Raw genomic sequence first — 175,985 nt, forward strand, 5'->3', positions numbered from 1 at the left:
CAACCGGTCGTCGGTTGCGCGCTCCTTGGCTTTCGGGACTTCACGGCCGGAACGGCTCGCCCAGACCCACGACGATCTCCCGCTCTCCCGCGTACGGCTCCCGGCTGTGCGCGACACGGACGTTGTCGAGGACCAGCAGGTCGCCGCGCTGCCACGGTTCGCGCACCGTGTGCTTCTCGTACACCTCGTTGATGTGGTCGACGGTCGGCCGGTCGAGCGCGGAGCCGTCGCCGAAGAACGTGTTGAACGGCAGGCCCTCGGGACCGAACTCGGCCGTCAGGAACTCCCGTACCTCGGGCGCCATCGTCCACTCGTTGAGGAAGGCGATCTGATTGAACCAGCAGCGCTCACCGGTGTCCGGGTGGGCCGTGACCGCCGGCCTGGTCTGCACCGTGCTCAGCGCGTCGTCGCCCTGCCAGACCGCCGTGATGCCGTTCTCCGCGCAGTACCGCTCCACCTCGGCACGGTCCCGGGTTCCGAAGGCGTCCTGCCAGGCGGTGCCGACCAGGGGGTTGTAGCTGCGGGTCAGCCGCCAGCCGTGCGCCTCGAACCGGTCGACCAGATCCGCCGGAAGATCGCGCAGGACCGCGCGCGCGTCGGCGAGGGCGGTGACCCCGCCGGACACGGGCGGCGTGACACAGGCGAACGCCAGCAGTTGCGGCGCCGTCGCCACATAGCTCAGCTCGTGGTGCATGCACATGGGCTGGTCGGCCGGCCAGTGCGACGACGAGTACACGCCGGGGGCGTAGGCGTCGCGCGGTGCGAACCCCTCGAGCTCGGCCATGCCGTCGCCGATCACCGCGCGCACCGCGGCGACCGCGGCGGCCCGGTCCCCGAGCGCCAGCCGCCGTACGAGAACGGCACCGTGGGCGGCCACCGCCTCCCGGATCCGGTCGCTGTGCTCACGCACCCAGACGGCAGCGTCCGCTCCGAGATCGGCGTCCAGCAGGGCGGGCAGGCTCTGGTCGGGCATGTCGGTCTCCATGTCCTGGTCACGCCGTCGGCGTCGCGGCCGCGGACTCCTCGTCGGCAACGTCCGACTGCCGGGCGAATTGTGTGTGGTAGAGGTCGGCGTAGAGGCCGTTGTGGGTGAGGAGTTGGTGGTGGGTGCCTTGTTCGTGGATGTGTCCGTTGGCGATGACGAGGATGTGGTCGGCGTGGCGGATGGTGGACAGGCGGTGGGCGATGACGAGGCTGGTGCGGTGGGTGAGGGCGGTTTTGAGGGCTTGTTGGATGGCGGTTTCTGATTCGGTGTCGAGGTGGGCGGTGGCTTCGTCGAGGATGACGATGGGGGGTTGTTTGAGGAGGAGGCGGGCGAGGGCGATGCGTTGTTTCTCGCCGCCGGAGAGGCGGTGGCCGCGGTCGCCGACGATGGTGTCGAGGCCTTGGGGGAGTGCGTGGACGGTGTTCCAGATGTGGGCTTGGCGGCAGGCGTTGATGAGGTCTTGTTCGGTGGCGTGGGGGTTGGCGTAGTGGAGGTTGGCTCTGAGGGTGTCGTGGAAGAGGTGGGCGTCTTGGCTGACGACGCCGATGGTGTTGCGGAGGGTGGTGAGGGTGAGGTCGCGGGTGTCGTGTCCGTTGATGCGGACGGTGCCTTCGGTGGGGTCGTAGAGGCGGGGGACGAGTTGGGTGAGGGTGGTTTTTCCGGCGCCTGAGGGGCCGACGATTGCGGTGAGTTTGCCGGCGGCGGCGGTGAAGGTGAGTCCGTTGAGGACCCAGTTCTCGTCTGTTTCTGTCTGCTGGTTCTTGTGTTGTTGGGGGGTGTCGGCCTGGAGTGAGGTGAGGGAGGTTTCGTCGGTGTCGGGGTAGCGGAAGCGGACGTTGTCGAAGGTGATCTCGGGTGGTTCGTCGGTGGTGGGGAGGTCCCGGGCGTTGGCTCGTTCCGTGATGGACGGCTTCAGATCGAGCACTTCGAAGACCCGGTCGAAACTGACCAACGCCGTCATCAGGGTCACCTGCAGGGTCGACAGCTGATTGATCGGCCCGTACGCCTGCATCAGCAGGGCCACCATCGCGACCAGGGTGCCGAACGCGAGCTTCCCGTCGACCGTCAGGCTGCCGCCCAGGCCGTACACCAGGGCCGTGGTGAGCCCGGTGAGTACCGTGAGGACGACGAGCAGCATTCGGCCGTAGACGACCCGCAGGGCGACCACGTCACGCACCCGGGCCGCCTTGCCCGCGAACAACCGGGACTCAGCGGCGGGGTCGCCGTAGAGCTTGGTGAGTGTCGCCCCGGCCACGTTGAACCGCTCGCTCATCATCGAGCTCATCTCGGCGTCCAGCTGCATGCCCTCCCGTGTGAGCCGCTGCAGCCGGCGGGCCAGCAGCCGGGCCGGTATCAGGAAGAACGGGATCATCACGAGCGCCGCGAGGGCGATCTGCCAGGACAGGTAGAACATCGCCGCGAGGACCAGGACCAGGGTCAGCACCGTGGACACGGACTGGGTCAGCAGCGCGGTGAGCGCCTGCCGGGCCCCGGCCACATCGGTGTTGAGCCGGCTCATCAGGGCACCGGTGCGGGACCGGGTGAAGAAGGTCAGCGACTGCTGCTGGACATGCGAGAACACCGTGGTGCGCAGGTCGTAGACCAAGCCCTCGCCGACCCGTCCCGAACAGCGGACCTGCATGTACAGGGCGCCGGCGTCCAGCACCGCGAGCCCCGCGCCGGCGGCACACCACCACAGCACCGTCGACGTCCGGCCCGGCAGAACACCCTCGTCGATGATCGCCTTCAGCAACAGCGGGAAGGACGCCAGGATCACCGAGTGGATGACCGTCACCAGCAACAACAGCGCCAACGGCCCGCGTTGACGACGGGCGTAGGGAAGGATCCGGCGCACTGTGCCGGGCGTGATCCGCTGCCGGGTGACCGGGCCCCCGGACGCCCCCGTCCGTACCGACGCCTTCCCGGGACCGCCGCTGCGCGCCATGGGCACTGTCTCGCCTTCGTAAGGGGCCGTTCGTACGGGTCAGTACTTGCCGAGGAACTCGACGATCGCGGCGTTGACGGCGTCCGGGCGCTCCAGATGGCCCAGGTGCCCGCTGTCGGCGATCTCCACGAAGTCGCAGTCGGGGATGGCCTCGGCCACTTCGGCGACCAGGTGCGGCGGGCAGATCAGATCGTGTGCGAAGGCGATGGCCCGGCAGGGCACCGTCACCCCGCGCAGCGCCTCTCTGCGGTCGTCCATCTGGGACACCCAGGCCTGCCCGTCCGCGCTGCTGTCGCCACTGGTCAGTTCCAGGATCTCCAGCCAGGAGGCGATGGCTCTCTCGTCGTTCAGCGTCGCCGGGGACAGCATCTCCAGCACCGTCCTGGCCGCCTCGTACCGGGGCGGCAGACGGATCCCGCCGTCCCGCAGGGCCTGCTCCGCCAGTTGCAGCGCCCGCCGTGCCTTGTCCGAGCGCGCCCGGGTGGCGAGCAGCACTGCGGAACGCACCAAGTGCGGTGACTCCAGGGCCAGTTCCTGGGCGATCATGGCGCCCATGGAGGAACCGACGATCCGACACGGCCCCAGCTCCAGGCTCTCGATCAGCCCCCGGGTGTCGGCGACCATGTCGGCGAGCGAGTACTTCCCGTCCGGCGCGTCCGATGCTCCGATGCCCCGGTTGTCGAACACGATCGTCTCGTATCCGGCCTCGTTCAGCGCCGGTGTCTGATGCGTGGTCCAGACGTGGCCGGCGGCTCCCGAACCCATGATGAGCAGGATGGGCTCGCCGCGGCCGATGCGCCGGTAGGAGAGCCGGACGCCGTTCGTGTTCACGAAGGGCATGGCGCCCCCTCGATGCGAGTCGTCGTGTGCAAGAGGGCCTCCTGGCCATCGGTGAGGGAGATGGGTGGAGCAGGATCGCGAGGGAGAACCGCGAGAGAGAACAGCGGGACGGCGCGCCTTGGCCCTTCGCGCTCGGGCCACCACCATCGCACCGCGCCGTCACGCCGATCAAGGCAGCCGTTCCCCGCGTTCAACTGCAGCATCGCCGCAGTTGAACGCGTATGGAACGGCGGTCAGGCCTGGGTGCGACGGTCTTGGTTGACGGGCCGGGCACGCCCTGGTTCATAGTGATTCTCACGTGGGGCCGACCGGTGCCCGAGGCAGCCACCGAGCCCGGATGACGGCGTGGACCGCGCTCCGGTCGTCCGCTGCCCGCCACCGTCGTGGACCACATCGCGAACCCCGAGAGAGGACGACGTGGTGACCAATCCGTTCGAAGACCCCGATGCCGACTACCTTGTTCTGGTCAACGAGGAGGGCCAGCACTCGCTGTGGCCGGTTTTCGTCGACGTGCCGGACGGCTGGAAGTCGGTGTTCGGCAAGGCGCCCCGGCAGGAGTGCCTCGACTACATCGAGAAGAACTGGACCGACATGCGCCCCAAGAGCCTGATCGCGGCGATGGAGCAGAAGTAGCGGCAGTCCTGGCTCCTTCGTGGCTTCGCACCCGCTGGGGGGGTGCGAAGCCACGCGCATGTCAGGGCCGGTTCCCGGCAGCGTCCACCGAAGGGCACTCGATGAGCGGCACTCCGACCAGCCGGACGGACTCGGCGCCCCCGCACCCCGACGACTCGCCAGGCCCCGGGACACGAGTGAGGTCGGTCGCGCATGCCCTGCGCTGGGCTTCCGCGCGCTGCTCCTTCGTCGAGGACGAGGTGGCAGGCCTGCGCCCGCTGGTGCGGCCGGGAGCCGTCTGCCTCGACATCGGCGCCGAGTACGGGCTCTACACCTGGAGCATGGCCGCGCTGGCCGGGCCCTCCGGCGCCGTGCACAGCGTCGAACCGCTGACCGGCCCCGCGATCTGGCTGCGCACCGCGGCCGCCGTCCTCGGCTGCGCCAACGTCACCGTGCACCGCGTGGCCCTGGCCGGGCGTACCCATGACGGGTCGATGAGCCTGCCCCGCCGCCGACTGCTCCCTGTCCACGGCCGCGCCTACCTCACCGACGGCACCTCGGGCCCCGGCCCCAACGCCGAGTTCCCCGCGTCCCGAGCCGTGCCCACCAAGGTGCGTACGGTGGACGCTCTGTGTCACGGACTGGCGCTGGACCGGGTCGACTTCATCAAGGCCGATGTCGAAGGAGCCGAGGCCGCCGTACTCGCCGGGGCCCGGCACACGCTGCTGCGGCACCGGCCGGCACTGCTGCTGGAGATAGAGGACCGCCACCTCGCCAAGTACGCCACGAAGCCGGCCGAGCTCGTCACCGGGCTCGAAGGCCTGGGCTACCGCATGTACCGCTGGAGCGAGGGTGGTTGGCGAACGGCGACGGACGTCACGGACGACTGCCGCAACTACCTCTTCAGCGCCCGCCCGACGCCTTTCGGCTGACGGACCGGCACAACGAGGGCCCGAGGCATCGACTGCCTCGGGCCCTCGTTGTGTCAGCGGGCTCCGGTCCGCAGGGCGTCCGTCTCATCAAGGGCCTGGTCCGCGAATTGTGTGTGGTAGAGGTCGGCGTAGAGGCCGTTGTGGGTGAGGAGTTGGTGGTGGGTGCCTTGTTCGTGGATGTGTCCGTTGGCGATGACGAGGATGTGGTCGGCGTGGCGGATGGTGGACAGGCGGTGGGCGATGACGAGGCTGGTGCGGTGGGTGAGGGCGGTTTTGAGGGCTTGTTGGATGGCGGTTTCTGATTCGGTGTCGAGGTGGGCGGTGGCTTCGTCGAGGATGACGATGGGGGGTTGTTTGAGGAGGAGGCGGGCGAGGGCGATGCGTTGTTTCTCGCCGCCGGAGAGGCGGTGGCCGCGGTCGCCGACGATGGTGTCGAGGCCTTGGGGGAGTGCGTGGACGGTGTTCCAGCTGTGGGCTTGGCGGCAGGCGTTGATGGGGTCTTGTTCGGTGGCGTGGGGGTTGGCGTAGTGGAGGTTGGCTCTGAGGGTGTCGTGGAAGAGGTGGGCGTCTTGGCTGACGACGCCGATGGTGTTGCGGAGGGTGGTGAGGGTGAGGTCGCGGGTGTCGTGTCCGTTGATGCGGACGGTGCCTTCGGTGGGGTCGTAGAGGCGGGGGACGAGTTGGGTGAGGGTGGTTTTTCCGGCGCCTGAGGGGCCGACGATTGCGGTGAGTTTGCCGGCGGCGGCGGTGAAGGTGAGTCCGTTGAGGACCCAGTTCTCGTCTGTTTCTGTCTGCTGGTTCTTGTGTTGTTGGGGGGTGTCGGCCTGGAGTGAGGTGAGGGAGGTTTCGTCGGTGTCGGGGTAGCGGAAGCGGACGTTGTCGAAGGTGATCTCGGGTGGTTCGTCGGTGGTGGGGAGGTCCCGGGCGTTGGCTCGTTCCGTGATGGACGGCTTCAGATCGAGCACTTCGAAGACCCGGTCGAAACTGACCAACGCCGTCATCGCTGTCGACTGCAGCATCGACAACTGGTCGATCGGCCCGTAGAGCCGCGTCAGCAGGGTGGCCAGAGCCACCAGGGTGCCGAGCCCCAGTGCGCCGTCGATGGCCAGAACGCCGCCCATGCCGTACACGAGCGCCGTGGTCAGGGTCGTGAGCAGGGCGACGACGATGCCGGGCAGCCGGCTGTAGACGGCGGCCAGGACGGAGACGTCGCGGACCCGGCCCGCGTTCTCCCCGAACAGGTCCGACTCGTGGCGCGGATTGCCGTACAGCTTGACGAGCAGGGCGCCCGACACGTTGAACCGCTCGTTCATCATGGAGCCCAGCCGGGCGTCCAGTTGCATCCGCTCACGGGTCAGGCGCTGGAGCCTGCGGGCAACCAACCGGGTCGGCAGCAGGAAGAGCGGGACGATCAGGAGCGCCACGACCGTGATCTGCCACGACAGCACGACCATCGCGGCCAGTACCAGGATCAGGGTGAGGACGGTGGACAGCATGCCGGACAGCAGGCCCGTGATAGCGTCCCGTGCCCCGATGACGTCGGTGTTGAGCCGGCTCACCAGCGCACCGGTCTGCGTGCGTGTGAAGAAGGACAGGGACAGTCGCTGCACGTGTGCGAACACTTTGTTGCGCAGGTCGTAGACGACGCCTTCGCCGATCCGGCCGGACGCCCACGCCTGGGCGTACATCGCCGCGGCCTCCACCAGCGCCGTCCCGGCCACGGCAGCGCACAGCCAGAGCATCGTCCCGCGCCGGCCCGGCAGGATGCCCTCGTCGATGACCGCCTTAAGGATCAGCGGGCTCGCAGCCGTGGTCACGGCGCTGATGACCGTGGCGGAGAGCAGCAATGCCATAGGCCGGCGATACCTCAGGGCGTACGGGACGATCCGCCGCATCGTCCCCTTTCTGATGCGCTGCCGGGTGACCTTTCCGTCGTCGAACCGCAGCCCTTTTCGGCGTTCCGCCGGGCCGTCTTTCCTTGCCATGAAAACCTGCCTGGTGTTCGGGAATGGGCCGCATGGACGTCGGGCTGAACGAAAAAGAACGCCGTCCCGCCCAGTCTCAGACCCGGCGGGACGGCGGAGCTGTCGATACAGAGTCATGCAGGGTCCGAATTTCCGGACTCTCCGGTTATTGGGGAGGCGGGTGTTATCCTCCCGAAACGTTCAAGTTGCCGTGCTGTGTCAAACGCGGAGCAGAATAGACATGGAGAGTTGAACCGTCAGAAATTCGAGCGGGGTCGCGTGTTCAGCGGAGGGAGGTAAAGAGCGATCGGTGTCAGCCGACCGTCTTGCTGCGAGCCAGAAGGCGTTCGCGTTCATCCAGATGCTGGGCGAATTGCAGCCATGTCGCAGCGTATTGACGAGCGAGGCTTCCCACCAGTTCTCCACAGTGCGGCGGCACGGCCTCGGTCAGGTCGGACCACTCGGCCAGAGCATTCTGCTGCAGGAGCCGCAGGAGATGGCGTCCCTCCTCCTTCAGTCTCAGTGAGGGGTCTCGTAGCAGCTTCTCCAACGCGGCTGCCGGATGAGGGCTCAGCTGCGCCGCTCGTCCGGACTTCTGTGGTCCGCTGTTCTGGGCGGGGACCCCGACATCGATTCCGTCCGTCGGCCCGTTCGTCGCGTCGGGGGAGGGCTTGAGGGTCTCCGGCCGAACCGAGGACGGAAGTTCACCGGCCAGGATGCGCTTGCGGACATCGCTCGCGGTCGCCGGCGAGATCCCCGCGATCCGGGCTACCTCGCGCAGCGATGCGTCCGGATGCTCGGCCATCACCTCGGCGGCCCGCCATCGTCCCTCGGCGGTGCTCAGCGGACGAACTCGTCCGTCCCGGCCGATCCGCGCGTTCAACTGCGGCAGTGCGGCAGTTGTACGACGTCTGATGGAGGCCACGGCTTTGGCGCCCAGCCCCGAGGCCCGGGCTATGGCCCGGTCGGACAGGTGCGGGTGGGACGCGATGATCCGCGAGGCGGCCGCGCGCCGATCGGCCTGCGACAGCGGCAGGCCGTGCGCGATGTTGGCCTCGACGGCGCGCAGGAACGCGTCGGCCGTGGAGCCTTCGAAGTACTCGACGTCAATGGTGTCCTGCCCGCGGGCCAGGGCGGCCAGCAGTCGGTGCGTGCCGTCGATCACCCGCATGTCGGAGCGGCGGACGAGGATGGGGGGAAGTGGCCCGTCCACCTCGGCCAGTCGGGTCACGTGCTCCTGGTCGGGTCCCTGTGACCGGGGGGACTCGCCCGGCAGGAGCGCGGCGATCGGGACGGGCACGACTTTCGCCCTGCGGATTTCGGTCGGCTCGGAGACGCTGGTAGGACGACTGATGAGGCCTTTTCCTGCTGGAACGTGTCTCACATCGTCTAACTGATTCATCGATTCACCCCGTTGTCGATGCTCATCTGCTGCGTGCTGCTGAATCTCGAGCGAGTTGCCTGGTCCTTGCTCCTGGCAAGCGGGGGACCAGGCCAGTCCGGTCGCGAAGGGCATGGCGCTTCCCCGAAGTCGTTCAGGGGGGCTCTGTGCACGGCCGTGACTCAACTGCTCGGCGGAGTCTTCGCTTCGGTAAATCCAGCGCAGTTCTGAAAGTGATGGGTTCCGTCGCGCCGATGTGAGGGTAGCCGTTCGCCCCTCGGTTCGACTGATTCTGCCGTCGGGTCCATCACCCGCATGGTGCTCAAGGGGAGCGACGTCGCATCGGAAGACACCGTCCGTTCACCCTTCCAGGGAGACCTGTGTTTCTGCCGGATCTTGAGCTGTTCCACAATCAATGACCGTATACGGACGGTCGTTCGATTGGGAAGAGCGTGTGATCTTGTCTCGATGCGGCACCGTCGAGACGTTTAATGTTGCACCGTCTCGTGGGTGTTCGGCACTGCTACCAGTGCCGTGGATCAGGAATCCGGAACCGGTCGCCTAGAACGATGTGGGCCTTCTGTCCGTCCCTTTGCCGCCTTGTGGTGTGACGAGTCCCGTTTCGTAGGCGAGGACCACCGCCTGGGAGCGATCGCGCAGCGTCAGCTTGGCGAAAATCCGCGCCACATGGGTCTTGACCGTCGCCTCGCTGAGGACCAACTCCTCGGCCAGTTCAGCGTTCGACATCCCTCGTCCCAGGAACGTCAGTACCTCCAGCTCACGGGGTGTCAGGGCGGCCAGATCGCGATGCACCGCAGGGGAGTTCAGGTCCGGATGGGGTGGCGCGGTAGCGCTTCGTCCGGAACCCTGAGGCTCGCCGGCCGCGAAGCGCTCCACCAGCCGGCGCGTGATCGACGGCGAGAGAAGGGCGTCACCGGTGTTGACCAGGCGTACGGCGGCGGCCAGTTGTTCGGAGGTGGTGTCCTTGAGGAGGAAGCCGGATGCTCCGGAGGCCAGCGCGGCGTAGACGTACTGGTCCAGGTCGAAGGTCGTCAGCATGATCACCCGGCACTCCGGGACCCGCGCGAGCACCCGGCGGGTGGCCTCCAGGCCGTCCATGTTCGGCATGCGGATGTCCATCAACGCCACATTGGGCCGCAACCGGCAGATCGCCTCCACAGCCTCGGCCCCGTCCGATGCCTCTCCCACCACCTCGATGCCCCGGGCGGTCAGGATCAGCCGGAAACCGGTGCGGACCAGCTGCTGGTCGTCGGCGATCACCACGCGGGGCGAGGCTTCGGCGGGCGAGATCATGTGCGCCCCAGGGGGATGCGGGCGCGAATGCGGTAGCCGCCGCCGAGCCGGCGACGGGCGTCCAGGTCACCGCCGTAGACGGCGACCCGCTCGCGCAGTCCGATCAGCCCGCGGCCCGCTCCCTCGGGCGACCACGGATCCGGGTTCCGGCGGCTGGGCGCGGATCCGCCGGTCAGCACGCTGGACCCGCTGTTCAATACCTCGACGCGCAGACAGTTGTCCGCGTACCGCACCGTCACGTCAGCTCGGGCTCCGTCTCCGTGTTTGAGGGCATTGGTCAATGCTTCCTGGATTATGCGGTACGCCGTCACGTCGATGGCCGTCGGCAGCGCCCGTGGCTCCCCGCTCACCCGGACCTCAACAGGAAGACCCGCGAAAGAGATACGGTCGACCAGCTGGCCGAGCCTGCTCAGGCTCGGCTGCGGCGCCAGGTCGGGGCCGTCTTCCGCTTCGCCGCGACCCGACGACGGAGCGAGCAGGCCCAGGAGGTGCCTGAGTTCGGTCAGCGCGTCGCGGCCGGCCGCCTCGACGGCGGACATCGCGGCCGCGGCCTCGTCCGGCAGCGCGTCCAGCACCTCGCGCGCTGCACCGGCCTGGACCACCATGACGCTGACGTTGTGACTGACGATGTCGTGGAGCTCCGCCGCTATCCGCGCTCGTTCGGCGTCGACGGCGGATCGAGCCGCGCTCTCCCGCTCCCGTTCCAGGAACCGGCCACGCTCCTCCACCGCCGCCCGGTGCAGCCGTCGCGCACGCAGCAGGGCGACGCCGAGCCACAGCACACCGAGGCACGACGTCACCAGGCCGGCGGCCAGCCAGCCGGCAGCAGTACTCCACACGACGCCAGCTTCGCAGCAGCGCTCGTGGTCCGCATCATCCCGGAGAGCCAGTGCAGTACATCCCCAGGATGACGGCCTCCAGGAGATACACCCGCGGAGGGACGCAACGGCTGTGGCTCCGCTTCTAGGTTCTTGCCATGGCTACAGATCCTGACCCCGCCGCTTTCCAGCCGGTCGTCGTACTGGAGGACGTGCACAAGGAATTCGGCGACACCAAGGCTCTGGACGGAATGACGCTGGAGATCGGCGCGGGCGAGGCGGTCGCCGTGATGGGGCCCTCCGGCTGCGGCAAGTCCACCCTGCTCAACATGGTCGCCGGACTGGACCGCCCGACCTCCGGCCGTGTCCAGGTCGCCGGACAGGACCTGTCGCAGCTCAACGAGACCGGTCTCGCGCTGTTCCGCCGTCGGCACATCGGCATGATCTTCCAGTTTTTCAACCTCATCGACGACCTGCCGGCCCTCGACAATGTGGCCCTGGCGGCGCAGCTGACCGGCACATCGGCCCGCCAGGCCCGCCGTCGAGCCCTGGAGCTCCTCGACGAGCTCGGGGTCGCCGACCGCAAGGACGTGTACCCGGCAGCGCTGAGCGGCGGCGAACGGCAACGGGTCGCGGTGGCCCGGGCTCTGATGAACCGCCCGGCCCTGCTGCTGGCCGACGAGCCCACAGGCGCGCTCGACAGCCGCTCGGGAGAACAGGTCATGGATCTGCTCATCGACCTCAACCAGATCGGCCAGACGCTGCTGATCGTCACCCACGACCGAAACCTGGCCACGCGCTGCGCCAGCCGTCTCATCGAGGTCGCCGACGGCCGGGTGGACCGGGAGAGCTCGCTGGAGACGACCGCATGAGCGCCGTCTGGCGAGCCTCACGTGCGGCCGTGAAACGCCGCAAGCTCCAGACATTCGTCATCGGACTCGTCGTACTGTGCTCCACCACGACGATCCTGCTGGCCCTCGGACTGCTGGACGCCGCCTCCGGTCCCTTCGACCGGGCCTTCGACCAGCAGCGCGGTGCCCATTCGGTGGCCTCCTTCGACACCCGGAAGGTCTCGACGGAGGAACTGGAGAAGACCGCCCGGAAACCGGGAGTCCAGGCCGCCGCGGGGCCGTTCGGCCAGACCGTCCTGGACATTCCCGAGGACTTCCTCTGGATGCCGGCCGGACCCGTGACCGTGGTCGGCCGTCCGGGACCCGACGGACCGGTGGACCACGTGCAGCTCCTGCTGGGCGACTGGGCCAACCGCCCCGGTGAGATCGTCGTCAGCTGGCCCAATGCCGGAACGCCGAACCCCAAGTTCCTGGGGACGAAGATCCGCGCGAAGGGTGCGCCGAGCCTCACCATCGTCGGATTCGCCACCAGCATGAGCAAGACGGCGGGCGCATGGGTCTCACCGGAGCAGATGACCGAGCTGCGTCCCACCTCCGCCCAGATGCTCTACCGGTTCGACGGTTCGACCTCGGAGGCGCAACTGCGCGCCGGTCTGGACCGTGCCACGGAGGGTCTGCCCTCGGGCGCACTGGTCGCCCAGCAGTCCTACCTCAAGCTCAAGCAGGCCTATGCGGCGAAAGCCGACTCCTACCTGCCGTTCATGGTGTTGTTCGGAATCCTCGGTCTGCTGGTCTCCGTGCTGATCGTCACCAACGTGGTCAGCGGAGCCGTCGTGTCCGGACACCGGCACATCGGTGTGCTCAAGGCTCTCGGATTCACACCGAACCAGGTGGTCGCGGTCTACCTCATGATGATGTCGGTACCCGCGCTCGCCGGTTCGCTGATCGGCACCCTGGCAGGCGCCGCACTCGCAGGGCCGATCCTGACCATCGCGTTCTCCGGGACCGAGACCGGCAGTGCCGTCGTGGGCCTCGACGCGTGGGTGCCCCTGACCAGTCTCGTCGCCATGCTCGCCGTGGTGGTCCTCGCCGCGCTGGTCCCCTCGCTCCGGGCGCACCGGCTTTCGGCTGCCCGGGCCATCACCGCGGGCAGCGCGCCCCGGACCGGACGCGGACTGCGTGTGCAGCGCGTGCTCAGCGGGACCCGGCTGCCGCGTGCCGTGAGCCTGGGCCTCGGGCAGCCGTTCGCCCGGCCGGGCCGCACCCTGCTCACCATGGCGGCCATCGCCCTGGGCGTGACCACGGTGACGCTCACCACCGGCTTGACCAGCACGATGGTCGCCTACGCCGACCAGACCGACCGGGACGGCGCGCCCGTCGTCGTGGTCCGGGCGGGTACGGCCGAACACGACGATGCCGTACCGAAGCTGAACGACGCCCAGACCGAGCAGCTGCTGCGCTCGCTGCCCGGCGCGGAGAAGGTGACCGCCGAGACGCTCATCCAGCTGAACATCGTGGGATCGCCGCAGCCGGTGTTCGCCAATTCCTACCGGGGCGATCCGCCGCCCCTGGCCGGCGGGATGGTCGAGGGCCGTTGGCTCGAGGGCGCCGGTGAGGTGGTGGTCGGACCGTCGTTCCTGGCCCAGCGCGGCATGAAGGTCGGGGACAGCATCACCCTTGCCGTGAACGGCAAGACGACGCGCGCGAAGATCGTCGGGAAGGACATGGCCGGCGACGCCCGGAACATCAACGTCTCCTGGCAGACCCTGACCGCCCTCGCCCCGGAGCGGCGGGCCAACAGCTACACGGTCGAGCTCGCCCACGGCAGCGACGTCCACGCCTACGTCAAGGGAGTCAAGGAAGGCGATCCCGGGCTCCACCCGTCGCCGGGTGAGTCAGGGAACAGCGCGACGACGACCGTCGTCAGCTTCTCCACGGTGTTCACCGTGCTGCTGACCATCGTGGCGGCGCTCGGGGTCTTCAACACCGTGCTGCTGAACACCCGGGAGCGACGACGTGACCTGGGCATGCTCAAGTCGATCGGGATGACGCCGCGCCAGGTCGTGGCGATGACTGTGACCTCTGTGGCCGGGCTGGGCCTGGTCGCCGGAGTCGCCGGGATCCCGTTGGGCATGGTCGGGCACAGGCTGATCGTGGACCACGTCGGGGTCGTCGCCTTCCCAGAGTCCATGAAGGAGGTCTGGCATGCCCCGCAACTGGCAGGCCTGGCACTCGCCGGCGTCATGATCGCCGTACTCGGGGCCCTGTTGCCGGCCCGCTCGGCGGCCCGTATGACCATCGCCAAGGTCCTGCACAGTGAGTAGGCGAACGAAGCCCGGCGTCCTGCCCGAGCCGGGGCGCCGGCCGGGCTGAGGCTCCGGCCGGGCAGCGGCCCGGTGCCGCCTCGCGAGTGGGAAGCCAGGTCTTCCCGCCCGGCCCGCGGCACCGCGGATCCGTCGTCCACATGCGCCCCTTCGGCTCCGGACCTCCGGAGCCCTCCTGTCCCCGGTCCGGGGACCGATGCCCCCCGTCGTCGGTCCCCGGATCGGTCTTTCGCCCTCTCGGTTACCATTCCCGCTATATGACGCCTCGAGGGCGGCCGTGGATTGCAAGGTCAATGGAGTGGGTGACCTGAGAAAATGCTGAGAGAGGTCACCGCGACCCGCTATGTCGAACCCTTGCGATCTGGCGGCTCCGTCCCCGGCGTCGTCGAGGCGGACGACCTCGGCACCTACGTCGTCAAGTTCACCGGCTCCGCGCAGGGCCGCAAGGCCCTCGTCGCCGAGGTGATCGTGGGCGAACTGGCCCGTGCCCTCGGGCTGCGGTTCCCGGAGCTGGTCCTCGTGCACTTCGACCCGGAGATCGCCGACAGCGAGCCCCACCAGGAGGTGCGGGAGCTGCACGCGGCCAGCGCGGGTGTCAACCTCGGCATGGACCATCTGCCGGGCGCCCGGGACTTCACGCCGGAGATCGCCCGGGTCTTCCCGGTCGACCCTCTGGAGGCGGGCAGGATCGTCTGGCTCGACGCCCTCACCGTGAACGTCGACCGTACGGTCCACAGCTCCAACCTGATGGTCTGGCCCACGCTGGGCGTCGCGCCCCCGCGCCTGTGGCTGATCGACCACGGCGCCGCCCTCGTCTTCCACCACCGCTGGGACGGCGCCGACCCGGCCAAGGCCTACGACTTCCGGCACCACGCCCTCGGCCACTACGGGCCCGATGTGCGGGCCGCCGACGCCGAGTTGGCTCCCCGGGTGACCGAGGAGCTGCTGCGCGGCATCCTCGCGGAGGTCCCCGACGCCTGGCTCGCGGAAGAGCCCGGCTTCGCGACCGCGGACGAGGCACGCGAGGCGTATGTGACGTACCTCCACGCGCGCGTGCGGTCCTCCGAGGCCTGGCTGCCCACCGGCTTCCCCACCCGGGAGGAGCTCGCCGCCGAGGAGGCCGTCCGGGCGGCGAGGAACCAGCAAGGACGACCCGCGTGGCTCAAGCAGGTCCCCGACCTGCACGGCAAACCCGCGGCCCAACAGGATTGGTCGGTGCACCTCGGATGAGTGGCCGTGTCGAGATCGAGTACTGCACCCAGTGCCGCTGGCTGCCCCGAGCGGCATGGCTGGCCCAGGAGTTGCTCACGACCTTCGAGGCGGAGCTGTCGGAACTGGCGCTCAAGCCGGGCACGGGCGGCGTGTTCGTCGTCCGCGTCGGCGACGAGGTCGTCTGGGACCGGCGCGAGCAGGGCTTCCCCGAACCGACCGCCGTGAAGAAGGCCGTACGCGACCGAGTGGCCCCGGGAAAGACCCTGGGCCACTCGGAGCGCTGACTGTTCAGCCGCTGACTGCTCAGCCCTTGAGCTGCTCGTACGCCGGCAGCGTCAGGAAGTCGGCGTAGTCCTCGTCGAGGGAGACCGTCAGCAGCAGGTCGTGGGCCTGCTGCCAGTTGCCGGCCGCGAAGGCCTCGTCGCCGATCTCGGCGCGGATGTTCGCGAGTTCCTCGGCGGCGACCTTGCGGGCCAGCTCGGCGGTGACCTGCTCGCCGTTGTCGAGGACGACCTCCGCGTTGATCCACTGCCAGATCTGCGAGCGGGAGATCTCGGCGGTGGCCGCGTCCTCCATCAGGTTGAAGATCGCGACCGCGCCGAGTCCGCGCAGCCAGGCCTCGATGTAACGGATGCCGACCTGCACGGCGTTGACCAGACCCGCGTACGAGGGCTTGGCGTCGAGCGAGTCGACGGCGATCAGGTCGGCCGCCTTGACGTCGACGTCCTCGCGCAGCCGCTCCTTCTGGTTGGGCTTCTCGCCGAGGACCTTGTCGAAGGACTCCATGGCGATCGGCACCAGGTCGGGGTGGGCGACCCAGGAGCCGTCGAAGCCGTCCCCGGCCTCGCGGTCCTTGTCGGCACGGACCTTCTCGAAGGCGACCTTGTTGACCTCCGCGTCCCGGCGGGACGGGATGAAGGCCGCCATGCCGCCGATCGCGTGCGCGCCGCGCTTGTGGCAGGTGCGGACGAGGAGTTCGGTGTACGCCCGCATGAACGGGGCCGTCATCGTCACCGCGTTGCGGTCCGGGAGGACGAACTTCGCTCCGCCGTCACGGAAGTTCTTGACGATGGAGAAGAGGTAGTCCCAGCGGCCCGCGTTCAGCCCGGAGGCGTGGTCGCGCAGCTCGTAGAGGATCTCCTCCATCTCGTACGCGGCGGTGATCGTCTCGATCAGCACGGTCGCGCGGACGGTGCCCTGCGGGATGCCGACGTACTCCTGGGCGAAGACGAAGACCTCGTTCCAGAGGCGGGCCTCCAGGTGCGACTCCGTCTTGGGGAGGTAGAAGTACGGGCCCTTGCCGAGGCCCAGCAGGCGCTCGGCGTTGTGGAAGAAGTACAGCCCGAAGTCGACCAGCGCGCCGGGCACCGGGGTGCCGTCCGCGTCGACGAGGTGACGCTCGTTCAGGTGCCAGCCGCGCGGGCGCATGACGACCGTGGCGAGTTCCTCGTTCGCCTTCAGGGCGTACGACTTGCCGGACCTCTCGTCCGTGAAGTCGATGTTCCGGGTGTAGGCGTCGCTCAGGTTGAGCTGGCCGAGGATCACGTTCTCCCAGGTGGGCGCGGAGGCGTCCTCGAAGTCCGCGAGCCACACCCTGGCGCCCGAGTTGAGGGCGTTGATGGTCATCTTGCGGTCGGTGGGGCCGGTGATCTCGACCCGGCGGTCGTTCAGGGCGTCCGGGCTCGGGGCGACCTTCCAGGAGTCGTCGGCGCGGATCGCGGCGGTCTCCGGGAGGAAGTCGAGGGTGGAGGTGCGGGCGATCTCGGCGCGGCGCTCGGCGCGGCGGGCGAGGAGTTCGTCACGCCGGGGCGTGAACCGCCGGTGCAGCTCGGCCACGAAGGCCAGCGCCGCTTCGGTGAGGACCTCCTCCTGCCGCGGCAGGGGCTCGGCGTCGACGATGGCCAGCGGTGACGGCGCTGGTGCGGACATGAACGGTCACTTCCTTCAGCGAGCTACGAAGACGAGCCTGCGGTGCGGCACCGGGTGCCAGTCTTCCCGGATACAGGGTGCGGCGCCCGTGGAGCCCTCGGGCGCTTCTGAACTGTGGATACTAGTTTCCTCATAGTGGAAGTTCAATCGTGTGTTGACGTCGAGACTCTTCGGATCGAGGAAAGGTGGCGCTCCGTGCCACCCCGCTCACTCAAGGTGGGCCAGATCTGCCTCGGTGTCGATGTCGAAGGGCCGGGCCACGTCCCCGCACTCGACCAGCGCGATCGCCGGCTCGTGTTCCTTCAGATAGGCGCGTGCCCCTCGGTCCCCGGTGGCGGCCGCGGCGATGCCCGCCCAGTGGGCGGCGCCGAACAGGACCGGATGGCCCCGCACCCCGTCGTACGCGGCCGACACCAGCGACTCCTCGCCCCGGTGCGCCCCGAGCACCCGGGCCACCGCCTCCGGGCCGATGCCGGGCTGGTCGACGAGCGAGACCAGGGCGGCCCGGGCGCCCGTACCGGCCAGCGAGTCGAGCCCGGCCCGCAGGGACGAGCCCATGCCCTGCTCCCAGTCGGGGTTGTCGACCAGGACGCAGCCCGGCAGGGCGGCCCGTTCGCGCACTTCTTCGGACCGGGCGCCCAGGACTACGTGGACCCGTGTGCAACCGCCCTCCCGCAGCACCCGCACCGCGTGCTCCACGAGCGGCCGCCCCCGATGGAGGAGCAGTGCCTTGGGGCGCCCTCCGAGTCGTCGCCCGCCGCCGGCGGCGAGCAGCACCCCGGCAACCTCCCGGGCCTCGCCCGGCGTCTTACGTGTCGTCATGGATCCTGCATACCGCAGGATCTAGGGCCGAGAAGTTACGCAGCGGAGCAAGTCGATGACGCAATGGACTGGCGCCTGGTGGGTCCTGTCGTTTAATCTCGCCCGCACCGACCGTCCGGGCGTCCGATCGCTGCCCGGTGTGGGGGACTTCGCGTCGGAATGGCACGCGCACGACGAAGTGCGAGGGGGAGGACTGTGTTGCGGAGCGTGGAGCAGAAGCGGCAGGGGCCTGTGACCAGCGGCGACGAGGACCCGCGCGTGACGGAGCTGCGCTCCGCCGTGTCCGGGCTGCGCCGCCGGCTCGCCGCCCATCCCGGCGATTTCGCCGACCGGACCATCGCCGAGGAGGAACTGGCCGCGCTGGACGCGATGGCCGTCGCCGGCATCCCCGAGATCCCGCGGCTGCGCCGCTCCCTGCTGCTGATCGCCGGCGCGATCGGCTCGGTGAGCGCGCTGTCCACCGGCCTGTCGGAGGTCCGCCGGGCCGTGGACCTCTTCGGGGGGCCGGTGCGCGGCGAGGGTTAGGGCCTGTCGTTTGGATCAGGTCGCAGGAAATCGGCGGCAACTCGTGATCCCCGCGTCTGCGGCGTGATCCAAACGACAGGCCCTAGGGCGCCGCGCCCGCGCCGAACGTCAGGCCGGGCTCTGGTTGGCCAGGGCCTCCGACAGTTCGACGGCGACCTGCTGGAGCACCGGCACGATCTTGTCCGTCGCCGCCTCCGTGACCCGGCCCGCCGGGCCGGAGATGGAGATGGCGGCGGCGGTGGGGGAGTCGGGCACCGAGACCGCCAGGCAGCGGACCCCGATCTCCTGCTCGTTGTCGTCGATCGCGTAGCCCTGCCGGCGTACGTCCTCCAGCGCCGCGATGAACCCGTCGGGCGTCGTGATCGTCTTCTCCGTCGCGGCGGGCATGCCCGTGCGGTGGAGCAGGGCGCGGACCTCCTCCGCCGGGAAGCTCGCGAGCAGGGCCTTGCCCACGCCCGTGGAGTGCGGAAGCACGCGCCGGCCGACCTCCGTGAACATGCGCATCGAGTGCTTCGACGGCACCTGCGCGACGTAGACGATCTCGTCCCCGTCCAGCAGTGCCATGTTCGCCGTCTCGCCGGTCTCCTCGACCAGCCGGGCGAGGTAGGGACGCGCCCAGGTGCCCAGCAGCCGGGAGGCCGACTCGCCGAGACGGATCAGGCGCGGACCGAGCGCGTACCGCCGGTTCGGCTGCTGACGTACGTACCCGCAGGCCACCAGGGTGCGCATCAGGCGGTGGATGGTCGGCAGGGGCAGCCCGCTGCTCGCGGACAACTCGCTCAGGCCGACCTCGCCACCCGCGTCCGCCATCCGTTCGAGCAGGTCGAAGGCGCGCTCCAGGGACTGTACGCCGCCGTTGGCGGAGGACCGGGCGGAGTCGGTGGTGCTGGCGCTGGACGTCGGCACGGCGCGTTCCTTTCGGGACTGGCGGCGGAAGAGCTGAAGCCTACCCGGCAGTCGGTTGACTCCCCGCTCGTACGTAGCTACGTTCTGCGTACTGGAAGTCTAATTCCGCTTTGTGGAAACGTCCAGGGCTGGTCGCATGAAGGGCGCCGAGGTCCAGTGTGCCCTTGACTGGCTTGGAGGAGGGAGTGAGACTCCTTCAACAGAAAGTTGAATTCCGGTAGGTGGAAGTAACAGGTGGAAGTAAGGGGTTCGGGTGTCCGACGCTGAACTGGTGCTTCGCTCGACGCGTGTCATCACTCCCGAGGGGACGCGCGCCGCGTCCGTCGCGGTCGCCGACGGCACGATCACGGCCGTCCTTCCGTACGACGCGCCCGTACCGGAGGGCGCACGCCTGGAGGATCTGGGCGACCACGTCCTGCTGCCCGGCCTGGTCGACACCCACGTCCATGTGAACGACCCGGGCCGCACCGAGTGGGAGGGCTTCTGGACCGCCACCCGCGCCGCGGCGGCCGGCGGCATCACCACCCTCGTCGACATGCCCCTCAACTCCCTCCCGCCGACCACGACCGTCGCCCACCTGCGCACCAAGCAGCGGGTCGCCGCCGACAAGGCGCACATCGACGTCGGCTTCTGGGGCGGCGCCCTGCCCGACAACGTCAAGGATCTCCGCCCGCTGCACGAGGCCGGTGTCTTCGGCTTCAAGGCGTTCCTGTCGCCGTCCGGCGTGGACGAGTTCCCGCACCTCGAGCGCGAGCCGCTCGCCCGCTCCATGGCCGAGATCGCCGCCCTCGACGGCCTGCTCATCGTGCACGCCGAGGACCCCCACCTCCTCGCCACCGCCCCGCAGCAGCCCGGCCCCCGCTACGCCGACTTCCTCGCCTCCCGCCCCCGGGACGCCGAGGACACCGCCATCGCCCAGCTCATCCGCGAGGCGAAGGCCCTCCACGCGCGCGTGCACATCCTGCACCTGTCCTCCAGCGACGCCCTGCCGATGATCGCCGAGGCGAAGGCGGACGGCGTCCGCGTCACCGTGGAGACCTGCCCCCACTACCTGACCCTCACCGCCGAGGAAGTCCCCGACGGCGCCAGCGAGTTCAAGTGCTGCCCGCCGATCCGCGAGTCCGCCAACCAGGACCTGCTCTGGCAGGCGCTCGCCGACGGCACCATCGACTGCGTCGTCACCGACCACTCCCCGTCCACCGCCGACCTCAAGACGGACGACTTCGCCACGGCGTGGGGCGGCATCTCCGGACTCCAGCTGAGCCTGGCGGCGGTGTGGACGGAGGCCCGCGAACGCGGTCACGGCCTGGAGGACGTGGTCCGCTGGATGTCCGCGCGGACCTCCGAACTGGTCGGGCTCGACACCCGCAAGGGCGCCATCGCGGCGGGCCGCGACGCCGACTTCGCCGTCCTGGCGCCCGACGAGACCTTCACCGTCGACCCCGCGGCCCTCCAGCACCGCAACCACGTCACGGCGTACTCGGGGAAGACCCTGTACGGCGTCGTGAAGTCCACCTGGCTGCGCGGACAGCGCATCGTCGTGGACGGCGAGTTCACCGAACCGAAGGGCCGACTCCTCACCCGCCACCCGTAGACCTCCTCGCACCCGCATCCCCCGGCCGACTCCCGAAAGGCACCCATCCCGTGACGGCGATCCCCAGCTTCACCGGCGACTCGAACCCCTACGGAGGCGGCGACCCGTACGCGGACTACCGCACCGCCGACTTCCCCTTCACCCAGTACGCCAACCTCGCCGACCGGCGCCTCGGGGCCGGTGTCCTCGCCGCCAACGACGAGTTCTTCGCCCAGCGCGAGAACCTGCTGGTGCCCGAGCCCGCCGAGTTCGACCCCGAGCACTTCGGGCACAAGGGCAAGATCATGGACGGCTGGGAGACGCGGCGGCGGCGCGGTGCCTCCGCCGGGCACCCGTGGCCGACGGCCGAGGACCACGACTGGGCACTGGTGCGTCTCGGCGCACCCGGGGTGATCCGCGGAATCGTCGTCGACACGGCCCACTTCCGCGGCAACTACCCGCAGGCGGTGTCCGTCGAGGGCACCTCCGTGCCGGGCTCCCCGTCGCCCGAGGAACTCCTCGGGGACGACGTGAAGTGGACGACCCTGGTCCCGCGCACCCCGGTCGGCGGCCACGCGGCGAACGGTTTCTCCGTCGCGGTCGAGCAGCGCTTCACCCACCTGCGGGTGAACCAGCACCCCGACGGCGGCATAGCCCGCCTGCGCGTGTACGGCGAGGTCGTCCCGGACCCCGCGTGGCTGGAGACGCTGGGCACCTTCGATGTCGTCGCCCTGGAGAACGGCGGCCGGGCGGAGGACGCCTCCAACCTCTTCTACTCGCCCGCCTCCAACACCATCCAGCCCGGCCGCTCCCGCAAGATGGACGACGGCTGGGAGACCCGGCGCCGCCGCGACCAGGGCAACGACTGGATCCGCTACCGGCTGGCCGCCCAGGCACAGATCCGCGCCCTGGAGATCGACACCGCCTACCTCAAGGGCAACAGCGCCGGCTGGGCGTCCGTGTCGGTCAGGGACGGTGAGGACGGCGAGTGGCGCGAGATCCTGCCCCGCACCCGCCTCCAGCCCGACACCAACCACCGCTTCGTCCTCCCGGAGCCGGCCGTCGGCACGCACGCGCGCGTGGACATCTTCCCGGACGGCGGCATCTCCCGGCTGCGGCTTTTCGGCTCCCTGACGGAAGACGGCGCGAGGCGTCTCGCGGCACGTCACCAGGAGCTGGGCGGCTGAGCCGCCCCCGACCCATGGGGCGCACCGGCCTGACAGCACCGGTGCGCCCCATGTACGTCACGTGCGCCCTGGGGGCCTCACGCCGCGTGCCCGCCGTCCACCGAGAACTCCGCACCGGTCACATACGTCGCCCCGGCCAGATAGGCGACCATGGACGCCACTTCACCGGCCGTTCCGTACCGGCCCAACGCGGTCATCGCGGCCTGGCCGGACGCGTACGGCCCGTCCGCCGGGTTCATGTCGGTGTCGATCGGGCCGGGCAGGACGAGGTTCGCGGTGATCCCGCGCTCGCCCAGCTCCCTCGCCAGGGCCTTCGTCAGACCGGCCAGGGCGGCCTTGCTCATCGCGTAGAGCGTCCCGCCCGGGCCCGGCACGCGTTGTGCCATGCAGCTGCCGAGGGTGATGATCCGGCCGCCCTCCGGCATTCGCGCGGCAGCCGCCTGGGAGGCCAGGAAGACCGCTCGTACGTTGACGTCGAGGACACGGTCCACATCCGGGAGCGACAGCGTCTCCAACGGCCCGAGAACCCCCACGCCCGCGTTGTTCACCAGGATGTCGAGGCCGCCCAGCGCCTCGGCCGCCGCGGCCACCACACCGGCGGCCTCGGCGGCGTCCGCCGCATCCGCCCGCAGCGCCACCGACCGGCGCCCCAGCGCCTCCACGGCCCGTACGACCTCTTCGGCCGCCTCCTTGCCGTTCACGTAGCCGACGGCCACGTCCGCGCCCTCCTGGGCCAGCCGCAGGGCCGTCGCCGCGCCGATGCCACGGCTCCCGCCGGTCACGAGAGCCACCTTGCCGTGCAGGGTTTCCCGAGCAGTCGCTCGCGAAGTCGCCTGAGAAGTTCCTTGTGAAGTCATGTCTCCATCCCAGCCGCCGCCCGACGGCGGTGCTGGCGGCGAACGGACATCGAGGTCCCGGGCGACACGCGCGCGTGGCGTACGGCCCAGCGATGAGTTGCGGGTGCCTGAGGGGTCTGAACCCATGACAACGGACCCTCTTCGTTCCGGACAGGAAGGCACCCGCCATGGGCAAGCTCGTCTCCACCCTCTTCGTCACCCTCGACGGTGTCTACCAGGCTCCCGGCGGGCCGAAGGAGGACACCCGAGGGGACTTCCCCCACGGCGGCTGGAGCTTCTGGTACGCCGACGAGGACTTCGGCCGGTTCGTCAACGACGTCTTCGCACGCCCGGCGGCCTTCCTGCTCGGGCGCCGTACGTACGACATCTTCTCCTCGTACTGGCCGAAGGTGACCGACCCGGCCGATCCGGTCGCCTCGAAGCTCAACTCCCTGCCGAAGTACGTCCCTTCCTCGACGCTGACGGACCCCGGCTGGGCGGGCACCACCGTGCTCTCCGGGGACCTCGCCCAGGAGGTCACCGCCCTGAAGGAGCGCACCGACGGCGAGGTCCAGACGCACGGCAGCGGCGCTCTCGTCCGCTCCCTGCTGTCGCTCGACCTCGTCGACACCCTCCACCTGCTGACCTTCCCGGTCGTGCTCGGCACCGGGTTCCGGCTGTTCCCGGAGGGCGCCGTACCGACCGCGTTCCGGCACCGGGGAGGGAGCGTCTCCGGCGCGGGCGTCTCGATGCAGACGTACGAGCTGGCGGGCCGCCCGGAGTACGGGGAGTACAAACTTCCGGAGGACGCGTAGCCGAGGTTAACTTCCCGCAAACTCATCCGACTTGACGGGAAAATCTCCGCCCTTGACATTGACATGCCACTGTCTACGCGCGTCATCATGAGCGCATGAATTTCCCCCCACACACCTCGCGGCTCGGCGCAGCAGCCGCCCTCGTATCTGCTCTCCTCATCGGCGGGACCGTCTCCGCCACCACGGCCGACGCGGCCCCCACCGCCGTCGGTGACATCTGCTACAGCAAACTGCCGTCCCAGGCCCACGACACGCTCGACCTGATCGAGCAGGGCGGCCCCTACCCGTACGAGCAGGACGGCACCGTCTTCCAGAACCGGGAGGGCGTCCTGCCCCAGCAGTCGACCGGGTACTACCACGAGTACACGGTCGAGACCCCCGGCTCCTCCAACCGCGGTGCGCGGCGCATCGTCACCGGTGAGGAGAACCAGGAGGACTACTACACGGCCGACCACTACGAGTCGTTCGACCTGGTCGACTACGGCTGCTGAGCCGTTCGGCCACTTCGGTGAACACCGGCCGGAAGTCCGCCCGGACGCTCAGACGGACTTCCGGCTCCCGGCCGCCGCGAACAGGGCGACACCCAGCACGAGCAGCGTGACGCTCGCGTAGATCTCGTAGCCGTCAAGGAACCCCAGTCGTTGCACGAGCCCCCAGTCCCAGTCGGTGAACTCGTGCACCAGGCCCGCCACGCCCTGGACCAGGGCGAGGAAGCCGAGAATCTCCAGTACCTGCTTCATGCCACGAGCCTCGCCCCGGGGACCCCCCACGCGCGTCGGCCGCGGGGCGGACATCCGGGAACCGAAGTCCCTGTCCGGGCCCGGTCGGCCCCGTCGAAAGTCTCCGGTGTGACGACTTTGGTCGACGATCTCTCCCAGGAGGCGGTGGAGCGGGCCCGGGCTGCGTAGATTTGTCGACCGTGAGAGGTGACAACGCGGGGCAGGCCGCCCCGGTGCCGCCGGGGGAGACACCCTCGCTGTTCACCGGGCGCAGATGGTTCATCCCCTCCGCCCTCCTGCACGAACTCGACCCCGACCCCGAACGGGGCGGGCGGCGGCCCCGGCGTACCGCGCGCGACTGGGCCGTCGACTTCTGCTGCTTCCTGCTCGCCGTGCTGGTGGGGACGGTCGCCCTGGAGGCCCTCGTCAAGAACCCGCATGTCCCGGAAGGGCTGGCCGTCGTCGACCAGGTCATCGGCGCGCTGGCCTGCGCGACGGTCTGGCTGCGCCGCCGCTGGCCCCTGGGGCTCGCCGTGGCGCTGACTCCCGTCACCCTCGTCTCGGACACCGCGGGCGGTACGGCCGTGATCGCCCTGTTCACCCTCGCGGTGCACCGCCCCTTCCGGTACGTGGCCTGGGTGGGCGGCGTCAACGTCGCGCTGATCCCGCTGTTCTACTGGCTGCGCCCCGACGGGGACATCGCCTACCTGGTGAGCGTGCTCTTCGCCGTGCTGCTCACGGTGGCGATCGTCGGCTGGGGCATGTTCGTACGGGCCAAGCGGCAGTTGATGGTGAGCCTCAGGGACCGTGCCCGGCGGGCCGAGACGGAGGCGCGGCTGCGGGCCGAGCAGGCGCAGCGGCTCGCCCGCGAGGCCATCGCGCGGGAGATGCACGATGTGCTCGCCCACCGGCTGACACTGCTCAGCGTGCACGCGGGGGCCCTGGAGTTCCGGCCCGACGCGCCTCCGGCGCAGACCGCGCGGGCGGCGGGCGTGATCCGGGAGAGCGCGCACGAGGCCCTCCAGGACCTGCGGGAGATCATCGGCGTGCTGCGGGCGGACGAGCCCGACGACACGGGCAGGCCGCAGCCGACCCTCGGGGCGCTGGACACGCTGGTCGCCGAGTCCCGCCAGGCCGGCATGAAAGTCTCCCTGGACCAGTGTGTCGGCGACCCCGCCGCCGTCCCGTCCTCCGTCGGCCGCACCGCCTACCGCATCGCCCAGGAGGGCCTGACCAACGCCCGCAAGCACGCGCCCGGCACGGAGGTCACGGTGTCCGTCACCACCGCACCGGGCGACGGCCTCACCGTCTCCGTGCGCAACCCGCCCCCCGAGGGCGAGGTGCCCCCCGTACCCGGCTCCGGCCAGGGCCTGATCGGCCTGACGGAACGGGCGACCCTGGCGGGCGGCCGCCTGGAGCACGGGCACACGCCGGAGGGCGGGTTCGAGGTGCGGGCGTGGCTGCCCTGGGCGTGACGGGCCGGCTCGTCCGACGGGCGGGGCCCCATGGCCCTTGTGGCCGGTGAGGCGGGCGGCGGATCATGGCCATATGTCGCCTGGTGCACCGCAGTTCGAGGTCGCGTCCGTGTTGGGGGAGGTGCCGTCCAAGAGGGAGCCCGCGATCGACGAGGGGGAACGGTGGCTCAACGGGGTGCCGGAGCCCTGCCGGACGCGTACCGCGCCGCGGTCGCCGGAGCGGGGGATGTGAGTTGACGACTCCGTACGACCTTCAGGCGCTGGTGTGGGAGATCGAGCAGCGGGCGAACGGCGTCGTCAGCGGCGCGGACCTGGCCGGGATGACCCAGCTCGTGCTGGACCGGCTGGGCTGTACGACGGCACGGCAGGCCTACGACCGCCTCTACGGGGACTGGGCGGCGCTGCCCCGCGGCACCGTCATGTCCGGGCTGCGGGCCGGACATGTGCTGAGCGTGCTGCCGATCCTGCGGTTCGAACAACCGCTCTTCGACCCCGTGCGCGAGGACGAACTCTGGCACGAGGTGCGGGCGCACGGGCCGGCGGACGAGACCTGGCAGGCCGGTGTCGTGGTCAGGAACAGCGCGTTCGGTCTGCGGCACCTCACCGAACCCGCCCAGATCGAGGGAGCGCTCGCCCGGATCGAACGGGCCCGGGCTGCGCTCCCGTCCGGCACCCGGACCCGTGAGAATCTCGACTTCGCCCATGCCATCCTGCGGACCTATCTGGCCCAACTGGGCGGCGGTGAGGACGACTTCGACACCGCCGTCGACGACATGGCCCGCATCGTGGAGACCGCGCCACTGCGGCCGGACGAGCGGCTGGCCCTGAACGCGCAGATCGCCCTGTTCCGCGTCCACCAGGCCGCCCGCCGCGCCGACGAGGAGGCCATGGCCGAGCAGATCCGTGTGCTCGAACGGGCCTTGCGGGAACTGCCAGCCGAACACGTCGACATGCTCGCCTTCGAATCGAACCTGGAAGGCGCCCGGAGCCACCTGAGCCTCCTGCGGGCACGGCGCACCGGACGCTTCGAACCCGCTGCCGAAGGGGCGGGCGCCGCGACACCCGCAGACGAGATCCGCCGCCGGATCGCGGGGCTGCCACGGAACGCCCAGGCCGACAAACTGGCCGAGGCGGCCTTCGCGGCCGGAGCACGCGCCCTGCCGGCGATGGACTACCAGGGAATGCTGCGGGCCATGGAACTGCAGGAAGCCACACTGGATCTGCTCGAACCGGACGACGAGCGATGGAACCGGGCCACGGGCTCGCTCGGAGTGGTCCACTGCGCCATGGCCGGGCTCCACTTCGCACCTCCGGCCGACCGCCTCCACCACCTGGACCAGGGCATCGCCTGGCTGCGGCACACCCTGAAACTCACCGGCGGCCCGCACCACCCCCTGTGGGGCGGCACCGGCATGTCGCTGGCCAGGGCGTACCGCCTGCGCGGCGACGAGTACACGCGCGACGCCCGCACGAGACGCCTGAACTACGAGGCCTCCCGCCGCGTCGGCCTGGACTGCCTGCGCGCGGCGGCCTGGAGCTCCCTGCTCCAGTCCGGTACGGCCCATGCCGCGCAGACCGCCCGGCTGGCGGGCGGCCGGGCCCTCGACGTGGCGCGCTGGTGTCTGGCCGACGGCGCCCACGCCGACGCCGTACGGGCCCTGGACGCGGGGCGCGGCCTCGTCCTGCACGCGGCGACCGTGGTCACCACCGTGCCCGACATGCTGAGGGAACTGGACCGCACGGAACTCGCGCGGGAGTGGCAGGCCGTGGGCAGCGTGCCCGAGCCGGGGGAGGAGATGCTGATGGCGGCTCAGGCCGCGGTCGCCGGGCCCTCCAGCCGGCTGCGCCGCCGGGTCCTGGAGGCGCTGGCCGACTCCCCCCCGGCAGCACGGCCTGCTGGACGTGCCCTCACCCGGGGACATCGGCTCGGCGCTGCGCGCGATGGGCGCGACCGCGCTGGTCTACCTGGTGCCCGGCGACGGGGACGTGCCCGGGCTCCTCGGTCCGCAGCACGGCTCCGGCGCGGCCGTCATCGTCAAGGCCGACGGCAGCACGGACGCCCTCGACCTGCCCGGCCTCACCCTCGACGCACCCCCGCTCACCGCCTACCGCGCCACCGGCACCCCCGGCCGCGACGCCGGCGGCCCGCCCGGGGACGACGCCCCGCCCGGACCGGCACCGAGCCCCGCCACGAGCCGCGCCGCCCTGGAGCAGGTGTGCGCCTGGGCCGGTACGGCGGTGATGGAACCGCTGCTGAGCCGGCTCCCGCGCGGCTTCGGCCGGGTGCCGTCCCTGGTGCTCGTCCCCATGGGCGACCTCGGCGTCGTGCCCTGGCACGCGGCACGCGTGCGTGGCCGGCGCAGGTCGCGGGGATACGCCTGCGAGGAGGTGGACATCTCCTACTTGCCCTCCGCCCGGCTGCTGTGCGACGTGGCCGCCCGCCCCGCCGCGGGCACCCGCCAGACCCTGGTCGTCGGCAATCCGACCCGCGACCTGCACCACGCCGGTGAAGAGGCCGAGGCCGTCCACAGCGTCTTCCACCCCGACGGCGACCTGCTCGGCCCCGGTGCCGCCACGCCCGCCGCCGTCACCGACTGGCTGCGCCGGCAGCAGGGCGGACTGCTGCACCTCGCCTGCCACGGAGTGGTGCGCCAGGGCGAGCGGCACAGCGCCTATCTCGCCCTGTCCGACGGGCGGTTGGCCGCCGAGGAACTGACCGAGGGCGCGACCCGCTACCGCGGCCTCGACCTGGTCGTCCTCGCCGCCTGCCGCACCAATGTCTCCGGGCACGGCTACGACGAGGCGTACAGCCTGGCCACCGCGTTCCTCGTCGCGGGCGCCCGCTCGGTCGTCGGCTCCCTGTGGCCCGTGCCCGACGCGGCGACGTCCCTGCTGATGTACATGATCCACCACTTCATGAGCCAGGAGCGCCTGCCGCCCGGAGCGGCGCTGCGCAGCGCCCAGTCGTGGATGCTCAACGAACGCCGCGAGGCGCCGCCCGGCATGCCGGACCGGCTGCGGGCCCGGGTACGGCACATCGACGGCGACGACCTGACCGCGTGGGCGGGCTTCACCCACCTCGGCTGGTGACGGCTCCTCACACCTCGGTGCGTACCACCACCTGGGCCGTCCCCCACCGGGCCGCCCCCCATGCAGGGCCGCCCGCTTCCCGGTCGCCCGCGTCCCGGTTGTCCTTGACGCTCGCCCCGATCAGCCGCAGCAGGCCGCCTGCGCCGGCCGGAGCCGGGCTGAGGCGTGCGCCGGAGGGGGTGGCGGCGGACCAGGCGGGCAGCCGGAAGGGCGCGAGGTTCAGCTCGTCCTCCGCGACGATCACCTTCAGCCAGTCCCGCGTGGAGGCACCCCGCACCGTCGAACGGCCCGGCGGCAGCCGAAGCCACACGGGCTGTCCGCGCCGGGCCCATCCGACCCGGCCGTCCCCGATGAACTCGCCCTCGAACAGGTGCGGGGACGAGGCGTAGCCGTCCGTCAGGTCAAGGAGCACCGCCCACAGTTGACGTCCGGAGAAGTTGTGGATCCCGACCCGCACCTGCGGTTCACCGCCGTCGGACGTGTAGCCGCAGACGATCTCGCCGTCCGCCGAGTGACGCAGACTGCCCACCGGCGTCTCCTCGACGGTGATCCGTACCAGCGACGACAGCAGCGGATCGGGATTGGCCAGGTCCCGGATGTGGTGCCAGCGGGCGATGTGGGCGAGGCAGTCGGTGACGCCGGCCGCGTCCGCGGGGGACTCCAGCGGCAGGTCGGGCACGGGATGCCCGGCGCCGCCCGACACCCGGGCCCGGCCGCGACCGGCTTCCACGCGCAGGCGCAGAACCCCTTCCGCCGTAGGTTGCCCGTCCGGCTCCAAGGCCAGCGCGGGCACCGCCGCGACGGCCTCCGCGACCAGACGTACGGCGGCCGGCTCACCGGACAGCGTCACGACGGCCGGCGGGAACGCCATGGCCGACGGGGTGACGGCGTGCGCCACCTGCGTGTCCTCGGCGGTCGGTTCCCAGTCGACCGGGTCCACCAGAGCCGACTCGGTCCGCACCTCCCGGACCACGACCGTGCGCTCCCCGGCGTCTCCGGCGTCTCCTGCGCTCTTGGGCAGCGTGAACTCGGCGCCCGCTGACCGCAGCCCGTGCGCCGCGCCGCAGTTGACCTCCCAGCCCCACGCCGTGTGCCGCAGCAGGAACGGCGAGCCCGGCACCGGCTCGCCGGACAGGAAGCCCCCGTCCTCCGGACCGCGCAGCTCGGGATGCTGGACATGGCCACTGCAGCGCACCCGCGCGTGGGCGAGCGCGTGCACCTCGCCGTACGTGGTCGTGGGACCGAGACCGTCGAGCGCGCCCAGCAGCGCATGACTGAACAGGCCTTGCGTCCGCCCGTCGATGACCTTCTCGTGCGCCAACTCCTGCGGACGGCACGCGGCCAGCAGGACATGCCGGCCCCGCTCGGGCCCCGCCCCGCCGCTCTCGCGCGACCCCGTGTACCACCACGACTGCCAGGGCACGCCCCGGACCGCCGCACCGGCCGGACCGGCCGCACCGTCCGCGTACTCCCGTGTCGCCCCGCCCGAGTGGCAGCAGTCCAGCACCGCGACGACATGGGTGCCCCGGGCGGCGATCCTGTCCAGGCGCGCCCCGAGATCGGTGTCCTGAAGCACCGGCTGCCCGCCCGGGACGAGGCTGTCGTGGCACACCAGCGCCTGGGACCAGCCGGTGGCCTCGCCCGGGTCGCCGGTCGGGCTCTGGCTGCCGTGCCCGCTGAACCACAGCAGCGCGGTGTCGCCCGGACCGCTGCTCCCCAAGTGCTCGTCGAGGCCCGCGAGCACCGCCGCCCGGGTCGCCCGGTCGTCGAACAGCGTCCGGACGCGAGGTCGCGGACCGGTCCTGCCCCGCAGCCAGTTCTCCGCCGCCCGTACGTCGTTGACACAGCCGCTCAGCGGCGCGCCGGGGTAGTCGTCGATGCCCACGAACAGGGCGTACACGGTGCGCATACGGTGATCCTTCCAGGTCCGCCCGAGCATGACCCCTCGCGCCGAAGCCGGTTGACTTGACCGCGGAGATGGCTGATGTTTGTGCCGCCTTCAGCACCGCGAGTAACGGGAGGAACACCACGTGAGTTTCGGGGGACCCGCCAACCCGTACCAGCCGCCCGGTCCGCCGGCCGGGGGACCGTACCCGCCGCCTCCGGCCACCGGCCCCTACGTACCGCCCCAGCCGGGCCCGGCACCGTACGGCTACCCGCAGCCACAGCCGTATCCCTACCCGTCTCCCCATCCTCTGCGCGCCGGTGAATGGCCCTCGCTGCGCCAGCTGTTGCGGCAGGGGCGGTCGAACACCTCCGGCTGCCTGTGGCTGGTGCTGCTCGCCCCGTGCACCTGGTTCGCGGTCCTGCCGCTCGTGGTCGGCTACTCGTTCGCGCGCTCGGCCCGCAACCGGGCCCACCGGCTCTTCCCGCGGCTTGGACACCGGGCCGTCGACGACCGGCACGTCACGCGCGTGCAGAAGGTACGGGCCTGGACCGCGGCCGCCATGTCCCTGATGCTGCTCGTCGTCTACGGCAAACCGGAGGACGTCACCGAGGCCCAGGAGCAGTACATGATGCGGCTGGCGGTCACCCCGCCGCTGCTGCTCCTGAGCGCGCCCGTCGTGATCGCGGTGCTCTTCCGCTGGGCGTCGGCGGAGCGGCGGTCGGCGATGCGCGCCGGTGTGCGGGCCGCCCTGCGGTCGGCCGGGTGGTACGTCGGCGCCGTGACGGCCCTTCCGCTGCTCGGCGGGGCGATCATCCTGCTCGGCCGGAACCGGTCGCCCTCCGCCGGGGTGTCGGAACCCACTCCCTGGCTGATCCTCGCGGCGGCCCTGCCCTTGGTCTGGCTCCTGTTCTTCATCGGCTTCGCCACCGGCCCGGCCATCCGCACCGGTTTCAACACCTCGTCCGTGCACGCGGCGCTCCCCGCCCTGCTGACCGGCACCCTGGTGTGGGAGTTCGCGGTCATCAGCCTGGTCGCGGGCGGTCTGCCGCCCGGCCCGCCGGTGATCCAGACCCTCGCCGTCCTCGGCGGCCCCGCCTCGGTGACGGCGGTGGTCTGGTGGGAGATCCGCCGCCTGCGCACCCTGTACGGCGTGACCCTGCGCGCCTGACCGCGGCCGTGATTACGTAACGCCCATGACTGCGATCAGACTTCTCCTCGTCGACGACGATCCGCTGGTGCGGGCCGGACTGTCCTTCATGATGGGCGGCGCCGACGACATCGAGATCGTCGGAGAGGCCGCCGACGGCGGTGAGGTGGAGGCGCTCGTCGACCGCACCCGCCCGGACGTCGTGCTCATGGACATCCGGATGCCGACGGTGGACGGTCTCACGGCCACGGAGCGGCTGCGCGCCCGCAAGGACGCCCCGCAGGTGGTGGTGCTCACCACCTTCCACGCCGACGAACAGGTGCTGCGGGCGCTGCGCGTGGGCGCCGCCGGTTTCGTCCTCAAGGACACCCCGCCCACCGAGATCCTCGCGGCGGTGCGCCGGGTCGCGGCCGGCGACCCGGTCCTGTCGCCCAGCGTCACCCGTCAGCTGATGCAGCACGCGGCCGGCACCGCCGCCGACACGCGCCGCGCACGCGCGCGTGCGCGCATGGCCGTCCTCAACGACCGCGAGCGCGAGGTCGCCGTGGCGGTCGGCCGGGGCCTTGCCAACGCCGAGATCGCCACCGGCCTCTTCATGAGCGTCGCCACCGTCAAGACCCACGTCTCCCGCGTCCTGGCCAAGCTCGACCTCAACAACCGGGTGCAGATCGCGCTGCTGGCGTACGACGCGGGGCTTCTGGAGGAGGGGGAGGGGGAGCGGGAGGAACACGAGGGGCAATGACCCCCGGCACCCGGTCGTCCTCGTACGGGTCCGCCGTCACGCGAACGTCTGGGCGGCCCCGCCGGGGATCTCCGCCAGCCGCACCGCCCTGCGCTCCCGGCGCGACAGCTCGCACGCCTCGGCGATGCGCAGGGCCTGCAGCGCCTCGCGCCCGTCGCAGGGGTTGGCCCGCTCGCCCCGGACGACCTCGACGAACGCGTTCAGCTCCGCCTCGTAGGCCGGGCCGAAGCGCTCCAGGAAGCCCGTCCAGGGCTTGTCGGCGGCCGGCGGCCCGGTCGGTTCGGTGGACGCGATCGGCGTACGGTCGTCCAGGCCGACCACGATCTGGTCGAGCTCCCCGGCGAGCTCCATGCGCACGTCGTAGCCGGCCCCGTTCATCCGGGAGCCGGTGATCGTGGCGAGCATGCCGTCGTCGAGGGTGAGGAGCGCGGCGGCGGTGTCGACGTCACCGGCCTCGCGGAACATCGCGGGCCCCGCGTCGGACCCGGCCGCGTACACGTCCGCCACCTCCCGGCCCGTCACCCAGCGCAGGACGTCGAAGTCGTGGATCAGGGTGTCCCGGTACAGCCCGCCCGACAGCGGCAGCCACGCGGCGGCCGGCGGCGACTGGTCACTGGTCAGCGCCCGGACGGTGTGCAGCCGCCCCAGCCTGCCGGACCGTACGGCCTCGCGGGCGCCCGTGTAGCCCGTGTCGAAGCGGCGCTGGAAGCCCATCTGGAGGATCGTCCCGACCGTCTCGACCTCGGCGATCGCGCTCAGGGTCCCCGGCAGATCCAGCGCGATGGGTTTCTCGCAGAACACCGGCAGACCCGAGCGTGCTGCCCGACCGATCAGTTCGGCGTGGGCGGACGTGTTGGTCGTGATCACCACGGCGTCGACCCCCCAGCGGAAGATCTCCTCCACGCCCGGCGCCGCCGTCTCACCCAGCCGGTGCGCCAGATCCTGGGCCCGTGTGGGGTCCGCGTCCGTGAGGATCAAGGACCCGACGTCGCGGTGCCGGCTGAGCGTGTTCGCGTGGATCGTGCCGATGCGGCCCGTCCCGATGACCCCGATGCGCATGGAAACAAAGTGCGTGCACAGCCCGCCCCTGTCAATCTGTATGTCCGGACAATCTGACTACACAACTTCCCGTCAACAACGCACGGAGCTACGCTCGGCCCGTGCCGAAACCAGGAGTGGACCCGACCGTGCAGCTCGAGCTGAGCGTGGACCGCAGCTCTCCCGTGCCGTTGTACTTCCAGCTGTCCCAGCAGCTGGAGGCAGCGATCGAGCACGGCACGCTGACCCCCGGCAGCCTGCTGGGCAACGAGATCGAACTCGCGGCCCGGCTCGGCCTGTCCCGGCCGACCGTCCGCCAGGCCATCCAGTCGCTCGTCGACAAGGGCCTCCTCGTACGCCGCCGCGGCGTGGGCACCCAGGTCGTCCACAGCCAGGTCAAGCGCCCGCTGGAACTCAGCAGCCTCTACGACGACCTGGAGGCGGCGGGCCAGCGCCCGGCCACGAAGGTCCTGGTCAACACAGTCGAGCCCGCCTCCGCCGAGGTCGCCGCCGCACTCGGCGTCGCCGAGGACAGCGACGTCCACCGCGTGGAACGCCTGCGACTCGCCCACGGCGAGCCCATGGCCTACCTCTGCAACTTCCTGCCCCCCGGTCTCATCGACCTCGACACCGGCCAACTGGAGGCCACCGGCCTCTACCGCCTGATGCGAGCCGCCGGCATCACCCTCCACAGCGCCCGCCAGTCCATCGGCGCCCGAGCGGCGACACCGCCGGAGGCGGAGCGACTCGCCGAGGAGACGGGGGCCCCGCTCCTGACCATGCAGCGGGTGACTTTCGACGACACGGGCCGAGCAGTGGAATACGGCACACATACCTACCGCCCGACGCGCTATTCGTTCGAGTTCCAGCTCCTGGTGCGGACCTAGGTTCTTGGGGGCGCGGGGTTGTGTCGATTTGCGGCTCCGCCGCGTGGGCGCGCTCAGCCCCCACCCCACCCGCACCCGGCAATGACCCGCACCACCCCGCCCCTGCCCCGCTCCGCACACACCCCCACCGTGAGGCAGAATCGGGCCCGATGAGCACCTACCGCGACTTCACCGCCCCCATCGGCTCCCGCCGTGCCACCGTGCTCCGCACGGTCGGCACCCGGGAGCGCCGCTCACACCTGACGGCACCCCGCGTGCCGACGGTCGGCATCGACATCGGCGGTACGAAGGTGATGGCGGGCGTCGTCGACGCCGACGGCAACATCCTGGAGAAGCTCCGCACGGAGACCCCGGACAAGTCCAAGAGCCCCAAGGTCGTCGAGGACACCATCGCCGAACTGGTCCTGGACCTCTCCGACCGGCACGACGTGCACGCCGTCGGCATCGGCGCGGCCGGCTGGGTCGACGCCGACCGCAACCGCGTGCTGTTCGCCCCCCACCTGTCATGGCGCAACGAGCCGCTGCGCGACCGCCTGGCCGAGCGGCTCGCCGTGCCCGTCCTGGTCGACAACGACGCCAACAGCGCGGCCTGGGCCGAGTGGCGCTTCGGCGCCGGCCGCGGCGAGGACCACCTCGTCATGATCACGCTGGGCACCGGCATCGGCGGCGCGATCCTGGAGGACGGCCAGGTCAAGCGCGGCAAGTACGGCGTCGCCGGAGAGTTCGGCCATATGCAGGTCGTGCCCGGCGGACACCGCTGCCCGTGCGGCAACCGCGGCTGCTGGGAGCAGTACAGCTCCGGGAACGCCCTGGTCCGCGAGGCGCGCGAGCTGGCCGCCGCCGACTCGCCGGTGGCGTACGGGATCATCGAGCACGTCAAGGGCAACATCTCCGAGATCAGCGGCCCGATGATCACCGAGCTGGCCCGCGAGGGCGACGCCATGTGCATCGAGCTGCTCCAGGACATCGGCCAGTGGCTCGGCGTCGGCATCGCCAACCTCGCGGCCGCCCTCGACCCCTCCTGTTTCGTGATCGGCGGCGGTGTCTCGGCCGCCGACGACCTGCTGATCGGCCCCGCGCGGGACGCCTTCCGCCGGCATCTGACGGGCCGCGGCTACCGCCCCGAGGCCCGTATCACCCGGGCCCAGCTCGGCCCCGAGGCCGGCATGGTCGGCGCCGCGGACCTGGCCCGGCTGGTCGCCCGCCGCTTCCGCCGCGCCAAGCGCCGCCGGGTGGAGCGGTACGAGCGCTACGAGCGGTACGCGCAGGCCCGCCGCAGTACCCAGGAGACGCCGTGACCGCTTCGCTGCCCCACCAGGGCCCGTGGCCCGACGAGCCGGAACGCCCGGTCGAGGGCCGCCGCCACATGATCCGCCGCAGGGCGCTCACCCTGCTGATCATCGTGCTGCTCATCGGCATCCCGGCCGGCTACCTGGTGATCTCCGCCAACCAGAGCCGGGACAGCGGCAAGGACAAGGAGGCGAAGTACTCGGCGACCGGCCTCACCGAGGGCTGGCCCTCCAAGCTCCAGCGCCGGATCTACCAGGTGCCCGTCCCGCACCCGGCCTGGCACGTGGCGTACTACGAGACCAACAACTGGAAGACCAGCCGCCTGTACGCCCAGTTCGAGACCAACGCGGCCGGTCTGGACGCCTATCTGACGGGCCTCGGCCTGACCCGGGACGACCTGAAGAAGGGCCACGTCACCATCGGCGCCCGCGACCGTAAGGTCACCGGCTGGAAGTTCGCCGACAACGGCCTGTGGTCGGGCGTCGTCAACCGGCAGCAGAATCCGGCCCCCACGCACGATGTCGTCGTGGACATGTCCAACCCGGCCTACCCCTGGGTGTTCGTGGTCTCCCGGACCGTGCCCTGACCCGGAGCCCGGCGGGCCGGTGCGGCCGCCGGGGCCGATTGTCAGACCCCGCCCGTAGAGTCGGAGACGACTGATCCGACACGCGGGACGGGAGGTGGCAGGACGTATGGGCGACACGGCCGCGGTGGCCGAGCGGGCGGGGGAGCCGACGGTCCCGGTCCGGCTCCCGGCCGTCTTCCTGCCCGCGCCCCTCCCGCGCGACGGGCGGATCGCCTTCTGGGACCCCGAGGGCGAGCCCCTGCGCACGGGGGACGCGGAGGACACCGAGCAGGCCGCGCCCACCGAGCTGACCGTCGTACGACGGCACGGCGCCGGGGTCCGGCGGCGGACCACCCCGGCGCTGTCCCTCCCGCTGGACGCGGCCCTGCCGCTCCTGGTGCGCGCCCGGCACGACCCCGCGGCCCACCCGGCCACCGCCTGCTGGGGCGCCGCCGCCCTGCACGCCCTGCGGCTGACCGCGCGCGGCCGGCTGCTGCCCGGCCTGACCGCCGCCGGGCACGACGCGTGGCGCGCCGGCCCTCTCGACCCGGACGACATCGCGCACCTGCGCGCGGTGGCCGCCGCCCTGCCGTACGAGGGGCACGCCGTCCCGCTGCCCGGCCCGGGCCCGATCCGCCTCCCCGAACCGGAAGCGCTGGTGCGCGCCTTCCTGGACGCGGTCGCCGACACCCTGCCCCGTACCCCGGCCGCGCCCCACACCTCCGGCAGGCCCTTCGCGGCCCGCGAGGCCCAGCGCCTGCCCGACGCCCACGACTGGGCCGCCGAGGTCGCCGCCGGCATGGACGCCGGAGTGCGGATCTCGCTCCGCCTGGACCTGTCGGCGTACGACCTCTTCGACGACTCCTCCGGCGGTGCACGCAGCGCCGGCGCGGCGATCGTCCAGGTGCACAGCCTCGCGGATCCCACCCTCGTGGCCGACGCCGCGGCCCTGTGGGCGGGCGGGGCCGACGACGCCTTCGGTCCCCGCGCACGCGTGGACGCGGCCCTCGCGGTCCGCCGGGCGGCCCGGGTATGGCCCCCGCTCGACCGGCTCTCCGACCAGGACGTGCCCGACGTGCTGGCGCTGACGGAGGAGGAGCTGAACGACCTGCTCGGTGTCGCGGCCACCAGGCTCGCCGCGGCCGGGGTGGCCGTGCACTGGCCGAGGGACCTGGCCCAGGACCTGTCCGCCACGGCGGTGGTCCACCCGGCCCCCGGCTCGGCGAAGGACGGCACCGGCTTCTTCGAGAGCGAGGACCTGCTCCGGTTCAGCTGGCAGCTGGCGCTCGCCGGCGACCCGCTCACCGACAGCGAGATGGACGCCCTCGCCGAGGCCCACCGCCCGGTCGTCCGGCTGCGCGACCAGTGGGTGCTGGTCGACCCGGCCCTGGTCCGCAAGGCCCGCAAACGGGACCTGGGCCTGCTCGACCCGGTCGACGCGCTGTCCGTCGCCCTCACCGGCACGGCCGACGTGGACGGCGAGACGGTCGAGGCCGTCCCGGTCGGCGCGCTGGCCGGCCTGCGCGACCGCCTGACCGCGGGCATCCGCCCGGCCGAACCGCCGCCGGGCCTGCACGCCACCCTCCGCGACTACCAGCTCCGGGGCCTGGCCTGGCTCGAGCTGATGACCTCCCTGGGCCTCGGCGGCTGCCTCGCCGACGACATGGGCCTCGGCAAGACCGTCACCCTCATCGCCCTGCACCTCAAGCGGGCCCGCAGCGAGCCGACCCTGGTGGTCTGCCCGGCCTCGCTGCTGGGCAACTGGCAGCGGGAGATCACCCGCTTCGCGCCCGGCGTCCCCGTCCGCCGCTTCCACGGCCCGGACCGCAGCCTGACCGGCCTGGACGGCGGTTTCGTCCTCACCACCTACGGCACCATGCGCTCGGCGGCCCCCGCCCTGGCCGAGCGGGCCTGGGGCATGGTCGTCGCCGACGAGGCGCAGCACGTCAAGAACCCCTACTCGGCCACGGCCAAGGCGCTGCGCACGATCCCGTCCCCCGCGCGGGTCGCCCTGACCGGCACGCCCGTCGAGAACAACCTGTCGGAGCTGTGGGCGCTGCTCGACTGGACGACCCCGGGCCTCCTCGGCCCGCTGAAGTCCTTCCGCGCCCGGCACGCCCGGGCCGTGGAGACCGGCGAGGACGAGCAGGCGGTGGAGCGCCTGGCCCGCCTGGTCCGCCCCTTCCTCCTGCGCCGGAAGAAGTCCGACCCGGGCATCGTCCCCGAGCTGCCGCCCAAGACGGAGACCGACCACCCGGTCCCGCTCACCCGTGAACAGGCCGCGCTGTACGAGGCGGTGGTCCGCGAGTCGATGCTCGCCATCGAGACCTCCGACGGCATGGCCCGCCGGGGCCTGGTGCTGAAGCTCCTGACCTCCCTGAAGCAGATCTGCAACCACCCCGCGTTGTATCTGAAGGAAGAGCAGGCGCCGGAGCACGCCCGGCCCGGCGGCGACCGGTTCGCCGGCCGCTCCGGCAAACTCGCCCTGCTGGACGAGCTGTTGGACACGCTGCTCGCCGAGGACGGCTCCGCGCTCGTCTTCACCCAGTACGTGGGCATGGCCCGTCTGATCACCGCTCACCTGGCCACCCGGGCGGTCCCGGTCGACCTCCTCCACGGCGGCACCCCGGTCCCGGAGCGGGAGCGCATGGTGGACCGTTTCCAGGCCGGCTCGACCCCCGTCCTGGTCCTCTCCCTGAAGGCCGCGGGCACCGGCCTCAACCTCACCCGCGCGGGCCATGTCGTCCACTTCGACCGCTGGTGGAACCCGGCCGTCGAGGAGCAGGCCACCGACCGCGCCTACCGCATCGGCCAGACCCAGCCCGTCCAGGTCCACCGCCTCATCACGGAGGGCACCGTCGAGGACCGTATCGCCGAGATGCTTCAGGCCAAGCGCGCCCTGGCCGACGCCATCCTGGGCTCCGGCGAGTCGGCCCTCACCGAACTGACGGACCGCGAGCTGTCCGACCTGGTCTCCCTGCGGAGGACGCCATGACCCACAGCGGGGCCGAGGAGGCCCGCCGGGCCCTGCGGGCGGCCCGGGAGAAGGCGACCCGGGACCCGGACCCGGCATCGGCTTCCCGTCCGGCGCCTTCCCCCGCCCCGTCACCCGCCGACCAGGAGACCGCCCGACCGGGAGACGCGGCCCGCGAGGCACTGCGCAGGGCGGTGTCCGAGCGCCGCGGGGCAGACGGGGGCGAGGCGGGCTCCCCGGGTGACGTGCGTGCGGCCGATGACACAGAGACTGAGGTGCCGGGCGGCTCGTCGCGCCACCGTGACAGCAGCGGGGACCACAGCGGAAGCACCGACGGCGACGACGGCGGCAGTGGCCCGACAGCGGCTCCGTCCGGCGGGCCGTCCGAGGGCGAGGGCAGGAGCGCGCCCGCCGACGTGCCGAGCCGAGACACCCTTGACGATGCTCCCGGCGGCGCCACCGAGCAGCCCGGCCCGCGCGCGGGGGACGTCGCGCGTGAGGCGCTGCGCGCGGCTCGGGACGACGCGCGGCGGGCGCGGGAAGAGACCGCGCGCGAAGCGATCGGGCGCAGGCGCCGGGCTGCCCGGCAGGGCGCCGCGCACGAGAGGCCGGGGCCTGGGCGGGGGGCGGCGCGCGAGCACACCGTCGGCGGGGGAGCGCGTGACGTACGGCAGCTGCTGGGCGACCTCTTCCGGATGCCTCCGGAGGCGGACGAGCCGGACGCGGAGGCCGAGGAGTCCGACGAACCGGACCCCGGGCGCTCGCCCCACCTCAGGGCCGACGCGCCGCACAGCCCGGCGACCCCCGGGCCGGCGACCCCCGGCCTGGCGAACTCCAGCACGTCGACCCCTGCCCCGCCGACCCCTGGCACACCGACTCCCGACCACCCCGCGACCTCCAACCCCTGGCCCACCACGCCCCCAACCCCCGGAAAAGCGGCACCCCCTCACACCACCACGACCCCCCACAAGCCCCGCTCCATGGCCGCCCCCAGCCGGGACAGCGAACTCCGCCGTACCTTCCCGGCCTTCCCGCCCCGGGAGCCCGACGGCAAGGGATTCGCCGAGAGCTGGTGGGGAAACGCGTGGGTCGCCGCGCTGGAGCAGGGCGCGCTGGACGCCAAGCGACTGGAGCGCGGGCGCGGATACGCGGGGCAGGGGAATGTCGACGCCATCACCGTGACGCCCGGACTGGTGCTGGCCTACGTACAGGGCAGCCGCCCGCGCCCGTACCGCGTGCAGGTGCGGCTGCGCACGCTCGACGACGCCGACTGGGAGCGGTTCCTGGACGCCGCCGTCGACCGGCCCGGGCATATCGCGGCGCTCCTCGACAAGGAGATGCCCCACTCCCTCGCGGACTGCGGCGTGCCCCTGCTGCCGGGCCCCGGCGACCTGGAACCGCAATGCAGTTGCCCCGACCGGGGCCACCCCTGCAAGCACGCCGCCGCCCTCTGCTACCAGACCGCCCGGCTGCTCGACGCCGACCCCTTCGTCCTGCTCCTGCTGCGCGGCCGGGGCGAGCGGGACCTGCTCGACGCGCTGTCCCGGCTGAGCGCCACCCGCGCGGCGCGTGCCGCCCAGGACAAGGAACCGGAGCCCCTCGCCGGCGTGCGAGCCGCTGACACCTTCACGCCACGTGCCCTCCCGCCCCTGCCGATGCCGCTGCCCACGCCCGCGCATCCCGAGCAGCCCCCGGCCTACCCGGCGTCCCCCGGCGGCCCGGACCCCTTCGCGCTGGACCAACTGGCCACGGACGCCGCCGCCCGGGCGCACGCCCTGCTCGCCACCGGCCGTGACCCGGTCGGGCAGCTGACCCTCTGGCAGGACGCGGTCCGCCTGGCCGCGGCCCGCCCCGGCTCGGGACTCACCGCGGGCACCCGTGCGCTCTACTCCTCCCTCGCCTCCGCGGCGGGCCGCACACCGTCCGAGCTGGCCCGCGCGGTCGCCGCCTGGCGTCAGGGCGGACCGGAAGGCCTCGCCGTACTGGAGGAGCCGTGGGACCCGCCGGCCGGCCGGTTCGACCGGGCCCGCCCGCTCCTCCTCGCCGCCGACCTGCCCGCCTTCCGCCCCGGCCGCAACCACCTCACCCACCCCCACGGCCATGTCCAGCTCCGCCTGGGCCGCGACGGCCTGTGGTACGCCTACGAGTCCGAGCCGGGCCACGACGACTGGTGGCCGAGAGGCACCCCCGACCTGGACCCGGTGGGCGCGCTGACGGGCCTCGGCCTGCCGAGCGACCTCTGAGGACCCACCACTCGACCTCCCGTACGGTCGTCCTCTTCGGCGACTCCCACGCGGCCCAGTGGCTCCCGGGCCTGCAGCGGCTCGCGACCCGCACGAGGCTGGAAGCGGGTCTCGCTGACGAAGGCCTCCCACAAGGTCGCCGACGTGACCATCACCAGCGGCCACAAGCCGTACACGGCCTGCGACACCTGGCGCTCCAACGCCCTGGCGAGGATCAGGACCCTCCGCCCCGCCCTGGTCGTCGTCTCCTCCTCGGACGCCGGAGACCCGGCCCGCCCCGCCGGCGATCCCCTCCACCAGTGGACCACCGGCTTCGAGCACATCTTCCGCACCCTGGGCAGCTCCGGCGTCCGGGTCGCCGCCCTGCTCGACACCCCATGGCCCAAGGGCGACCCGATCGACTGCGCCGCCAGGAACTCCCTGCAACTTCGCGCCTGCGCCCACCGCCTGCCGGACGCGATCCGCGACGCGGCCCGCGGTACCGCCCTCCGTGCCGCCGCATCCACCACGGCCACCACGGTCATCGACCCCGCCCCCTGGCTCTGCGCCCCTCGCACGGGCATCTGCCCCGTGGCCGTGGCCGACACCGCCGTCTACCGCGACGACAGCCACCCGGGTGATGCCATAGGTGGGGTCGCGCGCCTGCGTCTGATCCTCATGGGCAATGTGCCGGTGGTGAGGGTGAAGGTGGGCACGGGATCGACCGGACGAGGCGACACCGGAAGCAGTTCCCAGTGCGTCAGCAGAGCCGCGAGAACCATGGTCATCTGAGTCCAGGCGAACCCTTCGCCGATGCATCCGTGCGGGCCGAGGCCGAAGGGTAGAAACCCGGGAGTCGGCACATCGCGCTCAGCGGTGCGGTCCGGTGACCACCGTTCGGGCCGGAAGGCGTCCGGGTCGGGGAAGTGCTCGGGAGCACGCTGCAAGGCGTAGTAGGAGATGAGGAGCATGCTGCCGGCGGCAATGGGGTGGGATCCGACGGTGGTGTCTGTCGTGGCGGCCCGGGAGACGAGGTACCCGGCGGGATAGAGCCGTAGTACCTCGCTGATGACCATGCGCGTGTAGGGAAGCCGTTCCATGTCGGCATGGCAGGGGGCCCGGCCCGCCAGTACCTGGTCCATCTCCGCCCGCATCGCCCGTTGAACAGCGGGATGCCGCGCGAGCAGATAGGCGCACCAGGACAGGGTGTGGGACACGGTGTCCGTGCCGGCGGCGAGCACGGTCATCGCCTCGTCGTGTACCTGCTGGTCGGACATGGCCTGCCCGGTCTCCGCGTCGGTCGCCCGCAGGAGCATCGCCAGCAGGTCCTCCCCGTCCACACCGCTCGTGCGGCGCTCGGCGATGATGCGCCGGACGGTGCCGTGCAGGCGGGTATTGCTGGTGCGAAAGCGCCGGTTGACGGGTGTGGGCAGCCTGGCGAGCAGGCCGCTGGGGTCGAGGCCGCGACTGCCCACCCAGGTCATCAGGTGGGGCAGGTCCTCGGCGATCCGGTCCGCGGTGCGCTGATCGCAGTCGGAGGAGAAGAGGCACCGGGCAACGACCTCGGCCGCCAGCGATCCGAACTCCTCGTCGAGCGCGGGCAGCACGCCCTCGCGCCAGCCGTCGAACCGGTTCTGCGCGAGGGAAGCCATCACGGACGCGTATCCGCGCACGTGCTCCCGGTGAAAGGCGGGCAGCACAAGACGACGCTGTCTGCGGTGGAAGGCACCGTCGGTCACCAGCAGCCCATTGCCGATGATGCGCCGCATCAGCTGGAACTGCGGGCTGAGCTGGAACTGCGACGAGCGACGGGTGAGGACGTCGCGGACCAGCTCCAAGCCGTTGACGACATAGGCGCGCCGCGGTCCGATACGGATGGCGACGAGATCGCCATACCCGCGCGTGTCCTGGAGGAAGGCCAATCGGTCACGCAGAAGGCGGGGGGCATGACCGAGCAACGGCCAGGCACCGGGTGCTTCGGGCACCCCGGCGGTCTCAGCAGACGTGGACGGCACGGTCATCGGTCCCTTCCGAGCGCTCCCCGCCTATCTGCTCGGGCGGCATCACGCGCATTCGGCAGGGCCGGTCCATTCATCCGATCGCGCTACAGCCAGGCAGCTGTGCGGCGCCGTCGTACTGAGCCTGCCCGAGGCCGGCCCCTCGAACGGAGCTAGCCGGTGACGGTGCCGAGGCCGACGCCGGTCAGATCACAGCTCGCGTCCCACAACCGCGCCGCGACGGATGCGTCGGCGAGGTGGTTCCACACCGGTTCACGGCGGGGATCGCCGCGCAGGCCGAAGACACGGGGTCCCCACAGCTCGCCGCCCCGCACGGCCGGGTCGAGCACCGCTCGGACCGCGGGCCGTGCGCCGGCGTGCTTGCCCTGGAGGAGGAGGGCCGCGGGTGCCGTGCCGAGCCGTGCGCCGGCAGATCGCACATGGACCGGCGGCCGTGACGGGGTGAGGGAGTCCAGCGCGCCGCCCGGATGGACCACCACACTCGCCACCGTGCTGCCGACAGCGCGCAGGCGGCGGTCGAGTTCGACGCCGAAGTACATCTGTGCCAGCTTGGAGCGTCCGTAGGAGCGCTTGGGCCGGTAGTCCTTCCGGGACTGCAGGTCGTCCAGGTCGAGCCGCTCGGACTTCGCCGCGAAGCTGCCCATGGTCACCACCCGGGCCGCGGGCGCGGCGGACAGCAGCGGCATCAGCCACCGGGTCAACGCGAAGTGCCCGAGGTGGTTCGTGCCGAACATGAGCTCGTGAGCGTCCCCGGTCTCCCTGCGCGGCGGCTTGTCGAGCGCGACCCCGGCGTTGTGCACCACCGCGTCCAGCCGTTCCACCTCCATTGATTCCACCACCGCCTCGAGAGACGAGAGATCGGCGAGGTCCAGGTGCACGGCCCGCACCCGCGCGCCGGGGACACGCGCCTGGATCGAGGCCATGGCGGCCCCGGCCTTGGCGGGACTCCGGCTGCCGAGTACGACGGTGGCTCCGGTCGCCGACAACTGCTCCGCGACGAAGTACCCGATACCGGCGTTGCCACCGGTGACCAGAAAGACGCTGTCGTCCGCACGCGGCAGCTGACGGACATCCCAGGGCGGGGTGGAGGACATGGACAACACGGCGATGGGGCTCCCTCGTTGGAGAAGGCGCCCGCGGCTGCTCCGCCGGCACCTCGACCCCCACGGTTCCAACGGCCGCCGACACATCACCTACGGCTCACCGACGTCCCGCCGACATGGTGCGGCCGTCCGGCCCCTCCGTCGTCTGCTCCGCCGCCCGCTCCTCCGCATCGGCCAGCCAGAAGAGGAACGGCGGCAGAACGAGCTCGATCACCGTCAGCGCGATCTGGAACCCATGTGGCCGGCCGTGCACGGCGAGCGAGAGCAGTCGGCCCACGCCGCCCAGCAGGAACACTCCGGCCAGCCACCGCACCGCCCGAGCCGGGATCGGACGCTGCCGTGCGGCCCAGAGCCAGGCCAGTCCGTAGCCGGCGAAACTGGCCCCCATGAACCGGCCCCAGCTGTCGACCGTCGGGCCGGCGGAACCGGCGCCCGGGATCGCCGCGTTGCCGAGTGCCACATGGAACAGGCCGATCATCACGCAGGCCCAGCCCATCAGTTGGGTGAGTGCGCGCAGAACCCTGGCCATGGTCCCTCCAAAGCCGTGTCGGCAGTGCTTAGTTGACGTGTGTCTACTACGATGGATGTGCTAGTAGATGAATGTCAACTAGGCTTCGTCCGTGCCTCCCCGCAAACGACTCACCCCGGCCGACCGCCGCGCCCAGCTCCTCACCGTCGGCGCACGGCTCTTCGCCGCGCACCCCTACGCCGACGTGCTGATGGAAGACGTCGCCGAAGAGGCCGGTGTCTCCAGGGCCCTGCTCTACCGTCACTTCCCCAGCAAGCACGCCCTCTTCGCGGCCGTGTACCAGCAGGCGGCGGACCAACTGCTCGTCGAGACACGGTTCGACCCCGCCGACTCACTGGTGGAGCAGCTGATCCAGGGGATGGACGTCCATCTCGACTACTTCGTGGCGAACCGCAACGCCGTTCTCGCCGCGAACCGGGTCCTCGCGGGCGACCCGGTGATCCAGACGATCATGACGAACGAGCTGGACGCGCTCCGGGAGCGGCTGCTGGCCGTACTCCCGCTCGCGGACGAGAGCGCACGCGAGGCCGTGTCGGGCGTCCTGAAGAGCTGGCTCGTCTTCGTCCAGGTCCTCTGCGTCGACTGGCTCACCCACGAGACCTGCACCCGCGTCCAACTGCGCGACGTCTGCGTCGGCGCGGTCCTCGGCGCCCTCCGCCCCCTGCTCGCCCACGACCCGGCCCCCGACTGGCCACCGCACGGCCCCGGCACGGGCGCCTAGGACTGCCTCGGGCACTCCGGTTTCATCCGATGCGGGCGGTGCTTGAAGGGCCGGATGGCGGTGGGGAGCCGGCAGTGAAGGGGCATTGCTCAAACTCACAGACGTCGCGCTGCAAGTCGCCGAGCACCCGTCGTTCTTCTCGACCTTGATCTGCCTACCAGGTGACCGGAAGTTCACGCACGCCGTAGACCGTCATGGCCGACCGCAGTGGCACTTGCTCGGGCGCGACAGTGAGACGTAGTGCCGGGAAGCGGCGAAGCAGTGCGGGGAGGGCTATGCGCATTTCGGCGCGGGCCAGTCGCTGCCCGAGGCACCGGTGGAGGCCGTGACCGAACGCGAGGTGTCCGGCCGTGGAGCGGGTGAGGTCAAGCGCGTCCGGGTCGGCGAAATGGTCAGCGTCCCGGTTCGCCGCGGACAGTGCGACGGTGACGGACTCGCCGGCCTTGATCGGGCAGCCGTGGAGCTCGATGTCCTGGAGCGCGACGCGGACCACGTGACGGATGATCGTGAGGTAACGCAGCAGCTCCTCGACCACTGCAGGGGCGTCTTCCTCTCCGTCGCGGACCTCGGCTAACTGTGCGGGGTTGGCCAGCAGAGCGAAAGTGCCCAGCGCAAGCATGTGCGCCGTCGTCTCATGCCCGGCGATCAGGAGCAGGAGCGCCAGTCCGGCCCTCTCGTCCGCAGTAAGTCCCTCGTGCGCAGCGAGCCCGCTGAGCACGTCTTCCTCTGGCCAGGAACGCTTGTGGCGCAGCAGGTCCCGCAGATATGCCATGAGCTCGCTGACCGCCCCTTGCCTGCGTTCCGGTGTGAGGTCGACGTCCAAGAGCGTGGCGGCGTTCCGCTGGAACTCCTGCCTGTCGGAGTAGGGCACCCCGAGCAGTTCGCCGATCACTTGTGACGTGATCGGCAGCGCGAATGCCTTGAACAGGTCGGCCGGGCCTCCGGCGAGCTCCATCGCGTTCAAGTGGTCATTGACGATTGCTTCGATCTCCGGTTCGAGGAGCTTTATCCGGCGCACCGTGAAGTCACCGGTGAGCAACCGCCGATAGTGGTCGTGCTCGGGCGGGTCCATGCGGAGGAAGAATCCCGGCGGCACGGGCGCCGTTGCCGGCTGGGCAATCGGTGAGCGCATGTGGTCCGGGCGGACGCTGAATCGGGGATCTGCCAGGATCGCCCGCGCTGCGGCGAAGCCGGTCACCAACCATCCCTGACCACCGTCGAGGTAGGTCATCCGATGGATGGGGCCGAGCCCCTGCCGGCGGCGCAGTTCCTCGGGCGGATCGAACGGGTTCTGGCGGGCCGTGGGCATGACTCCTGCCGGGGACGTGCTCTCCATCGGCCGCTCCTCGGTCGGTACGGACCTCCCAATAAAGCAGCACTCGATGCAAAACGTCAATGAATGCAAAAATACATCGCATGCGGTAAGGTGCTGTCGTGACCAGCGACCCAGGGCTGCGCCAGCGGAAGAAGATGCGCACGAGGCAAGCGCTCATCGAAGGCGCCCTGCGATTGTTCGCCGAGAAGGGTTACGACCAGACAACCGTGGCGGAGATCGCGGCCACCGCAGACATCGCGACACGGACCTTCTTCAGCTACTTCGACAGCAAGGACGACGTCGTCTTCTTCGACGACAGGTCGCGGCTGGAGCGCGCGGTCGAGATCATCGGAGAACGGCAGCCCGGCGAACCGGTGGCCGACCTGCTGCGGCGCGTCATCGACCAGAGTGTTTTCGCGGACACGGACTCGGAGCTGGCGCGGAAGGTCGGCCCAGCTCGGACCCGGCTGATCGCGTCGGTCCCGGCACTTAAGGCGCGCGAACTGCACCTGCTGTTCGACGTCCAACTACAGCTGACCGAAGCGCTCCACCTCGCTTGCCCCGAGCTGGACCTCGTCGAGGCCGCCGCGGCGGTGGGCTCGCTGGTCGGGGCGATCAAGGTCGTCGTCGCCGCATGCCAAAAGCGGGGCAACCGGCCGGAGCAGACCCACAAAGCCGTTCAAAGGGCCACCGACATCGCGATCGACGGCCTCAACTCGCTCCCCCGCCCGGCTTAGAGGTCCTAACAGAAGTTGTTGATCATGTGACTTTCGGCTGGGGTGGTCGTTGGTCGGGTCGTGCGACGAGCAGCGGCCGGATCCGCGACCAGGCGCCGTCCGCGCCAACCAGCAGACTGGCGACGACGGTGCCGCCGTCGGCGAACGTCACCTCATGACGGCCCTCGCCGAGAGCACAGGTGTCAGTGACCTTGTGCCCCCACCGGACGGTGTCGGCCGGGAGCGAGTCGAGCAGGATTCGTCGCAGTTCCCCGCGCTGCACCTCGGGGCGTCCGCCCGTGCCGTCCTCGGCCATCTCGTGCAGAACGGTCCCGTCCTGCTCGACAAGTCGCAGTGTCTGGCGGCCCTCGATGACGACGGCGTGGAACTCGTCCATCAGGCCGGCCGCCTTGAGGGCGAGCTGCCCGTTGTAGTCGTGGATGTCGAGCATCCCGCCCTGCGTGCGCGCCGACGGGGAGGACTCGGCCTCGTAGACTGCGGCCGGGATTGTGTGGAGGCGCAGGACGCGGGCAAGCGTGAGTCCGCCGAGTCCGGCGCCGATGATCGTGACGGGCGTGTGCAGGGTGGCTCCTTCGGGATCAGGACCGCCCAGTGATCTCCGGCGGCCGTCCCAGGGAAAGGTGCCAGGCCCCGCCGACAGGCCGCCGCCGTCGGTCCGACAGCCCCCGACAGCTTGCCGACGCCCACCCGGAACGGCGTTCGGCTCGGCGTCCGGATCGATCGCGTTCATGCCCGCGTTCTCGCGTCGCACCCTCGGCGTAGACGCCAGTACTCCAGGCCTGGGCTGCTCGTTGTTCGGGCCTGCCAGGGACGTCTCGGCCGACTCCACCGTCGTGCGCGCATCGACATGCGGCCGGTGCCCGCACCGAGCCGCCACCGACTCCCGCCTCAAGGGGGGCAGCGGCTGAACATCAGGGCGAAGCGCCGCGCAGAGTCGCGTCGTCCGCCTGGTGGAGGCGGTGCACCAGGCGAGGGCCTTGGACGCTTGCGCGGCGGGTTCACCACCAAGTTCCACTTGAGCGCGGAAGGCCGCTGTCGCCCGCTCTCCCTAGTCGTCACACCAGGACAGCGGGCTGACTGCACCCAGGTCAAGTCGGTGCTGGAGAAGCTCCGCGTCCCGCGGATCGGGCCGGGCAGCCCCCGCAGGAAACCCAACAGTCTCGCCGCGGGCAAGGCATACAGCAACGGGCCGTGTCGTGAGTACCTGCGGCGCCGGGGCATCCGGCACAGCATCCCGGAGAAGACCGACAGCCAGGCCGCCCGCCTGCGCAGAGGCTAACGCGACGGTCGCCCACCGGCGTTCGACGAACGCCTTGGTCCCGCACACGAAGGGCGCACTGCCCAGCAGCCGCCCGGTGAACACCGCTCGATCGCCAAGCGGCCCGCTGAGTTGGCTGTTGTCCAGGGATCCTTTCGGCCCGACTCGCGGGTTTGCACCCGCCGAACGCTCGCTGCGTACGGCGGTGCACTTCGCCCCACTCCCCGCTGGATGCCTTCTGCGACGTCGCCTCGTCCCACCGGAGGAGCGCACTCCGTGCGTCAGGCGGGAATGATGTTCTCGGCCTGAAGGCCCTTCTGGCCCTCTGTGAGCTCGCGGTAGCCCTGGGCGGCGATGTTGCTGAAGTGAGCGAAGACGTCGTCACCGCCGCCGTCCTGTTCGAGGAACCCGAAGCCCTTGTCCGCGTTGAACCACTTCACCGTGCCAGTCGCCATTGCTGTCTCCTTCTCGGGTGCGCTCGTGCACACCTTGGTCGTCGTAGCGGCCGAAGGCCGTCGGCGGACCACTGGACACGGGTGGCGGCGCAGGGCCGGGCCCGAGTAGCACGAGTGCGCCGGAGCCCGAACCTTGATTCTGGACCAGGACACCTCTGGCCAGGGGCATGCGGAGGAAGCGCCGGCCGTCAGGGTGGGTGCGAGGCAAGCGCGGGACCGGTGTGAGGCCGCACCCCACACTGGTCAGCATCCTCGGGGTGCTCGCCGGGGTCGGCGGCGCCTCCGGGCATCAGCCACCGGTCGTCCTCGCGGTAGGTGGGGTGCACCAGCAGGACGCGGCCGATCTGGTCGGTGATGATCGCGGCGGCACTGAGCCACACCGCATGGCGGGACGCTGCGTACTGCTGCGCTGCCGACAGGGCAGCCTGCGGTGCAACGGGGTCCGAAGGGGAGACGGAAGAAGTCACGGGCGCTGCCTTTCAAGAATGGTGCGCGGGGATGTGCACGGCGAGGGACGGGGAACCGGCCGTCATTCGGCCTCGCCGCTCATGCGGCGCTGTAGCTCCCACAGGGACCGGAAGAGCCCGGGCTCCTGGGTGAGTTGGGTGTAGGTGCCTTCCTGCACGATCCGGCCCTCGTCCAGGACCACGATCCGGTCGGCGACGGCCACGTTCGTGAGCCGGTGCGTGATCAGCAGGACGGCGCGGTCCTTGGCCAGCTCGCGCAGGCCGGAGAAGATCCGGTGCTCCGCACGGGCGTCGAGCGCGGCCGTGGGTTCATCCATCACCAGCAGTGCCGCCTGCCGGTGGAAGGCGCGGGTGAGGACCAGGCGCTGCCACTGCCCGCCGGACAGCTGCTGTCCGCCGAACCACTCGCTGGTCAGAAGGGTGTTCAGGCCGGAGCGGAGGTCGGGCAGCATCTCCGCGGCGCCGGACGCCTCGCACGCGGCGAGCAGGGCCGCGTCGCTGGTGTCGCCCTGTCCGAAGGTGATGTTGTCGCGCATCGTCAGCGGCAGGTAGGTGAACTTCTGCGGGACCAGCGCGACGTGCTCCCATGACCCCCACGGGTCCAGGTCCGCCGTGGAGGCGTGGTCCCAGGCCACGTCGCCTTCGGTGGGCAGGAGCAGTCCGCACAGCAGGCGGGAGAGGGTCGTCTTGCCGGAGCCGTTCTCCCCGACCAGCGCCACGATCTCGCCGCGCCGCACGTGGAGGGAGACGCCGCTCAGGCTGTCCTTGGGGGCGCCGTCGTAGCGGTAGGTGACGTCGCGGACCTCGAAGCGCTCCGGGACCGCGGGCAGGGCCGTGGTTCCGCGGGAGTCGGTCATGGCCTGGCCGTGCGCGTTGTCGAGGAAGTTCTGCCAGTCCTGCACGTACCAGCCGGTGCGCACCAGGCGGGCCCCGCCGTTGATGATGCCGCGCACCGAGCCGGTGGCCGTCTGAAGGGCGAAGACCGCGCCGCCCCCGGCCGCCAGGCTCATCCGCCCGGAGGCCAGGAGCCACAGCAGGGCCGCCCACACGGCGGTCGAGGCGATCCCGCCGGCGACAGCACCGGCCAGTCCCATCCAGGCGCCCGTGTTCGCGGCCTTGCGCTCGGCCGCGTTGACCGAGGCGGCCAGCTTCCGGTACCGGCCGATCAGGAAGGGACCGGCCAAGCAGGCGCGCATCTCCTCGCTGGACTCCTGGTAGGCCATGTGCCAGCGCAGCTTGCCCAGCATCCGGCGCCGCCCGGAGGTCTCCAGACCGGCGAGGTAGATCACCCGTGCGGAACGGACGTAGGCGGCGGCCTGCGGCAGGCATGCGAGGAAGAGCAGGGGAAGGAGCAGCGGGTGCAGGACGGTCAGGACGGCTGCTCCGGCCGTGAGCGTCGCGGTCGCCGCGAGCACGTCCTGTGCCTCTTCGACGAGGTCGGGGGTGACCTGGGCGCCGCGGTCGGCGATGTCGTAGGCGTCGTTGTAGCCGGGCTTGTTGTTGGCGGCCAGTTCCGCGCCGAGCGCCGCCTCGATCATCGTCAGTTCCGCTGCCCGGCCGAGCACGGGTCGCAGACGGCCGGTCAGCCAGACGACCGTGATGCCCAGCAGCGCGCGCAGGCCGGCGGCCGCGGCGATGACGGCCAGCTGCGGGGCGGCGTCCCACAGCCGCTCGGTGGTGTCGCCCGAGGAGACCAGCGCGCTGATCGTGCCCGTGACGGCCAAGAGGCCGAGAGCCGCGAGGACGCCCGTCCCGATCTGGCACACCAGCAGTCCGATGGTCGCGCCGCGGTCCACCCGCCAGGCCATCCGCACCGAGCGCAGCACGAGCGAGGGCAGGCGCCGCGCCATGGTGCGGGACGTCAGCAGGGAACCGGCCTGGAGCCGTGACGCGTCGCGGTAGAGGTATTCCTCCTCTCGAACACCGGCCTCCTGCGGTTCGGCGTCCTGCGAGGTGCCCTTCGGTGGTTGTGGCGGCTGGTCCTGCGTGATGGCCGAGGTCATCGTTCCCCCTGGGACGGTCGCTGCGGCAGAGTCGTCAGGTCTAACGACCCGGCGCCGATATCGAACACACGTCATTCGGTCGTGCTGGGAAGCCCGCTACTTCCTGTGCGAAGAGACCCTGCGGGTCCCAGATCCCTGCTCTGGAAGGGCGCGGCTCCGGGTCCGAAGTGGCCGAAACGCCGACACCGCCGCCGCGTGAACGCATTGCGGCAGGTCACCCTGGTCGGCGCCCGGCCTGGCTGAGATCGGGCTCGGCCTCCAGCAGCCATTCCAGCTCTGTCCCGGCGTCGCCGACTGCGCCGGTCAGAGCCTCGCGTGGTGGGCTGGCAGGGCGGATGCGGCGACGGGATGGTGCAGTACGTCGCGTGCGGCGTAGGCGTCGAGTCGGGCGCCGTCGACGAGGGAGTCGAGCATGGGGCGGCGTGCCGTCCGACTGGCGTCGGCTGCAATCGCGAGATCGACCATGTGGCCACGGCCCCGCTGACCGCCGCGGCGTCGGTGGTCGCCGGCCTTCCGGGGATGCTGGGCATTCCGCCCTCCGGCTGGTCAAGCAGCCCAGACAGATCCGCGGCGGTGGTGCTGTGGCCTGGAACGTGCGCGAGGTTGCCTGACCGTGCGGCGAGAGCGGCTCGGCCGCCCCAGCGGATACGGGCGCGTTCCTTGCGTTCGACGACCAGGACTACGTCGACCCCATCGCGCAGGGCGACATACAGCAGATGATCTCCGGTTACCGAAACCGGGAATCGCACAGAGCATTGACGGTGCTCGCGCGGCTGTGCTTGGCGGTGGAGCCGTCGATCAAAAAGCTTCAGCCGAAGTCGAGGGGAAGGTTAGATATCGGTTTGCCCATGGCCCTGTGGGTCGCGAAATGGCTGGGGCGCCACTCGGGGTCACAAGTGGCCGGTGCGCGCGCCGACGAAGTCGCTCCGTGCACCAACACGGAGAAAGCGTGATCCATGAGGAGAAGGCGTGCCCCATAAGGACTACCAGCCGAGAGGCTTGGCGACAGTGGCGCGAGGCCCGGTAGATTCACCCCGGCGATGTGACATCTCGTGACAGATGAGAGGCTCGGACGGGTGAGCGAGACACCACCGAACACCCTGCAATACCGCTTTGACGGGCCAGAAGACGCACCTGTCCTGATCCTCGGTCCCTCACTGGGTACCACCTGGCACATGTGGGACCGCCAGATCCCCGAGCTGATCAAGCACTGGCGGGTCTTCCGGTTCGACCTGCCCGGACACGGCGGCGCTCCCGCCTACCCGGCGGGCTCGGTCAACGACCTCACCACACGGCTGCTGGCCACCCTCGAAGGGCTCGGCGTGCAGCGCTTCGGCTACGCGGGCTGCGCGCTCGGCGGTGCGGTCGGCATCGAGCTGGCCCTGCGCCACCCCGAGCGGCTCGCCTCCCTGGCGTTGATCGCGGCCTCGCCCCGCTTCGGCTCGGCCGACGAGTTCCGGCAGAGAGGCGTGATCGTCCGCACGAACGGCCTCGACCCCATCGCCCGCACCTCGCCCGAGCGCTGGTTCACCGGCGGGTTCGCCGCCGCGCAGCCCGCGATCACCGAGTGGGCCGTGCAGATGGTCCGCACCACCGACCCCGGCTGCTACATCGCCGCGTGCGAGGCGCTCGCCTCGTTCGACGTCCGGGCCGAACTCGGCCGCGTCGGCGTACCGACGCTGGTCCTCGTCGGCTCGGACGACCAGGTCACCGGCCCCGCCGAGGCCCGCACCCTGGTCGCCGGCATCCCGGACGCCCGCCTCGCCGTCGTCCCCGGCGCCTCCCACCTGGTGCCGGTGGAGCAGCCCGCGGCGGTCACCGACCTCCTGGTCCGGCACTTCTCCACCGCCTGGCAGCCCGCCTTCGAGACCTCCACCGGCCAGACCGCCCTGCCCGCGGCCGCCCTCAAGCCGGTGCTGTCCCCGGCACCGCCGCAGCCCCTCCAGACCGGGCCCGTCGCCGAGATCGCCCCCGTCGTGGCACCTCAGGCGCAGGGGCGGCCCGACCCGTACGACGCCGGGCTCAAGGTCCGCCGCGAGGTGCTGGGCGACGCGCATGTCGACCGGGCGCTGGCGCAGGCCGACGACTTCTCCGGGGACTTCCAGGAATTCATCACCCGCTACGCCTGGGGCGAGATCTGGGACCGCCCCGGGCTCGACCGGCGCACCCGCAGCTCCGTCACCCTCACCGCCCTGGTCGCCGGCGGCCACCTGGACGAGCTGGCCTTCCACACCCGGGCCGCCCTGCGCAACGGCCTCACCCCGGGCGAGATCAAGGAAGTGCTGCTCCAGGCGGCCGTCTACTGCGGCGTCCCGGCCGCGAACAGCGCGTTCAAGGTCGCCCAGCAGGTCATCCGCGAGGAGACCACGCCCCAGGAGTGAGGGCGCGCGCGAACCCGGGAGGCAGGATGGACTCATGAAGCTCACGAAGATGTCGCACGCCTGCGTCCGCCTCGAGAAGGACGGCCGGACCCTCGTCCTCGACCCCGGCGGGTTCAGCGAGGAGGACGCCGCGCTGGGCGCGGACGCCATCCTCGTCACCCACGAGCACCCCGACCACTTCGACGAGTCCCGGCTGCGCACCGCGATGGAGAACAACCCGGCCGCGGAGATCTGGACCCTGAAATCCGTCGCCGAGAAGATCTCCTCCGCCTTCCCCGGCCGGGTCCACACCGTCGGCCACGGCGACAGCTTCAGCGCCGCCGGCTTCGACGTCCAGGTCCACGGCGAACTCCACGCGGTGATCCACCCGGACATCCCGCGCATCACCAACGTCGGCTACCTCGTCGACGGCGGCAAGGTCTTCCACCCCGGCGACGCCCTCACCGTCCCCGACCACCCGGTGGAGACGCTGATGCTCCCGGTCATGGCCCCGTGGAGCAAGATCTCCGAGGTCATCGACTACGTCCGCGAGGTGGAGCCGCAGCGCGCCTACGACATCCACGACGCCCTCCTCACCGACCTCGCGCGCCCGATCTACGACCGCCAGATCGGCAGCCTGGCCGGGGCGGAACACCTGCGGCTCACCCCCGGGTCGTCGGCCGACCTCTGAGGCCGGGACGGCGTTGTCAGACCCTCCGGGTAGGTTGTGGGACATGCGCATCGCGACCTGGAACGTGAACTCGATCACCGCCCGCCTGCCGAGGCTCCTGGCCTGGCTGGAGAGCAGCGGCACGGACGTGCTGTGCCTCCAGGAGGCCAAGGTCTCCGAGGAGCAGTTCCCCGCGGAGCAGCTGCGCGAGCTGGGCTACGAGTCGGCGGTCCACGCGACCGGCCGGTGGAACGGCGTGGCGGTGCTCTCCCGCGTCGGCATCGAGGACGTCGTCAAGGGCCTGCCCGGCGACCCCGGGTTCGACGGCTCGGTGGAGCCCCGCGCCATCTCGGCGACCTGCGGCCCGCTCCGCGTCTGGTCGGTGTACGTGCCGAACGGCCGCGAGGTGGACCACCCGCACTACGCCTACAAGCTCCAGTGGTTCGAGGCCCTCAAGGCAGCCGTCGCCGGTGACGCGGCCGGCAGCCGCCCCTTCGCGGTGATGGGCGACTACAACGTGGCGCCGACGGACGACGACGTCTACGACCGCGCGGCCTTCGAGGGCGCGACCCACGTCACCGCCGCCGAGCGCGCCGCCCTGGCCTCCCTGCGCGAGGCGGGCCTGTCGGACGTGGTCCCGCGGCCCCTGAAGTACGACCAGCCCTTCACGTACTGGGACTACCGCCAGCTCTGCTTCCCGAAGAACCGCGGCATGCGCATCGACCTGGTGTACGCCAACGCGCCGTTCGCGAACGCGGTCAAGGACACGTACGTGGACCGCGAGGAGCGCAAGGGCAAGGGCGCCTCGGACCACGCGCCGGTCGTGGTCGACCTCGACGTGTAGGCCACTGCGGCCAGCCCACATCGGCCGCGAGGCGACCGGCTCACAGCAGCCGCAGGTCCACCGACTCCGCCAGCGCCGCCAGCCCCGCGTCCCCGGGATGCAGGTGGTCGCCGCTGTCGTACGCGGGCAGGATCCGCGCCGGGTCGGCCGGGTCGCGTACGACGGCGTCGAAGTCGAGCACCCCGTCGAAGACGGCGCCCTCGCGGATCCAGTCGTTCACCGCGACCCGCTCGGCGTCGACGGTCGCCGTGCACCGCGCCTCGCCCTCGCACGGCAGGATCGTCGCCGCGAGCATCCTGAGCCCCCGGGCGTGCCCGCGCGCCGCCAGCTCCCGGAGCCCCGCGATCACCTGCTCCGCCGAGGTGCCCCAGCGCACGTCGTTGACGCCCTCGAAGACGATCGCCGTACGGGCCGACGGCTGGGCGAGGACGTCGCGGTCGAACCGGTGCAGGGCGCTCACCCCGGCCGTGTCCGTGGACACCCCGTCGCCGGGATACCGGTCGGTGACGACACGGTTGCCCGAGATGCCCTGGTTCAGCACCCCGTAGCGCGGCACGGCGTTCTGCCGCTGCAGCCGGGCGGCCAGCACGTTCGGCCACCGCCGGTTCGCGTCCACCGTGGACTTGTCGCCGTCGGTGATCGAGTCCCCGAGCAGCACCACCGACCCGGGCCCGCCGCTCACGTCGACCCCGGCGAGCAGCGGCCAGCTGGTGATCACCGAGGTGTACGCCCCGGCGGTGCCGTCCGCCGCGTGGTCGCCGGGCTCGCTGACGTACGACCGCTGCTGCGCGAGCCGGTGCAGGGGCGCCGCCGGCACCGGGCCGGGCAGATGGAAGCTGACCAGCAGATTGGCGTCCGCCGGCACCGTGAAGCCCAGCGGATCGCTGTACGCCTGGGCCCCGGCCGGGATCTCCACGCTTTCCTCACCGCCGAAGGACAGCGGCACCGGCGTCCCACGTGCCGCCGCGCCCGCCGCCTGCACGGCGACCGTCGCGCCGCCGATCCGCACCGGGGCCGCCGCGAAGGTGTTGTCGAACCGCATCCGCACCCGGGGCCCGCCCGCCGAGGCGCGCACCACCAGCCGCAGCGTCCGGTCCGTCCAGGGCCCCACGGCCGCGTAGCCGCCCGTCGACGTCGTCCAGCTGCCCGTCCAGCCCTGTGTGGCGGTCCGTACCGACAGCGCGAAGACGTGCAGTCCGGCGGCGCGCGGCAGCCGGACCGAGGCAAGCTCGCGCCCCGGCGTCAGCGGCACCGTCACGACGTACAGGCGGGCCTGCTCGGCGAGTTGCCCGCCGGGCGTGTTGATGTGCGGCAGGGCCACCGCCTTCGTCGCAAGCGGTCCGGTGCGCCAGTCGGGCGCGGTGAGCCGGTAGCCGGAGCGGGTGCCGTTCGCGTACATGACCGTGCCCGGGCCGCCCGCCTCCGTGCCGGCCGTGCCCGCCACCAGGAAGGCGAGGGCGTCGCCGCGCCCCGTGACGCGGACGTCCTGTCCGGCGGCGCGGACGTTGTCCGGCTCGCCCGGCGCCCGCCGGGGCCAGGTCAGCCGGGCCCCCTGGACGGTCAGGGTGCGGCCGGGTGCCCAGCCCGCGGCCGTGAGGTCCCGCGCCGACAGGGAGGCACCGGCGCCGTCGAAGTCGGCCGACGCGGGCCGGCCGTCGTCGCTGACGGCGATGTTGTCGAACAGCCGCTCAAGCGGCACCGGCGCGGCCCGTCTCTCCTCGGCGGCACCGACGGACGGCGCCGACACCGTCGACACCAGGGACCCGCACAGGGTCAGGACGACCAGGACCCCCCGAACAGATCGGCGCACGGCCGACTCCTCCCGCTCATCGATCGCACGGTGAAGCTAGAGAGACAACGAAGCTAGGGAGACTGGAGGGACTCGTCAACGCGCCATGCGCGAACTCGGCGTGAACTCGACCGTCAGCGAAGGCCCGCGCGCCTGTGGTGCGTACGGCGGTACGAATGACACGCTGGACGTATGAACATCCCTTTCCTGGGCAACCGGCGCCAGAAGGTCGGGTTCCCCGACCCCGCGGGCATCGCGGACCTGCTCGCCGAGTGCGAACTGCTCCGCTCCCAGGCGTCCCGGGCGGGGGTCCGGCTGGACGACTCGGCGGCCTCGCTGGAGGCGCTGGACCAGCTGCTGCCGCGCTGGCGGGACGACGAGGAGACGCTGGCCTGGCTCGGCAACGACGCGGGCCTCTACCTGGGCACCGTCATCGTGCGCACCGTGCCGGGAGCCGCCTGGGAGATCCGTTCCGACGGCCAGCCCGTCGTGCGGCTCACCTCCGGCAGGGAGTTCGACGTCGTGGACTCCGGGCACGAGTGGGCCGCGTACGGCGTGCCCGAGCTGTCGCAGCTCTACGCGGAAGTCGCGGAGGCGTGAGGCCCATGACCGCACCCATGACCGCACCCTTTGAGCCAAAGTGCGATGTAAATACGGCTAATGATCGAAAAGTGCGTGTCGCCCGACAAGTCCGATCTTGCCTGGATACGTTGCGGCAACCACGACACAGCTGAGAGTGAGTAGGGCTGAGTATGGCCGTAGATCCGCTGATCGAGCTGCGTGACGTCAACAAGCACTTCGGGGAGCTGCATGTTCTGCGGGACATCAACCTCACCGTCGGCAAGGGGGAGGTGGTCGTGGTCATCGGCCCCTCGGGGTCGGGCAAGTCGACACTGTGCCGGGCGATCAACCGGCTGGAGACCATCGAGTCGGGGACGATCGTCCTCGACGGACAGCCGCTGCCCGAGGAGGGCAAGCCCCTGGCCCGGCTGCGCGCCGACGTCGGCATGGTCTTCCAGGCGTTCAACCTCTTCGCCCACAAGACCGTCCTGCAGAACCTCTCCCTCGGGCAGATCAAGGTGCGCGGACGCAAGAAGGAGGACGCCGACAAGCGCTCCCGGGAACTCCTCGACCGGGTCGGCGTCGCCGATCAGGCGGACAAGTACCCGGCGCAGCTCTCCGGCGGTCAGCAGCAGCGCGTGGCCATCGCCCGTGCCCTGGCCATGGAGCCCAAGGCGATGCTCTTCGACGAGCCGACCTCGGCCCTCGACCCGGAGATGATCAACGAGGTGCTGGAGGTCATGAAGCAACTGGCCCGCGACGGCATGACCATGATCGTCGTCACGCACGAGATGGGCTTCGCCCGCTCGGCCGCCAACCGCGTCGTCTTCATGGCCGACGGCGGAATCGTCGAGGACCGCACCCCTGACGACTTCTTCACCAACCCCACCAGCGACCGCGCCAAGGACTTCCTCTCCAAGATCCTCAAGCACTGAACGGGCAGGCACCGGACGGCTCATCGGATCGGACCTCGACTACGATGTGCCCTTCATCCCTGTCGGAGAGGGGGACTTCGCCGAAATTCGCCGATCCCGTCAGGGGTGAGCAGACCGCCCGCCCGGTCCGTGGGGTGTTCCCGCCGGGTGTGGCCCCCACGGCCCTTGTGGCCACGGGGGCGGCGGTTCACATCGGCCAGGCCCGTCCGGCGGCAGCCGGAGATCACTGCTCGCGCAGCGGGACCGACACGTACGACGGGTCGTTCGCAGGCGAGGAGAAGGTCAGCTGCGCGCCGGACGGGTTGTGCTCGATGTAGAGCGGGTCGACCGTGTCGACGACCAGGGCGAGGCGATGCCCGGCCGGGACGTCGTAGGCCGTGGAGTACAGCTCCAGGTCGACGCCGAACGGCTTTCCGGGAGTGCGCCCGTGGAAGGTGTACGGCGCGTTGGAGACCAGCTTGCCGAGGCCGAGCGGCCCCACGTCGTAGAGGTAGGCGACGAGGGTGCCGCTCTCCTTGGTCGGGGTGAGGGTCGTGTGCAACTTCGCGGTGCCGCGCACCTGTTGGTCGTCCCCGTACTTCTCCGACTGCCACACGGCGGCCCAGCGGCGGGGGAGCAGCGGGATCGAGGCCATCGGGGGCAGCTGGGCCACCTGGTCGAGGATGCTGGACAGGAAGACGACTCCACCGTCCGCCCCCGAGTTCACGTTCGCGCGGATCGTGGTCGTGCCCGCGAGGGCGATCTTCCGGTCGGTCGCGGCGACCGACTTCCAGTCCGGGTAGCCCTCATAGCCGCCAGAGGAGCGGGACTTGAGCTGGACGGGCTGCTCACGGTCGATGCCGTTGTCCTCGCCCCTGAGGTAGTGGTCGAACCAGCGCGTGGTGTCCTTCCAGACGTCTTTGGGCAGCCCGAACAGACCGGTCAGCTCGGCCGTGGCGTGGTCTCCGGGGCGCATCTCCAGCCGCTTCGGGCCGGTCAGCTTCTCGTAGAAGTCGGCGTACTGGTTGGGCGGGAAGATCGTGTCGCCCCAGGCGTTGGCGAGCATGATCGCCGCGCCGTTCTTGTTGATCTGGTCGACGTAGGTAGCAGCGGAACGTTTCTTTCCCCAGGCGATGAGCTCCGGCTCCTTCGCCAGGTTGGAGCGGTAGAAGTCGTCGAAGGTCTGCCGGAGTTCGGCGCTCTGCCGGCCCGTGACGATGCTCGCGCCGTCCAGCAGGGCGGACGCCTGGACGTGCTGGGTGCGTCCGGCGTAGATGGAGTCGATCAGGTCGGCCCAGCCGCTCAGTGACGCGACGGCCTTGACCCGCTTGTCCTGTGCGGCGGTGAGCAGGCTGATGCCGGCGCCGTAGGAGACGCCCGCCATGCCGATGTGCCCGGCGTCCGAAGGGGTGTGGGCCAGCGCCCAGTCGATGACCTTCGAGGCGTCGGCGATGTCGGGTGGGCCCGCTACTTCTATCTCGCCGCCCGACTGCCAGAAGCCGCGCACGTTGTAGGTGACCACGACGTACCCGGAGTCGGCGAGTTTCTGCGCCTGGGCCAGATACTCGACTTGGGGCAGGCCCCAGCTCGTGGGCATGACGAGCAGCGGGTAGCGGTGCGTGCCGTCGGCGCCCGCCGGGGTGACGACGTTGGCCTTGAGGACGGTGCCGCCGTCGCCGGTGATGTCGACGAAGCGGACGGGGTTCGGCGCCGCCTGTGCGGTGGGGGCGAGTCCGAGGGCTGTGCCGGCGACCAGGGTGGCCGAGACGGCGCCTACGGCGGTGGTGCGCAGGGCCTTGCGGGTGTGTCCCACGGGTCACTCCTCACTCGTGTCAGTGCAAAGTGACCAGACGGTAACCTCGCGCCCTTACCAGTGGTAACCCGTCGGTAAGTTACGTGGCAGTAACGATTGTTGAGGAGTGGAGGACCTCAGGAGGCGCGGTGGGTATTGCGTGGAGTCGCGGCGGCGGGCAGCGGGGTCTGAGCCGCCTGCGTCACGTCCTCGACCAGTTCGACGACGTCCGGGCCGTACGCCTGTGAGTTGATCACCTTCAGCAGCAGCGCGAAGGAGCTGTTGCCGTACTTGCGGGCCAGCTTCTCGTGATTGCGGGCGAGGTAGCGGGTGGTGGCCTGGTTGGTGATCGAGGTCTGGCCGCAGAAGAGGTAGACCGGCCGGGTGTTCTGGCTGCGCTCGGCGGTCAGCCGGGCGAGCAGCGCGTACTCCTCCTTGCCGTTGTCCACGCGGTAGCGCTCGGAGCCGATCTGGAACGATCCCCGGTCCGGCCCCGGTTCGGAGTCCATGTTCACCCGCACCCCGGGGAGCAGGGAGGACAGATGGGCCGCCATACGGCGGTTGGAGGCGGGGCCGCCGACACAGAACTCCGTCCGCTCGCCGAAGCCCTGACGTGCCGTGTCGTGCGGCAGTATCTGGGCGTGGGCGTTGCAGTCCTTGATCAGCGCGGCGAGTTCGAGGAGGGCGAACACGTCGTAGCGCATCACCGCGAACTCGGGTCCCCCGGCGCCCCGGTTCACCACCAGCAGCGACTCGGAGTTGTCGGGCAGCCCGAAGAAGGCCTGCTTCCGGCGGAGCCTGCGCTTCCACAGATAGGTGCGGGCCACCCAGCCCAGCCCGGCGCTGATCCCCGCCGCGACCACGCCCAGGACTATGTTGCGCACGTCGTCATTCATGGGCGCGCATGCTAGCGGGCGTCGACGCACCGGTGTTCGACGCGTGCCTGACGCGACCATGGCCATGAATTAAGCTGCGCGGACGGCCTTTGACTGGAGGTGCGGATGCGTCGCCCTGTCGCGCGAAATCTGACGGTCCTGGCGGTTTCGGCCGCCGTGGTGGTGTCGGTGGGGGCGGCGGCGCCACCCGCCGCGCAGACCACCGGTGATGAGAAGACTCCCCTGGCCGTCGGCTACGGCGGCGCTGTCTCCAGCGTCGACCCGGACGCCTCGGCCGCCGGGATCGAGGTCCTGCGCAAGGGCGGCAACGCCGTCGACGCGGCCGTCGCCACAGCCGCCGCGCTCGGTGTCACCGAGCCCTACTCCGCCGGCATCGGCGGGGGCGGCTACTTCGTCTACTACGACGCCAAGTCCCGTACGGTGCGCACCATCGACGGACGCGAGACCGCTCCGCTGTCCGCCGACAAGAACCTGTTCACCGAGAACGGCAAGCCCATCCCGTTCGCCGAGGCCGTCAGCAGCGGCCTGAGCGTCGGCACGCCCGGCACGCCCGCCACCTGGCAGACGGCGCTGGACCAGTGGGGCAGCAAGCGGCTCGGGAGTGTCCTGAAGCCGGCCGAGCGGCTGGCGCGCGACGGTTTCACGGTCGACGAGACCTTCCGCTCGCAGACGGCGTCCAACGAGACCCGCTTCCGCTACTTCCCGGACACCGCCGAGCTGTTCCTGCCCGGCGGGCAGCTCCCGGTCGTCGGCTCCACCTTCAAGAACCCCGACCTCGCCCGCACCTACGCGGAGCTGGGGAGCAAGGGCGTCGGCGCGCTCTACCGCGGCGGCCTCGGCCGGGAGATCGTCGACACGGTCGACAAGCCGCCCGTCGACCCGGCCTCCGGCTGGAACGCCCGCCCCGGCGACCTGTCCGCGAAGGACCTGGCCGCCTACCGCACCAAGCTCCAGGCACCCACCAGGACCTCCTACCGCGGCCTCGGCGTCTACTCCATGGCGCCCTCGTCCTCCGGCGGCACGACGGTCGGCGAGGCGCTCAACATCCTGGAGCGGACCGACCTGTCGAAGGCGAGCAAGGCGAAGTACCTGCACCGCTTCATCGAGGCGAGCCGGATCGCGTTCGCGGACCGGGGACGGTGGGTGGGCGACCCCGCGTTCGAGGACGTGCCGACGAAGGAGCTGCTGTCGCAGCGGTTCGCCGACTCGCGCGAGTGCCTGATCAAGGACGACGCCGTGCTGTCCAGCCCGGTGCCGCCGGGCGATCCGCGTCATCCGAAGCGGTGTGGCTCCGGTGGCAAGGCCGCTCCGACGACGTACGAAGGTGACAGCACCACGCATCTGACGGTCGCCGACAAGTGGGGGAACGTCGTCGCCTACACCCTCACCATCGAGCAGACCGGTGGCAGCGGGATCACCGTGCCGGGGCGGGGGTTCATCCTCAACAACGAGCTGACGGACTTCTCCTTCACGCCGGCGAACCCCGCCGTGCACGACCCGAACCTGCCCGGGCCCGGGAAGCGGCCCCGGTCGTCGATCTCGCCGACGATCGTGCTCGACCGGCATGACCGGCCCGTGGTGGCGCTGGGGTCGCCGGGTGGGGCGACGATCATCACGACCGTCCTGCAGACGCTGACCGGGTTGGTGGACCGGGGGTTGCCGCTGGTCGATGCGATCGCCGCGCCTCGGGCGAGTCAGCGGAATGCCGCGCAGACCGAGCTGGAGCCGGGGTTGTACGACAACGCCGAGTTGCGGAAGCAGCTCGAGGCGATCGGGCATTCCTTCAAGGCGAACCCGGAGATCGGGGCGGCTACGGGTGTTCAGCGGCTGCCGGGTGGGAAGTGGCTGGCAGCCGCTGAGACGGTACGGCGGGGTGGGGGATCGGCGATGGTGGTGCGGCCGGTTCGCTGAAGGCCCTCAGGAGGGCGCTTGCGAACTCTGCGTTTGGAACGTCAGGTGGTTGTCCTCGGTGTCCACCGTGACCTGGCCGCCCTCGGGGACCCTGCCGTCCAGCAGAAGTCGGGAGAGCTCGTTGTCCACCTCGCGTTGGATCGTGCGGCGCAGTGGGCGGGCGCCGTACTCCGGCTGGTAGCCGTGGTCGGCCAGCCATTCCACCGCTCGGTCGGTGAAGGTCACCGTGATGCCCTTGTCGTGGACGAGGGAACGGGTGCGGTCCAGCAGGAGGTTGGTGATCCGGCGCAGCTGTTCCGTGGTGAGCTGGCGGAAGACGACGATCTCGTCGATGCGGTTGAGGAACTCGGGGCGGAAGTGCTCGCGCAGCGGGCGCAGGATCTGCTCGCGCCGGGCCTCCTCGTCCGCGTCGGCGCCGCCTGACGCGAAGCCCATCGTGCCGCCGCGGCGGGTGATCGCCTCGGAGCCGAGGTTGCTGGTCATCGTGATGACGGTGTTGGTGAAGTCCACCGTGCGGCCCTGCGAGTCGGTCAGCCGGCCGTCGTCGAGGACCTGGAGCAGGATGTTGAAGACGTCCGGGTGCGCCTTCTCCACCTCGTCGAGGAGGAGGAGCGAGTACGGGTGGCGGCGGACGACCTCGGTGAGCTGGCCGGCCTCCTCGTGGCCGACGTAGCCGGGCGGGGCGCCGATCAGGCGGCTGACGGTGTGCCGCTCCTGGTACTCGCTCATGTCGAGGCGGACCATGCGGTCCTCGCTGCCGAACAGCGCCTCGGCGAGCGCCCGGGCCAGTTCGGTCTTGCCGACCCCGGTCGGGCCGAGGAAGAGGAAGCTGCCGATCGGCCGGTCCGGGCTGGCCAGGCCGGCTCGGGAGCGCAGCACCGCGTCGGAGACGACCCGTACGGCCTCGTCCTGGCCGACCACCCGCTGGTGCAGATGCTCTTCCAGGCCCAGCAGCCGGTCCTTCTCCTCCTGGGTGAGGCTGGCGACCGGGATGCCGGTCTGCCGGGACACCACCTCGGCGATCGACTCCGCCCCGACGACGAGGTCCTGGCCCTCGTCGATCTCGCTTTCGCCGCCGGTCTGGGCGATCCGCTGCTTCAGGTCCACGATCCGGTCGCGCAACTGGGTGGCCTGCTCGTACTGCTCGTCCGCGACCGCCTGGTCCTTGTCCCGGGTCAGCTGCTCCAGCTCCCGTTCCAGGGCCCGTACGTCCGTGCCCTTGGTCTTGGCCCGCAGCCGCACCCGGGCACCGGCCTGGTCGATCAGGTCGATGGCCTTGTCCGGCAGGCGGCGGTCGGTGAGATAGCGGTCGGACAGCTCCACGGCCGCCACCAGCGCCTCGTCGGTGTAGCGGACCTGGTGGTGGGCCTCGTAGCGGTCCCGCAGGCCGCGCAGAATCTCGATCGCGTCCGCAGGAGTCGGCTCCGGGACCATGATCGGCTGGAAGCGGCGGGCCAGCGCGGCGTCCTTCTCGATCCGGCGGTACTCCTCCAGGGTGGTGGCACCCACGATGTGCAGCTCACCGCGCGCGAGGGCCGGCTTGAGGATGTTGCCGGCGTCCAGCGAACTGCCGTCACCGCCACCGGAACCGGCGCCCACGACCGTGTGCAGCTCGTCGATGAAGATGATCAACTGCTCGGAGTGGGCGCGGATCTCACTGACGATGTTGTTCATCCGCTCCTCGAAGTCACCCCGGTAGCGGGTGCCCGCGACCACGCCCGTCAGGTCCAGGGCGACCACGCGGCGCCCGATCAGGATGTCGGGCACGTCATCCTCGGAGATGCGCTGTGCCAGCCCCTCCACGACGGCGGTCTTGCCGACGCCCGCGTCACCGATCAGCACCGGGTTGTTCTTGCCGCGGCGGGAGAGGACCTCGACGGTCTGCTCGATCTCCTCGTCCCGGCCGATCACCGGGTCGATACGCCCCTGCCGGGCCAGTTCGGTGAGGTCGCGGCCGTACTTGTCCAGGGTCGGCGTGTTCGTCGGGCGCGGCCGCTCGGCCTGGGGGACCTCCGGCGCCTCGGGCGGGGTGGAAGGCGCGAAGCGGGCCGCGTTCAGGATGTGCCCGGCGGCCGAGTCGGGGTTCGAGGCCAGGGCGCTGAGCACGTGCTCCGGGCCGATGTAGCCGTAGCCGCGGGCCCGGGCCATGTCGTGCGCGTCCAGCAGGGCCCGTTTGGCGGCCGGGGTGAGGGACAGCGTCGTCGGCGGCGGTGCGTCCTCCGGGCCGTGCTGGGCCGGGCCGGACCGGTCGTCGATCTCCGACGCCAGCGAGTCGGGATTGGCTCCGGCCTTGCTGAGCAGGGTCCGGGTGGGCTCGGTGCCGAGCGCCGCCCGCAGCAGATGCTCCGTGTCGAGGTCCCGGCTGCCGTGCTCGGCGGCGTACTGGGCGGCCCCGCGGACGAGCTCCCGGGCCGGCTGGCTGAGCAGCCGCCCGAGGTCGATCTGCCGGGGACCCGGACGCGGCCCGCCGAAGAAGCGTGCGAGGAATTCTCCGAAGGGGTCCGAGCCGTAGCCGCCCTCCGGGCTGGTGAAGCCGCTGCTCATGGGCCTTCCGTTCCCGGCGTCCCCGGCGCCCGCGCGGGGGAACGCCCTCGCTGGTCGACGTGCCGGGGTCGGGTAACCCGGGTGGCAGCCGGTTACACCTGGGGCGCGCTCGTAGAACACCTTCGCACGATCGTCGGCGGCGGGCACCTTCGGGGCATTTCCGCAGGATCCGGACCCCCGGGGCGTGGTTCAGCGCGCGGTCAGGATCCTCGGTCCGGAATCCGTGATCGCCACCGTGTGCTCCGCGTGGGCCGCGCGGGAGCCGTCGTTCGTCTTCAGCGTCCAGCCGTCGGGAGCCGCGTGATAGTCGTCCGTGCCGCCGCCGATGACCATGGGCTCGATCGCCAGCACCATGCCGTGCCGCAGGCGCATGCCCCGTCCCGGCCGGCCCTCGTTCGGCACCCCGGGGTCCTCGTGCATGCGGCGGCCGATGCCGTGGCCGCCGAAACCGTCCGGGATGCCGTAGCCGGCGCCGCGGCACACCGTGCCGATCGCGTGCGCGATGTCGCCGATGCGGTTGCCCACGACGGCCGCCTCGATGCCCGCCGCGAGGGCCCGCTCGGCGGTCTCGACCAGACGTAGATCGCCCTTGCGCGGGGTGCCGACGACGAAGCTGAGGGCCGAGTCGCCGACCCAGCCGCCCAGTTCGGCACCGAAGTCGAGGGAGACGAGGTCGCCGTCGCGCAGTCGGTAGCGGTCCGGAACGCCGTGCACGATCGCGTCGTTGACCGAGGCGCACAGGACGGCGGGGAAGGGGGTCGGGGCGAAGGAGGGCCGGTACCCCAGGAAGGGTGAGGTCGCGCCCGCCTCGCGCAGCACGTCGTGTGCCACCTCGTCCAGTTCCAGCAGGGAGACGCCCACGTCGGCGGCTCTTCGGGCGGCGGTCAGGGCGCGGGCGACGACCTGGCCCGCTTCGTACATGGCATCGATCGATGTGTCGGTCTTGAGTTCCACCATGCCAATTACTATACCGGTATTAGAATGGGGTGCATGGTGCGCACCCCTCTCACCCCCGAAGAGCGCGAACGCGGCGAGCGGCTGGGCCGGCTGCTGCGTGAGGCGCGTGGCGACCGGAGCATGACGGAGATCGCCGCGAACGCGGGCATCTCCGCCGAGACCCTCCGGAAGATCGAGACCGGGCGGGCCCCCACGCCCGCCTTCTTCACGGTGGCCGCGCTGGCCGGCGTGCTCGGGCTGTCCATGGACGAAGTGGCGCAGCGGTGCGCGCCTGCACCGGTCTGACGACCTGGCACTGAGGCTCCCGCGTCGTGCGCGAAAACTCCCCGTAGCACTGCTGTAACACGACTGGTGTTGCCTACGGGGCGGAGCGCTCCGGTCAGGCGGGAGTTGAGCGATGGCAGCGGATCAACTCCCGAGCAGAGTCCGGGAGTTCGCGAACTACCTGGACGGTCTGGTGGCACGCCTCGACCCGTCCGGCGGCTGGTGCGCGGTGTTCTGGCAGCGCGACCCGGAGGGCATGCGGGCCTGCCTGGACGGGCGGGAGATGCCGCCCTGGGACGTGGTGGAGGCGCTCCTCCAGGACCTCGCCGGGCAGTACGGCCCCGGGGGCGCGGGCCCCGAGACGGAACGCGCCCGGTCCCTGCACGCCGCCGCGCTCACCGCCCACGACGCCCGGCCGGGCGCCCGCGACGCCCTCGGGGACCGGCTGGACGTCATGCTCCGCGAGCAGAGATACGCCGCCGAACGCCAAGCCGACCTGACCCGCCTCCTCGCCTCGGCCCCCACCCGCGAACAGGCCGACGCCCTCCGCCTCGACCTCGCCTGGGCCCACGACGACCACGAACGCGCCACGGCCCGCTGCGCGGAGCTGCGCGACCGGATGTCCCGCCTGGACCAGCACGACCGCGGCGCAGCCGCCTTCTTCGAGGGGCGGGGTGGCGCGACCGGGCCGGGGGGTGTCCCGGGCGCGAGGGGTGAGGGGGCGCCGGGGGCCTTCGGCGGCGGGGGAGGGGCCGGGGCTGCATCGGGGCGACCCGGGGGTGTGCGTGGCGGGGAGGCTTCAGGGCATGCCGCGGGTGTGCGTGGCGGGGAGATGCCAGCTGCTCCGCGCGGCGGCTCCGGCCCGAGCGGGCCGGGTGATGTGTTCGGCGGCGCGAGACCGGCGGCGTTCGGAGCCGGCGCGGTCGGGGACGGATCCCGGGCGTCCGGTGGTGGTGCGGCCGAGGGTGGTGTCCGTGCGTTCGGCGACGGCCCGAGCGGGCCGGCTGATGTGTTCGGTGGCGCGAGGTCGGCGGCAGGCGCACCCGCGTTCGGGGCCGGCGCGGCCGAGGGCGCTGGCGACGCAGCCGACGGCGGTGTTCGTGCGTACGGCGACGGAAGGGCGGCTCCCCGGTCTGAGCGTGCCCCGGGCGGTCCGTATGACCCCGCCACGCCACGGCACCCTGCCCAGCAGCCGACGGCGTCCGGCACAGCCGGTCGGCACGACACCCGGCATGCGGACGCCGGCCCGGAGCCGGAGAGGGAGCGGGGCGCCCAGGAGCATCCGGCGGGCCGGGCCGTTCCCGCCCCGTTTCCAGCGCCCGAGCCCCCGGCACCTCAACCGCCCACCCCCAAACAGCGCAAACGCCGTCGCGGCAGTGCCCGGTTCGCCGGGATGGACGAGGAGGAGGCCGTGCCCGTCGTCGTGCCGCCCGCTGCCGTGCCGACGCTGCCCGAGCCCGCCCCCGCGACCGGCCGCACCCGGCGCGGCGCGCGTTTCGCCGGGGCCGCCGAAGAAGCCGCGGCCCGGCACGTCGAGGAGCCGCAGGGCGCGGCAGGCGGCGCGGCGGACCGGACGGAGGTCGCGCGGACCGTCGAGGCGCTGGCGCGGCTGCGTGCCGAGGGGCGCAGCGGGGAGGCGCACGTGCTGCTGGTCGAGCTCACCTCCTCGGCCCCCGCCCGGTTCCCGCTGCTCGCGGGCGAGCTGGAACGGGCCGGGCTGGGCGCGGACTGGCAGACCCTGCTGTGGGAGGCCGCCTCGCTGCCCGCAGGGCGGCTGGTCGCCGCGGCGGACGCGCTGGGCGCGGCCGGGCGCGTGGGGGACGGGCAGCAGATCCTGCGGCAGGGCGTCGCCCGGCCGCCGGCCGAGGTCGGTGCGGCCGTCCTCGGACTGGCCGCCGAGGGCCGTCACCGCGAGGTGCGCGCGCTGCTCGACGCGTATGTGAGGGCCCGCACCCCCGAGGAGGCCGCCCGCAGCGCCGAGCCCGATCCGGGGCGCCTCGTACCGCTCCTGCTGGAGGCCGCCCAGGGCGTGTCGGACGAGCGCCGCTGGGATCTCGTGCACGCGCTCCGGGTCGCCGGATTCGCCGCCTGACCGGCGACACCGTGCCCCGGGCGACTCACCCACAGGAGTGCGAATCGCGTTCCGCCCAGCGGGTTGGGGACGATGGTCTTGGCAAGCCCGGGCCGGAGGCTTACGTTCGTGGCTCTACTGTCCGCTTCTACGGGCGTAGAGACGCAGACGTCGCGTCGAAGGAGCAGCTCATGGCCAATGTCGTACGTGCCGCTCTGGTCCAGGCCACCTGGACCGGCGACACCGAGTCCATGGTGGCGAAACACGAGGAGCACGCCCGCGAGGCGGCTCGCCGGGGCGCGAAGATCATCGGCTTCCAGGAAGTCTTCAACAGCCCCTACTTCTGCCAGGTCCAGGAGCCCGAGCACTACCGCTGGGCCGAGCCCGTCCCGGACGGCCCGACCGTCCAGCGCATGCAGGCCCTCGCGCGCGAGACCGGCATGGTGATCGTCGTACCGGTCTTCGAGGTCGAGCAGTCCGGCTTCTACTTCAACACCGCGGCCGTGATCGACTCCGACGGCAGCTACCTCGGCAAGTACCGCAAGCACCACATCCCGCAGGTCAAGGGCTTCTGGGAGAAGTACTACTTCAAACCCGGCAACCTCGGCTGGCCCGTCTTCGACACCGCCGTCGGCAAGGTCGGCGTCTACATCTGCTACGACCGCCACTTCCCGGAGGGCTGGCGCGAGCTCGGCCTGAAGGGCGCCCAGCTGGTCTACAACCCCTCCGCCACCCACCGGGGCCTGTCGTCCCACCTGTGGCGGCTGGAGCAGCCCGCCGCGGCCGTCGCCAACGAGTACTTCGTCGCCGCGATCAACCGCGTGGGCCAGGAGGAGTACGGGGACAACGACTTCTACGGGACGTCGTACTTCGTCGACCCACGCGGACAGTTCGTCGGCGACGTCGCCAGCGACAGCAAGGAGGAGCTCGTCATCCGCGACCTGGACCTCGGCCTCGTCGAGGAGGTGCGGCAGCAGTGGGCCTTCTACCGCGACCGCCGCCCCGACGCCTACGAAGGGCTGGTGCGGCCGTGACCGACGACCTGCTGGGCCGCCACCGGGGCGTGCTCCCCGACTGGCTCGCCCTCTACTACGAGGAGCCCCTCGAGATCACCCACGGCGAGGGCCGCCACGTCTGGGACGCCCAGGGCAACCGGTATCTCGACTTCTTCGGCGGCATCCTCACCACGATGACCGCCCACGCGCTGCCCGAGATCACCAAGGCGGTCAGCGAGCAGGCCGCGCGGATCATCCACTCCTCGACCCTGTACCTCAACCGGCCGATGGTCGAACTCGCCGAGCGCGTAGCCCAGTTGAGCGGCATCCCGGAGGCCCGGGTCTTCTTCACCACCTCCGGCACCGAGGCCAACGACACCGCCCTGCTGCTGGCCACGACGTACCGGCGCAGCAACACGATCCTGGCGATGCGCAACAGCTACCACGGCCGCTCCTTCAGCTCGGTCGGCATCACCGGCAACAGCGGCTGGTCCCCGACCTCCCTGTCCCCGCTGCAGACGCTCTACGTCCACGGCGGCGTGCGCACCCGAGGGCCCTACGCCGCCCTGAGCGACGCCGAGTTCATCGAGGCCTGCGTCGAGGACCTCAAGGACATGCTCGGCCACACCCGCCCGCCGGCCGCGCTGATCGCCGAGCCCATCCAGGGCGTCGGCGGCTTCACCTCGCCGCCGGACGGGCTGTACGCCGCCTTCCGCGAGGTGCTGAACGAGCGCGGCATCCTGTGGATCGCCGACGAGGTGCAGACCGGCTGGGGTCGCACCGGCGAGCACTTCTGGGGCTGGCAGGCCCACGGGCGCAGCGGGCCGCCGGACCTCATGACCTTCGCCAAGGGCATCGGCAACGGCATGTCCATCGGCGGCGTCGTCGCCCGCTCCGAGATCATGAACTGCCTGGACTCCAACAGCATCTCCACGTTCGGCGGCACCCAGATCACCATGGCGGCGGGCCTCGCCAACCTCAACTACCTCGTGGAACATGACCTCCAGGGCAACGCCCGGCGGGTCGGCGGCCTGCTCATCGAGCGGCTGCGGGCCGCCGCCGCGCAGGTGCCGGCCGTACGGGAGGTCCGCGGGCGCGGCCTGATGATCGGCATCGAGGTCACCCGACCCGGGACCGACGAGGCCGATCCACAGGCCGCCGCTGCCGTCCTGGAGGCGGCCCGCGAGGGCGGGTTGCTGATCGGCAAGGGCGGCGGCCACAACACCAGCTGTCTGCGCGTCGCCCCGCCGCTGTCCCTCAACGTCGCGGAGGCCGAGGAGGGCGCCGCGATCCTCGAGAACGCTCTGCGGAGCATCCGGTAGCAGCGCACCGACGCAAGGGAAGTCGCCATGGCCACCGTCCCGGACACCTGGGAACCCGCTCTGTCGGTCCGGCAGGTCCTCACCCTGGAGCGGGTGCTCGCCGGGGAGCCCGAGGTGGTGGCCGGGGCGAGCCATCTGGACCGGCCCGTGCGCTGGGTGCACGTCGCCGAGGCCGCCGATGTCGGCGTGATGCTCACCGGCGGCGAGATGGTCCTCACCACCGGAGTGCTGCTCGCCGGCGACGAGGACAAGCAGGCCGAGTACGTCCGGTCCCTGCACCGCGCGGAGGCCGCCGCCGTCGTCCTCGGACTCGGCCGCGCCTTCCCCTCAGCCCCGGACGTGATGCGCCGAGCGGCCGAGCGGTGCGGGCTGCCGATGGTCGTCCTGCACCGGCCCTTCCCCTTCGCCGAGCTGACCGAGGAGGTCCAGTCACGGCTCGTGCGGCGCAAGTTCGCCGCCGTCAGCCTCTCCGAGGCCGTCCGCACCGAACTCACCGCCCTCATCACCGCGGGCGCCCCGCTGCAACGCCTGCTCGACGAGGTCGCCCGGCACAGCGCCTGCCCGGTCGTCGTCACCAACCTCGCCCACCGCGTCCTCGGCACGGCGGGGGAGCGGCCCGCGGTCGACGACGTACTGCGCGACTGGGAACGCATCGCCCGCCAGGCCGGAGGCACCGAGGGCGACGGCTGGATCCGGGCCGAACTGGGCGGACGCGGGGAGCGCTGGGGCCGCATCGTGCTGTGCGGCTACCGCGGCGACACCGCCACCGGGCGACTGCTGGCCGACCGCGCCGCCGAGGCCCTCGTCCTGCACCGCATGCTCGGCGGCACGGCGGCGTGCTCGTGGGAGGAGCAGTCGGCGCAGGGCCTGCTGACCGACCTGGTCAGCGGTGTCGTACCGGCCCGGCAACTGCTGCCCCGGGCCCGCGCCGCCGGACTGCCCGTCAACCGGCGGACCTTCGTGCCGCTGGTCGTCCGCGACGGCGACACCGGCCGGCTCGACCGGCTGCTGCGGCTGCTGGGCCTGCCCGGACTGGTCGCCGAACTGGCCGACGGGGCCACCGCCGTCCTCCTCAGCCTCCCCCGCGACCAGGACGCCGACGCCCTCGCCGCGCACTTCGCGAACCGGCTGCGCACCGAGTCCGGGTCGGAGGCCCGCACCATCGTCGCCGCCGCCGACCCCCGGGCCGTCTGGGACGACGTACCCGCGGGACTGCGCGAGGCCCAGCACGTCGCGGACGCGGTCGCCGACTCGGCGGCGGTCCTCGATCTCCCGCCGGTGGTCCGCCTGAAGGACGTCCACCTGCGCGGTCTGATCCGTCTCCTGCGGGACGATCCGCAGGTGCAGTCCTTCGCGGAGCGGGAGCTGGACGGGCTGCTGTGCGAGACCGACGAGGACCTGCTGTCCGTCCTGCGCACCTACCTCGCCAGCGGCCGCAACAAGTCCCGCACGGCCCAGCTCCACCACGTCTCCCGCCCGGCCCTCTACCGCCGCCTGGAGGCGATACAGGTCCGTCTCGGGGTGGACCTCGACGACTTCGAGCAGGCCGCCTCGGTGCACATCGCCCTCCTCGCGCACGACGCGCAACAGCAGTGAAACCTGTGACCACCTGGGAAAACGGCGGTGAAACATGGACCCACGGCAGCGTGACACGGTGGCACGCCGCACGCCCTCAGACGTGACACGGTGCAACTCAAAGACGACCGGCGCACTTCCTAGGCTCACGGCACACCGAGCGACCGGAGGTCCCGATGAGCCCAGTGATCCGTGCCGCCGTCTTCCAGACCGCCTGGACGGGCGACAAGGAATCGATGATCCAGGTCCACGAGCAGGCGGCCCGCGACGCCGCCGCGCAGGGTGCTCAAGTCCTGTGCTTCCAGGAGCTGTTCTACGGACCGTACTTCTGCCAGGTCCAGGACCCGGCCTTCTACGAGTACGCCGAGCAGATCCCCGAGGGCCCCATCGTCCGGCGTTTCCAGGCACTCGCGAAGGAACTCGGCATCGTCCTCGTGCTGCCGATGTACGAGGAGGAGCAGCCCGGCGTCCTCTACAACACCGCCGCCGTGATCGACGCGGACGGCTCCTACCTCGGCAAGTACCGCAAGACCCATATCCCCCAGGTGCGCGGCTTCTGGGAGAAGTTCTACTTCCGCCCCGGCAACAGCGGCTGGCCGGTCTTCGAGACCGCCGTCGGCAAGGTCGGCGTCTACATCTGCTACGACCGCCACTTCCCGGAGGGCTGGCGGGCACTCGGCCTCGCCGGCGCCGAGATCGTCTTCAACCCCTCGGCCACCTCGCGCGGCCTCTCGGCCTACCTGTGGCAGCTGGAACAGCCGGCGGCGGCCGTCGCCAACGAGTACTTCGTCGGCGCCATCAACCGGGTCGGCGTCGAGGAGTACGGCGACAACGACTTCTACGGCACCTCCTACTTCGTCGACCCGGAGGCCCAGTTCGTCGGCGAGGTCGCGAGCGACAAGGAGCCCGAACTGGTCGTCCGCGACCTGGACATGGCCAAACTCCGAGAGGTCCGCGACCGCTGGCAGTTCTACAGGGACCGCGCACCGGGCGCGTACGGCCCACTGACAGCACCGTAAGGAACCTAGGGGCGCGGGGAACTGCGCGACCAGCCACACACAACCGTCACGTTCAAACGGCGAGGAGCGACAGAACATGAGCACCCGAACCGTCATCCGCGGCGGCCTCGTCATCACCGCATCCGACGAGATCCACGCCGACGTCCTGATCGAGGACGGCCGCATCGCCGCCCTCGCCGCCTCCAACACCCCCGCGGCGGAGTCCTTCACCGCGGACCGCACCATCGACGCCACCGGAAAGTACGTCATCCCCGGCGGCGTCGACGCCCACACTCACATGGAACTCCCCTTCGGCGGCACCTTCGCCTCCGACACCTTCGAGACCGGCACCCGCGCCGCCGCCTGGGGCGGCACGACGACGATCGTCGACTTCGCCGTGCAGAGCGTCGGGCACAGCCTCCGCGAGGGCCTGGACACCTGGCACGCCAAGGCCGACGGCAACTGCGCCATCGACTACGGCTTCCACATGATCGTCTCCGACGTCAACGAGCACACCCTCAAGGAGATGGACCACCTCGTGGAGGAGGGCGTCACCTCCTTCAAGCAGTTCATGGCCTACCCGGGCGTCTTCTACAGCGACGACGGCCAGATCCTGCGCGCCATGCAGCGCTCCGCAGACAACGGCGGCCTGATCATGATGCACGCCGAGAACGGCATCGCGATCGACGTCCTGGTCGAACAGGCGCTGGCCCGGGGCGAGACCGACCCGCGCTACCACGGCGAGGTCCGCAAGGCCCTGCTGGAGGCCGAGGCCACCCACCGTGCCATCAAGCTCGCGCAGGTGGCCGGCGCGCCCCTGTACGTCGTGCACGTCTCGGCGACGGAGGCGGTCACCGAGCTGGCCCGGGCCCGCGACGAGGGGCTGCCCGTCTTCGGCGAGACCTGCCCGCAGTACCTGTTCCTGTCCACCGACAACCTCGCCGAGCCCGACTTCGAGGGCGCCAAGTACGTGTGCAGCACACCGCTCAGGCCCCGGGAACACCAGGCCGCGCTGTGGCGGGGCCTGCGCACGAACGACCTCCAGGTCGTCTCCACCGACCACTGCCCCTTCTGCTTCACGGGCCAGAAGGACCTCGGCCTCGGCGACTTCTCCAAGATCCCCAACGGCCTCCCGGGCGTCGAGAACCGGATGGACCTGCTCCACCAGGCGGTCCTCGACGGGCGCATCTCCCGCCGCCGCTGGATCGAGATCGCCTGTGCCTCCCCGGCCCGGATGTTCGGCCTGTACCCGAAGAAGGGCACGATCGCGCCGGGCGCCGACGCCGACGTCGTCATCTACGACCCGCACGCCGAGCAGATCATGTCGGCCGAGACGCACCACATGAACGTCGACTACTCGGCGTACGAGGGCAAACGCACCACCGGCCGGGTCGAGACGGTCCTCTCGCGCGGCGAACTCGTCATCACCGAGCGGGAGTACACCGGACACGCCGGGCACGGCGTCTTCACCCCGCGTTCCACCTGTCAGTACCTCAATTAGGAGTAGTGCGGATGGACTTCGGACTCGTCCTGCAGACGGACCCGCCCGCGTCGCGGGTCGTCAGCCTGATGAAGCGCGCGGAACGCAACGGCTTCTCGTACGGCTGGACCTTCGACTCCGCCGTGCTGTGGCAGGAACCATTCGTGATCTACAGCCAGATCCTGGCCAACACGACCGGGCTGAAGGTCGGGCCGATGGTGACCAACCCGGGAACCCGCACCTGGGAGGTCACCGCCTCCACCTTCGCGACGCTCAACGACATGTTCGGCAACCGCACGGTCTGCGGCATCGGCCGCGGTGACTCCGCGATGCGCGTGGCCGGCCGCAAGCCCAACACCCTGGCCCGGATCAGCGAGGCCATGAAGGTCATCCGGGAGCTCGGCAGCGGCCGGGAGGCCGACCTCGGCGGCACCGTCGTCCGGTTCCCGTGGATCGGCGAGGGCGCCGAACTGCCCGTGTGGATGGCCGCGTACGGCCCCAAGGCCCTGAAGATGGCCGGGGAGGAGGCGGACGGGTTCATCCTCCAGCTGGCCGACCTGTATCTGACCGAGTACATGGTCAAGGCCGTGAAGGACGCGGCCGTCGCCGCCGGCCGGGACCCCGACGCGGTGACCATCTGTGTGGCCGCCCCGGCCTATGTCACCGAGGACGACTCGCCGGAGGCGCTCGACCACGCGCGTGAGCAGTGCCGGTGGTTCGGCGGCATGGTCGGCAACCACGTCGCCGACCTGGTCTCCAAGTACGGCGAGCACTCCGCCCAGGTGCCCGACGAACTCACCGACTACATCAAGGCCCGCCAGGGCTACGACTACTCCCACCACGGGCGCAGTGGAAACCCCGACACCCAGTTCGTGCCCGACGAGATCGTCGACCGGTTCTGCCTGATCGGCCCGGTCGAGCGGCACATCGAGAAGCTCGAGGCGCTGCGCGCGCTCGGCGTGGACCAGTTCGCCGTCTACGACATGCACGACGCGCAGGAGGCCGTGATCGACGCGTACGGGACGCGGGTCATCCCGGCAGTCGTCGGCTGACGTACCCGCCCGGCAACACCTCTCCTCCAACTCCCCCTTCCCGGCGGCCCGGGAAGGGGGCCCAGGACGCTCCCGAGCGCACCCCCCCATCGGCGTCACCCGCATGGCCTTTCCCGTCCCACCTCCCCTGATTGGCCTGGCACATGACCGATACCGCTCCCACGGCCCCACCGCCGACCTCCCAAGTCACCCTCGCCGACGGCCGGGTGGAGATCGCCCCGGGCGCCCCCGCACCGACCGGTCCCTACGCCAACGAGGACCTGCTGCCGGTCCCCGTCGAGAAGCGCACCTGGACCACGTACAACTTCTCCGCGCTGTGGGTCGGCATGGCCCACAACACGGCCTCCTGGACCCTGGCCTCCGGGCTCATAGCCGTCGGCATGGACTGGAAGCAGGCGGTGCTCACCATCGCCCTGGCCAACGTCATCGTGCTGATACCGATGCTGCTCACCGGGCACGCCGGACCGAAGTACGGCATACCCTTCCCGGTCTTCGCCCGGGCCTCCTTCGGTATCCGCGGGGCCAACCTGCCCGCCGTCGTACGGGCGTTGGTCGCGTGCGGCTGGTTCGGCATCCAGACCTGGATCGGCGGCGAGGCCATCTACTTCCTCGCCGGCAAGCTGATCGGGAGCGGCTGGACGGACGCCGCGAAGGTCGGCGGCTACGCCTGGACCATGTGGCTGTCGTTCGCCATCTTCTGGGCGCTGCAGGTCGTCATCATCTACCGGGGCATGGAGACGATCCGCCGCTTCGAGAACTGGGCGGCGCCCTTCGTGCTCGTCGGCGCGTTCGTGATGCTGTGGTGGATGAGCGACAAGGCGGGCGGCTTCGGCCCGCTGTTCGACCAGCCGTCGAAGCTCGGCTGGGGCGCCGACTTCTGGAAGCTCTTCGCACCGGCCCTGATGGGCATGATCGGCTTCTGGTCCACGCTGTCGCTGAACATCCCCGACTTCACCCGCTACGGCAAGAGCCAGAAGGCGCAGACCCGGGGCCAGGCGCTCGGCCTGCCGACGACCATGACGCTCTTCGCCTTCCTGTCCGTGATGGTCACCTCGGGTTCGCAAGCCGTCTACGGCGAGGCGATCTGGGACCCGGTACAGCTCGCCGCCAAGACGGACAGCACGGTGGGCCTGCTCTTCGCTCTGGTCACGGTCCTGGTGGCGACACTGTCGGTCAACGTCGCGGCCAACCTGGTCTCACCGGCCTTCGACTTCTCCAACATCGCGCCCCGCAGGATCAGTTTCCGGGCCGGCGCCCTCGCCACCTGCGTCCTCGGTGTGCTGATCTTCCCGTGGAAGCTGTACTCCGACCCGCAGGGCTACATCTTCACCTGGCTCGGCCTGGTCGGCGGGCTGCTCGGCACCGTCGCGGGCATCCTCATCGCCGACTACTGGATCCTGCGCCGCGCCCGCCTGGACCTGGCCGACCTGTACCGCACGGGCGGCCGCTACTGGTACGAGGGCGGCTGGAACTGGCGGGCTGTCGTGGCCTTCGCGGTCGGCGGCATCCTCGCCGTCGGCGGCGCGAGCTTCAAGCCGCTGATCGACGGCCGTCCGATCCCGGCGCTGGCCGACCTGGCCGACTACGGCTGGGCGGTGGGCCTGGGCACGTCGATGGTGCTGTACCTGGTGCTGATGGCGCTGCGGGGCCGGAACCGCACCACGGTCTGACACGGGTGGTGCGCTGGAGGGCGATCAGCCCTTGCCGCCTTCGGCCTCCAGCGCGGCCACCGCTTCCTTGGCGGCCTTGATGGCGCCCTTGTTGATGGTGTCCGTACTGGGTGCCTTCTTCGACTCGAAGTCACTGCCGTTGTACGTGATGGTCACCAGGGCGTTGGACGCCGCGACGAACACCTGGCCCTCGCGGGTCTCCTGCTTGTCCTCGTCGGTGAGGTTGACGATGGAGTACGCGGTGTCGCCGAGGCCGGGGACGGCGCCGCCGCCGCTCTTCTCCTCGGTGTGCTTCCGGTAGGCCGTCTGCGCCGCCTCGTCCGACGCCAGCACCTCGTAGGACACGTCGAGCCAGCGGTAGTCGTACCCCTTGAGCGCGTTCCAGGAGCAGGTGCGGCGCAGCTTCGAGTCCGTGGACGGGATCTCTTTCCCGGCCGTCTTGGCGCCCGGCACCAGCGACTCGAGCGTCTTCTTGGCGAGGCTCTCGCACGGCGCCGGCGCGGCCGAGTACGCCTTCGACACCGTCTCCGTCGACGGGCCGGCCGCGGACTGGGTCTCGGTCTTCTCGTCGGCCGAGGTCTGCTCGGCGGCCTGTGGCGCGGCGAGCGGACCGGACGACAGGGACCAGCCCATGATCGCGAGCACGACCACCGGAGACAGGCGTGCGGTCAGGGCCAGGGGCAGAGGTAGGGAACGCACGGCGCCCTTCTGTGGGGGACAGACGGTGCGGAGCGGGCCCGCACGGCGGACGGAACGACAGTGTCACACGAGTCCCCGTGGTGCGGAAGTGCGGTCCGGTACACGACCGGCGGGAATACCGTTCGCACCGGCGCGGTCGCGCTGCGCAGCCTTGATCCGTGCCTTCGGCGCCGCCCTGGAAAAGTCGGGATTTACCCCAACTTCCCACCATTCAACAACCAAAATTGACGCGTACATGCGGTATGATGCGCCCCTGGAAGTCTACACAGAAGAGAGCGTTGTGAAGAAAGCGCGCCTATGTCTGCTGGTGGTGGCATGCATTCTCATGGCCGTCTCATGCACGGGAAGTGACACGGCTGTTGACACGTCCCGCCTGACGGACCGGGAAGAGGAATGGGTCGAGTTCTCCTACGCGCACGAGAAGAGCGACGAGATCAAACGGACGTGGGAAGAACTGACCGCTGCAGGCGTCAAGTCCTACCTTGACAAGCAGCGTCCCCGCCTGTGTGGCGACACGGCGTCACTGATGCAGAGCCTGAAGGAATCCGGCTACGAGGCGGGCGAAATGCAGGAGTACAAGCAAAAGACCGAAGAGCTCATCTGCTCGCCCCTGTAGAGCGAATTGCCTGGGCCGGCGGGGCGAAGGTCCCTGCCGGCGACAGCAGGGACCTTCGCTCTGTAAGCCGGCTAGTTGCGCTGTGCCACCGCGCCTCCGAGGATCCTCAGCGAGTATTTGTCGTACGCCCGGTGCAGAATCATCGTCACCGGACCCGAGGTGAACACCCCGCTGACCACGTACTCCTTCTTGTTGCCCGTCTCGGCAACCCGTTTCTCGTACAGGGAGTCGGTCTCCTTCCGGGCCTGCTTGAGCCACGAGGAAGCCTTGCCGTGGTCGACTCCCGCCACGTCGAGCCGAGTGCAGGCGGCGAGGAAGTCAGGACCATCGGGCTGGTTCGCGCCGGTTCTGCACAACAGGGATGACATGTTCTCGTGATCGGCGTATCCGGCCGAAACCGACACCCCGTTCCCCCCGCGCCCGTGGACGTAGGTTCTCTTCTTGCCGTCGGGCATCTCCTGCTCAACGGGCTTGCCCAGCTTCAGTTTCCAGTCTTTCGAGAGTCCGGCGAGGAAGTCCTTGCCGGTGTATCCGGTGGCCATCGTGTCCGCCGTGCCCAAGCCGGGGCGCTTGTCGCCACTCACCGGATGTTTCGGCAGATCGGCGGCACGCGGCGCGGTCCGCTCCTCGGATGGCTCAGGGCCAGACGCTGCGGCCTTGGAACGGTGGGGCGCCGCCGATCCGGGGCTGTTCTGGTTGCTGCAGGAGACGGCCCCCGCCGCGCCGATGACGACAGTCATCAGCACGACGGGAACACGGACGGCGGCGCGCATCACAGGCCACCGTCGTTGAGGTTGCACGCACCGGGCTCGGCGTAATTGAACGGGACGAAGGCGATCGCGTCGAACACCACGTTGTCGTCTCCGGTGCCGGCGTCATGGAGATTGTCCGCCTCGATCCGGCCGCCCTTCCAGAAGGAGAAGGTGCCCATCTCGAACCAGGTGTCTTTGCCCGCGCTGCGGGTTCCCTGGTTGACCCGGCAGTAGTCGGACTTGGCGCCGGCCGTGTTGTCGCCCGGGATGAAGTTGTACCGGACGACCGCCTCCGCGCCGTGGCTGGGCAGGTGGACATAAACCTTGTAGCGCTGGCCGGGCTGGTCCCCCGAGGGCAACTTGGCCTGGTTGACCTCCCACCGGCCGGTGACCTTGTGGAAGTAGTCGGTGTCTCCGTAGCTGTGCGTGAAGTAGACGTGGTGGTCGTACCCCGCGCCGAGCTGGTGGAGGTCGATGGGGGCGAGGTAGGGGGTCGCGCGGAACGTGCCGTCGTCCCTCAGCGTGGTGATGTTGTCACCGGCCTGAAGGGTGAACTTGCCGTCGTCGGCTGCCTCGAAGTCCCCGCATCCGTAGGTGTCCTCGTGCTGGCCGAGGTCATCGACGATGATGGCGTTGGTGTAGACGCTCGGGTGGTCGATGCACGGACCGTGACCGTACTTGCTCTTCAGCTCGGGCTCTCCCGACCCGGGCGAGTAGTTGAGCTTCTCGGTACTGGAGTTGCTGCTGCTCTGCGAGCCCATCCAGTTCACGCTGCCGTCCCAGTAGCACTTCGCGTCCCAGCTCGGGCACGGGTCGGCCGCGTCCGGGTCGCACGCGTTGATGGACGGGTTGCAGAACAGGGTGCGCGGGGCTGCCGTGATTCCGCCGAGCGGCATGTTCGGCTCGGAGTACGACTCTTCTCCGTCCCACGTCATCTGTGGGACTTCCGCCCAGCCGAAGATCTTTTCCGGGTAGTTCCAGTCGCCGGGGTGGGAGGCGTCGTCATAGCTGTGGCGCAGGAACGGTTGCCGGTCGGCGGGATAGCGCGGGTTGATCGGGTTGTTGAAGAAGCCCAGGCCGACGGAGCCGGAGGTGTAGACACCGGAGTTGTAGCCCCACAGCGCCGTGTACCAGTTCTCGATGTAGGCCGGGTTGCCGTTGTTGGTGTTCATGCCCAGCGCCTTGAGCTGGTTCCACTTCTCGGCCAGGATGCCTAGGCCGGCGGCGATGTTCGCGGCGTAGTCAGTGGTGACAGCGCCGGCGCGCAAGGTGTCGAACTGCTCGGCGTGCTCCTCGGACATGCCGGTCGTCACCTGGGCGATGCCGTAGCCGCAGTCGGCCTTGGCCCGCGTGGGGTAGCCGTGGATGCCGTTCTCGTTGCCGTACCAGTCGGACTTGGTGACGTTGCCCGAGTCGCCGTTCATGGAGTGCCAGGACGCCTGCTTGAAGTTGGACTCCTGGGCGAGGATGCCCAGCATGACCTGGGCGGGGATCTCGCCCCCGCCGGTCAGCCCCGGCTTGGGGAACAGGCCCTGCGGGGTGTAGGCGCCCAGGCCGGTGTCGTGCCAGTTCGTCGGGCGGGCGACCTTCAGGGTGCCGTGGACAGCCTGGTCGACTGCCCACTCGACCATGTTCGCGCTGGCCTGGAGCGCCTGGCGCTTGGGGTCGTTGCGCTTGACGATGCAGGGGGATTCCATCTCCCCGACCTTGCCGTAGACGGCCGCGCCGGATCCGGACAGGCACTGCGTTTCCGGCATGCCCTCACCGCAGGTGAGAGGATCCTGGTCATCGGGTCCGGCGACGGTGAACGCGGCCGGGTCCAGCGGCAGCGAGGAATCCGGCTTCGGCCGCTTGCGGTCGGCGTCCACGAGCGTGGTGGCCTTCGCGCCGGTCTTGAGGGCGGTCGCCTTGACGGTCAGCGTTCCGGCGCCCTTGTCCGAGGGCGAGCCGACACGGGTGGTGATGCCCTTCATCTGCTCGGAGAACACCGAGTTTGTCACCAGGTGCCCGTGGCGGGAGATCCCGGCCACGTGGCCGTCCACCGCGTGCTTGGAAAGCCCCGGGGCCTTACTGGTGTCGATTCCCTTCACATCGCCGACGACCGCATCGCCGTCCGCCACGGGGAGGAGCTTGACCTCCCCCTTCGGGGCGCGGCCCAGTTCGGTGAAGTCCTTGCCGTTGTAACGGGAGATGATGCTGCTCTCGCCGGCGACCGTGCCGACGTCCACGGTGCCGTTCTTCGAAGCCGTCAGCGCGAACATCGGGCCGGGTACCGCAGCGAGCTTGCGGGCGGACAGCTTCTTGCCGTCGGCCTTCAGATCGACGAGATCGCCGTCGAGTACGCCGACGGTGCCCTTGCGGGTGGGCGTGACGTGCGTCAGGTAGCCGTTGACCGTGCGGCGGGAGGAAACCGATCCCGTGGCCGCGTCGACCGATGTCACCGTCGTTGCGCCGGCGGACTTGTCGGTGGCCGAACTGGAGGTGAACGCCACCTCGTCGCCGGTTCCGCAGCCCGGCGTGAAGTACGCCAGTTGCACCCGGTCGGGAATCTCTGTGACCTTGCCGTCGGAGAGACGGATCACCGCGGCGAACGCGCCGTTCTCGTACGCGCCGGGTTCGTTGGACCAGACCGACGGCGCGTAGACCGCTGCCGCGTAGTTCCCTGACCCCGTGGTGCAGACGTAGCCCGTCCACGGGCCGACGTCGGACAGTTCCTTGCGGTTGAGGCGGGCGATCTCGTAGAAGGAGAACCCGTCGCTCTCCCTCGCCGCGAGGATGTGCAGCCCCTCGGCGTCGCCGGTGGCCTGCACGATGGCATCCGGTGACGAGGTGTAGCCCGATCCCAGCTCCTTGCCGGGTGCCGAGAACAGGCGCGGCGTCGCGTCGTCCGAGGCGGTGGGGGCCGCCTGGGCCGTGGCGTCCAGGGAGGTCAGGGGGGCCAGGGCGGCGGATGCCGCCACCACGCTCATGACCAGCAGCGGGTTCGCGGAGAAGTATCTCCTGAGGCGTCTTGTGCGCATCGTCTTCCTCACAGCCAGTCCGTACACAAGCCATGCACGAGCGGGAGGCTCGCGTTGTTGTTGTTCTTGATGTACGTCACAGGCGCGGGGTCGTACTGAGCATTGACGTCGTTCCAGCACGCCTTCGCGGTCGTGGTCTTCCAGTTCTGCATCTTGGTGTAGGCGCCTGCCACACCGTCGGAGAGGAGACCCGTGGTGTCGTGCTCCTGAATGCCGCCGTCGGAAGCACGTGTCGTCCACAATGTCCCGTACACGTAGTCAGGGGACGTGTCGAGATCACGTGAGATCTTCATCCATACCCCCTGGCACTTCGGCGACCACATGAGCCGCACCACGACCGACTCGTCCGCCTCGGTGACCTGTTGAAGAATCTCGGCGTCGTCGTCACACCCCATCTGAATGGGGTCCTTTCCCGAGCAGGTGGCTCGCCAGCAGTCCGCCGCGGCTGCCGGGGACGCCTGAATTCCCTGAAAGGCTCCGGCCAGCAGCGTCAGGGCAGCCGCTGCCGGGCCCCATCTCCGTATGCCGTGCACACGCATCACCTCAGATCTCTCTCTTCCGTAATGCGGCAAGCACAACACCTATGCCCGTATTCATCCGTGATGCCCCCATGTAACTTCGGTGTCAAAGGCAGGCGCAGTTTACGGGAACACGTGCGCGACGCAGTGGAGTTGAGTCGCTCTTTACCTGCGTCGATGTCGAGGACGGGCGCGCCGCGTCGTATTCGGCGCATCGAAGTGGATTGCCGGGGGGAGTGCTGAAGCGCGCCAATGTCTTAAACTCCCCGGAATTCTCCCGTACGATCCCGAGCTCCCCTCACCCCGGCCGATGTGCCTGGACAGCGAGATGAGAGGCCCTGTGTTCACGACCCGCCCCACCCTCCAGGGCACCTTCGGCATGGTTTCCTCCACCCACTGGCTCGCCTCCCAGTCGGCGATGGCCGTTCTGGAGGACGGCGGCAATGCCTATGACGCCGCCGTGGCGGGCGCGTTCGTGCTGCATGTGGTGGAGCCGCATCTGAACGGTCCGGCCGGCGAGGTGCCGATCCTGCTGGCCCCGGCCGGCGGTGAGGTGCGGGTGCTGTGCGGACAGGGCGTCGCACCGGCCGGGGCGACCGTCGCGCACTACCGGGGTCTCGGCCTGGACCTCGTCCCCGGCACCGGGCCGCTCGCCGCCGCCGTGCCGGGCGCGTTCGACGCCTGGATGGTGCTGCTGCGCGATCACGGCACCAAGTCCCTCGCCGACGTCCTGAAGTACGCCATCGGGTACGCCGAGCACGGGCACGCGCCCGTGGAGCGCGTCGGGGAGACCGTGGAGACCGTCCGCGAGCTGTTCGAGACGGAGTGGACCTCGTCGGCCGACGTGTACCTGCCCGGCGGAAAGGCACCCCGCCCCGGCGAGCTCTTCGGCAACCCCGTGCTCGCCGCCACTTGGAAGCGGCTGCTCGGCGAGACCGCCGGGGCCGGCGACCGGGAGGCCCGGATCGAGGCCGCGCGGCAGGTGTGGCGCACCGGATTCATCGCCGAGGCCCTCGTACGTCAGGCCGCGCGCCCCACCCTGGACACCAGCGGCACCCACCACACCGGCACCCTCACGGCCGCAGACCTCGCCGCCTGGTCCGCGACCTACGAGACGCCGGTGACGTACGACTGGAACGGCTGGACCGTCTGCAAGCCCGGCCCCTGGAGCCAGGGCCCCGTCCTGCTCCAGCAGCTCGCCCTGCTCCCGCCCGAGCTGCCCCGCTACGGCTCCGCCGACTACGTCCACCTCCTGGTCGAGGGCTGCAAGCTCGCCATGGCCGACCGGGAGGCCTGGTACGGGGACGCCGCCGAGGTGCCGCTCGACGACCTGCTGTCCGACGGGTACAACGCGGCCCGGCGTGCCCTCGTCGGCGAGCGGTCCGACCACGATCTGCGGCCCGGCAGCCCCGGCGGACGCACCCCGAGGCTGTGCGCGCACGCGCGCGGGGCGGCCGCCGCCCAGGAGGGCTGTGACGCCCTGGGCGTCGGCGAACCGACCGTCGCCAAGAGCGCGGCGTCCCCCGTGCCGGGCGAACCGGAGGTCCTCGCCGACGGGACCACCCGGGGCGACACCTGCCACCTCGACGTCGTCGACCGCTGGGGCAACATGGTCTCGGCCACGCCCAGCGGCGGCTGGCTCCAGTCCAACCCCGTCGTGCCCGAACTGGGCTTCCCGCTCGGCACCCGGCTCCAGATGACCTGGCTCGAGGAGGGCCTGCCCAACTCCCTCACCCCCGGTCGCCGCCCCCGCACCACGCTGACGCCCTCGATCGCCCTGCGCGAGGGCGTGCCCGTCATGGCGTTCGGCACCCCGGGCGGCGACCAGCAGGACCAGTGGCAGCTGCACTTCTTCCTCGCGGTCGCGCTGCGCGCCCGGGTCCGCGGCGGCCCCGACCTGCAGGGCGCGATCGACGCCCCCAACTGGCACAACGACAGCTTCCCCGGCTCCTTCTACCCGCGCGGGATGCGCCCGGGGAGCGTCACCGTGGAGTCCCGCACCGACCCGGAGGTCGTCGCGGAGCTGCGGCGGCGCGGCCACGAGGTGACCGTCGGCGGCCCCTGGTCGGAAGGCCGGCTGTGCGCGGTCGCGCGGGACCCGGAGACGGGCGTCCTGTCGGCGGCGGCGAACCCGCGCGGCATGCAGGGATACGCGGTCGGCCGGTGATCCGGCGGGGCCGCCGTCGCCCGGCCCGCACGGGGTCGTCGCTGTTCATCGTTCATCGCGATGCCATCCGGGGTGCACCCGGAGGGTGGGGATTGTCAGTGGCACGTGTTGTCATGGAGGGGTGATCGACAGCAACGAAACCATCGAAGAGTTTCTCGTACAGCACGCCTCCGACGTCGAGGAGGCGATCCGCAAGGCGGCCGCCACCGAGATCATGCCGCGCTGGCGCCGGCTCGCCGCGCACGAGGTCGACGAGAAGAGCGGCCCGCACGACCTGGTGACGGACGCCGACCGCAAGGCCGAGCTCTATCTGACCGACGTCCTGGTCGACCTGCTGCCCGGCTCGGTCGTGGTCGGCGAGGAGGCGGTCCACGCCAACCCGGCGTCGTACGAGGCGATATGCGGCGACGCCCCGGTCTGGATCGTCGACCCAGTGGACGGGACACGGCAGTTCGTGCACGGCGACGCGGGGTTCTGCACCCTGGTCGCGCTGGCGCAGGGCGGCACCCTGCTCGCCTCCTGGACCTACGCCCCCGCCCGTGAGCAGTTCGCCACCGCCCAGCGCGGCAAGGGCGCCTACCTCGACGGCGAGCGGCTGTTCGCCGGAGTGCCGGAGCCCGGCCGGGACCTCCGCGTGGCCACCTCCCACCCCGACTACACGACGGACGAACAGAAGCACGCCCTGCTCGGCCTGCGCACCGAGGGCGTGGCACCGCGCCCGTGCGGCTCGGCCGGACTGGAGTATCTCGCCATCGCCCGGGGCGAGTCGGACGCCATTGCCTTCTCCTGGGAGGCCGCGTGGGACCACGCCGCAGGGCTGCTCCTGGTCGAGGAGGCGGGCGGCACCCACCTGACCCGCTCGGGCGAGCCGTTCCGCATCACGGGCGGCAACGACCTCCCCTTCACCGCGGCCCGCGACGCGGCCACGGCCCGCCATGTGGCGGGACTGCTGTCGGGCGGAGCCTGACGGTCACCGAACGTACACACCTGGTCGCTCGACGGCGCTCCTGACGCCTCCAGAGGCCTTCCAGGCGTCCTCCAGGCCTCTTCGAGGCCGGAAATCACCCGCGGCCGGTGACTGTCAGTCCCCGGGCATATCCTGACCTTCAGTGGCCGTCGGCTGACGAAGGGGTCAGAGGTGCCGTCGATGCTCGATGCCGTCGTAGTGGGTGCGGGACCCAACGGACTGACCGCGGCCGTGGAGCTGGCCCGCCGCGGCTTCTCCGTCGCCGTCTTCGAGGCCCGGGGCACCGTGGGCGGCGGAGCCCGCACCGAGGAGCTCACCCTGCCCGGCTTCCGGCACGACCCGTGCTCCGCCGCGCACCCGCTCGGCATCAACTCACCGGCGTTCCGCGCCCTGCCGCTGGAGCGGTACGGCCTGGAGTGGCTGCACGCCGAGCTGCCCATGGCGCACCCCTTCCCGGACGGCACGGCGGCCGTGCTGTCCCGGTCGGTGGGCGAGACCGCCGCCTCCTTCGGGCCGCGTGACGCCGGGTCGTACCGCAGGCTCGTCGAGCCCTTCCTGCCCAAGTGGGACACCCTGGCCCGGGACTTCATGTCCCTGCCGCTCACCGCGCTGCCCCGCGACCCGGTCACCCTCGCCCGCTTCGGCCTCGTCGGCCTGCCCCCGTCGACCCTGCTGATGCGCCGCTTCCGCGACGAACCGGCCAGGACGCTGTTCGCCGGGCTCGTCGCGCACGTCATGGCACCGCTCGGCGGCTTCGCCACCGGCGCCATCGGCCTGGTCTTCGCCCTCGCGGCGCACGCCCGCGGCTGGCCCGTCGCCCGCGGCGGCTCCCAGTCCCTCTCCGACGCCCTCGCCGCCTACCTGCGGGACCTCGGCGGCAGCGTCCACACCGACTACGAGGTCAAGCGCCTCGACGACCTGCCCCCGGCCCGGGCATACGTCTTCGACACCTCGCCCACCGCCCTGGCCCGCATCGCCGGCTTCGGCGACTACTACGCCGACTACCGTTACGGCCCTGGCGTCTTCAAGATCGACTACGCGCTGGACGGGCCCGTGCCGTGGACCGCCAAGGAGGCCCGCGTCGCCGGCACGGTCCAGATCGGCGCGAACAGCGCGGAGATCGGCTCCGCGCTGCGCGCCGCGTCCCGCGAGGACCGGGCCCCCGACAAACCGTTCCTGATCACGGTCCAGCCGAGCGTCGTCGACCCCACCCGGGCCCCGGCGGGCAAGCACGTCTTCTGGGCCTACGGCCACGTCCCGAACGGCTGGACCGGCGACCTCACCGACGCCATCGAGCGCCAACTGGAGCGCTTCGCCCCGGGGTTCCGCGACCGTGTCCTGGCCCGCGCCACCGCGGGCCCGCCCGAACTCGCCGCCCGCAACGCCAACTACGTCGGCGGCGACATCGCCTCCGGCGCGGTCTCCGGACTCCAGCTCCTGCTGCGCCCCAAGGTGACCCCGTTCCCGTACCACACCCCCCATCCGGCAGTCTTCATCTGCTCGTCGGCGACCCCGCCCGGCCCCGGGGTGCACGGCATGTCGGGACACAACGCGGCGAAGGCCGTATGGCGGCGACTGAGGCAGTCATGACCACCATCGAACTGGTCCGGGGCGACATCACCCGCGAGAGCGTCGACGCCATCGTCAACGCGGCCAACTCCTCCCTGCTGGGCGGGGGAGGGGTCGACGGAGCGATCCACCGGCGCGGCGGCCCCGCGATCCTCGAGGACTGCCGCAAGCTCCGCGCCGCCCACTACGGCAAGGGCCTCGCCACCGGGCAGGCCGTCGCCACCACCGCGGGCGACCTGGGCGCCCGCTGGGTGATCCACACGGTCGGCCCCGTGTTCAGCGTGACCGAGGACCGCTCGGACCTCCTCGCCTCCTGCTACCGCGAGTCCCTCCGCGTCGCCGACGAACTCGGCGCCCGTACCGTCGCCTTCCCGGCGATCTCCACCGGCGTCTACCGCTATCCGATGGAGGACGCCGCCCGTATCGCGGTGGACACGGTGCGCGCGGCGCGGACCGATGTCGAGGTGGTCCGGTTCGTCCTCTTCGACGCGCCGGCGTACGAGGTGTTCGCCGCACAGCTGCGCTGAGGCACCCGCGCATTCAGACCGGCTCGGGTTCGAAGTCCCGCAGCAGCTGGTCCTGGCCGGGCTGGATGACGCCGTAGCTGCTCTCCGGTACGGCGTTCCAGACACCGGGCAGATCGCCCAGCGGCTCCGACACGACCAGCCGGGTCTCCTCGGAGACGTGCCTCAGGAACGCGAGGTCGGGGTGGAGGGCACGCACGTCGTCCACCCGGCTGCTGTAGTACAGCGACCGCGAGTCCCTGCCGCTGGAGTACCGGAAGAACCAGATCCGTTCGCCGTCGGTCACCGCCACCGTCATCTGGAGCGGCTGCGGCACCCCCTGCTCGTGCCCCAGCCGCTCGACGAGCCCCGCCATCCGGGCCACCGCGCCCGGCGGGTCGCCGTCGAGCCCGAAGGTGAGGGCCACGTGGAACATCACCTCGGAGTCCGTCGTGCCCTCCAGCGCCGGGAACAGCGCCGGGTCCACGGTCAGCATGAGATCCCGGCGCAGGTCGTGGAACCCGGAGATCGCCCCGTTGTGCATCCACAGCCAGCGTCCGTGGCGGAAGGGATGGCAGTTGGTCTGCTGCACGGTCGTCCCGGTGGAGGCGCGCACATGGGCGAAGAACAGCGACGAGCGGACATGGTCGGCGATCTCCCGCAGATTGCGGTTGCTCCAGGCCGGACCGGTGTCGCGGATGACGGCGGGCGTGCGCAGATGCCACGCGTACCAGCCGATCCCGAAGCCGTCGCCGTTGGTGGTCTCGACACCCATCCGCGCGTGCAGGCTCTGGTCGATCAGCGAGTGCTGCGGACGGTAGAGGACGTCGTCGAGCAGCACCGGGGTGCCCGAGTAGGCGAGCCAGCGGCACATGGTCCGTACCCCCGTTCCGAGCCGTCCGGGCCGAGCCGCACGGCTGTGTAGGTGGTGCGCGTGGACCTCAGCGAACCCCGGCCGCCCCGCGCGCGCATCGCCCGTCGCGGGTGGTCACGGCCCGGGGGTGGGCGTGCGCAGGGGGGTGAAGCTTGAGATCCTGGGTGGTGGTACGAGCGCTGCTTGTGATCCGTCGGACGGCGAACAAGGTGGGCTCCATGGCCGTGACCGAGGAGACCGGTGCGGAACCGGCGTCCGCGGGCGTCGATCCCACGGGCGATCCGCTGCTGCGCACCCGGTTCGCCCTGCCGACGAGGCCCGCCACTTTCCTGCGCCGCGCCCGCCTGGCCCGGCATCTCGACCAGGCTCTCGGGACACCGCTGACGATGGTCAACGGGGCCGCCGGAGCCGGCAAGACCCTCCTGGTCGCCGACTGGGCCGCCGGACTGACGGAACCGGTCGCCTGGCTCACGACCGACACCGCCGATCAGGCTCCCGGGATCTTCTGGGCGTATCTGCTGGAGGCACTGCGTGCCGCGGGCGTGCCGGTGACGGGCGACGTCGGCTGCCCGGCGGAGGCGGCCCATGTGGACCGGCGGACGCTGACCTGCCTGGCCGCCGACCTGGAGCGCCGGGACCACACCACCGTCGTCGTACTCGACGAGTTCGACCGGGTGACCTCCCCCGAGATCGCGGAGCAGTTGCAGTTCGTCCTGCACCACGCCGGACGAGGCATGCGCCTGGTCCTGGTCTCCCGCACGGAACCCCTGCTGCCGCTGCACCGTTACCGGGCGTCGGGCGAGATCACGGAGATCCGGAACGCCGAGCTGGCCTTCACCTCCGAGGAGGCCCATGAACTGCTGTCCCGGCACGGACTGCACCTGCGGGCCGGTGCCGTACAGGCCCTGGTGGAGCGGACCCAGGGCTGGGCCGCGGGGCTCCGGCTGTGTGCCCTGGCCGCCCGGCAGGGCACGGACCCCCACGCCTATCTGAAGCAGTTCGAGGCCGACCACAGCACGGTCGCCGACTTCCTGCTGGCGGAGGTGCTCGACCGGCAGACACCCGGCACCCAGGACCTGCTGCTGCGCATCAGCGTCCTGGACCGCTGCTGCCCCGACCTGGTGAACGCGCTGACGCTGCGCACCGACGCGGAGCCCATCCTGGCCGCGCTGCAGCGCGAGAACGCGTTCGTCCACTACCTCGGACACTCCTGGTACTCCCTGCACCCCCTGTTCGCGGAGATCCTCCGCGCCCACCTGAGGGAGCGCTTCCCGGGCCTGGAGCCGGAGCTGCGCAGCCGGGCCGCGCAATGGCTGCGGCGTTCCGGAGCCCTGCCCGACGCGCTCGTCCAGGGTGCCGCCGCGGACGACTGGGAGTTCACCGCCCGCGCCGTGGTCGACGATCTCGCCCTCGGGCAGCTCTTCACCGGGCTGCGCTCCGAGGAGCTGTCCGCCCTGTTCGCCCGGATGAGCCCGGAGACGACGGGACCGGCTCCCGACCTCGTGCGCGCCGCCCGCGAGCTGGGCCGGCGCGATCTCGACCACGGCCTGGCCCATCTGCGCCGGGCCGAGGAGGAACTGGGCCGGGACGGAGCCGGTGCCGCCCCGGTGCGGCTCGGCTGTGCCCTCCTGGAAGCCCTGGCGGCCCGGCTGACCGGCTCTCCCGACCGGGCGGAGCGTGCCGCCGAGCAGGCGAGGCTCCTCCGGCGGGAGGTCCCCGGGCAGCTCCTCGACGAGCACCCGGAACTCACCGCCCTCCTCCTCACCCACCTGGGCTCCGCCCGCCTGTGGGCCGGGCGCTTCGACGACGCCCGGACCGCCCTGTCGGCGGTGGCCGGAACCCCGGACGGAGCGGCCACGGCACTGCCCCGGTGGGAGGCCCTCGGCCACCTGGCACTGATCGACTACCTCAACGGCTGGCTCGGCCCGGCCGAGCACAAGGCCCTCGCGGCGGCCGGCCAGGCGGAGCGGTACAGCCTCCCGCAGCGCTCCCGGTCCGGCATCGGCCCGCTGGTCCTGGCCGCCGTCCTCATCGACCGCGACGAACTCGACGAGGCACAGGCCCTCCTCGACGAAGCCGCCGTCTCCCACCCGCTCGTCGACGACCCGGTGGTGCGGGCCGGCCGGACGCTCACCCGAGGGCGGCTGTTCCTGGCCCGAGGGGACGCCCGGGCCGCGCTGGCGGCAGCGGCGGACGCGACCGTCCCGGCGGCCGTGAGCTCCCCCTGGGCGGAGGACCACGCCGCCCTGCTCGCCTCCGCCGCCCATCTGGCCGAGGGGCATCCCGAGCAGGCCCGGCAGGCCATGGAGAAGGTGGCGCACCACCGGAGGGCGTGTGCTGTCGAGGCGGCCCGCGTCCGGCTCGCGGAGGGCCACCCCGAAGGCGCGCTCGACCTGCTCGACAGCGCCCCGGAGAACGACCGGCCCGGCCCCGCGGTGACCGTCCGCGCCACGCTGGTACGCGCCCGGGCCGCCCTCGACACCGGGGACCCCACCACCGCCCGTCGCCTGGTCGCCCGGGCACTCCTGGACGGACGGCGCGAGCGGCTGCGCCGCCCGTTCCTGGAGGCCGGCCCCTGGATCCGGCCGCTGCTGAGCACCGGCCGACCCCGGGAACTGGCCGCCGGCTGGCTCCTGCCGGGCCCCGGCCGCTACCGCGCCCCCGGGCTCGCCCCACCTGAGGAAGCCCAGGACCTCGCCGTCGAGGAGCTGAGCGCCCGCGAGCGTGACGTGGTGCGGCGCGTGGCCGAGATGATGTCGACGGAGGAGATCGCCGCGGACCTCCACGTGTCCGTGAACACCGTGAAGACCCACCTCAAGAGCATCTACCGCAAGCTCGCGGTCACCCGACGCGGCGACGCCGTCCGCCGGGCGCGCGAACGGCGGCTCCTGTGAGCGGGACCCCGACGACGAACAGTGGCCCCGCAGGGCGGGAACGGGATGCCGAGCGGCGGTCCCGTGCCGACTACACCGGCGGTGTCTACGGCTCCATGCTCGCCGCCTCCGTGGTGATCGGCGTCGGAACCCTGGGTGCGCTGCCCCGGGTGGAACTCGTGGCGCTGTTGCTGCTGACCGGTGCGGTGTTCTGGCTCGCGCACGTGCACGCGCACCTGTTCGGCGCGCGTCTGGCGCAGGGGGCCGTGGGCCACCGGGCCGTGCTGCAGGTGTGCCGCGAGGAGTGGCCGATCCTGGAGGCCGCCGTCCCGCCCGCCGCCGCCGTGGCGATCAGCCCGCTGCTGCCCCTGGACATGCCGGGCACCCTGTGGCTGGCGCTCTCCGTGGCGGTGGCGGGGCAGGTCGGCTGGTCGCTGGCCGCCGCGGCCCGGGCCGGCGCCTCGGGGAAGCAGATGGCCGTCTCCGCCTCGGTGAACCTGCTGCTCGGTCTGCTGATCATCATCCTCAAGATCGTCCTGAAGGAGTGAGGCGCGACGCAGGTTCACCTGCGCCGGGTGAGGGCGGACGGCGCGCCGGGGCGGAGCATCGCTAGGGAAGGGCGTGCACGGCCCGCCCCACGCCGCCCCCGCGGGAGCAGCTCATGCGCTACGAGATCCGTGTCGACGGACACATGTCGGAGACGCTGGCCAGGGTCTTCCCGGAGCTGGATCACGTGGTGATGTCCGGTCAGACGGTCCTGTTCGGCTCCGTCATCGACGAGGCCCACCTGTACGGACTGCTGACGCGCTTCCAGTCCCTGGGTCTCAGGGTCGTGGAGATGCGCCAGCTGCCGGAGTGAGCGTGCCGGAGGGAGCGGGGGTCACAGGGTCGCCGTGTGGACCCTGCCGGAGCGGGCGGCCGCGCCCAGCGCCGCGAAGTCGCGCCGACCGGCCAGGGTCTCGTCGAAGTCGTTGATGTCGAAGACCAGATGGCGCTCCGGCGCGGCCAGCAGCCGGAAGTTCAGCAGATGGGCGTCCCCGCACAGCTGCACCCACAGCCCGGTGTCCGGTGCGGCGCCCAGATCAGCGGCCATGATCGCCGCGGCGCCCCGGTAGAAGCGGAACGGTGACTCGAGCATGCGGCCGTAGCGGACCGGCACCAACTCCTGTACCCGGGTGGCCGACTGGCGCTCCACCACCTCGACCGGGTCGGGCCGCTCCGGCCCCGGCTCGAACCGGCTGTGGGACGAACGCGGCACCCGACTCCGCGCGCCACGGCCCGACTCCGCGCGCTCGGCCGGGGACAGGAACGTCGTGAAGGGGCTCGTTACGGTCATGGCTCAGCCCTCCGGCCGTGAGGGGAAGTCCTCCGCCGGCTCGTCGCCCCGCCGGCGCAGCCCGGCCTGGACCGCGCCGGCGAGGATCCGCGCCGCCACGCCCACCAGCAGCAGCCCGCCTGCCATCTGGAGCATCGTCAGCACCCGTCCCGTCTGGGAACGGGCCACGATGTCGCCGTATCCGACGGTGGCGAACGTGGTGAGCGTGAAATACAGGGAGTCCGTCTTGGTCAGCGGCTCGCTGAAGGAGCCCGGGGTGGAGTGCTCCAGCAGGAAGTAGGTGCACGCGAAGAGCAGGAGGAACAGGACGAGCGTGGCGGCCAGGGCCTCGACGGCCTTCAGCCGGGGGAAGGGCGAGTGGGTGATGGCCTGCACCTCCCACCAGAAGACCAGGACGACGAGCACCAGGCCGCAGACGAGAAGGGCCGAAGTGCCGCCCGTGCTGCGCCCGTCCAGGGGCAGCACGTAGTAGACGGTGATGAGGCCGGTCGCGATGAGCGCCGCGCGTACCAGGACGGCGGCCCTCGCGCGCCGCCTCCGGCCCTCGGGCCGGGCGGCCTCTGGATCGTTCATCTCATGTCTCTCGATCCTGTCGGGTGCGCTCTCCAGCTCACCGCCATGGCGCCGGGTACGGATCACCCGCGGCGGGTGACCCGGCGGGCGGCGGGGCGCGGGAGGCTGGCCGCGTCGCCGATGCAGCGGGGACGACCCGCCCGCAGATGTGGAGGGAGCCATGACGATGCCGTCCGGTCAGGCGCCGCCCGCCGGGGCGGAGCCCGGGCCCGGGGGAACGGCGCCGGATCCCGCGCAGCTGCTGGCGGCCCTGGGGCGCTCCTGGAAGTGGATCCTCGCCTCGGCCGTCGCGACCCTCGTGCCGGGCATCCTGGTCCTGGTCTGGCCGGAGGCGACCCTGCACGTCGTCGCGGCCCTGGTCGGCCTGTATCTGCTGGCGGCCGGAGCGTTCCGCTTCGTGGAGACCTTCGCCCGGCAGGAACAGGGCCACCGTCTGCCCAGCCTGCTCCTGGCCGTGCTGTGCGTCCTGGCCGGGGTGCTGTGCCTGAGGAACCCACTGCAGACCGTCACCGCGCTGTCACTGATCGTCGGGCTGGTCTGGCTGGTGTCCGGCATGCTCACCCTGTACACGGCCCTCGCCGCCCGGGACCTGCCGCACCGCGGTTTCGTCCTCGGCGTGGCCGTGCTGGGCATCGTCGCGGGCGTCGTGGTGCTGGCCATGCCCGCGGAGTCGGCCCGTGCGCTGACCCGGCTGCTCGGTCTGTGGCTCGTGCTGCTCGGGCTGGCCGAGGCGGGGCTCGCCTTCGCCTGGCGGGCGGCGCTCCGGAGGACCGGCACGCTCACCCGTCCCGGGTGAGGCAGCCCCGTCCCGGACATGGGCACGCTGAGAACGGCACGGAACGGCTGCCGGGCGTGCGCCCGGGACGGAGGAGTGACATGAGTGCGCAGACCTACCTGGCGTACGACTTTCCGTTGTTGAGCGCCTTCTGGGCGATGCTGTGGTTCTTCCTGTGGATCATGTGGTTCGTGCTGCTCTTCCGGGTCGTCTTCGACATCTTCCGTGACGACGAACTGAGCGGTTGGGCCAAGACCGGCTGGCTGGTGTTCTGCATCGTGCTGCCGTTCCTCGGTGTGTTCGTCTACGTCATCGCGCGCGGCAAGAACATGGGCCGCCGGGAGGTGTCCCAGGCCCGCGCGCAGCAGGAGGCCTTCGACAGCTACATACGGGAGACAGCCAAGGGCGGCGAGGGACGGGGGAGCAGCGTCGACGAACTCGTCAGGCTGTCCGAGATCCGCGCCCGCGGCGACATCACGGACGACGAGTTCCGCAGGGCGAAGGAGCTGGTCCTGAGCGGCTCCGGCCCGTCGGAACCCTAGCCCCCGACAGAAACGAGGCAGCAGGATGACCGCCACACACCCTACGCACACGCGCTCGACGGCGAAACGTGAATGGGCCGTCGGTCTGATGGTCTTCGCGGCCGTCATGCTCATGATCGGTGGGATCCTGGGCATCATGCGCGGGATCGCGGCGATCGCCGAGGACGAGGTGTTCCTCTCGACCCCCAACTACGTCTTCGCGTTCGACCTCACGAGCTGGGGCTGGATCCACCTGGTCCTGGGCGCGGTCGCCGTACTCGTCAGCATGGGGCTGTTCCAGGCGTCGACGTGGGCACGCGTCGCCGGCGTGGGCATCGCCGGACTCATCATCGTCGCCAACTTCCTCTCCCTGCCGTCCTATCCGGTCTGGTCGGTCGTGATGATCGCCATCTCCGGGTTCATCATCTGGGCCCTGTGCACGGTGAAGAAGGACGACGCCTGGGAGCCGCTCGAACAGACCCCGAGCAATCCGTGAGTCCCCTTTTGGCGCCCCGGGCCGCCGGCTGAGCCCTCGCCCGGGTGCCGGCCTCGCACGCGCTCCGGGCGGGTGATCGGCCCGCCCGGGTGCGTTGGCTCGCGCGGTGCGGCTTGGTGCTCCGGCAGGCGGACCCGCTCGGGCGTACCGGCCGCGCCGGGCTGCTGGGGGCACACGGGATCCGCCCGGGCGGGCTGACGCACCTGCCCGGCCACACTGGCGGTGGGCGGTCCTGCGCGTCCGGCGCGTTCGTTGGTGCCGTGCGGCTTGTGCTTCGGCAGGTGGACGGGCCTGGGCAGGCGGACCCGCTCAGGTGTACCGGCCGCCGGGCCCGCTTGCACCCGGGCGGCCTCGCCGGCGCTTGGGCTGGGCGAATCGGGCTTGTGCGGGTGCGTGCGCTCGCGCGGTGCGGCTTGGCGCTCCGGCTGGCCGACGGGCCTGAGCAGGCGGGCCTGCTCGGGGAGCCCCGCCTGGGCATGCGGAGCCGCTCGGGCGTACGGGCCGCGCCTGCCCGCTCGGAGCCGCTCGGGCGTACCGCCGCCCCGCGCCGCGCCCGGGCGCACACGCCGCGCCCGCCCGACGCCAGGCGTCAGAGGGTCGTCGTACCCACCCCCGTCTCCGCCGACCGCCGCCGCGAGAGCGCGACGCGTGGCCACGTCGCGATGTCGCGTTGCAGTTGGCGGTCGTGGGTGGCCAGGACGATGGCCGCAGGTGTGGAGTGGAGCGCTTCGGTGAGTTCGTCGACCAGGGCGATGGACAGATGGTTGGTGGGCTCGTCCAGGAGCAGGATGTGGGGGCGGGACGCGAGGGTCAGGGCCAGGTCGAGGCGGCGTTGCTGGCCCGTCGACAGTTCGGCCACCGGCTTGTCGGTGTCGCGTGAGGCGAGCAGGCCCAGCGAGCCGAGCCCCACCACCTCGCCCTCCTTCAGCACGCCCGCCGTGACGAGCCCGGCGGTGTGCGCCTCGTAGAGGTCACGGGCCCGCCGGTGCGTCGCCCGCGGCGACTCCTGCCCGAGCAGCCGCAGCCGCACCCTGCGTGCCCGGTGCACCCGGCCCGAGCCGGGGGCCAGCCGCCCGGCCAGGACGGACAGGAGCGTGGACTTGCCCGCCCCGTTCGGACCGGTGACGGCCAGCCGGTCGCCGGACGTCACCGACAGGCTCGTCGCGTGGTGCAGCCGCCCGTCGACCGTCACGTCGTCCACCCGCAGCAGGACGACCCCCGGCCGCTCGGGCAGCTCGGGCAGCGAGAAACGCTGGGGCGGCACCGGCGCGGTCACCTTGTGCCGGTCCAGATCGTCCTGGCGCCGGTGGACGGAACGCACCAGCGCACCGGCCCGGGTCGCGCGCTGATGCTTGCCGGTGCCCTTGTCCGGGCGCCAGCCGGTGCTCAGCCGGTTCTGCGCCTCGGACAGGGCCTGCTTCAGACGGACGTGCTCGGTCTGCTGCTGCTCGTACTCCTCCTCCCACCGGACCAGTTCGGCCTCCCGCCCCTCCCGATAGCCGGCGTAGCCGCCGCCGTACACGCCCGGCCGTCCGTCCCGGGTGGGGTCGAGATCGAGGACCGTGGTGGCCACGTCCGCGAGAAGAGCCCGGTCGTGGCTGACCACCACGACGCCGCCGGCATGCGCGCGCAGCCTGGCGGTGAGGTACTCGAGCCCCGCCAGGTCCAGGTGGTTGGTGGGCTCGTCCAGGAGCAGGAAGTCGTACTCGGCCCCCAGCAGACAGGCCAGCCGGATCCGGTAGCGCTGGCCGACGGACAGGGTGGCCAGCGGACGGGCCCGGTCACCGACCGCACCGAGTCCGTCCAAGGCGACGTCCACCCGCCGGTCGGCGTCCCAGGCGTCCAGCGCCTGCGCCACCTCCAGGGCATCGGCGTAGGCCCCTTCGGCACCGGGGCGTTCCGCCGCGAGCGCGTCCGCCGCGGCGTCCAGTTCCCGCAGGGCCGCACGGGCGTCGGCCAGCTGCGCGTCGATGAAGTCGCCGACCGTGCGCTCGTCCTCGGCCGGCATGTCCTGCTCGGCCAGGGCGAGAGTGCCCACGCGGTGCACGGTCCCCTCGTCCGGGGCCAGGAGGCCGGCCAGGACGTGCAGCAGGGTCGACTTGCCGCGGCCGTTCTCGCCGACGACGCCCCAGCGCGACCTGGGGGAGACCTTCAGGTCGACGTCGTGCAGCACGGTGCGGCCGCCGCGCTCGACGCGGATTCCGGCGCAGGTCAGCTGGGCCCGGTCGCGGGCAGGCAGAACAAGGGTGGTCACGTTCTCTTCCTCCGTGAGGAGGCACACTTCACCCCCGGCAAGGGCGGGGATGCGAGCGGGCCATCGGATCCGACGGACGGCCGGGCCCGGAACAGGGCGGACCGTGGGCGACGTCGCGGCTCTCAGCGCCCCGGGCGGGGCGGAGCCGGTGGCCCGGATCAGATGTAGAAGACGTAACTCACACAAACATGCTAACAAGTTGCCGCCGCTCAGGCCCGAGAATTACGGCCCGAGCGCTCAGACGCGCGTGCGCACCAGCAGCAGCGCCACATCGTCGTCGGGCTCCGGGCTCAGCGCGCTGAGAAGGCTGTCGCTGGTCCGCTGCAGGTTGGGACCCGCGTTCCCCAGGAGGTGGGTCAGGGTGCTGAGCCCGGTGTCGATCGGCTCCCCGCGGTTCTCGACCAGCCCGTCCGTGTACAGGGCGAGCAGCGAGCCCGGGGGAAGCTCCACCTCCACGGTGCCGAACTCCACGCCCCCCACCCCGAGCGGTACGCCGCCGGGCACGTCGACGAGCTTCGCGCTGCCGTCCGCCCCGGCGAGCACCGGCGGCAGATGCCCCGCGCTGGACAGGGCACAGGTGCCGCGCCGCAGGTCGCACACGGCGTACACGCACGTGGCGATCGCGTCGCCGAGCGAGCCGGCGATGTCGTCGAGATGCCGCAGCAACTCGGCGGGCGGCAGGTCCAGCCGGGCCAGCGCCCGTGTCGCCGTGCTGAGCTGCCCCATGATCGCCGCGGCCTGGACGCCCTTGCCCATGACGTCCCCCACGACGAGCGCGGTGCGCCCCGGGCCCAGTGGCAGTACGTCGTACCAGTCGCCGCCGACCTCGCTGAGGGCCGGCCGGTAGCGGGCGGCGATGTCGAGCCCCTCCTGCTCGGCGGGCGCGGCGGGGAGCAGGCTGCGCTGGAGAGTCAGGGCGGTGCCGCGCTCACGTCCGTAGAGGCGGGCGTTGTCGATGCAGATGGCAGCGCGCGCGGCCAGCTCGGAGGCGAGTACTCGGTCCCGGTCGTCGAAGGGGCGTTCGTCGACCGTGCGGTACAGGGTGAGCGTGCCGAGCACCTTGCCCCGGGCCATCAGCGGCACCGCCAGATAGGAGTGCGCGCCGGCCTCGTGCAGGGTCTGGGCGGCCCGCGCGTCCCGGGCGATGCGCCGCATCATCTTCGGGTCCACGCGCTCGACCAGGACGGGACGGGCATTGCGGACGCACTGCGTGATGATCCGTGACGAGCCGTAGGTGGCGAGCTCGCCGACCGGGTCGGCGGCGTGGATGGCGTCGGTGGGGTAGCCGGCCGCGACGGCCAGCGCTCTGAACTCGGCGGGCGCGCCGCCCGACACCGGCGCGATGGTGCCGTGGGCCACGACGGATTCCAGCACGTCCACGGCGGCCAGGTCCGCGAGGTGCGACACCACCACGTCGGCCAGTTCCCGGGCGGTCTGCTGGAGGTCCAGCGTGGTGCCGATCCGCACCCCGGCGTCGGCGATCACCGACAGATGCTGGCGGGCCTGGGCGACCTCGGCCGCGGCCTGCTGGCGCTCGGTGACGTCCAGGACGGCCATCGCGAGGCCCAGCACCCGCCCCTCGGTGTCCTCGATGCGGTGGTACGACTCCGAGTACGCGCGGTCCTGGACGTCCGCCGCCGTACGGCCGATGGTCTGCTGGTCGAGCAGGGGTCTGCCGGTCTCCAGGACGTGCCGCATCCGGTCCTCGATGGCCTCCACGTCCAGGTCGGGCAGCACCTCGCCGACCCGGCGCCCCAGCACGGCCTCCTCGGGCACGCCGTTCATCCGCTCCAGCGCGGGATTGACCCCGACCCAGCGCAGGTCGTTGTCGAAGACGGCGATGCCGAGCGGGGTCTGGTTGACCAGGCTGTGCGAGAGGGCGAGGTCCCGCTCCACGATCCGTACGGTCGTCGCGTCCGTGGCGAGGCCCAGCAGATGGGGCTGTCCCTCGGGGTCGAGGAGACGCATCGTGCGGAACTCCACGGCGCGGTCCGTGCCGTCCTTGTGCCGCAGCGGGAAGACACCGGCCCAGCGGGCCCCCGAGCTGACCTGGGCGAACAGCTCCCTGCCCCGGGCTCGGTTCTCGGGCGCGACCAGGAGCGTGTCGGCGCGTTGGCGCAGGGCCTCCGCCGGGGTGTAGCCGAGCAGCTGCTCGATCTCGGGGCTCCACAGGGCGATGTGCCCGCCCGCGTCCAGGACCACGGCCGCGACCTTCAGCAGGTCCAGCAGCCCGCCGGGCGCGGCCGTGACGGAGTCGCGATCCGAGGTCGCATACCCGTTCATGCGAGCCGCTCCTTCCGGCGCGGCAAAAGGTCCGGCCAAGATCCGTTGCGCAGGCTGTCCGATGAGGTCACAGTACGTTCGGTGAAGCGACAATGTCGCGCCGAAATGACAAAAATTCGCGGGTGAGCCGGCTGTGCCGCTCGCCTTCCACGGAGGCTGAACCACCAGGACCGCACAAAGTCCGACGGGGTCATTGATTCGATTGTGTGCGAGTCCTAGGGTGTGCCTGCTCAGCAGTTGCTCCGTCACCGTCAGTTGACACGCATCCCAACAGAAACACCCATCAAGGATGTGCAGTTGAGGATCGCGTCTGACGTGCCCTCAGTCCGTGCAGCACCCTGTCGAACCGAGGAAGGCCACGGTCATGCCGCACCCGCACCCGCACCCGCACCCGCTCCCGTCTCCCGCCGACCGCCCCGTAGTCAGCCGCCGACGTCTGCTCGAAGGGGGCGCCGCCGTGCTCGGCGCGCTCGCCCTCTCGGCGTCGCCCACCGCAGCGCACGCGGCCGCCCGGCGCCCGGCGGCGGACGGCCCTCCGGAGTGGAACGACGGACTGGCCGTGTACCGGGTGGGCACCGAGCCACCGCACACCACGCTCATGCCGTACGCGGACCTCGGACAGGCGCTGGACGCCGACCGCACGCGCTCGCCGTACCGGCAGAGCCTCGACGGCAAGTGGAAGTTCGCCTACGCCGACCGGCCCGACGACCGGGACACCGACTTCTACCGCACCGACGTCGACGACTCCGGCTGGGACACCATCCCCGTGCCCTCGGCCTGGCAGTTGCAGGGCTACGACTTCCCGATCTACATCAACATCACCTACCCCTGGTGGGGCCCCAACGGCGGCGGCGAGGACGCGCAGCCGCCGGCCGCCCCGACCCGCTACAACCCCGTCGGCCAGTACCGCCGTACGTTCACCGTGCCGAGGAACTGGTCGGGCCGGCGCACCTTCCTGCACTTCGAGGGCGTCAAGTCCGCCCACTACGTGTGGATCAACGGCGAGTTGGCCGGCTACCACGAGGACTCCTACACCTCCGCCGAGTACGACATCACCCCCCACCTCAAGCCGGGCACCAACCAGATCGCCGTCGAGGTGTACCGCTACTCCGACGCCGAGTGGCTCGAGGACCAGGACATGATCCGGCTGAGCGGCATCTTCCGCTCGGTCCACCTGTACTCCACGCCCTCCGTGCATCTGCGCGACTTCAAACTGGACACCCCGCTCGGCGACGACTACGCCTCCGCCGACCTCGAGGTCACCGCGCACGTCCGCGACTACGGCGGCCAGGGCGCGGGCCGCTACACCGTCGAGACCCAGCTCTACGACGCGCGCGGCCACGCCGTCTGGTCCCGGCCGCTCCAGCAGTCCGTCGACGTCCCGGCCGGCGACGAGGCCACCGCCGAGGCGTCCAGAGCCGTCCCCTCGCCGAAACTCTGGTCGGCCGAGCACCCGAACCTCTACACCGCCGTGCTGCGGCTGCGCGACCCGGCCGGCAAGGTCGTCGAGACGCTCTCGCACCGGGTCGGCTTCCGCGAATTCGCGCTCAAGGACGGCCTGATGCGCATCAACGGCAAGCCGGTGTCCTTCCGCGGCACCAACCGGCACGAGATGCACCCCGTCACCGGCTCGGCGCTCACACGGGCCCAGATGATCGAGGACATCGAGATCATCAAGCGCCTCAACATCAACAGCGTCCGCACCTCGCACTACCCCAACAGCCCGCTGTGGCTGGAACTCGCCGACGAGTACGGCCTGTACCTCGTGGACGAGACCAACCTCGAAACCCACGGGATCCGCGACAAGTTCCCCGGCAGCGGCCACCCCGAGTGGACCGAGGCGTGCGTGGTCCGCGCCCAGAACATGGTCCACCGCGACAAGAACCACGCCTCGGTGGTCATCTGGTCCCTCGGCAACGAGGCGGGCGGCGGCACCACCTTCAACGCCATGTACGACTGGATCCGCGGCTACGACCCCACCCGCGTCATCCAGTACGAGGGCGACGACCGCCCGGGCATCAGCGACATCCGCTCCGAGATGTACGACAGCCCGCAGCGGGTCGAGCAGCGCGCCAAGGACACGAACGACAAACGGCCGTACGTGATGGTCGAGTACTCCCACGGCATGGGGAACTCCAACGGCAACTTCAAGAAGTACTGGGACATCGTCCGCCGCTACGACGTCCTCCAGGGCGGCTGGATCTGGGACTTCGTCGACCAGGCCCTGCGCTGGCCCACCCCCACCCGCAAGCTGCTCACCGAGTCCGGCCCGGGCGCCCTGCGCGGCGAGGTCATCGCGTCCGCCGGCACCTTCGACCGTGCCAAGGGCGTCTCCGGCGGCACCGTCTTCCCCCGCGACGCCCGCCTCGACCTCACCGGCTCCCTCACGCTGGAGGCCTGGGTCACCCCGCGCGTGACCGGCTTCCACCAGCCCATCATCGCCAAGGGCGACACCCAGTACGCCCTCAAACAGTCCGACAAGACACTGGAGTTCTTCATCCACGGCGGCGGTCAGTGGGTCACCGCGAGCTGGGCGCTGCCCGACGACTGGACGGGCAGGGAGCACCATGTCGCCGGTGTCTTCGACGCGGACGCGGGGACGCTCACCCTGTACGTCGACGGCTCGGTGCGCGGCACCCGCACGACCACCCGGCGCCCCGCCGACAACACGGCCTCCCTGGCGCTCGCCACCGACGTCGACAACCCGACCCGGGAGTTCAGCGGCACCATCCGGCGCGCCCGCGTGTACGCCCGCCCGCTGAGCGCGGCGGAGCTGGCCTCGGACGACCGGGGCCCGGACGACGAGGGCGTACGGTTCTGGTTCGACGCCGCCACCGTCGGGCTCACCGAGAAGCGCCCGCGCGACAAGACCTTCTACGCCTACGGCGGCGACTGGGGCGACAACCCCAACGACGGCGCCTTCTCCGGCGACGGCATCGTCACCGCCGACCGCGGCCACACGGGCAAGTCCGCCGAGGTCAAGCAGATCTACCAGGCGATCAACGCGACCGCCCTGACCTCCGGCGGCCCCGGCGCCGTCAAGCTCACCAACGAGTATCTCTTCACCAACCTCCGTGAGTTCGACGGCCGTTGGTCCCTCGTCGCCGACGGCAAGGTCGTCCAGCGCGGCCGGCTCACCCGCGACCAGCTCGATGTGGCGCCGCTGAGCAGCAAGGACATCAAGGTGCCGGTACGGCTGCCGGCGAAGCCCGAGCCGGGCACGGAGTACTTCCTCCAGCTCTCCTTCACCACCAAGGAGCCCGCCAAGTGGGCCAAGGCGGGCTTCGAGGTGGCCAAGCAGCAACTGGCCCTCGACGCGGGCAGCCCGGCGGTGAAACCGGCGCCGCTCGGCAGCGTTCCCACCCTGCGTCACACGGACGGGGACAAGACCCTCTCGGTCAAGGGCAAGAACTTCTCGGTCACGTTCGACAAGAGCACCGGCACCATCACGTCGTACGAGGCCGCAGGCACGCCTCTGATCACCTCCGGCCCCGTCCCGAACTTCTGGCGGGCGCCCACCGACAACGACCGGGGCAACGGCCACCACACCCGCAACCAGATGTGGCGCGACGCCGGAGCGAAGCGGAAGGTGACGGACGTGCGGGTGCGCCCCCTGGGCGACCGGGCCGTCGAGGTCACGGTCACCGGCACGCTCCCCACCGGCACCGAGTCCACGTACTCCACCACCTACACGGTCTTCGGCAACGGCGAGATCAAGGTCGACAACACCCTGCACCCGGGCGCCTCGAACCTGCCGTACATCCCCGAGGTCGGCACCCTGCTGTTCCTGCCGCGCCGCCTGGACCGGCTGCACTACTACGGCCGCGGCCCCGAGGAGAACATGTGGGACCGCAACAACAGCACCGACGTGGGCCTGTACTCCGGCACCGTCTCCGGGCAGTGGACCTCCTATCTGCGCCCCCAGGAGAACGGCAACAAGACCGACGTCCGCTGGGCCGCGCTGACGGACGGCGCCGGACGCGGACTGCTGGTCTCCGCCGAGCCGCTGATCGAGGTCAACGCCTCACGCTTCACCCCGGAGGACCTGTCGGTCGGCGCGCGCCACGACTACCAGCTCACCCCGCGGGACGCGGTGGTCCTGCGGATCAACCACCGCCAGATGGGTGTCGGCGGTGACAACAGCTGGGGCGCGCACACCCACGACGAGTTCAAGCTGCCCGCGGGCCGCGACTACGCGTTCACCTACCGGCTGCGTCCGCTGACGCGCGTGAGCGAGGCGATGGAGGCCGCACGCCGGCCCACGGCGGCCGAATAGCACGAACGGAGGGACGGCGGCGCCGCCTCAGTCGGCGGTGTCGCTGATCCCCAGCCGCAGATGCTCCACGTGGTACACGGCCTGGTCGAGCAGCTCGGCGACATGGTGATCGTGCAGCGCGTACACGACCGAACGGCCCTGGCGCTCGCCGACCACCAGGCCCAGATTGCGCAGCAGCCGCAGCTGATGCGAGCAGGCCGACTGCTCCATGCCCACCTCCGCCGCCAACTCCGTGGCCGGCAGCGGACCTTCCCGCAGCCGCGCGAGGATCAGCAGCCGGGAGGGCGTGGACAGGGCCTGGAGCGTGGTGGCCACCTTCGCGACGTTGTCCGCGTCCAGGCGTACGCGCTCGCCGGCGTCCTGCGCGGTGGTGACGGCTCCATGACCCATGACGTCATCGTACCGGGCGCACACGAACACATGAATGAATCTTCATCTTTCCCGGTCCGGGCAGGTCGATGTCGGATTCTCGCCAGACCGGCCTGCCTGCGGTGACCGATGCTGGACGTATGCAGATGGGGATGCACACCGACACCGAGCGTTGCGTACGCGCCGTCCAGTCGAAGGACGCGCGCTTCGACGGCTGGTTCTTCACGGCCGTCCTGACGACCCGCATCTACTGCCGTCCCAGCTGTCCGGTCGTGCCGCCCAAGCCGGAGAACATGGTCTTCCACCCGAGCGCGGCGGCCTGCCAGCAGGCCGGGTTCCGGGCCTGCAAGCGCTGCCGGCCCGACACCAGCCCCGGCTCCCCGGAGTGGAACCAGCGCGCCGACCTGGTGGCCCGTGCCATGCGGCTGATCGCCGACGGCGTCGTGGACCGCGAGGGCGTGCCGGGCCTCGCCGTCCGGCTCGGCTACAGCACCCGGCAGGTCGAGCGCCAGCTGCTCGCCGAACTGGGCGCGGGCCCCCTCGCGCTCGCCAGGGCCCAGCGCGCCCAGACGGCCCGGCTGCTCATCGAGACGACGACCCTGCCCATGGCACAGCTCGCCTTCGCCGCGGGCTTCGCCTCGATCCGCACCTTCAACGACACCGTCCGCGAGGTCTTCGCCCTGTCCCCGTCCGAGCTGCGCACCCGCGCCCCGAAGCGCCAGGGCACGAGCACGCCCGGCGCGCTCGCCCTGCGGCTGCCGTTCCGGACCCCGCTCAACCCCGACAACCTCTTCGGCCACCTCGCCGCGACGGCCGTACCCGGGGTGGAGGAGTGGCGCGACGGCTCCTACCGCCGCACCCTGCGCCTCCCGTACGGCCACGGCATCGTCGCCCTCACCCCCACCCCCGACCACATCGCCTGCCGCCTCACCCTCAGCGACCTGCGCGACCTGACCGTCGCCATCAGCCGCTGCCGCCGCCTGCTCGACCTGGACGCCGACCCGGTCGCGATCGACGACCAACTGCGCACCGACCCGGTCCTCGCACCACTGGTCGACAAGGCACCCGGCCGGCGGGTCCCGCGCACGGTGGACGAGGCCGAGTTCGCCGTCCGGGCCGTGCTCGGCCAGCAGGTCTCCACCGCCGCCGCCCGCACCCACGCGGCCCGCCTGGTCACCGCGCACGGCGAACCGGTCGACGACCCCGAGGGCGGCCTCACCCACCTCTTCCCGGCGCCCGAGGCCCTCGCGGCCCTGGACCCCGAGTCGCTGGCGATGCCCCGCAGCCGCCGCACCTCCTTCACCACCCTGGTCCGCCAGCTCGCCGACGGCGAACTCCATCTCGGAGTGGAGAGCGACTGGCCGCGCAGTCGCGCCCAGCTCCTCGCCCTGCCCGGCTTCGGCCCCTGGACCGCCGACGTCATCGCCATGCGCGCCCTCGGCGACCCGGACGCCTTCCTCCCCACCGACCTCGGAATCCGCCGCGCCGCCCGGGAACTGGGCCTGCCCTCCACACCCGCCGCGCTCACCGCACGCGCGGCCGCCTGGCGCCCGTGGCGGGCCTACGCCGTCCAGTACCTCTGGGCGACGGACAGCCACCCGATCAACTTCCTCCCGGTATAAGGACGTTCGATGAAGCGCCACACGGTGACCGACAGCCCCTACGGCCCTCTCACCCTCGTCGCCGACGACGGAGTGCTGTGCGGCCTCTACATGACCGACCAGCGCCACCGCCCGCCGGAGGAGACCTTCGGCCTCCGCGACGACACCCTGTTCGCGGAGGCGGAGGAACAACTGGAGGCGTACTTCGAGGGTGACCTCAAGGAGTTCACCGTCGAACTCCGCCTGACGGGCACCCCGTTCCAGCGCACCGTCTGGGAGCAACTGAGCCGCATCCCGTACGGTGAGACCCGCACCTACGGCGAACTCGCCGCCACCCTCGGCACCCCCACCGCCTCCCGGGCGGTCGGCCTCGCCAACGGCCGCAACCCCGTCGGCATCATCGTCCCCTGCCACCGCGTCGTCGGCGCCAACGGCAGCCTCACCGGCTACGGCGGCGGCCTGGACCGCAAGCGCAGGCTGCTGGAGTTCGAGAGCGGGGCCGCGCTGTTCTAGGTGTACTCGGTCATGAGGTTGGTGACAGTCGGCTGATCGGTGGCTGGCCGCCGAGCGCGGTGTGTCGGCGGCCAGTGTTGTAGAAGTCGAGCCAGGGCGCGAGTGCTCGCGCGCGTTGGGCATTGCTGGTGAAGACCTTCCGGTATGCCCATTCGGTCTGCAGGGTGCGGTTGAAGCGTTCGACCTTTCCGTTGGGCCACGGGCAGTGCGGGCGGGTGAACTTCTGGCGTGCGCCGAGTGCTTGGCAGGCGGTCTGGAAGTCGTGCGAGAGCCGGTAGTTCTTGGCGTTGTCGGTCATGACCCGCTCGATGCGGGTGATGCCGTGAGTGTGGAAGAACGCGGCTGCGCGGGTGAGAAAGCCCGCGCAGGTGGTGCCCTTCTCGTCGGGGAGGATCTCGGCGTAGGCGAGGCGGGAGTGGTCGTCGACGGCAGCGTGGATGTAGTCGTAACCCAGGCCCCGGAGCGATCCGGGTCGTTCACCGCGGCCGTGGGCGCGATGGCCTCCGCCGGCGGGGATCCGGCCGAGCTTCTTGACGTCGGCATGGATCATGTCGCCGGGCCGGGAGTGTTCGTAGCGACGGCTGCTGGCCCTGGTGGCGCGGATGACCTGGCCGGTCAGCGGGTCGCAGGCGGACAGCGGCGGCACCTGGTGGCGGCTGAGGATCCGGCTGATGGTGCGGGCGGGGACGCCGGTGTGCTCGGCCAGGGCGTCGGGCCCCGTGCGCAGGGTGCGGCGGGCTCTGAGCACGCGCTGTTCGACGGCCGCAGGTGTGCGGGTGGGACGGCGGTGCGGTCTGCTGCTGCGGTCCTGCAGCCCGCTCCAGCCCTCGGCACGGTAGCGGTTCACCCAGCGATGGGCGCACTGGCGGGAGACGCCGAGTTCCTTTGCGACGTGAGCGACCGGACGCCGGTCCAGTACGACACGACGCACCAGCAGGTATCTGCCGTGGAACGTCAGCCGGGCATTAGCGTGGGCCACCAGGACCTCCGAGGTGAGTGAAGACGGCTATCTCCACTACGCCCGGAGGTCCTTCCTTGATCAACTACCGACGGCTGCGTGTCACCAACGTGACGGCCGAGTACATCTAGGACCTGTCCGGGCGATCACATGTCTGGTTAGGGTGACTCCGCGGAGGGAGCTGATGAGTGCTGTGGAGATGAGTCGTTCAGAGGCCGTCGCGCTCGTGCAGCGGGTCATGGGAGCGGACTACGCCTCCGACGACGAGGTGGCCGACCTGCTGGACGGGCTCGACAGATCCCTGGCATGCCCGTCCGCTCACATCAAGGACTTGATCTTCTGGCCGCCGGAGCGGGAGCTTTCGGCGGGTGAGGTGGTCGACCAGGCCCTGGCTTATCGACCGATTGCTTTGTGAGGCCGCGACTCAGCTCCCAAGCCAGATGAGCAGAGCGGCGGTGGTCGCGGTGCCGAGGAAGACGTAGTCGCGCTTCTTGTACAGCTCTTCGTCGAAGCTGGGTGGCCGTCCGCCGCGAGACCCTTTGTGCGGGCGGGCAGCCCGGCTGTCGCTCTTCTCCGGGATCGTGTGCCGGATGCCCCGCCGGCCGAGGTGCTCACGGCGGGGCATCCTCCAGCCGGTAGACCGTGCCACGGGCTGCGAGGCGGCGCACGTACTCCTCGTAGGACAGGGGCGGATTGAGGAGCCGGGACAGCGCGCCATCATCCAGAGCATGCGTCACGGAGAAACGACCACCTGTCCTCCGCGTCATCGATGGTCACGATGCCGCGGTGCGCCTCGGTGCGCGACCCGCTGCTTCGCCCGAGTCCGCAGGCCGTGCGAGCGGGAAAGGGCCGTCAGTCCCAGCCCATCAGCGCGGATGAAGCCTTGCGACAGCATCTGGCATGCTGCGTACAGGGTGTCGACCGTCCTGCCGGCCAGGCGTGCCAAGGATCCGAGTCCAGGCGGGGCAGACGCGTCCGCCAAGGAGCATCAAGGTGTGGCATCTGGGCCTTCGCTCACTCCTGTCCCGCTAGTGCCGGGCGGCCGACGGGTGCCCGGCATCACGGCCAGGATCTGGGCAAGAACGGCCGCGGCCGCGCGACGGCGTGCAGGCTGAGCCGACCAGATGGCCGGCAGCACTACGCCGACGAACAGGCAGACAAAGACAGCGAGCAGCAAGGCAGGAAGGCTGCCAGGGACCCACAGCATCAAGACTCCTCACGTGGACGATGACTTGTTCACCTCCGACAGTGGCGGTGCACACGGCCGCACTGGTCCGACGCTGAATAGTCCTGAATTCCGGAGTGGTTGATGCAGGTCAGACCCTACGCTGGGCAGCATCGCGGTGAAATGGGGTGAAGAACGGAGTGAGGCATGGCAGCGGGGGAGCCGCCCCAGGCGGTGGTGAGCTTCTGCAGACAGCTGCGGCGTCTGGTGCGCGAGTGCGGTATCGCCCAAAGCGACGTGGCCAGAGCGCTTCACCGCAGCAACGGTGCAGTCTCGGCTCTCCTCAACGGGCAGCGTGCCACGCCACCGGCGTGGGACGACGTAGCGCGCATCGTGGAGTACTGCGGAAGCCGCCGTGCGAGTGCCCCCGCAGGAGTCAGTCTCGACCTGTCGTGGTGGCGGCTTCGCCACCACGAAATGGAGACCACCGCTGAGGAGCCCCAGCGGGAGCAGCGCCCCCGCCCCCGCCCCCACCCAGACCCGTCTCCGACACCGGAGCCGGACGAAATCCCGGACGACTTCGCCAGCGCCATCGACGTACTGGCTGCTGGCCGGGAAGACTTCAAGGGACTCGCGGCGGAACTGCTGGAACCTCTCACTCTGAGCGGCGCCGCAACCAATGGCCTGCCCGCAGTGCTGGAAGGATTTGGCGACCGGGTCCGCTCCAGCCACGGGAACGCTCGTACCGCACTGCTGGCCGCAGCCGACCGGGCCATCCTGATCACCGCGTTCTGCGACGCCGTGGCGAGCTCTGGCATCCACTACGGGCCCGAACTCGGCTACCAGCAGGGCGACATCACCACCCAGATCGTCGCCGAACTCGATCAGGTAGTCCTCGGCACAGACCGGGTCAGGGACGCTGGCGAACTACGTCGGGAGATCACCGCCGCCTACACCTACGCTGCCGGCATCGTGCACGGTGAAGGCAGCCCTCAGGACCAGTACCCCGAAGACCTGGCCCACCAGGCCTGGCAGCGCTACGAAGCCCTCATGGCTTCGGCTACCTGGGACTGCCCCGAGCTACGTCTGACCTCAAACACCGAAGATCCACCCGAGGTCGCCGAGCAGGGGTCCCAGCCGCCCGGGCCCAGCTACGCGCTGCGGCCGCTGTCGCACTGGTCAGGCCAGTTCGCTGCCGACTCCGCTCCCGCACACCGATACCGGCGACTGTTGCGGGAACCCGTGGCTGACGCCGAGGATACCGGCCTGGTGATGCCTACCTTGGAGAACGGGTACGTCGATCCGGCTTTCCGCGTGGCGCAGGATCATTCCAGCGGCCGGCATCTGTCCAGTGACGACTGGTGGCTCACTCAGCCCGTGCGTGAAGACCTCGGCGAGTTTCTCGCAGCCCACGTCCTCACCGCCCACGCCATCATTGCCCCCCTGGTCATCCTCGGCCACCCGGGCTCGGGGAAGTCGCTGCTGACCAAGCTCCTCGCCGCGCGACTGCCCCAGGCAGAGTTCTTCTGCCAGCGCGTCGAGCTGCGCCACATACCTGCGGACCTGGACATCCAAGAACAGCTCGAGGAATCCCTCAAGCGCTCCACCGGCAAGTCCACCCCCTGGCCCGAAGCCGCCGCACCTGGCACGGTCCGGGTCGTAGTCCTGGACGGCTTCGACGAACTCCTTCAAGCGGCTTCTGCCAACTACGCCCGCTACTCCAACTACCTGCACGACCTTGCCGACTTCCAACTACGCGAATACGAACTCGGCCGCCCCACCATCGTGGTCGTCACCAGCCGCACCGTCGTCGCCGACCAGGCCCCCACTCCCCGCCTGAGCACCGTCATCCGCCTGGAGCCCTTCGATGAAGACCGCATCGGACACTGGGTACAGGTCTGGAACACCGCCAACCGCCGCTACTTCACCTCACGCGGCCTGCAACCACTGGATCTCGGCGTGCTGCAGCCGCACGGCGACCTCATCAGCCAGCCCCTTCTCCTGCTGATGCTCGCTCTCTATGACGCCTCGTCAAACGGCCTGCACCAACTGCGAGGCGAGGACATTGGACGACTTGGCCTCTACGACAGGCTGTTGACCGAGTTCACCCGCCGCCAGGTCGCCAAGCACAACGGCGCGCAGCCCCTTCTAGCAGAAGCTGCCGCCGTGGAACTCGAACTGCAACGCCTCGCCGTGATCGCCGTCGGCATGTTCAACCGGCGGCGCCAGGGCATCACCGCGTCCGAAGCCCACGCCGACCAGACCGCACTCCTCGACGCCGACCTTGCCCCCTCACCGCTGCTCTTCGGCCGCTTCTTCTTCATCCACGAAGCCCAAGCCGTCGTCACCGGCCAGCACAGACACTCCTACGAATTCCTGCACGCCACCTTCGGCGAGTACCTCACCGCCCGCCTCATCACCGACGAACTCAAGCACCTCCTGCATTCCGAGCACCCTCCACCCGCCGCTGTCATCGACGATGACCGGTTACATGCTCTGCTGTCCCATGTCCCGCTCGTCGACCGGGCCGAAGTCATACGCAACCTCACCGACCTGATCGGCAGCCTGAGCCAGCAACAGCGCAGTCAGCTCACCGCGCTGCTGATCCGCCTGCTCAAAGCAGTCGCCGACGATCTCCCCCGACCCGACCGGCCGCCCTACGAGCCTCTCCCCGCCCGCCGCCGCGAGAGAGAGGCCGTCTACGGCGTCAACCTGCTCCTCCTGGCCGTCCTGGGAGAGGGCTCTGTACGCGTCTCACGCCTTTTTGATGCGGGTGACCCGCTCGACTCCTGGCGACGCCAGAGCATGTTGTGGCAATCCCAGCTCAGCAAGGCCTCTTGGGCCACTCTGATCGGCACTCTCACCACAGAGCCGTGCACAGACCCGCAAACCCACAACCCCGACCTGCGCGTACGGCTGATCCCCGCCAACCGCGCAGATGGCCCTGCCTGGCCCGCGCATAGAGACCCTCAAGCCCCACACGCCGGCCCCTACCGGCATCACGAGCCGACGAGCCTTGTCGAGCAGTCCAGGTCCGCGGCCTTCACGCACGACATCGGCTCGCTGCACGTCCTGCACGCCGTGACCCCGCTGGCGCACCACCTGCCGGCCACGCTGGAGACCTACCACGTTACCGACAACCAACACACCCGCTCCGCCGCGCACACTCTCCTTGCCCTGCTCGACCCGCTCACCCCCGCCGTCTTCGCTGTCCCGCAAGCGCTTGTCGACCTCCTCAACGCCCTGCCTGCACGGGAGCGTATGACGGCAGCGGACATCCTTGCCCGCCTCCTCTTCCATGCCCTCCCGCACCAGCCTGTCCGCGCTGTCACCCACGTCCTGGACCAGCTCACATCCCTGCGCGCGACGGGCTCACGCGGCCTGGGAGCAACCACCTGGCTGACCCTCGCTCAGTGCGCCCAAGCTCTCATTGGACACCCAGACGTCCCTCACGCCCAGCTTGCAGCCATCACCGCCCGCTTCGGCCCCCGAGCCCCGGCCCTGGACGGCGCCAGCCCCCTGCAGCGGCTTCAGTGCCTGCTCATAGAGGCCGGCACAACAGCTACCTGGAGCGCTGTCGAACACCCGGCCGCCGCCACAGTGCTCGCCACCGCCCTCGAACTGCTCCAGCAAGTGCCGTCGGCGAACAGACCCGCACACACGGTCATCGAACTCCTACGCCTCGCACGGAACCTCAACGCCGACGACTGGCTGGCCGAACACGCAGAGCCACTACTGGACGCACTCCCGCCTGTCGGGCTTCTCAGGCTCTGCCCGACCGACATCAGCTGGCTCCGCTCCACCATCCACAGCGAAAGTCTGCTCGCCGAGCTCGACCGAATCCGTAGCTACTGGCACCGCACGTAGGACCCTTACATCGGAGGGGCGGCGCACAGCTGCAGGGGCCGAGGTGCATGGTTGTAGGTGTGCAGGCCGGGCCGGTCGCGGAGGCCAACTCCCGCCGTGGCGGCTCTCTTCGCCGTAGCGGCAGGAACTGGCCAGCACCTGCTCGGTGTAGGTGTCCGGTTCGTCGTCGGCAGGGCCAGGCTCAGGCGCAAGGCCGCCTCCCCTGGTGATCTCGCGCCACCGTCGCACGACGATATCGCTGCACGCCGCCCCTTCCTGACCTACTTTCACGGCTCGGGCGAAAGACCTCATCCCATGCCCACGCTCTCTCAACGTCGAGCCCCCGCAGCACGAATGACGCCCAGCCCGGTCTCCGCAGTGGGCCGAGCCCAGGGGCCGTGGATCGATGCTAGGGATGCTGTGTGACGGGGGCTTCCATGCTGTTCGCCCAGGCAGTGTCGAATTGTTGGAGGGCGATGGTGTAAAGGAGGCCGGGGGCTCGTGCGTACAGGCAGGGTGAGTTCCTGCCGTGCGCGTTGTCGCTGTAGAAGGTGAGGTAGGCGACCTTGTCGGTGGCTATGACGCGGCAGGTGTGGGGCAGGTTGTAGCTGTGCAGTTGGATGTTGCGTTGTGCGCGTGCGGCCTGGGCGAGGTAGTTGATGTTGGCTCGGACCTGATTTCTGAGCAGGTCAGGGGTGAAGCCTGGGTCGAAACGGGCGACGTCGTGGGAACGGCGGTCGAGCCAGGAGTCGTGTGGTGTGTCCGGGTCGGGGAGCAGGATCTGGACGGATGCCGGTGAGAGGTCGCCGGACCACAGTGGGGCGAAGGCTTCGCGGGTGAGGATGTTGCCGCGTCCTGCCATGACTTTGACCCAGCGGGCCCGGGCGAGGTCCTGGCTCATGTTCTGTTCTGCGGCGGCTTGGCGGCGGTAGACGCGGCGGAGTCCCGTGCCGGTGAACCAGGAGCAGGCGGCGGTGAGCCACCACAGGGGGCGTGAGGCGCGCAGCAGGCTGAGGGCGAGCAGGAGGGCACTGGTGATGAGGGAACTGAGTATGCCGAGCAGAAAGGCGTCCATGCTGAGACTCCGGTGGTGGGAGTTGTCTCCTTGGGCGGTGCTCGCGGTGCTCGTCGCTGGCTCAGCAGAGGTAGGGGAGTAGCTGGCTCAGGACGTGGGCGGCGTTTCTTGCCGCGAGTTCGTGGTGCCGGTGGCCCTTGTCTTCGTCGGCGTTGTCCGAGACGCCGCGGATGACGATCCAGCCGGGGTTTTCTGTGGCGTGGACTGAGTTCTCCTGCCAGTACTGGCTGAGCCCGCCGGCCTCCATGTCTACGGCCAGGACCTTTTCGTGGTAGGTGGTGAGGTAAGTGCGGACTTCACTGGCCCGGTCGGCGATGACGGCTTCGCCGGACCCGATGACTCCGGGGTATACCTCGTACTGGTCGTCGGCGTGTGCGGTCATTTGGCCGTCGATGCGCGCCGGCGTCCCGTGGTCGGTGAAGTAGGCGTTCACGGCGTGAACGACTTGCGCGGGTGCTTGCCGGTGCTCACCGCGACGGCGGGTGTCTCCCATTGGGTTGATCTTGCGGCTCTCGTAGTAGACGACGTCGGTGGAGACGATGACGTTGCCGATCCGGGCATGGTCATCGTGGATGCCGCCTCCGATGCCGACGAGGGCCCACAGCCGTGGGTTGTAGTGGTGTCGGAGGTTTTCCAGGGCAGCCATGGTGGACCGCTGCCCCTGGCTTTGCGTCTGTGTGGCCACGACGCGCAAGGTGGCACCGGGGACATCGTGTTCGCCCTGGTAGAAGTACAGGCCGCTTGGCATCTTGTGCCGGTGAAGCTTTAACTCATCGATGACGGAGCGGAGTTCCTCACTGAGGATGGTGACGATCCCGAGGTCCCACCCGGCTTCCGCCTCGACGGCCGGCTCGGCGGAGTGCTGGGGCAATGGCCCGGAGGCTTGAGCGTTCGCTCCGATCGCGATGTTGCTGAAGTGGTTGTTGCTGCCGTGGCTGATGATGCCTCGGTTGTTGGTCATGGGGCTGCTCCGTTGTCGGGCTGTGCGGGCTGGTTCGCGGGGACGCTGACCTGAGCCGCGTCGCCTACGGCGTTGTTGGTGAAGCTGTTGTTGTCGCCGAAGTTGAAGATGCCGCTGTTGATGATCTTGAGTGCTCGGTCTTTGAAGACGGACGTGTCGACATCCTTGTCCTGCAGGAAGTCACTGGCGGCGCTCAAAAGCCGCTGCTCTATGGTTTTCATCCGTCCGAGGATGTCGCTCTTCTCAAGCTGTACCTTGGTCCAGGCCTGCGACGATTCCTCTCGTATGCTGACGCGGCTGCCGATGAGGATGTTGCGGATCGGCGTCGTGGTGAGGTCGCGGGGCAGGATGACGGCCTTTGCCAGCGCGTAGAGGTAACGGAGGATCCGCCATGAGTGCTGGATGTCGGAGGGCAGCGCGGCCAGTTCGTTGAAGGCGCCCCATATGACGGCTGCGGCGCCGTGGTGGCCGAACTCTTCGGCTCGCTGGAAGGAGCGTGGTGTGTGTGCGAGCACGCATGCCGCCGTGGACAGGTTCAGGGTTCGTCCCTGCAGGCTGACGTGCAGCAGGACGGTTGCAACGAATTCGGCCCCGTCTGCGGCGGTGGTGACCTCGAGGAAGTGGTGCTGCTTCGATTCGGGCGTGTTGATGATGGAACGCAGTTCGCTTCGGGTGAAGTGGTGCGGAAGCAGCGATCGGTCCACCGCGACATCGGTCTCGGCGACGTAGACGCGGTCCCGGACCTCTGCCGACAGCCGGACGTCGCGGCTGTCGATGTTCAGCGGCAGGACGGCTTCGCGCAGGTGCTCGACGAGTTCGTGTGCCTGGAAAGGCGGCACCGAGTGCTCACGCTCGTGCAGCGGCGCATCGTCGGTATCAGGCCGCAGCAACTGGATGCTCATCGGCGGATTCCACTGGTAGACGAGTTCACCGGCTCCGATGAACGGTGATTGGTCACCGAAGAGCGTGAACATGGTGAGGTCGTCATCCTCGTCGTCGCTGTGCCGGGGGCGGCGGTACACGGCGCACATGTGGTGCTGCTGGCGGTCCGCTGCACGCTGTCGGCCCGACAGGCGGGCGGGACGCAGCGCAGGGGCACGCAGGATGCGGTTGAGGATCAGCTGGCGTGTGGCTCCCACGGCCAGGTAGACGAGTGTGATCGCCACGGCCAGGACAAGTGCCGTCAGCGCCTGCCGCGGATAGACCAGGGTGATGACCAGGACGGTCATGGCCAGCCACAGCGCGGCCGTGGTGACCCGTCTGAACGCGACTGCTTTGACCGTCGTGACACGCGGGAGGAGGAGGCTGAGGAGGTAGCGGTGGGCCCGTAAGGGGCCGCCTGAGCCACGGCGTCTGGACTTGTGGGCCGGCATCGACTGGCGGTCGATGCCTTGAAGCAGGGTGGCGAGACGGAGCAGCAACAACAGGCCGAAGCCGCAGGCGATGAGGATGGCTGCGGGAAGGGCTCCGGTGAGGACGGGTCCGACTACTGCAGCGAGGATCGTGGTACGAGGGAGCACGCTGAGCGCGGCGGCGCGCCACGCGTGATGCATGACCGGGACTATGTCGAAGCCGTAGGACGGGGCGACCCTGCGGTGCGGCGCGGTGCAGACCTCGCCGATCACAAGGTCGCGGAAGCGTTCGTCCACATACACGCCGGCGCACAGATGACGCGTGGCGGCTGTGGGTTCGAGCGTTGTCTCCTGTGCTGGTGGCGCGTGGGAAGTGGTCATGTCCTGCCCCCGGCTTCTCCAGTTATGGTTGCTGTGACCATAAGTGTCGGCGGAGTTTAAGTCAATGAGACCTTTAGGGGTGCGGGTGGACGACTGGCTGAAGGACTCAGAGGAGGTCGGACCCTCGTGGCTGACCGTGGACCTTGCGATCTTCACCCTCAGAGACGACCAGCTGATGGTGCTCCTGATCGAGCGCGGCCTGGACCCCTTCAACGGCATGCCCGCGATGCCCGGAGGCTACGTCCAGAAGAACGAGACCCTCCGGGACGGGGCCCTGCGCGAGCTGGCCGAAGAGGCCGGCATCGACGGCAGCCAGCTGCACCTGGAGCAGCTCGGCACCTACGCGGACCCCGGGCGTGACCCAAGAGGCAGAGTCGTGACCGTCGCCTACCTCGCACTGGGGCCGAACCTGCCGACACCCGTCGGAGGGACCGACGCCGCACGCGCCTTCTGGGCCCCCGCGGCGCGCCTGGAGGACGGCACGCTCCGCCTGGCATTCGACCATCAGGCAATTCTGACCGAGGCGCTGGAAGAGGTCCGCAGGAAGCTCGAGTACACCGCTGTCGCCACGGCCTTCTGCGGGGAGGCGTTCACGCTCAGAGATCTCCGCACGGTGTACGAGGTGATCTGGGGCCAGCCATTGGATCCGAGCAACTTCCGCCGCAAGGTGCTCAACACCACGGGATTCGTGCAGCCGACGGGAGATCAGTGGCTGCCCCCCACCGGCCGCCCGGCGGCCCTGTACCGCCGTGGACACGCCTGGCTGCTCAACCCGCCCCTGCTTCGTACCGCAACGTCCGGTCAGCGAGGCTGAGGCGGGCTCCGGCCGCGACAGGCGACCAACCGAGGGATATGCTCACCGGGCTGAGGGCGAACCGGCACCGCACGGCGGACTCCAAGGCAGCGCAGAAGTCGAGTCACCCTCGCCGAAACTACCTCGTCAGTGGAAAGCTCCCGCTCCGGCGGCCAGCCGTCCCCCGCCGTCCGAGGCGTAGTCCGCGCTTATGATCCGCTGCACGAGCGCGACCGCCGCCGCGCGAGCATCTCCTTGGCACGGACAGCTCCTAGGCGGCCTCGCCGAGGCTCCGCAGCAGTTCGGGCAGGGCCGTGCCGATGGGTTCCCGCACGATCTCGTCGGCGCGCTCGTCGTACGGCGTCGGCTCGGCGTTGACGATGATCAGACGGGCGCCGTGGTCGGCGGCGACACCCGCGAGGCCCGCGGCGGGCTGGACCTTCAGGCTCGTGCCGACGGCGACGAACACCTCGCAGGCCTTGCTGATGGCGGCCGCCTCGCCGAGGACGACGGGGTCGAGCCGCTCGCCGAACATCACCGTCGCCGACTTCAGGACACCGCCGCACTCCAGACACGGCGGATCGTCCTCACCGGCCTCGACCCGGGCGAGCGCGTCCCCCATCGGGCCGCGGCTGTGGCAGCCGGTGCACACGAAACTCCGTGCCGTGCCGTGCAGTTCGAGGACCTTGCGGGCGGGCATCCCGGCGAGCTGGTGCAGCCCGTCCACGTTCTGCGTGATCACCCGCACCGGCACCCCCGACCCCTCCAGGTCGGCGATGGCGTGATGGGCGGCGTTGGGCTCGGCCTGCAGTGTCCGGTTCTTGCGCCGCATCTGCCACGACCGCCGCCGGATCTCCGGATCGCCCATGTAGTACTCGTACGTCACGAGCTTCTCGGCCTCCGGATCCCGCCGCCACAGCCCGTTCGGCCCGCGGTAGTCCGGGATCCCGGAGTCGGTGCTGATCCCGGCACCGGTGAGCAGGGCGACTAGGGGCTTGGCCATGAGCCGAGGGTAGGACGCCGGGCCGCACGGGGCGAACGGATATCCGGGGGACGTGCCGAGCCCGGTCAGCCGACCCGGTCGCCGTTCTCCAGCTCCGCCGTGCCCGAGCCCTCCGCCAGCACGTCCAGGGCGGTCAGGACACGGCGGCCGAGAGCGCCCGGGAGGTATTCGGCCAGTTCCTCGCGCGGAACGAGCCGCCAGGACAACAGTTCCTCCTCCTGGAGGCGGATCGCCTTGAAGGAGTCCTCGCCGAGCACCCCGCCGTCGTACAGATACGCCACCAGCGGCGGACGCCCCGGGCCGTGCACCCAGTCCACCGCCAGCAGCCGGCCGAGCTCACGGTCCAGGCCGATCTCCTCGGCCGTCTCGCGCCGCGCGCCCTGCCGCGGGGTCTCACCGTCGTCGGACTCGATCGTGCCGCCGGGCAGCGTCCAGCCGTCCCGGTAGTTGGGCTCGACGAGCAGGACCCGGCCCTCGCCGTCCCGGAACAGCGCGGCGGCGCCGGCCAGGACGCGAGGCAGGGACGCGATATAGGCGGCGAAGTCAGCAGAGGTGGTCATGGGGGCAGGGTAGCCACCGGACGCCGGCTCAGCCGCAGGGGAAGCTGGAGACGCGCACCGGGCCCGCGTACCCGCTGAAGTTGCCCGAGTCCTTGGCGCAGGCCGTGCCGCCCACCTTGCAGACCTGCAGGTACATGTACTGCGCCTTGCCGACGTTGTTGTCGAGGATGACGCAGCCCTTGCCGCCGTTCTCGTAGGAGAAGAGGGTCGCCAGGCGCTCGGACGGCTCGGTGCCCAGGGGCAGCGGAATGCCCTTCCGCAGCGTGTAGCCGGTGCCGCAGACGTTGGCAGCGGCCGCGGCGGCCGCCGGGTCGGCCTTCGCGAGAGCCACGGACCCGTGATCGACATCGTCGCGTGATGAGCAAGTGGCCGGAATCAGCGGGATCGAAGCGCTTTCAAGCGGAACGACCTCGATGGCCGGGAAGTCGTGGCTGATACTGCGCCACGATGAGCCCCGGATCCCCGAGCGGAAGGGCGGGTCCGCCGCCGTACCCGGCTGGAAATGGCCGGTTCGCCACGGTCAGGCCTCCGACTCCGCCAGCCGCAGCGTCCGCTCCGCCAGCTCGCTGATCCGCACGCCGTCGAAGCCGAACACCGCACTGCGGACGGTGTCCTCCAGCGGGGCCTTCCAGTGCTCCGGGATGGCGGTCGCCCCGCCGAAGACGCCCGCCACCGAACCCGCGGTCGCGCCGTTGGAGTCGGTGTCCAGACCGCCGCGGACGGTCAGGGCGATGGTGCGCGTGAAGTCGCCGTCGCCGTAGAGCAGGCCGGCGGTCAGGACGGCGGCATTCGGAACGGTGTGGATCCAGCCCATCCCGACGGTCTCCTCGGCGATCGTGGTGAGCGTGTCCTCCCAGGACATCCGGGTGTCGTGCAGGGAGACCACCCGGCGTACCGTCCGGGCCAGGCGGCTGCTCGCCGGGATCACGGCCAGGGCCTGGTCGACGGCATGCCGCACGGTGGGTGCGGTGAACGCCGCCGCGATCAGCGCCGCCGCCCACATCGCCCCGTAGACCCCGTTGCCGGTGTGCGACAGCACCGCGTCGCGCCGGGCCAGCGAGGCGGCCCGGCGCGGCACGCCCGGGCAGGTCCAGCCGTAGATGTCGGCCCTGATCAGCGCCCCGATCCACTCCTGGTACGGGTTGTCGTACGTCGCCGTCAGCGGCGGCTTGAGCCCGCCGGCCAGATTGCGGTACGCGGCCCGCTCGGCGGTGAACGTCTGGAGGTACGGCAGCCGCAGCAGCCACAGGTCGCCGACCTGCTCGGTGCTGAAGCCGAAGCCGTGGGTCTCCAGCAGGTCGAGGCCGAGGATCGCGTAGTCGACGTCGTCGTCACGGCAGCTGCCGTGGATCCGGCCGCGCACACACTGGCGCCACTCGGGCCGCAGCGCGGTCGCGTCGTCGCCGGAGGGCTCGGGCAGGTAGTCGGTCAGGGGGAGGGCAGCGGCCTGCCTGAGGTACCGGTCGATGCGGTCGCGTGTCCAGACCTCGCCCTGCTCGACCGGTTTGCCGAGCATGTTGCCCGCGATGCGGCCCAGCCAGCCGCCGAGGATGCGGTCGGCGAGCGCTGCTTCGGTGTCGACGAGGGTCATGGTTACGGTCTACCCGTTTCCGCGCGATAGCCCGAGAGCAGATGGGGCCGCCGGTCCAGGAGTCGGGCAGATGCTGACGGCCGGGGCGCGCTCCGGTTAAGGTCACAGCGGCGCGACTGGCCCTGACGTGCGTGAGGGCCCGGAGAGCAAGGGGAGTACAAGTGGCGGACGCTGCAGTGGGCGGTACCCGAACGACGCAGCGGGTGCTCGTCGCCGCGGACAAGTTCAAGGGGTCGCTGACGGCCGTGGAGGTCGCCGAGCGGGTGACGGCCGGGCTGCGCCGGGCCGTGCCGGGCCTCGAGGTCGAGGCGCTGCCCGTGGCCGACGGCGGCGACGGGACCGTGGCCGCGGCGGTCGCGGCCGGGTTCGAGCGCCGGGAGGTACGGGTCGCCGGCCCCCTCGGCGGTGAGGTGACGGCGGCGTTCGCGCTGGGCGACGGCACCGCAGTCGTGGAGATGGCCGAGGCGAGCGGACTCCAGCGGCTGCCCGCCGGCGTCTTCGCCCCGCTCACGGCGTCCACGTACGGCTCCGGCGAGCTGCTGCGGGCCGCCCTGGACGCGGGTGCCCGCACGATCGTCTTCGGGGTCGGCGGCAGCGCCACCACGGACGGCGGCGCCGGGATGCTGTCCGCGCTGGGCGCCCGGTTCCTGGACGCGGACGGCGAGCCGGTACCGCCGGGCGGCGGCGGCCTCGCCGATCTGGCCACGGCCGATCTGTCGGGCCTCGACCCGCGCCTCACCGAGGTCGAACTGGTCCTCGCCAGCGACGTCGACAACCCGCTGACCGGCCCGAAGGGCGCGCCCGCGGTCTACGGCCCGCAGAAGGGCGCCTCACCGGACGATGTGGCGGCCCTGGACACCGCCCTCGCGCACTTCGCGAAGGTGCTGGAGGGACCGGCCGGTCCGAAGGCCGCCGAGTACGCCGCCTCGCCCGGCGCGGGCGCGGCGGGCGGCATCGGCTACGGCGCCCTGCTGCTGGGCGCCCGGTTCCGCCCCGGCATCGAGGTGATGCTCGACGTCCTGGGCTTCGCACCCGCGCTGGACCGCGCCGATCTGGTGATCACCGGCGAGGGCTCCCTCGACGAACAGACCCTGCACGGCAAGGCCCCGGCAGGCGTCGCCGCGGCGGCCCGCGCCGCCGGCAAGGACGTCGTGGCGGTCTGCGGCCGCCTCGCCCTGCCCCCGGAGGTCCTGGGCCGCTCCGGCTTCCGCCGGGCCTACCCCCTGACGGACGCGGAGCCGGACGTGGCGAAGTGCATCGCCGAGGCGGGCCCGATCCTGGAACGGGTGGCAGAACGCATCGCCAGGGACTTCCTGAGCTGAAAAGGCAAAGGGCCCCGGACCGAAACCCGGTCCGGGGCCCTTCACAAGAGTCGAACGCTACGGAAGCTGAGCCGCCCGCGCCTCGCGCCGGTTGCCGCGGAAGTTGTTGACCCGCCGAGCGGTCGCGAACAGCGGAATCACCGCGCCCATGACCAGCTGCAGCGCACACCCCGTCTGCAGCAGCAGCTGTCCGCTCGGCGCGTCGAACGCCCACGCGGCGAGCAGCCCCATGCTCAGCACGATCCACGACAGCATCGCCACGGCGAGCCGCCCCCGCGGCTTCGGGTACTCGACCCGGCTCACCATGAGCCACGCCGTACCCAGGATCGCCAGCAGCGTCGCCACGAAGGGCAGCTCCAGCAGCACGATCGACACGACCGTCAGCGCTCCGAACGGCGACGGCATGCCCTGGAACGTCCCGTCCTTCACGGTGACGCACGAGAACCGCGCAAGCCGCAGCACCACCGCCAACAGCACAACGATCGCGCCCACCGCCGCGACCCGCTCATGCGCGTCCCGCGCGACCATGCCGTACACGAGCACGAAGTACGCGGGTGCCAGGCCGAAGCTGATCAGGTCGGAGAGATTGTCCAGCTCCGCACCCATCGGCGACGAGCGCAGCTTGCGGGCGACGAGGCCGTCGAACAGGTCGAAGACGGCCGCGCACAGCATCAGGATCACGGCCGTGGCCGCGCTGTTGCGGGCCATGCCCAGATCGTCACCCGAGAGGTGCGGGATGAGGATGCCGGTGGTCGTGAAGTACACCGCCATGAACCCGCACGTGGCGTTGCCGAGTGTCAGAGTGTCCGCTATCGAGAGGCGAAGGGAGAGGGGCATCTCCTCTTCTTCGTCCACCTCGTCGGCCTCCGGGACCCAGCCGGCCTTGGTATCAGGATCAATCACGGTCAATGCGAGTCACCCCAGCCACGGTCTTCTGACCGACCTCGACGTCTACCTCCACGCCCTCGGGCAGGTAGATGTCCACACGCGAACCGAAACGGATCAGGCCGATCCGCTCGCCCTGCTCGACCTTGGTGCCCTGAGGCACGTAGGGAACGATGCGTCGGGCGACCGCGCCGGCGATCTGGATCATCTCGATGTCGCCGAGCTCGGTGTCGAAGTGCCACACGACCCGCTCGTTGTTCTCGCTCTCCTTGTTGAAAGCGGGAACAAAGCCACCGGGGATGTGCTCGACGGACGTCACCGTGCCGGCCAGCGGCGCGCGGTTGACGTGCACGTTGAGCGGGCTCATGAAGATCGCGACGCGGGTGCGGCCGTCCTTCCACGGCATGATGCTCTGCACCACACCGTCGGCGGGCGAGATGACCCGGCCCTGGGTGATCTCGCGCTCGGGGTCGCGGAAGAACCACAGCATCCCCGCCGCGAGCGCGGTGGCGGGAACGGCGACGGCCTTGGCGGCGCCGGAGCGGCGGGCACGGGCCAGGCTGAGGGCTGCGGTGGCGACGGTCGGAAGGAGCCACGGCGATGCTCCGCGCGCGAGGCGTACGCCGGCCCGGCTGTCGCGTGGTGCAGAGGTTTGGCTGTGGGGCATGGATGACCTTCGTAGCGGATGAGGCCGCACTCTGACGGGGGACGGCGGCTTTCCGGCGATCGTAGCGGCTCGGGGCCGTAACTGGGTAAGCCAGGCAGCCGAGTCGGCGGCAGAAGAGTGCTGACGGGGTGTGATCTTCTTCTCCAAGAAAACACCCCGTATCCGGACATCTAGCCCTGGAATCGATACTCTTCGAGCAGTCGCCGACCGATGATCATTTTCTGGATCTCGGCGGTACCTTCACCGATGAGCAGCATCGGCGCCTCACGGTAGAGGCGTTCGATCTCGTACTCCTTGGAGAAGCCGTAGCCGCCGTGGATCCGGAAGGCGTCCTCGACGACTTCCTTGCAGTACTCGGAGGCGAGGTACTTCGCCATCCCGGCCTCGAGGTCGTTTCGCTCCCCGGAGTCCTTTTTGCGAGCTGCATTCACCATCATCGCATGCGCGGCCTCGACCTTGGTAGCCATCTCCGCCAGCTTGAACTGGATTGCCTGGTGCTGGGCGATCGGCTTCCCGAAGGTGTGACGCTGCTGCGCGTACTGTACGCCCAGTTCGAACGCACGCTGAGCGACACCGCAGCCACGTGCCGCCACGTTGACGCGCCCGACCTCGACGCCGTCCATCATCTGGTAGAAACCACGGCCCGTGACCCCGCCGAGCACACGATCCGCAGGAATCCGCAGGCCATCCATGATGAGTTCGGTGGTGTCGACCCCCTTGTAACCCATCTTGTCGATCTTGCCGGGGATGGTGAGGCCGGGACGGACCTCGCCGAAGCCGGGCTCCTTCTCGACGAGGAAGGTCGTCATCGACTTGTGGGGCGCGGTGCCCTCGGGGTGACCTTCGTCACTTCGGACCAGGACGGCCACCAGAGACGACGTTCCGCCGTTCGTCAGCCACATCTTCTGGCCGTTCAGGACGTACTCCTCGCCGTCCCGCACCGCCTTCGACGTGATCGCCGAGACGTCCGAGCCGAGGGCCGGCTCCGACATCGAGAACGCGCCGCGGATGTCGCCCGCGGCCATCCTCGGCAGGAAATGGTCCTTCTGTTCCTGCGTCCCGTGCTGCTTGAGCATGTACGCCACGATGAAGTGGGTGTTGATGATGCCGGACACCGACATCCACCCGCGGGCGATCTCCTCCACGCACAGCGCGTACGTCAGGAGAGACTCGCCCAGGCCCCCGTACTCCTCGGGGATCATCAGGCCGAACAGGCCCAACTCCTTCAGCCCGTCGACGATCTGCTGGGGGTACTCGTCGCGGTGCTCCAGCTCCGTGGCGACCGGGATGATCTCCTTGTCCACGAAGTCCCGGACGGTGGACAGGATCTCCTGCTGGATGTCCGTCAGACCGGCGGTCTGGGCGAGTCGCGCCATGGCTACTTCTCCTGCTCCTTGAGCTCGGGGCGGCCGGGCTGCTCGCCGCCGCGCTCCTTGATGTAGGTCTCGGTCGGCACCATGACCTTGCGGCGGAACACGCAGACCAGCGTGCCGTCCTGCTTGTAGCCCTTGGTCTCGACGTGGACGATGCCGCGGTCGTTCTTCGACTTGGACGGCCACTTGTCGAGCACGGTCGTCTGGCCGTAGAGCGTGTCGCCGTGGAAGGTCGGCGCCACGTGCTTCAGCGACTCGATCTCCAGGTTGGCGATGGCCTTGCCGGAGATGTCCGGGACGGACATGCCGAGCAGGAGGGAGTAGATGTAGTTGCCCACCACGACGTTCTTGCCGAAGTCGGTCGTCTTCTCGGCGTAGTTGACGTCCATGTGGAGCGGGTGGTGGTTCATGGTGAGGAGACAGAACAGGTGGTCGTCGTACTCCGTGACCGTCTTGCCCGGCCAGTGCTTGTACGTCGCGCCGACCTCGAACTCCTCGTAGGTGCGTCCGAACTGCATCGCCGTCACGCCTCCGGGATCTCGAACTTGGTGGTGCGCCGCATGCCGGCGGCGCGGCCCTTGCCGGAGACGACCAGGGCCATCTTGCGGCTGGCCTCGTCGATCATCTCGTCGCCGAGCATCGCGGAGCCCTTCTTGCCGCCCGCCTCGGACGTGTAGTAGTCGTACGCGTCCAGGATCAGCTCGGCGTGGTCGTAGTCCTCCTGCGACGGCGAGAAGATCTCGTTGGACGCCTCGACCTGGCCCGGGTGCAGCACCCACTTGCCGTCGAAGCCGAGCGCGGCGGCGCGCTGGGCGACCTCGCGGTAGCCGTCGATGTTGCGGATCTGCAGGTAGGGGCCGTCGATCGCCTGGAGGTTGTTGGCGCGGGCGGCCATCAGGATCTTCATCAGGATGTAGTGGTAGGCGTCGGCCGGGTAGCCGGGCGGCTGCTCGCCCACGACCAGCGACTTCATGTTGATGGACGCCATGAAGTCGGCCGGGCCGAAGATGATCGTCTCGACGCGCGGGGAGGCCGTCGCGATCTCGTTGACGTTGTTCAGGCCCTGCGCGTTCTCGATCTGCGCCTCGATGCCGATCTTGCCGACCTCGAAGCCCATCGTCTTCTCGATCTGGGTCAGCAGCAGGTCGAGGGCGACGACCTGCTGGGCCGTCTGCACCTTCGGAAGCATGATGCAGTCGAGGTTCTGGCCGGCGCCCTCGACGACCGTGACGACGTCCCGGTACGTCCACTCGGTCGTCCAGTCGTTGACCCGCACGACGCGCGTCTTGCCCGTCCAGTCGCCCTCGTTGAGGAACTTGACGATGGTGTGCCGCGCGTCGGGCTTGGCGAGCGGGGCGCACGCGTCCTCCAGGTCGAGGAAGACCTGGTCGGCCGGGAGGCCCTGCGCCTTCTCCAGGAAGCGGGGGTTCGAGCCCGGCACGGCCAGACAGGAGCGCCGCGGACGGAGACGGTTGACGGGCGTGGTCATGCGGGGACCTCCAGGGGGTCGAGCTTGTTCGCTTTCCGGATCTCGTCGACGATGCGGCCGATGATTCCGGTGATGTCGAAGTCCTTCGGGGTGAAGACAGCGGCCACTCCGGCTTGCCTGAGCTGCTCGGCGTCACCATTCGGGATGATGCCACCGGCGATCACGGGTATATCTGTGGCACCGGCCACACGGAGCCGTTCGAGCACGTCCGGGACCAGTTGGGCGTGCGATCCGGACAGGATGGACAGGCCGACCGCGTGCACGTCCTCGGCGAGGGCCGCGTCCACGATCTGCTCGGGCGTCAGCCGGATGCCCTGGTAGACCACCTCGAAGCCGGCGTCACGCGCGCGCACGGCGATCTGCTCCGCGCCGTTGGAGTGCCCGTCCAGGCCCGGCTTGCCGACCAGGAAGCGCAGCTTGCCGACGTCCAGGTCCTTGGCCGTCAGATCCACCTTGCGGCGGACCACGGCCAGCGCGCTGCCCTCCTCGACGGGGACGGCCACGGGCGCCGACGAGACGCCCGTCGGGGCGCGGAACTCGCCGAACACCTCGCGCAGGGCCCCGGCCCACTCACCGGTCGTCGCCCCGGCGCGGGCGCACTCCAGGGTGGCCTCCATGAGGTTCTCGGTGCCACGGGCGGCGTCCTTCAGCCGCTCCAGCGCCTTGCAGGGGCGCGGGTGGTTGAAGGGCGGCTGGTAGCGGTTGTCGCGCCACTTCTGCAGGCCCGCGATCACCCGGGCCTCGACCGCCGGGTCGACCGTCTGGATCGCGGTGTCCAGGTCGGCGGTCAGCGGGTTCGGTTCGGTGCCCTCGAAGGCGTTGACACCGATGATCTTCTCCTGGCCCGACTCGATCCGGCCCCGGCGCTCGGCGTGCGAGGAGACCAGCTGGGACTTGAGGTAGCCGGACTCGACGGCCGCCATCGCGCCGCCCATCTCCTGGATGCGGTCGATCTCCGCGAGGGCGGACTCGACCAGTTCCTCCACCTTCGCCTCGATCACCTTCGAGCCCTCGAAGATGTCCTCGTACTCCAGCAGATCGCTCTCGTAGGCCAGCACCTGCTGGATGCGCAGCGACCACTGCTGGTCCCAGGGGCGGGGCAGGCCCAGCGCCTCGTTCCAGGCGGGCAGCTGCACGGCACGCGCGCGTGCGTCCTTGGAGAGGGTCACGGCCAGCATCTCGAGCACGATCCGCTGGACGTTGTTCTCCGGCTGCGCCTCCGTCAGGCCCAGGGAGTTGACCTGGACGCCGTAGCGGAAGCGGCGGTGCTTGGGGTTGTCGATGCCGTAGCGCTCGCGGGTGACCTTGTCCCAGATGCGGCCGAAGGCGCGCATCTTGCACATCTCCTCGACGAAGCGGACGCCCGCGTTCACGAAGAACGAGATGCGGCCGACGACGTCGCCCATGCGCTCCTGCGGCACCTGGCCGGAATCGCGCACGGCGTCGAGCACGGCGATCGCGGTGGACATCGCGTACGCGATCTCCTGCACCGGCGTGGCGCCCGCCTCCTGCAGGTGGTAGCTGCAGATGTTGATCGGGTTCCACTTCGGGATGTGGGAGACCGTGTACGCGATCATGTCCGTCGTCAGACGGAGGCTCGGCCCCGGCGGGAACACATGCGTGCCGCGGGACAGGTACTCCTTGACGATGTCGTTCTGGGTCGTGCCCTGGAGCTTGGTGATGTCCGCACCCTGCTCCTCGGCGACGACCTGGTAGAGCGCCAGCAGCCACATGGCCGTGGCGTTGATGGTCATCGAGGTGTTCATCTGCTCCAGGGGGATGTCCTGGTACAGCCTGCGCATGTCACCGAGGTGCGCGATCGGCACACCGACCCGGCCGACCTCGCCGCGGGCGAGGATGTGGTCGGAGTCGTAGCCGGTCTGCGTCGGCAGGTCGAACGCCACCGACAGACCCGTCTGCCCCTTGGCGAGATTGCGCCGGTACAGCTCGTTGGACGCCTCGGCCGTGGAGTGACCGGCGTACGTGCGCATGAGCCACGGCCGGTCCTTCTGACGCTCACTCATGGACGGACCTCAGATGTTCCGGAAGCGGTTGATGGCGTCGATGTGCTTGGCGCGCTTCTCGTGGTCGCGCACGCCCAGGCCCTCCTCGGGGGACAGCGCGAGGACGCCGACCTTGCCCTGGTGGAGGTTGCGGTGCACGTCGTAGGCGGCCTGGCCGGTGTCCTCCAGGGAGTACACCTTGGACAGGGTGGGGTGGATCTTGCCCTTCGCGATGAGCCGGTTGGCCTCCCAGGCCTCGCGGTAGTTGGCGAAGTGCGAGCCGATGATCCGCTTCAGCGACATCCACAGGTAGCGGTTGTCGTACTCGTGCATGTAGCCCGAGGTGGAGGCGCAGGTGGTGATGGTGCCGCCCTTGCGGGTGACGAACACGCTCGCGCCGAAGGTCTCGCGGCCGGGGTGCTCGAAGACGATGTCGATGTCCTCGCCGCCGGTGAGTTCGCGGATGCGCTTGCCGAAGCGCTTCCACTCCTTGGGGTCCTGGGTGTTCTCGTCCTTCCAGAACTTGTAGCCCTCGGCGTTGCGGTCGATGATCGCGTCCGCGCCCATCGCCCGGCAGATGTCCGCCTTCTGCTCGCTGGAGACGACGCAGATCGGGTTGGCGCCGCCGGCCAGCGCGAACTGGGTGGCGTAGGAGCCGAGTCCGCCGCTCGCGCCCCAGATGAGCACGTTGTCGCCCTGCTTCATGCCGGCGCCGTTGCGGGAGACCAGCTGCCGGTAGGCGGTGGAGTTCACCAGGCCCGGTGCGGCGGCCTCCTCCCAGCTGAGGTGGTCGGGCTTGGGCATCAGCTGGTTCGACTTGACCAGGGCGATCTCGGCGAGGCCGCCGAAGTTGGTCTCGAAGCCCCAGATGCGCTGCTCGGGGTCGAGCATCGTGTCGTTGTGGCCGTCGGACGACTCCAGCTCGACCGAGAGACAGTGCGCGACGACCTCGTCACCGGGCTGCCAGGCGTTGACGCCCGGGCCGGTGCGCAGGACGACGCCCGCGAGGTCGGAGCCGATGATGTGGTACGGCAGGTCGTGGCGCTTGGCCAGCTCGTTGGTGCGGCCGTAGCGCTCCAGGAACCCGAACGTCGACAGCGGCTCGAAGATCGAGGTCCACACCGAGTTGTAGTTGACCGAGGAGGCCATGACGGCCACCAGGGCCTCGCCCGGGCCGAGCTCCGGGACCGGAACCTCGTCCAGGTGGATCGACTTGCGGGGGTCCTTGTCGCGGGTGGTGAGCCCCGCGAACATCTCCGTCTCGTCCTTGTGCACGGTGATCGCGCGGTACGACTCGGGGAGCGGGAGGGCGGCGAAGTCCTCCGACGCGGAGTCGGGCGACTGGATCGCGGCCAGGATGTCCTTCATGGTCACGGTGTTGCCTCCGGCGGTGTGCGCCCTGAGGGAGGGGCGCTGAGGGTTACGTCGGTGCTGCTGAGGGTTGAGGGTGTGCCGTCGGTTCGGCGGTGGTGCTGTTCGGCAGCGCTGGTGGCGCGGGAGGTTGCCTGTGACGCAGGCGTCCGGGCGAGCAGGCGGTGAGCTTGCTGGGACGTCGCCCGGACCTCTTCAACGTATGACACCGCGTGTCACCCCGCAAGGCACTGAGTGCCAGAACTTGCTCTCAGATGAAATCTTTACGTAACAAATGAGCGATGATCGATCGAATGGCCTCGGCGGGGCATGTCAAAACGGCCCCTGACATGCCAAAACGGCCACCCCGTGGGGTGGCCGTCATCACAGGTGGTGCGAGCGCTCAGCGCTCCTTGAGCGCCTGCTCGATGGTCCTCATGACCTCGTCCAGCGGGGCGTCGGTACGGGCGACGGTCACCAGCACCTCGCCCTGGGTCGAGGCCGTGGCGGCGGCCGGCTGCGGCTCCGTGGAGCGCCCGGCCCCGATGCCCGTGCCGAAGGTCTTGCGCACGATCGCGAAGGCGTGGTCCAGCTGCGTCTCCACGTCCCCCTGCCCGCCGGCCCGCAGCCAGCGCCGCAGGACGTGGTTGTGGGCGGTGACCACGGCGGACGCGGCGACCTCCGCCAGCAGCGGGTCGTCGTTGGCGTCGTCGGCGTGCGCGCGCTCGTCGAAGTGGCCGAGGAGATAGCGGGTGAACAGTCGCTCGTAACGGGCCACCGACGCGATCTCCGCCTCGCGCAGCGTGGGCACCTCACGCGTCAGCTTGTAGCGGGCGACCGAGATCTCCGGCCGGGCCGCGTACATCTTCATGACTTCCTTGATGCCGCGGCACACCGTGTCGAGCGGATGCTCGTGCGCGGGCGCGGCGTTGAGCACCGCCTCGGCGCGGATCAGGGTGTCGTCGTGGTCGGGGAAGATCGCCTCTTCCTTGGAGCGGAAGTGGCGGAAGAACGTGCGCCGGGCGACCCCGGCCGCGGCCGCGATCTCGTCGACGGTGGTCGCCTCGTACCCCTTGGTCGCGAACAGCTCCATCGCGGCGGCCGCCAGTTCCCGGCGCATCTTGAGCCGCTGGGCGGCGGCGCGAGAGCCTGCGGAACGTTCCGGCGCGTCGGTCGTAGCTGGTGTACGTGAGGACTGGGCGGGCTGGGGCATGCCCTGAACGTACTGCATGTGCGCAGCTCGCTGCGCATGGCCTGGTTCGTGGAACCGGTCCGGGCCGAGCAGGCCACCCCACTCGGCACCGGACCGGAACCAGTCGCCGGGACCCTCAGCGCTTGGCATATTCGCGGAAGCCACGGCCGGTCTTGCGGCCGAGGCAGCCCGCGGCCACCAGATGCTCCAGCAGCGGCGCCGGGGCGAGCCCCGGGTCGCGGAACTCGCGGTGCAGGACCTTCTCGATGGCGAGCGAGACATCGAGTCCGACGACGTCCAGCAGCTCGAAGGGACCCATCGGGTACCCGCCGCCCAGCCTCATCGCCGCGTCGATGTCGTCGAGGGACGCGTAGTGCTCCTCGACCATCTTGATCGCGTTGTTCAGGTACGGGAACAGCAGCGCGTTCACGATGAAGCCCGCCCGGTCCCCGCAGTCCACCGCGTGCTTCCTGATCCGGCCGCAGACCTCGCGGACCGTCGCGTGGACGTCGTCGGCCGTGAGCACCGTACGGACGACCTCGACCAGCTTCATGGCCGGCGCCGGGTTGAAGAAGTGCATGCCGATCACGTCCTGCGGGCGCGAGGTGGCACGGGCGCAGGCGACGACCGGCAGGGACGAGGTGGTGGTGGCCAGGATCGCGCCCGGCTTGCAGACCTTGTCCAGCGCGGCGAACAGCTGCCGCTTGACCTCCAGGTCCTCGGCGACGGCCTCCAGGGCCAGGTCGACGTCGGCGAAGTCGTCGTAGGTGCCCGTCGGGGTGACGCGGTCCAGGGTCTGCGCGGCGGCCTCGGCGGTCATGCGGCCCTTGTCGACCGAGCGGGCCAGGGACTTGCCGATCCGGGCCTTCGCGGCCTGGGCCTTCTCCTCGCTGCGGGCGGCGATGACCACGTCGTACCCGCCCTTGGCGAAGACCTCGGCGATCCCGGAGGCCATGGTGCCCGAGCCCGCGACACCGACCGAGCGGATCTCCCGGCCCGCGGTCAGGCCGCCGTCCTCCAGCGGGGTGAGCGCGTCCCGCACGACGACCGGGCTGTCCGGCGCCTCGTACGTGTAGAAACCACGCCCCGCCTTACGGCCGGTCAGGCCCGCCTCGCTCAGCTGCTTGAGGATCGGGGCCGGTGCGTGCAGACGGTCGCGGGACGCGGCGTACATCGCCTCCAGGACCGTGCGAGCGGTGTCGACGCCGATCAGGTCGAGCAGCGCCAGCGGGCCCATGGGCAGCCCGCAGCCCAGCCGCATCGCGGCGTCGATGTCCTCGCGGGAGGCGTACTTCGCCTCGTACATCGCGGCGGCCTGGTTGAGGTAGCCGAAGAGCAGGCCGTCGGCGACGAACCCCGGGCGGTCGCCGACCGCGACGGGCTCCTTGCCCAGGTCCAGTGCGAGGTCGGTGACCGCCGTGACGGCCGCCGGCGCGGTCAGCACCGAGGAGACGACCTCGACCAGCCGCATCGCCGGGGCCGGGTTGAAGAAGTGCAGGCCCAGCACCCGCTCCGGACGGGAGGATTCGGCGGCCAGCCGGGTGACGGACAGGGCGTTGGTGCCGGTCGCCAGGATCGTCCCGGGGCGCACGATCCCGTCCAGCTCCCGGAAGATCTGCTGCTTGACCTCGTACGACTCGGGCGCCACCTCGATGACCAGGTCGGCGTCGGCCGCCGTCCTGAGGTCGGTGGAGGTGCGGACCCGGGCGAGGATGTCGGCGCGCTCCTGCTCGGTCAGCCGCTCGCGCTCGACGCCGCGGGCGGTGGAGGCCTCCAGGGCGGCGACGCACTTCGCGGCCTGGGCCTCGCTGATGTCGATGCCGACGACCTCGCGGCCGGCCTTGGCGAGGACCTCGGCGATGCCGGTGCCCATCGTGCCGAGGCCGACGACGGCGATGGTCTGCAGCGGGGAATGGGACGGGTCGGACAGGGGAGTGGCCATCGCGGGACTCCAGGAATGAGGGTGACGACGGGGAACACGCCCGGGTGCGCCGAGGGGCGCACCGGGTGCGTGCGGAGTGCGGGTGTTGCCGGGCTGCAAGCGCACACGCCCGGTGAAGGGAGGACCGGCCCTGTCCCGGGGCCGAGTCGCACCTCGGTACCTGAAGCACCGAACCGACTGCTCTCACGACGGCCGCGTCACCAGACCGCCGCGAGGAAAACGAGTGGGTAACTCGCTCGTCTGAGCTTAACTGGCGGGTAACGAGCGCGCCAGCCCTCGTCTTTGTGATGTACGTCCCGCGCAGCTCGCAGCGCCCCTACCCTCTCAGTCATGGACGAAGAGTTGCGATCACTCACGCTGCGCTTACGGCAGGAGTCGGGGGCGGTGCCCGCGTTCGAGCGGCTCGTGGCGACCGAGGACGTCGATGCCCTGGCAGGGGTGCTGACGGCACCCGGGCAGCAGCTGTGGGCGAGGGAGCTGGCCGCGTTCCGGCTCGGGCTGGCGGGGGACCGGCGGGCCTTCGAGGCGCTGGTGTTGCTGCTGAACCACCGTGACCCGCCGCGCTGCGCCTCCGCCGCCTACGCCCTCGCCCGCCTCGGCGACCCGCGCACCGCCCGCGCGGCCGCCGCCCTCGCCACCAACGAACTGCGCGTCGCCTACGCCCTCCACCCCGTACGGCTCCTGGTGGAGCTGCGCGCCCCGGAGGCCGTGCCCGCGCTGATCACCACCCTGCGGCGGCGGCTGCGGCCGCACGACCCCTACCGTCGGGTGGCCCTCGCCTGTGTGGACGGACTCGGCACGCTGGGCGACGCCCGGGCCAGGCCCGTCCTGGACGAGGCCCTCGCCCATCCGGTGCTCGCCGAGGCGGCGGTGCGGGCGCTGGGCAGGATTCCGAGGCAGCGGTGAGGTCAGCGGGGGAGCGGTCTCGCGTAGCGCACTTCGGGGACGGAGGTGCCCTCCACCTCGAAGGGCTCCTCGGCGCCGTCCGCCTGGAAGCCGGCCCGTTCGTAGAAGCGGCGGGCCCGGCCGTTCTCCTTGAGGACCCACAGGAGCAGCCGGCCGTGTCCCGCGCTGGAGCAGCGCTCGACCGACTCCGCGAGCAGTGCCTGTCCCACACCCCGTCCCAGGTGTTCCGGGTCGACGTAGATGGCGTACAACTCGGCGTCCGGCGTGAGGACTTCACCGTCCCGGTACGGGCCGTGGCAGGCCCAGCCGACGAGTTCGCCCCCGTCGTCCTCGGCGACCAGGTTCACCACGCCGTCATCGGCCTGCGCGAGGTACCCGCGACGCCGGTCGGCGTCCTCCGCGACGCTGAGCCCGTCCAGATACGACTGCGGGATCAGCCCCCGGTAGGCGCTCCGCCAGCCGCCGGTGCGGATCTCCGCGACGCGGTCGCAGTCGGCGAGCGCCATCTCCCGGACCCGGAGCCCCTTCACTGCGCCACCACCGCGAAGGCCTCGATCTCCATCAGGAACTCGGGCCGGACCAGCCCGGCGACCCGCACCGCCGAGGCGGCCGGCAGCCGGTCGTCGGGTATGTGCTCGGCGCGGGCCGCGCGGATGGCCGGCATATGGGCCATGTCCGTGACGAAGTAGGTGAGTTTGACGACGTCGTCGAAGGTCGCCCCGGCCGCGGCCAGGCAGCGCCCGAGGTTCTCGAAGACCTGGCGGGCCTGTGCCGCCGGGTCGCCCTCGCCGACCAGCCGGCCCCGCTCGTCCAGCGCGAGCTGACCGGCGACGGCCACGAAACGGCCGGTGCCCATGACGACGTGGCTGTACTGGGCGGCGGCGGCGACCCCGGCCGGGGCGGCGATTCTCGTCAGGTCACTCATGGGGCCATAGTGGACCACCGGTCTGACAGTGACCGCCCCGACGGACGGCCGGGTGCTCAGCCGCGGAAGCCGAGCAGGCGGTGCAGGGTCGAGCCGCGGGCGGACATCGACGCCGTCTTCGACGTCAACGGCTTGGGTTCCGGCAGGGCGTCGCACGTCGCGTCCCGTGTGCCGACACCACGCGGCACCGTGCCGTCGGACAGATAGGTCGCCAGGTACTTGTCCAGGCAGGCGTTCCCGCTCAGCGTGATGCCGTGGTTGCCGCCGCCCTGCTCGACGACCAGGCTGGAGCGCGCCAGCAGGTCGTGGACGGTGACGCCGCCCTCGTAGGGCGTGGCCGCGTCGTTCGTCGCCTGGAACAGCAGGGCCGGCGGCAGCTGGCCGTTGGCGATGCTCACCGGGCGCGCCGCGTCGGTCGGCCAGAACGCGCACGGTGCGTTGTACCAGGCGTTGTTCCAGGTCATGAACGGCGCCTTCTCGTACGCCGCCCAGTTGTCCTTGCGCCACTGATGCCAGTCACGCGGCCAGAACGCGTCCCGGCACTGCACCGCGGTGTAGATGCTGTAGCTGTTGTCGTCGGCGGCGTCGACCGAGCCGAAGTTCTTGTACACCTCGACCAGCGGGGCGGTGGTCCCGTGGTTCGCGTAGGCCGCGAACGCCTCCGCCAGATAGGGCCAGTAGCCGTTGTAGTAGGCGCCCGGGACGAAGGTGTCCTCCAGCTCCGCGGCGCCCACCTTGCCGCCCGCCGGGTTCTTGGCCAGCGCCGCCCGCATCGCGTACCACGCGGCCTCGATCTTCTCCGGGTCGGTGCCGAGCCGGTACCGCTCGTCGTGCCTGGCGACCCAGGCCATGAAGGCGCGGTGGCGGTCGTTGAAGGCGTGGTCCTGGTTGAGGTTGGCGGTGTACCAGACGTCGGTGGGGTCGACGATCGAGTCCAGGACCATGCGCCGCACGTGCTGCGGGTACAGCCGCCCGTAGACCGCGCCCAGATAGGTGCCGTACGAGTAGCCGAAGTAGTTGATCTTCCGCGCGCCCAGTGCCTGCCGGATCACCTCGATGTCGTGCGCGGCGCTGACCGTGTTGATGTGCGGCAGCAGGTGCCCGTACTTCTCCGTGCAGGAGACGGCGAAGGACTTGGCGCGGGCGAGGTTGGCCCGCTCGACCTCGGGTGTGCTCGGCACGGAGTCGGGGCGCACCGGGCCGAAGTAGCCGGGCCGGCAGTCCAGCGCGGGGCTGCTCTCGCCCACTCCGCGCGGGTCGAAGCCGATGATGTCGTACTGGGCCGCCACCTCCTTGGGCAGCGAGGTCGCGACGAAACCGGCGAGCGTCAGACCGTCGCCGCCGGGGCCGCCGGGGTTGACCAGCAGCGGGCCCTGGAACGTCGCGGCGGTGTGCGGGACGCGGGACAGTGCGAGGGTGATCTGCGGACCGCGCGGGTTCGCGTGGTCGAGCGGCACCTTGACGGACGCGCACTGGAGCATCGGATAGTCGGTGGTGCCGCACTTCTTCCAGCCGGGTTTCGCGGCGCGAAACGTTTCCGCGGAGTGCGGTGCGCTCGCCTCGGCGGGCACGGCCGTAAGGCTCCCGGCCAGCACGGCGGCAGCGCCGCACAGCACGGCTGCGCGTGTTCTCATGGAGTCCTTCCAGGGCGGAGGGCGTCGGACCGCGGAGTTCACGGTCATCGCCGATTCGTCCCGGCAAGCGGCTCCGGAAGAACGTGTTCCGTCGAGACTTGACCCGATTGGGCCGCGAGATGCGCTCGAACGCTCCTATATGAGCGACAGTTGGGTGGGTTCGGACGTCGGCGGCCCGGCCGGTTCGGGCGGCCGGATCCGGCGCGGCAGGCCCGCGCGCGTGGGCCCGATGCCGTACTCCTCGGCCAGCTCGTGGACCTGACGGGTGATCCGGCGCTGGTACCACTTCGGGGCGTAGGAGCCCTCCGCGTACAGCCGCTCGTACCGGGCCACCAGATACGGATGCTCCCGGGCCAGCCAGGCCATGAACCACTCGCGGGCGCCGGGCCGCAGATGCAGCACCAGCGGGGTGACGGACGTGGCGCCGGAGGCCGCGATCGCTCGCACGGTGGCCCGCAGTTGGGCCGGCCGGTCGCCCAGGAACGGGATCACCGGCGCCATCAGCACACCGCAGCCGATGCCGTGCTCGCTCAGGGTCCGTACGACGTCCAGACGCCGCTCCGGCGCGGGCGTGCCCGGCTCGACGGTGCGCCACAGCTCGGTGTCGGTGAAGCCGACCGAGACGGAGATGCCCACGTCGGTCACCTCCGCGGCCTGCCTGATCAGGTCCAGGTCGCGCAGGATCAGCGTGCCCTTGGTCAGGATCGAGAAGGGGTTCGCGTGGTCGCGCAGGGCCGAGATGATGCCCGGCATCAGACGGTAGCGGCCCTCGGCGCGCTGGTAGCAGTCGACGTTCGTGCCCATCGCGATGTGCTCGCCCTGCCAGCGCCGCGAGCCGAGCTGCCGGCGCAGCAGCTCGGGTGCGTTGATCTTGACGACGATCTGGGTGTCGAAGCCGAGGCCCGTGTCGAGGTCGAGGTAGCTGTGCGTCTTGCGCGCGAAGCAGTACACACACGCGTGCGAGCAGCCGCGATAGGGGTTGACCGTCCACTGGAACGACATCCGCGAGACCCCCGGCACCCGGTTGATGATCGAACGGGCCCGTATCTCGTGGAAGGTGATGCCCGCGAACTCCGGCGTGTCGAAGGTGCGGGTGGTCACCGCGTCCGCGCCGAACAGCGCGGAGTCGGCCCGGCCGTGTTCGGAATCCACTGTGAGGTTCTCCCAGCGCATGACGCCTCCTCGGTAGCACTGCCCACAGAATAGAACACATGTTCCCTTGATCGTGCGAGGGTGCTTTACGAACGTGTTCGACCGGGTTCGGGGACCCCGATTTGGGGGGCCGGGCAGCGGGGTGGTTGGCTTGCCCCGACCCCCGAGCAACCATGTCCTGGAGGAACCTGATGGCGCAGGTCGAGGCCACTACGGAGCGGATCGTCGCGGCGGACGCGGAGACGGTGTTCGACGCCCTCGCCGACTACAGCGGGACGCGCGAGAAGCTGCTGCCCGAGCACTTCAGCGAGTACGAGGTGCGCGAGGGCGGCGACGGCGAGGGCACCCTCGTCCACTGGAAGCTCCAGGCGACCAGCAAGCGCGTGCGCGACTGCCTCCTGGAGGTCAGCGAGCCCACCGACGGCGAGCTGGTCGAGAAGGACCGCAACTCCTCCATGGTCACCACCTGGCGGGTCACCCCGGCCGGCGAGGGCAGGTCCCGGGTCGTCGTGACCACCACCTGGACCGGCGCCGGCGGCATCGGCGGCTTCTTCGAGAAGACCTTCGCCCCCAAGGGCCTCGGCCGGATCTACGACGCGATGCTCGTCAAGCTCGCCTCCGAGGTCGAGAAGTAACCGCCCGTCTTCTCAAGATTCAACCGTGCGGGGGCCGTTGCGCCCCCTCACTGGTTCGGGTGATATCCGGGCGGACCCGCCGCATGCCGTAACTCGTCGTGCTTGCTCATAGTTGTCGCTTTTACGCGGGAATTGTGCGGCAGTGCGACGAGGGGAGCGGTAGGTGGGCGGAATCACTCTGGCGCAGGACGAACCGGCGGTGGCGCCACCCGACACACCCGCCCCACCACCGGCCCCGGCCGCGGAACTGAGCCCCCGCCGGGTCCGGTTGATCTTCTTCGCGCTCCTGCTGGCCATGCTCCTGGCCGCCCTGGAGCAGATGATCGTCGCCACCGCGCTCCCGAAGATCGTCGGCGACCTGCGCGGCCTGGACCGGATGTCCTGGACTATCACCGCGTACCTGCTCACCGCCACGGTCGGTCTGCCGATCTACGGCAAGCTCGGCGATCTGCTGGGCCGCAAGGGCGTCTTCCAGTTCGCCATCGTCGTCTTCGTCGCCGGCTCCGCGCTCGCGGGCCGCGCGCAGACCATGGACCAGCTGATCGCCTTCCGCGCCCTTCAGGGCGTCGGCGCGGGCGGCCTCATGATCGGCGTCCAGGCGATCATCGCGGACATCGTGCCGCCCCGGCGGCGCGGCCGCTACCTGGGCCTGATCGGCGCCGCGTTCGGACTCGCCTCCGTGGCCGGCCCCCTGCTCGGCGGCTACTTCACGGACCACCTCTCCTGGCGCTGGTGCTTCTACGTCAACGTGCCCTTCGGCCTGCTCACCCTGGCCGTCGTCGCCGTCGCGCTGAAACTCCCGAAGCCGGCCGTCAGGGCCCGGCTGGACGTCCTCGGCGCGCTGCTGCTGACCGCCGCCTCCACCTGCCTGGTCCTGCTGACCAGTTGGGGCGGCACCGAGCACGCCTGGGACTCGCGCGTGATCCTCGGCCTCGGCGCCGGAGCGGCCGCGGCGACCGTCCTCTTCCTCGTCGTCGAGCGCTTCGCCGTCGAACCCCTCATCCCGCTACGGCTGTTCAAGGACTCCGTCTTCAACGTCACCGGCCTCGTCGGCCTGGTGATCGGAGCCGCACTGTTCGGCGCCGCCAGCTATCTGCCGACCTGGCTGCAGATGGTCGACGGGGCCTCCGCCACCGAGTCGGGCCTGCTCATGCTGCCGATGACGGGCGGCATCGTCGGCGCCTCGATCATCGCCGGACAGCTCATCAGCCACACCGGCCGCTACAAGGCCTACCCGATCCTCGGCGGCGCCCTCTCCGTCGCCGGGATGTGGCTGCTCTCCCGCCTCGACGCCGACACACCCCGGCTGCACTCCGGCATCTGGATGGCCGTCCTGGGCGCCGGCATCGGCATGGTGATGCCGGTCCTGGTCCTCGCCGTGCAGAACTCGGTGCGCCCCGCCGACCTCGGTACCGCCACCAGCGCCAACAACTACTTCCGGCAGATCGGCGGCAGTGTCGGAGCGGCCGTCTTCGGCACCCTCTTCGCCGGCCGGCTCGCCGACGCGCTGGCCCGTCGTCTCCCCACGGGCGCGGGCGACCGGCTGCCCGACCCCGAGGCCATCACCCCGCAGCTCGTGCACACCCTGCCCCCGGCACTGCGCGACGGCTACATCCGGGCGTACGCCGACGCCATGCCGCGCATCTTCCTCTACCTGGTGCCGGTGCTCGTCCTCGGACTGGTCATCGCCTTCTTCCTCAAGGAGAAACCACTGGTGTCCCACAACGCCTCCGCCACCGACCCGGACACGGCGCCGGGGAGCGCCGCGATCCCGCAGGCGCGCGCACCGCACGCGGCCGGAATGCCCGTCTGCGGCTCGGTGCAGCACCACGACGGGACCGTGGTGCCGCGCGCGGCGCTCACGCTCATCGACGTCACCGGGCAGCAGACCGGGCGCGGCGCGAGCGGCGAGGACGGGCGCTACGCGCTCCCCACCCCGGGTCCCGGCGCCTATGTGCTGATCGCCGCCGCGGGCGGCCACCAGCCGCAGGCCGTCTCCGTGACGGTCGGCGAACGCCCCGTCGAACTGGACATCGTCCTCGGCGGCGCCGGAAACCTCGTCGGCAGCGTCGTCACCGCCGACGGCACGCCCGTGCGGGACGCCACCGTCACGCTCACCAACGCGCACGGCGCGGTCGTGGCCACCACCCGCAGCGGCCGGGAGGGCGGCTACGTCATCACCGAACTGGTCGCCGGGGAGTACACCCTGGCCGCCGGAGCGCCCGCCTTCCGCCCGGCCGCGCTGCTCGTCACCGTCCAGGCCGACCGCGAGACCCGCCGGGACATCGAACTGGCCGGCGGCGCCGTCCTGCGCGGCACCGTCCGGGCGGGCGGCGGCCGGCCCGTGGAGGACGCCAGGGTGACCCTGCTGGACGTGGCGGGCAACGTCGTCGACACCCTCACCACCGGCCCCGACGGGACGTTCCGGTTCGTCGACCTGTCCTCCGGCGAGTACACCGTCATCGCCGCCGGATACCCGCCCGTCGCCACCGTCCTCCAGGTGGCCGGGGGCGGCCGCACCGAGCGGGACCTCCAGCTGGGACACGAGGACTGAAGCGCACCGGCGCGCGGGGTCGCACGCCGGTGCGAGGCCCGCGCGAGCAATTCCCGCATTGCCTCACATCGCCACCGGCGGGCGCCGTACGGTGGTGACGCCGGCACAGATCTCGCGGATCCGTGGGGAGAGAGGGCCTGGGCCATGGACCGTGGCACCGACAGGGCTGAGCAGGGCACGGCGACGGAATCCGACGAGCCCGGCCGCGTCCCCCTGGCCGTCGTCGTGGTCGACCGCGACGGCCTCGTGTCCCACTGGAGCCGGGGCGCACGGCGCCTGTTCGGCGTCCCCAAGGACGAGGCGATCGGCCGCACGGCCCTCGACCTGCTCCCCGTCTCGGGCGCCCTGCCCGAAGAGCGGGACACCACCCCGCACGCCGCCTACGACGGTCTCGGGCCCGACCTCGAATCGTCCCTCGACGGCGGCCTGTCCTACCCGGCGGCGGGCCGCGCCCGGCTCACCGCGTCCGGGGGCGGCCGGGTCGACATCCTGTGGTGGGCCTACCCGCTGGTGACGCCCGGACCCGAGCGGCTGCTCGTGCTGGCCGCCGACGCCGAAGGGCTGCGAGCGGACGACGAGGCGCTGGAGCGGATAGCGCCCGGCTTCGCGCTGCACACGGACTTCCCCGGCGCGGAGGAACTCGCCCGCCGGCTGCCCGAGATCCTGCCCAGCATGAGTGTCGGCGAGAGCGCCCGCATCGTCGGGCAGGTCCTCGAACTCGGCTACCCGATCCTGGAGTTCAGCCAGAACGACCGGGTGCCCGTCACCCCCGACTGGGGCGTGGCCCGACGGGCCGAGCGCAAGGCGCGCAGGGAACGCGCCGCGCGGGCCCTGGCCGCCGGCGAGCCCGTCCCGGAGGAACTGCGCGACGAGGGCGAGGACCTCGAGTACGCCGCCGTCCGCGAGCATCTGGAGTTCCTCAACGAGGTCAGCGGCCGCATCGGCACCTCCCTCGACCTGTCCCGCACGATCATCGAGGTCAGCCGGGCCGTCGTGCCCCGCTTCACCGACGTCGCCGGGACGTATCTGCGTGAACAGGTCGTCGCCGGCGAGGGGTTCCCGGACGGTGTGCCCGACACGACCACCCTGTGGCACCGGGTCGCCGTGGAGCACACCGACGAGCCCGGCCGCTGGGACGACGTCGTGCCGGTCGGGGAGGCCATGCCGTTCCCCGCGCACACGCCGTTCTTCCAGTGCATGACCTCCGGCGAACCCGTCCTCGTGCCGCGCATCAGCGAGGAGCTGGGCCACGCCATCGCCGCGCAGTTCGAGAAGCGCGACATCCGGCCGCTCATCACGGGCCGCTCCATGCTGGTCGTGCCGCTGAAGGCCCGCCATGTCGTGCTCGGCTTCATGATCCTGCTGCGGCACCCGGAGCGGCCCGTCTTCAACGACATGGACCGCGTCACCGGCGCCGAACTCGCCGCCCGCGCGGGCCTCGTGCTCGACAACGCGCGCATGTACACCTACCAGGAGAACGTCGCCGAGACGCTCCAGGACAGCATGCTGCCGCACATCCCGCCCCGCATGGCGGGCTGCGACATCGCCACCCGCTATCTGCCCGGCACGCTGCTCGGGCGGATCGGCGGCGACTGGTTCGACGCCGTGAAGCTGCCCGGCGGCCGTACCGCGTTCGTCGTCGGCGACGTCATGGGCCACGGCCTGAACTCGGCCGCGATGATGGGCCAGTTGCGGACGGCCGTGCAGACCATGGCAGGACTCGACCTGCCGCCCGCCCAACTGCTGCGCAACCTCGACGACCTCGCCCAGCGCCTCGGCGACACCTACCTCGCGACCTGCCTGTACGCCGTGTACGACCCGATCGCGAGCGAGCTGCACCTCGCCAACGCCGGGCACATCCCGCCCGTCCTGGTCCGGGCCGACGACGGGCGCAGCGAACTGCTGGAGCTGCCCACGGGAGCGCCGATCGGCGTCGGGGGAGTGCCCTTCGAGGCGGAACGCGTGCGTGTGGAGCCGGGAGACCGGCTGGTGATGTGCACCGACGGGCTGGTCGAGGTGCGCGGCGAGGACATCGGCGTGGGCCTCGCGACGCTCTGTGAGTCGGCCGCCCACCCGGCCGCGTCCATGGACGACGCCTGCGACACCATCATCCGGTCCCTCAACACCCGCGGTGGCCGCAAGGACGACGTGGCGCTGCTGATGGCCCGGCTGAACGGCATCGAGCCGGACGACGTCGCCGAGTGGCGGCTCGCCCTCGACCCGGCCGAGGCCGGCCGGGCCCGCGCGGTGGTCCGCGAGCAACTGCACGACTGGGGGCTGGCGAAGCTGGTCGTGGCCGCCGAGCTGATGGTCAGCGAACTCGTCACCAACGCCGTACGGCACTCCCACGCACGCCCCGTGGAACTGCGCCTCGTCCGCGGCGACACCCTGCTGTGCGAGGTGGACGACGACGACCACGAGCTGCCGACGCTGCTGAGCAGCGGCTCGCTCGACGATTCCGGGCGCGGTCTGCGGGTCGTCAGCGCGCTGTCCCGCGAGTGGGGCACCAGCCGCACCAAGACGGGCAAGACGGTGTGGTTCGAACTGACGCTGCCCAGGCGCTGAATGCCGGACGCTTGTCGTGGCCCGCGCCGCGCGGTACACCGTACTCGCCCGCCGCACGGCGGGATTCGTTCGCACCCTGGGGAGGGTCATGAGCGTGACGAGTCGGTACCGGGAGGCGTGGGAGGGGTTCTGGCGTGCGGCGCCCGCCGAACCGGGGGCGGTGTTCTGGGACGCCGAGCCGGTCCTGACCGCCGGCCCGCACCTCGCCCTGTTCGAACCCCATGTGGCCGATCCCGCGCTGCCGATGGTGGACCTCGGCTGCGGCAACGGCACCCAGACCCGCTACCTCGCCGACCGCTTCCGACGGGTCGTGGGCGCCGATCTGTCGGCCGCGGCCCTCGACCACGCCCGGCGGGCCGACCCGGCGGGGCAGGCCATGTACCGGCAGCTGGACGCCGCCGAGAAGAGCGAGACGCAGACCCTGCACGCGGAGCTCGGCGACACCAACGTCTACATGCGGGGCGTACTGCACCAGTGCGAACCGGACGACCGGCAGGCGCTGGTGGACGGGATCGCCACGCTGGTCGGCGACCGCGGCCGTGCCTTCCTGGTGGAGCTCTCCGGGGCCGCCAAGCCGGTGCTGATGGGCCTGGCGAGCGACCCGGCCGGTCCGCCGCCCAAGCTCGCGCCGGTGTTCCGGCACGGCATCGCACCCGGCGAGGTCTCCGACGACGCCGTCCCCGAGTATCTGCGCTCGGCGGGCCTCACCGTCCTGGCGAGCGGCGAGATGCCCCTCGCCACCACGGAGTACGCACCTGGCGGCGCCCGGGTGGAGCTGCCCTCGACATGGGTGGTGGTCCGGCGCGCGGTGTAACACGTATCGGTTTCAAGCTTCCTTCGTGGCTGGTTTTCGCGCTGCCTGTGCAACCCGTGTATCAATTCTTTCCGACTGACTACCATTCACCGATCGCAGAGGCACAACGGGGCACTGTGCCATACCTCAGAAGAGCGACACGATCGGGGGAATCGCATGGGATCGGATCAAGGGAGAGCGAGTTTTGACGAACTGACCAGCCGTGAACTTGAGGTTCTGTCCCTGCTGGTCACAGGCGAATCGAACCGGCGGCTCGCACAACGACTCGGAATTGCCGAGCGCACGGTGAAGGCCCACCTCACGAGTCTGATGCGCAAGCTCGGCGTCGAGTCCCGTGTGGAAGCGGCCCTTCTAGCACAGAGATCACAGAAAGCGCTATCGGACCTTGGGGCAATACCCAAAGGTCCGATGGGCTAGCGGGGCGCGAGTTGCAAAGGTGGCCCATGACGGTCGGAGAGTCCGGCCGTGCACACCTGGTCCGTTGATCGGGAACATCGGTCGGCGGATCTTGAGGGGGTAACCATGAAGCGTCTTCTGGCGTCTCTGGCCATCGGAGCCGCGCTCGCCGGCGGAGTGACGGCCGCCACCGTGCTGCCCGCCCAGGCCGGCACCGTCTCCTGCAGCAACCAGGGGCACAACTCCGGCAACGGCGGCAACGCGTGGGCCAGCGGCTGCTCGCACAGCGGCGGCCACGACGTCCGCCTCTACGGCGAGTGCGACCTCTCGCCGTTCGCCGTGTACTCGCCCTACAAGGGCGGGAGTTTCTCCGGAGCCAGCTTCTCCACCCCCGGCTGTACGTGGGGCGTGGGCGAGTCGGGCTTCCAGCACCGCTGACCGGTGTGAATCGGCGGTGAAGCACGACTGACGGCTGCCGGGCTGAGGAAAGCAGCCCGGCAGCCTTCATCCAGTTTCGCAGCCATCGTCGAGTACGGATGAATGAGGTACACAGGTGTTGGTGTTGGACGGCGTCACCCGGCGCTACCGCAGCGGCGAGGTCGAGGTTCAGGCGGTGCGCGGGGTGAGTCTGACAGCCCGCGAGGGCACCCTCACCGCGGTCATGGGGCCCAGCGGATGCGGCAAGTCCACCCTGCTCACCATGGCGGGCGGACTGCAGCCCCCGGACACGGGCACGGTCATGGTCGCCGGGGTACGCATCGACACGCTCGCGGAGGCGGACCTCTACCAGCACAGGCGCCGTCATATCGGCTATGTGTTCCAGGACTACAACCTGGTCCGCATCCTCAGCGTGGCGGAGAACGTGGCCCTGCCCGCCGAACTCGACGGCATGTCCCGCCGCAAGGCCCGCGCGCAGGCGCGGGAGGCGCTCGCTTCCGTGGGCATGGAGGAGTACGCCGACCGCTACCCGGACTCGCTCTCCGGCGGGCAGCAGCAGCGCGTCGCCCTGGCCCGGGCCTTCTCGGGCGGCCGTGGACTGATCCTCGCGGACGAGCCGACCGGGGCGCTGGACAGCGACAGCGCCGCCCAGGTCCTCGACAGCCTCCAGTCGCTGGTGCGGTCCGGGGCGACCTGTGTGATCGTCACCCACGACGAGGCGGTGGCGGCCCGAGCCGACCGCGTGGTCCGGATGCGCGACGGCGTCGTCGGGGAAGACACCGGAGCCGCCGCGTGAGCGCACGCAGGATCGCCCTTCGGGTCGCCCTGAGGCGAGTACGGCGCGACCGCAAGCGGACCCTGGCCCTCACGGCGGCGCTGCTGGTTCCGCTGACCCTGGCCGTCACGCTGGTCACCCTCCGGGCCACCAGCGAGATCCCCGAGGACCAACGGGTCGGCACACTCATCGGCCAGTCGCAGGGAGTGCTGCGCAACCTCGACTTCGTCGCGGAGCGGGGTGCGGAGCGCGCCCTGGCCGAAGGGCCGCGGGCGCTGGCCGACGCGGCCGGCCGGGACATCGAGGTCGTCCCCGAGGTCAACGGCCCGCTCGCCGTCTCCTCGGACGGTCTGCAGGTCGACTCCTTCGGCTACGGCCTCGAACTCGACCGGCCGCTGCACCGGGGCCGGTTCGTGCTGACCGAAGGCAGGGCACCGCGGGCACCGGGCGAGGTCGCCCTCTCGCCGAGCGTGGCGGCACGGCTCGGGGCAGGGCCGGGAGACCGGGTGGACCTCGGCGAGGGCGGTGCCGAGGCCGAGGTCACCGGCATCGCGGCGATTCCCACCGACACCCTGCGGAAGTTCGTGGTGGCCCTCCCCGCAGTCGTCGCCGGCCAGGCACCGGCTCTCCCCAAGCCCGGGCAGGAGAGCTCCATGGCCGCCGCGCAGGACGGCACCGTCGTCGTGTGGCACACCCCGGACGCGCTCACGCCCGGGGCGCAGCGGGCCATGAACGGGCAGGGCTGGCGCCTCGAACCCCGTTCCACCGCCTTCGACGTCGCCCGTGACGCCCCGGACTCCCTGCTTCCCGAGGAGTCCGCGGCCGCCTGGGTCCTCGGACTGGCGGTCCTGGTGCTCGGCGAACTAGGCCTGGTGATGGGGGCGGTCTACGCGATCGTCGTCCGCAGCAGCCGGCGTGAACTCGCCCTGCTGGCCGCGGCCGGTGCGGGACCGAGGACCAGGCGGTCGGTCATCACCCACCAGGGGATCCTGGTGGGACTTCTCGCCACCGGGCTCGCCGTCGGGGCCGGTGTGGCCGGTGCGTGGCTGCTGAAGCCCTGGGCGGCGGAGCGCAACGGCGAACTCTGGGGCGGGCTGCGTCTGGACGCCTGGTCGACGGCGGTCCTGACCCTGCTCGGCGTCCTCACTCCGGCGATCGCGGCCCGGGTCGCGGCACGCGGAGTCGGCGGCGATGTGGTCGCCGCCCTGCGGGACCAGGCCGACTTCGAGGACCGCGCGCCGCGCCGCGGGCAGGTGACGCTCGGCGTCCTGCTGACCTGCGGTCTGCTGCTGGCCGTCGCCGGCGCGTCCTTCAAGGCCCCGTTCACCGTCATGATCGGGGCGCTGTGCCTGGTCATCGGCACGGGCGTGCTGGTACGGAGGCTGCTGCCGTCGAGCGCCGGCCGCGCCGACGGCCTCCGGCTGATGCAGCGCATCGGGGCCCGGCTCCTGGCACGATCCGCGTCCCGCTCGGCGACCATGGGAACGGTGGTGGCCAGCCTCACGGTGCTGACCGGGCTCGTCCTGGCGGCCATGGGAGGCCTCACGGCGGAAGTCGGCAAGTCCTACGAGCCCCACTCCCCGCACGGTTCGGCCTTCGCCTACGCCACGAAGGTGCCCGGGCCCGCCACCGTCGCGGCCATGGAGGAGGCCCTCGGGGGCGAGCGGCTGACGGCCATGGCGATCGCCAGCCCGCCGGCCCCGGAGGGCGCCGCCCCGGACGGCTCCGCGTGGTCCTACTGGGGCGAGTACCAGGCCGCCTCACCGCTGCCCGACCGGCCCTCCGCCGTCATGGTGATCCGTGAGGGGGACCTCTCCGCGGTGCTCGGCAGGAAATCCACCGCCCGGGAGCGCGGGGCGCTGTCCGCCGGGGGCGCCGTCGTCCTGGACGAGCGGCTCGCCCCGGGGGGCCGGCTGACCGTGACCGCGCCGAAGTCCCCCGTCATGGACACGGGCCGGACGGAGCTGATCACCAAGAGCCTCGACGCGGTCGCGGCCCAGCGCCGCTCGGAGTACCGCAACCTGCCGGTCGTCTACGTCAGCGCGGCCGGCCTCAAGGCGCTCGGCGGCGTCGAGCAGCCCAACTCCGCCTGCTTCTACCTCCCCGCGCCGGACGGCTCGATCTCCGCGGAACAGGAGGACCGCGCGCGTGGAGCGCTCGCCTCGGACATCGGCAGCGGCTACTTCACGCTGGAGGTGGAGCGGGGCCCGGTCGCCGCCGAGGTGCTGCGGGCCACGACCGTGGGCAGCGCGGTGGTGCTGATGCTCGTGGCGGCCACCCTGGCCTTCCTCACGGTGGGACTCGCCACGCAGGAGATGCGGCCGGACCTGTCGGCGCTGGCCGCCGCGGGCGCCGACCGGCGCTTCCGGTCCTGGCTCACCGGTGTGTACGCCGGTCAGGTGACGCTCCTCGGAGTGCTGATGGGCGTCGGGGTCACCGCCGTCGCCACCCCCGCCCTGTTGCTCTCGCTGGACATCGGCTGGTCGCTGTGGCCGTGGCTGGGGCTCGCCGCCGCCTCCGCTGGAGCCGTGGCGGCAGCGGTGGCGGCGGGCTGTCTCGGCGGTTCCCGGGTGACGACCCTGCTGAGGACCGCACAGTGAGTTCCGGCCGTCCCTTACCCGTCCGTGCACCTGTCTCGTCCCCCGGAGGACAGTCATGACGTCGCCCTGGATACGGATGCTGGTCGCGTCCGCCGCCTCGATGGTTCTGCTCGGCACATCCGCCGCAGCCACGACCGCCGCACCGGACAAGAAGGGCGTGGCGGCGAGCGTGCACACCGCCGGGCGGGTCCAGGACGGCGGGGACGTGCTCCGGTACAGCTGGCCCGGCGTGTACTTCGAGGGCCGGATCAGGGGCACCGGCGTGGGCATCGTGCTCGACGACCCGGCCGCCGACTACGACGTCCAGGTCGACGGAGCCACCGTGGCGACCCTCGTCACCCCGGGCAGGACCACCCACTGGGTCCACGGCCTGGGCAAGGGGGCGCACACCGTACGGCTCGTCAAACGCAACGACACCCCGTGGAGCACCAGCGCGTTCGGCGGTTTCGTCGCCGCGCCGGGCGGGGCCGTGCTCTCCCGCCCGACCGCCCGCGGCCGCCAGATCGAGTTCGTCGGAGACTCCCTCACGGCGGGCTACGGCAACCTCTCGGCCTCCCGCGACTGCACCGGCGAGCAGGTCGCCCGCACCACCAACGCCGACGTGAGCTATGCCGCCCTCACCGCCCGGCGGCTGCGCGCCGACTACCAGATCAACGCCTACTCGGGCCGGGGCATGGTGCGCAACTACAACGGAGGCTCGCCGGAGGAGAACTACCGCACCTTCTACGACCGCGCGCTGCTGAACGTGCCGGGCGACGTCTGGCAGAACCCGGGCACCTGGCGGCCGCGGCTCGTGGTGGTCCACCTCGGCACCAACGACTTCTCGACCCTGATCAACCCGGGCGAGCCCTGGACGGACGAGAGCCTCGCCGCCGCGTACCGGAGCGCCTACAGCGGCTTCCTCCAGAAACTGCGGACGCGCTACGGGCCCGGGACCACCCTGCTGGCCGTCGGCGCGGGGCCCTTCGCCGGACATGTCGAGCAGGTGGTCCAGGAGCGCACCGGCGCCGGCGACCGCCGGGTCCGCTACTGGCGGCTCGACGACACGGGCCTGGACTTCACCGGCTGCCACTGGCACTACTCGGCCCAGGACCACCGGCTTCTCGCCGACCGGCTCACCTCGTTCCTCGGCGACCTGCCGGTCCGCTGGTGACGTCGTAGCCGGTTCAGCCCGCAGCGCGTAACGTGACGAACCATGAAGATCTCCATCCGGAACGGGTCGTCATGAGAATCCTCATCAGCGCCGACATGGAGGGCGCCACCGGGGTCACCTGGCCGGACGACGTCGTGCCGGGCGCCGCGCAGTGGGAGCGCTGCCGCTCGCTGTTCACCTCGGACGTCAACGCCGCCGTGCTCGGCTTCCACGACGGCGGCGCCGACGAGGTGATCATCAACGAGGCGCACGCGACGATGCGCAATCTGCTGCTGGAGCAGCTGGACGAACGGGCCCAGCTGCTCACCGGCCGGCACAAGGCGCTGTCCATGGTGGAGGGCGTGCAGCACGGCGACGTCGACGGCATCGCGTTCGTCGGCTACCACGCGGGCGCCGGCATGGAGGGCGTCCTCGCCCACACCTACCTCGCGAACCAGATCACCGGCGTCTGGCTGAACGACGTACGGGCGAGCGAGGGGCTGCTCAACGCCCATGTCGTCGCCGAGTTCGGGGTGCCGGTCGTGCTGGTCACCGGGGACGACATCGCCTGCGAGGACGCGCTCGGGTACGCGCCCGAGGCGCTGAAGGTCGCGGTGAAGGACCATGTGTCGCGGTACGCGGCCGTGTGCCGCACCCCGGCCCGGACCGCCGCCGACATCCGCGCGGCGGCCAAGGAGGCCGCCGCGCTGGCGGTGCGTCACGAACCCGTGCGCGGCGGCCCGTTCACCGTCGCCGTCGAGTTCGACGCGGAGCATCTGGCGATGGCCGCCACCGTCGTGCCGGGTGTGGACCGGATCGGGGAACGGAAGGTGGCCTGCACGAGCGAGACCATGTACGAGGGCATCCGCGCCTTCAAGGCGGTCACCACGATCGTCTCGGCCGCGGTGGAGGAGCACTATGGCTGAGCAGGTGGACGGACAGGCGCTGGACGAGGTCGTGACGTACACGTCCGACCTGATCCGGATCGACACCACCAACCGGGGCGGCGGCGACTGCCAGGAGCGGCCCGCCGCCGAGTACGCCGCCGCGCGGCTCGCCGAGGCCGGGATCGAACCGACACTCCTGGAACGCACCAAGGGCCGGACCAACGTCGTCGCCCGTGTCGAGGGCACCGACCCCGGAGCCGGCGCGCTGCTGCTCCACGGCCATCTGGATGTCGTACCCGCCGAGGCCGCCGACTGGAGCGTGCACCCGTTCTCCGGGGAGGTCCGCGACGGGGTCGTCTGGGGGCGCGGCGCCGTCGACATGAAGAACATGGACGCGATGATCCTCGCCGTGGTGCGCGGCTGGGCACGTCAGGGCGTACGGCCCCGGCGGGACGTCGTCATCGCGTTCACCGCGGACGAGGAGGCCAGCGCCGAGGACGGCTCCGGGTTCCTCGCCGACGAACACGCGGCACTGTTCGAGGGCTGCACCGAGGGCATCAGCGAGTCGGGCGCCTTCACCTTCCACGACGGCAGCGGGCGGCAGATCTACCCGATCGCGGCCGGGGAACGCGGCACCGCCTGGCTGAAGCTCACCGCGCGCGGACGCGCCGGGCACGGCTCCAAGGTGAACCGGGACAACGCGGTCACCCGGCTGTCGGCCGCGATCACCCGGATCGGCGAGCACGAATGGCCCCTGCGGCCGACCGAGACCGTACGCGCGGCGCTCACCGAACTCGCCGCGCTCTACGGCATCGACAGCGACCTGACGGACATCGACGCGCTGCTCGACAAGCTGGGCCCCGCCGCGAAGCTCGTCGAGTCGACCGTACGCAACAGCGCCAACCCGACGATGCTGAAAGCGGGTTACAAGGTCAACGTGATCCCCGGGGAGGCCGTGGCGCAGGTGGACGGCCGGTATCTGCCCGGCGGCGAGGACGAGTTCCGCGAGACCCTCGACCGGCTCACCGGGCCGCACGTCGAGTGGGAGTTCCACCACCGCGAGGTCGCCCTGGAGTCGCCGGTGGACTCGGCGACGTTCGCCCGGATGCGGGCCGCCGTCGAGGAGTTCGCCCCGGAGGGGCACGTCGTGCCGTACTGCATGTCGGGCGGCACGGACGCCAAGCAGTTCTCGCGCCTCGGCATCACCGGCTACGGCTTCACACCGCTGAAGCTGCCCGAGGGCTACGACTACGGGGCCATGTTCCACGGCGTCGACGAGCGGGTCCCGGTCGAGGCGCTGCACTTCGGTGTGCGGGTGCTCGACCGGTTCCTGCGGACGGCCTAGGGGAGTGGGGGAGAGCGTGCGGACGCTGGCGTACGGGGCGTGGCCCTCGCCCATCGACGCGGCCCTGGCCGCCGCACACGACGGGCACCCGGAGTACGTGGGCTTCGTCGGCGAGGAGGTGTGGTGGACCGAGCCCCGGCCCGCCGAGGGCGGCCGGCGCACCCTGGTGCGGCGGCACGCCGACGGCACGGAGGAGTCGCTGCTGCCCGCGCCGTGGAACGTGCGCAGCCGGGTCATCGAGTACGGCGGGCACCCGTGGGCGGCCCACGCGGGCGAGGACGGCCCGCTGGTGGTGTTCGTGAACTTCGCCGACCAGCGGCTGTACCGGTACGAGCCGGGCGGAGAGCCTCGCCCGCTCACGCCGGTGTCACCCGTGGGCGCGGGCCTGCGCTGGGCGGAGCCGTCGCTGCGGCCCGAGCGGGGCGAGGTGTGGTGCGTGCTGGAGGAGTTCACCGGCGACGGACCCACCGATGTGCGCCGCGTCCCGGCCGCGGTCCCGCTCGACGGCTCCGCCGCTCAGGACCGGGACGCCGTACGCGAACTCACCGACGCCCGGCACCGGTTCGTGACGGGGCCGAAGCTCTCCCCCGACGGGCTGCGGGCGGCCTGGCTCGCCTGGGACCATCCGCGCATGCCGTGGGACGGCACCGAACTGATCCTCGCCGACATCGGCCCCGACGGCAGCCTGCGCGACGCGCGGACCGTGGCCGGAGGGCCCGGCGAGTCCATCGCCCAGGCCGACTGGACCCACGACGGCCGCCTCCTGCACGCGAGCGACCGCAGCGGCTGGTGGAACCTCTACCTCGACGGGAAGCCTCTGTGCCCGCGCGAGGAGGAGTTCGGCGGGGCGCTGTGGAAGCTCGGCATGCGCTGGTTCGCGCCGCTCGACAGCGGGCTGATCGCCGTCGTGCACGGCCGGGGCACCACCGCCCTCGGCATCCTGGACCCCGAGACCGGCGAGGTCGTCGACGCGGCCGGGCCCTGGACCGAGTTCGCGCCCACCCTCGCCGCGCACGGCGAGCGCAGCGAGATGGGGGTCCCCCCGCCCGGAGGGTGGGGGAGGGTCGTCGCCGTCGGGGCCAGCCCGCGCAGCGCCCACGAGGTCGTGGAGCTGGACACCCGCTCCGGCCACGCCCGCGTCATCGGGGCCGAGCACGACGACGCCGTGGACCCCGCGTACTACCCCGAGCCGCAGATCCGCACCTTCACCAGCCCCGACGGACGCGACATCCACGCCCACATCTACCCGCCGCACCACCCCGGCTGCGTCGCGCCCGACGACGAACGGCCGCCGTACGTCGTCTGGGCGCACGGCGGGCCCACCGGCCACGCACCCCTGGTGCTCGACCTGGAGATCGCCTACTTCACCTCGCGCGGCATCGGCGTCGCCGAGGTGAACTACGGCGGCTCCACCGGATACGGCCGCACCTACCGCGAGCGGCTGCGCGAGCAGTGGGGCGTGGTGGACGTCGAGGACTGCGCGGCCGTCGCCCTGGCCCTCGCCGACGAGGGCACCGCCGACCGCGACCGGCTCGCCGTCCGGGGCGGCAGCGCGGGCGGCTGGACCGCGGCCGCCTCGCTCACCACGACCGATGTCTACGCCTGCGGCACGATCAAATATCCCATCCTGGACCTCACCGGCTGGGGCACGGGGGAGACCCACGACTTCGAGTCGCGGTATCTGGAGAGCCTGATCGGGCCGCTCGCCGAGGTGCCCGAGCGCTACGCGGAGCGCTCGCCCGCCACCCACGCCGACCGCCTCCGCGTGCCGTTCCTGCTGCTCCAGGGCCTGGACGACCCGATCTGCCCGCCCGTCCAGTGCGAGCGGTTCCTCGCCCGGCTGGAGGGGCGGCGGGTGCCGCACGCCTATCTCGCCTTCGAGGGGGAGGGGCACGGGTTCCGGCGGGCCGAGACCATGGTGCGCGCCCTGGAGGCCGAACTCTCCTTGTACGCCCAGGTGTTCCGACTCGATCCGCCCGGCATCCCGACTCTGGAGCTCAGCAAATGAACCAGCTTCTGCGACCGCCCAGGCTCGCCCCCGGTGCCCGGGTAGCCGTCGTCGCGCCGAGCGGGCCCGTGCCCGAGGAGCGGCTGCAGGCCGGGCTCGACATCCTGCGCGGCTGGGACCTCGAACCCGTGGTGGCGCCCCATGTGCTCGGCCGGCACCGCGCGTTGGACTACCTGGCCGGCACGGATGCCGAGCGGGCCGCCGATCTGCAGGGCGCCTGGTGCGACCCGTCCGTCGCCGCGGTGCTGTGCGCCCGGGGCGGGTACGGGGCACAGCGCATGGTCGACCTGCTCGACTGGGCGGCGATGCGGGCGGCGGGCCCGAAGGTGTTCGGCGGATTCAGCGACATCACCGTCCTGCACCAGGCCTTCGCCACCCGCCTCGGACTGGTCACCCTGTACGGCCCCGCGGTCGCCGGCGTCGACTTCCTCAAGAACGCCCGGGCCCAGGAGCATCTGCGGGCGACCCTCTTCGAGCCGGAGACCGTGCGGACCGTCACGGCCGTGCCCCCGGGCGGCGGCGCGCTGGTGCCCGGACGGGCCCGGGGCGTCACCCTGGGCGGCTGTCTGAGCCTGCTCGCGAGCGACCTCGGCACCCCGCACGCCCACCCGGCGGCCCGGGGCGGACTGCTGCTGATCGAGGACGTGGGGGAGAGCCCGTACCGACTGGACCGGTATCTGACCCAACTCCTGCGCGCCGGCTGGCTGGACGGGGTCGCCGGGATCGTGCTCGGGTCCTGGGCGACGTGCGGCCCGTACGAGGACCTGCGCGCGGTCTTCGCCGACCGGCTCGGCGGGCTCGGTGTCCCGGTCGTGGAGGAGTTCGGGTTCGGGCACGGCGAGGGCGCGCTGACGATGCCCTTGGGAAGGGTGGCCGAACTGGACGCCGGAACGGGCACGTTGACCTTCGACGAACCGGCCCTGAGCTGAACATGCCGTTACTGAAATCCTGTCAAGAACCCTCGTTTCGGTGATTGACGCTCCCTGACACGTGTCACACGATGACTACCGACCAAGTACCTACTGGTCGGTATTCGGGTTGTCCCCACCGTGGAGGTCCGTGTGTCCCGACGCGTGCCCAGATCCCGCGCGCCGCTCGCTCTCGCTCTGGGCGCCGCCCTGGCCGCCCCCCTCGCCCTCACCCCGCCCGCCACGGCGGCGGGCTCCTACACCGTCACCCCGCTCAAGTTCACCGTCCAGGCGGGCGGCCGGCCCTGCACGGTCGACGCCGACCTCTACCGCCCGGCCGGGGTGGACCGGGCCCACCGTGCGCCCGCCGTGCTCGGCACGAACGGCTTCGGCGGCAGCAAGTCGGACGGTTCGACGGACACCATCGGCAAGGCCTTCGCCCAGCGCGGCTACGTCTCCCTCATCTACTCCGGGCTCGGATTCGGCCGCAGCGGCTGTCTCATCTCCCTCGACGACCCGGCCATCGACGGTGCCGCCACCGCGCAGCTGGTCGACTTCCTGGGCGGCGAACGCGCCGCCGACGACGGCACGAAGGCCGACTTCGTCACCCTCGACCGGCCCGGCGACCCACGGGTCGGCATGATCGGCGGCTCCTACGGCGGCGCCGTCCAGCTGGCGACGGCCGCCGTCGACCACCGCCTCGACGCGCTCGTCCCCATGATCACCTGGAACGACCTGGCGTACGCGCTGGACCCCAACAACGCCACCGGCAACTCCGGTGTCCCGGGCGTCTTCAAGTGGCAGTGGACCAACGGCTTCTACCTCATCGGCGAGGGCCAGCCCCTGCTCCAGCCCAGCCTCGACCCGTCCCGCGTCAACCACCTCTCCTGTCTGCACTTCGTCACCAAGGCCTGCCGGACCATCCACACGCTCAACTCCGGCGGCTACCCGGCCGGCCGGACCGCCGAGATGCTCGCCTTCGCGCGCAGCGTCTCCCCGGCGTCGTACCTCCACCGCGTGAAGACACCCACCCTGCTGGTCCAGGGGCAGACCGACACCCTCTTCAACCTCAACGAGGCGACGGCGACGTACCGGACGCTCCGCGCCCAGGGCACCCCCGTGAAGATGATCTGGCAGTCCTGGGGCCACAGCGGCGGGCTCACCGGCCCGGCCGCCGGTGAACTCGATCTGTCGAAGGGCAACCTGGAGACCAGCTACGTCGGCCGGCGCGTCCTCGCCTGGTTCGACCGCCATCTGCGCGGCCGGACGCAGACCGACACGGGTCCTGCCTTCGCCTATCACCGGGACTGGATCACCGACCCGGACCGGGCCTACGCCACCGCCGACCACCTCCCCGCGCCGAGCCGCACGCTGTACCTCTCCGGCGACGGCAAGCTCGTCGACAACCGCGACAAGGTGGCCCGGGGCAGCCGCGGTTACACCAACTGGGCGATTCCCACGAGCCATTCCGAGAGCTCGCTGGCCGGACTCATCGGGCTGCCCGACACACCACCGCACGACACCGAGGGCACCTACCTCGACTGGACCAGCACGCCGCTGTCACGCCCCCTCGACGTCGTGGGCGCGCCCCGGGCCACGCTCAAGGTGAACTCCCCGAAGGCCGAGCGCACCCAGAACTCCGGCGACGCGGCCGACAAGCTGGTCCTGTTCGCCAAGCTCTACGACGTCGCCCCCGACGGCACCCGCACCCTGGTGCGCCGCCTGGTCGCGCCGGTACGGGTACCGGACGTGACCAAGAGCTTCACCGTCACACTGCCCGGGATCGTGCACCGCTACGAGACGGGGCACCGGCTGCGGTTCGTGATCGCGGCGAGCGACGACGCGTACTTCGGCAACCGGGGGATCAAACCGGTGACGGTGGTCAGCGGGCCGCGGAACACCGGGGTGCTCCGGCTGCCGGTCGCGGGCTCCTGACCGCAGGCGCGGCTACTGTGGCGGGGTGCCCCACACCGCATCCCGCTACCTCGCCGAAGGCCCCCGGGTGGGCATACGCCACTTCACCTACGGGGACGGCGCCGAGTTCACCGCCCGGACGCGGGAGAGCAAGGACCTGCACCACCCCTGGCTCTTCCCGCCCGAGAGCGCCCAGGCCTACACCGCGTACGCCGGCCGGCTGATCGAGGACCCGTCCAAGGCCGGCTTCCTCGTCTGCGAGAAGGGCGGCGTCGGCGAGCAGGGTGACGGGGCCATCGGCGGGTTCATCAACATCAACAACATCGTCGAGGGCGGCTTCCAGTCCGGGGCGCTGGGCTACGGCGCCTTCGCGCACGCCGCCGGGCGGGGGCTGATGCGCGAAGGGCTGGACCTCGTCGTGCGGTACGCGTTCGGCCCGATGCGGCTGCACCGGCTGGAGATCAACGTCCAGCCCGCCAACGCCGCGTCGATCGCCCTGGCCCGCGGCTGCGGGTTCCGGCTGGAGGGCTTCTCGCCGAAGATGCTGTTCGTCGACGGGGCCTGGCGCGACCACGAACGCTGGGCGATCACCGCCGAGATGGTCACGGGGCCGGGGCGGCACTGAGTCCGAGTCCGGCCCCGGCGGACCTCACGCGTTGCGGTCCACGTACTCGTAGATCGACCCGTCCGGGTGCAGCGCGATCAGATTGCGGCCGGCCGGTGACGCGATGGGGCCCGCGACGATGTGGGCGCCCAGTTCGGTGAGCACCCGGTGGGTGTCGTCGACGTCCTTGACGGCGATCGTCGCGGACACCTTGCGCAGCACCTCCAGTTCGGCCGGGGGACCGCTCATCAGCAGGAAGCAGCCGATCGCCGCCACCTCGACACCGCCCCGTTCGAAGCGCTGGGCGCTGCCGCCCGCCAGCCGCTCGTAGAAGGGGATCGCGGTCTCGAGGTCGTCGACGCAGACGCGCAGTGTGGCACCCAGAATCTCCATGAGGACGAGCCTAGTTACGCGCCAGGGGGCGAGGGTACCCGGCCGGGTATGAAGCCGATGGATCACCTGGAGCATCTGGACAAGCATCTGATCGACGAGCTGGCACAGGTGGCGCGTGAGACCGTACGGGACGAACTGCGCGAGCAGACACGCAAGCAGCGCCGCAAGGCCTCGCTGTACGCCGCGTCCGGCGCCCTCGCCCTCTACGCCGGCGCGGCCCTGGCACTCGCCGTGGGACTGGCCCTCGCCCTCGGCCTGCCCGACTGGGCGGCGGCGCTGATCACCGCCGTGCTCCTGGGTGCGGCTGCCTATGTGCTGCGCGGCATGGCCCGGCCGGACCGCCCGGGTTCCGGGCACGGGGCCGGTGCGGTCCCGGGATCCGAGAGCGCGGGCCGGGCCGCCGCCGCGGCCGATGGGCTGCCGTATCCGCCCGTGCCGCCGGCCCCGCCCGCCGCCGGGCCCGCCCCGGGCACGGTGCCCCCGCGGCCGACGGACGCCCCGGACGTGCCCCGCCCCAGGGCGTGACGCCTCAGAGGCCCTGCTGGAGCTGCGGCAGCACCTTCGTGCGGTAGAAGTCGAAGAAGCCGCGCAGATCGGGGCCGATCTGGTTGACGTAGACCCGGTCGAAGCCCGCGTCGGAGAACCGCTGCAGCTCGGCCATGTGAGCGTCCACGTCGTCCCCGCACACCCGGTTCTCGCGCACCATGTCCTCGGTGACGAGTCGCTGCGCCTGCTCGAAGTGTTTCGGAGAGGGCAGTACCTGGCCCAGTTCCCCGGGCAGTTGCTCGTTCGCCCAGAGGCGGTGGACGGTGCGTACGGCCTCGTCCCGGTCGGTGTCGTAGCAGACCTTGGTGCCGCCGCTGACCGGCTTTCCGCCGCCTCCGCCCTTGCGGTACTGCTCCACCATGGTCTCGTCCGGCGCCATGGTGATGTAGCCGTCGCCGACGCGGGACGCGAGCTGGGTCGCCGCCGGGCCGAAGCCGGAGATGTCGATCGGGACGGGCTCGTCCGGCACCGTGTACAGGCGGGCGTTCTCCACCGTGTAGTGCGGCCCGTGATGGTTCACCTCCTCGCCCGTGAACAGCCGGCGCATCACCTGGATGGCCTCCTCCAGCATGTCCAGACGGACATGGGCCGGCGGCCAGTGGTCACCGAGGATGTGCTCGTTGAGCGCCTCGCCGGAGCCGACGCCGAGCCGGAAGCGGTGGTCCGTCATCACCGCGCTGGTCGCCGCGGCCTGCGCCACCACCGCCGGGTGCATCCGCACGGTCGGACAGGTCACCGCCGTCTCGATCGGCAGCGACACCGCCTCGGACAGCGCGCCGATCACCGACCAGACGAACGGGCTCTGGCCCTGCTCGTCGTTCCACGGGTGGTAGTGGTCCGAGATCCACAGCGCCTGGAATCCGGCCTGCTCGGCCATCCGCGCCTGCTCGATCAGCTCGGCTGGTCCGTACTGCTCGCACGAGAGGAAATATCCGTACTCGGGCATCAGGGAGTGCCTCCGCGACATGGACGGTCCGTATCCCGCCCCGGGTACCCGGGCGCCGGGGCGGAAACCGGCAGGATCCGGGCCGGGCGGACGTTTGGGTGCCCTGGCCAGGGGGACGCGGAAGGCTCCCGAGGTACGCGACAGCGCCGGAGGTGAACCGTGAGTCGACCCCGCATCGTGATCGTCGGTGCCGGCTTCGCCGGTTACCGCGCCGCGCGCACCCTGGCCCGGCAGACCAGGGGCCGGGCCCACATCACCCTGCTGAACCCGACCGACTACTTCCTGTACCTGCCGCTGCTGCCGCAGGTCGCCGCCGGCATCCTGGAGCCGCGCCGGGTCACGGTCTCCCTCTCGGGCACGCTGCCGCACGTACGGCTGGTGCTCGGCGAGGCCGACCGGATCGACCTCGACGGACGCACCCTGCACTACACCGGGCCCGAGGGCGACGGCGGCACGCTCGCCTACGACCGGCTGGTGATCGCCGCCGGCAGCGTCAACAAGCTGCTGCCCGTCCCGGGCGTCGCCGAGCACGCGCACGGCTTCCGAGGGCTGCCCGAGGCGCTGTATCTGCGCGATCACGTGACCCGGCAGGTGGAGCTGGCAGCCGCCGCCGAGGACCCGAAGTCGTGCGCCGCGCGCTGCACCTTCGTCGTGGTCGGCGCCGGGTACACCGGCACCGAGGTCGCCGCGCACGGGCAGATGTTCACCGACGCGCAGGTCCGCAAGCACCCGCTGCGGCAGGGCATGCGGCCGCGCTGGATCCTGCTGGACGTGGCGCCGCGGGTGCTGCCCGAGATGGACGGCAGGCTCTCCGCGACGGCCGACCGGGTGCTGCGGCAGCGGGGCGTGGACGTGCGGATGGGGACCTCCGTGACGGAGGCCCTGCCCGACGGGGTCGTGCTGAGCGACGGCGAGTTCGTCGAGACCCGGACGCTGGTGTGGTGCGTGGGCGTACGGCCCGACCCGCTGGTCGCGTCCCTCGGGCTGCCGTTGGAGAAGGGGCGGCTGCTCGTCGACCCGCACCTCCAGGTGCCGGGGCGGCCGGAGCTGTTCGCGTGCGGGGACGCGGCCGCGGTGCCCGATCTGGAGAAGCCGGGCAACTGTACGCCGATGACCGCGCAGCACGCCTGGCGGCAGGGCAAGGTCGCGGCCGAGAACGTCGCCGCGTCGCTCGGCCTGGGCGGGGAACGCAAGCCCTACCGCCATCGCGACCTGGGCTTCGTCGTCGACCTGGGCGGTGCGAAGGCCGCGGCCAATCCGCTCGGCGTGGCGCTGTCCGGGGTACCGGCGGGTGCGGTGACGCGTGGCTATCACCTCGCCGCCATGCCCGGAAACCGGGTCCGGGTCGCCGCCGACTGGCTGCTGGACGCCGTACTGCCGCGCCAGGCCGTGCAGTTGGGGCTCGTACGGTCCGGGTCCGTACCCCTGGACACGTCGTCGCCGGAGCTGGCCCGGGTGCCGGGCGGGCCCGGGACGCGCCGGGAGGCGAGCGCCCGCTCGGGGCCGGGCGCGGCGGTACGGGCCGACACCCACGACGGGGGGACCGGCACCGGGCCCGGGAAGGGCCGGGCCGCAGAAGAGCCCGCGAAGGGGCAGCCCGGATCCGGGGTGACACTGTCCGGATCCGGGGCCGCGGAGCGCCGCGCGGAAACGGAACTCGCCAAGGGCCGACCGGCCGGAGAACCGGCCAGGACCTGGCCCGCCGACACGCCCGCCAAGGGGCCGCTCGGCGCCACGCGGGCCGGGAGCAGGCCCGGAGGTGAGCCTGCCGCGGGGCGGCCGGGTGGTGATCCTTCCGCAGGGCAGCCGGGTGGTGAGCCTGCGGAGGGGCGGCCCGGTGGCGAGCCTGCCAAGAACCAGTCGGGTGGTGAACCCGCGCGCAACCAGTCGGGTGGTGAAGCCGCCAAGAATCAGCCGGGTGGCGAGCCTGCCAAGAATCAGCCTGGTGGTGAACCTGCCAAGAACCAGCCGGGCGGCGAGCCTGCCAAGAATCAACCCGGCGGCGAGCCCGCCAAGAATCAGCCCGTGGCCGTTCTGCAGCCCCCTGACGATCAACCACCTCCGGGCCCCGATGTCGCCCCCGGCCCCGTCAAGCGTTCCGACCCACCGGACGACTCCGCGAAAGGAGACTCATGAACACCGGTGAACTCACCGATCTCGGCCGACAGCTGCGCGTGGACAGTGTCCGCGCCGCCGACGCCGCGGGCTCCGGGCACCCGACGTCCTCGATGTCCGCGGCCGACCTGATGGCCGTCCTGCTCGCCCGCCATTTCCGCTACGACTTCGACCGCCCCGCCCACCCCGGCAACGACCGCTTCGTCCTGTCCAAGGGACACGCCTCGCCGCTGCTGTACTCCGCGTACAAGGCGGCCGGCGCCATCGACGACGAGGAACTGCTCACCTTCCGCAAGCTGGGCAGCCGCCTCGAAGGGCACCCCACACCGCAGCGCCTGCCCTGGGTCGAGACGGCCACCGGCTCGCTCGGGCAGGGCCTGCCGGTCGGTGTCGGCATCGCGCTGGCGGGGAAGAGGCTGGACCGCACCGGCTATCGCACCTGGGTGCTGTGCGGCGACAGCGAGCTGGCCGAGGGATCCGTGTGGGAGGCCGCCGAGCACGCCGGGTACGAGCACCTGGACAACCTCACCGTGATCGTCGACGTCAACCGGCTCGGCCAGCGCGGCCCGACCCGGCACGGCCACGACCTGAACGCCTACGCCCGCCGCTTCCAGGCCTTCGACTGGCACACCATCGAGGTCGACGGGCACGACGTGGACGCCGTCGACCGCGCCTACGGTGAGGCCGCCTCCACCAAGGGCCAGCCCACCGCGATCCTCGCCCGCACCCTCAAGGGCAAGGGCGTCGAGAGCGTCCAGGACCGCGAGGGCCTGCACGGCAAGCCGCTGCCGGAGGCCGCGGAGGCGATCGCCGAACTCGGCGGTCCGCGCGACATCCGCGTCCAGGTGCAGGAACCGCCGGCCGCCCGCATGCTGCACTCCGTCCACACCGGGAACTACGAACTCCCCCGGTGGGACAAGGGCGAGGAGGTCGCCACCCGCAACGCCTTCGGCGAGGCACTCGCCGCGCTCGGCACCGGCCGCGGCGACATCGTCGCCCTGGACGGCGAGGTCGGCGACTCCACCCGCGCCGAGTTCTTCGCCAAGGAGCACCCCGACCGCTACTTCGAGTGTTACATCGCCGAGCAGCAGATGGTCGCCTCGGCGGTCGGGCTCGCCGCACGCGGCTGGATGCCGTACGCCGCCACGTTCGCGGCCTTCCTGACCCGGGCCCACGACTTCATCAGGATGGCGTCCGTCAGCGGCGCCGGCATCAACCTCGTCGGCTCGCACGCGGGCGTCGCCATCGGCCAGGACGGGCCCAGCCAGATGGGTCTGGAGGACCTGGCGATGATGCGGGCGGTGCACGGCTCGACCGTGCTGTACCCGTGCGACGCCAACCAGACCGCCCGGCTCGTCGGCGCGATGGCCGGCCTGGAGGGCGTCCGCTACCTGCGCACCTCGCGCGGCGAGAGCGCGGTGATCTACGGCCCCGACGAGGAGTTCCCGGTCGGCGGGAGCAAGGTGCTGCGCTCCTCCGAGCACGACCGGCTGACCCTGGTCGCGGCGGGCGTCACCGTGCACGAGGCGCTGGCCGCCGCCGACGCCCTGGAGCGGCAGGGCATCCAGGCGCGGGTGATCGACCTGTACTCCGTGAAGCCTGTCGACCGGGCCACCCTGCGCCGGGCCGCCGAGGAGACCGGCTGTCTGGTGACCGTCGAGGACCACCACCCGGAGGGCGGCATCGGGGACGCGGTCCTCGACGCCTTCACCGACGGGCGGCCCGTCCCGCGTCTGGTGCGGCTCGCCGTACGGTCGATGCCCGGCTCGGCGTCCCCGGCCGAGTCGCTGCACGCCGCGGGCATCGACGCCGAGTCGATCGCGGCGGCCGGGCGGCTGCTGGTGGAGGAGGCGGTCGTGCCGTGAGCGGCGGCGACGGCACGCGCGGGGTGCGGGCGGGCCGTCGCGCCCTTCATGCTGCCGCACCTGCGTGGCCGTCCGCTGATGCCGGAGCGGCATCCGGACGGGCTCGGCGGGCCGACGTTCATGCAGAAGAACACCCCGGAGCACTACCCGGAGTGGATCAGGCGCGTCGAACTGGCCAAGGAGGGCGGCACCGTCCGCCACACCGTCTGTGACGACACCGCCACCCTCCTCCACCTGGCCGACCAGGCGAGCATCGCCCTGCACCGCCGGCTGTCCCGCGCCGGCAGCGTCGACCGCGCAGACCGGCTGGTCTTCGACCTCGACCCCGCCGACGCCCACCCCGACCGGCTCACCACCGCCGTCGCGCCCTTCACGGTCCGGCCCCGGCCGGGCGCCCCCGTGGCGACCCCCATCACCTGGGACCAGCTGAACGACCCGGAACTGCACGCCCGCGGCTGAGCCACCCGAACCTCCCGGGGCGGATGGCAGATGCATGAGACCGCGGAGGTTTGGCGAACACTCTTGCGGCCACACGGAGGGGGAGGTGGCCATGTCGAACACAAGAAACACAGAAGAGTCACAGAGTTCACAGAAATCCCAGAACTCACAGAATTCGCGCAAATCGACTGACAAAACGGCCGACGACCGGCCGAGCCCCATGGAAGTGCTGCGCCAGGCGCGCGGCCAGCTCGCGGAACTCACCGGCATGGAAGCCGAGTCCGTGTCGTCCTTCGAGCAGACGGAGGAGGGCTGGGCGCTGGAGATCGAGGTCCTCGAACTCCAGCGCGTGCCCGACACGATGAGCCTGATGGCGAGCTACCAGGTGGACCTGGACTCCCAGGGGCAGCTCACCGGTTACCGGCGCGTCCGCCGCTACGAACGCGGCAGGTCCGACGCGCGCAGGCCCGGCGGCCGCTAGGCCGCCCGACCGGACCCACACCCCACGACAAGGAGGGACATCCGGCATGACAGTCGTACCGGCACAACAGTCCGGCGGCGGAGGCGGCAGCAGCGGTCTCTACGACGTGCTCGAACTTGTTCTGGACAGGGGGCTCGTCATCGACGCATTCGTGCGAGTCTCCCTGGTCGGTATCGAGATCCTCAAGATCGACGTGCGGATCGTCGTCGCCAGTGTCGACACCTATCTGCGCTTCGCCGAGGCGTGCAACCGGCTCGACCTGGAGGCCGGGCCGCGCAAGGACCCGGGCCTGCCCGACCTGGTCGGGGAGATCACCGAGTCCGGAGCGCGCGGCAAGTCCAAGGGGGCGCTGTCGGGTGCCGCCGAGACCATCTCCGACGCCTTCAAGGAAGCCCGGTCCGGAGGCTCCGAGCGTGAGACCGAGTCCCGTCCGCGGGCCCGCAAGAGCACGTCCGCCCGCCGGAAGGAGGGGCAGGAGTGAGCACCTACGTCTACGGAATCGCGGCGAGCTCGCATCCGGCACTCCCCGAGGGCATGGGCGGCGTGGGCGACCCGCCCCGCCCGGTGCGCATCCTGCGCGAGGGCGCCCTGGCGGCCGTCGTCAGTGACGCGCCCGAAGGGCTGCGGCCCAAGCGCAGGGAGTTGCTCGCCCATCAGAACGTGCTGAGCGAGGCGGGCGCGGCCGGCTGCGTGCTGCCCATGCGGTTCGGCAGTGTCGCCCCGGACGACAACGCGATCACCGGGGTGCTCGCCGAGCGCGCCGAGCACTACACGGAGCGCCTGGGGGCGCTTGATGGCCGGGTCGAGTACAACGTCAAGGCCAACCATGTGGAAGAGGCCGTACTCCACCAGGTGATGGCCGAGAGCCCGGACATCCGCGGTCTCGCGGAGGCCAACCGGGAGTCCGGCGGCGGCAGTTACGACGACAAGATCCGGCTCGGCGAGCTGGTCGCGGCCGCGGTCAAGGCCAAGGAGGCCGACGACGCCGCCGCGTTGCAGGCCGTCCTGGAGCCGGTCGCCGACGCCGTGAGCGTGGGCCCCGAGTCCACCGGCTGGCTGGCCAACGTGTCGTTCCTGGTCGACCGGGAGACGGCGGAGGACTTCCTGGCGGCCGTGGAACAGGCACGCAAGGACCTGCCGCACCTGGAGGTGCGGCTCAACGGACCGTTGCCGCCGTACAGCTTCGTCGAGCCCGGCCCGGCCGAGCCGGCGGGCACCGTGGCGAGCGGCACGGACACCACCGGAGCGGGGTGACGACATGGGCCTGATCTCCGAGGTGCTGCTGCTGCCGCTCGCACCCGTGCGCGGCGGCGCCTGGGCCATCAGACAGGTGGTGCAGGAGGCCGAGCGGATCTACTACGACCCTGCCACGATCCGGGCCGAACTTGCCCGCCTTGAGGAGCAGATGGAGGCCGGAGAGATCACGGAGGAGGAATTCGACCGTCTTGAGGACGACCTTCTCGACCGGTTGGAGATCGCTTCGCGCGGGAGCGCGGGAAGGGGCAACGGGACGACACCATGAACCGAACGGGACTGGGCCTCGCGGTAGGGGCCGGATACCTCTTGGGACGGACCAAGAAGCTGAAGATGGCGATCGCCATCGGCGGCCTGGTCGCCGGGAAGAAGCTGAACCTGAGTCCGCGCATGGTCGCTGATCTGGTCCAGCAGCAACTGCGGAACAACCCGCAGTTCAAAGAGATCGGGGACCAGCTGCGCCAGGACCTGAGCGGTGTCGGCAAGGCGGCCTCCGGTGCCCTGGTCGAGCGGAAGCTCGACGCCTTGGCCGACCGGCTGCACGGCCGGACCGCGCAGGTGCGCGACCAGCTTTCGGGCGTGGTGCCCGCCGCGGACGATGCCGACGCCGAGGATGCCGAGGACGTCGAGGACGTCGAGGAGCCCGAGGACGAGGAGCCGGAGGGCGAGGAGTCCGGGCCGGAGGCGGAAGAGGAAGAGGAGGAGGAAGAAGAGGAGGAAGAGGAGCCGGAAGAGGACGAGGAGCCTGCCCCGAAGGCGGCGAAGAAGGCCCCCGCCAAGAAGGCCCCGGCCAAGAAGGCTCCAGCCAAGAAGACGGCGAAGAAGGCCCCCGCCAAGAAGGCCCCCGCGAGGAAGGCCCCGGCCAAGAAGACGGCCGGCCGCAAGGCGGCGGCGAAGAAGACCACGCCCGCCAAGAAGGCGACCTCCGGGCGCCGGGGCGGCAGCGCCCGGTCCCGGCTGCCGAAGGGAGGCGGTGAGGGATGAGTGACACTCTCGGCTCGGCGAAGTCCGCCGCCAACGGAGCGACGAAGAACCCGCTCACAGACCTGGCCCACAGCGAGGCCGCCGACCGGCTGAAGGCCGAACTGCAGGAGTACCTCGCCGCCCAGGCCACGCGCATGCTGACCGGCGTGGGCCGCAAGCTCGGCGAGACCACCGGCAAACTGACCGACATCGCCGAGGGCAACAGCCCCGGCTTCGCGAAACTCGCGCTCGAGGGCGGCAAGAAGATCGCCGAGGGCAAGGGGCCGCTGCGCGCCGCACTGGAGACCGGCGGCTCACGCATCAAGGACAAGGTCACCGGTGCCTTCAAGGGCCTCGGCGGCAAGGGCAAGGGCAAGGGCAGTTCCGGCAGCAAGCCCACCGTCATCATCGAGCACATCGATGTCGGCGTCCCGGTGCGCACCGCGTACGACCAGTGGACGCAGTACCAGGACTTCAGCACCTTCGCGAAGGGTGTCCAGAGCGCCAAGCGCGTCGACGACACCACCTCCGACTGGCAGTTGAAGGTCCTGTGGTCCAACCGCAGCTGGAAGGCGACGACGACCGAGCAGGTGCCGGACGACCGCATCGCCTGGACGTCGGAGGGTGCCAAGGGGACGACGAAGGGCGTCGTCTCCTTCCACCGGCTCACCGACGAGCTCACCCGCGTCCTGCTGGTGATCGAGTATTACCCCTCCGGCTTCTTCGAGAAGACCGGCAACATCTGGCGGGCCCAGGGCCGCCGCGCCCGACTCGACCTGAAGCACTTCGTCCGCTTCATCACGATCAAGGGTGAGGCGGAGGACGGCTGGCGCGGCGAGATCCGCGACAGTGAGGTCGTCCGCAGCCACGAGGACGCACTCGCCGAGGAAGAGTCCGAGGAGGAGCGCCCCGAGGGCGAGGAGCCGGAGGACGAGTACGAGGACGAAGAAGAGGAAGAAGAGGAAGAACCCGAGGGCGAGTACGAGGACGACGCCGAGGCCGAGTACGACGAGGAGGCCGAAGGCGAGGAGGAGGCCGAAGAGGAGCCTGAAGAGGAGTACGAGGAAGAGGACGAGGACGAGTACGCCGACAGCGGGAGCCGTCGATGACAACGCCCGGCAGGATGCCCGAACCCTACGGCCAGGGGAGCAGCGCCAACCTGGCCGACATCCTGGAAAGGGTGCTGGACAAGGGCATCGTCATCGCGGGCGACATCCGCATCAACCTGCTCGACATCGAACTCCTCACGATCAAGCTCCGCCTCATCGTCGCCTCCGTCGACAAGGCCAAGGAGATGGGCATCGACTGGTGGGAGAGCGACCCGAACCTGAGCTCTCGGGCCCGCCGTGATGAACTGACCCGTGAGAACGCCGAGTTGCGCGAGAGGCTGGCCCGGCTGGAGGAGCTGGAGCCGGGCCGCGCGGAGAAGAAGGAGGCCCAGTGACCGGACTGCGGTACGTCTACGCCGTCTGCCGCCCCTTCGGTACGCCGCTCCAGTCCCAGCTGTCGGGGGTGGCGGGCGATCCGCCCCGCGCGCTGACTCACCACGGTCTCGTCGCCGTGGTGAGTCATGTGCCGGAGCGGGACTTCGCCGAGGAACCGCTCCACGCCCATCTGGAGGACCTGGACTGGCTCACCGAGACCGCCCGCGCCCACCAGGGCGTGATCGACGCGCTCACCACCGTCACGACCCCGCTGCCGCTGCGGCTCGGCACCGTCTTCCGGGACGACAGCGGCGTACGGACGATGATGGAGGCCCGCGAAGAGGACTTCCTGCGCACCCTCGACCGGCTGGAGGGCCGGGTCGAGTGGGGCGTGAAGGTGTACGCCGAGTCCGAACAGCAGGAAAGCCCCCGGCCCGCGCAGAAGGCCACGTCGGGGCGGGACTATCTGCGGCAGCGGCGTATGCAGACCAGGTCGCACGAGGAGATGTGGCAGAAGGCCGAACATTTCTCGAACCGACTGCACGAAAATCTCTCCGCGTTCGCGGAGGATTCCCGGCTGCATCCCCCGCAGAACCCCGCACTTTCCAAGGCGACCGGGCGGAACGTATTGAATGCCGCATATCTGGTGCCGCGTGCCGATTCCGAGGAATTCGTGGAACTGGTGGACCGCTCGAAGGGTGATGTGCCCGGAATGCGCATCGAACTCACCGGCCCCTGGGCGGCCTATTCGTTCGCCGGGGAGGCCCTATGACCGACGGAGAGAAGTCGTGACCGTAGTGGAACGCCGTGAGGTCGCCCTCGTGGACCTGCTCGACCGGCTGCTCGCCGGCGGCGTCGTCATCACGGGGGACATCACGCTGCGCATCGCCGACGTCGACCTGGTCCGCATCGACCTCAACGCGCTCATCAGCTCGGTGAACGCCCAGGTGTCCTCACCGTTCGAGGAGTTGCTGTGACGTCAGCCGACAGCCCCCGGCCCAACCCCCGTCCGCAGCGCAACCGGATGGACCTGGAGCCCGACACCGTCGAGCGCGACCTGGTCAAACTCGTGCTGACGGTGGTGGAACTGCTGCGCCAACTCATGGAGCGCCAGGCGGTCCGCAGGTTCGACGTGGGGGATCTGACCGAGGAGCAGGAGGAGCGGGTCGGGCTCACGCTGATGCTGCTCGAGGAGCGCATGGCGGAACTGCGCGACCGCTACGGACTGCGGCCCGAGGACCTCAATCTGGACCTCGGGCCGCTCGGACCGCTGCTTCCCCGCGACGGGGGCTGAATCAGCGGGCTAATTCACTCACCACCTGTACCACCGGCCCCGGCTCCCGGATGCCGACGTGCCCCGCACGAAGAATCCCAGCAGCCACAGCACGAGAATCGCCAACGCGATCCACCAGAGCACCTTTACCGCAAATCCGGCACCGAACAGAACCAAAGCCAGAAGCAGTACCAGCAGGATGGGAACCATAATTGTGACCTCCTGCATTCAGGGTGTCCCCGAAATTCTGTTTCAGGCTTCCTTTCGGCAGAGAATTTCTCCGTGCAGCACGCTGAACCAGCCGTCCTCCTGCTCGCCCCACGCGCGCCACGCCCCGGCCACGTCCCGCAGTTCCTCCTCGCCGGCGTGCCCGCCCAGCCGGGCCCGGTCCGCGTAGGTCGAGGCCAGGGTGCGGTCGGCCCAGAGTCCGCTCCACCAGGCCCGCTCCTGAGGCGTGGCGAAGGTCCACGTCCCGGAGCTCGCCGTGACGTCCGTGAGCCCGGCTCGCAGCGCCCAGGCCTTCAGCCGGCGTCCGGCGTCCGGCTCACCGCCGTTGGCCCGGGCGACCCGGCGGTAGAGGTCCAGCCAGTCGTCGAGCCCCGCGGACGCCGGATACCAGGTCATCGCCGCGTAGTCCGCGTCCCGCACGGCGATGATGCCGCCGGGCCTGAGGACCCGTTTCATCTCCCGCAGGGCCCGCACCGGATCACCCACGTGCTGGAGCACCTGATGGGCGTGGACCACGCAGAAGCTGGCGTCCGGGTAGTCCAGGGCGTGCACGTCGGCGACGGCGAAGTCGATGTTGGCCAGTCCCCGCCCGGCCGCCGTGGCGCGTGCCTGCTCCAGGATCTCCGGCGCCCGGTCGACGCCGGTGACGTGCCCGCCGGGCACCAGCTCCGCCAGGTCGGCGGTGATGGTGCCCGGGCCGCAGCCGATGTCCAGGACCTTCATGTGGGGCTCGAGCGAGGCCAGCAGATAGGCGGCCGAGTTGGCGGCGGTCCGCCAGGTGTGCGAGCGGAGCACCGACTCGTGGTGCCCATGCGTGTAGACGGCGGTCTCCCGTGGTTCGGGCATGACGGATCCCACCCCTTCCGTTCTTCCGGTCGGCATGGGATCACCGTACGCATCGGTGCCGAATAATGAGACCCTGCATCCCGCTATATGGGCTGACGGAGTGTCAGTCAAGCACCACGGGCACACCGTCGCTTCCCGGTGCGCGGAGTCGCCGGCGGCAAATGGGTTTGCCCCGGAGATCCCGGCACCGCAGAATCCCTGCACATGGGTCACCTCGAAGCCGCGCACCTGGAGTACTACCTGCCCGACGGAAGGGCGCTGCTGGGCGATGCGTCGTTCCGGGTGGGGGAGGGGGTCGTCGCGGCCCTCGTGGGGCCCAACGGCGCCGGGAAGACCACCCTGCTGCGCATGCTCGCCGGTGAGCTGAAGCCGCACGGCGGATCCGTCACCGTCGGCGGCGGGCTCGGTGTCATGCGCCAGTTCGTCGGATCGGTACGCGACGAGACGACCGTACGCGACCTGCTCGTGTCCGTCGCGACGCCCCGCATCCGCGAGGCGGCCCGTGCCGTCGACGCCGCCGAGCACGCCATCATGACCGTCGACGACGAGGCCGCCCAGCTGAAGTACGCCCAGGCCCTCGCCGACTGGGCCGAGGCACGCGGCTACGAGGCCGAGACGCTGTGGGACATGTGCACCACCGCGGCCCTGGGCATCCCCTACGACAGGGCGCAGTGGCGACTCGTCCGCACCCTCTCCGGCGGCGAGCAGAAGCGGCTCGTGCTGGAGGCGCTGCTGCGCGGCACCGACGAGGTGCTGCTGCTCGACGAGCCCGACAACTACCTCGACGTACCCGGCAAACGCTGGCTGGAGGAGCGGCTCGCGGAGACCCGCAAGACCGTGCTGCTGGTCTCGCACGACCGGGAACTCCTCGCCCGCTCGGCGCAGCGCATCATCTCCCTGGAACCCGGACCCGCCGGTGCCGACGCCTGGGTGCACGGCGGCGGATTCACCACCTTCCACGACGCCCGCCGGGCCCGCTTCGCCCGCTTCGAGGAGTTGCGCAGGCGCTGGGACGAGAAGCACGCCCAGCTGAAGAAGCTGGTGCTGACACTCCGTCAAGCAGCCGAGAACAGCACGGACATGGCCTCCCGCTACCGCGCCGCCCAGACCAGGCTCCGCAAGTTCGAGGAGGCCGGCCCGCCTCCGGAGCCGCCCCGCGAGCAGGACATCAAGATGCGCCTCAAGGGCGGCCGCACCGGCGTCCGCTCGGTCACCTGCGAGCACCTGGAACTCACCGACCTGATGAAGCCCTTCGACCTGGAGGTCTTCTACGGCGAACGCGTCGCCGTCCTCGGCTCCAACGGCTCCGGCAAGTCGCACTTCCTGCGGCTGCTCGCCGGCGGCGACGTGGCGCACACGGGGCACTGGAAGCTGGGTGCCCGGGTCGTGCCCGGCCACTTCGCGCAGACCCACGCCCACCCGGAGCTGGAGGGCCGCACGCTTCTCGACATCCTGTGGAAGGAGCACGCCCAGGACCGCGGCGCCGCGATGTCCCGGCTGCGCCGCTACGAGCTGACGAACCAGGCCGAGCAGACCTTCGACCGCCTCTCCGGCGGCCAGCAGGCCCGGTTCCAGATCCTCCTGCTGGAACTCCAGGGCGTGACGGCACTGCTCCTCGACGAGCCGACCGACAACCTCGACCTGGAGTCCGCCGAGGCGCTCCAGGAGGGCCTGGAGGCGTTCGAGGGCACGGTCCTCGCCGTCACCCACGACCGCTGGTTCGCCCGCTCCTTCGACCGCTACCTGGTCTTCGGCAGCGACGGCCGGGTCCGGGAGACCCCGGCCCCGGTCTGGGACGAACGCAGAGTGGAACGCGCCCGCTAGGGTCGCGGGGAACGGCGCGACCAGCCACGACGCACCCGCACCCGCGCCCCTGCACACAGCCCTACGGCGATCAGGCGCACCACACCGGCCGGCTCACTTCCACCGAAGCAACGCCCCGAGCCCGCCCACAGGCACTTCCTCCTCGGAAACTGCCAGCGCATGCGCATCCGTGGCCACAGCCGACCGGATCAACGCGTCATCCGCCCGGGCCGGCCACGAGTGCTGCTCACCGAGGATCTTCAGATCCGTACGCCGCACAGCCACCTGGTCCGCGTCCTCGCCGATCCACACCTCGCGATGCGCGTCCGGCCCGTTCGGCCTGATCAGCAGCTCGTCGATCCGGTGCTCACGCGCCGCCTCGACCAGCGCGGGCACGCCCTCCACGGCCCGGGCCCGGCCCTCGTCGTCCGGGCTCCGGCCGGCCCGGAACCGGTCCAGCTCCGCCTCGGCCTGCCACGCCACATGCTCGGCGCGGGCCTTCTCCACGTCCTCGTCGAGGAGCCGGCTGCCGCTGCCGTGCGGCGCCTCGACGACCAGATCGTGCAGCCGCTTCGGCAGCCGGTCGTGCACGGACCGCCGCTCCCGGTCGTCACCGACGAGAATCAGCAGGTCGGCACGCGTCTCCTCCTGGCACACGGCGAGCGCGTCGGCGATCTCCGCAGCGTTGTGCTCCCAGGTGTTCTCCACCCGCAGCTGGAAATGCCGCTCGGACCAGTCCGCGGAGCCCGTCCGGTGCACCGGCCACCGGCGCCCGGTGACGCCCCCGGCGCCCTCCCGGCCCAGTGCGCTGCGCAGCTCGAAGTCCGCGCCCTTGCGGTCGACGTAGGCCACCACGCACACCGGGTCCTCGCCGGCCAGCTCCAGCAGGGGTGTGACGCGCGGCAGCGGGGCACATTCGGCCCAGTCGCCCGCCTGCGGGGGGCGGGCCAGCGGCAGGTTGAGGACGACCCCGCCGTCGCGGGCGAAGAGGGCCCGGCCGTGCGGTTCCGAGGAGTGCCGCAGATCCTCGATCGCGTTCTGCACGGCCCCGCAGGTCGCCTCGTCCGCGCCCTGCGCCGCCAGCTGCCTGGCCAGCGCCTGGGCCGTCAGCTGCCGCTCGTGAGGCGTGTCCTCCGTGTGGCGGGAAGTATCGACGTACACGGAGGCCCATGGCCCCGAGTGTTCGTAGAGTGGGTGCAGAAAGGCGAGATCCATGGCTCCCTCCCGGGTGCCGATCGGGTGTACTGCTCAGTCGCACCGGGCGGGTACCCGTACCGCGGACACGAACACGACGAGCGGGGCGACACCATGACCGGAGTGGACCCTGACCGGCTGGACGAACAGCAGCTCATGAAGGAGCTGGAGACCATCCACCGCACGCGCCACGACACGCTGCTGTACGGGTCGAACGACGCGCTGCGGGCCCACAACGAGCGCATGGCGCAGCTCGAGGGCGAGTACCTGCGCCGCAACCCGCGCCGCCCGGTGGCCGCGGGCCGCACACGAGAAGGGGCCCGGGAGCGGGGGAGCGGGGAGTCGGCGACTCCCACGCCCCCCGGCACCTGAGCCCCGAGGGCCGCGAGCGGAAGCCCGCTGTCAGCCTGCCTCCTCGGCGAACACGTCGAGGAAGGTCTCGCAGAACGCCTTGAGGTCGTCCGGGTTACGGCTGGTGACCAGCTTGCCCGCGCCGTGGTCGCAGACCTTGACCTGCTTGTCCACCCAGGTGCCGCCGGCGTTGCGGATGTCGGTCCGCAGGCTCGGCCAGGAGGTCAGCTCCCGGCCGCGTACGACGTCCGCCTCGACCAGCGTCCAGGGCGCGTGGCAGATCGCGGCCACGGGGCGGCCCTGCTCGAAGAAGTCCCGGACGAACGCGACGGCCTTGTCGTCCATCCGCAGGAAGTCCGGGTTGGCCACACCGCCGGGCAGCACCAGCCCGCCGAACGAGCCGGGCGCCGATTCGCCCACCACCTCGTCCACGGGGAAGGTGTCCGCCTTGTCGAGGTGGTCGAACGCCTGGATCCTCCCCGGCTTCGTCGACACCAGCACGGGCTCGTGGCCGGCGTCCTTCGCCGCCTGCCACGGATCGGTCAGCTCGATCTGCTCGACGCCCTCGGGCGCGACCAGAAACGCGATACGCATGATGCTCAACGTCCTTTCCTGTCCTCGAAGCCCGTGATCGTGCTCATGCACCACCCCGGGCGTCCGGCTCGGCGCGGCTGATGTCGGCGAGCGCCGACGCGGGGTCCTCGGCCTCGGCCAGGTCGCCGAGGCTCACCATGCCGACCGGCAGCCCGTTCTCCACCACCGGCAGCCGGCGCACCGCGTGCTCGCGCATCAGCGTGGCCGCCGTAGCCACCCGGTCGTCCGGCGTCACCGTCACCGGTTCCGGGGTGCACACGGTCCGCGCGCTCACCGTCATCGGATCGGCGCCGTCGGCGACGGCCCGCACCGCGATGTCACGGTCGGTGAGCACTCCGATCACGTCCTGCCCGTCGGCGACCACCACGTCACCGATGTTCTGCGTGCGCATCAACTGGGCCGCCTCGACGAGCGAGGCGTCCGGGCGCACGGCGACCACACCCGGAGTCATCACGTCCTTCACCAACTCGGCCATCACCGGGGCCCTCTCTCCGTTCCCAGCTCGGCGGGGGTGGCGCGGGGGGCCCGCCGGGGGGC

The 175,985-nt window shown here is 71.0% G+C and carries 153 protein-coding genes and 4 pseudogenes; 89 read left to right on the forward strand and 68 right to left on the reverse strand.

Annotated elements, in window-relative coordinates:
• Window positions 1-40: 40 nt before the first annotated feature.
• Genes ACFT4A_RS19520 through ACFT4A_RS19530 form a run of 3 tightly spaced genes read right to left on the reverse strand, consistent with a single transcriptional unit; the run spans window position 41 to window position 3,770 of the window.
• Window positions 41-973, reverse strand: coding sequence for a TauD/TfdA family dioxygenase (locus tag ACFT4A_RS19520; protein WP_382831819.1), 933 nt, complete (start codon window positions 971-973; stop codon window positions 41-43).
• Window positions 974-992: 19 nt separating this feature from the next.
• Entirely contained in the window at window positions 993-2,930 is a 1,938-nt protein-coding gene (locus ACFT4A_RS19525; protein ID WP_382831822.1) for an ABC transporter ATP-binding protein, read from the reverse strand.
• Window positions 2,931-2,969: 39 nt separating this feature from the next.
• On the reverse strand, window positions 2,970-3,770 hold the full coding sequence (locus ACFT4A_RS19530) for an alpha/beta fold hydrolase (protein ID WP_382831825.1): 801 nt from the start codon (window positions 3,768-3,770) through the stop codon (window positions 2,970-2,972).
• Between the two features lie 420 nt (window positions 3,771-4,190).
• Between ACFT4A_RS19530 and ACFT4A_RS19535 the strand changes: the two genes are divergently transcribed.
• Window positions 4,191-4,403 carry an MbtH family protein gene (locus ACFT4A_RS19535; protein WP_382831828.1) on the forward strand — a complete coding sequence of 71 codons (213 nt, stop codon included), beginning with the start codon at window positions 4,191-4,193 and terminating at the stop codon, window positions 4,401-4,403.
• Between the two features lie 101 nt (window positions 4,404-4,504).
• A complete protein-coding gene (locus tag ACFT4A_RS19540; protein WP_382831831.1) occupies window positions 4,505-5,314 on the forward strand; it encodes an FkbM family methyltransferase in 810 nt (269 codons plus the stop codon).
• Window positions 5,315-5,367: 53 nt separating this feature from the next.
• Here the strand turns inward: ACFT4A_RS19540 and ACFT4A_RS19545 are convergent, their stop codons facing one another.
• From ACFT4A_RS19545 to ACFT4A_RS19560, 4 genes are all read right to left on the reverse strand, one after another.
• Entirely contained in the window at window positions 5,368-7,299 is a 1,932-nt protein-coding gene (locus ACFT4A_RS19545) for an ABC transporter ATP-binding protein (RefSeq protein ID WP_382831833.1), read from the reverse strand.
• 292 nt (window positions 7,300-7,591) lie between these two features.
• Entirely contained in the window at window positions 7,592-8,794 is a 1,203-nt protein-coding gene (locus ACFT4A_RS19550) for a ParB/RepB/Spo0J family partition protein (protein ID WP_382831836.1), read from the reverse strand.
• 426 nt (window positions 8,795-9,220) lie between these two features.
• Window positions 9,221-9,973, reverse strand: a complete 753-nt coding sequence (locus tag ACFT4A_RS19555) for a response regulator (RefSeq protein WP_382831838.1) — start codon at window positions 9,971-9,973, stop codon at window positions 9,221-9,223.
• Window positions 9,970-10,812, reverse strand: coding sequence for a sensor histidine kinase (locus tag ACFT4A_RS19560; protein ID WP_382831841.1), 843 nt, complete (start codon window positions 10,810-10,812; stop codon window positions 9,970-9,972). The genes ACFT4A_RS19555 and ACFT4A_RS19560 overlap by 4 nt, the downstream gene beginning before the upstream one ends.
• Window positions 10,813-10,949: 137 nt before the next feature.
• Here ACFT4A_RS19560 and ACFT4A_RS19565 point away from each other — a divergent pair, with 137 nt between their 5' ends.
• The 4 genes from ACFT4A_RS19565 (at window position 10,950) to ACFT4A_RS19580 (ending at window position 15,462) form a co-directional block, all read left to right on the forward strand.
• Complete coding sequence (locus ACFT4A_RS19565) at window positions 10,950-11,663, forward strand: ABC transporter ATP-binding protein (protein ID WP_382831844.1); 714 nt, start codon at window positions 10,950-10,952, stop codon at window positions 11,661-11,663.
• Window positions 11,660-13,966 carry an FtsX-like permease family protein gene (locus tag ACFT4A_RS19570; protein WP_382831847.1) on the forward strand — a complete coding sequence of 769 codons (2,307 nt, stop codon included), beginning with the start codon at window positions 11,660-11,662 and terminating at the stop codon, window positions 13,964-13,966. The genes ACFT4A_RS19565 and ACFT4A_RS19570 overlap by 4 nt, the downstream gene beginning before the upstream one ends.
• A gap of 315 nt (window positions 13,967-14,281) precedes the next feature.
• Window positions 14,282-15,196 carry a HipA family kinase gene (locus tag ACFT4A_RS19575; protein ID WP_382831850.1) on the forward strand — a complete coding sequence of 305 codons (915 nt, stop codon included), beginning with the start codon at window positions 14,282-14,284 and terminating at the stop codon, window positions 15,194-15,196.
• Complete coding sequence (locus ACFT4A_RS19580) at window positions 15,193-15,462, forward strand: SelT/SelW/SelH family protein (protein WP_382831853.1); 270 nt, start codon at window positions 15,193-15,195, stop codon at window positions 15,460-15,462. The genes ACFT4A_RS19575 and ACFT4A_RS19580 overlap by 4 nt, the downstream gene beginning before the upstream one ends.
• 19 nt (window positions 15,463-15,481) lie before the next feature.
• On the opposite strand, the gene aceB is transcribed toward ACFT4A_RS19580, so the two are convergent.
• On the reverse strand, window positions 15,482-17,107 hold the full coding sequence (gene aceB, locus ACFT4A_RS19585; RefSeq protein ID WP_382831856.1) for a malate synthase A: 1,626 nt from the start codon (window positions 17,105-17,107) through the stop codon (window positions 15,482-15,484).
• A gap of 207 nt (window positions 17,108-17,314) precedes the next feature.
• Window positions 17,315-17,929 carry an NTP transferase domain-containing protein gene (locus tag ACFT4A_RS19590; RefSeq protein WP_382831859.1) on the reverse strand — a complete coding sequence of 205 codons (615 nt, stop codon included), beginning with the start codon at window positions 17,927-17,929 and terminating at the stop codon, window positions 17,315-17,317.
• A 195-nt stretch (window positions 17,930-18,124) separates the two neighbouring features.
• On the opposite strand from ACFT4A_RS19590, the gene ACFT4A_RS19595 reads away from it, so the two are divergent.
• Window positions 18,125-18,454, forward strand: coding sequence for a DUF5955 family protein (locus ACFT4A_RS19595; protein ID WP_382831861.1), 330 nt, complete (start codon window positions 18,125-18,127; stop codon window positions 18,452-18,454).
• Between the two features lie 108 nt (window positions 18,455-18,562).
• On the opposite strand, the gene ACFT4A_RS19600 is transcribed toward ACFT4A_RS19595, so the two are convergent.
• Window positions 18,563-19,360: an IclR family transcriptional regulator gene (locus ACFT4A_RS19600; RefSeq protein ID WP_382831864.1), complete on the reverse strand. Its 798-nt coding sequence runs from the start codon at window positions 19,358-19,360 to the stop codon at window positions 18,563-18,565.
• A gap of 253 nt (window positions 19,361-19,613) precedes the next feature.
• Here ACFT4A_RS19600 and allB point away from each other — a divergent pair, with 253 nt between their 5' ends.
• Window positions 19,614-20,954 (forward strand): allantoinase AllB, encoded by a 1,341-nt coding sequence (gene allB / locus ACFT4A_RS19605; RefSeq protein ID WP_382831866.1) that lies wholly within the window; start codon window positions 19,614-19,616, stop codon window positions 20,952-20,954.
• Window positions 20,955-21,004: 50 nt separating this feature from the next.
• Complete coding sequence (alc, locus tag ACFT4A_RS19610) at window positions 21,005-22,120, forward strand: allantoicase (RefSeq protein WP_382831868.1); 1,116 nt, start codon at window positions 21,005-21,007, stop codon at window positions 22,118-22,120.
• Window positions 22,121-22,197: 77 nt separating this feature from the next.
• On the opposite strand, the gene ACFT4A_RS19615 is transcribed toward alc, so the two are convergent.
• The gene (locus ACFT4A_RS19615) at window positions 22,198-22,977 is read right to left on the reverse strand and encodes an SDR family oxidoreductase (protein WP_382831870.1); all 780 of its coding nucleotides are present in this window, start codon (window positions 22,975-22,977) and stop codon (window positions 22,198-22,200) included.
• Between the two features lie 167 nt (window positions 22,978-23,144).
• Here ACFT4A_RS19615 and ACFT4A_RS19620 point away from each other — a divergent pair, with 167 nt between their 5' ends.
• Window positions 23,145-23,771: a dihydrofolate reductase family protein gene (locus tag ACFT4A_RS19620; protein ID WP_382831872.1), complete on the forward strand. Its 627-nt coding sequence runs from the start codon at window positions 23,145-23,147 to the stop codon at window positions 23,769-23,771.
• Between the two features lie 95 nt (window positions 23,772-23,866).
• Window positions 23,867-24,262, forward strand: a complete 396-nt coding sequence (locus ACFT4A_RS19625) for a ribonuclease domain-containing protein (RefSeq protein WP_382831874.1) — start codon at window positions 23,867-23,869, stop codon at window positions 24,260-24,262.
• A gap of 48 nt (window positions 24,263-24,310) precedes the next feature.
• Here ACFT4A_RS19625 and ACFT4A_RS19630 read toward each other — a convergent pair whose 3' ends face one another.
• Window positions 24,311-24,511 (reverse strand): hypothetical protein, encoded by a 201-nt coding sequence (locus ACFT4A_RS19630; RefSeq protein ID WP_215117650.1) that lies wholly within the window; start codon window positions 24,509-24,511, stop codon window positions 24,311-24,313.
• A gap of 179 nt (window positions 24,512-24,690) precedes the next feature.
• Here ACFT4A_RS19630 and ACFT4A_RS19635 point away from each other — a divergent pair, with 179 nt between their 5' ends.
• Window positions 24,691-25,965 (forward strand): histidine kinase, encoded by a 1,275-nt coding sequence (locus tag ACFT4A_RS19635; RefSeq protein ID WP_382831876.1) that lies wholly within the window; start codon window positions 24,691-24,693, stop codon window positions 25,963-25,965.
• 167 nt (window positions 25,966-26,132) lie between these two features.
• On the opposite strand, the gene ACFT4A_RS19640 is transcribed toward ACFT4A_RS19635, so the two are convergent.
• Complete coding sequence (locus tag ACFT4A_RS19640) at window positions 26,133-27,653, reverse strand: hypothetical protein (RefSeq protein ID WP_382831878.1); 1,521 nt, start codon at window positions 27,651-27,653, stop codon at window positions 26,133-26,135.
• A gap of 214 nt (window positions 27,654-27,867) precedes the next feature.
• Between ACFT4A_RS19640 and ACFT4A_RS19645 the strand changes: the two genes are divergently transcribed.
• Window positions 27,868-29,055, forward strand: a complete 1,188-nt coding sequence (locus ACFT4A_RS19645; protein ID WP_382831880.1) for a CHAT domain-containing protein — start codon at window positions 27,868-27,870, stop codon at window positions 29,053-29,055.
• Window positions 29,056-29,062: 7 nt separating this feature from the next.
• Here ACFT4A_RS19645 and ACFT4A_RS19650 read toward each other — a convergent pair whose 3' ends face one another.
• Window positions 29,063-30,964 carry a caspase family protein gene (locus ACFT4A_RS19650; RefSeq protein ID WP_382831881.1) on the reverse strand — a complete coding sequence of 634 codons (1,902 nt, stop codon included), beginning with the start codon at window positions 30,962-30,964 and terminating at the stop codon, window positions 29,063-29,065.
• 121 nt (window positions 30,965-31,085) lie between these two features.
• Here ACFT4A_RS19650 and ACFT4A_RS19655 point away from each other — a divergent pair, with 121 nt between their 5' ends.
• Together ACFT4A_RS19655 and ACFT4A_RS19660 are read left to right on the forward strand one after the other, a co-directional pair.
• Window positions 31,086-32,111 (forward strand): hypothetical protein, encoded by a 1,026-nt coding sequence (locus tag ACFT4A_RS19655; protein ID WP_382831883.1) that lies wholly within the window; start codon window positions 31,086-31,088, stop codon window positions 32,109-32,111.
• Between the two features lie 25 nt (window positions 32,112-32,136).
• Window positions 32,137-32,832, forward strand: coding sequence for a response regulator (locus ACFT4A_RS19660; RefSeq protein WP_382831885.1), 696 nt, complete (start codon window positions 32,137-32,139; stop codon window positions 32,830-32,832).
• A 36-nt stretch (window positions 32,833-32,868) separates the two neighbouring features.
• Here the strand turns inward: ACFT4A_RS19660 and ACFT4A_RS19665 are convergent, their stop codons facing one another.
• Window positions 32,869-33,891, reverse strand: a complete 1,023-nt coding sequence (locus tag ACFT4A_RS19665; protein ID WP_382831887.1) for a Gfo/Idh/MocA family oxidoreductase — start codon at window positions 33,889-33,891, stop codon at window positions 32,869-32,871.
• 128 nt (window positions 33,892-34,019) lie between these two features.
• On the opposite strand from ACFT4A_RS19665, the gene ACFT4A_RS19670 reads away from it, so the two are divergent.
• From ACFT4A_RS19670 to ACFT4A_RS19695, 6 genes and pseudogenes are all read left to right on the forward strand, one after another.
• Entirely contained in the window at window positions 34,020-34,757 is a 738-nt protein-coding gene (locus tag ACFT4A_RS19670; protein ID WP_382832082.1) for a GntR family transcriptional regulator, read from the forward strand.
• A gap of 149 nt (window positions 34,758-34,906) precedes the next feature.
• Window positions 34,907-36,055: an ROK family glucokinase gene (locus ACFT4A_RS19675; protein ID WP_189721293.1), complete on the forward strand. Its 1,149-nt coding sequence runs from the start codon at window positions 34,907-34,909 to the stop codon at window positions 36,053-36,055.
• A complete protein-coding gene (locus tag ACFT4A_RS19680) occupies window positions 36,052-36,633 on the forward strand; it encodes a sugar kinase (RefSeq protein WP_382831889.1) in 582 nt (193 codons plus the stop codon). The genes ACFT4A_RS19675 and ACFT4A_RS19680 overlap by 4 nt, the downstream gene beginning before the upstream one ends.
• A gap of 106 nt (window positions 36,634-36,739) precedes the next feature.
• Window positions 36,740-39,607, forward strand: a complete 2,868-nt coding sequence (locus ACFT4A_RS19685; RefSeq protein ID WP_382831891.1) for an SNF2-related protein — start codon at window positions 36,740-36,742, stop codon at window positions 39,605-39,607.
• On the forward strand, window positions 39,604-41,829 hold the full coding sequence (locus tag ACFT4A_RS19690) for an SWIM zinc finger family protein (protein ID WP_382831892.1): 2,226 nt from the start codon (window positions 39,604-39,606) through the stop codon (window positions 41,827-41,829). Before ACFT4A_RS19685 ends, ACFT4A_RS19690 begins: the two co-directional genes overlap by 4 nt.
• Before the next feature lie 144 nt (window positions 41,830-41,973).
• Window positions 41,974-42,384, forward strand: a pseudogene (locus ACFT4A_RS19695) (acyltransferase); the annotation flags it as partial.
• A 38-nt stretch (window positions 42,385-42,422) separates the two neighbouring features.
• On the opposite strand, the gene ACFT4A_RS19700 reads toward ACFT4A_RS19695, so the two are convergent.
• The 3 genes from ACFT4A_RS19700 to ACFT4A_RS19710 all read right to left on the reverse strand — a co-directional run bounded on the left by ACFT4A_RS19700 (window position 42,423) and on the right by ACFT4A_RS19710 (window position 45,458).
• Window positions 42,423-43,829, reverse strand: a complete 1,407-nt coding sequence (locus ACFT4A_RS19700; RefSeq protein WP_382831894.1) for a cytochrome P450 — start codon at window positions 43,827-43,829, stop codon at window positions 42,423-42,425.
• A gap of 149 nt (window positions 43,830-43,978) precedes the next feature.
• On the reverse strand, window positions 43,979-44,920 hold the full coding sequence (locus tag ACFT4A_RS19705; protein ID WP_382831896.1) for an SDR family NAD(P)-dependent oxidoreductase: 942 nt from the start codon (window positions 44,918-44,920) through the stop codon (window positions 43,979-43,981).
• A gap of 106 nt (window positions 44,921-45,026) precedes the next feature.
• Window positions 45,027-45,458: a DUF4345 domain-containing protein gene (locus tag ACFT4A_RS19710; RefSeq protein ID WP_382831898.1), complete on the reverse strand. Its 432-nt coding sequence runs from the start codon at window positions 45,456-45,458 to the stop codon at window positions 45,027-45,029.
• A gap of 91 nt (window positions 45,459-45,549) precedes the next feature.
• On the opposite strand from ACFT4A_RS19710, the gene ACFT4A_RS19715 reads away from it, so the two are divergent.
• Window positions 45,550-46,179: a TetR/AcrR family transcriptional regulator gene (locus ACFT4A_RS19715; protein WP_382831900.1), complete on the forward strand. Its 630-nt coding sequence runs from the start codon at window positions 45,550-45,552 to the stop codon at window positions 46,177-46,179.
• 154 nt (window positions 46,180-46,333) lie between these two features.
• Here the strand turns inward: ACFT4A_RS19715 and ACFT4A_RS19720 are convergent, their stop codons facing one another.
• Window positions 46,334-47,515: a cytochrome P450 gene (locus tag ACFT4A_RS19720; RefSeq protein WP_382831902.1), complete on the reverse strand. Its 1,182-nt coding sequence runs from the start codon at window positions 47,513-47,515 to the stop codon at window positions 46,334-46,336.
• Window positions 47,516-47,613: 98 nt separating this feature from the next.
• Here ACFT4A_RS19720 and ACFT4A_RS19725 point away from each other — a divergent pair, with 98 nt between their 5' ends.
• Entirely contained in the window at window positions 47,614-48,231 is a 618-nt protein-coding gene (locus tag ACFT4A_RS19725; RefSeq protein WP_382831904.1) for a TetR/AcrR family transcriptional regulator, read from the forward strand.
• Between the two features lie 67 nt (window positions 48,232-48,298).
• On the opposite strand, the pseudogene ACFT4A_RS19730 reads toward ACFT4A_RS19725, so the two are convergent.
• A pseudogene (locus ACFT4A_RS19730) lies at window positions 48,299-48,793 on the reverse strand (FAD-dependent oxidoreductase); the annotation flags it as partial.
• A 285-nt stretch (window positions 48,794-49,078) separates the two neighbouring features.
• On the opposite strand from ACFT4A_RS19730, the gene ACFT4A_RS19735 reads away from it, so the two are divergent.
• Entirely contained in the window at window positions 49,079-49,510 is a 432-nt protein-coding gene (locus ACFT4A_RS19735) for a transposase (protein WP_382831905.1), read from the forward strand.
• A gap of 260 nt (window positions 49,511-49,770) precedes the next feature.
• Here ACFT4A_RS19735 and ACFT4A_RS19740 read toward each other — a convergent pair whose 3' ends face one another.
• From ACFT4A_RS19740 to ACFT4A_RS19750, 3 genes are all read right to left on the reverse strand, one after another.
• Entirely contained in the window at window positions 49,771-49,944 is a 174-nt protein-coding gene (locus tag ACFT4A_RS19740; protein ID WP_382831907.1) for a cold-shock protein, read from the reverse strand.
• 188 nt (window positions 49,945-50,132) lie between these two features.
• Window positions 50,133-50,411, reverse strand: a complete 279-nt coding sequence (locus ACFT4A_RS19745; RefSeq protein ID WP_382831909.1) for an NUDIX domain-containing protein — start codon at window positions 50,409-50,411, stop codon at window positions 50,133-50,135.
• Window positions 50,412-50,473: 62 nt separating this feature from the next.
• A complete protein-coding gene (locus ACFT4A_RS19750) occupies window positions 50,474-52,414 on the reverse strand; it encodes an ATP-binding cassette domain-containing protein (RefSeq protein ID WP_382831911.1) in 1,941 nt (646 codons plus the stop codon).
• Between the two features lie 1,076 nt (window positions 52,415-53,490).
• Here ACFT4A_RS19750 and pcaC point away from each other — a divergent pair.
• The 3 genes from pcaC to ACFT4A_RS19765 are packed head-to-tail and all read left to right on the forward strand — an operon-like array spanning window position 53,491 to window position 56,288.
• Window positions 53,491-54,795 carry a 4-carboxymuconolactone decarboxylase gene (gene pcaC, locus ACFT4A_RS19755; protein WP_382831913.1) on the forward strand — a complete coding sequence of 435 codons (1,305 nt, stop codon included), beginning with the start codon at window positions 53,491-53,493 and terminating at the stop codon, window positions 54,793-54,795.
• A 34-nt stretch (window positions 54,796-54,829) separates the two neighbouring features.
• On the forward strand, window positions 54,830-55,465 hold the full coding sequence (locus ACFT4A_RS19760; RefSeq protein ID WP_382831914.1) for an MBL fold metallo-hydrolase: 636 nt from the start codon (window positions 54,830-54,832) through the stop codon (window positions 55,463-55,465).
• Window positions 55,466-55,508: 43 nt separating this feature from the next.
• A complete protein-coding gene (locus tag ACFT4A_RS19765) occupies window positions 55,509-56,288 on the forward strand; it encodes an exodeoxyribonuclease III (RefSeq protein WP_382831916.1) in 780 nt (259 codons plus the stop codon).
• Window positions 56,289-56,328: 40 nt separating this feature from the next.
• Here ACFT4A_RS19765 and ACFT4A_RS19770 read toward each other — a convergent pair whose 3' ends face one another.
• On the reverse strand, window positions 56,329-58,098 hold the full coding sequence (locus tag ACFT4A_RS19770; RefSeq protein WP_382831918.1) for an SGNH/GDSL hydrolase family protein: 1,770 nt from the start codon (window positions 58,096-58,098) through the stop codon (window positions 56,329-56,331).
• A 171-nt stretch (window positions 58,099-58,269) separates the two neighbouring features.
• On the opposite strand from ACFT4A_RS19770, the gene ACFT4A_RS19775 reads away from it, so the two are divergent.
• Together ACFT4A_RS19775 and ACFT4A_RS19780 are read left to right on the forward strand one after the other, a co-directional pair.
• Window positions 58,270-58,677: a DUF6278 family protein gene (locus ACFT4A_RS19775; protein ID WP_184588678.1), complete on the forward strand. Its 408-nt coding sequence runs from the start codon at window positions 58,270-58,272 to the stop codon at window positions 58,675-58,677.
• A 152-nt stretch (window positions 58,678-58,829) separates the two neighbouring features.
• Window positions 58,830-59,573, forward strand: a complete 744-nt coding sequence (locus ACFT4A_RS19780; protein ID WP_382831920.1) for an amino acid ABC transporter ATP-binding protein — start codon at window positions 58,830-58,832, stop codon at window positions 59,571-59,573.
• A gap of 223 nt (window positions 59,574-59,796) precedes the next feature.
• On the opposite strand, the gene ACFT4A_RS19785 is transcribed toward ACFT4A_RS19780, so the two are convergent.
• Together ACFT4A_RS19785 and ACFT4A_RS19790 are read right to left on the reverse strand one after the other, a co-directional pair.
• Window positions 59,797-61,365: a CocE/NonD family hydrolase gene (locus ACFT4A_RS19785; RefSeq protein WP_382831921.1), complete on the reverse strand. Its 1,569-nt coding sequence runs from the start codon at window positions 61,363-61,365 to the stop codon at window positions 59,797-59,799.
• Window positions 61,366-61,481: 116 nt separating this feature from the next.
• Window positions 61,482-62,240 (reverse strand): hypothetical protein, encoded by a 759-nt coding sequence (locus ACFT4A_RS19790; RefSeq protein WP_382831923.1) that lies wholly within the window; start codon window positions 62,238-62,240, stop codon window positions 61,482-61,484.
• A 105-nt stretch (window positions 62,241-62,345) separates the two neighbouring features.
• Here ACFT4A_RS19790 and ggt point away from each other — a divergent pair, with 105 nt between their 5' ends.
• On the forward strand, window positions 62,346-64,151 hold the full coding sequence (gene ggt / locus ACFT4A_RS19795; RefSeq protein WP_382831925.1) for a gamma-glutamyltransferase: 1,806 nt from the start codon (window positions 62,346-62,348) through the stop codon (window positions 64,149-64,151).
• A 6-nt stretch (window positions 64,152-64,157) separates the two neighbouring features.
• Here the strand turns inward: ggt and ACFT4A_RS19800 are convergent, their stop codons facing one another.
• Complete coding sequence (locus tag ACFT4A_RS19800) at window positions 64,158-66,695, reverse strand: ATP-dependent Clp protease ATP-binding subunit (RefSeq protein WP_382831927.1); 2,538 nt, start codon at window positions 66,693-66,695, stop codon at window positions 64,158-64,160.
• A gap of 189 nt (window positions 66,696-66,884) precedes the next feature.
• Window positions 66,885-67,652: a type I methionyl aminopeptidase gene (gene map / locus ACFT4A_RS19805; RefSeq protein ID WP_382831929.1), complete on the reverse strand. Its 768-nt coding sequence runs from the start codon at window positions 67,650-67,652 to the stop codon at window positions 66,885-66,887.
• Window positions 67,653-67,685: 33 nt separating this feature from the next.
• On the opposite strand from map, the gene ACFT4A_RS19810 reads away from it, so the two are divergent.
• From ACFT4A_RS19810 to ACFT4A_RS19850, 9 genes are all read left to right on the forward strand, one after another.
• Window positions 67,686-67,937, forward strand: coding sequence for a helix-turn-helix domain-containing protein (locus ACFT4A_RS19810; RefSeq protein ID WP_382831931.1), 252 nt, complete (start codon window positions 67,686-67,688; stop codon window positions 67,935-67,937).
• A 112-nt stretch (window positions 67,938-68,049) separates the two neighbouring features.
• Window positions 68,050-70,008: a hypothetical protein gene (locus ACFT4A_RS19815; RefSeq protein WP_382831933.1), complete on the forward strand. Its 1,959-nt coding sequence runs from the start codon at window positions 68,050-68,052 to the stop codon at window positions 70,006-70,008.
• A gap of 170 nt (window positions 70,009-70,178) precedes the next feature.
• A complete protein-coding gene (locus ACFT4A_RS19820) occupies window positions 70,179-71,021 on the forward strand; it encodes a nitrilase-related carbon-nitrogen hydrolase (RefSeq protein WP_382831934.1) in 843 nt (280 codons plus the stop codon).
• Window positions 71,018-72,304 (forward strand): aspartate aminotransferase family protein, encoded by a 1,287-nt coding sequence (locus ACFT4A_RS19825; RefSeq protein ID WP_382831936.1) that lies wholly within the window; start codon window positions 71,018-71,020, stop codon window positions 72,302-72,304. The genes ACFT4A_RS19820 and ACFT4A_RS19825 overlap by 4 nt, the downstream gene beginning before the upstream one ends.
• Before the next feature lie 27 nt (window positions 72,305-72,331).
• On the forward strand, window positions 72,332-73,900 hold the full coding sequence (locus ACFT4A_RS19830) for a PucR family transcriptional regulator (protein ID WP_382831940.1): 1,569 nt from the start codon (window positions 72,332-72,334) through the stop codon (window positions 73,898-73,900).
• Between the two features lie 155 nt (window positions 73,901-74,055).
• Window positions 74,056-74,898, forward strand: a complete 843-nt coding sequence (locus ACFT4A_RS19835) for a nitrilase-related carbon-nitrogen hydrolase (RefSeq protein ID WP_215117614.1) — start codon at window positions 74,056-74,058, stop codon at window positions 74,896-74,898.
• Between the two features lie 76 nt (window positions 74,899-74,974).
• Window positions 74,975-76,378 carry a dihydropyrimidinase gene (gene hydA / locus ACFT4A_RS19840; protein ID WP_382831943.1) on the forward strand — a complete coding sequence of 468 codons (1,404 nt, stop codon included), beginning with the start codon at window positions 74,975-74,977 and terminating at the stop codon, window positions 76,376-76,378.
• 11 nt (window positions 76,379-76,389) lie between these two features.
• Complete coding sequence (locus ACFT4A_RS19845; RefSeq protein ID WP_382831945.1) at window positions 76,390-77,409, forward strand: TIGR03842 family LLM class F420-dependent oxidoreductase; 1,020 nt, start codon at window positions 76,390-76,392, stop codon at window positions 77,407-77,409.
• 143 nt (window positions 77,410-77,552) lie between these two features.
• Window positions 77,553-79,079 carry an NCS1 family nucleobase:cation symporter-1 gene (locus ACFT4A_RS19850; protein WP_382831947.1) on the forward strand — a complete coding sequence of 509 codons (1,527 nt, stop codon included), beginning with the start codon at window positions 77,553-77,555 and terminating at the stop codon, window positions 79,077-79,079.
• A gap of 24 nt (window positions 79,080-79,103) precedes the next feature.
• On the opposite strand, the gene ACFT4A_RS19855 is transcribed toward ACFT4A_RS19850, so the two are convergent.
• A complete protein-coding gene (locus ACFT4A_RS19855) occupies window positions 79,104-79,778 on the reverse strand; it encodes a hypothetical protein (RefSeq protein WP_382831949.1) in 675 nt (224 codons plus the stop codon).
• A 151-nt stretch (window positions 79,779-79,929) separates the two neighbouring features.
• Here ACFT4A_RS19855 and ACFT4A_RS19860 point away from each other — a divergent pair, with 151 nt between their 5' ends.
• A complete protein-coding gene (locus ACFT4A_RS19860; protein WP_382831950.1) occupies window positions 79,930-80,394 on the forward strand; it encodes a hypothetical protein in 465 nt (154 codons plus the stop codon).
• 71 nt (window positions 80,395-80,465) lie between these two features.
• On the opposite strand, the gene ACFT4A_RS19865 is transcribed toward ACFT4A_RS19860, so the two are convergent.
• Genes ACFT4A_RS19865 through ACFT4A_RS19875 form a run of 3 tightly spaced genes read right to left on the reverse strand, consistent with a single transcriptional unit; the run spans window position 80,466 to window position 84,699 of the window.
• Window positions 80,466-81,167 (reverse strand): hypothetical protein, encoded by a 702-nt coding sequence (locus ACFT4A_RS19865; protein ID WP_382831952.1) that lies wholly within the window; start codon window positions 81,165-81,167, stop codon window positions 80,466-80,468.
• On the reverse strand, window positions 81,167-84,166 hold the full coding sequence (locus ACFT4A_RS19870) for a hypothetical protein (RefSeq protein WP_382831954.1): 3,000 nt from the start codon (window positions 84,164-84,166) through the stop codon (window positions 81,167-81,169). The genes ACFT4A_RS19865 and ACFT4A_RS19870 overlap by 1 nt, the downstream gene beginning before the upstream one ends.
• A gap of 8 nt (window positions 84,167-84,174) precedes the next feature.
• Window positions 84,175-84,699, reverse strand: coding sequence for a DUF2690 domain-containing protein (locus ACFT4A_RS19875; RefSeq protein WP_382831956.1), 525 nt, complete (start codon window positions 84,697-84,699; stop codon window positions 84,175-84,177).
• A gap of 313 nt (window positions 84,700-85,012) precedes the next feature.
• On the opposite strand from ACFT4A_RS19875, the gene ACFT4A_RS19880 reads away from it, so the two are divergent.
• The 4 genes from ACFT4A_RS19880 to ACFT4A_RS19895 all read left to right on the forward strand — a co-directional run bounded on the left by ACFT4A_RS19880 (window position 85,013) and on the right by ACFT4A_RS19895 (window position 89,914).
• Complete coding sequence (locus ACFT4A_RS19880) at window positions 85,013-86,851, forward strand: gamma-glutamyltransferase family protein (RefSeq protein WP_382831957.1); 1,839 nt, start codon at window positions 85,013-85,015, stop codon at window positions 86,849-86,851.
• 121 nt (window positions 86,852-86,972) lie between these two features.
• Window positions 86,973-87,818: an inositol monophosphatase family protein gene (locus ACFT4A_RS19885; RefSeq protein ID WP_382831959.1), complete on the forward strand. Its 846-nt coding sequence runs from the start codon at window positions 86,973-86,975 to the stop codon at window positions 87,816-87,818.
• A gap of 180 nt (window positions 87,819-87,998) precedes the next feature.
• Window positions 87,999-89,408: a phytoene desaturase family protein gene (locus ACFT4A_RS19890; protein WP_382831961.1), complete on the forward strand. Its 1,410-nt coding sequence runs from the start codon at window positions 87,999-88,001 to the stop codon at window positions 89,406-89,408.
• On the forward strand, window positions 89,405-89,914 hold the full coding sequence (locus tag ACFT4A_RS19895) for an O-acetyl-ADP-ribose deacetylase (protein ID WP_382831963.1): 510 nt from the start codon (window positions 89,405-89,407) through the stop codon (window positions 89,912-89,914). The genes ACFT4A_RS19890 and ACFT4A_RS19895 overlap by 4 nt, the downstream gene beginning before the upstream one ends.
• A 13-nt stretch (window positions 89,915-89,927) precedes the next feature.
• Here ACFT4A_RS19895 and ACFT4A_RS19900 read toward each other — a convergent pair whose 3' ends face one another.
• Window positions 89,928-90,764 (reverse strand): class II glutamine amidotransferase, encoded by an 837-nt coding sequence (locus tag ACFT4A_RS19900; RefSeq protein ID WP_382831965.1) that lies wholly within the window; start codon window positions 90,762-90,764, stop codon window positions 89,928-89,930.
• A gap of 218 nt (window positions 90,765-90,982) precedes the next feature.
• Here ACFT4A_RS19900 and ACFT4A_RS19905 point away from each other — a divergent pair, with 218 nt between their 5' ends.
• The 3 genes from ACFT4A_RS19905 to ACFT4A_RS19915 all read left to right on the forward strand — a co-directional run bounded on the left by ACFT4A_RS19905 (window position 90,983) and on the right by ACFT4A_RS19915 (window position 94,496).
• The gene (locus tag ACFT4A_RS19905) at window positions 90,983-93,658 is read left to right on the forward strand and encodes a LuxR C-terminal-related transcriptional regulator (protein WP_382831967.1); all 2,676 of its coding nucleotides are present in this window, start codon (window positions 90,983-90,985) and stop codon (window positions 93,656-93,658) included.
• A complete protein-coding gene (locus ACFT4A_RS19910) occupies window positions 93,655-94,185 on the forward strand; it encodes a hypothetical protein (RefSeq protein ID WP_382831969.1) in 531 nt (176 codons plus the stop codon). The genes ACFT4A_RS19905 and ACFT4A_RS19910 overlap by 4 nt, the downstream gene beginning before the upstream one ends.
• A gap of 113 nt (window positions 94,186-94,298) precedes the next feature.
• Window positions 94,299-94,496, forward strand: a complete 198-nt coding sequence (locus ACFT4A_RS19915) for a hypothetical protein (RefSeq protein WP_184588589.1) — start codon at window positions 94,299-94,301, stop codon at window positions 94,494-94,496.
• 87 nt (window positions 94,497-94,583) lie between these two features.
• Here ACFT4A_RS19915 and ACFT4A_RS19920 read toward each other — a convergent pair.
• Together ACFT4A_RS19920 and ACFT4A_RS19925 are read right to left on the reverse strand one after the other, a co-directional pair.
• Window positions 94,584-94,973 (reverse strand): annotated as a pseudogene (locus tag ACFT4A_RS19920) (DUF2252 family protein); the annotation flags it as partial.
• Window positions 94,974-94,976: 3 nt separating this feature from the next.
• The gene (locus tag ACFT4A_RS19925; protein WP_382831971.1) at window positions 94,977-95,546 is read right to left on the reverse strand and encodes a potassium channel family protein; all 570 of its coding nucleotides are present in this window, start codon (window positions 95,544-95,546) and stop codon (window positions 94,977-94,979) included.
• A gap of 160 nt (window positions 95,547-95,706) precedes the next feature.
• On the opposite strand from ACFT4A_RS19925, the gene ACFT4A_RS19930 reads away from it, so the two are divergent.
• The 3 genes from ACFT4A_RS19930 to ACFT4A_RS19940 all read left to right on the forward strand — a co-directional run bounded on the left by ACFT4A_RS19930 (window position 95,707) and on the right by ACFT4A_RS19940 (window position 97,338).
• Window positions 95,707-96,342: an HdeD family acid-resistance protein gene (locus ACFT4A_RS19930; protein ID WP_382831973.1), complete on the forward strand. Its 636-nt coding sequence runs from the start codon at window positions 95,707-95,709 to the stop codon at window positions 96,340-96,342.
• 80 nt (window positions 96,343-96,422) lie between these two features.
• Window positions 96,423-96,863, forward strand: a complete 441-nt coding sequence (locus tag ACFT4A_RS19935) for an SHOCT domain-containing protein (protein WP_382831974.1) — start codon at window positions 96,423-96,425, stop codon at window positions 96,861-96,863.
• Window positions 96,864-96,888: 25 nt separating this feature from the next.
• Window positions 96,889-97,338: a hypothetical protein gene (locus tag ACFT4A_RS19940; RefSeq protein WP_382831975.1), complete on the forward strand. Its 450-nt coding sequence runs from the start codon at window positions 96,889-96,891 to the stop codon at window positions 97,336-97,338.
• 589 nt (window positions 97,339-97,927) lie between these two features.
• Here ACFT4A_RS19940 and ACFT4A_RS19945 read toward each other — a convergent pair.
• Together ACFT4A_RS19945 and ACFT4A_RS19950 are read right to left on the reverse strand one after the other, a co-directional pair.
• Window positions 97,928-99,592 carry an ATP-binding cassette domain-containing protein gene (locus tag ACFT4A_RS19945; protein WP_382831977.1) on the reverse strand — a complete coding sequence of 555 codons (1,665 nt, stop codon included), beginning with the start codon at window positions 99,590-99,592 and terminating at the stop codon, window positions 97,928-97,930.
• Between the two features lie 237 nt (window positions 99,593-99,829).
• On the reverse strand, window positions 99,830-101,875 hold the full coding sequence (locus tag ACFT4A_RS19950) for a SpoIIE family protein phosphatase (RefSeq protein WP_382831979.1): 2,046 nt from the start codon (window positions 101,873-101,875) through the stop codon (window positions 99,830-99,832).
• A gap of 364 nt (window positions 101,876-102,239) precedes the next feature.
• On the opposite strand from ACFT4A_RS19950, the gene ACFT4A_RS19955 reads away from it, so the two are divergent.
• Window positions 102,240-106,151 (forward strand): glycoside hydrolase family 2 TIM barrel-domain containing protein, encoded by a 3,912-nt coding sequence (locus ACFT4A_RS19955; RefSeq protein WP_382831981.1) that lies wholly within the window; start codon window positions 102,240-102,242, stop codon window positions 106,149-106,151.
• A gap of 27 nt (window positions 106,152-106,178) precedes the next feature.
• Here ACFT4A_RS19955 and ACFT4A_RS19960 read toward each other — a convergent pair whose 3' ends face one another.
• Window positions 106,179-106,541: a metalloregulator ArsR/SmtB family transcription factor gene (locus ACFT4A_RS19960; protein ID WP_189726259.1), complete on the reverse strand. Its 363-nt coding sequence runs from the start codon at window positions 106,539-106,541 to the stop codon at window positions 106,179-106,181.
• A 131-nt stretch (window positions 106,542-106,672) separates the two neighbouring features.
• Here ACFT4A_RS19960 and ACFT4A_RS19965 point away from each other — a divergent pair, with 131 nt between their 5' ends.
• Both ACFT4A_RS19965 and ACFT4A_RS19970 read left to right on the forward strand, forming a co-directional pair.
• Window positions 106,673-108,142 carry an AlkA N-terminal domain-containing protein gene (locus ACFT4A_RS19965; RefSeq protein ID WP_382831983.1) on the forward strand — a complete coding sequence of 490 codons (1,470 nt, stop codon included), beginning with the start codon at window positions 106,673-106,675 and terminating at the stop codon, window positions 108,140-108,142.
• Window positions 108,143-108,151: 9 nt separating this feature from the next.
• Window positions 108,152-108,634, forward strand: coding sequence for a methylated-DNA--[protein]-cysteine S-methyltransferase (locus ACFT4A_RS19970; protein ID WP_382831985.1), 483 nt, complete (start codon window positions 108,152-108,154; stop codon window positions 108,632-108,634).
• Between the two features lie 10 nt (window positions 108,635-108,644).
• On the opposite strand, the gene ACFT4A_RS19975 is transcribed toward ACFT4A_RS19970, so the two are convergent.
• The gene (locus ACFT4A_RS19975) at window positions 108,645-109,613 is read right to left on the reverse strand and encodes an IS481 family transposase (protein WP_382831987.1); all 969 of its coding nucleotides are present in this window, start codon (window positions 109,611-109,613) and stop codon (window positions 108,645-108,647) included.
• Between ACFT4A_RS19975 and ACFT4A_RS19980 the strand changes: the two genes are divergently transcribed.
• The gene (locus tag ACFT4A_RS19980; protein WP_382832084.1) at window positions 109,576-110,007 is read left to right on the forward strand and encodes a DUF222 domain-containing protein; all 432 of its coding nucleotides are present in this window, start codon (window positions 109,576-109,578) and stop codon (window positions 110,005-110,007) included. The two genes, ACFT4A_RS19975 and ACFT4A_RS19980, sit on opposite strands and share 38 nt — an antisense overlap.
• 9 nt (window positions 110,008-110,016) lie before the next feature.
• Here the strand turns inward: ACFT4A_RS19980 and ACFT4A_RS19985 are convergent, their stop codons facing one another.
• Together ACFT4A_RS19985 and ACFT4A_RS19990 are read right to left on the reverse strand one after the other, a co-directional pair.
• Window positions 110,017-110,217, reverse strand: a complete 201-nt coding sequence (locus tag ACFT4A_RS19985) for a hypothetical protein (protein ID WP_382831989.1) — start codon at window positions 110,215-110,217, stop codon at window positions 110,017-110,019.
• The gene (locus tag ACFT4A_RS19990) at window positions 110,204-110,329 is read right to left on the reverse strand and encodes a hypothetical protein (RefSeq protein ID WP_382831990.1); all 126 of its coding nucleotides are present in this window, start codon (window positions 110,327-110,329) and stop codon (window positions 110,204-110,206) included. Before ACFT4A_RS19990 ends, ACFT4A_RS19985 begins: the two co-directional genes overlap by 14 nt.
• Before the next feature lie 635 nt (window positions 110,330-110,964).
• Here ACFT4A_RS19990 and ACFT4A_RS19995 point away from each other — a divergent pair.
• A complete protein-coding gene (locus ACFT4A_RS19995) occupies window positions 110,965-114,624 on the forward strand; it encodes a helix-turn-helix domain-containing protein (RefSeq protein WP_382831992.1) in 3,660 nt (1,219 codons plus the stop codon).
• A 388-nt stretch (window positions 114,625-115,012) separates the two neighbouring features.
• Here ACFT4A_RS19995 and ACFT4A_RS20000 read toward each other — a convergent pair whose 3' ends face one another.
• The 3 genes from ACFT4A_RS20000 to ACFT4A_RS20010 form a co-directional block, all read right to left on the reverse strand.
• A complete protein-coding gene (locus ACFT4A_RS20000; RefSeq protein WP_382831994.1) occupies window positions 115,013-115,678 on the reverse strand; it encodes a hypothetical protein in 666 nt (221 codons plus the stop codon).
• Between the two features lie 61 nt (window positions 115,679-115,739).
• Complete coding sequence (locus ACFT4A_RS20005) at window positions 115,740-116,639, reverse strand: hypothetical protein (protein ID WP_382831996.1); 900 nt, start codon at window positions 116,637-116,639, stop codon at window positions 115,740-115,742.
• Window positions 116,636-118,372, reverse strand: a complete 1,737-nt coding sequence (locus ACFT4A_RS20010) for a hypothetical protein (protein ID WP_382831997.1) — start codon at window positions 118,370-118,372, stop codon at window positions 116,636-116,638. Before ACFT4A_RS20010 ends, ACFT4A_RS20005 begins: the two co-directional genes overlap by 4 nt.
• Window positions 118,373-118,436: 64 nt before the next feature.
• Here ACFT4A_RS20010 and ACFT4A_RS20015 point away from each other — a divergent pair, with 64 nt between their 5' ends.
• Window positions 118,437-119,186: an NUDIX domain-containing protein gene (locus ACFT4A_RS20015; RefSeq protein WP_382831999.1), complete on the forward strand. Its 750-nt coding sequence runs from the start codon at window positions 118,437-118,439 to the stop codon at window positions 119,184-119,186.
• Between the two features lie 250 nt (window positions 119,187-119,436).
• Here ACFT4A_RS20015 and ACFT4A_RS20020 read toward each other — a convergent pair whose 3' ends face one another.
• The 4 genes from ACFT4A_RS20020 to ACFT4A_RS20035 form a co-directional block, all read right to left on the reverse strand.
• On the reverse strand, window positions 119,437-120,168 hold the full coding sequence (locus ACFT4A_RS20020) for an NAD-dependent deacetylase (RefSeq protein WP_382832001.1): 732 nt from the start codon (window positions 120,166-120,168) through the stop codon (window positions 119,437-119,439).
• Between the two features lie 65 nt (window positions 120,169-120,233).
• Window positions 120,234-120,728, reverse strand: a complete 495-nt coding sequence (locus ACFT4A_RS20025) for an NUDIX domain-containing protein (protein WP_382832003.1) — start codon at window positions 120,726-120,728, stop codon at window positions 120,234-120,236.
• Between the two features lie 28 nt (window positions 120,729-120,756).
• Window positions 120,757-121,059 (reverse strand): hypothetical protein, encoded by a 303-nt coding sequence (locus ACFT4A_RS20030; RefSeq protein WP_382832005.1) that lies wholly within the window; start codon window positions 121,057-121,059, stop codon window positions 120,757-120,759.
• 189 nt (window positions 121,060-121,248) lie between these two features.
• The gene (locus ACFT4A_RS20035; RefSeq protein WP_382832006.1) at window positions 121,249-122,319 is read right to left on the reverse strand and encodes an ADP-ribosylglycohydrolase family protein; all 1,071 of its coding nucleotides are present in this window, start codon (window positions 122,317-122,319) and stop codon (window positions 121,249-121,251) included.
• 203 nt (window positions 122,320-122,522) lie between these two features.
• Here ACFT4A_RS20035 and ACFT4A_RS20040 point away from each other — a divergent pair, with 203 nt between their 5' ends.
• A complete protein-coding gene (locus ACFT4A_RS20040) occupies window positions 122,523-123,641 on the forward strand; it encodes a glycerate kinase (RefSeq protein WP_382832086.1) in 1,119 nt (372 codons plus the stop codon).
• 57 nt (window positions 123,642-123,698) lie between these two features.
• Here ACFT4A_RS20040 and pssA read toward each other — a convergent pair whose 3' ends face one another.
• The 9 genes from pssA to ACFT4A_RS20085 form a co-directional block, all read right to left on the reverse strand.
• A complete protein-coding gene (gene pssA / locus ACFT4A_RS20045; protein ID WP_382832088.1) occupies window positions 123,699-124,478 on the reverse strand; it encodes a CDP-diacylglycerol--serine O-phosphatidyltransferase in 780 nt (259 codons plus the stop codon).
• A 58-nt stretch (window positions 124,479-124,536) separates the two neighbouring features.
• The gene (locus ACFT4A_RS20050) at window positions 124,537-125,193 is read right to left on the reverse strand and encodes a phosphatidylserine decarboxylase (RefSeq protein WP_215117587.1); all 657 of its coding nucleotides are present in this window, start codon (window positions 125,191-125,193) and stop codon (window positions 124,537-124,539) included.
• A 170-nt stretch (window positions 125,194-125,363) separates the two neighbouring features.
• Window positions 125,364-126,569 carry an acyl-CoA dehydrogenase family protein gene (locus tag ACFT4A_RS20055; RefSeq protein ID WP_382832008.1) on the reverse strand — a complete coding sequence of 402 codons (1,206 nt, stop codon included), beginning with the start codon at window positions 126,567-126,569 and terminating at the stop codon, window positions 125,364-125,366.
• Between the two features lie 2 nt (window positions 126,570-126,571).
• Window positions 126,572-127,084, reverse strand: a complete 513-nt coding sequence (locus tag ACFT4A_RS20060) for a MaoC family dehydratase (RefSeq protein ID WP_382832010.1) — start codon at window positions 127,082-127,084, stop codon at window positions 126,572-126,574.
• A 5-nt stretch (window positions 127,085-127,089) separates the two neighbouring features.
• Entirely contained in the window at window positions 127,090-128,055 is a 966-nt protein-coding gene (locus ACFT4A_RS20065; protein WP_382832012.1) for an HpcH/HpaI aldolase/citrate lyase family protein, read from the reverse strand.
• Window positions 128,052-130,079 (reverse strand): protein meaA, encoded by a 2,028-nt coding sequence (locus ACFT4A_RS20070; protein WP_382832014.1) that lies wholly within the window; start codon window positions 130,077-130,079, stop codon window positions 128,052-128,054. The genes ACFT4A_RS20065 and ACFT4A_RS20070 overlap by 4 nt, the downstream gene beginning before the upstream one ends.
• 9 nt (window positions 130,080-130,088) lie before the next feature.
• Window positions 130,089-131,426: a crotonyl-CoA carboxylase/reductase gene (ccrA, locus tag ACFT4A_RS20075; RefSeq protein WP_382832090.1), complete on the reverse strand. Its 1,338-nt coding sequence runs from the start codon at window positions 131,424-131,426 to the stop codon at window positions 130,089-130,091.
• 385 nt (window positions 131,427-131,811) lie between these two features.
• On the reverse strand, window positions 131,812-132,621 hold the full coding sequence (locus ACFT4A_RS20080; protein ID WP_382832016.1) for a TetR family transcriptional regulator: 810 nt from the start codon (window positions 132,619-132,621) through the stop codon (window positions 131,812-131,814).
• Window positions 132,622-132,736: 115 nt separating this feature from the next.
• A complete protein-coding gene (locus ACFT4A_RS20085) occupies window positions 132,737-134,542 on the reverse strand; it encodes a 3-hydroxyacyl-CoA dehydrogenase family protein (protein WP_382832018.1) in 1,806 nt (601 codons plus the stop codon).
• 330 nt (window positions 134,543-134,872) lie between these two features.
• Between ACFT4A_RS20085 and ACFT4A_RS20090 the strand changes: the two genes are divergently transcribed.
• The gene (locus tag ACFT4A_RS20090) at window positions 134,873-135,448 is read left to right on the forward strand and encodes an adenylosuccinate lyase (protein ID WP_382832020.1); all 576 of its coding nucleotides are present in this window, start codon (window positions 134,873-134,875) and stop codon (window positions 135,446-135,448) included.
• A gap of 2 nt (window positions 135,449-135,450) precedes the next feature.
• Here ACFT4A_RS20090 and ACFT4A_RS20095 read toward each other — a convergent pair whose 3' ends face one another.
• The 4 genes from ACFT4A_RS20095 to ACFT4A_RS20110 all read right to left on the reverse strand — a co-directional run bounded on the left by ACFT4A_RS20095 (window position 135,451) and on the right by ACFT4A_RS20110 (window position 139,180).
• Window positions 135,451-135,954 (reverse strand): GNAT family N-acetyltransferase, encoded by a 504-nt coding sequence (locus ACFT4A_RS20095; protein WP_382832092.1) that lies wholly within the window; start codon window positions 135,952-135,954, stop codon window positions 135,451-135,453.
• Between the two features lie 20 nt (window positions 135,955-135,974).
• A complete protein-coding gene (locus ACFT4A_RS20100; RefSeq protein ID WP_382832022.1) occupies window positions 135,975-136,373 on the reverse strand; it encodes a RidA family protein in 399 nt (132 codons plus the stop codon).
• A gap of 56 nt (window positions 136,374-136,429) precedes the next feature.
• Window positions 136,430-138,007, reverse strand: coding sequence for an alpha/beta hydrolase (locus ACFT4A_RS20105; protein ID WP_382832024.1), 1,578 nt, complete (start codon window positions 138,005-138,007; stop codon window positions 136,430-136,432).
• A 135-nt stretch (window positions 138,008-138,142) separates the two neighbouring features.
• Window positions 138,143-139,180 carry an Rv2578c family radical SAM protein gene (locus ACFT4A_RS20110; protein WP_382832025.1) on the reverse strand — a complete coding sequence of 346 codons (1,038 nt, stop codon included), beginning with the start codon at window positions 139,178-139,180 and terminating at the stop codon, window positions 138,143-138,145.
• A gap of 170 nt (window positions 139,181-139,350) precedes the next feature.
• Between ACFT4A_RS20110 and ACFT4A_RS20115 the strand changes: the two genes are divergently transcribed.
• From ACFT4A_RS20115 to ACFT4A_RS20185, 15 genes are all read left to right on the forward strand, one after another.
• Complete coding sequence (locus ACFT4A_RS20115; protein WP_382832027.1) at window positions 139,351-139,794, forward strand: SRPBCC family protein; 444 nt, start codon at window positions 139,351-139,353, stop codon at window positions 139,792-139,794.
• Between the two features lie 163 nt (window positions 139,795-139,957).
• On the forward strand, window positions 139,958-142,348 hold the full coding sequence (locus ACFT4A_RS20120) for an MFS transporter (RefSeq protein WP_382832029.1): 2,391 nt from the start codon (window positions 139,958-139,960) through the stop codon (window positions 142,346-142,348).
• A gap of 144 nt (window positions 142,349-142,492) precedes the next feature.
• A complete protein-coding gene (locus ACFT4A_RS20125) occupies window positions 142,493-144,913 on the forward strand; it encodes a SpoIIE family protein phosphatase (RefSeq protein ID WP_382832031.1) in 2,421 nt (806 codons plus the stop codon).
• 88 nt (window positions 144,914-145,001) lie between these two features.
• Window positions 145,002-145,727 (forward strand): class I SAM-dependent methyltransferase, encoded by a 726-nt coding sequence (locus tag ACFT4A_RS20130; protein ID WP_382832033.1) that lies wholly within the window; start codon window positions 145,002-145,004, stop codon window positions 145,725-145,727.
• Between the two features lie 156 nt (window positions 145,728-145,883).
• Window positions 145,884-146,144 carry a response regulator transcription factor gene (locus tag ACFT4A_RS20135; RefSeq protein ID WP_382832035.1) on the forward strand — a complete coding sequence of 87 codons (261 nt, stop codon included), beginning with the start codon at window positions 145,884-145,886 and terminating at the stop codon, window positions 146,142-146,144.
• A 105-nt stretch (window positions 146,145-146,249) separates the two neighbouring features.
• Complete coding sequence (locus tag ACFT4A_RS20140; RefSeq protein ID WP_215117572.1) at window positions 146,250-146,561, forward strand: hypothetical protein; 312 nt, start codon at window positions 146,250-146,252, stop codon at window positions 146,559-146,561.
• A gap of 115 nt (window positions 146,562-146,676) precedes the next feature.
• Window positions 146,677-147,357: an ABC transporter ATP-binding protein gene (locus tag ACFT4A_RS20145; RefSeq protein ID WP_382832036.1), complete on the forward strand. Its 681-nt coding sequence runs from the start codon at window positions 146,677-146,679 to the stop codon at window positions 147,355-147,357.
• Window positions 147,354-149,936 carry an FtsX-like permease family protein gene (locus tag ACFT4A_RS20150; RefSeq protein WP_382832038.1) on the forward strand — a complete coding sequence of 861 codons (2,583 nt, stop codon included), beginning with the start codon at window positions 147,354-147,356 and terminating at the stop codon, window positions 149,934-149,936. The genes ACFT4A_RS20145 and ACFT4A_RS20150 overlap by 4 nt, the downstream gene beginning before the upstream one ends.
• Window positions 149,937-149,991: 55 nt before the next feature.
• Complete coding sequence (locus ACFT4A_RS20155) at window positions 149,992-151,089, forward strand: GDSL-type esterase/lipase family protein (RefSeq protein ID WP_382832040.1); 1,098 nt, start codon at window positions 149,992-149,994, stop codon at window positions 151,087-151,089.
• Window positions 151,090-151,160: 71 nt separating this feature from the next.
• Window positions 151,161-151,994 (forward strand): M55 family metallopeptidase, encoded by an 834-nt coding sequence (locus ACFT4A_RS20160; protein ID WP_382832042.1) that lies wholly within the window; start codon window positions 151,161-151,163, stop codon window positions 151,992-151,994.
• Complete coding sequence (locus ACFT4A_RS20165) at window positions 151,987-153,300, forward strand: M20/M25/M40 family metallo-hydrolase (RefSeq protein ID WP_382832044.1); 1,314 nt, start codon at window positions 151,987-151,989, stop codon at window positions 153,298-153,300. Before ACFT4A_RS20160 ends, ACFT4A_RS20165 begins: the two co-directional genes overlap by 8 nt.
• Window positions 153,301-153,304: 4 nt before the next feature.
• Window positions 153,305-155,308, forward strand: a complete 2,004-nt coding sequence (locus ACFT4A_RS20170; protein ID WP_382832046.1) for a prolyl oligopeptidase family serine peptidase — start codon at window positions 153,305-153,307, stop codon at window positions 155,306-155,308.
• Window positions 155,305-156,237 (forward strand): LD-carboxypeptidase, encoded by a 933-nt coding sequence (locus ACFT4A_RS20175; RefSeq protein WP_382832048.1) that lies wholly within the window; start codon window positions 155,305-155,307, stop codon window positions 156,235-156,237. The genes ACFT4A_RS20170 and ACFT4A_RS20175 overlap by 4 nt, the downstream gene beginning before the upstream one ends.
• A 132-nt stretch (window positions 156,238-156,369) precedes the next feature.
• Window positions 156,370-158,151, forward strand: a complete 1,782-nt coding sequence (locus tag ACFT4A_RS20180; protein WP_382832050.1) for a CocE/NonD family hydrolase — start codon at window positions 156,370-156,372, stop codon at window positions 158,149-158,151.
• 25 nt (window positions 158,152-158,176) lie between these two features.
• On the forward strand, window positions 158,177-158,755 hold the full coding sequence (locus tag ACFT4A_RS20185) for a GNAT family N-acetyltransferase (protein WP_382832051.1): 579 nt from the start codon (window positions 158,177-158,179) through the stop codon (window positions 158,753-158,755).
• Window positions 158,756-158,779: 24 nt separating this feature from the next.
• Here ACFT4A_RS20185 and ACFT4A_RS20190 read toward each other — a convergent pair whose 3' ends face one another.
• A complete protein-coding gene (locus tag ACFT4A_RS20190) occupies window positions 158,780-159,127 on the reverse strand; it encodes a VOC family protein (RefSeq protein WP_184588514.1) in 348 nt (115 codons plus the stop codon).
• A gap of 48 nt (window positions 159,128-159,175) precedes the next feature.
• Here ACFT4A_RS20190 and ACFT4A_RS20195 point away from each other — a divergent pair, with 48 nt between their 5' ends.
• Window positions 159,176-159,652, forward strand: a complete 477-nt coding sequence (locus ACFT4A_RS20195) for a phage holin family protein (protein ID WP_382832053.1) — start codon at window positions 159,176-159,178, stop codon at window positions 159,650-159,652.
• Between the two features lie 4 nt (window positions 159,653-159,656).
• On the opposite strand, the gene ACFT4A_RS20200 is transcribed toward ACFT4A_RS20195, so the two are convergent.
• On the reverse strand, window positions 159,657-160,619 hold the full coding sequence (locus ACFT4A_RS20200; RefSeq protein ID WP_382832094.1) for an LLM class F420-dependent oxidoreductase: 963 nt from the start codon (window positions 160,617-160,619) through the stop codon (window positions 159,657-159,659).
• 159 nt (window positions 160,620-160,778) lie between these two features.
• Between ACFT4A_RS20200 and ACFT4A_RS20205 the strand changes: the two genes are divergently transcribed.
• From ACFT4A_RS20205 to ACFT4A_RS20265, 13 genes and pseudogenes are all read left to right on the forward strand, one after another.
• Complete coding sequence (locus ACFT4A_RS20205) at window positions 160,779-162,755, forward strand: FAD-dependent oxidoreductase (RefSeq protein WP_382832055.1); 1,977 nt, start codon at window positions 160,779-160,781, stop codon at window positions 162,753-162,755.
• Window positions 162,752-164,599 carry a transketolase gene (locus ACFT4A_RS20210; RefSeq protein ID WP_382832056.1) on the forward strand — a complete coding sequence of 616 codons (1,848 nt, stop codon included), beginning with the start codon at window positions 162,752-162,754 and terminating at the stop codon, window positions 164,597-164,599. The genes ACFT4A_RS20205 and ACFT4A_RS20210 overlap by 4 nt, the downstream gene beginning before the upstream one ends.
• A gap of 30 nt (window positions 164,600-164,629) precedes the next feature.
• Window positions 164,630-165,052 (forward strand): annotated as a pseudogene (locus ACFT4A_RS20215) (ATP-dependent DNA ligase); the annotation flags it as partial.
• 97 nt (window positions 165,053-165,149) lie between these two features.
• Window positions 165,150-165,518, forward strand: a complete 369-nt coding sequence (locus ACFT4A_RS20220) for a gas vesicle protein (protein WP_382832058.1) — start codon at window positions 165,150-165,152, stop codon at window positions 165,516-165,518.
• Between the two features lie 46 nt (window positions 165,519-165,564).
• Complete coding sequence (locus ACFT4A_RS20225) at window positions 165,565-165,999, forward strand: gas vesicle structural protein GvpA (protein WP_382832060.1); 435 nt, start codon at window positions 165,565-165,567, stop codon at window positions 165,997-165,999.
• Complete coding sequence (locus ACFT4A_RS20230; RefSeq protein ID WP_382832061.1) at window positions 165,996-166,772, forward strand: GvpL/GvpF family gas vesicle protein; 777 nt, start codon at window positions 165,996-165,998, stop codon at window positions 166,770-166,772. Before ACFT4A_RS20225 ends, ACFT4A_RS20230 begins: the two co-directional genes overlap by 4 nt.
• A gap of 4 nt (window positions 166,773-166,776) precedes the next feature.
• On the forward strand, window positions 166,777-167,040 hold the full coding sequence (locus ACFT4A_RS20235) for a gas vesicle protein GvpG (RefSeq protein WP_382832063.1): 264 nt from the start codon (window positions 166,777-166,779) through the stop codon (window positions 167,038-167,040).
• Window positions 167,037-167,756 carry a DNA primase gene (locus ACFT4A_RS20240; RefSeq protein ID WP_382832064.1) on the forward strand — a complete coding sequence of 240 codons (720 nt, stop codon included), beginning with the start codon at window positions 167,037-167,039 and terminating at the stop codon, window positions 167,754-167,756. The genes ACFT4A_RS20235 and ACFT4A_RS20240 overlap by 4 nt, the downstream gene beginning before the upstream one ends.
• Entirely contained in the window at window positions 167,753-168,844 is a 1,092-nt protein-coding gene (locus ACFT4A_RS20245; RefSeq protein WP_382832065.1) for an SRPBCC family protein, read from the forward strand. The genes ACFT4A_RS20240 and ACFT4A_RS20245 overlap by 4 nt, the downstream gene beginning before the upstream one ends.
• Complete coding sequence (locus ACFT4A_RS20250; RefSeq protein ID WP_382832067.1) at window positions 168,841-169,179, forward strand: gas vesicle protein; 339 nt, start codon at window positions 168,841-168,843, stop codon at window positions 169,177-169,179. Before ACFT4A_RS20245 ends, ACFT4A_RS20250 begins: the two co-directional genes overlap by 4 nt.
• The gene (locus tag ACFT4A_RS20255) at window positions 169,176-169,931 is read left to right on the forward strand and encodes a GvpL/GvpF family gas vesicle protein (protein ID WP_382832068.1); all 756 of its coding nucleotides are present in this window, start codon (window positions 169,176-169,178) and stop codon (window positions 169,929-169,931) included. The genes ACFT4A_RS20250 and ACFT4A_RS20255 overlap by 4 nt, the downstream gene beginning before the upstream one ends.
• Before the next feature lie 16 nt (window positions 169,932-169,947).
• On the forward strand, window positions 169,948-170,136 hold the full coding sequence (locus tag ACFT4A_RS20260) for a gas vesicle protein (protein WP_184588487.1): 189 nt from the start codon (window positions 169,948-169,950) through the stop codon (window positions 170,134-170,136).
• 47 nt (window positions 170,137-170,183) lie between these two features.
• On the forward strand, window positions 170,184-170,453 hold the full coding sequence (locus ACFT4A_RS20265; protein WP_229873118.1) for a gas vesicle protein K: 270 nt from the start codon (window positions 170,184-170,186) through the stop codon (window positions 170,451-170,453).
• An 18-nt stretch (window positions 170,454-170,471) separates the two neighbouring features.
• On the opposite strand, the gene ACFT4A_RS20270 is transcribed toward ACFT4A_RS20265, so the two are convergent.
• Both ACFT4A_RS20270 and ACFT4A_RS20275 read right to left on the reverse strand, forming a co-directional pair.
• Complete coding sequence (locus tag ACFT4A_RS20270) at window positions 170,472-170,642, reverse strand: hydrophobic protein (RefSeq protein ID WP_382832070.1); 171 nt, start codon at window positions 170,640-170,642, stop codon at window positions 170,472-170,474.
• A gap of 42 nt (window positions 170,643-170,684) precedes the next feature.
• Window positions 170,685-171,506: a class I SAM-dependent methyltransferase gene (locus ACFT4A_RS20275; protein WP_382832072.1), complete on the reverse strand. Its 822-nt coding sequence runs from the start codon at window positions 171,504-171,506 to the stop codon at window positions 170,685-170,687.
• Window positions 171,507-171,710: 204 nt separating this feature from the next.
• On the opposite strand from ACFT4A_RS20275, the gene ACFT4A_RS20280 reads away from it, so the two are divergent.
• Window positions 171,711-173,330: an ABC-F family ATP-binding cassette domain-containing protein gene (locus ACFT4A_RS20280; protein WP_382832074.1), complete on the forward strand. Its 1,620-nt coding sequence runs from the start codon at window positions 171,711-171,713 to the stop codon at window positions 173,328-173,330.
• Between the two features lie 93 nt (window positions 173,331-173,423).
• On the opposite strand, the gene ACFT4A_RS20285 is transcribed toward ACFT4A_RS20280, so the two are convergent.
• Window positions 173,424-174,524: a Vms1/Ankzf1 family peptidyl-tRNA hydrolase gene (locus tag ACFT4A_RS20285; RefSeq protein ID WP_382832076.1), complete on the reverse strand. Its 1,101-nt coding sequence runs from the start codon at window positions 174,522-174,524 to the stop codon at window positions 173,424-173,426.
• Window positions 174,525-174,617: 93 nt separating this feature from the next.
• Between ACFT4A_RS20285 and ACFT4A_RS20290 the strand changes: the two genes are divergently transcribed.
• Window positions 174,618-174,875, forward strand: a complete 258-nt coding sequence (locus ACFT4A_RS20290; RefSeq protein WP_382832078.1) for a DUF6158 family protein — start codon at window positions 174,618-174,620, stop codon at window positions 174,873-174,875.
• A 30-nt stretch (window positions 174,876-174,905) separates the two neighbouring features.
• Here the strand turns inward: ACFT4A_RS20290 and ACFT4A_RS20295 are convergent, their stop codons facing one another.
• Together ACFT4A_RS20295 and ACFT4A_RS20300 are read right to left on the reverse strand one after the other, a co-directional pair.
• Window positions 174,906-175,448, reverse strand: coding sequence for a type 1 glutamine amidotransferase domain-containing protein (locus ACFT4A_RS20295; protein ID WP_382832080.1), 543 nt, complete (start codon window positions 175,446-175,448; stop codon window positions 174,906-174,908).
• A 43-nt stretch (window positions 175,449-175,491) separates the two neighbouring features.
• Complete coding sequence (locus ACFT4A_RS20300) at window positions 175,492-175,923, reverse strand: CBS domain-containing protein (RefSeq protein WP_382832096.1); 432 nt, start codon at window positions 175,921-175,923, stop codon at window positions 175,492-175,494.
• Window positions 175,924-175,985: the final 62 nt, after the last annotated feature.

Origin of the sequence: Streptomyces sp. NPDC057099 (genome assembly GCF_042671245.1) — a bacterium.
GTDB classification, from domain to species: domain Bacteria; phylum Actinomycetota; class Actinomycetes; order Streptomycetales; family Streptomycetaceae; genus Streptomyces; species Streptomyces purpurascens.

Bases quoted from the DNA above. Each gene is read 5' to 3' on its own strand.
- pssA (WP_382832088.1), bottom strand. From the start codon at position 124,478: ATGCCCCTCTCCCTTCGCCTCTCGATAGCGGACACTCTGACACTCGGC.
- ACFT4A_RS19950 (WP_382831979.1), bottom strand. From the start codon at position 101,875: ATGAACGGGTATGCGACCTCGGATCGCGACTCCGTCACGGCCGCGCCC.
- ACFT4A_RS20070 (WP_382832014.1), bottom strand. From the start codon at position 130,079: ATGAGTGAGCGTCAGAAGGACCGGCCGTGGCTCATGCGCACGTACGCC.
- ACFT4A_RS19685 (WP_382831891.1), top strand. From the start codon at position 36,740: ATGGGCGACACGGCCGCGGTGGCCGAGCGGGCGGGGGAGCCGACGGTC.
- ACFT4A_RS20085 (WP_382832018.1), bottom strand. From the start codon at position 134,542: ATGGCCACTCCCCTGTCCGACCCGTCCCATTCCCCGCTGCAGACCATC.
- ACFT4A_RS19880 (WP_382831957.1), top strand. From the start codon at position 85,013: ATGAGAGGCCCTGTGTTCACGACCCGCCCCACCCTCCAGGGCACCTTC.
- ACFT4A_RS19820 (WP_382831934.1), top strand. From the start codon at position 70,179: ATGGCCAATGTCGTACGTGCCGCTCTGGTCCAGGCCACCTGGACCGGC.
- ACFT4A_RS20015 (WP_382831999.1), top strand. From the start codon at position 118,437: ATGAGACCTTTAGGGGTGCGGGTGGACGACTGGCTGAAGGACTCAGAG.
- ACFT4A_RS20235 (WP_382832063.1), top strand. From the start codon at position 166,777: ATGGGCCTGATCTCCGAGGTGCTGCTGCTGCCGCTCGCACCCGTGCGC.
- ACFT4A_RS19705 (WP_382831896.1), bottom strand. From the start codon at position 44,920: ATGTCCTCCACCCCGCCCTGGGATGTCCGTCAGCTGCCGCGTGCGGAC.
- ACFT4A_RS19935 (WP_382831974.1), top strand. From the start codon at position 96,423: ATGAGTGCGCAGACCTACCTGGCGTACGACTTTCCGTTGTTGAGCGCC.
- ACFT4A_RS20055 (WP_382832008.1), bottom strand. From the start codon at position 126,569: ATGGCGCGACTCGCCCAGACCGCCGGTCTGACGGACATCCAGCAGGAG.
- ACFT4A_RS19720 (WP_382831902.1), bottom strand. From the start codon at position 47,515: ATGGAGAGCACGTCCCCGGCAGGAGTCATGCCCACGGCCCGCCAGAAC.
- ACFT4A_RS20080 (WP_382832016.1), bottom strand. From the start codon at position 132,621: ATGCCCCAGCCCGCCCAGTCCTCACGTACACCAGCTACGACCGACGCG.
- ACFT4A_RS20140 (WP_215117572.1), top strand. From the start codon at position 146,250: ATGAAGCGTCTTCTGGCGTCTCTGGCCATCGGAGCCGCGCTCGCCGGC.
- ACFT4A_RS20115 (WP_382832027.1), top strand. From the start codon at position 139,351: ATGGCGCAGGTCGAGGCCACTACGGAGCGGATCGTCGCGGCGGACGCG.
- ACFT4A_RS20020 (WP_382832001.1), bottom strand. From the start codon at position 120,168: ATGGCCAAGCCCCTAGTCGCCCTGCTCACCGGTGCCGGGATCAGCACC.
- ACFT4A_RS19555 (WP_382831838.1), bottom strand. From the start codon at position 9,973: ATGATCTCGCCCGCCGAAGCCTCGCCCCGCGTGGTGATCGCCGACGAC.
- ACFT4A_RS19865 (WP_382831952.1), bottom strand. From the start codon at position 81,167: ATGCGCGCCGCCGTCCGTGTTCCCGTCGTGCTGATGACTGTCGTCATC.
- ACFT4A_RS19675 (WP_189721293.1), top strand. From the start codon at position 34,907: ATGAGCACCTACCGCGACTTCACCGCCCCCATCGGCTCCCGCCGTGCC.
- ACFT4A_RS20165 (WP_382832044.1), top strand. From the start codon at position 151,987: ATGGCTGAGCAGGTGGACGGACAGGCGCTGGACGAGGTCGTGACGTAC.
- ACFT4A_RS19740 (WP_382831907.1), bottom strand. From the start codon at position 49,944: ATGGCGACTGGCACGGTGAAGTGGTTCAACGCGGACAAGGGCTTCGGG.
- ACFT4A_RS19735 (WP_382831905.1), top strand. From the start codon at position 49,079: ATGCGGCCGGTGCCCGCACCGAGCCGCCACCGACTCCCGCCTCAAGGG.
- ACFT4A_RS20225 (WP_382832060.1), top strand. From the start codon at position 165,565: ATGACAGTCGTACCGGCACAACAGTCCGGCGGCGGAGGCGGCAGCAGC.
- ACFT4A_RS19970 (WP_382831985.1), top strand. From the start codon at position 108,152: ATGAAGCGCCACACGGTGACCGACAGCCCCTACGGCCCTCTCACCCTC.
- ACFT4A_RS19570 (WP_382831847.1), top strand. From the start codon at position 11,660: ATGAGCGCCGTCTGGCGAGCCTCACGTGCGGCCGTGAAACGCCGCAAG.
- ACFT4A_RS19925 (WP_382831971.1), bottom strand. From the start codon at position 95,546: ATGAACGATCCAGAGGCCGCCCGGCCCGAGGGCCGGAGGCGGCGCGCG.
- ACFT4A_RS19540 (WP_382831831.1), top strand. From the start codon at position 4,505: ATGAGCGGCACTCCGACCAGCCGGACGGACTCGGCGCCCCCGCACCCC.
- ACFT4A_RS20295 (WP_382832080.1), bottom strand. From the start codon at position 175,448: ATGCGTATCGCGTTTCTGGTCGCGCCCGAGGGCGTCGAGCAGATCGAG.
- ACFT4A_RS19580 (WP_382831853.1), top strand. From the start codon at position 15,193: ATGAGTGGCCGTGTCGAGATCGAGTACTGCACCCAGTGCCGCTGGCTG.
- ACFT4A_RS19625 (WP_382831874.1), top strand. From the start codon at position 23,867: ATGAATTTCCCCCCACACACCTCGCGGCTCGGCGCAGCAGCCGCCCTC.
- ACFT4A_RS20090 (WP_382832020.1), top strand. From the start codon at position 134,873: ATGGACGAAGAGTTGCGATCACTCACGCTGCGCTTACGGCAGGAGTCG.
- ACFT4A_RS20175 (WP_382832048.1), top strand. From the start codon at position 155,305: ATGAACCAGCTTCTGCGACCGCCCAGGCTCGCCCCCGGTGCCCGGGTA.
- ACFT4A_RS19760 (WP_382831914.1), top strand. From the start codon at position 54,830: ATGAAGCTCACGAAGATGTCGCACGCCTGCGTCCGCCTCGAGAAGGAC.
- ACFT4A_RS19915 (WP_184588589.1), top strand. From the start codon at position 94,299: ATGCGCTACGAGATCCGTGTCGACGGACACATGTCGGAGACGCTGGCC.
- ACFT4A_RS20155 (WP_382832040.1), top strand. From the start codon at position 149,992: ATGACGTCGCCCTGGATACGGATGCTGGTCGCGTCCGCCGCCTCGATG.
- ACFT4A_RS20105 (WP_382832024.1), bottom strand. From the start codon at position 138,007: ATGAGAACACGCGCAGCCGTGCTGTGCGGCGCTGCCGCCGTGCTGGCC.
- ACFT4A_RS19630 (WP_215117650.1), bottom strand. From the start codon at position 24,511: ATGAAGCAGGTACTGGAGATTCTCGGCTTCCTCGCCCTGGTCCAGGGC.
- ACFT4A_RS19985 (WP_382831989.1), bottom strand. From the start codon at position 110,217: ATGCCCCGCCGTGAGCACCTCGGCCGGCGGGGCATCCGGCACACGATC.
- ACFT4A_RS20245 (WP_382832065.1), top strand. From the start codon at position 167,753: ATGAGTGACACTCTCGGCTCGGCGAAGTCCGCCGCCAACGGAGCGACG.
- ACFT4A_RS20265 (WP_229873118.1), top strand. From the start codon at position 170,184: ATGGACCTGGAGCCCGACACCGTCGAGCGCGACCTGGTCAAACTCGTG.
- ACFT4A_RS19575 (WP_382831850.1), top strand. From the start codon at position 14,282: ATGCTGAGAGAGGTCACCGCGACCCGCTATGTCGAACCCTTGCGATCT.
- ACFT4A_RS20275 (WP_382832072.1), bottom strand. From the start codon at position 171,506: ATGCCCGAACCACGGGAGACCGCCGTCTACACGCATGGGCACCACGAG.
- ACFT4A_RS19905 (WP_382831967.1), top strand. From the start codon at position 90,983: ATGGCCGTGACCGAGGAGACCGGTGCGGAACCGGCGTCCGCGGGCGTC.
- ACFT4A_RS19530 (WP_382831825.1), bottom strand. From the start codon at position 3,770: ATGCCCTTCGTGAACACGAACGGCGTCCGGCTCTCCTACCGGCGCATC.
- ACFT4A_RS19615 (WP_382831870.1), bottom strand. From the start codon at position 22,977: ATGACTTCACAAGGAACTTCTCAGGCGACTTCGCGAGCGACTGCTCGG.
- ACFT4A_RS20130 (WP_382832033.1), top strand. From the start codon at position 145,002: ATGAGCGTGACGAGTCGGTACCGGGAGGCGTGGGAGGGGTTCTGGCGT.
- ACFT4A_RS20005 (WP_382831996.1), bottom strand. From the start codon at position 116,639: ATGACCAACAACCGAGGCATCATCAGCCACGGCAGCAACAACCACTTC.
- ACFT4A_RS19890 (WP_382831961.1), top strand. From the start codon at position 87,999: ATGCTCGATGCCGTCGTAGTGGGTGCGGGACCCAACGGACTGACCGCG.
- ACFT4A_RS19900 (WP_382831965.1), bottom strand. From the start codon at position 90,764: ATGTGCCGCTGGCTCGCCTACTCGGGCACCCCGGTGCTGCTCGACGAC.
- map (WP_382831929.1), bottom strand. From the start codon at position 67,652: ATGGTGGAACTCAAGACCGACACATCGATCGATGCCATGTACGAAGCG.
- ACFT4A_RS20060 (WP_382832010.1), bottom strand. From the start codon at position 127,084: ATGCAGTTCGGACGCACCTACGAGGAGTTCGAGGTCGGCGCGACGTAC.
- ACFT4A_RS19665 (WP_382831887.1), bottom strand. From the start codon at position 33,891: ATGCGCATCGGGGTCATCGGGACGGGCCGCATCGGCACGATCCACGCG.
- ACFT4A_RS19965 (WP_382831983.1), top strand. From the start codon at position 106,673: ATGCACACCGACACCGAGCGTTGCGTACGCGCCGTCCAGTCGAAGGAC.
- ACFT4A_RS20300 (WP_382832096.1), bottom strand. From the start codon at position 175,923: ATGGCCGAGTTGGTGAAGGACGTGATGACTCCGGGTGTGGTCGCCGTG.
- ACFT4A_RS20135 (WP_382832035.1), top strand. From the start codon at position 145,884: ATGGGATCGGATCAAGGGAGAGCGAGTTTTGACGAACTGACCAGCCGT.
- ACFT4A_RS20035 (WP_382832006.1), bottom strand. From the start codon at position 122,319: ATGACCCTCGTCGACACCGAAGCAGCGCTCGCCGACCGCATCCTCGGC.
- ACFT4A_RS19955 (WP_382831981.1), top strand. From the start codon at position 102,240: ATGCCGCACCCGCACCCGCACCCGCACCCGCTCCCGTCTCCCGCCGAC.
- ACFT4A_RS19895 (WP_382831963.1), top strand. From the start codon at position 89,405: ATGACCACCATCGAACTGGTCCGGGGCGACATCACCCGCGAGAGCGTC.
- ACFT4A_RS19810 (WP_382831931.1), top strand. From the start codon at position 67,686: ATGGTGCGCACCCCTCTCACCCCCGAAGAGCGCGAACGCGGCGAGCGG.
- ACFT4A_RS19995 (WP_382831992.1), top strand. From the start codon at position 110,965: ATGGCAGCGGGGGAGCCGCCCCAGGCGGTGGTGAGCTTCTGCAGACAG.
- ACFT4A_RS20270 (WP_382832070.1), bottom strand. From the start codon at position 170,642: ATGGTTCCCATCCTGCTGGTACTGCTTCTGGCTTTGGTTCTGTTCGGT.
- ACFT4A_RS19845 (WP_382831945.1), top strand. From the start codon at position 76,390: ATGGACTTCGGACTCGTCCTGCAGACGGACCCGCCCGCGTCGCGGGTC.
- ACFT4A_RS19590 (WP_382831859.1), bottom strand. From the start codon at position 17,929: ATGACGACACGTAAGACGCCGGGCGAGGCCCGGGAGGTTGCCGGGGTG.
- ACFT4A_RS20000 (WP_382831994.1), bottom strand. From the start codon at position 115,678: ATGGACGCCTTTCTGCTCGGCATACTCAGTTCCCTCATCACCAGTGCC.
- ACFT4A_RS19700 (WP_382831894.1), bottom strand. From the start codon at position 43,829: ATGACCGTGCCGTCCACGTCTGCTGAGACCGCCGGGGTGCCCGAAGCA.
- ACFT4A_RS19835 (WP_215117614.1), top strand. From the start codon at position 74,056: ATGAGCCCAGTGATCCGTGCCGCCGTCTTCCAGACCGCCTGGACGGGC.
- ggt (WP_382831925.1), top strand. From the start codon at position 62,346: ATGCGTCGCCCTGTCGCGCGAAATCTGACGGTCCTGGCGGTTTCGGCC.
- ACFT4A_RS20065 (WP_382832012.1), bottom strand. From the start codon at position 128,055: ATGACCACGCCCGTCAACCGTCTCCGTCCGCGGCGCTCCTGTCTGGCC.
- ACFT4A_RS19525 (WP_382831822.1), bottom strand. From the start codon at position 2,930: ATGGCGCGCAGCGGCGGTCCCGGGAAGGCGTCGGTACGGACGGGGGCG.
- ACFT4A_RS20110 (WP_382832025.1), bottom strand. From the start codon at position 139,180: ATGCGCTGGGAGAACCTCACAGTGGATTCCGAACACGGCCGGGCCGAC.
- ACFT4A_RS19850 (WP_382831947.1), top strand. From the start codon at position 77,553: ATGACCGATACCGCTCCCACGGCCCCACCGCCGACCTCCCAAGTCACC.
- ACFT4A_RS20160 (WP_382832042.1), top strand. From the start codon at position 151,161: ATGAGAATCCTCATCAGCGCCGACATGGAGGGCGCCACCGGGGTCACC.
- ACFT4A_RS20200 (WP_382832094.1), bottom strand. From the start codon at position 160,619: ATGCCCGAGTACGGATATTTCCTCTCGTGCGAGCAGTACGGACCAGCC.
- ACFT4A_RS19710 (WP_382831898.1), bottom strand. From the start codon at position 45,458: ATGGCCAGGGTTCTGCGCGCACTCACCCAACTGATGGGCTGGGCCTGC.
- ACFT4A_RS19830 (WP_382831940.1), top strand. From the start codon at position 72,332: ATGGCCACCGTCCCGGACACCTGGGAACCCGCTCTGTCGGTCCGGCAG.
- ACFT4A_RS19765 (WP_382831916.1), top strand. From the start codon at position 55,509: ATGCGCATCGCGACCTGGAACGTGAACTCGATCACCGCCCGCCTGCCG.
- ACFT4A_RS19660 (WP_382831885.1), top strand. From the start codon at position 32,137: ATGACTGCGATCAGACTTCTCCTCGTCGACGACGATCCGCTGGTGCGG.
- ACFT4A_RS20125 (WP_382832031.1), top strand. From the start codon at position 142,493: ATGGACCGTGGCACCGACAGGGCTGAGCAGGGCACGGCGACGGAATCC.
- ACFT4A_RS19930 (WP_382831973.1), top strand. From the start codon at position 95,707: ATGACGATGCCGTCCGGTCAGGCGCCGCCCGCCGGGGCGGAGCCCGGG.
- ACFT4A_RS20220 (WP_382832058.1), top strand. From the start codon at position 165,150: ATGTCGAACACAAGAAACACAGAAGAGTCACAGAGTTCACAGAAATCC.
- ACFT4A_RS20190 (WP_184588514.1), bottom strand. From the start codon at position 159,127: ATGGAGATTCTGGGTGCCACACTGCGCGTCTGCGTCGACGACCTCGAG.
- hydA (WP_382831943.1), top strand. From the start codon at position 74,975: ATGAGCACCCGAACCGTCATCCGCGGCGGCCTCGTCATCACCGCATCC.
- ACFT4A_RS19800 (WP_382831927.1), bottom strand. From the start codon at position 66,695: ATGAGCAGCGGCTTCACCAGCCCGGAGGGCGGCTACGGCTCGGACCCC.
- ACFT4A_RS20250 (WP_382832067.1), top strand. From the start codon at position 168,841: ATGACAACGCCCGGCAGGATGCCCGAACCCTACGGCCAGGGGAGCAGC.
- ACFT4A_RS19545 (WP_382831833.1), bottom strand. From the start codon at position 7,299: ATGGCAAGGAAAGACGGCCCGGCGGAACGCCGAAAAGGGCTGCGGTTC.
- ccrA (WP_382832090.1), bottom strand. From the start codon at position 131,426: ATGAAGGACATCCTGGCCGCGATCCAGTCGCCCGACTCCGCGTCGGAG.
- ACFT4A_RS19960 (WP_189726259.1), bottom strand. From the start codon at position 106,541: ATGGGTCATGGAGCCGTCACCACCGCGCAGGACGCCGGCGAGCGCGTA.
- ACFT4A_RS19775 (WP_184588678.1), top strand. From the start codon at position 58,270: ATGAACATCCCTTTCCTGGGCAACCGGCGCCAGAAGGTCGGGTTCCCC.
- ACFT4A_RS19940 (WP_382831975.1), top strand. From the start codon at position 96,889: ATGACCGCCACACACCCTACGCACACGCGCTCGACGGCGAAACGTGAA.
- ACFT4A_RS19815 (WP_382831933.1), top strand. From the start codon at position 68,050: ATGGCAGCGGATCAACTCCCGAGCAGAGTCCGGGAGTTCGCGAACTAC.
- ACFT4A_RS19780 (WP_382831920.1), top strand. From the start codon at position 58,830: ATGGCCGTAGATCCGCTGATCGAGCTGCGTGACGTCAACAAGCACTTC.
- ACFT4A_RS20290 (WP_382832078.1), top strand. From the start codon at position 174,618: ATGACCGGAGTGGACCCTGACCGGCTGGACGAACAGCAGCTCATGAAG.
- ACFT4A_RS19520 (WP_382831819.1), bottom strand. From the start codon at position 973: ATGCCCGACCAGAGCCTGCCCGCCCTGCTGGACGCCGATCTCGGAGCG.
- ACFT4A_RS19750 (WP_382831911.1), bottom strand. From the start codon at position 52,414: ATGACCTCGGCCATCACGCAGGACCAGCCGCCACAACCACCGAAGGGC.
- ACFT4A_RS20195 (WP_382832053.1), top strand. From the start codon at position 159,176: ATGAAGCCGATGGATCACCTGGAGCATCTGGACAAGCATCTGATCGAC.
- ACFT4A_RS19690 (WP_382831892.1), top strand. From the start codon at position 39,604: ATGACCCACAGCGGGGCCGAGGAGGCCCGCCGGGCCCTGCGGGCGGCC.
- aceB (WP_382831856.1), bottom strand. From the start codon at position 17,107: ATGTCCGCACCAGCGCCGTCACCGCTGGCCATCGTCGACGCCGAGCCC.
- ACFT4A_RS19620 (WP_382831872.1), top strand. From the start codon at position 23,145: ATGGGCAAGCTCGTCTCCACCCTCTTCGTCACCCTCGACGGTGTCTAC.
- ACFT4A_RS20280 (WP_382832074.1), top strand. From the start codon at position 171,711: ATGGGTCACCTCGAAGCCGCGCACCTGGAGTACTACCTGCCCGACGGA.
- ACFT4A_RS20095 (WP_382832092.1), bottom strand. From the start codon at position 135,954: ATGGCGCTCGCCGACTGCGACCGCGTCGCGGAGATCCGCACCGGCGGC.
- ACFT4A_RS19790 (WP_382831923.1), bottom strand. From the start codon at position 62,240: ATGAATGACGACGTGCGCAACATAGTCCTGGGCGTGGTCGCGGCGGGG.
- ACFT4A_RS19650 (WP_382831881.1), bottom strand. From the start codon at position 30,964: ATGCGCACCGTGTACGCCCTGTTCGTGGGCATCGACGACTACCCCGGC.
- ACFT4A_RS20025 (WP_382832003.1), bottom strand. From the start codon at position 120,728: ATGACCACCTCTGCTGACTTCGCCGCCTATATCGCGTCCCTGCCTCGC.
- ACFT4A_RS20285 (WP_382832076.1), bottom strand. From the start codon at position 174,524: ATGGATCTCGCCTTTCTGCACCCACTCTACGAACACTCGGGGCCATGG.
- ACFT4A_RS20050 (WP_215117587.1), bottom strand. From the start codon at position 125,193: ATGCCCCACAGCCAAACCTCTGCACCACGCGACAGCCGGGCCGGCGTA.
- ACFT4A_RS20240 (WP_382832064.1), top strand. From the start codon at position 167,037: ATGAACCGAACGGGACTGGGCCTCGCGGTAGGGGCCGGATACCTCTTG.
- ACFT4A_RS19550 (WP_382831836.1), bottom strand. From the start codon at position 8,794: ATGCCCTTCGCGACCGGACTGGCCTGGTCCCCCGCTTGCCAGGAGCAA.
- ACFT4A_RS20210 (WP_382832056.1), top strand. From the start codon at position 162,752: ATGAACACCGGTGAACTCACCGATCTCGGCCGACAGCTGCGCGTGGAC.
- ACFT4A_RS19565 (WP_382831844.1), top strand. From the start codon at position 10,950: ATGGCTACAGATCCTGACCCCGCCGCTTTCCAGCCGGTCGTCGTACTG.
- ACFT4A_RS20100 (WP_382832022.1), bottom strand. From the start codon at position 136,373: ATGAGTGACCTGACGAGAATCGCCGCCCCGGCCGGGGTCGCCGCCGCC.
- ACFT4A_RS19870 (WP_382831954.1), bottom strand. From the start codon at position 84,166: ATGCGCACAAGACGCCTCAGGAGATACTTCTCCGCGAACCCGCTGCTG.
- ACFT4A_RS20010 (WP_382831997.1), bottom strand. From the start codon at position 118,372: ATGACCACTTCCCACGCGCCACCAGCACAGGAGACAACGCTCGAACCC.